Source organism: uncultured Roseobacter sp. (genome assembly GCF_947495275.1).
GTDB lineage: Bacteria > Pseudomonadota > Alphaproteobacteria > Rhodobacterales > Rhodobacteraceae > Roseobacter.
This window is the reverse complement of sequence record NZ_CANLYL010000009.1, coordinates 1-194,099: the sequence shown is the minus strand read 5'-3', so window position 1 is coordinate 194,099 and position 194,099 is coordinate 1. Positions and strand designations below refer to the sequence as shown.

General features: G+C 57.8%; 197 protein-coding genes, 3 tRNA genes, 1 other RNA gene and 1 pseudogene. 73 read left to right on the top strand and 129 right to left on the bottom strand.

The features are described from left to right. The first annotated feature begins 337 nt into the window (after positions 1-337). On the top strand, positions 338-889 hold the full coding sequence (locus Q0802_RS17130) for a hypothetical protein (RefSeq protein ID WP_298920539.1): 552 nt from the start codon (positions 338-340) through the stop codon (positions 887-889). Positions 890-1,383: 494 nt separating this feature from the next. Further along, positions 1,384-2,164: pseudogene (locus tag Q0802_RS17125) on the top strand (IS3 family transposase). Between the two features lie 246 nt (positions 2,165-2,410). Here Q0802_RS17125 and Q0802_RS17120 read toward each other — a convergent pair. After that, positions 2,411-2,485 (bottom strand) — tRNA-Thr (locus Q0802_RS17120). Between the two features lie 86 nt (positions 2,486-2,571). On the opposite strand from Q0802_RS17120, the gene Q0802_RS17115 reads away from it, so the two are divergent. The 6 genes from Q0802_RS17115 (at position 2,572) to Q0802_RS17090 (ending at position 6,883) form a co-directional block, all read left to right on the top strand. Further along, positions 2,572-2,751: a hypothetical protein gene (locus tag Q0802_RS17115; protein ID WP_298920537.1), complete on the top strand. Its 180-nt coding sequence runs from the start codon at positions 2,572-2,574 to the stop codon at positions 2,749-2,751. Positions 2,752-2,755: 4 nt separating this feature from the next. Next, the gene (gene murA, locus Q0802_RS17110) at positions 2,756-4,024 is read left to right on the top strand and encodes a UDP-N-acetylglucosamine 1-carboxyvinyltransferase (RefSeq protein WP_298920536.1); all 1,269 of its coding nucleotides are present in this window, start codon (positions 2,756-2,758) and stop codon (positions 4,022-4,024) included. After that, positions 4,021-4,488 (top strand): DUF2948 family protein, encoded by a 468-nt coding sequence (locus tag Q0802_RS17105; RefSeq protein ID WP_298920534.1) that lies wholly within the window; start codon positions 4,021-4,023, stop codon positions 4,486-4,488. The genes murA and Q0802_RS17105 overlap by 4 nt, the downstream gene beginning before the upstream one ends. A gap of 66 nt (positions 4,489-4,554) precedes the next feature. Beyond that, a complete protein-coding gene (gene hisD / locus Q0802_RS17100) occupies positions 4,555-5,862 on the top strand; it encodes a histidinol dehydrogenase (RefSeq protein WP_298920532.1) in 1,308 nt (435 codons plus the stop codon). A gap of 79 nt (positions 5,863-5,941) precedes the next feature. Then, on the top strand, positions 5,942-6,421 hold the full coding sequence (locus Q0802_RS17095) for a UPF0262 family protein (protein WP_298920530.1): 480 nt from the start codon (positions 5,942-5,944) through the stop codon (positions 6,419-6,421). Then, complete coding sequence (locus Q0802_RS17090; RefSeq protein WP_298920528.1) at positions 6,422-6,883, top strand: low molecular weight phosphatase family protein; 462 nt, start codon at positions 6,422-6,424, stop codon at positions 6,881-6,883. A gap of 75 nt (positions 6,884-6,958) precedes the next feature. Here Q0802_RS17090 and Q0802_RS17085 read toward each other — a convergent pair whose 3' ends face one another. The 5 genes from Q0802_RS17085 to Q0802_RS17065 all read right to left on the bottom strand — a co-directional run bounded on the left by Q0802_RS17085 (position 6,959) and on the right by Q0802_RS17065 (position 11,065). Next, positions 6,959-7,438: a hypothetical protein gene (locus Q0802_RS17085; RefSeq protein WP_298920526.1), complete on the bottom strand. Its 480-nt coding sequence runs from the start codon at positions 7,436-7,438 to the stop codon at positions 6,959-6,961. Then, entirely contained in the window at positions 7,435-7,602 is a 168-nt protein-coding gene (locus tag Q0802_RS17080) for a hemin uptake protein HemP (protein ID WP_298920524.1), read from the bottom strand. Before Q0802_RS17080 ends, Q0802_RS17085 begins: the two co-directional genes overlap by 4 nt. Next, positions 7,602-7,766, bottom strand: coding sequence for a hypothetical protein (locus Q0802_RS17075; RefSeq protein ID WP_298920522.1), 165 nt, complete (start codon positions 7,764-7,766; stop codon positions 7,602-7,604). Before Q0802_RS17075 ends, Q0802_RS17080 begins: the two co-directional genes overlap by 1 nt. A gap of 282 nt (positions 7,767-8,048) precedes the next feature. Beyond that, on the bottom strand, positions 8,049-9,293 hold the full coding sequence (locus Q0802_RS17070) for an FAD-binding oxidoreductase (protein WP_298920520.1): 1,245 nt from the start codon (positions 9,291-9,293) through the stop codon (positions 8,049-8,051). A gap of 80 nt (positions 9,294-9,373) precedes the next feature. Then, complete coding sequence (locus Q0802_RS17065; RefSeq protein WP_298920517.1) at positions 9,374-11,065, bottom strand: thiamine pyrophosphate-binding protein; 1,692 nt, start codon at positions 11,063-11,065, stop codon at positions 9,374-9,376. A 141-nt stretch (positions 11,066-11,206) separates the two neighbouring features. Between Q0802_RS17065 and Q0802_RS17060 the strand changes: the two genes are divergently transcribed. Next, positions 11,207-11,962, top strand: coding sequence for an aspartate/glutamate racemase family protein (locus Q0802_RS17060; protein WP_298920516.1), 756 nt, complete (start codon positions 11,207-11,209; stop codon positions 11,960-11,962). Here Q0802_RS17060 and Q0802_RS17055 read toward each other — a convergent pair. The 3 genes from Q0802_RS17055 to Q0802_RS17045 form a co-directional block, all read right to left on the bottom strand. Continuing rightward, positions 11,956-13,026, bottom strand: a complete 1,071-nt coding sequence (locus Q0802_RS17055; RefSeq protein WP_298920512.1) for a saccharopine dehydrogenase C-terminal domain-containing protein — start codon at positions 13,024-13,026, stop codon at positions 11,956-11,958. The genes Q0802_RS17060 and Q0802_RS17055 overlap by 7 nt on opposite strands. Positions 13,027-13,131: 105 nt before the next feature. Then, positions 13,132-13,800, bottom strand: a complete 669-nt coding sequence (locus tag Q0802_RS17050; RefSeq protein WP_298920510.1) for a GntR family transcriptional regulator — start codon at positions 13,798-13,800, stop codon at positions 13,132-13,134. A gap of 101 nt (positions 13,801-13,901) precedes the next feature. Continuing rightward, positions 13,902-14,789: a LysR family transcriptional regulator gene (locus Q0802_RS17045; protein WP_298920508.1), complete on the bottom strand. Its 888-nt coding sequence runs from the start codon at positions 14,787-14,789 to the stop codon at positions 13,902-13,904. A 108-nt stretch (positions 14,790-14,897) separates the two neighbouring features. On the opposite strand from Q0802_RS17045, the gene Q0802_RS17040 reads away from it, so the two are divergent. The 6 genes from Q0802_RS17040 (at position 14,898) to Q0802_RS17015 (ending at position 24,702) form a co-directional block, all read left to right on the top strand. After that, entirely contained in the window at positions 14,898-15,551 is a 654-nt protein-coding gene (locus Q0802_RS17040) for a class I SAM-dependent methyltransferase (RefSeq protein WP_298920506.1), read from the top strand. A gap of 110 nt (positions 15,552-15,661) precedes the next feature. After that, complete coding sequence (locus Q0802_RS17035) at positions 15,662-18,064, top strand: FAD-dependent oxidoreductase (protein WP_298920504.1); 2,403 nt, start codon at positions 15,662-15,664, stop codon at positions 18,062-18,064. After that, positions 18,061-19,605, top strand: coding sequence for a trimethylamine methyltransferase family protein (locus tag Q0802_RS17030; RefSeq protein WP_298920502.1), 1,545 nt, complete (start codon positions 18,061-18,063; stop codon positions 19,603-19,605). The genes Q0802_RS17035 and Q0802_RS17030 overlap by 4 nt, the downstream gene beginning before the upstream one ends. Before the next feature lie 3 nt (positions 19,606-19,608). Then, positions 19,609-20,295, top strand: coding sequence for a TetR/AcrR family transcriptional regulator (locus Q0802_RS17025; protein ID WP_298920500.1), 687 nt, complete (start codon positions 19,609-19,611; stop codon positions 20,293-20,295). A 116-nt stretch (positions 20,296-20,411) separates the two neighbouring features. Beyond that, positions 20,412-21,533: an efflux RND transporter periplasmic adaptor subunit gene (locus tag Q0802_RS17020; protein WP_298920498.1), complete on the top strand. Its 1,122-nt coding sequence runs from the start codon at positions 20,412-20,414 to the stop codon at positions 21,531-21,533. 10 nt (positions 21,534-21,543) lie between these two features. After that, positions 21,544-24,702, top strand: a complete 3,159-nt coding sequence (locus Q0802_RS17015; RefSeq protein WP_298920496.1) for an efflux RND transporter permease subunit — start codon at positions 21,544-21,546, stop codon at positions 24,700-24,702. Between the two features lie 3 nt (positions 24,703-24,705). Here Q0802_RS17015 and Q0802_RS17010 read toward each other — a convergent pair whose 3' ends face one another. From Q0802_RS17010 to def (Q0802_RS16995), 4 genes are read right to left on the bottom strand one after another with little or no spacing between them, the layout of a single operon-like run. Next, positions 24,706-24,942, bottom strand: coding sequence for a hypothetical protein (locus Q0802_RS17010; RefSeq protein ID WP_298920494.1), 237 nt, complete (start codon positions 24,940-24,942; stop codon positions 24,706-24,708). Positions 24,943-24,954: 12 nt separating this feature from the next. Continuing rightward, positions 24,955-25,860: a methionyl-tRNA formyltransferase gene (fmt, locus tag Q0802_RS17005; protein WP_298920492.1), complete on the bottom strand. Its 906-nt coding sequence runs from the start codon at positions 25,858-25,860 to the stop codon at positions 24,955-24,957. 24 nt (positions 25,861-25,884) lie between these two features. Next, a complete protein-coding gene (def, locus tag Q0802_RS17000; RefSeq protein ID WP_298920490.1) occupies positions 25,885-26,382 on the bottom strand; it encodes a peptide deformylase in 498 nt (165 codons plus the stop codon). Continuing rightward, positions 26,379-26,897 carry a peptide deformylase gene (gene def / locus Q0802_RS16995; protein WP_298920488.1) on the bottom strand — a complete coding sequence of 173 codons (519 nt, stop codon included), beginning with the start codon at positions 26,895-26,897 and terminating at the stop codon, positions 26,379-26,381. The genes def (Q0802_RS17000) and def (Q0802_RS16995) overlap by 4 nt, the downstream gene beginning before the upstream one ends. 99 nt (positions 26,898-26,996) lie before the next feature. Here def (Q0802_RS16995) and Q0802_RS16990 point away from each other — a divergent pair, with 99 nt between their 5' ends. Beyond that, the gene (locus Q0802_RS16990) at positions 26,997-28,193 is read left to right on the top strand and encodes a PatB family C-S lyase (RefSeq protein WP_298920486.1); all 1,197 of its coding nucleotides are present in this window, start codon (positions 26,997-26,999) and stop codon (positions 28,191-28,193) included. Between the two features lie 9 nt (positions 28,194-28,202). On the opposite strand, the gene Q0802_RS16985 is transcribed toward Q0802_RS16990, so the two are convergent. After that, positions 28,203-28,553, bottom strand: a complete 351-nt coding sequence (locus tag Q0802_RS16985) for a hypothetical protein (protein ID WP_298920485.1) — start codon at positions 28,551-28,553, stop codon at positions 28,203-28,205. A gap of 201 nt (positions 28,554-28,754) precedes the next feature. On the opposite strand from Q0802_RS16985, the gene Q0802_RS16980 reads away from it, so the two are divergent. Beyond that, entirely contained in the window at positions 28,755-29,729 is a 975-nt protein-coding gene (locus tag Q0802_RS16980; RefSeq protein WP_298920483.1) for a glutathione S-transferase family protein, read from the top strand. Here the strand turns inward: Q0802_RS16980 and Q0802_RS16975 are convergent, their stop codons facing one another. After that, the gene (locus Q0802_RS16975; RefSeq protein ID WP_298920480.1) at positions 29,730-30,110 is read right to left on the bottom strand and encodes a response regulator; all 381 of its coding nucleotides are present in this window, start codon (positions 30,108-30,110) and stop codon (positions 29,730-29,732) included. It abuts the gene before it with no gap. A gap of 196 nt (positions 30,111-30,306) precedes the next feature. Here Q0802_RS16975 and Q0802_RS16970 point away from each other — a divergent pair, with 196 nt between their 5' ends. The 3 genes from Q0802_RS16970 to Q0802_RS16960 are packed head-to-tail and all read left to right on the top strand — an operon-like array spanning position 30,307 to position 33,353. Continuing rightward, a complete protein-coding gene (locus Q0802_RS16970; protein WP_298920477.1) occupies positions 30,307-31,260 on the top strand; it encodes a threonine-phosphate decarboxylase in 954 nt (317 codons plus the stop codon). Then, positions 31,257-32,162, top strand: coding sequence for an adenosylcobinamide-phosphate synthase CbiB (gene cbiB, locus Q0802_RS16965; protein WP_298920475.1), 906 nt, complete (start codon positions 31,257-31,259; stop codon positions 32,160-32,162). Before Q0802_RS16970 ends, cbiB begins: the two co-directional genes overlap by 4 nt. Before the next feature lie 21 nt (positions 32,163-32,183). Beyond that, positions 32,184-33,353, top strand: coding sequence for a lytic murein transglycosylase (locus Q0802_RS16960; protein WP_298920473.1), 1,170 nt, complete (start codon positions 32,184-32,186; stop codon positions 33,351-33,353). A 236-nt stretch (positions 33,354-33,589) separates the two neighbouring features. Here Q0802_RS16960 and smc read toward each other — a convergent pair whose 3' ends face one another. Next, positions 33,590-37,045 (bottom strand): chromosome segregation protein SMC, encoded by a 3,456-nt coding sequence (smc, locus tag Q0802_RS16955; protein WP_298920471.1) that lies wholly within the window; start codon positions 37,043-37,045, stop codon positions 33,590-33,592. Positions 37,046-37,280: 235 nt separating this feature from the next. Here smc and Q0802_RS16950 point away from each other — a divergent pair, with 235 nt between their 5' ends. Beyond that, complete coding sequence (locus tag Q0802_RS16950) at positions 37,281-38,051, top strand: FCD domain-containing protein (protein WP_298920469.1); 771 nt, start codon at positions 37,281-37,283, stop codon at positions 38,049-38,051. Between the two features lie 224 nt (positions 38,052-38,275). Here Q0802_RS16950 and Q0802_RS16945 read toward each other — a convergent pair whose 3' ends face one another. The 6 genes from Q0802_RS16945 to Q0802_RS16920 form a co-directional block, all read right to left on the bottom strand. Continuing rightward, positions 38,276-38,845: a F0F1 ATP synthase subunit B gene (locus Q0802_RS16945; RefSeq protein WP_298920468.1), complete on the bottom strand. Its 570-nt coding sequence runs from the start codon at positions 38,843-38,845 to the stop codon at positions 38,276-38,278. 4 nt (positions 38,846-38,849) lie between these two features. After that, on the bottom strand, positions 38,850-39,377 hold the full coding sequence (locus tag Q0802_RS16940; protein ID WP_298920466.1) for a F0F1 ATP synthase subunit B': 528 nt from the start codon (positions 39,375-39,377) through the stop codon (positions 38,850-38,852). A gap of 86 nt (positions 39,378-39,463) precedes the next feature. Then, positions 39,464-39,688 (bottom strand): F0F1 ATP synthase subunit C, encoded by a 225-nt coding sequence (locus Q0802_RS16935; RefSeq protein ID WP_011567586.1) that lies wholly within the window; start codon positions 39,686-39,688, stop codon positions 39,464-39,466. 55 nt (positions 39,689-39,743) lie between these two features. Beyond that, the gene (locus tag Q0802_RS16930; protein ID WP_298920463.1) at positions 39,744-40,493 is read right to left on the bottom strand and encodes a F0F1 ATP synthase subunit A; all 750 of its coding nucleotides are present in this window, start codon (positions 40,491-40,493) and stop codon (positions 39,744-39,746) included. A gap of 1 nt (position 40,494) precedes the next feature. Beyond that, positions 40,495-40,827 carry an AtpZ/AtpI family protein gene (locus tag Q0802_RS16925; RefSeq protein ID WP_298920460.1) on the bottom strand — a complete coding sequence of 111 codons (333 nt, stop codon included), beginning with the start codon at positions 40,825-40,827 and terminating at the stop codon, positions 40,495-40,497. A 202-nt stretch (positions 40,828-41,029) separates the two neighbouring features. Further along, positions 41,030-41,926: a LysR substrate-binding domain-containing protein gene (locus Q0802_RS16920; RefSeq protein ID WP_298920457.1), complete on the bottom strand. Its 897-nt coding sequence runs from the start codon at positions 41,924-41,926 to the stop codon at positions 41,030-41,032. 388 nt (positions 41,927-42,314) lie between these two features. On the opposite strand from Q0802_RS16920, the gene Q0802_RS16915 reads away from it, so the two are divergent. After that, the gene (locus tag Q0802_RS16915) at positions 42,315-42,647 is read left to right on the top strand and encodes a metalloregulator ArsR/SmtB family transcription factor (protein ID WP_298920454.1); all 333 of its coding nucleotides are present in this window, start codon (positions 42,315-42,317) and stop codon (positions 42,645-42,647) included. Between the two features lie 114 nt (positions 42,648-42,761). Here Q0802_RS16915 and Q0802_RS16910 read toward each other — a convergent pair whose 3' ends face one another. Both Q0802_RS16910 and Q0802_RS16905 read right to left on the bottom strand, forming a co-directional pair. Continuing rightward, the gene (locus Q0802_RS16910) at positions 42,762-43,679 is read right to left on the bottom strand and encodes a DMT family transporter (RefSeq protein WP_298920452.1); all 918 of its coding nucleotides are present in this window, start codon (positions 43,677-43,679) and stop codon (positions 42,762-42,764) included. Then, complete coding sequence (locus tag Q0802_RS16905; RefSeq protein WP_298920451.1) at positions 43,676-44,554, bottom strand: LysR family transcriptional regulator; 879 nt, start codon at positions 44,552-44,554, stop codon at positions 43,676-43,678. Before Q0802_RS16905 ends, Q0802_RS16910 begins: the two co-directional genes overlap by 4 nt. A 147-nt stretch (positions 44,555-44,701) precedes the next feature. On the opposite strand from Q0802_RS16905, the gene Q0802_RS16900 reads away from it, so the two are divergent. Continuing rightward, on the top strand, positions 44,702-45,280 hold the full coding sequence (locus tag Q0802_RS16900; RefSeq protein WP_298920449.1) for an NAD(P)H-dependent oxidoreductase: 579 nt from the start codon (positions 44,702-44,704) through the stop codon (positions 45,278-45,280). Positions 45,281-45,517: 237 nt separating this feature from the next. Here the strand turns inward: Q0802_RS16900 and Q0802_RS16895 are convergent, their stop codons facing one another. From Q0802_RS16895 to Q0802_RS16860, 8 genes are all read right to left on the bottom strand, one after another. Beyond that, a complete protein-coding gene (locus Q0802_RS16895; RefSeq protein WP_298920448.1) occupies positions 45,518-46,750 on the bottom strand; it encodes a cytochrome P450 in 1,233 nt (410 codons plus the stop codon). 309 nt (positions 46,751-47,059) lie between these two features. Further along, positions 47,060-48,775 (bottom strand): calcium-binding protein, encoded by a 1,716-nt coding sequence (locus tag Q0802_RS16890; protein WP_298920447.1) that lies wholly within the window; start codon positions 48,773-48,775, stop codon positions 47,060-47,062. An 81-nt stretch (positions 48,776-48,856) separates the two neighbouring features. Continuing rightward, positions 48,857-49,477 carry a VPLPA-CTERM sorting domain-containing protein gene (locus Q0802_RS16885; RefSeq protein WP_298920446.1) on the bottom strand — a complete coding sequence of 207 codons (621 nt, stop codon included), beginning with the start codon at positions 49,475-49,477 and terminating at the stop codon, positions 48,857-48,859. A gap of 416 nt (positions 49,478-49,893) precedes the next feature. Next, positions 49,894-50,244: a hypothetical protein gene (locus Q0802_RS16880; protein WP_298920444.1), complete on the bottom strand. Its 351-nt coding sequence runs from the start codon at positions 50,242-50,244 to the stop codon at positions 49,894-49,896. A 47-nt stretch (positions 50,245-50,291) separates the two neighbouring features. Then, positions 50,292-50,705, bottom strand: coding sequence for a hypothetical protein (locus Q0802_RS16875; protein ID WP_298920442.1), 414 nt, complete (start codon positions 50,703-50,705; stop codon positions 50,292-50,294). A gap of 275 nt (positions 50,706-50,980) precedes the next feature. After that, positions 50,981-52,570: an alpha/beta hydrolase gene (locus Q0802_RS16870; protein WP_298920441.1), complete on the bottom strand. Its 1,590-nt coding sequence runs from the start codon at positions 52,568-52,570 to the stop codon at positions 50,981-50,983. A gap of 336 nt (positions 52,571-52,906) precedes the next feature. Then, a complete protein-coding gene (locus Q0802_RS16865; protein ID WP_298920438.1) occupies positions 52,907-53,221 on the bottom strand; it encodes a hypothetical protein in 315 nt (104 codons plus the stop codon). A gap of 20 nt (positions 53,222-53,241) precedes the next feature. After that, on the bottom strand, positions 53,242-53,745 hold the full coding sequence (locus tag Q0802_RS16860; protein WP_298920436.1) for a hypothetical protein: 504 nt from the start codon (positions 53,743-53,745) through the stop codon (positions 53,242-53,244). A gap of 84 nt (positions 53,746-53,829) precedes the next feature. Here Q0802_RS16860 and Q0802_RS16855 point away from each other — a divergent pair, with 84 nt between their 5' ends. The 14 genes from Q0802_RS16855 to Q0802_RS16790 all read left to right on the top strand — a co-directional run bounded on the left by Q0802_RS16855 (position 53,830) and on the right by Q0802_RS16790 (position 62,518). Beyond that, positions 53,830-54,267: a MarR family winged helix-turn-helix transcriptional regulator gene (locus Q0802_RS16855; protein ID WP_298920434.1), complete on the top strand. Its 438-nt coding sequence runs from the start codon at positions 53,830-53,832 to the stop codon at positions 54,265-54,267. 273 nt (positions 54,268-54,540) lie between these two features. Beyond that, complete coding sequence (locus tag Q0802_RS16850; protein ID WP_298920432.1) at positions 54,541-55,413, top strand: DMT family transporter; 873 nt, start codon at positions 54,541-54,543, stop codon at positions 55,411-55,413. A gap of 264 nt (positions 55,414-55,677) precedes the next feature. Beyond that, positions 55,678-57,183, top strand: coding sequence for a signal recognition particle protein (ffh, locus tag Q0802_RS16845; protein WP_298920431.1), 1,506 nt, complete (start codon positions 55,678-55,680; stop codon positions 57,181-57,183). Further along, positions 57,180-57,719 carry a GNAT family N-acetyltransferase gene (locus tag Q0802_RS16840; protein WP_298920429.1) on the top strand — a complete coding sequence of 180 codons (540 nt, stop codon included), beginning with the start codon at positions 57,180-57,182 and terminating at the stop codon, positions 57,717-57,719. Before ffh ends, Q0802_RS16840 begins: the two co-directional genes overlap by 4 nt. Continuing rightward, positions 57,716-58,051 (top strand): NIPSNAP family protein, encoded by a 336-nt coding sequence (locus tag Q0802_RS16835; protein ID WP_298920427.1) that lies wholly within the window; start codon positions 57,716-57,718, stop codon positions 58,049-58,051. Before Q0802_RS16840 ends, Q0802_RS16835 begins: the two co-directional genes overlap by 4 nt. Before the next feature lie 4 nt (positions 58,052-58,055). Beyond that, positions 58,056-58,637, top strand: coding sequence for a GNAT family N-acetyltransferase (locus tag Q0802_RS16830; protein WP_298920424.1), 582 nt, complete (start codon positions 58,056-58,058; stop codon positions 58,635-58,637). Further along, complete coding sequence (locus tag Q0802_RS16825) at positions 58,634-59,161, top strand: GNAT family N-acetyltransferase (protein ID WP_298920422.1); 528 nt, start codon at positions 58,634-58,636, stop codon at positions 59,159-59,161. Before Q0802_RS16830 ends, Q0802_RS16825 begins: the two co-directional genes overlap by 4 nt. Beyond that, positions 59,158-59,760 (top strand): GNAT family N-acetyltransferase, encoded by a 603-nt coding sequence (locus Q0802_RS16820; RefSeq protein WP_298920420.1) that lies wholly within the window; start codon positions 59,158-59,160, stop codon positions 59,758-59,760. The genes Q0802_RS16825 and Q0802_RS16820 overlap by 4 nt, the downstream gene beginning before the upstream one ends. A gap of 102 nt (positions 59,761-59,862) precedes the next feature. Beyond that, positions 59,863-60,159: a chorismate mutase gene (locus Q0802_RS16815; RefSeq protein ID WP_298920418.1), complete on the top strand. Its 297-nt coding sequence runs from the start codon at positions 59,863-59,865 to the stop codon at positions 60,157-60,159. Between the two features lie 47 nt (positions 60,160-60,206). Further along, the gene (gene rpsP / locus Q0802_RS16810) at positions 60,207-60,569 is read left to right on the top strand and encodes a 30S ribosomal protein S16 (RefSeq protein WP_298920416.1); all 363 of its coding nucleotides are present in this window, start codon (positions 60,207-60,209) and stop codon (positions 60,567-60,569) included. A gap of 89 nt (positions 60,570-60,658) precedes the next feature. After that, positions 60,659-60,799, top strand: a complete 141-nt coding sequence (locus tag Q0802_RS16805; RefSeq protein ID WP_298920414.1) for a hypothetical protein — start codon at positions 60,659-60,661, stop codon at positions 60,797-60,799. Further along, the gene (gene rimM / locus Q0802_RS16800; protein ID WP_298920413.1) at positions 60,796-61,302 is read left to right on the top strand and encodes a ribosome maturation factor RimM; all 507 of its coding nucleotides are present in this window, start codon (positions 60,796-60,798) and stop codon (positions 61,300-61,302) included. Before Q0802_RS16805 ends, rimM begins: the two co-directional genes overlap by 4 nt. Position 61,303: 1 nt before the next feature. Continuing rightward, positions 61,304-62,095 carry a tRNA (guanosine(37)-N1)-methyltransferase TrmD gene (gene trmD, locus Q0802_RS16795; RefSeq protein ID WP_298920411.1) on the top strand — a complete coding sequence of 264 codons (792 nt, stop codon included), beginning with the start codon at positions 61,304-61,306 and terminating at the stop codon, positions 62,093-62,095. A 120-nt stretch (positions 62,096-62,215) separates the two neighbouring features. After that, complete coding sequence (locus tag Q0802_RS16790; protein ID WP_298920410.1) at positions 62,216-62,518, top strand: hypothetical protein; 303 nt, start codon at positions 62,216-62,218, stop codon at positions 62,516-62,518. Positions 62,519-62,700: 182 nt separating this feature from the next. Here Q0802_RS16790 and Q0802_RS16785 read toward each other — a convergent pair whose 3' ends face one another. After that, positions 62,701-63,342: a VPLPA-CTERM sorting domain-containing protein gene (locus Q0802_RS16785; protein WP_298920409.1), complete on the bottom strand. Its 642-nt coding sequence runs from the start codon at positions 63,340-63,342 to the stop codon at positions 62,701-62,703. Between the two features lie 377 nt (positions 63,343-63,719). Between Q0802_RS16785 and rplS the strand changes: the two genes are divergently transcribed. Both rplS and rpmE read left to right on the top strand, forming a co-directional pair. After that, positions 63,720-64,103, top strand: a complete 384-nt coding sequence (gene rplS / locus Q0802_RS16780) for a 50S ribosomal protein L19 (protein ID WP_219504655.1) — start codon at positions 63,720-63,722, stop codon at positions 64,101-64,103. A gap of 11 nt (positions 64,104-64,114) precedes the next feature. Next, positions 64,115-64,336, top strand: coding sequence for a 50S ribosomal protein L31 (gene rpmE, locus Q0802_RS16775; RefSeq protein ID WP_219504657.1), 222 nt, complete (start codon positions 64,115-64,117; stop codon positions 64,334-64,336). Between the two features lie 98 nt (positions 64,337-64,434). On the opposite strand, the gene Q0802_RS16770 is transcribed toward rpmE, so the two are convergent. The 5 genes from Q0802_RS16770 to Q0802_RS16750 form a co-directional block, all read right to left on the bottom strand. Beyond that, the gene (locus Q0802_RS16770) at positions 64,435-65,427 is read right to left on the bottom strand and encodes a LacI family DNA-binding transcriptional regulator (RefSeq protein WP_298920403.1); all 993 of its coding nucleotides are present in this window, start codon (positions 65,425-65,427) and stop codon (positions 64,435-64,437) included. 51 nt (positions 65,428-65,478) lie between these two features. Next, complete coding sequence (gene rbsK / locus Q0802_RS16765) at positions 65,479-66,423, bottom strand: ribokinase (RefSeq protein ID WP_298920401.1); 945 nt, start codon at positions 66,421-66,423, stop codon at positions 65,479-65,481. A 112-nt stretch (positions 66,424-66,535) separates the two neighbouring features. Next, positions 66,536-67,534 (bottom strand): ABC transporter permease, encoded by a 999-nt coding sequence (locus Q0802_RS16760; protein WP_298920399.1) that lies wholly within the window; start codon positions 67,532-67,534, stop codon positions 66,536-66,538. After that, positions 67,531-69,072 carry a sugar ABC transporter ATP-binding protein gene (locus Q0802_RS16755; RefSeq protein WP_298920397.1) on the bottom strand — a complete coding sequence of 514 codons (1,542 nt, stop codon included), beginning with the start codon at positions 69,070-69,072 and terminating at the stop codon, positions 67,531-67,533. The genes Q0802_RS16760 and Q0802_RS16755 overlap by 4 nt, the downstream gene beginning before the upstream one ends. Positions 69,073-69,144: 72 nt before the next feature. Further along, complete coding sequence (locus Q0802_RS16750; RefSeq protein ID WP_298920395.1) at positions 69,145-70,065, bottom strand: sugar ABC transporter substrate-binding protein; 921 nt, start codon at positions 70,063-70,065, stop codon at positions 69,145-69,147. Between the two features lie 509 nt (positions 70,066-70,574). On the opposite strand from Q0802_RS16750, the gene Q0802_RS16745 reads away from it, so the two are divergent. Both Q0802_RS16745 and Q0802_RS16740 read left to right on the top strand, forming a co-directional pair. Continuing rightward, positions 70,575-71,384: a division plane positioning ATPase MipZ gene (locus Q0802_RS16745; protein ID WP_298920393.1), complete on the top strand. Its 810-nt coding sequence runs from the start codon at positions 70,575-70,577 to the stop codon at positions 71,382-71,384. 148 nt (positions 71,385-71,532) lie between these two features. Then, positions 71,533-72,402: a spondin domain-containing protein gene (locus Q0802_RS16740; RefSeq protein WP_298920392.1), complete on the top strand. Its 870-nt coding sequence runs from the start codon at positions 71,533-71,535 to the stop codon at positions 72,400-72,402. A gap of 24 nt (positions 72,403-72,426) precedes the next feature. On the opposite strand, the gene Q0802_RS16735 is transcribed toward Q0802_RS16740, so the two are convergent. Continuing rightward, positions 72,427-72,888 (bottom strand): MarR family transcriptional regulator, encoded by a 462-nt coding sequence (locus tag Q0802_RS16735; RefSeq protein ID WP_298920390.1) that lies wholly within the window; start codon positions 72,886-72,888, stop codon positions 72,427-72,429. Between the two features lie 306 nt (positions 72,889-73,194). Between Q0802_RS16735 and fahA the strand changes: the two genes are divergently transcribed. Then, complete coding sequence (gene fahA, locus Q0802_RS16730) at positions 73,195-74,448, top strand: fumarylacetoacetase (protein ID WP_298920388.1); 1,254 nt, start codon at positions 73,195-73,197, stop codon at positions 74,446-74,448. Positions 74,449-74,500: 52 nt separating this feature from the next. On the opposite strand, the gene Q0802_RS16725 is transcribed toward fahA, so the two are convergent. Further along, on the bottom strand, positions 74,501-74,917 hold the full coding sequence (locus tag Q0802_RS16725; protein WP_298920386.1) for a RidA family protein: 417 nt from the start codon (positions 74,915-74,917) through the stop codon (positions 74,501-74,503). A gap of 635 nt (positions 74,918-75,552) precedes the next feature. On the opposite strand from Q0802_RS16725, the gene Q0802_RS16720 reads away from it, so the two are divergent. Beyond that, positions 75,553-77,217: an ABC transporter substrate-binding protein gene (locus tag Q0802_RS16720; protein ID WP_298920384.1), complete on the top strand. Its 1,665-nt coding sequence runs from the start codon at positions 75,553-75,555 to the stop codon at positions 77,215-77,217. Between the two features lie 78 nt (positions 77,218-77,295). After that, entirely contained in the window at positions 77,296-77,784 is a 489-nt protein-coding gene (locus tag Q0802_RS16715; protein ID WP_298920382.1) for a DUF2165 family protein, read from the top strand. On the opposite strand, the gene Q0802_RS16710 is transcribed toward Q0802_RS16715, so the two are convergent. The 13 genes from Q0802_RS16710 to hemE all read right to left on the bottom strand — a co-directional run bounded on the left by Q0802_RS16710 (position 77,775) and on the right by hemE (position 91,697). Continuing rightward, positions 77,775-78,410, bottom strand: a complete 636-nt coding sequence (locus tag Q0802_RS16710) for a 3-hydroxyacyl-CoA dehydrogenase family protein (RefSeq protein ID WP_298920380.1) — start codon at positions 78,408-78,410, stop codon at positions 77,775-77,777. The two genes, Q0802_RS16715 and Q0802_RS16710, sit on opposite strands and share 10 nt — an antisense overlap. After that, positions 78,407-79,297: a helix-turn-helix transcriptional regulator gene (locus Q0802_RS16705; RefSeq protein WP_298920378.1), complete on the bottom strand. Its 891-nt coding sequence runs from the start codon at positions 79,295-79,297 to the stop codon at positions 78,407-78,409. Before Q0802_RS16705 ends, Q0802_RS16710 begins: the two co-directional genes overlap by 4 nt. 108 nt (positions 79,298-79,405) lie before the next feature. Then, positions 79,406-80,602, bottom strand: coding sequence for a benzoyl-CoA 2,3-epoxidase subunit BoxA (boxA, locus tag Q0802_RS16700; RefSeq protein WP_298920376.1), 1,197 nt, complete (start codon positions 80,600-80,602; stop codon positions 79,406-79,408). Positions 80,603-80,827: 225 nt separating this feature from the next. Then, positions 80,828-82,279: a benzoyl-CoA 2,3-epoxidase subunit BoxB gene (gene boxB / locus Q0802_RS16695; RefSeq protein WP_298920374.1), complete on the bottom strand. Its 1,452-nt coding sequence runs from the start codon at positions 82,277-82,279 to the stop codon at positions 80,828-80,830. A gap of 44 nt (positions 82,280-82,323) precedes the next feature. Beyond that, positions 82,324-83,982, bottom strand: a complete 1,659-nt coding sequence (gene boxC, locus Q0802_RS16690; RefSeq protein WP_298920372.1) for a 2,3-epoxybenzoyl-CoA dihydrolase — start codon at positions 83,980-83,982, stop codon at positions 82,324-82,326. A 120-nt stretch (positions 83,983-84,102) separates the two neighbouring features. Beyond that, the gene (locus Q0802_RS16685) at positions 84,103-84,564 is read right to left on the bottom strand and encodes a DUF309 domain-containing protein (protein ID WP_298920370.1); all 462 of its coding nucleotides are present in this window, start codon (positions 84,562-84,564) and stop codon (positions 84,103-84,105) included. Next, complete coding sequence (locus Q0802_RS16680; protein WP_298920367.1) at positions 84,548-85,372, bottom strand: alpha/beta hydrolase; 825 nt, start codon at positions 85,370-85,372, stop codon at positions 84,548-84,550. The genes Q0802_RS16685 and Q0802_RS16680 overlap by 17 nt, the downstream gene beginning before the upstream one ends. Continuing rightward, positions 85,369-86,910: a benzoate-CoA ligase family protein gene (locus Q0802_RS16675; RefSeq protein WP_298920366.1), complete on the bottom strand. Its 1,542-nt coding sequence runs from the start codon at positions 86,908-86,910 to the stop codon at positions 85,369-85,371. The genes Q0802_RS16680 and Q0802_RS16675 overlap by 4 nt, the downstream gene beginning before the upstream one ends. A gap of 132 nt (positions 86,911-87,042) precedes the next feature. After that, positions 87,043-88,362 (bottom strand): TRAP transporter large permease, encoded by a 1,320-nt coding sequence (locus tag Q0802_RS16670; protein ID WP_298920363.1) that lies wholly within the window; start codon positions 88,360-88,362, stop codon positions 87,043-87,045. Positions 88,363-88,372: 10 nt separating this feature from the next. Continuing rightward, entirely contained in the window at positions 88,373-88,942 is a 570-nt protein-coding gene (locus tag Q0802_RS16665) for a TRAP transporter small permease (protein ID WP_298920361.1), read from the bottom strand. A gap of 76 nt (positions 88,943-89,018) precedes the next feature. Continuing rightward, positions 89,019-90,059 carry a TRAP transporter substrate-binding protein gene (locus tag Q0802_RS16660; protein ID WP_298920360.1) on the bottom strand — a complete coding sequence of 347 codons (1,041 nt, stop codon included), beginning with the start codon at positions 90,057-90,059 and terminating at the stop codon, positions 89,019-89,021. A gap of 473 nt (positions 90,060-90,532) precedes the next feature. Beyond that, positions 90,533-90,609, bottom strand: a tRNA-Met gene (locus Q0802_RS16655). 53 nt (positions 90,610-90,662) lie between these two features. After that, the gene (hemE, locus tag Q0802_RS16650; RefSeq protein ID WP_298920358.1) at positions 90,663-91,697 is read right to left on the bottom strand and encodes a uroporphyrinogen decarboxylase; all 1,035 of its coding nucleotides are present in this window, start codon (positions 91,695-91,697) and stop codon (positions 90,663-90,665) included. Positions 91,698-91,799: 102 nt separating this feature from the next. On the opposite strand from hemE, the gene hemC reads away from it, so the two are divergent. After that, complete coding sequence (hemC, locus tag Q0802_RS16645) at positions 91,800-92,750, top strand: hydroxymethylbilane synthase (RefSeq protein ID WP_298920356.1); 951 nt, start codon at positions 91,800-91,802, stop codon at positions 92,748-92,750. Between the two features lie 7 nt (positions 92,751-92,757). Here hemC and hemF read toward each other — a convergent pair whose 3' ends face one another. The 4 genes from hemF to clpS form a co-directional block, all read right to left on the bottom strand. Continuing rightward, positions 92,758-93,651, bottom strand: coding sequence for an oxygen-dependent coproporphyrinogen oxidase (gene hemF / locus Q0802_RS16640; protein WP_298920354.1), 894 nt, complete (start codon positions 93,649-93,651; stop codon positions 92,758-92,760). Between the two features lie 71 nt (positions 93,652-93,722). Next, on the bottom strand, positions 93,723-94,523 hold the full coding sequence (locus Q0802_RS16635) for an SDR family oxidoreductase (RefSeq protein WP_298920352.1): 801 nt from the start codon (positions 94,521-94,523) through the stop codon (positions 93,723-93,725). Between the two features lie 37 nt (positions 94,524-94,560). Beyond that, entirely contained in the window at positions 94,561-95,553 is a 993-nt protein-coding gene (locus tag Q0802_RS16630; RefSeq protein ID WP_298920351.1) for a class I SAM-dependent methyltransferase, read from the bottom strand. Positions 95,554-95,557: 4 nt separating this feature from the next. Next, positions 95,558-95,899, bottom strand: coding sequence for an ATP-dependent Clp protease adapter ClpS (gene clpS / locus Q0802_RS16625; RefSeq protein ID WP_298920349.1), 342 nt, complete (start codon positions 95,897-95,899; stop codon positions 95,558-95,560). An 87-nt stretch (positions 95,900-95,986) separates the two neighbouring features. On the opposite strand from clpS, the gene Q0802_RS16620 reads away from it, so the two are divergent. Next, on the top strand, positions 95,987-96,694 hold the full coding sequence (locus tag Q0802_RS16620; protein WP_298920347.1) for an HAD family hydrolase: 708 nt from the start codon (positions 95,987-95,989) through the stop codon (positions 96,692-96,694). A 251-nt stretch (positions 96,695-96,945) separates the two neighbouring features. After that, positions 96,946-98,400: a D-alanyl-D-alanine carboxypeptidase family protein gene (locus Q0802_RS16615; RefSeq protein WP_298920345.1), complete on the top strand. Its 1,455-nt coding sequence runs from the start codon at positions 96,946-96,948 to the stop codon at positions 98,398-98,400. Between the two features lie 8 nt (positions 98,401-98,408). On the opposite strand, the gene ccoS is transcribed toward Q0802_RS16615, so the two are convergent. The 8 genes from ccoS to ccoN form a co-directional block, all read right to left on the bottom strand. After that, on the bottom strand, positions 98,409-98,567 hold the full coding sequence (ccoS, locus tag Q0802_RS16610) for a cbb3-type cytochrome oxidase assembly protein CcoS (RefSeq protein ID WP_298920343.1): 159 nt from the start codon (positions 98,565-98,567) through the stop codon (positions 98,409-98,411). After that, positions 98,564-100,702: a heavy metal translocating P-type ATPase gene (locus tag Q0802_RS16605; RefSeq protein WP_298920548.1), complete on the bottom strand. Its 2,139-nt coding sequence runs from the start codon at positions 100,700-100,702 to the stop codon at positions 98,564-98,566. The genes ccoS and Q0802_RS16605 overlap by 4 nt, the downstream gene beginning before the upstream one ends. Positions 100,703-100,749: 47 nt before the next feature. Next, a complete protein-coding gene (locus Q0802_RS16600; RefSeq protein ID WP_298920341.1) occupies positions 100,750-101,223 on the bottom strand; it encodes a FixH family protein in 474 nt (157 codons plus the stop codon). Continuing rightward, positions 101,220-102,653, bottom strand: a complete 1,434-nt coding sequence (gene ccoG, locus Q0802_RS16595; protein WP_298920338.1) for a cytochrome c oxidase accessory protein CcoG — start codon at positions 102,651-102,653, stop codon at positions 101,220-101,222. The genes Q0802_RS16600 and ccoG overlap by 4 nt, the downstream gene beginning before the upstream one ends. Before the next feature lie 71 nt (positions 102,654-102,724). Beyond that, positions 102,725-103,588, bottom strand: coding sequence for a cytochrome-c oxidase, cbb3-type subunit III (gene ccoP, locus Q0802_RS16590; protein ID WP_298920335.1), 864 nt, complete (start codon positions 103,586-103,588; stop codon positions 102,725-102,727). Beyond that, positions 103,585-103,770, bottom strand: a complete 186-nt coding sequence (locus Q0802_RS16585; protein WP_298920333.1) for a cbb3-type cytochrome c oxidase subunit 3 — start codon at positions 103,768-103,770, stop codon at positions 103,585-103,587. The genes ccoP and Q0802_RS16585 overlap by 4 nt, the downstream gene beginning before the upstream one ends. A 10-nt stretch (positions 103,771-103,780) precedes the next feature. Further along, entirely contained in the window at positions 103,781-104,506 is a 726-nt protein-coding gene (ccoO, locus tag Q0802_RS16580) for a cytochrome-c oxidase, cbb3-type subunit II (protein ID WP_298920331.1), read from the bottom strand. An 11-nt stretch (positions 104,507-104,517) separates the two neighbouring features. After that, entirely contained in the window at positions 104,518-106,131 is a 1,614-nt protein-coding gene (ccoN, locus tag Q0802_RS16575; RefSeq protein WP_298920329.1) for a cytochrome-c oxidase, cbb3-type subunit I, read from the bottom strand. Between the two features lie 197 nt (positions 106,132-106,328). Between ccoN and Q0802_RS16570 the strand changes: the two genes are divergently transcribed. After that, complete coding sequence (locus Q0802_RS16570) at positions 106,329-107,165, top strand: universal stress protein (protein ID WP_298920327.1); 837 nt, start codon at positions 106,329-106,331, stop codon at positions 107,163-107,165. A gap of 39 nt (positions 107,166-107,204) precedes the next feature. On the opposite strand, the gene fnrL is transcribed toward Q0802_RS16570, so the two are convergent. Further along, the gene (gene fnrL / locus Q0802_RS16565; RefSeq protein WP_298920547.1) at positions 107,205-107,939 is read right to left on the bottom strand and encodes a transcriptional regulator FnrL; all 735 of its coding nucleotides are present in this window, start codon (positions 107,937-107,939) and stop codon (positions 107,205-107,207) included. Positions 107,940-108,012: 73 nt separating this feature from the next. Here fnrL and hemN point away from each other — a divergent pair, with 73 nt between their 5' ends. Beyond that, the gene (gene hemN / locus Q0802_RS16560; RefSeq protein ID WP_298920325.1) at positions 108,013-109,368 is read left to right on the top strand and encodes an oxygen-independent coproporphyrinogen III oxidase; all 1,356 of its coding nucleotides are present in this window, start codon (positions 108,013-108,015) and stop codon (positions 109,366-109,368) included. A gap of 8 nt (positions 109,369-109,376) precedes the next feature. Here hemN and Q0802_RS16555 read toward each other — a convergent pair whose 3' ends face one another. From Q0802_RS16555 to Q0802_RS16535, 5 genes are all read right to left on the bottom strand, one after another. After that, the gene (locus Q0802_RS16555; protein WP_298920323.1) at positions 109,377-110,957 is read right to left on the bottom strand and encodes an ABC transporter ATP-binding protein; all 1,581 of its coding nucleotides are present in this window, start codon (positions 110,955-110,957) and stop codon (positions 109,377-109,379) included. Further along, a complete protein-coding gene (locus tag Q0802_RS16550; RefSeq protein WP_298920321.1) occupies positions 110,954-112,060 on the bottom strand; it encodes an ABC transporter permease in 1,107 nt (368 codons plus the stop codon). Before Q0802_RS16550 ends, Q0802_RS16555 begins: the two co-directional genes overlap by 4 nt. Then, positions 112,060-113,148 carry a microcin C ABC transporter permease YejB gene (locus Q0802_RS16545; RefSeq protein ID WP_298920320.1) on the bottom strand — a complete coding sequence of 363 codons (1,089 nt, stop codon included), beginning with the start codon at positions 113,146-113,148 and terminating at the stop codon, positions 112,060-112,062. The genes Q0802_RS16550 and Q0802_RS16545 overlap by 1 nt, the downstream gene beginning before the upstream one ends. 9 nt (positions 113,149-113,157) lie before the next feature. Next, positions 113,158-115,002 carry an extracellular solute-binding protein gene (locus Q0802_RS16540; RefSeq protein ID WP_298920546.1) on the bottom strand — a complete coding sequence of 615 codons (1,845 nt, stop codon included), beginning with the start codon at positions 115,000-115,002 and terminating at the stop codon, positions 113,158-113,160. A gap of 273 nt (positions 115,003-115,275) precedes the next feature. After that, on the bottom strand, positions 115,276-115,779 hold the full coding sequence (locus tag Q0802_RS16535; RefSeq protein WP_298920318.1) for a cytochrome c family protein: 504 nt from the start codon (positions 115,777-115,779) through the stop codon (positions 115,276-115,278). 118 nt (positions 115,780-115,897) lie between these two features. Between Q0802_RS16535 and Q0802_RS16530 the strand changes: the two genes are divergently transcribed. Beyond that, positions 115,898-116,743 carry a prephenate dehydratase gene (locus tag Q0802_RS16530; protein WP_298920316.1) on the top strand — a complete coding sequence of 282 codons (846 nt, stop codon included), beginning with the start codon at positions 115,898-115,900 and terminating at the stop codon, positions 116,741-116,743. Positions 116,744-116,755: 12 nt separating this feature from the next. Here the strand turns inward: Q0802_RS16530 and Q0802_RS16525 are convergent, their stop codons facing one another. The 3 genes from Q0802_RS16525 to nudC all read right to left on the bottom strand — a co-directional run bounded on the left by Q0802_RS16525 (position 116,756) and on the right by nudC (position 119,166). Next, positions 116,756-117,520, bottom strand: coding sequence for a hypothetical protein (locus tag Q0802_RS16525; RefSeq protein ID WP_298920314.1), 765 nt, complete (start codon positions 117,518-117,520; stop codon positions 116,756-116,758). 171 nt (positions 117,521-117,691) lie between these two features. Continuing rightward, positions 117,692-118,159, bottom strand: a complete 468-nt coding sequence (locus Q0802_RS16520) for an SRPBCC family protein (RefSeq protein ID WP_298920313.1) — start codon at positions 118,157-118,159, stop codon at positions 117,692-117,694. A 38-nt stretch (positions 118,160-118,197) separates the two neighbouring features. Then, complete coding sequence (nudC, locus tag Q0802_RS16515; protein WP_298920311.1) at positions 118,198-119,166, bottom strand: NAD(+) diphosphatase; 969 nt, start codon at positions 119,164-119,166, stop codon at positions 118,198-118,200. 215 nt (positions 119,167-119,381) lie between these two features. On the opposite strand from nudC, the gene Q0802_RS16510 reads away from it, so the two are divergent. Together Q0802_RS16510 and ffs are read left to right on the top strand one after the other, a co-directional pair. Next, entirely contained in the window at positions 119,382-121,196 is a 1,815-nt protein-coding gene (locus Q0802_RS16510) for a 5'-nucleotidase C-terminal domain-containing protein (protein ID WP_298920308.1), read from the top strand. Between the two features lie 43 nt (positions 121,197-121,239). Next, an RNA gene (gene ffs, locus Q0802_RS16505) (signal recognition particle sRNA small type) lies at positions 121,240-121,338 on the top strand. A 38-nt stretch (positions 121,339-121,376) separates the two neighbouring features. Here ffs and Q0802_RS16500 read toward each other — a convergent pair. Then, complete coding sequence (locus Q0802_RS16500) at positions 121,377-122,216, bottom strand: neutral zinc metallopeptidase (protein WP_298920305.1); 840 nt, start codon at positions 122,214-122,216, stop codon at positions 121,377-121,379. Between the two features lie 61 nt (positions 122,217-122,277). Between Q0802_RS16500 and Q0802_RS16495 the strand changes: the two genes are divergently transcribed. The 4 genes from Q0802_RS16495 (at position 122,278) to recR (ending at position 125,571) form a co-directional block, all read left to right on the top strand. Then, positions 122,278-122,640 (top strand): DUF202 domain-containing protein, encoded by a 363-nt coding sequence (locus tag Q0802_RS16495; protein ID WP_298920303.1) that lies wholly within the window; start codon positions 122,278-122,280, stop codon positions 122,638-122,640. A gap of 68 nt (positions 122,641-122,708) precedes the next feature. Next, positions 122,709-124,475: a DNA polymerase III subunit gamma/tau gene (locus tag Q0802_RS16490; RefSeq protein WP_298920301.1), complete on the top strand. Its 1,767-nt coding sequence runs from the start codon at positions 122,709-122,711 to the stop codon at positions 124,473-124,475. An 81-nt stretch (positions 124,476-124,556) separates the two neighbouring features. Continuing rightward, positions 124,557-124,901, top strand: a complete 345-nt coding sequence (locus tag Q0802_RS16485; RefSeq protein WP_298920299.1) for a YbaB/EbfC family nucleoid-associated protein — start codon at positions 124,557-124,559, stop codon at positions 124,899-124,901. A 76-nt stretch (positions 124,902-124,977) separates the two neighbouring features. After that, complete coding sequence (recR, locus tag Q0802_RS16480; protein ID WP_298920295.1) at positions 124,978-125,571, top strand: recombination mediator RecR; 594 nt, start codon at positions 124,978-124,980, stop codon at positions 125,569-125,571. 6 nt (positions 125,572-125,577) lie between these two features. On the opposite strand, the gene Q0802_RS16475 is transcribed toward recR, so the two are convergent. The 4 genes from Q0802_RS16475 to Q0802_RS16460 all read right to left on the bottom strand — a co-directional run bounded on the left by Q0802_RS16475 (position 125,578) and on the right by Q0802_RS16460 (position 129,494). Beyond that, positions 125,578-125,919, bottom strand: coding sequence for a RidA family protein (locus Q0802_RS16475; protein WP_298920293.1), 342 nt, complete (start codon positions 125,917-125,919; stop codon positions 125,578-125,580). A gap of 161 nt (positions 125,920-126,080) precedes the next feature. Further along, entirely contained in the window at positions 126,081-127,259 is a 1,179-nt protein-coding gene (locus Q0802_RS16470) for a type III PLP-dependent enzyme (protein WP_298920545.1), read from the bottom strand. Between the two features lie 236 nt (positions 127,260-127,495). Continuing rightward, positions 127,496-128,602, bottom strand: coding sequence for an endonuclease/exonuclease/phosphatase family protein (locus Q0802_RS16465; protein WP_298920290.1), 1,107 nt, complete (start codon positions 128,600-128,602; stop codon positions 127,496-127,498). Between the two features lie 121 nt (positions 128,603-128,723). Beyond that, entirely contained in the window at positions 128,724-129,494 is a 771-nt protein-coding gene (locus tag Q0802_RS16460) for a DUF1013 domain-containing protein (protein WP_298920287.1), read from the bottom strand. A gap of 138 nt (positions 129,495-129,632) precedes the next feature. Between Q0802_RS16460 and Q0802_RS16455 the strand changes: the two genes are divergently transcribed. Beyond that, positions 129,633-130,262 carry a ribonuclease T2 gene (locus Q0802_RS16455; RefSeq protein ID WP_298920285.1) on the top strand — a complete coding sequence of 210 codons (630 nt, stop codon included), beginning with the start codon at positions 129,633-129,635 and terminating at the stop codon, positions 130,260-130,262. 8 nt (positions 130,263-130,270) lie between these two features. Here Q0802_RS16455 and Q0802_RS16450 read toward each other — a convergent pair whose 3' ends face one another. From Q0802_RS16450 to Q0802_RS16440, 3 genes are all read right to left on the bottom strand, one after another. Continuing rightward, positions 130,271-131,245 (bottom strand): quinone oxidoreductase, encoded by a 975-nt coding sequence (locus Q0802_RS16450; RefSeq protein ID WP_298920283.1) that lies wholly within the window; start codon positions 131,243-131,245, stop codon positions 130,271-130,273. Between the two features lie 67 nt (positions 131,246-131,312). Next, on the bottom strand, positions 131,313-132,296 hold the full coding sequence (locus tag Q0802_RS16445; RefSeq protein WP_298920281.1) for an NAD(P)H-quinone oxidoreductase: 984 nt from the start codon (positions 132,294-132,296) through the stop codon (positions 131,313-131,315). A 74-nt stretch (positions 132,297-132,370) separates the two neighbouring features. After that, complete coding sequence (locus tag Q0802_RS16440; RefSeq protein WP_298920279.1) at positions 132,371-133,069, bottom strand: COQ9 family protein; 699 nt, start codon at positions 133,067-133,069, stop codon at positions 132,371-132,373. 115 nt (positions 133,070-133,184) lie between these two features. On the opposite strand from Q0802_RS16440, the gene rpsU reads away from it, so the two are divergent. Both rpsU and Q0802_RS16430 read left to right on the top strand, forming a co-directional pair. Continuing rightward, positions 133,185-133,391 carry a 30S ribosomal protein S21 gene (gene rpsU, locus Q0802_RS16435; RefSeq protein ID WP_008207378.1) on the top strand — a complete coding sequence of 69 codons (207 nt, stop codon included), beginning with the start codon at positions 133,185-133,187 and terminating at the stop codon, positions 133,389-133,391. A 199-nt stretch (positions 133,392-133,590) separates the two neighbouring features. Then, positions 133,591-135,567 (top strand): bifunctional diguanylate cyclase/phosphodiesterase, encoded by a 1,977-nt coding sequence (locus Q0802_RS16430; protein ID WP_298920277.1) that lies wholly within the window; start codon positions 133,591-133,593, stop codon positions 135,565-135,567. 133 nt (positions 135,568-135,700) lie between these two features. Here Q0802_RS16430 and Q0802_RS16425 read toward each other — a convergent pair whose 3' ends face one another. Further along, positions 135,701-136,159: an Lrp/AsnC family transcriptional regulator gene (locus Q0802_RS16425; protein WP_298920275.1), complete on the bottom strand. Its 459-nt coding sequence runs from the start codon at positions 136,157-136,159 to the stop codon at positions 135,701-135,703. Positions 136,160-136,297: 138 nt separating this feature from the next. Here Q0802_RS16425 and ald point away from each other — a divergent pair, with 138 nt between their 5' ends. Further along, positions 136,298-137,416, top strand: coding sequence for an alanine dehydrogenase (ald, locus tag Q0802_RS16420; protein WP_298920272.1), 1,119 nt, complete (start codon positions 136,298-136,300; stop codon positions 137,414-137,416). On the opposite strand, the gene Q0802_RS16415 is transcribed toward ald, so the two are convergent. Then, complete coding sequence (locus Q0802_RS16415) at positions 137,406-138,311, bottom strand: LysR family transcriptional regulator (RefSeq protein WP_298920270.1); 906 nt, start codon at positions 138,309-138,311, stop codon at positions 137,406-137,408. The genes ald and Q0802_RS16415 overlap by 11 nt on opposite strands. 93 nt (positions 138,312-138,404) lie before the next feature. On the opposite strand from Q0802_RS16415, the gene Q0802_RS16410 reads away from it, so the two are divergent. Next, positions 138,405-138,686 carry a DUF1330 domain-containing protein gene (locus Q0802_RS16410; RefSeq protein ID WP_298920269.1) on the top strand — a complete coding sequence of 94 codons (282 nt, stop codon included), beginning with the start codon at positions 138,405-138,407 and terminating at the stop codon, positions 138,684-138,686. Positions 138,687-138,744: 58 nt separating this feature from the next. Here the strand turns inward: Q0802_RS16410 and mscL are convergent, their stop codons facing one another. Further along, complete coding sequence (gene mscL, locus Q0802_RS16405) at positions 138,745-139,170, bottom strand: large conductance mechanosensitive channel protein MscL (protein WP_298920267.1); 426 nt, start codon at positions 139,168-139,170, stop codon at positions 138,745-138,747. A gap of 149 nt (positions 139,171-139,319) precedes the next feature. Between mscL and Q0802_RS16400 the strand changes: the two genes are divergently transcribed. Beyond that, the gene (locus tag Q0802_RS16400) at positions 139,320-140,024 is read left to right on the top strand and encodes a glutathione S-transferase N-terminal domain-containing protein (RefSeq protein WP_298920265.1); all 705 of its coding nucleotides are present in this window, start codon (positions 139,320-139,322) and stop codon (positions 140,022-140,024) included. Positions 140,025-140,080: 56 nt separating this feature from the next. Here Q0802_RS16400 and Q0802_RS16395 read toward each other — a convergent pair whose 3' ends face one another. From Q0802_RS16395 to Q0802_RS16350, 10 genes are all read right to left on the bottom strand, one after another. Further along, positions 140,081-140,530, bottom strand: a complete 450-nt coding sequence (locus Q0802_RS16395; protein ID WP_298920263.1) for a YtoQ family protein — start codon at positions 140,528-140,530, stop codon at positions 140,081-140,083. Positions 140,531-140,607: 77 nt separating this feature from the next. Next, on the bottom strand, positions 140,608-143,007 hold the full coding sequence (gene pheT / locus Q0802_RS16390; RefSeq protein ID WP_298920261.1) for a phenylalanine--tRNA ligase subunit beta: 2,400 nt from the start codon (positions 143,005-143,007) through the stop codon (positions 140,608-140,610). A 73-nt stretch (positions 143,008-143,080) separates the two neighbouring features. Continuing rightward, entirely contained in the window at positions 143,081-143,893 is an 813-nt protein-coding gene (locus tag Q0802_RS16385; RefSeq protein ID WP_298920259.1) for a polyhydroxybutyrate depolymerase, read from the bottom strand. A gap of 69 nt (positions 143,894-143,962) precedes the next feature. Further along, on the bottom strand, positions 143,963-145,036 hold the full coding sequence (gene pheS, locus Q0802_RS16380) for a phenylalanine--tRNA ligase subunit alpha (protein ID WP_298920257.1): 1,074 nt from the start codon (positions 145,034-145,036) through the stop codon (positions 143,963-143,965). A gap of 114 nt (positions 145,037-145,150) precedes the next feature. Next, a complete protein-coding gene (locus Q0802_RS16375; protein ID WP_298920254.1) occupies positions 145,151-145,555 on the bottom strand; it encodes a RidA family protein in 405 nt (134 codons plus the stop codon). An 89-nt stretch (positions 145,556-145,644) separates the two neighbouring features. After that, entirely contained in the window at positions 145,645-146,700 is a 1,056-nt protein-coding gene (locus Q0802_RS16370; protein ID WP_298920253.1) for a D-TA family PLP-dependent enzyme, read from the bottom strand. Beyond that, entirely contained in the window at positions 146,697-148,163 is a 1,467-nt protein-coding gene (locus Q0802_RS16365; RefSeq protein WP_298920251.1) for a M81 family metallopeptidase, read from the bottom strand. Before Q0802_RS16365 ends, Q0802_RS16370 begins: the two co-directional genes overlap by 4 nt. 77 nt (positions 148,164-148,240) lie before the next feature. Then, positions 148,241-149,281 (bottom strand): DctP family TRAP transporter solute-binding subunit, encoded by a 1,041-nt coding sequence (locus Q0802_RS16360; RefSeq protein WP_298920248.1) that lies wholly within the window; start codon positions 149,279-149,281, stop codon positions 148,241-148,243. Positions 149,282-149,314: 33 nt separating this feature from the next. Then, positions 149,315-150,598 carry a TRAP transporter large permease gene (locus tag Q0802_RS16355; protein WP_298920246.1) on the bottom strand — a complete coding sequence of 428 codons (1,284 nt, stop codon included), beginning with the start codon at positions 150,596-150,598 and terminating at the stop codon, positions 149,315-149,317. Then, on the bottom strand, positions 150,595-151,113 hold the full coding sequence (locus Q0802_RS16350) for a TRAP transporter small permease (protein ID WP_298920244.1): 519 nt from the start codon (positions 151,111-151,113) through the stop codon (positions 150,595-150,597). The genes Q0802_RS16355 and Q0802_RS16350 overlap by 4 nt, the downstream gene beginning before the upstream one ends. A 189-nt stretch (positions 151,114-151,302) precedes the next feature. Here Q0802_RS16350 and Q0802_RS16345 point away from each other — a divergent pair, with 189 nt between their 5' ends. Then, positions 151,303-152,238, top strand: a complete 936-nt coding sequence (locus Q0802_RS16345; protein WP_298920242.1) for a MurR/RpiR family transcriptional regulator — start codon at positions 151,303-151,305, stop codon at positions 152,236-152,238. A gap of 77 nt (positions 152,239-152,315) precedes the next feature. On the opposite strand, the gene Q0802_RS16340 is transcribed toward Q0802_RS16345, so the two are convergent. The 5 genes from Q0802_RS16340 to Q0802_RS16320 all read right to left on the bottom strand — a co-directional run bounded on the left by Q0802_RS16340 (position 152,316) and on the right by Q0802_RS16320 (position 159,033). Then, the gene (locus Q0802_RS16340; protein WP_298920239.1) at positions 152,316-154,148 is read right to left on the bottom strand and encodes a BCCT family transporter; all 1,833 of its coding nucleotides are present in this window, start codon (positions 154,146-154,148) and stop codon (positions 152,316-152,318) included. Positions 154,149-154,269: 121 nt separating this feature from the next. Next, complete coding sequence (locus tag Q0802_RS16335; RefSeq protein ID WP_298920237.1) at positions 154,270-154,902, bottom strand: DUF3726 domain-containing protein; 633 nt, start codon at positions 154,900-154,902, stop codon at positions 154,270-154,272. After that, the gene (locus tag Q0802_RS16330; RefSeq protein WP_298920236.1) at positions 154,899-156,584 is read right to left on the bottom strand and encodes a hypothetical protein; all 1,686 of its coding nucleotides are present in this window, start codon (positions 156,582-156,584) and stop codon (positions 154,899-154,901) included. The genes Q0802_RS16335 and Q0802_RS16330 overlap by 4 nt, the downstream gene beginning before the upstream one ends. Further along, entirely contained in the window at positions 156,581-157,558 is a 978-nt protein-coding gene (locus Q0802_RS16325; protein WP_298920233.1) for a membrane dipeptidase, read from the bottom strand. Before Q0802_RS16325 ends, Q0802_RS16330 begins: the two co-directional genes overlap by 4 nt. After that, the gene (locus Q0802_RS16320; RefSeq protein WP_298920544.1) at positions 157,558-159,033 is read right to left on the bottom strand and encodes an aldehyde dehydrogenase family protein; all 1,476 of its coding nucleotides are present in this window, start codon (positions 159,031-159,033) and stop codon (positions 157,558-157,560) included. The genes Q0802_RS16325 and Q0802_RS16320 overlap by 1 nt, the downstream gene beginning before the upstream one ends. A 74-nt stretch (positions 159,034-159,107) precedes the next feature. Here Q0802_RS16320 and Q0802_RS16315 point away from each other — a divergent pair, with 74 nt between their 5' ends. After that, on the top strand, positions 159,108-159,974 hold the full coding sequence (locus tag Q0802_RS16315) for a LysR family transcriptional regulator (RefSeq protein ID WP_298920231.1): 867 nt from the start codon (positions 159,108-159,110) through the stop codon (positions 159,972-159,974). Positions 159,975-159,979: 5 nt separating this feature from the next. Here the strand turns inward: Q0802_RS16315 and Q0802_RS16310 are convergent, their stop codons facing one another. The 8 genes from Q0802_RS16310 to pyk all read right to left on the bottom strand — a co-directional run bounded on the left by Q0802_RS16310 (position 159,980) and on the right by pyk (position 166,012). After that, positions 159,980-160,717, bottom strand: coding sequence for an amino acid ABC transporter ATP-binding protein (locus Q0802_RS16310; RefSeq protein WP_298920229.1), 738 nt, complete (start codon positions 160,715-160,717; stop codon positions 159,980-159,982). Beyond that, a complete protein-coding gene (locus Q0802_RS16305) occupies positions 160,704-161,513 on the bottom strand; it encodes an amino acid ABC transporter permease (protein WP_298920228.1) in 810 nt (269 codons plus the stop codon). The genes Q0802_RS16310 and Q0802_RS16305 overlap by 14 nt, the downstream gene beginning before the upstream one ends. A gap of 7 nt (positions 161,514-161,520) precedes the next feature. Next, a complete protein-coding gene (locus tag Q0802_RS16300) occupies positions 161,521-162,330 on the bottom strand; it encodes an ABC transporter substrate-binding protein (protein WP_298920225.1) in 810 nt (269 codons plus the stop codon). Between the two features lie 93 nt (positions 162,331-162,423). After that, positions 162,424-163,323, bottom strand: coding sequence for a lysophospholipid acyltransferase family protein (locus tag Q0802_RS16295; RefSeq protein WP_298920224.1), 900 nt, complete (start codon positions 163,321-163,323; stop codon positions 162,424-162,426). A 269-nt stretch (positions 163,324-163,592) separates the two neighbouring features. Then, on the bottom strand, positions 163,593-163,958 hold the full coding sequence (gene rplT, locus Q0802_RS16290) for a 50S ribosomal protein L20 (RefSeq protein ID WP_298920223.1): 366 nt from the start codon (positions 163,956-163,958) through the stop codon (positions 163,593-163,595). Positions 163,959-163,975: 17 nt separating this feature from the next. Then, complete coding sequence (rpmI, locus tag Q0802_RS16285) at positions 163,976-164,176, bottom strand: 50S ribosomal protein L35 (RefSeq protein ID WP_298920221.1); 201 nt, start codon at positions 164,174-164,176, stop codon at positions 163,976-163,978. Between the two features lie 130 nt (positions 164,177-164,306). Next, a complete protein-coding gene (locus Q0802_RS16280; RefSeq protein WP_298920218.1) occupies positions 164,307-164,531 on the bottom strand; it encodes a hypothetical protein in 225 nt (74 codons plus the stop codon). A 32-nt stretch (positions 164,532-164,563) separates the two neighbouring features. Then, positions 164,564-166,012, bottom strand: a complete 1,449-nt coding sequence (pyk, locus tag Q0802_RS16275; protein WP_298920217.1) for a pyruvate kinase — start codon at positions 166,010-166,012, stop codon at positions 164,564-164,566. Positions 166,013-166,219: 207 nt separating this feature from the next. Between pyk and Q0802_RS16270 the strand changes: the two genes are divergently transcribed. Continuing rightward, on the top strand, positions 166,220-166,531 hold the full coding sequence (locus tag Q0802_RS16270) for a DUF1244 domain-containing protein (protein ID WP_298920215.1): 312 nt from the start codon (positions 166,220-166,222) through the stop codon (positions 166,529-166,531). A gap of 8 nt (positions 166,532-166,539) precedes the next feature. On the opposite strand, the gene Q0802_RS16265 is transcribed toward Q0802_RS16270, so the two are convergent. After that, positions 166,540-166,761 (bottom strand): hexameric tyrosine-coordinated heme protein, encoded by a 222-nt coding sequence (locus Q0802_RS16265; RefSeq protein WP_298920214.1) that lies wholly within the window; start codon positions 166,759-166,761, stop codon positions 166,540-166,542. Between the two features lie 110 nt (positions 166,762-166,871). Here Q0802_RS16265 and Q0802_RS16260 point away from each other — a divergent pair, with 110 nt between their 5' ends. Beyond that, positions 166,872-167,309, top strand: coding sequence for a MarR family winged helix-turn-helix transcriptional regulator (locus Q0802_RS16260; protein WP_298920212.1), 438 nt, complete (start codon positions 166,872-166,874; stop codon positions 167,307-167,309). Positions 167,310-167,311: 2 nt separating this feature from the next. Here Q0802_RS16260 and Q0802_RS16255 read toward each other — a convergent pair whose 3' ends face one another. The 4 genes from Q0802_RS16255 to dgcN are packed head-to-tail and all read right to left on the bottom strand — an operon-like array spanning position 167,312 to position 170,658. After that, positions 167,312-167,764: a MaoC family dehydratase gene (locus Q0802_RS16255; RefSeq protein WP_298920210.1), complete on the bottom strand. Its 453-nt coding sequence runs from the start codon at positions 167,762-167,764 to the stop codon at positions 167,312-167,314. Between the two features lie 10 nt (positions 167,765-167,774). Continuing rightward, on the bottom strand, positions 167,775-168,635 hold the full coding sequence (locus tag Q0802_RS16250) for a D-amino-acid transaminase (RefSeq protein WP_298920208.1): 861 nt from the start codon (positions 168,633-168,635) through the stop codon (positions 167,775-167,777). Positions 168,636-168,639: 4 nt separating this feature from the next. After that, positions 168,640-169,605, bottom strand: a complete 966-nt coding sequence (gene dgcA, locus Q0802_RS16245; protein WP_298920206.1) for an N-acetyl-D-Glu racemase DgcA — start codon at positions 169,603-169,605, stop codon at positions 168,640-168,642. Positions 169,606-169,656: 51 nt separating this feature from the next. Beyond that, on the bottom strand, positions 169,657-170,658 hold the full coding sequence (gene dgcN / locus Q0802_RS16240; protein ID WP_298920204.1) for an N-acetyltransferase DgcN: 1,002 nt from the start codon (positions 170,656-170,658) through the stop codon (positions 169,657-169,659). Between the two features lie 250 nt (positions 170,659-170,908). Here dgcN and Q0802_RS16235 point away from each other — a divergent pair, with 250 nt between their 5' ends. Then, entirely contained in the window at positions 170,909-171,865 is a 957-nt protein-coding gene (locus Q0802_RS16235; RefSeq protein WP_298920202.1) for an L-malyl-CoA/beta-methylmalyl-CoA lyase, read from the top strand. A 67-nt stretch (positions 171,866-171,932) separates the two neighbouring features. Then, on the top strand, positions 171,933-172,403 hold the full coding sequence (locus tag Q0802_RS16230; RefSeq protein ID WP_298920200.1) for a DUF302 domain-containing protein: 471 nt from the start codon (positions 171,933-171,935) through the stop codon (positions 172,401-172,403). A gap of 6 nt (positions 172,404-172,409) precedes the next feature. Here Q0802_RS16230 and Q0802_RS16225 read toward each other — a convergent pair whose 3' ends face one another. Beyond that, positions 172,410-172,862, bottom strand: coding sequence for an Lrp/AsnC family transcriptional regulator (locus Q0802_RS16225; protein ID WP_298920198.1), 453 nt, complete (start codon positions 172,860-172,862; stop codon positions 172,410-172,412). Between the two features lie 72 nt (positions 172,863-172,934). Here Q0802_RS16225 and Q0802_RS16220 point away from each other — a divergent pair, with 72 nt between their 5' ends. Further along, positions 172,935-173,531, top strand: coding sequence for a LysE family translocator (locus tag Q0802_RS16220; protein ID WP_298920196.1), 597 nt, complete (start codon positions 172,935-172,937; stop codon positions 173,529-173,531). 63 nt (positions 173,532-173,594) lie between these two features. Beyond that, positions 173,595-174,557, top strand: a complete 963-nt coding sequence (locus Q0802_RS16215) for an acetyl-CoA carboxylase carboxyltransferase subunit alpha (protein ID WP_298920195.1) — start codon at positions 173,595-173,597, stop codon at positions 174,555-174,557. Here Q0802_RS16215 and Q0802_RS16210 read toward each other — a convergent pair. From Q0802_RS16210 to Q0802_RS16200, 3 genes are all read right to left on the bottom strand, one after another. Continuing rightward, positions 174,554-175,039: a GNAT family N-acetyltransferase gene (locus tag Q0802_RS16210; RefSeq protein WP_298920193.1), complete on the bottom strand. Its 486-nt coding sequence runs from the start codon at positions 175,037-175,039 to the stop codon at positions 174,554-174,556. The genes Q0802_RS16215 and Q0802_RS16210 overlap by 4 nt on opposite strands. Positions 175,040-175,186: 147 nt before the next feature. Continuing rightward, entirely contained in the window at positions 175,187-175,837 is a 651-nt protein-coding gene (locus tag Q0802_RS16205; protein WP_298920192.1) for a GntR family transcriptional regulator, read from the bottom strand. Positions 175,838-175,884: 47 nt separating this feature from the next. Continuing rightward, the gene (locus Q0802_RS16200) at positions 175,885-176,577 is read right to left on the bottom strand and encodes a SprT family zinc-dependent metalloprotease (protein ID WP_298920190.1); all 693 of its coding nucleotides are present in this window, start codon (positions 176,575-176,577) and stop codon (positions 175,885-175,887) included. A 112-nt stretch (positions 176,578-176,689) separates the two neighbouring features. Here Q0802_RS16200 and Q0802_RS16195 point away from each other — a divergent pair, with 112 nt between their 5' ends. Beyond that, positions 176,690-177,022: a TIGR02300 family protein gene (locus Q0802_RS16195; RefSeq protein WP_298920188.1), complete on the top strand. Its 333-nt coding sequence runs from the start codon at positions 176,690-176,692 to the stop codon at positions 177,020-177,022. A 114-nt stretch (positions 177,023-177,136) separates the two neighbouring features. Then, positions 177,137-177,212: transfer RNA gene (locus Q0802_RS16190), tRNA-Ala, on the top strand. 69 nt (positions 177,213-177,281) lie between these two features. On the opposite strand, the gene Q0802_RS16185 is transcribed toward Q0802_RS16190, so the two are convergent. The 9 genes from Q0802_RS16185 to ugpB all read right to left on the bottom strand — a co-directional run bounded on the left by Q0802_RS16185 (position 177,282) and on the right by ugpB (position 188,276). Next, the gene (locus Q0802_RS16185) at positions 177,282-177,743 is read right to left on the bottom strand and encodes a pseudoazurin (protein WP_298920185.1); all 462 of its coding nucleotides are present in this window, start codon (positions 177,741-177,743) and stop codon (positions 177,282-177,284) included. Continuing rightward, positions 177,727-178,497, bottom strand: a complete 771-nt coding sequence (locus Q0802_RS16180) for an ABC transporter ATP-binding protein (protein WP_298920183.1) — start codon at positions 178,495-178,497, stop codon at positions 177,727-177,729. The genes Q0802_RS16185 and Q0802_RS16180 overlap by 17 nt, the downstream gene beginning before the upstream one ends. Next, entirely contained in the window at positions 178,494-179,570 is a 1,077-nt protein-coding gene (locus tag Q0802_RS16175; RefSeq protein ID WP_298920181.1) for an iron ABC transporter permease, read from the bottom strand. Before Q0802_RS16175 ends, Q0802_RS16180 begins: the two co-directional genes overlap by 4 nt. A gap of 61 nt (positions 179,571-179,631) precedes the next feature. After that, positions 179,632-180,771, bottom strand: a complete 1,140-nt coding sequence (locus tag Q0802_RS16170) for an ABC transporter substrate-binding protein (RefSeq protein WP_298920178.1) — start codon at positions 180,769-180,771, stop codon at positions 179,632-179,634. Between the two features lie 289 nt (positions 180,772-181,060). Continuing rightward, positions 181,061-184,009 carry an EAL domain-containing protein gene (locus Q0802_RS16165; protein WP_298920176.1) on the bottom strand — a complete coding sequence of 983 codons (2,949 nt, stop codon included), beginning with the start codon at positions 184,007-184,009 and terminating at the stop codon, positions 181,061-181,063. 149 nt (positions 184,010-184,158) lie between these two features. Beyond that, positions 184,159-185,181, bottom strand: coding sequence for a sn-glycerol-3-phosphate ABC transporter ATP-binding protein UgpC (ugpC, locus tag Q0802_RS16160; protein ID WP_298920174.1), 1,023 nt, complete (start codon positions 185,179-185,181; stop codon positions 184,159-184,161). A 3-nt stretch (positions 185,182-185,184) separates the two neighbouring features. Continuing rightward, on the bottom strand, positions 185,185-186,021 hold the full coding sequence (gene ugpE / locus Q0802_RS16155) for a sn-glycerol-3-phosphate ABC transporter permease UgpE (RefSeq protein ID WP_298920541.1): 837 nt from the start codon (positions 186,019-186,021) through the stop codon (positions 185,185-185,187). A gap of 17 nt (positions 186,022-186,038) precedes the next feature. Continuing rightward, a complete protein-coding gene (gene ugpA / locus Q0802_RS16150; RefSeq protein ID WP_298920171.1) occupies positions 186,039-186,920 on the bottom strand; it encodes a sn-glycerol-3-phosphate ABC transporter permease UgpA in 882 nt (293 codons plus the stop codon). Positions 186,921-186,965: 45 nt separating this feature from the next. After that, positions 186,966-188,276: a sn-glycerol-3-phosphate ABC transporter substrate-binding protein UgpB gene (ugpB, locus tag Q0802_RS16145; RefSeq protein WP_298920169.1), complete on the bottom strand. Its 1,311-nt coding sequence runs from the start codon at positions 188,274-188,276 to the stop codon at positions 186,966-186,968. A 283-nt stretch (positions 188,277-188,559) separates the two neighbouring features. On the opposite strand from ugpB, the gene Q0802_RS16140 reads away from it, so the two are divergent. Further along, positions 188,560-190,662: a DEAD/DEAH box helicase gene (locus tag Q0802_RS16140; protein WP_298920167.1), complete on the top strand. Its 2,103-nt coding sequence runs from the start codon at positions 188,560-188,562 to the stop codon at positions 190,660-190,662. Here Q0802_RS16140 and Q0802_RS16135 read toward each other — a convergent pair. From Q0802_RS16135 to Q0802_RS16125, 3 genes are all read right to left on the bottom strand, one after another. Next, positions 190,659-191,297, bottom strand: coding sequence for a hypothetical protein (locus Q0802_RS16135; protein WP_298920165.1), 639 nt, complete (start codon positions 191,295-191,297; stop codon positions 190,659-190,661). The two genes, Q0802_RS16140 and Q0802_RS16135, sit on opposite strands and share 4 nt — an antisense overlap. A 189-nt stretch (positions 191,298-191,486) precedes the next feature. Continuing rightward, complete coding sequence (locus Q0802_RS16130; RefSeq protein ID WP_298920163.1) at positions 191,487-192,539, bottom strand: fatty acid desaturase; 1,053 nt, start codon at positions 192,537-192,539, stop codon at positions 191,487-191,489. 221 nt (positions 192,540-192,760) lie between these two features. Further along, on the bottom strand, positions 192,761-194,029 hold the full coding sequence (locus tag Q0802_RS16125) for an ABC transporter permease subunit (RefSeq protein ID WP_298920161.1): 1,269 nt from the start codon (positions 194,027-194,029) through the stop codon (positions 192,761-192,763). Positions 194,030-194,099: the final 70 nt, after the last annotated feature.

The window sequence follows — 194,099 nt, the reverse complement described above, 5'->3', positions numbered from 1 at the left end:
CAGTAGGCCGGATACATATGAGCGACTTCCGAGAACGTGCGAAGAAATCAATTGCGAACAGCAGCCGGTACATACATATGGGCCGACGTGGCGACAGAATAGGTCTCCAGATGGCACATGTTGCGGCGCGACAAATGACGGCTTTTAGGAAATTAGAATGAGGACAAGGGTACTACCGGACACATTGTGCAACAGCTCAATCCGCTGTGCGCAACATCTCATAGTGGATTCGCCAACTCACACATGACCTGGCGGTCGGCCAGCATTTGGTGGCGAAGCGCGCTCAAGATTCCTGTTTCGTAGCTTGATAATGCATCGTCTGTAGATGTAAAACCAAATGAGTGTTTTTGCGTTCCTGAAGTATAATTTTTCGCCTGAATGTAATGCAAAAACTCTCGTTGCTTCTTGCAATTCCACTTCGAATGGTCTCCGAGGAACCTCCGAAGGCGCATCAAATTACTCCAGGGTGAAAGCCAACTTGCCCGTTGTTCTCTATATCGCGTTAGTTGCAGCGCATTCCTATATGAATACCATTAATCCATACCCTTACACGCTGTTCTTCATTTTCGAAACAAACAATAACGCTGGAGATTTTTCAGCAGACTTTTTCCATTATGTCTTGTCGCCGGTATCAATGGCATTGATTGAATTGTATTCTGGTACGAGGTGCTTTTTGGACGATGCCTATAGTGGGTGTCTCAAGGGAAATGGATTTGTTTCTTGGTTTATCATTTTCGGTGTACTTTCATTGACCACAGCATCGGCAATGTTTCTTCTGACCATGATGATTTCGATTTGGGTGGCTTTTTTTGGGGTACATCTTTGGCGCGTTGGCGTTGTATGTACGTGGGTCGAGCGGTTTTTGGCAGCCCATGTATTCCGAAACTAGGTTGTTTCCACGCCGGTTGGTTTCCGGCAAGTCTTACACATAGACTGGGTGTCCAAAGACCCAATTGGGGCTAAACCATGGCTTGGCTCATAGTACCCCAACGCCATTGAAGACATCACATACTGGGTAAGTGAAGTGTTTGGGGATGAGCACTACTAAGGTGGACCAGGCGCTAGGCCGCTTCGTTCTCCCTCCTACACGCTTGTCCTATGCGTTGAGCTTAGTCCAGACTCGCGGAATACTCGACAAAACCGGCTCTGCAAGCGCTGCATTGGGGCAGATTGGTTAATCTAACTTACCCGATAATCGGGTGCTTGTCAGACCGTAGTATTTAAGCTTGCAATGCCTCGGTCGCGAGTGCCTATGAGGCGCGTATCGACAAGCTTGAACGCGAAAAGACCATGCTCCAGGAAAAAATCGACGCTGCGATTGACCTGCTCCCCTGAAAAGTCCTCGATTTGAGGTTAGGCTGTTCTCCAAGAAGGAGACAGACGATGAAGAGAAGCCGTTTCAGTGAAGAACAGATCATTGGGATATTGAAAGGGCATCAGGCTGGCCGTTGGCGCGAAGGAGTTGTGTCGCAAGCACGGCGTCAGTGATGCGACTTTTTACCAATGGCGATATATCTTGCTCAAGCGTGAAGGCTGGGCGGTGAACTGGAAGAAGCTCTACCGCATCTACCGCGAAGAAGGATTAACAGTCCGTAAACGTGGCGGACGCAAGCGTGCAGTGGGCACCAGAACGCCAATAGCAATCCCGCAGGGGCCAAACCAGCGATGGTCGCTGGACTTCGTCTCTGACAGCCTGTCGTGTGGCCGCCGCTTCCGTATCCTGAACGTGATTGATGACTTCAGTCGCGAATACCTCGCCGCCGTGGTTGATACGTCCCTCTCAGGCGAGAGGGTTGCCCGTGAACTGGATCGAATTGCAGAGATGCGCGGCTATCCCTGCATGGTGGTCAGCGATAATGGAACCGAATTAACTTCAAACGCCATCCTGAAATGGCAAGAAGATCGCAAGGTCGGCTGGCACTACATCGCGCCCGGCAAGCCAATGCAGAACGGGTTCGTGGAGAGCTTCAATGGCCGTATGCGGGACGAATGCTTGAATGAGCACCTGTTCGACAGCCTACGCCATGCCCGCAATCTCGTGGCAGCATGGCGAAACGACTTCAATCACCACCGCCCACATTCCAGCCTCGCTGGTATGACACCATCGGAATATGTTAACCGGTCAAAGGAAGACCAAAACCTGAGCAGAGCTAACCTAAATTAACGGATTCAATGGGGAGCAGGTCACGATGCCTGATAAAGGACGACCGAAGGATTGTGTGGGAATCGCATTGAGATTCCTACCAAGACCTTGGGATATATATAAAAATAGGAGCTGTGCAGCCCGACAAACGGCACTGAGACTGGCGTTTTCAGAGCTGCTGACCTACACGCCAGAAGGCGTGCATGGAACATCAAAGAGACCTTACCTTTCAAGGCATTAGCAGCTTTCTCCGAAAAAAGTGTGAGATGGTGCTGCTGGAGAGAATTGAACTCTCGACCTCTCCCTTACCAAGGGAGTGCTCTACCTCTGAGCTACAGCAGCGCCGACGTGGCGGGTGATTAGACCCTAAAGCGGATCGGCGCAAGCCTAATCTGGACCCTCCCCGCAGCCTGCGTTAGACAAGCGTCATGGCGCAGGAAGATCAACCCGGCAGACCCGCAAAATCGGGTAAGACACGCGAAGATAGGCTAAAAGCCGCGCTGAAGGCGAATCTTGCCCGACGCAAGGCCCAAAGTCGTGCACGGGCCAAAGATCAAGCGCGGGATACAGGCACGTCTGCTGGCGCAGGCAACAATAAGGACGCATAAGCGTATGGATTCCATTCTTGTCAGAGGCGGCGGCCCGCTGAGCGGGCAAATTCCGATTGCGGGGGCAAAAAATGCCTGCCTGACACTCATGCCGGCCACATTGCTGACCGATGAACCACTCACATTGATCAATGCCCCGCGCCTCAGCGACATCCGGACGATGACGCAGCTACTGCAATCGCTGGGCGCGGAGGTGACCTCCTTGCAGGAAGGCCGGGTCATCGCGCTTTCAAGCCATACGATCAGCAACCACACCGCCCATTACGACATCGTTCGCAAGATGCGCGCTTCCATACTGGTTCTGGGCCCGATGTTGGCGCGCGAAGGGCATGCGGTTGTCTCCTTGCCCGGCGGCTGCGCGATCGGCGCACGCCCTGTCGATCTGCATCTCAAGGCGCTGGAGGCCATGGGCGCGCAGCTTGAGCTAAAGGATGGCTACGTTCACGCCAAGGCACCAGGTGGTCTGAAAGGGGGCGAAGTTGATTTCGAGTTCGCCTCGGTCGGTGCCACCGAAAATGCCCTGATGGCCGCGACGCTGGCCAAGGGAACGACCGTTTTGAACAATGCCGCCCGCGAACCCGAGATCGTTGATCTCGCCCGGTGTCTGCGCACCATGGGCGCGCGCATCGCAGGCGAGGGTACGTCGATCATCACCGTTGAAGGGGTGGACCGTCTTGGCGGGGCGACCCACACCGTGGTCACGGATCGCATCGAGTTGGGCACCTACATGCTGGCCCCTGCCATCTGCGGCGGCGAGGTGGAGCTTTTGGGCGGGCGGATGGCGCTGGTCCAAGCGTTTTGCGAAAAGCTTGATGCGGCCGGCATCGACGTCGCCGAGACCGACAATGGGCTCAGCGTCAAACGCCGCAACGGCGACATTCGAGCGGTGGATGTCACCACCGAACCTTTCCCGGGGTTTCCCACCGATCTTCAGGCCCAGATGATGGCGCTGCTATGTACAGCCAACGGAACATCAGTGCTGGAGGAACGGATTTTCGAGAACCGCTTCATGCACGCGCCCGAATTGATGCGTATGGGCGCAGATATTGACGTACAAGGCGGCACAGCCACCGTAAAGGGCGTGAAGAAGCTCAAAGGCGCACCCGTCATGGCAACGGATTTGCGAGCGTCGGTGTCCCTGATTCTGGCCGGGTTGGCTGCCGAAGGTGAAACCCGCGTCGGTCGGGTCTACCATCTTGACCGTGGGTATGAACATGTGGTCGCCAAACTGTCCGGCGTGGGCGCAAACATCGAACGGATAACCGAAACATGACAGACGCACGCTTTGAAGACGCCCGTGAGGCGCCGCTCAATCTTGGGGCTCTGGATACCGACGACCTCTCCGTCCTCTCGGCTCTGGCGCAGGATGCGGTGTTTCCCGCAACTGAAATGCGCTGGGATCGCACGACCCGCCGCTTTGCCCTGCTGATCAACCGGTTTCGCTGGGAAGAAGGCCCCGCGCGGACGGCAGCGCCCGAGCGTGTGCAATCCTTGCTGGTTTTCGAGAACGTGAGCGCAGTCGCCAGCAATGGAATCGAACGCAACGACGCGGATACCGTCTTGTCGATCCTGTCCGTGGCCTTCGAAGAAATCGACGCGCCCGCAGGTCATGTCTTGCTGACGCTGGCAGGAGACGGGGCAATCCGGTTGTCCGTCGAGGCGCTCGAAGCCTCTCTGAAAGACGTGACCAAACCTTATGTGGCCCCTTCCAAAAAAGCCCCGCACCACCCGGAGTAACCCACCCTTCCTGCTCATTCCCGCCTCCTGCCACGAACCTTGGGGCGGCCCGTCAGAGGTCCGACAATGCCCGTCTTTCTGAACGCAAATGACGCTGATTTTGAGGCGGCTTTTCTGCAATTGCTCAGTGCAAAGCGGGAAGACAGCCCCGATGTCGACGACGTGGTTGCACAGATCATTACAGATGTGCGCGCGCGCGGCGACACGGCGGTGATAGAGTTGACCGAGCGTTTTGACCGCCTTTCGCTGACCTGTGAAACATTGCAGATTCAACAGGATGAAATCGACGCCGCCGCGGCCTCTGTACCGCGTGAACAACGCGACGCTCTGACGCTGGCGGCAGACCGCATTCGGGCCTATCATGAAAGGCAACGTCCCGAGGATGCGCAATGGAGCGATGCGGAAGGGGCGACATTGGGATGGCGCTGGACGCCGGTGGCGGCCGCCGGGCTCTACGTGCCTGGTGGGCTCGCCTCTTACCCTTCATCGGTGCTGATGAACGCGATCCCAGCCAAGGTCGCAGGGGTACCGCGGCTGGCCATGGTGGTTCCGACCCCGGACGGGGCGCTCAATCCGATGGTATTGGCGGCGGCACAATTGGCCGGCGTAGACGAAATTTACCGTATCGGCGGGGCGCAGGCGATTGCAGCGCTGGCCTACGGAACCCGGACCATTGCACCGGTCGACAAGATCACCGGACCCGGCAATGCTTTTGTTGCCGCCGCAAAACGGCGCGTTTTTGGCAAGGTGGGTATCGACATGATCGCCGGACCTTCCGAAATTCTGGTGATTGCCGATGCGGATAATGACCCCGACTGGATCGCACTTGATCTGCTGAGCCAGGCTGAACACGATGAGAGCGCGCAGTCGATCCTGATCACCACTGATCCCGACTTTGGCCAGGCCGTTGCAAATGCGATTGAGGCCCGCCTGCAAACGCTTGACCGACGCGCGATTGCATCGGCAAGCTGGCGCGATTTCGGTGCCGTCATCATCGTCCCCGATCTGGCAACTGCGGCGGCATTGTCGGACCGGATTGCCCCTGAACATCTCGAACTTTGCGTGGCCGATCCCGATGCTCTGAGCGCACAGATTACCCACGCAGGTGCGATATTTCTGGGTCAATGGACGCCTGAAGCCATCGGCGATTACATCGGCGGGCCCAACCATGTACTTCCCACCGCGCGATCTGCTCGTTTTTCCTCCGGCTTGTCCGTACTCGATTTCATGAAACGCACTACGCTTGCGCGGATGACGCCGGGCGCTCTGCGGGCCATTGGCCCGGCTGCTGAAACGCTGGCGCAAACCGAAAGCCTTGAAGCGCACGGTTTGTCGGTCACCGCAAGGTTGCGCAAACTGAACGATCCTTCGTGACCGCCGCCTTGGTCATTGCTCTTGGGCAAGGACCTGCGCTAAGCATTGCCAGTTCGCTTTTCGTGTAAAGAATCCCATCATGTCCCGTATTTCCAATATCATCCTCGACGATTCCGGCCTGCCTCCCCCCACACCCGAAATCGAACAAGAGCGCCGCGTCGCCATGTTTGACCTGCTGGAAGACAACACTTTTGTGCTGCCGGATCGTGAGGGTCGCAACATCCCGCCCGGTCCCTATCATGTGGGGCTCGCCATCAAGGAAAAGCGGCTCGTCTTTGACGTGAACACGGAAGATGCTGAAAAGGCTGCGGAATTTCACCTTTCGCTGGGGCCGTTCAGACAGGTGGTCAAGGACTATTTCCAGATTTGCGAAAGCTATTTTGAAGCTGTAAAGAAATTGCCCCCCAGTCAGATCGAGACCATTGATATGGCGCGGCGCGGCATTCACAACGAAGGTTCCCGCGTGCTGCAGGAACGCCTCGAAGGCAAAGCGGAGGTTGATGTCGACACCGCGCGGCGCCTGTTCACGCTGATCTGCGTCCTGCACTTCGGGGGCTGAATGAGCAACGAGCTTCCTCAGTCGGTATTGTTTTGCTGCGATCACAATGCAGTGCGCTCGCCGATGGCCGAAGGGATCATGAAGAAGCTCTATGGCACCGGCACCTATGTCCAATCCGCAGGCGTCACCAATGACATGGAGATTGATGGGTTTTCCATTGCGGTCTGTCAGGAGATGGATGTGGAATTGTCGCGCCATCGCAGCCGCAGCTTTGACGAAATGGAAAACTGGGGAGATGACCTTGGCTCTTTTGATCTGGTCATCGCGCTGAGCCCTGCATCGCAGCGCCGGGCGTTGGATCTAACCCGGTTTTATCATCTCGAGGTGGAGTATTGGCCCATCCTCGACCCGACTGGGCTTGGAGAAAGCCGCGAAGCAAAGCTTGTCAGCTATCGGCAGGCGCGCGACCAGATCAAGGAAAGATTGCTGGATCGTTTTGGACCGCCCACCGAGATGATCTGAAGGCTTTTCGGCGGCAATCGTGTCGATAACGCCGCAGCCGGGCGTGACCCAACGTCCCAAGTCATTTGCAACAGGTCAGTGAATTGTCGCTCCTGCGTAGCCATCGGGTGCCATGTCGCGCGGAGATTTCATGTCCATCCGTTTCAAAGCAAGGCCGAAATCCGATGCCAATGACGCAACAAGCGGGGCGACATCCGGACGGACAAGCAGCGTGGCGATGAGCAATGCGTCTTCACGATCGCCTTCCGCGGCAATCGCCACGAAATTGGCAAAACAAGCCTCATCTGCGCCAATGCAACGGCATTCCACTGCGTGCCGCATTAGCGGGCGACGTCCGTGCCGACCGCAAAGTTCCAACAGTTGCTCGAAAACCCGCATGGCTTTGAGCCCATGCGCGTCCCCCAAAAATCTTGCAAGATCGCTGCAGACTTCCGCCTGCCTTTGCGGCCCTTCGCTCCATAATCTGAGATAGATGATGGAAGCCGCCTCGATACTGGTTAGCTCTGTCAGGAAGCCAACCGCCGCGCCGCCGCGTCTCTCTGTGTTTTCGTTCATTTTGTCAGGATCAGCTTGCCGGCGCGCGTGATCCGCAACACGTAGATTTTGTCCTCATAGATGATTTGAGCCAATCCACCACCTTTGGTCAGATCGCTTGCATCATATGTCGGTGCCTGCTGGACAGGGGGATGCGGGCGTTCATTGACGGAATGAAAGGGCATCATTTGCGCCCCGCTGGCGGATCGAGCCGATCGATGACCCATTCCATATTGAAGCCCGCAAGCCGATCCGTCTGCCATAACAGCTCCGCCAAAATCGAAGTGCCGCCGAACTGTGGGCTTGGGCTTGTCTGGAAATCAGTCAATTCTCGAGTTTCTCTAGCCATCCTGGAAGTCCTTTCATCGCTACAATGTCGGGCTTCCCCTGATGATATTGGGGTGGCTGGAACTCCCCTTATACCTGATAGATTTAATCAGGTATGTCAACGCCTGAATTTCAGCGTGTTTTTTGAAGCGGCAATTTGCGCGTTATCGACCCCGAAAACCCAGCCCTCGCGGTCGAGGAGCAACCGACCAGACGTTACTCTCAACATTTTCAAAGAATTATGAGTTTGCAAAGCTACACCCAAAACTTTGCAAACTACTTTTGAAGATAGGGAAGCCGATGTCTAGCCCTTCGAAAACCTATTCGGGCTGTAAATGTCCAAGTCGATGTTTGCGCCACGTCCCGTCAGCATCCCTGCCACAAGACGGCCGGTTTTTGGGCCACCCGTCAGGCCAATGTGGTGATGGCCAAAGGCCGCGAGCACACCTGAATTGGCAACTTCTCCGATCAACGGCAGACTGTCCGCTGGCGCAGGACGATGCCCCAGCCACTCCTGCTGACCTGCATAGTTCAGATCAGGGAAGGCCTCGGCAACCTTCCGGCGCAACAACTCAAGCGGCGCTTTCGAAGGACCGGCTTCAAGCCCGCCGAACTCCACCACACCGGCACAGCGCAACCCCGCCGCCATGGGGGTGGCCACGAATTTGCCGCTGGTGACCATCATCGGGGCGCGGGGGCCGTTTTCCGCACCTTCAAACACGATGTGATACCCGCGTTCACTTTCCAGCGGGACAGAAATCCCAAGCTTTTTCATCAGCGGTTTTGACCACACACCGGTTGCCAGAATAACGCGGTCGCAGACCAGTCGGCCCGCCTTGGTGACCACCCCTTTAATCACGCCGTCGGCCATGTCGAAATCGACCACTTCCGCTGTGCTGATCACCCCACCTTCACTCTGGAAAACGCGGGCCAGCGCCGCCACATAGCCGCCGGGGTCGCGAATGTACCCATGATCTTTCATTGTGGCCAGACAGCCAATCGCTGGGGAAAGATTGGGTTCATGTTCCTGCACCTCTTTACCTGTGCGCAATACCGGCTCAAACCCTGCGTCACGGCGCAAAGACCACACATAGCTGTCCGCTTCAAAAGTGGCGGTATCCTTGTAGGCAAAGTGGTATTCGCTGTCAGTGACCCAGCTTTCAGCCTCCGTCCCGTGGGTCAGCGCCTTGTGCTGTTCCACAGCATCGCTGACGATCGGCGTGAGGCCCCGCGCGATGCGCCGCGTATCCGCGTCATTGGCATGGCTCAGATAGCGCATCAGCCAAGGCACAACTTTCGGCAGATATCGCCACTTGAGAAACAGCGGGAAATCCGGGTTCAGCAGCATACCAGGCCCTTTGTAGATCAAACCGGGTGCCGTCACCGGCACCATTGAGCAGGCGGCCAGAACACCGGCATTGCCATAAGAGGTGCCCTGCCCCGGCGCTGCGCGGTCGAGTAGCGTGACATCCAGCCCATATCTGCGCAACCAGATACCGGTGGAGACCCCCACGATGCCTGCGCCGATAATAACGATTTTTTGAGCCATGCCCCACCTATTGAACCGATCCCGAGATCACATTGACCACAGATTTCATAGCGTCAATCGATTCTCTGATAGGGGGCAGATCACCCCATCCAGCGGCGCACAGGTGCATTGCTTTCCTCCAGGGGTTGGGTCACCACATCGACCAGAGACGGGCCCTCATGAGCAATCGCCCTGCGCATCACCGCCTCGAGGTCCTGAGGGGCCTTCACCTTCCAGGAGGTGACACCATATGCCGCAGCCACCGCAGCCTGATCCACACGGGTGAAATCCACATTGTGGTAGCGCGCGCCCTTATCATCTTTCTGGCTGGCCTTGATCCACCCGAACGCGCTGTTGGAAAACACGACATAGGTGATATTGGCGCGCGCCCGGCAGATGGTTTCAAGCTCCCCGCAGGTGAACCCGAATGACCCATCCCCCATCAGCGCCACGACCTTGCTGCCCGGTCGCCCGAACCACGCCCCCAGAGCTGCCGACATGGCATAGCCCAAAGCGCCATGGGCACGGTTGGTGATGAAATGACGCCCTGCCTGAGGCAGTTGGTAGTAGGCCGAGAAATAGGGACAGCTGGTGCCCGGATCTGAAACGACCGTGGCGTCTGCGGGAAGCAGTTTCTGCAAGGTATTGATCACGCGTTCCGGGCGGATGGGTGTCTCGTCGCTTGCCGCCAGCTTGTGGAATGCCGCAAACTTGCGGCGTTTAATCTCCGCTGCTGCTGCCGCACCACCAAAGGTGGCGTGCCCCTGACCGCGCGCGTCCAGAAGACTATTGGCCTCTGCGAGCGCGAGGCGCAGATCGGCAACAACGCCCACCTCAGTGCGGTAATTTGCCCCGATCACCATTGGATCGCTGTCAAAATGTATGATCCGGCTCCCGGGCCTCGGGGCTTCCCAGCGTGCAGTGGTGGTGGACCCGGCGCGACATCCCAAGAAAACCACGAGGTCTGCTTCCGCCAAGGCCTCCCAGGTTTCATCCGTCCCACCATTGGAACCGACAACGCCAACGGCGCAAGCATGCGTCTCAGCCAGCGATCCCTGACCGGAAATGGAGGTGACCACGGGGATATCGAGCCGGGTCGCAAGCCTGTCGAGCTCCTCCATGGCACCTGCAATAACGACACCGCCCCCACAGACGATCACCGGGGAGTTGGCTGACAGGATCGCGTCAATCGCCGCCTCAACGGCCCCCGGCGCGGCAGCCGCAGGATAGGCCGGATAGCTCTGGTGCATCGGATCTGCCCAGATGTCATCAGGATCGACCGGATCATACTGGATGTCGTAGGGAAGCCCGAGATGGGCGGCCCCGGGGCGGCCCGTGGTCATCGCCCTGAACGCCATACGCACCATGCGTGGCACATGGGCCGCCTGTTTGATGACCGTATTCCATTTTGTGACCGGGCGCATGAGCGCCTCCTGATCCACTTCCGTAAGCGGGTATTTTCCGTAAGTGCCAACCGAGATATCCGTCGTCAGACCCAGGACCGCATATGAGCTTTCACTTGCTTCGATCAACCCGGGCAGGATGTAGGTGGCCCCGCCTCCGGAAGGGCCCTCGCACACGCCCGGTCGACCGGTAACACGGGAATACCCATCCGCCATATAGGCCGCAGAACGTTCATCCCGCGTCAGAACATGGGTGATCCCGTGGTTCATCCCACGCATGGCATCATAAAGCGGCAGGCTGGTGTCCCCGCAAAGCCCGAACACGTGACGCACTTTGTGGGCGTCGAGCATGCGGATCATCGCTTCCGCGCCATTGAGGGTGTTGGCCATGGTGATTCTCCCGGTGAGCCCTTTCGATTCAATTGTATGCATACCTGTATACAATTTTGTTTCAAGCAATCATTCGCCCTGTCCGAACCACATTGTTCATGTTATGCGGAAAGCCGGTTGATCAACTCGGAGATAGCCTGCATGACCCTTCAGCAGGGTGGTAAAACAGTTTACGGCGCCACTGTCGGCATCCTGATGCTGGAAACCAGATTCCCCCGTATTCCCGGCGACATTGGCAACGCGACCACATGGCCCTTCCCGGTGCATTACCGCATTGTGCAGGGGGCAACGCCTGATCTGATCGTGCGCCACGATGCGCGCGCCATGCGAGACGCGTTTATCCGCGAAGCACAGGCGCTTGTTCAAATGGGGTGCGACGGGATCGTGACCAATTGCGGGTTCCTTTCCATAATTCAGGACGACCTCAAGACCGCTCTGGGCGTCCCGGTTGCCAGTTCGTCGCTGATGCAGGTGCCGATGATCGCCCAAACGCTTCCCCCCGGTCAGCGGGTTGGCGTTTTGACGATCTCGAAAGACAGTTTGACACCCGACCATCTTGCCGGTGCGGGTGTGCCACTGGATACACCCATTATGGGAACGGATGCAGGCCGTTGCTTTTCCGAAGCGATCCTGTCAGATCACAACGAGATCGATTTTGACGCTTGCAGGCGCGACCTCATTGATGCCGCGCGATCACTGGTCGCATCACATGACGACATCGGCGCCATCGTTCTGGAATGTACCAATATGGTTCCCTACGCCCGCGACATCCGGCTGGCGACGGGTTTGCCGGTCTATTCGATCTACACCTTGGTCACCTGGTTTCAGGCAGCCCTGTCACCGCGACGTTTCCCCAGCGAACTGGATGATCCGCGCCAGGGCTTCCTGTCTCAGTAAGCGCCATGATCGGCATAGGCAGATCCGGTGCGCGTCTTCAGAAATGCAGCGAGGGGCACCTCCTCTTGTTTCAGGAAACCGGCGTTGGGCAGGGTCCCGTCGCGCACCATCTCTATGATCCCAACCACTGAGGAAGCGGTGGTCCAGGCAATTGCCGTACGCCGATGCCCGGCCAGCGTGATCGGTTTGTAGCCCCGCACAAATTCGCGGCGCGCAAGCTTGTCTTCGATCAACCCTTCGGCCGAAACATGCACATAAACGATATCGTCTTCGACAGGGGGCTTGGCGTTGACCAGAATTTCGCCGGCCTCCTTGCGCCTGTCGCGCATCAGCAGTTCGTGAAAGAAGAAATTCATCAAATCCACATGTCCCGGATACCGCATGGTCTTGTAGTCAATGTTGGGCACTCTGCCCAGGTAGGTGTCGCACATGGTGCCGAGACCACCCGAAGTAGTAAAAGCCTCCAGCTCGGTGCCATCAATATAGAGCTTCTCGATCCACTCCATCGGGGACACGGTCTTGATTTCGCCGTCCTCCAGCACTTCGCAATCGTTGAGATATTCATTTACGACACCTTCCGGCGACCAATTGAAGGAATAACCCATCAGCCCGGTCGGATTCTGCGGCAAGGCACCAACGCGCATCTTGCAGGCCCTGCATTCGGAAAACTGACCAATCAGATCGGCCCCGACAATCCCGACAAAACCCGGTGCAAGACCACATTGCGGAGCCATCAGCCCCTTGGAGGTTTCCGACAATTCCATGATCGCCTTGGTCGTAGGCACATCTTCGGTGAGGTCGAAGTAGTGAATACCAACAGCATGAGCAATCTCCGCCACCGGTGTGTTCAGATGATAGGGTAGGCAGGACAGGACCGCATCAGCGGCCTGAAGCTCCGGCGCAAATTTCGCGGGATCGGACAGGTCCAGAACCTTCGTCTCAAACGGCAAATCCCGCGATTTAGCACGCACATCAATGCCGGTGACGGCAAAGCCAGCGTCGTGCAGCAACTCGCCTGCCAATGTGCCGACCTTGCCCAATCCCAAAACCACGATGCGATCCATGGCGCCCCTCCCCGGTGTCTTCATTCAACGCATGTCAGATGCGCCATGCAAATCCGGTTCGAGCACCATTGGCAACCACCAAAAAGATGAAATCCGAGAATGATCCTATCCCGGAACGTAAAGCCGCAGCACGGCTTTGCGGGCCGCTTCAGTGGCCTGCTCCCTGCGCCGGGTGATGTGGTCGCGCATTGCAGCAACAGCAGCTTCGCCGTCGCGGGCCTGAAGCGCGGTGATGATCTGAAAATGATGCCGCGGGGTGATGCCGTGCAATTCTTCCATATCGATCCAGCGCACAAAGCGCAGCCGCGCGTTCAGATTGGCAAGCAGCCGCGCCATCTCGCGATTGCCCGACAGGTGAACCATCCGCATGTGGAATTCTTCGTCCAGATTGACCAGCGTCTCCACCGGTGAACCATCATGATATTGCTGCTCGGTCTGTTCGAGGAAAGCTATGATGGCGTGAATGTCGTCATCTGTGGCCCGGCCCGCCGCAAGCCAGACCGCCTCACATTCCACCGCTTGCCGCGCCTCATAGAGATCCAGAATATCACCGGGGTCCAGCGACCTGCAGGAAAACCCCTGTCCGGTCTGAAAGGTCAGGAAACCTTCGGCTGACAACCGGTTAAGCGCCTCCCGCAGCGGCGTTCGGCTGGTGCCCAGCGTTTTCGCCAGATTTAACTCGTTGATCCGCTCACCCGGTTTGAAAGCAAAGGCGACGGCCATGTCCCGCACTGCATGATAGACACGGTCGGCACTGCTCTGCCCCAAATTCATCTGCGTCCCCTCTTCTGTCTGCCTCAACGTGGTCGGGCCTCTTTTGCAATGCTCTTCCTTTTAGGCGGCCCAGGCAAGCCGACCAACCCCGATAAGGCAAATCACGCAACTGCGGAGAGCGCTTTATATTGCGCGACCAGCCAGTCAAAGACCAGTCGCACGCGGCGACTTGAGTTGACCTCCCGATGGGCAACAAGCCATACATCATATTCAAAGGCTGGCAACCAGGGCACGGCGCGTGCAACCTCTGGGTCCGCGTCCCCGATGCGCGCAGCCATAACCCCAATGCCCATTCCTTCGCGAACCATTTGCCATTGCACCAAATGCGCCGCCGTTCGAACTGGAAACTGCGCGTCGCTCAATCGCAACCCGAAGTTATTGAGCGCCTCGACGAAATCTTGGTTGTCTTCGAACCCCAAAAACTCCGCCGACGACAAGGCTTCCGCAGATTGAAACGGCCCGTGTTGATCGAGGTAGTCGCGACTGGCGTATAGATGGGCACCTTCGCGGGTAAGTTTGCGGGCGATGAGTTGGGGGTCGGTCGGACGCACCGTGCGGATGGCGATATCAGCCTCGCGGCGTCGCAAATCACGCATGTTGTTGGTCGCGACAAGCTCGATTTCGATGCCCGGGTGCTTCTTGCGCAATCCGGCGATCATTGGGGGAAGCAGATAGGCCGAAGCGACTTCCGTCGCGGTGACCCGCACCGTGCCTTCGATGGTGGTGGCCTGCCCTGAGGCCGTCATGGAGATGTGGCTGGCGGCTTCACCCATGGCGCGCACATGATCGACCAACGCCAGACCATTGGCCGTCAGCGTCAGCCCACGCCCGACACGGTCGAAAAGCAGCACGCCCAGTTCTTCTTCCAATGCTGCGACCTGTCGTCCCAGCGTTGGTTGCGTCACACCCAAAGCGCGCGCCGCTGCCGAAAGCGAGCCCTCTTCCGCGGTAACCAGAAACGCGCGGGCGCGGTTCCAGTCGAATTTCATTGATCTCCAATCCATGCAAAAATGCATATCAACAACGCGAAATTCGTCAATTTATTTTCTATCAACGCAGAGCTAAACCTCCGTACTGCAATTGCTTGAGGTAACCAAATGACGACCGCCCCTATCACATCGCAGAAAAAATTTGCCGGATCAGGTTTTTGGAACAGGATCGCAAATCGCTACGCCAAAAGCCCCGTTGCGGATCAAGAAACCTATGAGCGCAAACTGAAAATCACCCGTTCTCATCTGAAACCGCACATGGATGTCATGGAATTTGGTTGCGGCACTGGCTCAACGGCTCTGATCCATGCGCCATTTGTGAAACACATCCTTGCATTGGACTTCTCTGAACAGATGATTCGCATCGCGCAGGACAAAGCCCGGGATCAGGGCATCGAAAACGTGACATTCATGACCAACCGGATCGAGGACTTTGATCCCCCCGCGCATCGCTATGACGCGGTTCTGGGAATGAGTATCCTGCACCTTCTGCCGGATCAGCGCAGGGCCATCGCCAAGACCTATGACATGCTCAAACCGGGTGGGTATTTCTTTTCCAGCACGGCCTGCCTGAGCGGGGAAATGTCGTGGTTCCGGCCAATTATCGCGATTGGCTCAGCCCTGAGGCTCTTGCCGAAGGTTGCGTTTTTCACGGTGGAGGAGCTGCAGTCGATGTTGCAAGACGCTGGTTTCATCATCGAAACCTCCTGGAAACCCGGTCCCCGCAAGGGTGTATTCATCGTCGCCAAAAAGCCTCGGTAGCACGTATCTGAATCAATTTCTTGACGGACGATATCCTTTGACCTTAGCGTCTGCACAGAATTGTACACTACTGTACAGTGCTCGCAATCTGGGCATCGGGAGGGTCCTTCATGAAATCGCATTACCGTGTCGTTGTCATTGGGGGCGGCGTTGTCGGCGCTTCGGTGCTTTATCATCTGGCCAAACTGGGCTGGCGCGATGTCTGCCTGATCGAGCGCTCGGTGCTGACCGCGGGGTCAAGCTGGCACGCGGCGGGTGGCATTCATGCGTTGAACGCGGACCCCAACATCGCGCAACTGCAGGCCTATACCATTGATCTGCTAAGTGAAATCGAAGCGGAGAGTGGTCAGAACATCGGCTTGCACATGACTGGCGGGCTGACCATGGCCGGAACACCTGATCGCTGGGAATGGTTGCAGTCGGCCTACCGCACGTTCCAGTCCATCGGCATTCACGACTGCCGCCTTGTCTCTGTCGAGGAGGCCGTGGCGCTGAATCCGATCATGTCTGGCGAGGGGTTGCTGGGGGGCATGTGGGCTGACCGCGAGGGCTATATCGACACCACCGGCACCGTGCACGCCTATGCGGGGGCTGCCAAAAAGCGCGGCGCGGATGTGATCGAACACAACCGCGTGCTGGAACTGAACCAGACGCTGGAAGGCTGGGAGGTGGTCACGGAAAAAGGTACGGTGTCCTGCGAACATGTGGTCAATGCGGCGGGTCTCTGGGCCAAGCAGGTGGGCCGCATGGCCGGCGTGGAACTGCCGGTCTCGCCGCTCAATCACCACTATCTGATCTCCGACACGATCCCGCAGCTGGAAGACATCGACTTTGAAGTGCCGATGACCGTGGACCTCGAAGGCTTCACCTATCTGCGGCAGGACCAGAAAGGCGTGCTGCTGGGCATCTATGAAATCAACCACCAGCATTGGATGATGGATGGCGCGCCCTGGGAATATGGGTTTGAGCTGCAACAGGAAGACCCGGACCGCATTGAAAATGAACTGATCCTGGGGTTTGAGCGTTACCCCTGCCTGCAGGAGGTTGGCGTCAAGACATGGGTCAATGGCGCGTTCACCTTCTCCCCCGATGGCAACCCGCTGGTGGGGCCGGTGCCGGGCAAGCGCGGCTACTGGTCGGCCTGCGCGGTCATGGCCGGTTTCCTGCAAGGCGGCGGGGTCGGCAAAAGCCTTGCCGAATGGATGATCCACGGCGCGCCCGAAGCGGATGTCTACGGCATGGATGTCGCCCGCTACGGCACCTGGGCGGAGAACAGGCAATACATCAAGGAGACCACGGGACAATTCTACACCCGCCGCTTCGTGATGACCTATCCCAACGAGCAATTGCCTGCGGGCCGGCCGCTGAAAACCGCCGGGGCCTATGCGGATATGACCGCTGCGGGCTGCCAGTGGGGGCAAAGCTGGGATCTGGAGGTGCCGCTTTATTTTGCTGAACCGGGGTTTGAGGAAACGCCCTCGCTGCGGCGCTCCAACGCGCATGCCATCGTGGCGGCGGAATGCAAGGCGGTGCGCGAAAAGGTGGGTCTTCTCGACATCACCGGGTTTTCGCGTTTCGAGGTTTCCGGGCCAAATGCGGAGCGCTGGCTGGATCACATCATGGCCTCGAAACTGCCGAAACCGGGCCGCGCGCGCCTTGCGCCGATGCTGGCAGAAGACGGGCGTCTCAAAGGGGATCTGACCGTCTTTAACTGGGGTGACGGCACATGGTGGATCATGGGCAGCTACTACCTGCGCGCTTGGCACATGCGCTGGTTTAACGATCACATGGAGGATGGCGTCACCCTACGCGATCTGGGCGACGACACCGGCGGCTTCTCTCTGGCCGGTCCCGCCTCGCGCCGGGTGATCGAAAAACTGACCGATGGTCCGGTGGGCGATCTGCCCTTCATGGGCTGCGGCGCTTTCGACATTGGGCTGCTGCGCTGCAAGGTCGGCAGGCTGTCTGTCGCGGGCGAGCTGGGCTATGAAATCCATTGCCGGGCGGGTGATCACGCCACGTTAAGGCGCATTCTGCTGGAGGCCGGTGCGGATGAAGGCATCCGCGAATACGGCTTCAACGCGCTCCTGAGCCTGCGGCTGGAAAAGAGCTTCGGCATCTGGAATGCGGAATTTACCCAAGGCTACACGCCCGGCATGACGGGCATGGATCGCTGGATTGACTGGGATAAATCCTTTGTCGGCAAGGATGCTGCCTTAGCAGAGCGCGACGGCAATGGCCCCGCGCAGGTTCAGGTGACGCTGGAGATCGCGGCGGAGGGTGCCGATGCCAGCGGCTATGAGCCGATCTGGTCCAACGGCACTCAGGTCGGGTTCGTGACCTCGGGCGGTTTTGGTCACACAACCGGCAAATCGCTGGCCATGGCGCTGATCGATCGGGATCAGGCCGCCCCGGGAACGGAAGTTTCGGTGCATGTGGTGGGTGTTGAACGCGCCGCCCGCGTCATCCCCGCCTCCCCCTACGATCCGGACGGAAAGGTGATGCGGGAATGACGCTGCGCGAAAACGCGGGCCGCAGACGCACGCGGCGCGGTGGTGGGGCGCATGCCCATGCGGTGCGCAAGGTCGATTACCGCACCCTGCGCAACCCTTTCCCGCCCATGTCGGTGTTCAGTGATGACCGGATCGAGGCCATTCACGAGGCAGCGCTCAACGTGCTTGAAACCCTTGGTATCAAGGTCCTGCTGCCTGAGGCGCGGCGATTCCTGCGCGCGGGTGGTGCGACCGTCGATGACACGAGCGAAATGGTTTTTATCGGGCGCGACATCGTTGCGGCGGCTCTCGCCAGCGCCCCAACCTCGATCCCCGTCAAGGCGGGTGCACCCCATCGCGACATCACGCTGGAACTTGGCAATCTGGTCTTTCAGCCCGGCGCCGGTGCACCACACGCCACCGATATTCTGCGCGGACGCAGGCCCGGCACCGAACGCGACTTCCGCGAGCTTATCCAACTGACCCAGCATTTCGACGTGCTGCACATGGTGCCGCCGCTGATCGAGCCGCAGGACGTGCCGACCCATCTGCGCCACTATGCGACCATGCAGGCACAATTGTCCCTGTCCGACAAACTGCCCTTCGTCTTTTCGCGCGGCACGCCACAGGTGCAGCAGAGCTTTGAGATGCTGCGCGATTTCCGCGGGCTTTCCGACGCTGAATTTGCCGCGCAGTCGCATTGCTACACGATCATCAACACCAATTCCCCGCGCACAATCGACATCCCCATGGCACAGGGCCTGATTGATTTCGCCAAAGCCGGGCAAGTCAGCATCGTCACGCCTTTCACCCTGATGGGGGCGATGGCACCGATCACTGTCGCCGGGGCGATGACGCTGAGCCATGCCGAAGCGCTGGCCGCGATCACACTGACCCAACTGGTGCGCCCCGGTGCACCGGTCTGTTACGGCACGTTCACCTCGAATGTGGACATGAAATCAGGCGCGCCCGCCTTTGGCACGCCCGAGCATTTCAAGGCCAGCCTCGCCGCCGGACAGCTTGCGCGCAAACTGGGGCTGCCTTGGCGCTGCGCCAGCGGGTCGGCGGCCAACCTCAATGACGTTCAGGCGGCAAATGAAACGCAGTTCGGCACCTGGGGATGCCTTCTGTCCGGGGCCACGGTGGTGATACACGCCGCCGGCTGGCTGGAGGGCGGGCTGACGGTATCTTATGAAAAACTGATCACCGATCTGGAGGTCTTGCAGATGGTGGCAGAGCTTTGCGCCCAGACGCCCGCACAGGACGCCGACATCGGGCTGGATGCCTTGGCAGAAGTCCAGCCGGGCGGACATTTTTTCGGTGCGGCCCATACCATGGCGCGCTATCAGACGGCGTTTTACGAGCCCCTCATTGGCGATCTGTCCAATTTCGGCACCTGGGAAGAGCGCGGCGCCAAGGACACGACCACCCGCGCCAGCGAGATGTGGCAGCGCATTCTGAACGAGGCGGAAGGCCCCGCCGTGGACGCGGATGCGCTGGCACATATGCAGGACTATATTCACGCCCAAACCGACGCGGGCGGCGCGCCGCCGGAAAGCTGACCCTTGAGCCCTCCTGAGACCTCCCCCCCCGCGCCTGATGACGCGCCTGAGCTTGTCGGCAACATCAAGGTGACGCGACAGGATTGGCTGGATGCCGCCCGCGAAGCGCTGATCGAACATGGCGTCGAGGGGGTGAAAGTTCAGCTTCTAGGCGCGCGGCTCAATGTGTCACGCTCCAGTTTTTACTGGTATTTCAAATCCCGGCAGGACCTTCTCGACGCGCTTCTCGATCACTGGCAGCAAACAAACACGGCTGCGCTAATTGCCAAGGTGGAAACCCCCGCCGAAACGATCACCGCGGCCGTCAGCAATATCTTTCGATGTTTTGTAAATCCGGATCTTTTCAACACGCGGCTTGATTTTGCCATTCGCGACTGGGCGCGCCGCTCTGATGAGGTTCGCGCCGTGCTACGCGCCTCCGAAACCGAACGGCTCGAAGCGCTGCGGTCGCTTTTTGTGCGTTTCGGCTACCCGGAACTTGAGGCCATCGCCCGTGCGCGCATCCTCTACTACATGCAGATCGGCTACGATGACGCGCAATTGAATGAACCCATGCAGGAGCGCAGCCGGTTAAATGCCAGCTATATTCTGGGATTCACCGGGCAGGAGCCGACCCCCGATGAGGTTGACGCAATGGTAGCCTATACGCAGGAGATCGAAGCGCGTAAGCTGGCGAAATCTCGCGACTAATTTACCCCGGCATGATCTTTTAAGCGGGATTCCGTTTCGTTAAGTGCTAGGTGACCGGCACGGGTGTTTGCAAACTGCATGCAACGCTTAAACGTGATGACTTCAAAAGGCTTCGCATGACCAGATTTTTCGTTTCATTGCCGTTTATCAGCCTCGTCGCGGCAAGTGCCTTGGCCCTGGCAACAAGCGGCGCGCTGGCACAGGGGCGCGCGGCTTCGGTCGGTGTTGAAACAGTTGAAATGCAGAGCATTGCGGAAACCGTTCCCCTTTTTGCCGAAGTGGTGACCGCCAGAGAAGGCACGATAGCCAGCCGCATCGCCGGCACGGTCGAGGTCGTCCACGTGCTGGAAGGTGACGCGGTTACAGAAGGCGACGTGCTGGCGGAACTCGATACCGAATTGCTGGAAATTCTGGCCAGGCAGGCCGAAGCGCGCCTTGCCGAAGCAAGCGCCGGGATCGCCACCGCCGCATCCCGTGTGGACAGATCCACCAAGGCGCTTGGGCGGATCGAGGGGTTGCGGGGGACAACGTCCTTCTCGACCAGCAGGTTTGACGAAGCACAAAGCGATTTCTTTGAAGCGCGCGGCCAGCTGGCCGAAGCCGAAGCCCGGGTGCAGACAGCCAAGGCCAATGCCGCCGAAACCCGCTACCAGCTGGAACGCGCCAAAATCAGAGCGCCTTTCTCGGGCATCGTGCTCGACGTGGATACCAATCCCGGTGAGTACATCAGCTCCGGTGCCTCGGTTGTGTCCCTTCTGGATACGCAGGCCTTCGAGATCGAAGCCAGCGTCCCGGCCAAATACATCCGCGTGCTGGAACCGGGCCTGCAGGTCACCGGCGTCACGGAAGCCGGCGAAGAGCTGGCGCTGACGGTGCGTGTTCTGTTGCCGGTTGAAAACACCGCCACTCGGACCCGGCCGGTACGGTTTGCCTCTCCCGCTCTGATGGAGATGCGCACGGTGGCCATTGGCCAGTCGATCACGGTGTCCATCCCGATCAGCGCCCCGCGCGAAGTCCTCTCGGTTCCCAAGGATGCGCTGGTACAGGCCCGCGGCGGGTGGATGGTTTTTGTCTCCGAAGAAGGCCAGGCACAGCCTCGCAACATTCAGATCGGCGTGGCCCTGGGCAATCGTTTCGAGGTTCTGGACGGTTTAAACGCAGGCGATGTGGTGGTCACGCGCGGCAACGAGCGCCTGCGACCAGGCCAGCCCATTGCCCCGATGAACGCAGGGAACTAAGGGGGCGGTCGTGGATATCATCCGTTTTGCCATCGACCGTCCGGTCGCCGTTATCGCCGCGGTCGTCATGGCCGTGCTCTTCGGCATCCTCGCGGTCACGCGCATCCCAATTCAACTGGCACCCGATGTGCGCAAACCGATTGTTGTCATCACGACAGATTGGCCCGGGGCCGCACCCTCGGAAATAGAGCGCGAGATCATCAATCCGCAGGAAGAGGCGTTGCGCGGTCTTGAGGGTCTCGACATCATGACCTCGCGCGCCCGTTCGGGTGAGGCGGAGGTGACGCTGGAATTTGGCATCGGGTCGGACATGAGCCAATCCCTGCTTCTGGTTTCCAACAGGCTCGACCGGGTCGGCGACTATCCTGATGAGGCCGGAGAGCCGTCGCTCGACACCTCAGGTGCGGATGACAGCCCGATTGCCTGGGTGCTGCTGAGCGCCAAGGAAGGCAACACACGCGAGATGCCCACTTATGGGGACTTTGTTGAAGACATCATCAAGGACCGGCTTGAGCGGGTCGAGGGTGTCTCTGCGGTGAATGTATTCGGCGGGGTGACCCGCGAGTTGCAGGTCGTGGTTGACCCGCGTCAACTGGCGCGGTTCGGGATGACTGTACCCGATGTCGTCCGGACCCTGCGCAATGAGAACATCTCCCTCTCGGCGGGGGATGTGGAAGAAGGCAAACGCCGCTACGTGGTGCGCGCCGAAGGAAACCTCAACACCGCAGCCGCCATCGAGGAAGTTGTCTTGCGCTCAGAGCGCGGCGGCAGCGGGTCGGGCCGGGTGCGCGTGGGCGATGTGGCCGATGTGGGGTTCTCCTATCGCGACCCGACCGCAAGGTTGCGATTCCGGGGTGAGCCCGGGCTTGCCTTCAACATCGTGCGCGAACCCGGGGCGAATGTCATTGCCACCATGGAAGCCGTGCGCCGCGTTCTGACCGAGCTGAATGACGGCCCGGTGTCTGATGCCGGGCTCAATATGCGGCAGGCCTATGACGAAACCGTCTACATCAACGGGGCCATTGATCTGGTCACCCAGAACATCTGGATCGGCGCCATGCTCGCGGCTGCAATCCTGCTGGCCTTCCTGCGAAGTCCGCGCGCCACGGCGGTCGTATCTCTGGCAATCCCGGTCAGCATCGTGGCAACTTTTGTGGCCATGGCCGCGACCGGGCGGACGCTGAATGTGATCTCGCTGGCGGGCATCGCCTTTGCCGTGGGCATGATCGTCGATGCCGCCATCGTGGTGTTGGAAAACATCTACCGGCTGCGGGAACAGGGTAAATCGCGTCGCGAAGCGGCCTACCTCGGCGCCAAACAGGTCTGGGGTGCCATTCTTGTGTCGGCCCTGACAACCGTGCTGGTCTTTATCCCGATCCTGATCATGCAACTCGAAGCCGGGCAGCTTTTTCGCGATATCGCGGTGGCCATTTCGGTCTCTGTGTTGTTGTCGCTTGTCGTCGCGGTCACCGTGATCCCGGCGTTGGCCAGCCGGTTGCTGCAGCAAGGCACCCACAGCACGATGAAGGTCTGGGGCCTCGATCATCTGGCACGGGGGTTTCATCATCTTGTCATGTCCTACGTGCGGATGACCGTGCGGTATCGTGCCATCGGGCTGATGATGGTGGCCGCGATTGCCGGCAGCGCAGCCGCCGCAACCTTCCTGTTCCTGCCGCGCCTGGAATACCTGCCCGAAGGCAATCGCAACCTTGTTTTTGGGTTGATCATCCCTCCGCCCGGGTATAACCTCGAAACCACCCAGACCATCGCGCAGCGGATAGAGGCAACGGCGCGCCCGCTCTGGGAAGCCGCGCCAGAAATCGCAATGCCCGACGGCACGCCGACAATTGAAAATTTCTTCTTTGTGGCCACCCCCGGCAACAGTTTCGTAGGGGCCGCCGCCGTTGACGGGACACGTGCGGGGGACCTCATACCGGTTCTGTCCGGGCCGATCTTTGCCGAACCGGGCACCTTCGGTTTCATGACCCAGCCGTCCCTCTTCGGGCGGGGTGTCGGCGGGGGACGCACCATTGAGCTCAATATCTCCGGCCAGGACCTGGACGATATCCTGTCCGTAGCCGGTCAGGCCGCTGGCACCATCGCGGGTCTGCTGCCGCGCGCCGAAGGCCATCAGTTCCGCCCGATCCCCGGTCTTGAACTGGGGGCGCCAGAGGTGCGTCTTGTGCCCGACAGACTGCGGCTGGCAGATGCGGGCCTCACGGCCTCGGATCTTGCCCTGACGGTGGATGCTTTCAACGACGGGCTGCGCGTGGCAGAGATCACAGTGGGCGCAGAACGGCTGAACCTGATGCTCAAGGGCGATACCGGGCTGCAACTTGCCCAGCGCACGCAGGACATCGGCAATTACCCGGTGGTGACACCTTCGGGACAGATCGTGCCGGTCAGCGCCCTTGCGGATGTGGTCGTGACGGCCGGCCCTACCGAAATCAGGCATCGGGACCGGTTGCGGACCGTCACGTTGGAAGTGCGCCCCTCGGATGCCTTGCCTCTCGAAGCCGCCGTAGAATTGTTGCAGAATGAAGTTGTATCGGTTCTTCAGGAGCGCGGCCTGCCAAACGGCATCCGCATGAGTGTGTCCGGCACCGCCGACCAACTCAGCCAGACGTGGGACGCCATTCAGATCAACCTTGCCGTTGCGCTTGTCATCGTGTTCCTGGTGATGGCCATTCTTTTCGAGAGCTTTGTTCTGCCACTGGTCATTCTGATCTCGGTGCCGGTTGCCGCAGCGGGGGGTGTTGGTGGGCTGGCCTTGCTGAACCTGTTCCAGACCCAGCCGCTCGACATGCTCACCCTGCTGGGGTTCATCATTCTGGTGGGGATCGTTGTGAACAACGCGATCCTCATTGTGCATCAGACCCTGTTTCACCTGCGCGACGAAGGCATGGCGCCCATCGACGCCATTGAGGAAGCCACGCGCAACCGCATCCGTCCGATTTTCATGTCAACGCTGACCAGCGTGTTTGGCATGTTGCCCCTGGTGATCTTCCCCGGTGAGGGATCGGAGCTTTACAGCGGATTGGGGGCCGTGGTTGTGGGCGGGCTGTCAATGTCGGCGTTTCTGACACTTCTGACGGTACCGCCCTTGTTGCGGCTCTGCGTGCGCACCCCGAAACCGCAAGAGGACATGCCCGCCACACCGGCGCAGTGAAATCTACCTGCGCCAGTGAAAGGGCACGATGATCAGCGCCCCAATGGAGGACACGATCGCATTCATGCCGGGGCTCGAAAAGCCAAAACCAAACATCAGCCGGATGAAATAGAACAGGAAAGCCCCGCCAATGCAGATGATGATGCTCTGCAGTATACCGTTATGGGTAAAACCCGATTTCTCGCAAAGATAACCAACGATCCCCGCGATCACCACGGTGCCGATGAGGGTCGGAAACATGCGCGTTCTCCTTCAAAGAATACTGCCAGCGGTCAACGGCCAACCGCGCAGAAACTCCGTCGCATCCTGCGCAGCTTTGCCCGCGCGCTGCAAGCGTATGAGTTCCACCGCACCATCGCCGCAAACCACGCGCAGCGGGTCCTGCAGCACCTCTCCGGGCGTCCCTGCCCCATCTGACAGGCGCGAGGCCAATAGCTTGATCCTTGTGTCCGCGTTCATCGTCCATGCCCCCGGAAAAGGCGAAAGTCCCCGGATCAGCCGGTCCACTTCCGCCGCGGGGCGTGACCAGTCGACCCGCGCTTCGGACTTGTCGATCTTTGCCGCATAGGTGACACCGTTGTCAGGTTGCGCGACCGGTGCAAGCTGGTCCAGCTGCGACAGGGCCGTGACGATCAAAGCAGCGCCCATGCCCGCCAGACGGTTGTGCAGCGATTGTGTGGTCTCATCAGGCGCTACCCGTGTCTCTTGACGCAGCAGAACCGGGCCTGTGTCCAACCCCGCGTCCATCTGCATGATACAGACACCGGTTGACCGATCCCCGGCCATAATGGCCCTGTGGATGGGCGCAGCCCCCCGCCAGCGCGGCAACAGGCTGGCGTGGATGTTCAGACAACCCTTGTCTGGCGCGTCCAGAATGGCCTGCGGCAGAATGAGCCCGTAAGCCACAACAACCGCGACATCTGCCGACAGGGCCGCGAATTCCTGCTGCGATTGCACCGATTTAAGCGATGTGGGCGTCCTCACCGGCAGGCCCAGGGCCTCAGCGCGCTGGTGGACCGGACCGAGGCGATCCTTCTTGCCACGGCCCGCCGGACGTGGTGGCTGGCTGTAAACGCAGACCACCTCGTGCCCGGCCTCGACCAGGGCGTCTAGCACAGGCACAGAAAAATCCGGCGTTCCCATGAAAATGATGCGCATCTTTGTTCCCCTGACTGCCTGACGTCAGCGTTTGGCTTTGCGGGCGCGGCGCAGCAGCATATCGCGTTTGACCTTGCTCAGACGGTCAAAATACATCTTCCCCTGAAGATGGTCGATTTGATGCTGAACGCTGGTCGCTTCCAACCCGACGAAATCACGGCGGACATAGAGCCCGTTCTCATCCATGAACCGGACGGCAACCCCTCTTGGGCGCGAAATTTTTGCAAAAACACCCGGCAGGTTGGGGCTTGCCTCTTCGTGCTCGTTCATGATGGCAGAGGCGTCAATAACAGTCGGGTTCGCCATCCGGATGCGGCGATCACGCTTGTCTGAGGCGTCAACCACTGCCAGTTGCAGCATCACGCCAATCTGCGGACCGGCAAGCCCCACGCCCGGCATAGCGTCCATCGTGTCGATCATGTCAGTCCAGATCGCCCGGATGTCGTCGGAGATCTCCGCCACCTCGGCAGCAGGCGTGCGCAGGCGCTTGTCAGGCCAAGGCAGACAAGGCCGTACGGTCATGCGCGCGCCAGCTCGCGTTTGAACTTGACCATCTTGCGGGTGATCATCTGGCGTTTGAGCGGTTTGAGGTAGTCAATGAACAGCTTGCCATCCAGGTGATCAATCTCGTGCTGTGCACAGGTCGCCCAGAGACCGGTGAAAACTTCCGTTTGTTCCTTGCCGTCGCGGTCGGTCCAACGCACCTCCACTTCCGCCGGGCGGGTGACATCGGCGAACTGTTCCGGGATCGACAGGCAGCCCTCTTCGTAAACGCTGGTCTCCTCAGAGGACGAGACGATCTCGGGGTTGAACATGATCAGGGGCCGGGCGGGTTCGTTTTCGCCCTTTACACAATCCAGCACCACCAAACGCTGCAGAATACCGACTTGCGGTGCGGCCAGCCCGACGCCCGGTGCATGATACATCGTCTCCAGCATATCATCCGCCAGAGCGCGTAATTCATCGGTCAGATCGGTCACCGGCGCACAGAGCTTTTTGAGCCGGGGATCGGGGTGCAACAGAATGTTTCGTTTCATGGACCTCATGTATGACAGGAACGGAGCGCCTGCAACATCCGGGACTTGCAGCCCGCCAGAATCTCGCTAGCTATATGGCCAGCGAAAAGGAGCCCCCTCATGAGTCTGGATGACAACGACGACGCCCGTTTTGATACCGTAATCGACCGTCGTGGCACCCAGTCGAGCAAATGGGACTACATGGAGAAATACTACGGCGTTTCGCCAACCGATGGCCTTGCGATGTGGACCGCAGACAGTGACTACCCGGCACCCGCCTGTGTCACGCAAGCGCTGTATGCTGCCGCTGATCACGGCATTTTCGGTTATACGCCGGTAAACGACGAATATCACGCAGCGATCCAATGGTGGATGCAGACTCGGCACAACTGGACGATTGATCCTGAATGGATTCTCACGGTGCAGGGGCTGGGCAATGCGATCGCGCTGGCGCTCGATGTCTGGAGTGATGCGGGCGATCACGCTGTCATCTTCAGCCCCGTCTATCACGAATTCCGCGTGAAAATCGAAAAATCCGGCCGCAAAGTGACCGAATGCCCGCTGGTTCGCGACGGGGACACCTATCAGCTTGATCTGGCAGATGCGCAGAGCCGCCTGACGGGGCGGGAAAAGCTGCTGATCTGGTGTTCACCGCAAAACCCCTCAGGGCGGGTCTGGAGCGTCACCGAGTTGCGCGATCTTGCCGAATTCGCCGCCCGCAACGATCTTCTGCTTGTGACCGACGAGGTGCATCACGATCTTGTCTATTCCGGCAGCACCTTTATGCCGCTGCATGTCGCCGCACCCGAGCATCAGGACCGAATGGTTGTCCTGACCTCCGCCTCCAAAACCTTCAATATCGCCGGGCAACGCACTGGCAATATGATCATCTCCAACGCCGCGTTGCGCCGTCAGATGCAACACCGCCTGAATACCCTGGATTACAAACCCGCCGGGTTGAGCCTGCTGATGATCACCGCTGCCTATTCACCCGCAGGGGCGGAATGGGTCGATGCGCAGGTCGCCTACCTCGAAGGCAACCGCCGGCTTTTTGATGCGGCGATGGATGCGATCCCCGGCGTGCATTCGCTGCCGCTGAAATCCACCTATCTGGCCTGGGTCGATTTTTCCGGGACCGGCATGAGCTATGAGGAAATTTCCCGACGTGTGCTGAAGGAGGCGCGCATTGCGCCCAGTTCAGGCCCGGAATTCGGCGCAGGCGGTGAAACCTTCCTGCGGTTCAATCTGGCCACGCCACGCGCACGCATCCAGGAAGCCTGCGACAGGCTTCAGGCCGCATTCGGCGATTTACAGTAGGCTCAGGGCCTAGCGCGCGTCTTCGATCAGCCCCACAGGCGCATCATCCGCGATCTCAAAATCCACGGCGGGTCCTTCTGAGACGGCTGTGGCGCGCTTGAACTCGTAACAGCGCTCACCATCCTCCTCGTCGCTCGTGACGATGAGGCACTGAAACAGGTGCAGGCTGCCGTCATAGACGTCCACAAACCCCCGCAACGCTGGCGTCTCCGGCTCCATCACGAACCCGGTTTTCCACATGCGCAAAATCGGATGAATTTGCCCGCCCACATCGACGCGCAACCGCGACGCCAGTTTGAGGCTTTCCAAGCGTGCCTGATCCAGACCAGCTTGAATTTCCTTGGAAAAAATCGCTTCCATATTCGTTACTTTCCTACATTCCCCTATGCCAGATGATGACGCGGTCCCCTAAAAATCAAGTTAAGTTTTTATGTCATACCGCATAGCGTGTGCGCCTGCGCAGAGACCTTGCGCGCGCACAAACCTGTTATTCCGACAGGTGACAAATTACCTTGCGCTCAGCGCCACATAGAGACTGGCCAACGTACAAAGGAGAATGACATGGGTTTACTGGTAGACGGCGTGTGGCAGGACACCTGGTATGATACCAAGTCCACCGGCGGAAAATTCAAACGCTCTGAAGCGGGTTTCAGAAACTGGATTACTACCGATGGTAGTGAGGGCCCCACGGGCGAAGCTGGGTTTGCAGCCGAATCGGGTCGATATCACCTCTACGTCAGCTATGCCTGCCCCTGGGCACATCGCACTTTGATCTTTCGCCAGTTGAAGGAGCTTGAAGATCACATCTCCGTCTCAGCCGTCCATCCGGATATGTTGCAGGACGGCTGGACGTTTGAGACCGACGACAAGGGGGCCACCGGCGATACGCTCTACGGACTGCCCTATGCGCGCGACATCTATACAAAAGCGGACCCAAAATATTCCGGCAGGGTCACGGTGCCGATCTTGTGGGACAAGACCCGCGAGACCATTGTCTCCAACGAAAGCTCAGAGATCATTCGCATGCTCAACACGGCCTTCGACGCGGTGACAGGAAACAGTGACAACTACTGGCCAGAAGAGCTTCACGAGGTCATCGCGCCGATCAATGAGCGTATCTACGACAGCTTCAACAACGGCGTCTACAAATGCGGCTTTGCCACGACACAGGAAGCTTATGACGCAGCCGTGGGCCCGCTCTTTGACACCCTGGATTGGCTCGAACAAAAGCTGTCTGACAACCGCTACCTGATGGGCGATACACTGACCGAAGCGGATTGGCGTCTGTTCACAACTCTTGTGCGATTTGATCCCGTCTACCACCTGCATTTCAAATGCAACCGCAAGCGGTTAGTCGATTTTCCCAACCTCTGGGCCTACACCCGTGAACTCTATCAAATGCCCGGCGTGGCGCAGACCGTGAATTTCGACCACATCATCCGGCACTACCATTTCAGCCATGACAGCATCAATCCGCATCGCATTATCCCGATCGGGCCGGAACTGAATTTTGACACCCCGCACGGACGCGGGTGATCAGGCCGCCCCACTCTGCTCTGAATGCGCGCCATAGTGTTCCACCATGGCAGCGAGATCTTCGGGGGGCGTTGCGCTTTGCACAAACGCGCAGGCATTGGTTGCGTGGGAAAAAATTGATCCGTCTGAAAAGAAAGATGTATTCGTAACAAAAATAACCTGCGCCTCGGGCTGCCGGTAACTCGCGTAATCCGCCACCGCCAGTGCAGAGCCTTCCCCCAGCACAAGATCCATAATGATGATATCTGTGTGATGCGTGCTGAGATGACGAATGGCATCCGCCTGACCAGCGCAGCGCGCGACGGTCATACCCATCCGTTCGAGGTGTCTTTTCCAAATACTAGCCAGATCGTTCTGGCTCTCGACAATTAGAACCTTCATCTGCCCTCCATTCCGGAAGCTCCGGAATTATTTCACTATGTAATACTGTCGTCTGCTTCAAAGGTTAACAAACGATTAAACTTTCGATGACAAATTTATCATTTGCAATCAGACTTGATTAACCGGCTACTTTCCGCTTTTAGCGACAAGTAAAGGCGCGGATTTGCGCCACGATCAAGGCAAAAAGAGCAGATTGTTGACTAAAAAAAAACGTGATCATGGTGGTGGGCTCGATGCCGCCATTCTCGAACATGGGGGAGGTCGAATCGATTGGTGCGACCTTTCGACAGGCATCAATCCGCATGCATATCCGGTCGGGAAGCTGCCGGATGATGCCTGGACGGCACTGCCGGACCGGGCCGCGCAAACCCGTCTGATTGCGGCAGCACGCAGCTTTTGGAACGTGCCGGAACGCGCCGGAATCATCGCCGCATCGGGGGCTTCCGCTCTGATTGCCCAGATCCCCGGGCTGCTGCCTGCAAGCACGGTCAGCATTCCAGGACCCACCTACAATGAACACGCTGCAGCTTTCAGCGCGGCTGGCTGGGAAGTTCACGAAGAAGGCCCCGCGACGGCCCAGGTGGTTGTGCACCCAAACAACCCCGATGGCCGGATCTGGAGCGCGCAGGCGTTACCGGTTCGTCAACCGGAGCTCACGGTAATTGACGAAAGTTTCTGCGATGTCGTCCCTGAAGAATCCCTGATTGCGCAAGCCGGCGAACCGGGGGTGCTGATCCTTAAAAGCTTTGGAAAATTCTGGGGTCTTGCGGGGCTCAGACTGGGGTTTGTCATTGGCGATCCAGCTCTGCTGGACCAACTTGTTGAGGCGGTCGGCCCCTGGGCGGTTTCCGGACCAGCCCAGCACATCGGTGCTACGGCACTGGGTGACGACGCCTGGGCCGATCAAACCCGCATCCGCCTCTGCAAAGACAGTGCGCGGCTGGATGCCCTGATGCAAAAAGCCGGAGCCAAACCGATCGGCGGTACGACCCTGTTCCGCCTTTACGACGTCGGTGACGCAATGCACTGGCAGCGCAGGTTGGCACAGCATAGGATCTGGAGCAGGTGTTTTCCCTATAATACAAGCTGGTTGCGCCTTGGACTGCCCCATGCCCGCCACTGGCCCCGTGTCGAGGCCGCGCTCGCATGAGTTTCGCCGCGATCCTGATCTTTGCCCTGCTGCTGGACGCGCTGATCGGGGAGCCGCGCTGGCTCTGGGATCGTGTCGCGCATCCTGCCGTCCTCATGGGAAAATTGATACGCTGGTGTGACAACCACCTCAACAGCGGCGACAACAGACGAGCCAAGGGGACGATCACGGCGCTCCTCCTGATTGCAGTTGGGTGGGCTGCGGGAACCTTCCTTGGCGCGTTTGGCGGAGTGGTGGAGATTCTCGCGACAGCGATCCTCCTCGCACAGCGCTCACTGGTGCAACACGTCCGGGCCGTTGGCGACGGGTTGCGCATGTCCGTACAGGAAGGACGTCGCATGGTGTCCCGGATTGTAAGCCGCGACACCGCCAAGATGGGGGAAACGCAGATTGCCCGTTCCGCCATCGAAAGTGCGGCGGAAAACCTTTCCGACGGGGTCATCGCACCCGCTTTCTGGTTCCTGATCGCGGGACTGCCCGGAATCTGCGTCTATAAACTGATCAACACCGGTGACAGCATGATCGGATATCGCAACGACAGGTACGAAGAATTTGGATGGGCGACGGCCCGACTGGACGACCTTCTGAACCTGATCCCTGCTCGGCTGACCGCCCTGTTGATCGCCCTGCCCGCCCGCTGTTTCGACTGGCAGGGCATTGCCGCCGATGCAGGGTTGCACCGCTCGCCCAACGCCGGATGGCCCGAAGCCGCCATGTCTCGCGCGCTTGGGATCGCATTGGCAGGTCCCCGTGCCTACGACGGGCAAATGCGAGAGTTTCCCTTTGTCAATGCGCAGGGCCGCGCCGACCTGACCCCGGTGGACATCGACGCCAGTATCGCGATGCTATGGCGGGCATGGGCCGGGTTTCTGGTCCTCTGCGCCCTGATTGTCATTTTATAGCCCTGCCCCCTGGAGGTTTTAATGCGCCCAACCACCCCCCTGATGGCCCTATGCATCGCCGTTCTGCCCAGCCTGTCACTGGCTTGTGGCGGGTCCTTCTCCGGCTTTGTCGACGGCCTGAAAGGCGAAGCCATCGCCAAAGGTCACAACGCCAGCAATGTGCAAAAATTCTTTGCAAACATTCGGCAAGACCCCAAAGTTCTGAAAGCTGATCGAGCACAGGGCGTTTTCCAACGCCCGTTTCTGGATTTTTCCAAACGGTTGATCTCGGCTGACAGGGTCAAACGCGGTCAGAGCAATGCACAAAAATATGACGCTGTCTTTGATCGTATCGAAAAGACCTACGGCGTTGACCGTGGGGTCCTTCTTGCTTTCTGGGCGTTCGAGACGGATTACGGCGGGTTCCAGGGTGATTTCAACACGGCGAATGCGCTGGTGACACTGGCTCACGACTGCCGCAGGCCTGAGCTCTTTCGCCCGCAAGTCTTTGCAGCGCTGGAACTTTTTGAGCAGGGTGATTTTGATCCCAACACCACGACAGGTGCCTGGGCGGGTGAGATCGGCATGGTACAGATGCTGCCGCGTGACATCCTTGAAAACGGCGTCGATGGGGACGGCGATGGTAAGGTTTCGTTAAAGACATCCGCCGCAGATGCTTTGACATCAGGGGGATCCATGCTGAAAAGCCTCGGCTGGCGGGCAGGCGAGCCATGGATACAGGAAGTGCGACTCCCGCAACAGTTCGATTGGTCTCAAAGCGGATTGAAAGTGGTGAAACCCACGTCGGAATGGGCGTCTTTGGGGATCAAGCCACGCAATGGGTCGCTGCAGAGCAGACTTCCGGCAGCGCTGATACTGCCGCAGGGACACAAAGGACCCGCTTTCCTCGCCTATCCCAATTTCAACGTATATTTCGAATGGAATCAAAGCTTTACCTATGTCATGACCGCCGCGTATTTTGCCACAAGGCTGCAAGGCGCGCCGGTCTATGACGCTGGCAACCCCGACATCGGGCTTACCGGCGCACAAACCAAAGAGCTTCAACGCAAATTGCAGGCGCGTGGATACGACGTTGGAAAGGTTGATGGAATCCTAGGCGCAAAAACCCGCGCCGCGGTTCAGAGCGAACAAAAAAGACTGGGGTTGCCTGCGGATGCCTGGCCCACGCCGACGCTTTTGTCAAAGCTCTGACGCCCTCGGCGTTAACCTATTTTTACCCGCAGGAATGTAGTTTTCCGGCTGAAACATACATTCAGGTTTGTTTTCTACCTTTTTTGACCCTGCGGGCCGAGGCTGCGCAGGGTCTTTTTTTACCCAGCCGCAATGCCCGCAATCAGCCTCTACCGCTAGAGGTGTTCAATGACCTTTCCGTCACCCCTGCGCACGGCCATCGTTTCTACAACCGAAAACCGCGCCCAAGGCTAGCTTCAGGCCACCAGCGTTTCGGCTTTTTTAAGGTCAACCGATACCAGTTGGCTCACGCCTTGCTCGGCCATGGTGACGCCAAACAGCCGGTCCATGCGCGCCATCGTCACCGCGTGGTGGGTGATGATCAAAAACCGCGTTTCGGTCTGGCGGCACATCTCGTCGAGCAGATCGCAGAACCGGGTGACATTCGCATCATCCAGCGGCGCGTCGACCTCATCGAGCACACAAATCGGCGCGGGATTGGCGAGGAAAACCGCAAAGATCAGGGCCATCGCGGTCAAGGTCTGCTCGCCGCCGCTAAGCAGGCTGAGTGTCGAGAGTTTCTTGCCCGGTGGCTGGCACATGATCTCCAGACCAGCCTCCAGCGGGTCATCGCTTTCGACCATCACCAGGTTGGCCTCGCCACCACCGAAAAGATGGGTGAACAGCAGCGAGAAGTTTGAATTGACCTGTTCGAAAGCGGTTAAAAGCCGTTCGCGCCCTTCGCGGTTGAGGCTGGCAATACCGCCGCGCAAAGTCTTTATGGCTTCCTCAAGGTCCGCTTTTTCGCCGGTCAGAGTATCGTGTTCGGTCTGGACCTCACGCGCATCTTCTTCGGCGCGCAGGTTGACGGCGCCAAGGGCGTCGCGCTGCCGTTTCAAGCGATTTACATCCGCCTCCAGCGCCTCCGCACAGGGCATCTCATCAGGTGTTGCGTCCAATTGGGTCAGCAACTGGGCCGGGGTCAGTTGGCTTTCGTCAGCGATCCGCTCGGCAGCCGCAGCAACAGCTTCGCGGGCAGCATCGGCGCGGGCCTCTGCGCGGGCGCGCGCCTCCCGCGCCTCGGACGCCTGCCGTTCTGCCTCTCGCTCGGCAAGGCTCGCCTCCCGCAGGGTACCTTCAGCGGAGGAAAGCGCATCTGCACTTTGCGCCTTGCGCGCTTCTGCCACGGAAATGGCATCGCTCATCTCCGCCCGTTTGGCCGCGATCTCGGCGGGGGCGGCGCTGGCTGTTTCCAGTTCGTTTTCGGCCGCCGTCTTGCGTTCCACCAGCTCTGCTGTGCGTTTCTCTGCCGTCTCCAGCCGATGCCGCCAGCCACTGACCTCCTTGGTAACTTCCTGACGCCGCTTGGTGCGTGCCTCTCCTTCACGGCGCAACTCATCATGGCCAGATCGCCGCGACATCATCGTGATCCGCGCTGCCTCCACTGCCATGCGCACGGCTTCGACCCGCTCGCGCGCCTCGGTCAGATCGCCTAAATCTTCCAAAGCGTGTGTCGCTTCCTTGAGACGGGTCCGGGCGATCATCGCCTCTTCATCGTGTCGCGTAACGGCCAGACCAAGGGATTCCAGCCTACCCTCCGCAAGGTTGCGATCCGCCTCCGCCCGGCTCAGGCGGCGCCCCGCGTCAGCCACCAGCCTGTCAGCGGCGCGACGGGCTTCTCGCGCCATTGCATCGGCCTTGGTAAGCTCCGCCAGTTGGGTGCCCAGAAGATCGTGAGCGGCCTTTGCGCCCTCAGCCCGCTGCGTTGCCGCCTCCAGGTTTTGCTTGAGTTCTTCCAGACGGTTCAGCTGCTGCAGACGCAACGCGGCTGCCGAGGGCGCGTCTTCGGCCCAGGCGCGGAAACCGTCCCACCGCCACAGATCGCCTTCAGGCGACACCAGACGTTGCCCGGGGCGCAGATCGGCCTGCAACCGCGGGCCGTCATCAGGGTCAACCAACCCGATCTGGCCCATCCGCCGGGACAGCACGTCCGGTACATCTACAAAGAGCGACAACGGCTTGACCCCTTCGGGCAACGGTTGGTGCTGGGCGTAGGCCGGTAGCACCGCCCAGCCGGACGGCCCGTCCGCCGCAACCTCCGGCGCTCGGAGGTCATCGGCCAATGCGGCGCCAAGCGCCTTTTCATAGCCGGTTTTGACGTGCAACTGATCCAGGATCTGTCCGCCTTCCGCGGTATCGCGCGCCACCAGCTTGGATAATGCCCCCGCTTCGGCCCGCAAGGCATTCATCTCACCTTCGGCCTCTGATCGCTGGGCCCGGGCTTCGGCTTCGCGGGCCTGTGTCTCGGCGCGGGCTTCATCCGCGTCAACAAGGGCCGTCTCCGCACTGGTCGCGGTTGCGACCGCTTCGGCTTCGGCTGCGTGCGCCTGAGCAAAATCCTGACCTGCCTTGGCGAGTGCGGCCTGGCTGACCGCAACGGCCTCCCGCGCCCGGGCCGCTTCAGCTTCGGCTTTTGATTGCGTCTTCCGGCTGTCTTCCAGCAACCGCTGGGCAGAACCGTGACGCGCTGACAACCGCGCCATATCTTCGGTCTGCTGGGACATCTCGCCTTCGCGGGTCTGCAAGACCGCAGCCGCCTCCCGCGCCATCTCTGCAGCTTCCGCCAGCGCCGCTTCATGACCTTCGGCGGCCTTGTCCAGCTCTTGTGCTTCCCACTCCAGCCGCTCGATGGTCTCCCCCGCATCGCGGTTCAACCCACCTTCGCGGTCGATATCATGGCCCAGTTGCGCGATCCGCCCGGTCAGCGTTTCGATCAACGCCTGAGCCCGGGTTTCCTGATCGGTCAGCGTGTCGCGTTCAACGGTCAGGCGCTGCAAGACTGCCGCGGCAATCGCCTCTTCCTCGCGCAGCGGTGGCAGGGCGGCTTCGGCTGTCTCTCTGGACTTTGCGGCCTGCCGGACCGTGGCTTCGGCCTGCGCTGCAAGCGTGACCTGACTGCGCAGGTGATCCTCTGCGGTGCTCCTTGCATCATCCGCTTCACGCCAGCGCCGGTAGAGCAACATGCCTTCGCGGCGGCGCAGATCGTTGCCAATCTCGCGATAACGTGCGGCCTGACGGGCCTGACGGGCCAGTTGACCCAGCTGGTTGGCCAATTGTTCGATCACATCATCGACGCGGGTCAGATTGGCTTCCGCGCCTTTCAGCTTGAGCTCCGCCTCATGACGGCGCTGATAGAGCCCGCTGATCCCCGCGGCCTCCTCCAAAATACGCCGCCGGTTCTTGGGTTTGGCGTTGATCAACTCGGCAATCTGCCCCTGACGCACCAGTGCCGGGCTATGTGCGCCGGTGGAGGCATCAGCAAAAAGCATCTGAACATCCCGCGCTCGCACATCCTTGGTGCCGACCTTATAGGCACTGCCCACATCGCGGGTGATCCGGCGCACGATATCGAGGTGATCGTCCTCATTAAAGCCAGCCGGTGCCAGCCTTTCGGAATTGTCGATATGCAGGGACACTTCGGCAAAATTGCGGGCCGGGCGCGTTGCAGCTCCGGCAAAAATCACATCTTCCATACCTCCGCCACGCATGGCCGTAGGGCGGTTTTCCCCCATCACCCAGCGCAACGCTTCCAACAGGTTCGACTTGCCGCAGCCGTTGGGCCCCACAACGCCGGTCAAACCATCCGCGATGATCAGATCGGTGGGATCCACGAAGCTTTTGAAGCCGGTCAGTCTGAGTTTCGAGAAGCGCAAAATGAAGCCCGTGATGATTCCTTTGGTTCAGTAGCGTGACGGGCGCTCGGGGTTAAAGTCAACCTCAACACCCCACAAGCTGCGCTCTCAGGTGAGTTATCCACAAGATATTGACGTCTCAACAGGGCAAACTTGAGACGATAGCCCCGTCGGCGGAGCCCTGCCGCGCCTTGCGTAATAAAGAGTTTACCTGCCTTGCGCAGTGGTCATATAATTTGACCAATGAGGTGAAATGATGCCCTTTCGTCCGGTACAATCCGAGAAACTATCCTCTGCCGTCGTGCGCCAGATCGAACAGCTGATCCTGCGCGGCATCCTGCGCCCCGGCGAACGGCTGCCCGCAGAACGTGAGCTGGCGGAACGGCTGAACGTCTCCCGCCCCAGCCTGCGCGATGCCATCGGATCCTTACAGGATCAGGGGTTGCTGAGCACGCGCGCCGGGGCCGGAGTGTTTGTGGCCGATGTGCTCGGCTCGGCGTTTTCGCCCGCGCTGGTGCAGCTCTTTGCCCGCCATGAGGAAGCTGTCTTCGACTATTTGTCGTTCCGCCGGGACATGGAGGGGTTGGCCGCCGAACGTGCCGCCCGGCTCGCTTCAGAGACCGATCTGCGCGTGGTCCAGACCGTCTTTGACAAGATGGAAGCCGCCCATACCAAGCACAACCCGCAGGATGAGGCCCGGCTCGATGCGCAGTTCCACATGGCGATCATCGAGGCGAGCCATAACGTGGTGATGCTGCATATGATGCGGTCGATGTATGAGCTGCTGCGCGAAGGCGTTTTTTACAACCGGCAGATCATGTTCAAGCAACGCGCGACGCGGGGGTTGTTGCTCGATCAGCATCGCGCGATCAACGACAGTCTGCAACAGCGCAACCCGAAAGCCGCGCGTGAGGCCGTCGAAGAGCATCTTAGCTATGTGGAGACCTGTCTGAACGATCAGATCACAGCTGAACGTAACGAGGAGGTCGCCCGGCAGCGGCTGGATCACGAGGTCGCCAAAGGCTAGCGCCTGATATTCATCGCCCACCTGCCCGCAGCGTATCTGGGCAATAAGGCTCAGGCCCAAACCCGCAGCGCAATATCTGCCTGGCCAGATCGCCCCGGATCTGACCTGCTCCCGGTCTCGGCAGTATTTCTATTGTGGCGACGCAAAGGATTCTCAAGAGGCCCAGACAGCAGAAAACCCCGGCGATCAACCGGGGTTTCATCCGCTTCCAAACAGATCGCCCGTCAGTGGAGCTTTGTCTCAACTTCCGAAATCGCGGTATCGATCAGCTTGTTGCCTGCCGCTGCTGTCATCTGCTTGGCAATGACTTCGCGCGCAACGGCCACAGCCACAGTCACGGATTGATCACGCACTTCCTTGACAGCGGCGCTTTGAGCATTGGCGATTTGCTCTTCGGCTGCGGCCATCCGACGCTCCAGCGACATTGCGAGATCTGCCCGGGCCTGCTCTGCTGCCGTGCGGGCCTCTTCTTTTGCCGCCTCCACAATGCGGTCGGCCTGTTCCTGAACTTCACGTTGCTTGCGCTCGTAGCTTGCCAACAGCGACTGGGCCTCTTCACGCAGGGCGCGCGCTTCTTCAAGCTCGGATTTGATGCCTTCGGCGCGCTTGTCCAGCATCCCGCCCAGAAGGCCCGGGACCTTGAAATAAAACAGAACGGCGATGAACAGAAGAAACGCCAGCAGCACCACGAAATCAGTGTTGCCGAGCGAGAAGAAAGGTCCCTTCGCGGCCCATGCTGGGCTCGCAGCACCTGCCGCGAATGTAACGGTCAAAAGGGGTCTGAGATGTCTCATGGCTTTATCCTTTCAACCGGGTGTCAACGGCAGAGGTGATCGCCTTGGCATCCGCCTTGCCACCCATCGCCGCCACGATCTCCTTGGCGGTATCTGCAGCCACGACTTTCACAGCGTCCAGCGCACCGGCACGAATCTCCGCGATGGCTTTCTCCGATTCAGCCGCTTTGGCTGCGATTTCGGCATCGGCTTTTGCGATGGCCGCATCCAGATCGGATTGAATTTCTGCTTTTGCTTCACCGACGATACGGTGCGCTTCGGCGCGGGCATCCACCAGCGCCTTGTCATATGCGTCTTCGGCTTCCTGAGCTTTGACCTTGAGGTCTTCGGCAGCCGCCAGATCGCTTGTAATGGTGCCCTGACGCTCAGCCAGAACGGCTGCGATGCGCGGCAAAGCCATGCGCGACAACACGAAGTAGATCGCGATCAACGCGATGACCAACCAGAAAATCTGATTGCCCCATGTCGAAAAATCGAGCTGCGGCATGCCCGGTGCGGCGGCTGCTTCAGCGCTATGTGTTTCGGTTGCCATGTCGGTCTCCTGCGCGGCGGGCCGTTACATCGGGCAGCGCTGTCATCAGCGCCGCCCGACCGTAAGGATTGTCGTCGTATTAAGTCTTAGACGGCGAACATCAGCAGCAGGGCGACGAGGAAGGCGAAAATGCCCAGAGCCTCGGCGAACGCGATGCCGATGAAGAGTGTTGCCGTTTGGCTTGCCGCCGCAGATGGGTTGCGCAGCGCGCCTGCCAGATAGTTGCCGGCCACGTTGCCAACCCCGATGGCTGCTGCCCCGGAACCGATTGCTGCCAGACCTGCGCCGATGTGTGCGAGTTCGCCTTCCATATGAATTCTCCTTACGATTGGAAGTTGCGTATTTGAACGGGCGTTTCCGTCCGAATTAGTGATGCGGGTGAAGCGCGTCCTTGAGATAAACGCACGTTAGAATGGTGAAGACATAGGCCTGAATGAAGGACACCAGGACCTCCAGACCATACATCGCGGTAATCGCCACAACCGAAACCGGGCTGACCAGCGTTATGACCGCGAAACCTGCAAAAACCTTGATCACCGCGTGACCGGCCATGACGTTGCCTGCCAGACGAATGCTGTGGCTTACGGGTCGCACGAAATACGAAATCAATTCGATGATCGCGAGGATCGGACGCAAGGCCAGTGGCGCCGACGCGACCCAGAAAAGGCTCAGGAAACCCGCGCCGTTTTTCACAAATCCAAGGATGGTCACGGTCAGGAAAACTGCCATCGCCAGCACAACCGTTACGGCAAAATGCGAGGTTGGGGTGAAGGCCGTGGGGATCAGACCGAGGAAATTAGCGCAGACGATGAACATGAACAGCGTCATGATATAGGGGAAATACTTGACCCCTTCCTTGCCGCAGATGTCTTCGACCATCTTGTAGATGAAGCCGTAAGCCAGCTCAGCAACGGACTGGCCGCGCGAGGGCACGATCGCGCGTTTGGAGCTGCCCAGAACCATCAGCACGATAACAGCGATGACCGCAAAACCCATCCACAGGGCCGCGTTCGTGGGTGTGTACCAGGTAATGGCACCCTCCCCGAAAAGCGGCTTGATGATGAATTGGTCCATCGGGTGGAATACCAGACCGCCGGTCTCCGCTTTATCCGCCATTTCAGGCCCCCTCGTCTCGTTTCTCGGCTTCTTCAGCCAACTTCTTTTCCTGGATTTCCTGTGCGGAGCGGAGCATCGTTTTAACCCCGGCCGCCAGACCCAGCATGACAAACAGCACCATGAAGATCGGCAAGGTTCCAAACAGAACGTCAAGGCCGTATCCGATGCCAAAACCGATCCCGAGACCGGCCACAAGTTCAATCACCATCCGCCAGGCAAGCTGCGCCTGAGAGTAGTGTTCATCCACCCGGGGCTTTGGCGCCTGCGCCTGTTTTGCGGCGTCGATCTTGGCCTGAAGCTGCGCCATTCGCTGCTTTTGGTCGGGATCCGTCACACGCAAACACCCCTTTGGATGGTTGCGCTTTTGCTATTGTGCGCGGGGCGGCGAGTCAAGCACCGGCGGGGCATTCGCCAAACTAAGTTAACTTATTGATTAATAATAATTTTATATGCTATCGGATAAGCCGGTCGCAGAATGTCGCAGGGCGCGGGGCTGCCGCTGAAGGCGTTTGCGTTATTCAACCAATTGGTTGATCTTAGGCCAGCACCCCAGCCTCACGAAAAGGTTCTGTCTGCTCCAGCAGCCAGCGGCGGAACTGACGCAGCGCTTTGCGACGCACCCCCCGGCTGCCATAGACCAGATGATAACTGCCCGACCGGATGCTCACATCGGAACAGCGGACCAGGCGCCCCAAGCGACATTCCATCTCAACACATTCAGCTGATCCCAGATACACGCCGTGGCCGTGGATCACTGCCTCGATCGCAAGGGTGGAGCGCATGCGCCAACGCGGCTCGGCAATCCTGTCCGCGCCCAGACCTGCGGCCTCGCACCATTGCTGCCAGACATTGCGACCGCGATCCTTAAGCAGCCGAAACTGCAGAAGGTCATCGGGGCTCACCACGCCCTCGGGGATCAGGCTGGGGGCGGCATAGGGGTAAAGCGGCGCGTTGCTGAGCAGGTCAGAGGGGGCATCAACTTCGCCGGAGATCAGAAAGCGCACGGCGATATCGGCCTCATAGCGTTCGATGTCCGCAAGGTTTTGCGACGCATCCAGCCGAACCTCGATTTCCGGGTAGGTCCGGTAGAAATCCGGCAGCCGGGGGATCAGGAACCGCTGGGCAAAGAGCGTTTCGCTACTGACCGTGATCTGACCCGCCGGGGCTTCCTCCAGCTCCTCGGTTGCCTCGCTGATCACATCAAGGGCCGGGATGATCCGCGCCAGATAGGCTTTGCCATCTGGTGTCAGCTGCAACCCGCGTGGCAAATCGCGAAAAAGCTGCGCGCCCAACCTGTGCTCCAATCCGCGCACATGACGGCTGATCGCGGAGTGGCTGACGCCCAGCTCTTCCGCTGCGCGGGTGAAACTCTCGTGACGCCCGGCCGCCTCAAACGCACGCAGTGCATTCAATGGAGGGAGTTTGCGTGACATCATTAATACGTGCGTTTTTTGCACAGGTGATGTCAAGCAATTGTCTTTGTGAAATGGCGTTAGCGGTACTAAATCTGGATTGTAACTCAGAAAACAGGTGATTTCCATGCAATCTCAGACCCTGAACGCAGCTTGCTGCGTACAAGATAAATGTGTCTTAAACGCACCCGTTTTGCCGCGCAAGAGCCTATGGCATCAGATTTTGGAGGGCCTCAAACCGCGGCCCTACATCCCCCATATACGCGCTTTGAACGATCATATGGCGCGCGACATCGGCCTCACCCCGGCGGAAATGGAACGCCACCGGCTGGAGTTACCATCGCAGTCAATGCATCACCCGCGCGGGTGATGCGCTTTCCCTCCCACGGTACGGGCGCTATGACGGGGTATGACACGCGATCTCGATCAGGCCTTTGCCGCCCTTGCCGATCCCACTCGGCGCGCCATTCTGACCATGTTGCTGGAAGACGATATGGCGGTAACGGATGTGGCCGAACCGTTCGAGATGTCGCTTGCGGCGATCTCCAAACATCTGGGCGTGCTGACAGCAGCGGGGTTAATTTCTCAGGAAAAGCGCGGTCGCGTAAAGTGGTGCAAACTGGAGCCGGACGCGCTTCGGGCGGCTTCGGTCTGGATGCAGGGGTTCGGGCAGTTCGAGCCGGTAAACCTCGACGCATTTGAAAGGTTTCTGGCGACCGAACTACCCGAAAACGGGGGCTGAACCCCTTGTATGAGGTCAGGTGGCCAGATTAATCACGGCCATCACGACGACAACAAGCCCGACAAGATAGATAATACTACGCATTGGAATGTCTCCTTTGTGGTGTTCGGAGGCTCAACCCGTACCCCGTAGCTTTTGTTCCGTTTGCATTTCAGCACCATCCCGCAAAAGCATCAGCAAGGCGAGAATGGTGATGGCCACACCACCGAAAATCAGAGCACCCGGTACCGGATTGCCCAGCGCTATTTCCCACAGTATGACCCAGCTGGGTGTGAGGTAGGTATAGGCCATGACCTTGGCACTTGGCAGGCGCAGGGTGGCAAATTGCACCAGCACAAAGGTGGCCGCCGAGGCAAAGATCGCCACGTAGATCAGGGTGACCCAGACGATGGGCGGCAGGGCGGACCAATCTGTCGCGATGATGTCAGGTGCTGCATAGACCGTCAGCAACAGCGCCCCGGCCACGAGGGTTCCGAAGGTGAAGACAACGGCCGGCTCACCGCGGTTCAGCTTGCGCACCAGCGGCGTGTAGGCCGCATGGGCGATACAGCCGACGAAATAGACGGCCTCACCCCGCCCCACTTCGAATGCCCGCAAAGCCGCAAGATCGGCACGAAAGATAACCCAAAGCGCGCCAATCGCACCAATCGCAAGGGCCAACGCCATGCGCCGTGTTGTGATCTGGCGCAGGAGCAGCCATCCAAAACCGGCCGCCAGCACCGGGGTCAGGGTGAATACGGCCGCTGCGCTCACCGGCGGGGCGGTTTTCAGTCCCTCGAACATCAGAACGAAGTAGATCGCGAAGACGCCACCCAGGATGATGTAGCGCCAGGGTGCCTGTGCCGCACTTCTGGGCAGGCCTGTGGTGGCAAGCGCCGCCACGCCGATCACCAGTGCGGCCAAAACAAAGCGTACTGCATTCAGTACCGCCGGGTCGATCTCATTGGCGGCAAGCGCCCCAAGCGAGAAAGACCCCGCCACCAGCGCGGAGAAAGCAAGCATCGCTGCATGCCCCTGTCTGCCTGGTGTCATATTTCCCAGTCTTTCGATTGCTCTTTGAGAAAGCTCAGGAAAGCCTGCACCTTGGTCGTGCGATGCAAATCCACATGGGTGACCAGCCACAAAGGGCCGGACCATTCCTCCTGCCGCTCGAAGACCTCCACCAGATCGGGGGTCGCGCGCGCCTCCATCACCGGCAGAAACCCGATGCCCGCGCCGGTTTTCACCGCAACCTCCAAGGCGCGCGAATCGTTGGAGCGGAACGTCAGGGTGGCCGTCGGGATCTTTGCGCGCAGCCACCGGTTGAAAGGCGCACGGCTCACATCACTGTCCTGTCCGACAAAGCGGTGATGCGCAAAATCCTCGATCGTTTTCGGCGTTCCATGCGCTTGCAGATACCCGCGCGTCGCGAAAAGCCCCATATGCTGGCGATGAAACGCCTGTACCACATTGTCCGGCTGCTCGGGCGCGCTGCCCGCACGGATGGCCACATGGGCCTCCCCGTATTCCAGCCGAAAAAGGCGCTCGCCGGTCAGGTAACGCACCACCACGTCCGGATATTGCGTTTGGAAATCCGCCAGCAGCGGCACCATGCGCGGGGCGAGGCTGATCAGCGAAGTGATCACCAGATCGCCGGAAACCTCGTTGCCCAGACCCTTGATGCGCCCTGCCAACTGGCTGAACTGATCGTCGGTGGCCTGGGCGACCCGCAGCAGATCCTGCCCCGCTTCGGTGGCAGTGTAGCCGCGCGCATGGCGCTGGAAAAGCTTGACGCCCAAACGTCCTTCGAGCGCATCAATGTGGCGGATCACCGTGGCATGGTGCACGCCGAGCACTTCGGCCGCCCCGCTGACCGTTCCAAGGCGGGCCACCTGATAGGCGGTTTTGATCTCGTCCCAGTTGTCCATTTGCGCGTCCGTGTTGGGATGGTTCATTCAGGAATGTGCGAAAACGCACAAACTTTGTTCAATATCAACAATTGAGTTCATAAATGCAATAGCCCATCTGTGACCAACCGACGTAAAGTTCTTTCCCTTCTTCAAGGAAACTCTGACATGACACAGACCATCCTGCACATTGATGCATCAGCTCGCCATACCGGTTCCACAACACGCGATCTTTCAGCGAAGATTGTCGAGCGGTTGGGCGGAGATGTTCTCTACCGTGACCTTACAACGGCGTTGCCGCAAATCAACGAAACCTGGGTTACGGCCAATTTCACGCCCGCAGATCAACGCGACGCGCAACAGCAAAAGGCTCTGGCGCTCTCCGACACACTGGTTGAAGAGATCAAGGCGGCGGATGTTCTGGTCATCGGCGCGCCGGTCTATAACTTTGGCGTACCGGCGGCACTCAAGGCATGGATTGACCTGATTGCCCGGGCGGGCGTGACCTTCGCCTATACGGAAAACGGCCCCAAAGGCCTGCTGGAAGGCAAACGCGCGGTGATCGCATTGGCGACGGGCGGCACGGAGATTGGCTCGGAGGTCGATTTCGCCTCCGGGTATCTGCGTCACATCATGGGGTTCATTGGCATCACCGACGTCCAGATTGTCGCCGCAGATCGGGTGATGAGCGATGCGGATGCCGCGCATGCCAAAGCCACCGCGCAAATCGACGCCCTCGCCGCCTGAAACACGGGGTTAAAGCGGCAGGACCGAATGGGCGTCGGCGTCGCATAGATGCCGCACCAGACGCGCGGGAAGAGCCTTCCAATACAGATATCAAGGGCTCTTCCGGCTCTGCTGAGACATCTTTCAGATGCGTATCTCATCAAAGACGGTGAAATCCTCTCTCAATTATCCCGCACTCCGGCACCCTCGCCAGAGCCGATCGGGCCATAGCAAACGATGCGGGTTCACGGCATGGCGTCAGATGGTTTCCGGGCAAGGAATCCTGACCGTCATCGGCGTGATCTGACGCAGGCCGCCAAAGCCCAGCATGTCCGGGGCTGATAGCAATTCCATCTCGGGGGTGGCAGCGAGCAGCGCGGCGAGGCTTTCCTCCATTTCGATCCGCGCGAGCATTTCGCCGAGACATCGATGGGGTCCAAGGCCAAAGACCAGATGAAGACGCGGATGGTCGGTGCGGCGGATGTCGAAGTCATCCGGGTTGGTGTAGAGCCCCGCATCGCGCATCGCCGACATCGTGCTGAGGCGCAGAAATGCACCGGCGGGTATTTCGATGCCGCCCAAGGTCATCGCGACCGTTGTGACGCGCGGAATGGTGGCAACGGAGGGTTCAAAGCGCAGGCCCTCGGACACGGCACCCGGGATCAGGCTGTGATCGTCGCAGAGCGCGCGCCAGTCGGCGGGGCGCTGCAGCAGCATCGCGCAGAGCATCGCAAAGGCCCCGCGGGTCGTATCGCTACCCGCAATGATCATGCCGACAACCTGGAAGATAAGGCTGTCGAAGGACAGATCACCCTTGGCGTCCCAATCTGCGACGAGACCGGACAGCAGATCATCACGGGGAGCGGTCCTGCGGGCCTTCATCTGTCCTTCGACGTAGTCAAAAAGCTCTGTGGTGGCGCTTTCGATCATGTCGTGCCGGTCGTGCGGATAGATCGGCACGAAGGCGAGGGAAACCTTGTAGACCAGCTGTGCAAAGTGGCGCGTATCTTCCTTGGGAAGCCCCAGGATCGCGGCAATGATGTCGGCAGGGACGCGGGCGGCCAACCGGTCAACAAAATCGAAGCTCTCCCCACGTGGCAGGCCCGCGATGAGCGCATCGGCGGCGGCCCGAATTTCTGTGCGAAGGTCCTTCATCGCCCGGTGGGCAAAGCTGCGCGCGAAGAGCCCGCGTTTCTGCCGATGTGCCTCGCCATTTGCGAGCAGGAAGATATCGGCGATGAAGCGCGCGGTCATCCCGTCGGGTACCTGGTTCAGCGCCACAAGCTCCCGCCCTTCGATCTGCCGGGTGCCCGGGTCGGTCAGAAGAGAGGTCACATGCGCCGCCTGTAGCACGAGATACTGATTGGGACCGAGTTGTACCACGGGTGTTTCCTGACGCAATTCTGCCAGCCGCTTGTGCGGCGCATCGGTCAGGCTTGCGGGGTTGATAAGGCGGGCTTGGGTCGGGAAGGTCTGGTTTTGATGGTTCATGGGATCACTCCGGTTTTTTTGCGTCAAGCGTCACACACGCCCAAAATATGAGGGGGTAACGCCTGAATTTTGTGGCGGACCTAGGGCCCAAGCGTTGTCGCGATCGTTGTCACAACCGTGGTAATGGCGCCGCGCTATCGTTGTTTTTCGCGGCGACGCCGTGGCCCGCAAAAATGCGAAGCTACCCCCATGGATGACTCGGCGCGAGATCCAGCACACCGCTTTCCTCAAATCCAAAGTTGAAGGACATGAAGGTCACTGGCAGGCCGCTGCTGTTCATATCGTTGATGTCGATACCAAAGGCCCCCTTCAGAAGATGAAGTTGCTGGCTGTCAGATCGGCGATGTCGATCCCTTTGAGGATGATCCGCAAGCCCGCGCCATCGTCGATAACCACATCTCCCAGTTCTTCAGCCTGCGTTGTGACGACTTCGCCACCCGGGCCGACACTCACCAATGCATTGGTCTGGTTCAGGTAAAGGGCTCGCAGGTCCGCAAAGCTGTTGATCCGGCTGACCGCGCGCAGGTCGATCCTGTCCCCGGTCGGGGATGCATCGAAGTCGCGGATTTCATTGACGCCATCATCATCCACAAAGATGAACCGGTCAGCACCTTGCCCACCATCCAGCACATCGTTGCCGGTACCTCCCTCAAGGAAGTCATTCCCCGAAAAGCCGAAGAGCGTATCAGCGCCCGGACCACCCCGGACCGTGTCATTTCCGGCTCCGCCGGTCACCGTGTCATCGCCCGCGCCACCATCGAGCCTGTCATTACCATCTCTGCCGCTGAGCGTATCATCACCGCCCAGACCCAGGATCACATCGTTGTCGTCCGTGCCAAGCAACGTATCAGCGGCATCGGTCCCGCGGATCACCTCCGGCATGCCATTGAGGATCGCGACCTTGACGATCTCCGACCCGGACACCCGATATGCAACGGCCACCCGGCCATCCTCCAGCAGCGCCGCGTCAGGCTGTGCGCTGCGTTCAGCGGCCACCCGGAAATCACCCCCCATCGGGCTACCGGCAGCGTTGTAACGTCGCCCCCGAAACTCGGACAGCCCTCTGTCCTTGTCGTAGAAGAGAATGAAGCCACCATCAGGCAGCGGCACAATCGCGGGTTCGTTATTGTTGTTGTCGCCTGTACCATTGGTGTCGATGCCTGCACCAAGATTGGTCGTCAAAGGGTCGCCGTTTTGCTTGTAGACGCGGTACAGGATGTTGATATCACCGCCGTCATTCTCCGCAAAAGCGATGACGAAACCGCCGCCTGTCAGGGCTACGACTTTTGCGTGAAACGTCCTGCCATCCTCACTGCCGCCGATGATTTCCCTGATCGTCGTGCCATCTTGCTGCAGCAGGTACAAGTGAAGCTGCCCGCGACGGCGACCGTCTCCGTCCGGGTCGACCAGAACGATCAGATTGCCGTTCGTCAGGACGTCGGCGTCGATGGTGGTGTTGGCATGGGAGGTATATTGGGTAGTCCGTTTTTCACGCAACAGGGTGCCACCGTTGAAACCGCCAATCCTGAGGGTGCCTCTAATCCTTCCCAAGAAGGCGTAGATGAACCGATACCTGTTCTCACCAAAGCCAATGACCTCAGGATTGCTGGGACCCGTGCCCTGATTGCTGAAAAGCTTGAACTGATCGCCCATGGACTGAATAGTCCCAGCCTCGTCAATCCGGAACGTCCGGGTCGAAATCTCAGCCGTAAAGTGCCGCATCTCTGTGCCGATGACTACCTTGCCATTGCCCATCGTCGACATCGAAAATCGTTCCTCGTCTATTTCTTTTTTTTCACCCCCCGAGATGAAGTCAAAGGGAAAGAGGAGCTGCGACCCGATCCGATTGCCATCATAGTCAAACACCTGACCATGGATGCGGTATCTGCCACTGGAACTGCCGGTTTCGGTGGAAAAGGCGACAAGAAACCGGTTGTCGCTGAGAGCAACGACTTTTGGGCGTAACGCTCGGGGTGTGGCGTTCGCCTGGACGGGTGCGACGAACACTTCGGGTGTGATAGCCATGTCAGATATCCTTTTGAAAAATTGCCAAAGAGCGGCCTCGCCCGACAGGACGTGCCGGGCGGGCGTGTCTTCGCTGGTGCGTCAGCGGGTGACTTTTTTACGCCGACGCAGCGCGGCAATCCCGGCCACACCAGAGAGGAGCAGCGCGCCGCCTGCGGGCAGCGGCACGGCGGAAATCTCATCCGCCGCGATGTTCAGTTCCAGGTCGAGCTGTACGCCCTCGACGCCAAATGTCGAGCTCGCGAACGTCGAAGGTAAACCGCCTTCGCTCAGCACGTTAATGTCGATCCCAAAAACTGTGAGAGTGCCTTGCCAGGTGATTTCAGAGCCGGCGCTGAATGCAAAATTTTCATCACCGTTCACACCGATGGCAAAAAGATCACCACGTACAGAATTTGCATCGTTGACAACAACCTCGTCGATCCAGCGCGTCTCGTTATCAATTCGTACTCTGGCCTTGCCTTGGATATCGGTCAGGATGGATGCCCGTAGCGCGGTAAAATCGCCCAGTCCTGACCATATCGTTGCAAGGCTGAAACTGTCCGCGTTAAAGCTTCCCGCACCATCTGGAACGGCCGTTCCGCTGAAGGTCCAGGTGGTTTGTCCGCTGCCGGGGGTGCCCGAGATATCGGCGACAAGGGCGGCTTGCGCTGGGGAGGTGGCAAAGAGCGCGGCAGCGATGAGGGAGAGAATTCTTGTCATCTGTGATTTTCCTGAAAAAAGGAGTGATAGGGCCCCGGCCCTCGCGGAAGCAAGGGTCGGAGCGAGGCCAATTGGCGGGGAGGGAAAAAGGGGGCCCGGTGCCTTTCTAGGAATCCGGCACCGGGCTTTATGGTCAAAAATAACTTTGCGTACTTGTTAATAACTACTTTTGCGGGCGATAAACGGCCGCCCTAAATTCTGCTCGGCCCGGCACCACTGTTGAAGGACAGGGCACCGGCGGGGCGAATCTATCCCCGGGTCGTTATAGGCGAAGCGCCTTGGCCAAAGCGTTGTCATCACCGTTGTATTGGCGTTGTATTTGCGCCCCGCAGCGTTGTAATGCGCGTTGACGACGGGGTGGCGGGGTCAGGTGAGCACCCTGTTGGCCGCTCACCAGCGGTCTGAGCCAGAGCCGATCAGGTCGCCTTAAGGTCAGGGACATCCTCATCGCCCGCGCCTGTGAGCACGTCATCGCCTTGCAGGGCCTGAATGGTGCCGGCATAGTTTCTGAACCCGCCATTCCCAAGGAAAACGCTTCTGATGGTACTGCCACCGAGGGACACGATCCGCGCCTCGAACCGGCCTTCCGTATTGCTGTCGCCGTCGCGGTCATCAAGCAGCACGATGTTGCCATTGGCCAGCGCCGTGGATTGCAGATCGTCATCACTGCCCCCGCGTGCACCAAGCCCCTGTACCACCTCCGTATCTTTTGCGTCCGAGGCCTGACGCAGCGTATCGCGGGTGATAAAGATTGCTGCGCCGGCCAAGCGAATGGGCAATCCAGCCACTGCTACCGCGCTTCGTGAGCGCGAAGTCAAAATGCTCGACGGCCCTGACACCGACATTTTCGCTCCGACCTTTTACAAAACTTGCCCGGCCGCCAGCGCTGATATTGAACACCCCGATAAACGGCACATCGCCGTTGCCCCCAAATCCTGATCAGCGAAGATCGCAACGAGGTTCCTTTCCAGCCCGATGATGTCAAAATTCTCCCTGTCCGTCTCTTCAGGAAACTTAAAAAAAGAGCCTCTTCGCCGATGCGATTTCCATCGAAATCGAACTGCTGACCACGCACAAAGAAGGCGTCAGTGGTCTGTTGTCCGATCCGCTCGGAGATATAGGCAACAACAAGGTTGCCGTTGCCCATCACAACGGCCTGCGGTTCGGCCGCCGAGCCGGTTGTGTTGACCCGGAAGGGTCCGGTCAGAATTTCGGGCGTGGTACTCATACGTGTTTTCCTTTCAACATGAACACACGGCGGGGGGGGGTGCCGGGAAGCACTTCGCGCCGCGTGTTGATCATCTGGGACCGAGCGTTGTGACGAGCGCTGTCAGGACCGTTGTATTGTCCCGCTATTGGCCTTGTATTTTTCGCATGAGCGTCGGCATCGGTGCAGGATGATGATCAAACGGTGCTAACAGACTTCGATTTGGTCGCCCGATGATCAGGAATGTGTCACGTTGCCAGAAGGCGGATCCAGGGTGCGGTCAGAGCCACAGCGCGTCAAAGATCATGCGCCTTCATGAAATCCCGGATTGCATCCATACCGGTGCGCCACGCGGGTTCGTAGTCGACCAGCACGTGATTGCGGCTCTCCAGCGGCACAAAGCGGGCATCCGCGATGCCCGATGCCACCGCACGTCCTTGTGCCAGAGGAATGCGCTGGTCACCCTTGGAATGCAGCACGATCGTGGGGGCCTTGACCTGATCCAGCCTGTGACGCACGTCAATGTCGCCGAACGCATCCTGAAAGCGCGCAGCATTCTGTGGCGAGGTGGTCCGCCGCTGGAATTCATCGAACCACGCGAGGTCGTCAGCGCCCGCATCGGGCATGAACGTCTTGGAAAAAATGTGCCGGTAGGCAGGGTTTTCCGTGCCCCAGCCAACCACTGTCAGGTTGCGCACCGCCTCGCGTCGCGCCTGCTCTTCGGGGCTGGCAAGGTGTCGCCAACCTGCGGCATAGCTGCCAAAGAGGATCAGCCCCGACACCCGTTTGGGATGGCGCACGGCGTATTCGATGGCAACCGCCGCGCCCTGCGAGATGCCGAGCAGCGGAAAGCGCTTTAGCTGCAACTTGTCGGCGACGGCTTCGAGGTCTTCGACAAATGCATCGAAGCTCAGGTTTTCGACGTCCCAATCCGACAGGCCACACCCCCGTTCATCATAGCGGATCAGGGTCCGATCCCGCGCGACCTCCGAGAAACACTCGCCCCATATCGGCGTTGCCCAGTCGAATTCGAGATGCGTGAGCCAGTTGGCGGCTTTCAGAATGGGAGCCCCCGATCCGACCAACGCATAGGCAATCTTGGTGCCATCCGCCGCATCGCAAAAGCCAATGCGTTGCGCGCGAAGGGCTTCGGCGTTTGCTTGTCGAGGCAACCGATGGTCTTGGACCAGCAACCGGCCAGGTTTTTGCGCATCAGGTCCTTGGAGCGCATCCTGTTTCTCGCCAAAGCCGGGAGCGTGCTGCGTTCGCGCGAAGGCCCCTGCGTCCTCTGGCGCCGCCTCGCGCCACAGACGCATCCATTTGGACGTACCATCAGAGCGCAGGGCCAGCAGCCGAAGAACCTCTTTACGCGCCGCACCTGCATCGTCACGCACCGCTGCGAGCCACGACCGGAACGCATCGCTTCCGGCTTCGTCAAGCCCGTCCAGAACTACCGCATCAAGGCGCAGGGCCAGGTCTTCCAACTCGGCAACCGACAAGCCCTCTGCGCCGCTGCGCAACCGTGCCTGAACATCCAGAATGTCAATCGACAGCCCTTCACCATCAAAAGCCACGCGTTCTCGGTCCGCAACGATGCGAACACGCTCAGGCGTATCGACCACCTTACGCAGCTTACTTAGCGACCAGCGCAACGCCGCTTTGGGATCATCCGGCAGATCCCAGAAAAGCTCGCACAGGCGTTCCCGTCGATGGGGGCGACCGGTTTCAACCAGAAAGGCCAAAAGAGCCCGGGCTTTGCGTGATGCCGGAAGCGGGACCTCCGTCCCGTCGCGAACCACCCGTAAATCGCCGAAGAAGGAGATTTCCAGACCGGTCTGCGCGGTCGCTTGTGGGGCGGTATTTGGCTTTTTTGATTTCGATGACAAATGGATGACCTGTGAAACTGATTAAACTTGAACGGGGATCGACAGTAGATGGTCGCCGATCGAACCTCACGCAACGTCAGTATAGGCTAAATCTCGAATTCCATCAGCGCGTTGTGAGTTCAGGCGGGTTTTCGCCGCCGCGCAACGACCGCAACTAAGAAGCTGCGGCTCTTGTGATGGATGCGGTTTTGGGTGGTCCGCGCCCGTCCCGAACACGCAGGCAACCTGCGCGGCATGGCGTCGTTCCATGTTGTAATCGACAGCAGGTTGCAGGGTCGCGGCTTTATGTTTTCGAAGCGGGTTTCAACAGCGCGGCGTGGACCGCGCGTATCACGTTCAGTATCCTTCAGAGTTACCGGGAACGATTTTCGTGATCGTCCCGGCTGCTTTACCGTCTGGGCCGATATAGGTGAACGCACCGGCCTCATGGGCAATCTGCCAGTCACCGGCGGGGCCACCCTGCCAGGCGACATGATACCCGTCGGCGTAAACCGTCATGTCTCCGACCAGCGGCTCCTTGCCCGGCAATGTCATATGGGCCGTCTTTTCGGTTTCATAGAAAATAATTGCGTCCGAACCCGCGCCTACGTCAACGTAATGCGTGTTACCGATCATGATGATTGCGAGAATTGCGTCGGTCAGAGTTTCCATTCTTCTATCCTCTTTCTGAATTACAGGGTGATGTCGTAGTGCTTCCGCCATGCCGAGTGATGGTCGAAACCGGTATCTTGCGACCAGGCCAGAAGCAGATGCGTCGCCATTTTTGGCGCAAGAGACAGCCTTGGCTGGCCAGGGAAGGTCAGCGGATAGGCAAACCGCAGCTGTGATCCACCCGGGGTATGCACAACCTCGGCCTTCGTCACAGCGCAGGACAAGCCAAGCTTTTCCACGGGGTCATGTCCCGGAACGATCGCAATGTGCTCTTCGACAAGCAGGGTATCATCCGCACGTGCCGCAATGACAAAACGGGTACCCTTCAGGGTTCTTTCGGCGTTAAAGCCGACCGCGAGCCAACCGCGCGTGGGCGCGTGAAACGTGCAGATCAAACGATCTCTGGTGTGGCGCCAGTCAAAGGATAGGTCACGCTCGGTGATCTGCCCCGCCGCCCCTGACATCTCAGGCCATGACCAGAGGGGCAGTGCACAAACCGACTTTAACAACGTTCGTTTCAGCATTAGGTTACCTGTGATTCGTCAAGTATATTGACGGTATTTGGAGGAGATAATATTGTCAAGAAACTTGACTAAATTGAGATCACAGTGGCCAAAATAGACAAACCCGAATTATTGGATCACGTCGGATGGCGACTGTTCCAGGCGTACAAACATTGGAAAATGCTCTTCACTGAAAAGATGGTTCAGCGTGGCTGTCCCTGGGTTGCGGAGGCCCGCGGCGCACTGATGCAGCACATAGGCCCCGGCGGGGTCTCTCAAAACGCGATTGTAGAAAAGAGCGGCCTGACCAAACAAGCGGTGCAGCAACATCTGGACGGTCTTGTCAAAGACGGGATTATCGAACGTCTTCCCGATCCCAAGGATGCGCGCAAGAAACGGGTGAGACTGACGCAGAAAGGTGTCGAAAGCCAGCACATTGCCAATGAGGTCAAAAAAGAAATCGAGCGGAATTTCCTGACGCGGCTGGGGGAGCAGAAGTTCCTGACCATGAAAGAAGCGCTCACCGAGATTGGGGAAAACTGATATTTATGTCGCGTCGGTGTCTGGCAGTTTTACTCCGCGTCTTGCCGGTCCGCTCCCCTGTACCGAAGGGAACGTGCACCGCTGGCACCTGATGAGGCGGGTCAATGCCGCAACTGCGGCTACCTTCTGCGCGACGGTCTGCGGAGGGTGGCGCCATGCCCGCCCGGCAATCGGTCAACACCCCAAAGGAATGCGCGTCAAAAGACTGCTGACACGCTTTGGCAGCAGCCCTCCGCTATTGGATGAAGAGAGCCAGCCAAAGGAAACAAAACGATGAGCCGCACGGTGACCAACCACGGACGCGGGACCCTGCTGGTGGTGCTGTCGGCGGTTGTCTTCAGCCTTTCGGGCGTGTTGACAAAACTGATCGAAGCCGATGGCTGGACCATCGTGTGCTGGCGCGGGCTGATCGGCGGCATGGCCGTTGTTCTCTATGTCGAGCTTGGGCGCGGCAGCCTGCCCAGACCCCAGGCCTTTCGACTGGGGCCGAGAGGCTGGTTGCTGGCCACCATCGGCAGTCTTGCCAGCGTTGCTTTCATCTACGCTTTCAAGCTGACCTATGTGGGCAATGTCGCGGTGATCTATGCGACTGCCCCATTCTTTGCCGCAGCTCTCGGCTGGTGCGTCCTGCATGAACGGGCCAAGGGACGCACGCTCGTGGCTGGCGCGCTCTCGCTCGCAGGTGTCATGATCATCGTGTCCGACGGGCTTGGCGCAGGCAAGATGGCGGGCGATTTGCTGGCCATCGCCATGACCATCGGGAACGCGATCTATATCGTGTTGATACGTAAATTCAGCGATGTGCCGGTCGTCTGGGCAGGCGGGGCGTCAGCATTGCAGCTTTTTGGCGTTGGAGCATTCATGGGACATCCTCTGGACGTCTCATTTCAGGACGCGGCACTGCTGTCGCTCTTCGGAATTGCATTTGCGGCTGCGGTGATCCTTTGGACCGAAGGCACCAAGCTCATTCCCTCGGCCCAGTCTGCCCTTCTTGGAACGGCGGAAATCCCCTGCGCCATATTCCTGGCCTGGCTCATCGTCAGCGAGCTTCCACCGGTAACGGCGCTGATGGGCGGTGCTGTCATCATGGCCACGGTCCTGTGGCACGCGCTGATTGACCGTCTCGAAGGCACCCAAAAGGGATAGGGCACCGGGTCGAGACAGCCCCCTGAGCACCGCAGGCGCGGGCCCCTGTGCCGTCTTGACAGGCCGCGCGCGCAGGCGTAAACGGCCCCCATATCCGGAAGCTTTGATCTTCCGGTCCCGGCTCTGTCGGGATCGCCCTCCGTCAGCGCGTCGCGCCCACGGGGGCGCTTTTCGTTTCGGTTCCGGCCGGGGCGTTTGTGCATTCACCGCGGGTTGCCTACATCAGGCCTATCCCGCAACCGACATCGAAGGGGGCTCTGGCCCATGTTTGAAAATCTCTCTGAACGCCTCTCCGGCGTCTTTGACCGGCTCACCAAACAGGGTGCGCTCTCCGAAGAGGACGTGAAGACAGCCCTGCGCGAAGTCCGTGTGGCGCTGCTTGAGGCGGATGTCTCCCTGCCCGTGGCCCGCGATTTCGTCAAGGCCGTTCAGGAAAAAGCCACCGGGCAGGCGGTCACCAAATCCATCACCCCCGGCCAGCAAGTCGTCAAGATCGTGCATGACGCGCTCATCGACGTGCTGACCGGTGAAGGCGAACCCGGTGCGCTGAAGATCGACAACCCGCCCGCGCCCATTCTGATGGTCGGCTTGCAGGGCTCGGGTAAAACCACCACCACCGCGAAACTCGCCAAACGTCTGAAAGACCGTGACGGCAAGCGCGTGCTGATGGCGTCTCTGGACGTGAACCGGCCCGCCGCGATGGAACAGCTTGCCATTCTCGGCACCCAGATCGGCGTGGACACCCTGCCGATCGTCAAGGGCGAAGACCCCGTCGCCATTGCCAAACGCGCCAAAACGCAAGCTGGACTGGGCGGCTATGACGTCTACATGCTGGACACCGCGGGCCGGTTGCACATCGACGCGGAACTGATCGCGCAGGCCGCCGCCGTGCGCGACGTCGCCAACCCGCGCGAAACCCTGCTGGTGGTCGATGGTCTGACCGGTCAGGACGCGGTCAATGTGGCCACCGAATTTGACGACAAGATCGGTGTGTCGGGTGTTGTGCTGACCCGGATGGATGGCGATGGACGCGGCGGGGCGGCGCTCAGCATGCGCGCGGTCACCGGCAAGCCGATCAAATACGTCGGTCTTGGCGAGAAGATGGACGCCATCGAGACCTTTGAGCCCGAGCGTATCGCAGGCCGCATCCTCGGCATGGGTGACATCGTGGCCCTCGTGGAAAAGGCGCAGGAAACGCTCGAAATCGAGCAATCCGAGCGCATGATGAAACGCATGGCCAAAGGTCAGTTCAACATGAACGACCTCAAGATGCAGCTGGAACAGATGATCAAGATGGGCGGCATGCAGGGCATGATGGGCATGATGCCGGGCATGGGCAAGATGGCCAAACAGGTCGAAAACGCCGGCTTTGACGACAAGGTTCTGAAACACCAGATCGCCCTGATCCAGTCGATGACCAAAAAGGAACGCGCCAACCCGCAGATCCTGCAAGCCAGCCGCAAGAAACGCATCGCCAAGGGCGCGGGGATGGAAGTCTCCGAATTGAACAAGCTTCTGAAAATGCAGCGCCAGATGGGCGACATGATGAAGAAGATGGGCAAAATGGGCAAAGGCGGCATGCTCAAACAAGCCATGAAGGGCATGATGGGCAAGGGTGGAATGCCCGGCATGGACCCAAGCCAGATGGACCCCAAACAGCTTGAAGCCGCCGCCAAGGCCATGGGCGGCAAACTGCCCGGCGGTCTGGGTGGCATGGGCGGTGGCATGCCCCTGCCCCCGGGCCTCTCAGGGTTTGGCAAGAAGAAATGAGCCCTGCGGAGAATCATACTCTCATCCGCATTCCAACCCTGCGGACGGAACGGTTTGTGATGCGCGCGCCGCGCATGTCCGATCTGGATGCCTATGCAGCCTTTCGCGGCTCTGAACGCAGCAAAGGTGTCGGCGGGCCCTATAACCGCGAGCAATCCCATGACAACCTCTGCGGCATCATCGGACACTGGCATCTGGAAGGTTATGGCCGCTGGATGGTCACAGACACCGACGACACACCCTTGGGCGTTGTCGGCATGATGAACACGCCGTTCTGGCCGGAACCGGAAATCGCCTGGTCGGTCTTTGGCAATGCCGAAGGCAAAGGCGTGGCTTACGAGGCCGCGCAGGCTGCCCGCACCTACGCCTATCACGTGTTGGGATGGACAACCGCGATCAGCTGCGTTCTGGCCGACAACACCCGTAGCCACGCGCTGGCGACACGCATGGGTGCCACCCGTGACGGCAGCTTCACCCACGAAGAGCTGGGCGAGCTTTTCATCTACCGTCATCCATCACCGGAGGCCGCAGCATGATCACATGTTTTCTGAAATACGAAATTGATCCCGCAAAAGTGGCGGATTTCGAGATTTACGCCAAAGCGTGGATACACAACATCAACCGGATGGGCGGCACCCATCACGGCTATTGGCTGCCTTCTGAGGGTCCGTCCGACCTGGCATGGTGCGCGTTCAGCTTCCCGTCGCTTGCCGCCTATGAGGCATATCGCACCGAGATGGCGACCGACCCGGCCTGCATCGCGACCTATGCGCATGCGGAACGCACCAAATGCATCCGCCGCTATGACCGCCATTTCACCCGCCCCGTTCTGGACGGGACCAGCCCGGCTGACCTGGGGCTGATGTAGCATCATGACCGTGCTTGCCTGCGAGACCCCTTCTGTCGGCCCTGCCGCCGCTCTGGCGGCACAGTTCCAGTCGCTGGTGCCAGTGCTGGAAACCGACCGGCTGCGCCTGCGCGCACCGCATATCGGTGAATTTGAACATTACGCCGCAATCACTGTCGGGACCCGGGGCCAGTACATTCTCGAAGAGCAGACCCGCGAGGCGGCATGGTATGATTTCACCCAGATGATCGCCGGGTGGACCCTGCGTGGCCATGGGCTCTGGACGATCGAACGAAAATCAGACGGCACGGCGCTGGGGTTTGTGTTGCTGGGGTTTGAACCCGGCGACCCCGAACCGGAGCTTGGCTTCATGATGCGCGCTAGTGCAGAGGGACATGGCTACGCCCATGAGGCCGCCGTGGCTGCGCGTGACTACGGGTTTTCGGTGCTGGAATTGCCAACGCTGATCAGCACCATTGACCCCGCCAACGCGCGTTCGCAGCGCCTGGCCGAATGTCTGGGAGCGGTCCGTGACGGCCATGTCGAAGCAACCCTGCCCGAGGATATTCTCGTCTATCGCCACCCGGCGCCTGAGGGGTGGGTATGACGCTGGATTTCCCGACCCTGCAGACCGACCGTCTGATCCTGCGCGGCCCGAAACCTTCGGACGTTGATCCCTTTATGGATTTTTACGCCTCCGGGCGGTCGCAATATACCGGCGGGCCAATGACGCCCCGTCAGGCGTGGAACTTCTTTGGCACCGAGATCGGCCATTGGGTGATGCGCGGTTTTGGCATGTTCGTGGTGACTGCCCGGGGGTCTGACGATCCCTTGGGGATCGTTGGTCACTGGTATCCCCATGGCTGGCCGGAAAAGGAAGTGGGCTGGGTGCTGTTTGACGCCGCCTCCGAAGGACAGGGCATTGCGCGTGAAGCGGCAGAGGCCTGTATTGATCATGCCTGGAACGTGCTCGGTTGGGAGACCATCGTCAGCTACATCGACAAGGGAAATGACGCCTCCGTGCGTCTGGCCGAACGGCTCGGCTGCATATTGGACGCAGAAGCTGATATACCGAACCCGGAAAAAGAGGTCTTTGTCTACCGCCACCCGCACCCGGGGGTGGCCGCATGACCGCCCTGATCCCGACACTCGAAACCACGCGCCTGAGCCTGCGCGGCCCCGAGCCCGAGGATTACCCGGATTTCAAGGCGACCTTCACCAGTTACCGCGCCCGTTTCATGGGGGGTCCGCTGAACGCCTATGAAGCCTGGATGCTCTATGCCGCTGAAATCGGCCATTGGCAAATCCGCGGCTATGGCATGTGGATGATCCATGACAGGCAGACGGATGAGACCTACGGCATGGCCGGTGGCTGGAAACCTGCCAAATGGCCTGAGGCGGAGATCGCCTGGGTGATCTGGCCGGACAAGAACGGCAAAGGCTATGCGCTGGAAGCGACCCATGCGGTCCGCAAGCATCTCTACACCGAAAAGGGTTGGGAAACGGCTGTCAGCTACATCGACCCCAAGAACCTCGACAGCATCCGGCTGGCCGAGCGGCTGGGCGCCAAAAAGGACCCGCAGGCGGCGACGATCGACGGCAATGACGCGGTCTACCGTCACCCCTCAGCCGCAGCGCTGGAGGGCACCCAACTGGCGCATGGGATCGACATGGAGATCAGCCACTACGCCGATCCGCTCTTCAAACCGAAAGGATGGGCCCTTGACTGACCTGACCCCCTCGCGGCCGTTGCAGCACATGTGCGGTGCACGCCCTGTGCACGGGCTGTGCACAGATGTCATACACCCGATTTGCGGGCATGGAGGGCGCTCATGACCGATGCCGTGACCCGTGCCGCCGCGCTGCTCAAGGAACACCGCGCGTCCATTGACCGCCTTGACGCGATCCTCGTCTACACGCTGGGCGAGCGGTTCAAACACACTCAGGCCGTGGGGAAACTCAAGGCTGAACACGACCTTCCCCCGTCCGATCCCGCGCGCGAAGCAGCACAGATCGAACGGCTCGAAGATTTGGCGGACCGGGCCGATCTCGACCCCGAATTCGCCAAGAAGTTTCTCAACTTCATCATCGCTGAAGTCATTCAGCATCATCACCAACACCAGAAATAACGGTGGCCTGAAACCCACCTTACGAACGCAAAAAAAGGAAATACACCATGGCTATGAAAATTCGTCTCGCCCGCGGCGGCTCCAAGAAACGCCCTTTCTATCGCATCGTTGCAGCCGACAGCCGCATGCCACGCGATGGCCGTTTCATCGAGAAACTGGGCACCTATAACCCGCTGCTGCCAAAAGACAGCGAAGAGCGCGTGAAAATGGATGTGGAGCGCATTCAGCACTGGCTGGGTCAGGGCGCACAGCCGACCGACCGTGTGGCACGCATGCTGGAAGCCGCTGGTTTGAAAGACAAAACCGAGCGCAGCAACCCCAACAAGGGCACACCCGGCAAGAAAGCACAGGAACGCGCCGAAGAGAAAGCCGCCAAGGCCGCTGCCCCTGCTGAAGAAAGCGCGGAATAATCCGTCTTTGCGATTTGCTGCCATAGCGGCAGCAAAGATGGCGCTGCCTCTGCGATGAGGCAGCGCTTTTTCATGACAAGGCAGGACATATGTTCCGACCCATCCGCACGTTGAGCCTGATCTTCATTGCCTTTCTGGCCGGATTGCTTTTTGAACGCAGCCGGGTATCAGATGATTGTGTTGCTGCCGGTGGCACCATGCTGGCGGGGCTCTGCAGGGGAGCACAATGAGCGAAAACAAGATTTGTGTAGGGGCGATCGGTGGCGCATATGGCGTGCGCGGCGAAGTGCGCCTCAAAAGCTTCTGTGCCGTGGCCGAAGATATCGAAACCTATAATCCCCTGACCGATGAAGCCGGAACACAGCATTTTCACCTGGCCATTCTGCACGGCATCAAGAACGGCTTTGCCGCCCGCATCGCGGAGGTCTCCAGCAAGGAAGAGGCAGATGCTCTCAAAGGCACTCAGCTTTTCGCCTCACGCGACCAGCTGCCTTCCCTGCCCGATGACGAATATTACCACGCCGACCTCATGGGCCTGGACGTGTTCGACACAGGCGGTGCATTGCTTGGAACCGTGAAGCTGGTGCAGGATCACGGCGCCGGTGACCTTCTGGAAGTGCAGCGCCCCGGCTCCTCCGAAACGGTGCTGCTGCCATTTACCCTGGCCGCTGTGCCAACGGTTGATCTTGCGTCGGGCCGCATCATCGCTGATCCGCCCGAAGGATTGTTCTAAGGTGGCGGAAAAGCCCAAAAGTCACGGTCGCAAGAGCATCCAGCCTCGGCTGACGCCGCAGTCATTGATGGGCACGGAGGAAACTCTGGCAGGCGTCTGGCAAGCGCGGATCATCACTCTTTTTCCCGACGCCTTCCCCGGCGTGCTCGGTTTTTCGTTGACCGGCAAGGCCCTGAAGGAAGGGGCGTGGCAGCTGCATACTCATGACTTGCGCGGGTTTGGCATCGGCAAGCACAGAAATGTCGACGATACGCCCGCAGGCGGTGGCGCTGGCATGGTCATGCGGGCAGATGTCGTCGGCCCCGCGATTGAAGCTGCCCAGCAACACGCGAAAGGCCGCTGGCCAATCCTCTACATGTCCCCAAGAGGACGCCCTTTCGATCAGGCAATGGCCCGCGATCTGGCGCGCTGTGATGGGGTGACCGTCCTGTGCGGTCGCTTTGAGGGTGTCGATGAACGCGTTTTACAGCACTATAACGTCACGGAGGTTTCACTGGGGGACTTCGTGATGACCGGTGGTGAGTTGGCCGCCCAAGCCATGATCGATGCCACCGTGCGTCTCTTGCCGGGCGTGCTGGGCAATGCCGACAGCACGGTTGAGGAGAGCCACTCAAATGGCCTGCTGGAGCATCCTCAATATACCCGGCCCGCGACATGGGAGGGCCGCGATATTCCTGATGTTCTGATGTCTGGCAATCACGGTGAAATCGCCAAGTGGCGACGTCAGCAATCCGAAACTCTGACCAAAACCCGGCGTCCCGACCTGTGGAAGAAAACCCACGAAGACATGTGACAGCTTGCGCCCGCTTGGGAGGCGCAGCCTTACAATTGCCCCAAACTCCGATCAATTTGACTAAGTTTCGTCAAAATTTGCACCGACACTCCAGAGAATGGAAATCTGGGGAGATATCAAATGCTGCGCCTGTTCAACACGATAAACGCGTCAAAATACGAACAACAACTCTCGATGCCGACCAAGAAATTCTCACGGTTCGAGCCGCGTCATGTGCGCGATCCGATTGCCGAAGAATGTGTAGCACCGCCGCAGCCGCAACAACGTGCATCAATACCGGTTGCCGCCTATCGCCCGGTATCGCTGGCCAACAAAAAGCCGAGACCGGTTTTTGATGAAGCCGCCCATTTACATTCCGACGCGCGCGTCTCCATTGCCGTTTTACGTCGCGCGCTTCCCCAACGATTTGCGGGCATGACCTGAAGACTGCCGCAATTTACGGGATCACTTATTCAGATTCGCAGGTTCGTTCGGGAAGGTTGCAGGGGCGCAGCACATCGGACAGGCGCGCATCCCCTTCCCGGGCCATATCCAGCCCAAATACCAATCGAACAAAAAAAGGGCGGTCCAAAAGACCGCCCCTTCGCTTTGAGTTCTCTCAATTTTCAGCTCTTGTTTTTACGACGCCGCATCACGCCGAAACCTGCAAACGCCGCTGCCAGCAGAGGCAAGGATGCCGGGACTGGAACCGGAGAGATGAGATCGCCGGTAACGACCAGATTATCAATCAAGAACCCTTCACTGCCGGTACCCACGTCCGACCAGAACATCAGGTTGAACATGCTGTTATCAGCACCCGGGCTGATGGACACCGATTCAGAGAATGTATTGGTGCCGCCGCTCCCGCCCTGAAATACTTCCGTCCAGGCGCCTTCATTTGTCAGTGCGGGTCTGGGATCAAGCGCCCAAACCAGAAAGAGGTCATCACTGCTCTCATTCGGGTCAAGAGAACGCCAGTCAAACGACACTGTGATATTGGTGTATCCGGTAGCGTCAATCACCGCACTGGCAGCTGCGGCATCAGGATTTCCTGGTAGAAAATCGCGCAGCCTTAGCTGATTGCTTATTATCCGTACATCGTTGTTGTCATCTTCCAACTCGGTCCAACCATTGCCAACGCTAGTGTTGTTGGCCCGGTTGAAATCATCCTCGAATATGACCGAGGCCGCGCTCGCAGCACCAGCCAACAGCCCATTAGCGACGGCAAAAGCCGCCAAAGACTTCACTAATTTGTTCATGTAAATCATACCCCTGACTTGTTATGTTTCGTACCCTTCGAAGCAATCCGTTCTCGAATTCTATTTTTAATGGTCGATTTCGAATTGCCGAATGCGTGCAGATTATCAGATAATAGCTGATGTCGGCAACGTGAATCGGCAAAATGAGGCGAATAACTGGCCCTTTGGCGTGTCAGAAGGCTTGAACTGCATGGAATTTGCCCCTAAACCCCGACTGTTCGGAATCGCTGTCGCGGCTCCGGGTCGTTTTGCTTTGCAAGGCGCTGAAACAAGGAATGATGTTTGTACTCTCCCGGCGGGCGCTACGGCCGACCCGATAGAACCCGGAGCTCTGAAACGCGCAATACTTCGTGGAAAAAACCACGGGCATCATAGGAGACGATCAGATGGATCTGATTGCAGAAATCGAAGCGGAACAAATCGCCGCTCTGGGGAAAGACATTCCCGACTTCCGCGCAGGCGACACCGTCCGCGTAGGCTTTAAAGTGACCGAAGGCACACGCACCCGTGTGCAGAACTACGAAGGTGTGTGCATTGCGCGCAACAACGGCAAGGGTATCGCCGGCTCCTTCACCGTTCGCAAGATTTCCTTTGGCGAAGGTGTGGAGCGTGTGTTCCCGCTGCATTCGACAAACATCGACAGCATCACAGTTGTCCGTCGTGGCCGTGTGCGCCGCGCGAAACTCTACTATCTGCGCAGCCGTCGCGGTAAATCCGCACGGATCGCCGAGAACACTCATTACAAGCCCAAATCGGGCGCGAGCGCATAAGGACCTGATCGATGAAAGCCGATACACATCCCGAATATCACATCATCGACGTCAAGATGACCGATGGAACCATCGTGCAGATGAAATCCACATGGGGTAAGGAAGGCGACCAGCTGTCGCTCGACATCGACCCTTCTGTGCACCCTGCATGGACTGGCGGTTCGTCCCGTCTGATGGACACAGGCGGTCGCGTCTCGAAGTTCAAAAACAAATATGCAGGGCTGGGCTTCTAAAGCACTCTCTCTGCAAAAACGGAATGGGCCGCACCTTTGGGAGCGGCCCTTTTTGCTTGCGATTTCGCCAGCCGAAAATCAGCCTTGAGTGATGTGTATCACCGCGGTGCAGCAGCCGTTGATCCACGAATGATCAACTCACCTTCGACCAACGCATCCGTCAGCGCAACGTCCGCATCCTGCAAAATTTGCGTCACAGCCTCCGCTGCAAGTGCCATGGTGGGTTGGGCCAATGTCGTCAGGCGCGGCACCACCAAGGATGCCAACGTGATATCGTCATAACCAGTGACGGAAAGCTCCTCCGGCACGGAAATCTCCATGTCACGGGCCGCACGCAGAACACCAATTGCCATCTGGTCGCTTGCCGCCGCGATTGCGGTCGGGCGGGTATGCTTCGGTCCTGCCAGAAGGTCACGCGCATGCTGCTCACCACTTTCGTAGTCAAACTGCCCCTCCCTGGTTACCAGTGACAAAGATGCATCCTGTTTCTGATGCCGCTCAAATTGCGTCTTGAAGCCCTGCAACCGCTGGCGGCCTACTTCCGTGTTTTGCGGACCTGAGAGGTAGGCAAGCCGACGGTGACCCAAATTAACCAGGTGCGAGGCAACCTTTGACGCGCCGATCACATGGTTTGTGCTGATCAATGGGCAGGCGTGAAAACGTCGGTCCACAGAGAGAACCCGAACCTTTGCATCATCCAGAGCCGCACTGGAATCATTCGAAGCCACAACAATCAGCCCGCGCGGAGACTGCTCCAACAGTGCCGCGATCTGTCGCTGCTCGGTGTGCGGGTCTTCATGCGAATTTGTCAGCATGACCAGATGCCCGCGTTTTGCCGCTTCGGTTTCAATCCCAAGCGCCAACTGGGCAAAGAACGGGTTGGTGATGTCCGGAACCACTAGCCCGATCGTATTGATCTTGTTTGTCCGCAGCGCACGCGCAGCCATGTTCGGCCGGTAGTTCAGTTCCGTGACCGCCTGCATTACCCGAGCGCGTAGGACGGGTTTCACCGTTTGGTCGTTGGACAAAACCTTTGAGACGGTACCGACGGATACCCCCGCTTCACGCGCGACATCTTTGACGGTCGACATCTGTTCTACCTTAGCATTTACGTTCCCCTGCTGCGCAGTTTGAAACCATAATCAGCCGATTTCCAAGGCCTTGGCATGATGCGCTGTGTTGAATTCCCGTAATTCATCCCCGGATGGCATCGCATCGGCCGCGCCGCGACGGGTCGTGGCGAGTGCGGCTGCATCCACAGCAAGGGAAATGGCCTCTTCCACGCAAGCGCCCCGTGACAGGAAAGTTGCAAAGGCTCCGTTGAAACAATCGCCTGCCGCAACCGTATCAATTGCAGGCACGTTAGGGGCGACGACATGACCGCTGCAAGACCCTATGCTCCACCCGACACCGCTGGCCCCCATTGTAACGATTGCGCCGCGCGGTCCCATGGTTCTGAGGCGCGCTGCCGCCTGCTCCGCCGCCTGCAATGTCTTGGGCAGTGCGCCCAGAATAAGATGGGCCTCATGGGCGTTCGGCGTGATAATGTCGAACTCGGACAACACTTCCGCGTTCCAGAAAGGCACCGGGGCCGGTGCCGGATCCATGATGACGGTCAGACCATTCGCCCGAGCCACACGGGCTGCCGCCAAAGACGCCTCAAGCGGCACTTCGTTTTGAACAAGCAGAACCTTCGCGTCCGTCACATCTGCTGCGCAATCAAGGACGTTGGCCGCGGTCAGACACTTGTTTGCGCCCTCCGATAGTCGAATGATGTTGCCACCATCGGGCCCCACGTCGATGAAGGCCATGCCGCTGGTCTTGTCGCTTTTCTCACGCAGCGAGAGTTGGACATCTGCCGCGCGCAGGCGGTTTGCAACGTCGCGGCCCAGTTCGTCTGATCCGATGGCACCGATCATCCTGACCGAAGCCCCTAAACGCGCCGCAGCGATCGCCTGATTGGCGCCCTTGCCCCCCAGGGAAATCTTTGTCTCCTGGGCGGCAACTGTCTCTCCAACGACAGGCCAGCGATCCAGATAGCTGACCATATCCACGTTAATGCTTCCAACGACAACAACGTCTGTCATGAAGATACCTCGGTGATTGGTTTCAACTTGAGGCCCGAGCCGGACCGCATGTGATGCTCCGCAAGACCCGTGATCCCGCCGCAAGGGGTTGCGAGGATCAGCGAAGGCGGCCTCATGACGCGGAATACTTCGCTCGGTAATGGTCGAGGATAACGGCGACTACGATCACAACACCAGTAATCATCTGCCGCATGAAATCGCTCAGTCCAATCAGAATAAGCCCGTTTGCAAGAACACCAATTATGAAAGCGCCCAGAAGCGTTCCGATCACGGAGCCACGCCCGCCGCTCAGGCTGGTCCCTCCGATAATCACCGCGGCAATGGCGTTCAGCTCAAAACCGATACCGGCAATCGGGGAGGCAATGTTCAGTCGCGCCATATAGATGATGGCGGCGATTCCAGCTGTGAAACCGCAGATCGAAAACGCCGCGACCTTGTACCAGAAAACGGGGTGCCCAGCGAGACGCACGGCCTCCTCGTTGTTTCCAATCCCGTAGATAAGGCGACCAAAAACGGTGCGATTGAGGACGAACCAGGCAATCACAACCAGCGCCAATGCCACAATGAAAACAACCGGAACACCGTAGACCAGCAAAGATCCGAATTCTTCGAAGGCAAAGGGAAAGGAGTAGATGGTTTGCGCCCCGGAAATCTGTAGCGCGGCCCCACGGGCGATGTTGAGCATGCCTAACGTGATGATAAAGGACGGCAACGACCAATATGCGCTGACGACCCCATTCAGAACACCACATATCGTGCCTGCCACCACCCCGGCCAGAACCGCGAGGATAATCAGCTCAGTGGGACCCAGGCCGGGCAGTGTGATGGCTTTGCCAGCAACAACGGCGGCGAAAGCCATAACCGACCCGACGGACAGGTCAATGCCACCGATAAGGATCACGAATGTCATCCCCACCGCCAGGATCAGGTTGATCGTAATCTGGGTCAGAATGTTGGTGATGTTGTTGGCAGACAGAAAATGCTCACTGGCGACCGAAAAGAATGCGATCATCACAAGCAAGGCCAATCCGATGCCTGCGTTGTTGACAATGGAACGGATCGACACGGGTTTTCTCCTCGGTGTGAATGAAACTTCCTCAGCGATGCTCATGCCGTTTTCCTTTCTGAATTGGTCTCCTGCCCATATGCGAGCTGAAGAATCCGTTCTTGTGAGTATTCGGACCGGTCGAGCACGCCTTGAATTTGATGCCCGGCCATCACCAGAATGCGATCGGTCAAGGCAGTGAGTTCCGGCAGTTCTGACGAGACGACAATCATGGATATCCCCTGCGCTGCCAGTCCGCGCAGGATGCTGTAGATTTCAGCCTTTGCGCCGACATCGACGCCGCGCGTCGGCTCGTCCAGCAGCAGAATACTTGGATTTCCCGCAAGCCATTTGGCCAGAACCACTTTTTGTTGATTGCCGCCGGACAGGCTGGATACCGGGTCAGACAGTTTTCCGTATTTGAGCTTCAAACGCGCCCCACCTTGCGTGGCCATGGCGCGTTCTGCGGCGAAATTCACCAAACCCCAGCGCGAAACCGTTCCGATATCGACCAAAGAACTGTTTGCCGCAATCGGCATTTCGAGGATCAGGCCCTCGTCCTTGCGATCCTCGGTAACGAAACCGATGCCGGCAGCAATTGCGTCCCTTGGTTGACGAATGGTCAAAGGCGCGCCGTCTTTCAGAACCCGGCCAGACAACATCGGGTCGGCGCCAAATATGGCTCTCAGGACCTCGGTGCGACCAGCGCCAACCAGCCCGGCTATGCCCAGAATTTCTCCTTTTCGCAGCTCAAAACTGATCCCGTCGGAAGAGGGGTTGGCCGTCGTTTGCAAACCTTCAACTGCAAGCGCAACCTCGCGGGAGTGTGCTGGGGCAGCGGCGTCAGATGCCGTCTCTTCAAGCGCGTGCCCGACCATGAAACGTACCACGTCGGGAGGTGTGACATCTGCAATATTTTCGGTCGTTATGGTTTTGCCATTTCGGAAAACTGTCACGCGATCACAAATACCGAAAACCTCCTCAAGGTGATGCGACACAAAGACGACGGTGACCCCTTTCGCCTTGATACCGCTGACGATCTCGAAAAGACGCGCTGTCTCGCGCTCGGTAAGCGTGGCCGTAGGTTCATCCAGGATCAGAATGCAGCTGTCGCTTTGCAAGGCGCGGGCAATTTCGATCAATTGACGATGCGCGATGCCCAGCGACCTGACCGGCGCGGTGACATCCACGTCGTTGAGGCCGATCGCATCCAGGGCCGCTCGGGCCCGGCGGTTCATTTCCTTGCGGTCGAGCAGGCCGAACTTCGTTTTCGGCAGAGCTTCGATGGAGATGTTCTCCGCCACGCTCAAGTCACCCAAAAGGTTGAATTCCTGATGCACGACCTGAATTCCGGCGACTTTTGCAGCATGGGGGGAGGTGGGCCGGTAACCGTCACCATCCATTCTGATCTCGCCGGCCTCAAACATGTGAACACCGGACAGGACCTTGATCAATGTCGATTTTCCTGCACCATTTTCTCCGACCAAGGCATGCACCTCTCCTGACGTCAGGGCAAAACTCACGCCATCGAGCGCATGGATGCCTCCAAATGATTTACGCAAATCGGTTACCGACAGCAGTGGGGAACTCGCCAGGTTTGGCATGATCTCGCCTCTATCTCTTTGGGTTGAAAAACAGACGCCCGGCTGAAGACACCGGGCGTCGGCTGCTGCAAATTATTCGCCCGCAACCAATTCGATCGGGGTCCTGACCCAGCCTTCAAGAGCCGGACCGCCCGCCAGAACCTCCAGAGCAAGATCAATGGAGTTGGCAGCCATTTCCTTGCCAAACTGATCAACCGAGGCCAACAGACGCCCGTCTTCGATCATTGGCAGGACTGCTGGGATCGCATCAAAACCCACGACCTCGATATCTGTCCGCCCGGCGGCTTCCAATGCCTTCACGACACCGATCGCCATGGAGTCATTGGCTGCCATGACACCCTGAATGTCGGGATTGGCGGTCAACATTGCCGAAAACACCTGATTGGCTTCCTCTGTTTCCCAATGCGCAGTCCGGCTATCGAGCAATTCCAGCTTGTGTTCCGTCACTGAATCCTCAAAACCCAAGCGCCGCTGGTTCGCATTATCGGCACCCGGATTGCCCTCGATAATGACAACCTTGCCACCGGCACCCAGTTTCTGCGCCAGAGCATCGCCAGCAAGTTTAGCGCCGCCGCGATTGTCCGGACCCACAAATGCCAGATCGATGCCCTGCTGTTTCTTGGCGTCCTCATCCAGAGCGACATCAAAATTGACAACAACAATGCCTGCCTCCATCGCCCGCTTCAACGGGCGCACCATGGCCTTGGAATCTGCCGGTGCAACAACGATTGCATCAACGCCCTGAGTGATGAAGTTTTCAACAGCGTTTATCTGGGATTCAAAATCAGTCTCGTTTTGCATCCCGACTGCGCGCAATTCATAGTCGCCACGCTCTGCCGCGTGGGCTTCTGCGCCTTCGAGCATATTCTGAAAGAACTCGTTGGCGAGCGACTTCATGATCAGACCAACAACGGGTTTGTCCTCGGCCGCCGCGATACCAGCAGACAACAGGATTCCGGTCGTTGCCGCAGCAGCGAATTTAATGAGCTTCATAAGAGCCTCCCTAAGCGTTTGAGGGTCACACCGACGCCGCGTGGCGCAGGCTTTTGACCTGCCATCAAGAAGCCAGCAATCTTGATTCGAGTCAATATGAAACGTTTCATTTTTTATCCTTATGGTTGTATCTCCCATGAGAAAATGATCGAAATGGCGATTAAAATACTGATATATATACTATTTTTTACACACTGATCAGTTAAGAAGCGGCCAAGCCGCACATCGCAAGGTCTCTGAAATGAACTCCGGTCCGCCACCGGCGGTCACACCAATCTTCAAGCGACCTCTGCGATTTCCACCCAGCGCAACCTTTGCCAAAAAAACCTGCGTCCATCATGCCCGATCGCTCAAAACGGCACCTAAATTTGCAGCGGCTACGGACGCAACAGGCCTGCCAGATTTAGCAGCGCCATACGCCCTTCACCGCTTCCCAAATCAATGAACCCCACATATAGTGCCGCGCAATAGAAAGCCGCACCAAGTGGCTGGAACAAAGGATCGGGCACATGGCGCATATCATCGTCGTCGGAAACGAAAAGGGCGGCGCGGGGAAATCGACTGTGTCGATGCATGTCGCCACAGCACTGGCGCGCATGGGTCACAAAGTCAGCGCACTCGATCTGGATTTACGTCAACGCACATTTGGACGTTATACCGAAAACAGAAAATCGTTTCTTGCAAAGGCCGGGCTGAAACTGGCCAGCCCCAACACCCATGAATTGCCCGACATTTCGGCGGACGCCCTGAAACCCGGTGAAAATATCTACGATCATCGCCTTTCTGCGGCTGTCGCTTCGCTGGAACCTGACAATGATTTTATCCTGATCGACTGCCCGGGATCTCACACACGGCTGAGCCAGGTTGCGCATTCTCTGGCTGATACGCTCATCACGCCGCTAAATGACAGCTTCGTGGATTTTGACCTGCTTGCGCGCACTGATTCTTCGGGCGACGAAATCCTGGGGCCATCCGTCTATTCTGAAATGGTCTGGAATGCGCGACAGCTACGCGCGCAAGCCGGCCTGACCCCGATTGACTGGATTGTTGTGCGCAACCGAATGGGCGCTCAACGCATGGTCAACAAGGAAAAGATGGAGCGTGCCGTAAGAAACCTGAGCAAGCGCATCGGGTTCCGCATTGCGCCCGGCTTTTCGGAACGCGTTGTCTTTCGCGAATTGTTCCCGCGGGGCCTTACGTTACTTGATCTGAAAGACATTGGCGTCAAGCAACTCAACATATCAAACGTGGCGGCACGTCAGGAACTTCGCGATCTGATGAAGGCGTTGGAACTGCCCGGCGTTACCGTCGATTTCTGATCCGCCTCCCTCACGGAAATTTCAGTTTTCTTCACAACGCAGAGAGACGCGCGGATGTCACGCAGGTGTGAGTGTTTGTTGATCTGGAACTGCCCCTAAGGTGCGCCAGCCTTTCCGCTTGGATTGGCTTTTCTGACAGGAGTGAAAAATGAAATTTGTAACCAGAAACCTTTTGGCTCTGGCCGTATCCGCCGTTGGTGCGTCATTCGCATTCTCGGCGCAAGCGACCACGATCCAGATCACCGTGACCAACAATCAGGCCAGCGGCGGACTAGCGATCACCCCCCTTTACACGGCTTTTCATGACGGGAGCTTTGACGCCTTTGATCTCGGCGGCACTGCATCGGCAGGGCTGGAACTTATTGCCGAAACCGGTATGCCCCGCGGCGTCTTACCCGATAACACACCCTTTGGCATCGCGGTCGAGCGCGAGGCGCAATTGCCAAATTCGCAAGGCACGGTGATTGCTGCGGGTGCCCCGATGACTTCCAACCCACCCCCAATCCAGCCTGGCGAGACCGGAAGCACAACGCTGCATGTGGATGCAAACTCGGCAGTGTATTTTACTTTCTTGTCGATGTTGTTGCCGTCCAATGATCATTTCATCGGCAATGATAATCCGCTTGCGTATCAGCTATTTGACGATGCTGGAAACTTCACCGGCAATCGCACGATCAACGTGACCGGCGCGCAAATCTATGATGCCGGAACAGAAGCCAACGGATTGACCGGCGCAGCCTTCATTCAAGGCGCAGACATCACCGCCAGCCCAGCGGGCGAAGGCACAATTCAGCAAGGAATTCCTTTGTCGAGTGAGCTTTTTGGACCCGATGTTTTACTTGCAACCGGTGATACGCTGAACCCCTCATTGATCGACTTCACATCCAATCCGGGGGCGTTCAACCTCTTGACCATCGAGATTTCAGAGCTCGCTCCAGTACCGCTGCCCGCCAGCGCGCCGCTCTTGCTAGGTGCTTTGGGATTGATCGGCTGGCGTAGTCGTCGCAAAGCCGCCTAATTTCATCATCTGTGAAGGGCCAGATCATTGGCCTTTCACATTTTCTGCCTTTGGCATCTGCGCAAGCACCCTCAACGCCCGGCGCAGAATTTCCAGTTCCTCTTCATCAAATTGGCTGCTGAGCGCGTCATCATAGGCGCGTGCAATGCCGCGCAAATCCTCATAAACCGCCACCCCTCTTGGCGTCAGTTTCAAAAGCTCTACGCGGCGATCGTCTTCACGACGCGTACGGGTCAGGAACCGTCTCTCTGCCAATCGATGCACGGCACGGCTTATTTTGGTCTTGTGAATCTTGGCCGCGTCAACGATCTCGCCTGCTGTCATGCAACCGAAAAGGCCCAGGTGAAAAAGAACCCGCCATTCAGTGCGCAGCATCCCGTATCTGTCTTTGTAGATCTGATGAAATTCCAGACTGCTCTGTTCGGCCGCCTGGTTCAGCAGATAGGGCAAAAACGCCTGCAAATTAAAGTCCTCGGAATGCGACATCGGAAGAAACCGGCCTTGTTAGTTACAAAAACAACTAATACAAAAGCCCCATTCTTTGGCAAGGAGGCAGATTGGTGCATTTGCGTGCAAATGATCTCGACATATGATGAATTTGTACGAGGCAATTTGTTAAAGTTCAGACATACCCCTCCGCATCTCTCAGACCAATCAGGAAAGTAGTTTTTGCCGATGAATACCGCTCTCATTGACCTTCTGTTCTGGATCGGGGCCTTCGTGGCCCTGTTCTTTCTTTTTCGCTGGCTACAGGCCCGAAAAAAGCGCAACCAAAACCCCAAGGACGACTAAATGCCCCTGACGAAAAGCTGGATTGCCAGTGCCAACGATCCGAAATGTGACTTTCCGCTGAACAATCTGCCATACGGCGTATTTTCGACCGATGATCGGGACGCGCGTTGCGGTGTGGCGATCGGCGATCAGGTTCTCGATCTGGCATCGCTTGAAGCGGCAGAACTGATGACACTCAGCGACGAGCCCGTGTTTGACCTTCCATTCTGGAACGATGTGATGGAATTGGGCCCCGACGCATGGCAGGCTTTGCGCGAACGCCTCACCGCCTTGCTGGTGGAAGGTGCCAGCGAACAGGCATTGGTATCCCCGCACCTTGTTCCGCTGGTGGATGTTCAGCTGCACATGCCGCTGGTTGTTTCGGAATACACTGACTTCTACGCGGGTCGGCACCATGCGACCAACGTAGGCACGATGTTCCGGGGGGCGGAGAACGCGCTACCTCCCAACTGGCTTCATATTCCAATTGGTTACAATGGCCGCGCAAGCACGGTTGTGGTCAGCGGCACCGACATCCGCCGCCCAATGGGGCAAACAAAGGCACCGGACGCCGATATGCCGGTGTTTGGTCCCTGCAAACGGCTGGATATCGAGTTGGAGATGGGCGCAATCGTCGGCGCTTCAACGGAAATGGGTCAGCGCGTCACGGTCGCAGAAGCCGACAAGATGATTTTTGGTTATGTATTGCTGAACGATTGGTCAGCCCGTGACATTCAGGCATGGGAATATCAGCCGCTTGGGCCATTTCAGGCAAAAGCTTTCGCGACATCCATCAGCCCGTGGATCGTCACCGCAGCCGCGCTCGCCCCCTTCCGCACATCAACGCCGACACGCGAAAAAGAGCTTCTTCCCTATCTGCAAGAGCCCTCTCCCATGCTCTTCGACATTGATCTTTCAGTTCTTATAGAACCCGAGAACGGCACTGAAGAAGTCATCGCGCGCACCAATTATAACGAGATGTATTACTCCGCAGCCCAGCAGCTTGCTCATCACGCCTCGTCGGGTTGTGCGATGAATGCTGGCGATCTGCTTGGATCGGGTACGATTTCCGGCCCTGAAAAAGGTCAGCGCGGCTCCATGCTGGAATTGTCTTGGGGCGGTAAGGAACCTCTGACGTTACAGGACGGGCAATCGCGCAGCTTTATCGAGGATGGCGACACTCTAACGCTTTCCGGTCATGCGCAGGGTGATGGATACCGTGTGGGTTTTGGCCGTTGCATCGGGAAAATTCTGCCCGCGACTGAAACCCCCTAGGCCCTTTGTAAGGATCGTGATCTGGTGAGGATAGGCGGGCTCGCGGGGTGGATCACCTTGCGGCGGCCCAGACCTCCACTTCCACTAAATATTCTGGCCGGGTAAACCCCGATACGATCAGCAAAGTGGAAGACGGCAAGACCCTGGCACCCTGAACAAAGGCGTCACGCGCTTTCATGTAGCCGGCAAAATGAATGCGATCGGTCACGTAAGCGCTGACATGGCAAACATCCTTTGCCGACATCTGAGCCTCAGCCAATATCGCCTGAATATTGGCAAAGCAGATGTTTGCCTGAGCCTCAGCGGTATCAGGCACACTGCCATCTTGCGCCATTCCCAACTGCCCGGCGGTCCGCACGATACGCATACCAATGGGAATTTCCACGCCATGGGAATACCGCGCAAAGGGGGGTGCTATCTGACTTGGTTGCAGCGATTTCACAAGATCCTCCAAGTCCGTCGCGGACATAAATCAAGCGCCGCCAGCCGAATTCAGCACAACCACAGACACAAGCGCAAGCGGAGGTCGAAGTTTAAGTATTTCATCAGGCCGAATGTTGAGGCGTAAGGTCTCAATTTCGAGAGATTCGTTCACAATCCACTGACGATAAACCGCCGTTTTCCACGCGTGGCACGCGAACCAAACCAAAATTTTTCTGATGCATGAAAAAAATTTTAAAGCGCTTTGGCCGCTTATGAGTAGAGTGCTTCAGCATGAAGGCGCGGAAACCAATGGCGTGTCGCTTTCACGGTTTCCGCCTCTCGATCAAGGTGCAGGAGCGACACAGACTATTCAAATCGCGCCGCTTATTGGAAAAATCGTCGCAAGGCCACGCCAGACCCGCGAAGATAGTCCACCAGAATTTGGTCCGATTTCCCACTGGGGCACCTCGACAGGCTTCGAAATCGGATCACTGTATCCCGCTGCTTCTCCAGAACGGAGGCAACGGTGATGTGCGTGGGGTTGACGACCCGACATAAAATTTTGACACTCCCGCCGTCCCCGAGAGGGCGTCAAGAAAGCAGATCAACTGCATCACCGATGCCGGCACAGATTACCGGCGTAGCGCGCCAGCACACAGCGCGCCAACAGAGAGGAAGAAGATGACATTTTTCACACGTACCGGCAGACCCCTGCCGCAGTCCGTCGTGGACTCAGCCGGGAAGGTCGGATCTGATCCGGTCAATCGTCGCGAGTTCCTGGCGATGGCCAGCGCCTTTGGCGCGACTGCAGCGACCGCATATTCCATGATCGGTATGGCTGCGCCCGCGCATGCTGATGGCCACAAGGAAGGCGGCGTTGTCCGCATGCAGCAGGAAGTTCGCGCGCTGAAAGATCCGCGCACCTACGATTGGTCCCAGATTGCCAACTTCAGCCGCGGCTGGCTCGAGTATCTGGTGATCTATGAGAACGACGGGACTTTCTCTCCTGCGCTTCTGGAAAGCTGGGAAATCAACGACGATGCCACTGAATATACATTGAACGTCCGTAAAGGCGTCAAATGGAACAATGGCGACGACTTCACCGCAGACGACGTTGCACGCAACATCGCCGGATGGTGCGACAAAGGTCTGGAAGGCAATTCGATGGCTGGCCGTTTTGGTGTACTCATCGACGAGGGCTCAGGTCAGGCAATTGATGGCGCGATCACAATTGTGGACCGCCACACAGTGAAACTGGCCCTGCCACGTCCGGATATCTCGCTGATCCCTGGCATGGCTGACTATCCGGCTGCGATCACACCGGCAGGGTTTAACGCAGAAACCATGTTGGAAAATCCCGTTGGCACCGGCCCCTATTTACCGGAATCGCTGGAAGTCGGCGTCAAAGGTGTTCTGGTCAAGAACCCCGATCACGCCTGGTGGGGTACTGATGTCTTTGGCGGTCCCTACATTGATCGTCTCGAATATATCGACTACGGCACCGACCCGTCAGCGTTTGTGGCGGCAGCTGAGGCCGAAGAAATTGATGCGCTCTATTCAATCGAGGGCGACTTCATTGATATCTTCGCGACACTTGATGGCTGGGTCGAGAACTCGATTGCAACAGCCGCCACCATCGTGATCCGCCCCAATCAGTTGGCAGAGATCGACGGCGTAAAGCCCTATGAAGACAAGCGGGTGCGCCAGGCCCTGTCGATGGCAGTCGACAACGCCGTTCTGTTGGAATTGGGATATGGCGGACGCGGCATTGTTGCCGAAAACCACCACGTGGGCCCGATGCATCCAGATTACGCTGAGCTTCCTCCCCGGAAGGTCGACCCCGCAGCGGCAAAAGCGCTGATGGACGAGGCCGGAATGGGCGACTATGAGCATGAGCTGTTTTCAATCGACGATGCGTGGCGCAAAGACACCACCGACGCGGTTGCAGCACAGCTGCGCGATGCGGGCATCAAGGTCAAACGCACCATTCTGCCGGGCTCCACTTTCTGGAACGACTGGGTCAAATACCCTTTCTCGTCAACGAATTGGAACCACCGTCCTTTGGGTGTGCAAATTTGGGCATTGGCGTATCGCTCAGGCGAGGCGTGGAATGAATTCGGCTGGTCCAATGCCGAATTTGACAAGATGCTCGACGTCGCGTTGGCGACAGCCGATGTCGATAAACGCCGCGCTTTGATGAAAGACATGGAAGCCTTGATCCAGGACGAGGGTGTGACAATCCAGCCCTACTGGCGCTCGCTCTACAATTTCACCAAAGAAGGCCTCATCGGTGCTGGGCACCACATTTCGTTCGAATATCATCCGGCGCGCATGGCCTGGACCTGATAGAGATCACGTTACAAAGGGCCGTGTTCGCACGGCCCTTTTTTATTGCAAGCACTGCGAATTCCGGAAAATTTCAAGATGGAAGCCACGCTCCTACTGGCACAGGCGGTCGCTACAGGGTTAATCGCATTGTGGCTGACCTTAGGCCTCAAAGACAATTTTCTGCATCCATCAGTAAATGAAAAATACACCGCCGAAGTGCTCGCCATGACACGTATGCGCGCGCAATATCCCGAAGAGTTCAAAGCCGTCGCCCATAGGGCCATCACAAATCGGCAAACGCAGCAGTTTGCGTTCCGTTGTGTTCTGGTCGCGGAATTCGTGACCTGTATTCTATTGTGGCTTGGTGTTTTGGGGCTGTTGATCGGTATCCGTAATCCCGATGCGTTCGAAGCAGGACGCATTATCGCAATGCTCGGTGCCCTGAGTTTCACCACCATCTGGGCAGGATTTTTGATTGTCGGAAATCATTTTTGTTATTGGTTCTGCCACGAGGGCGCTCAAAATACGCATTTCCAGATGACGCTATGGGGTTTGGCAACCCTGATCCTGATCGGTCAAAGCTGACCTCGCAACAGTTCAAGGTGGTTGCTGATCTTCATTGCCTTCGACGGCCCGTAGTGCGGCTCTGTCAGTCGCGCAAGGATTGCATCGATCCCCACTCCAGCAGCGTAGCTGAGGACGCCGCCGGTTGCCGCCGGAAACCCAAGGTACTTGATGCTCGCATCGTTAACCTGCCCGACATTCGAAAGACTTGTGTTGGCCATAATATCCGCAGAGGCGTTGAGCAAGGCCAGCGTAAGATGCGCGACAATCTCATTATTCGACATATCGCGCCGCGTGATCCCTGCAAACCGCGCCTCCTCGCGCAGCAAATCCTCGACAAGCGGGTCGATCACCAATCCGCCGCCTCCCGGATAACGATACCAGCCAACCCCAACCTTACGGCCCAAGCGGCCTTCTGCGACCATTCTGGGAAGGATCGGGGAGATCTGATGGCAGCCCAATTGACTGTTATGCGCAAGTGCTACATCCAAACCCTCGATGTCTTGCGCCTCACAAGCGCCTCTTGAAAATCCGAACTCCGTCATGGCCTCATCCAGTTCCCAGGGATTGGTGGCCTCGAACAACAATACTTCTGACATTGATCGCAGGGCGGCTTGCAGGGCCAGACCAATCGCGCTTTCGTTCATGCGCCGGGAAATTCCAGGAACCGATTTGACGCAATGACCTTGATCAGATCATTCAAGGAGGTCGAAACGGTCCTGTTCGAGGTATCGATCCGGGCCTCTGCGCGTTCGTAAAGCGGCGTACGCGACTGCAGCAATGCCTTGAGTTGCTGCATTGCCGCCGGGTTGTTCCGCATGGGTCGCAAGTCACCCTGCGCCCGCACTCGTTGCATGTGTTCAGCCGGCGAGGTTCGTAACCAAACGGTGTGAAAGCGCTCCAATACCTGCGCATAGGTTCTTTCTTCGGCCACTAGCCCTCCCGCGACCGCCAGGATCACCTTGTCGTGGCGTTCAACAATCCGCGACACGGCTTCGGCTTCAAGACCGCGGTAACCGTCCTGTCCATAAAACGCCATCACTTCGGACAATGGCATGCCGGTGTGGGTTTCGATTTCCTTGTTCAATTCGACAAACGGCAGCCGAAGCGCCTCTCCCGCCAATTTGCCCAAAGTGCTCTTGCCTGCGCCACGCAGGCCGATCAGGCAGATGCGACCTGCCCTGAGCGTGGCAGGGTTTTGCGGTGCGAGAATAGCGCGAACCTGTTGTTGGACGCTTTCCGGCGCATGCCGGTAGAGCATCGCCACACGCTGCACCTCCAGATCCCAGGGCGCATTTTCTGAAAGCAAATGTTCGATCTTGATATCAAGGGCATCCGAAATGCGCTGCAACAACGCAATCGATATATTCCCCTCGCCAGCCTCAAGCTGCGCCAGATAGCGCGGCGAGACGCCGGAACGTTCTGACAATGCACGCCGTGGCAATCCCTGCGCCTTGCGCGCCTCGCGCACGCGCGTCGCCAAACGCGATATGACCTTTGACGTGGTTTTGGGTTGGGTGATTACCTCAGACATGGACATCCCGTACTCGAAAAATAATGCATAAGACTCATAGGGAACTAGTCCAGATGCATCGAATTTCAGGTCATTATGGCAAAATGTCGCATATTTTTTTCTTGGCCATCAGTAAGTTTCGACGTGATACCGCCCCGCATCACGCATTTGGTCTCGTAGCTCTGACCAATGCAAACCCACCCCTCTTGCGATATCACTCATGGCTTCTTCGACACCCTGCTCCATCGCTTTTAGTCCACAAATGTAGATGTGAGTATGGGTATCACCAAGCAGTTCGGCAATCGTTTGCGACTGTTCACGCAGCTTGTCCTGCACATATTGCTTAGGCGCATCCTTTTGGCGACTAAAAGCAAATTCCTTGCGCATGAAGGTGTCTGGCACCTTCTTGAGAGGCCCGAAATAAGGCAGATCACGCGGGCTGCGCGCGCCAAAGACCAGCGTCAGACTATCCTTTACGGACGGTAATTCGCGTTGCCTGCGCATGGTAAAGCCGCGGAAGGGCGCGGACCCGGTGCCGGTACAGATCATCAGCAAATGCGCATTCGGATCGGAGGGCATCAGGAACGTAGACCCAAAAGGCCCTGTGATTTGAACCTCGTCGCCTTTTCCGAGATCGCACACGTAGTTCGAACAGACACCTTTGTCTTCACGTTTCACCGTAAGAGAAACATTGTTGAAACCTGGCCTTTCGCCGTCCCGTGGACTTGAGATGGAATACAGGCGCGGTAAGTGAGGCTGCCCCTTGTCATCCAGACCAGGTGCAATGATCCCGATGCTTTGACCCTCCAGGACAGGAAAAGGCAAATTCGACAGATCAAGAATGATGTGCCGGACATCGCTATCACTATCTGCTTCTGTGAGACGGTAGTTGCCTTGGACTTTCGCCGTCGCCGGATTGCCCAGATTGTATAGGTTGATCGTAGGTTTTGACGCAGACGTCGGTGCCTTGGCCTTCCCCCCCGCCCCCTTGTGGGCTTCGGCGAGCAGAGCCGCGACCACATCGTCGTGCGCTTCAATCCCGTCATCCTGCGCGTCAGGTTCTGACGCGATGTCTTGCTGCTCTGGCAATTCTTCGAAGTCGAATTGCTGATCAAGGCTGTAGGGCGTTTCCACCACGCGCCATTCGTCAATCGACCCGGTGGGGCACACCGGGATACAATCCATACAGAAATTACAGGTATCAGGGTCAACGACGACATTGTTGTTGTCATGTTGAATGGCGCCAATGGGGCAGGTCATCTCGCAGGTATAGCAGCGGATGCAGATTTCAGGATCAATTAGGTGTTGTTTTACCGGCTTGTTCATGGACTGGCAGCGGACCGCTGCAACACCAGATTCGGCAAAAACGCAAGTTCATAGAGCTCCCGGCATATGCCTTTACAATCGGGGCATCCGAGGCAGTTTTGTTGCAACATCACGGGCGTTTTCATGGTCTTAGCTTGCATGGTCCGGTCTCCTTTGAAACGAAAGGTCACTGGCGGTGACGCAGACCAGTTTGATCAGCCTGCGTTACGATTGCGTTGACTTGGATCAAGCCATGTGCAGTTTTACATACTCGAAATCTCCGGGCTTGTTATCAATGCCGACCTTCGGTGGCGCGATCCAGGACGCGTACTGCCCCGGCTCGTAGCACGGCACCATCAAAGACTGAATGAAATCGCCATCCGCCTTTGTCGGCAACCAGTCGTCTTTCTGTGCCTCCCATGCCGCGGTCGAAATGATGTTGCCTGACGGGTCCACAGCAACCGACGAAAAGACACCGATCTGACGGTGGAAACCTTCATGCGGTAACTTCAGTTCAAACGCGACACCCGCTTTGGCGATTGCCTTGTTCCAGCGGCCAACTCCACCCGCCGCGTCACGCACATAATCGTCCCGCAAGCGCATGTTTATGGCGGTCAACGCAGGCGCGTCTTCTGTGACGATCTGACCGTCCTGTATTGATGTGACGGCATAGGTGTCATCTTGCAGCTTGTGATCATCGTCAATGCGCTGCTCCATGTAACGCCCCTTGATACCGGCGTTGAACGCATTGGCGGCGTTGGTGGAGACCTCCTGCCCAAAAAGATCAAGGCTGAGCGTATAGTGCAGGTTCAGCTTCTTCTGGATCGTCGGCAGATCAATGACCCCGAGGTCGCGGATCTTGTTGATGTCAAAGGGATCGCTGATCCCGTGCTTGTTCATAGCCTCCAGAGTGGCCTGAATGGTGCGCCCGACACCGGTTTCGCCCACAAACATGTGGTGTGCTTCTTCGGTCAACATGAAACGGCAAGTGCGCGACAGCGGGTCGAAACCCGATTGCGCCAGGCTTTCCAGCTGCATCTTGCCGTCGCGATCCGTGAAATAGGTGAACATGAAAAACGACAGCCAATCAGGCGTTTCTTCGTTGAACGCCCCCAGCATCCGCGGCGCTTCTTCGCTGCCCGATGACCGCACGAGCAAATCATTTGCCTCTTCACGACCGTCGCGGCCGAAGTACTTCTGTAGCAAATACACCATCGCCCAAAGATGCCGACCCTCTTCCACATTGACCTGAAAGAGATTGCGCATGTCGTAAAGCGAAGGTGCCGTAAGCCCCAGGAACCTTTGCTGCTCAACCGAGCCGGGTTCGGTATCACCCTGGATGACGATCAGGCGCTTGAGCATGTTGCGATACTCACCCGGAACCTCTTGCCAGGCCAGTTCGCCGTGGTGCTCTCCCATGGGGATCTTTCGGTCCTCGACCGCCGGTGCCAAAAGGACACCCCAACGGTATTCGGGCATTTTCACATAGTCGAACTTTGCCCATCCCTTGGGGTCAACGGACACAGCCGTCCGCAGATAGACCATGCTGTCCTGAAAGTTCTGAGGGATCAGATCGTTCCACCAGTTGATATATCCCGGGTGCCATTTTTCGAGCGCCTTCAGCACTTTTTTATCCGAGCTCAGACCGACATTGTTTGGGATTTGACTGTCGTAACTGACGTTGATGAGATCGAGCATTCTTTCCTCCTGTCAGACGGCAGCCCGACGATTACGTTTGTTTCTCAGACGCGCTGCATATTGTAGTCGGCCCGCAAGCCGGACCCGTATCGCTGCAACGCACCTTCAGGACCCACGGCATTCGGGCGCTGGAAAATCCAGTTTTGCCAAGCTGTGAGTCGACCAAAAATACGCGTTTCCATCGTTTCCGGCCCGGCAAACCGCAGATTTGCTTCAAGCCCCGTCATCGCATCGGGCGAAAAACTCGCACGCTCCTCGCGGAAAAGACGCACTTCGTCGTCCCAGTCGATGTCGTCATAGGCGTAAGTAACGAGACCCAGCGTCTCTGCGTCCTCTGCCTCCAAAAGCTCTCCGGTACGGGTCTTCAGAGTTTCCACCTGTTCCGGGTCACCATAGAAACGGGTCGCGAGGCGACTGAGATCATTGCCCATCGGGTATTGACCGAAATTGGCTTCACTCAGCATGACCGAAGCCATCGGACGATCGTCATCCTCAAAATCGTCCAGCATCATGTAGCTGCGGTCCACCGCCCAGAGAATTTCCGCCAGAACCCCAGCGAAACACGAACCGTGTTCGATCATCGCCACGAGGCTGCGCGAGGTCATATCAATGCGCTTGAGCACGCGCTTCCATAGACACAGAACCTCATTTGCTAGCCAGTGCTCCTTGTCGGTCAGTAAAACCGCCTCATGAGCGCACACCAGATCAGGATCACCTTGTGTCCGGAATTCGATCAGACCCAATTCATCTTCGTTGGTTCGAAGGTGCAGGATCGCGTCATCTAATTCGCGCGCACAGCGCAGCAACCATGCGTCCGACCCCTCGGCTGTGAAGGCGTTCATGTCAGCAGGTGCGGCCTCCTTTGGCCCCTGGATCGTGATGATCGCACGTCGCCCGCCCCGGTCGATCTCAATGCCCACGGTTGAATATTGCACGTCACTTTCGCCTATCCTGCGAGACAGGGGCTTAAGCTCAATGCCCTGCGGGACATCAGATTTGGCTGAATTAGCGGCGAGCTCCTGAGCGCGTGCGGCAACGGTTTCATCAAATTTGGAGTTCGGTATCACCTCATCCACCAGCTTCCAATCCAGCGCCCGCTTGCCTTTGACCCCCTCTTCAACCGAACAAAAGACATCCGCCAGATCCCGCCGCACCTTGCGCTTGTCGGTCACACGCGTCAGCCCGCCCGTTCCCGGCAGAACGGCGAGCAATGGCACCTCCGGCAGCGCCACAGACGAGGTGCTGTCGTCCGTCAGCATGATGTGATTGCACGCCAGCGCCAGCTCATAGCCGCCACCTGCACAAGCACCCCTCACAGCGCAGATATAGTTCTGGCCACTGTCCTGGAGCGCTGCTTCGAAAGTATTGCGCGTTTCATTGGTGAATTTGCAGAAGTTCACCTTATGCGCATGGGCAGCCCCTCCCAGCATACGGATGTTGGCGCCTGCGCAAAAAACCTTGTCCTTCGCAGAGCGCAAGACAACAACCTTAACCTCAGGGTGTTCGAACCGCATGCGCTGAACGACATCCGCAAGCTCAATATCAACCCCCAGATCATAAGAGTTCAATTTGAGCTCATATCCCTCAAAAAGTCCGCCTTGCTCGTCGACATCCATGTAAAGGTTGGCCACTGCGCCGTCATAACTGACGCGCCAGTGCTTCATTGAATTCGGGTCGACCTGAAAATCGATGTGTTTGGTCACTTTGGCACCTTCTAGCGCCAGAGGACGCCATTCTGCTTCATAATGAATTATAGTTCCGTATGTTTGGCCGTAAAGCACATATAAGTGCAAAAATCGGACAATATCCCAACTTTTAATGCACTATAATTCATCATCCGCGCGTTTCTGAACATCTTCCATCTGCGCACGGATAGCAGCCGGCCAAAGCCCCAGCGTTACAGCACTCTGGGGGCAGCGCTCCAAATGCGCGCCAACCGTTTCGCATAACCGCAGGGTTGCGCGCGGGCGCTCCATCAACAGTTTCAGCTGCGCGTTGGCCAGTTGGATCAGGGCCTGCACCATGTCACGCTCCGCGCTTGGAACAACTGTCTGAAGCCAAACAGCCTCCAACACTTCATGGCACTCCCAGAAGTAACCAGCCTCCAGATACGCCAAACCGGTCTGGAATGCCGCGGTCTGATGCAGTGCCTGCGGGGTCTTCGCTGTCAACGCGCTTGCCTTGATCCCGTCGAACCAGTCTTCCGGGTGTCGGTCCGTCTTGCCCGGCACGTAGACATGCGGGGGGCGCGGGACACCTTCGGGAAGATCAGGAGAGCAAGACATCTTCCTGCTCCAGTCGCACAAGTCGGGCGCAGAATGCGACAATCGCCCGTTTTGTTTCTTCCGGGCGCTCCAGATGCGGTGCATGCCCGCAATCGCGCAGGATCACGCGTTCAAGCGGAGAATAGACACGGGTCTCGATCTCGTCGATCTGCGCCAGACTGCCATAGGGATCATCCGTCCCCTGAAGAGCAAGAACCGGAATGCGCCAATGATCAATCGCATCCGCCACGTTCCAGGTTTCAAATTCCGGATGAACCCAAACGTCGTGCCATCCCCGGAAGAGAGCGTCGGCATCATCGTGGTATCGGGACAGCTTCGCACGCAGGTCACTGGCGTCGAAATCCTTTCCCGCAGCACGTATCGCGGAAAGCCCGATCGGTTCAGTGAAAAAATGCGGCGCGATAAGGATCAGACCTCTGACCCGCATATCGCTGACTGAACCGGCATAAATGCCAGCGATCGTCGCCCCATCAGAATGGCCCAGAAGAATGGTTGCCGTAATGCCCGCAGCATCCAGCACCTTTCCGAGCGTATTCTCCGCTTCGCGCGTCATGTAATCCAGGGGACGCGGCAGGCTTGCTTGCGAAGACCGCCCATGCCCTTGTCGCGAATATGCGAGCACACCAAGTCCGGTGGCTTCGGCAATTTTTCGGGGGACATCACGCCAAAGATCAACCGATCCCAATCCTTCATGCAGCAACACGAGCGTCGGCGTCGATCCAGGAGGTGGACCGTAGCACCTGTATTCCAGAGCCGCGTCACCTGCTGCGAGCGTTTGTCCTTCGTCCGCCGCCCAACGAAAACTCACGCCAGCCCCTCGCGCAACTTGAATCGCTGGATTTTCCCGGTTGTTGTTTTTGGCAGATCATCGACGATTTCGATCCATCGGGGATACTTCCACTTGCCGATCCGTGTTTTCACGTGGTCCGTCAGCACCTCTTTCAGGCCATCCGGAGCCTCAGTAGCCAGCACGATGAAGGCTTTGGGCTTGTCCAAACCCGCGTCATCCTTGGCCGCGACAACGGCAGCTTCAAGGACAGTTGGATGGCTGGCAAGCGCTTGCTCCACTTCGAAAGGTGACACCCAGATACCAGAGACTTTGAACATATCGTCTGTCCGACCGCAGTAGATATAACGCCCATCAGGGCGACGCTCGTATTTGTCCCCCGTCCTTGTCCAGATACCTTCGAAGGTTGCGCGTGATTTGCTGCGTTGATTCCAGTAGCCAGAGGCGGCGGAGGCTCCGCTGACGAGCAATTCGCCGATCTCATTGTCCCCAACCTCGGCCCCATTTTCACTCACAAGCCGGACATCATAGCCCGGCACCGGGGTCCCGGAGGTCCCGTAGACCACGTCTTCCTCCCGGTTGCTCAGGAAAATATGCAGCATCTCGGTTGATCCGACACCGTCAAGAATGGCAACGCCTGTATGCGCCTGCCACCGGTTTCCGACGTCCTCGGGCAGCGCCTCGCCCGCAGAAATGCAGCGACGCAATGGGGCTGTCGGGGCGTCTGATTTGTCCATTTCGGCGACCATCGCCGCAAAAAGTGTTGGCACGCCACAAAACACCGTTGCCTGTTCCGCATTGAGTGTCGCGATCATATCTCCGGGGGTGGGCCTGCCTTCAAAGAGTACCGTCGTGGCTCCAACCGCGAGCGGGAATGTCATCGCGTTGCCGAGGCCATAGGCAAAAAAGAGTTTTGCCGCAGAAAGCACGATGTCATCTTCGGTCAAGTTCAGAACGTTTGCCCCGTAGCTGTCAGCGGTGGCCTTCAAGCTGGAATGTACATGCTGAACGCCTTTCGGTGATCCTGTGGACCCAGAAGAATAGAGCCAGAACGCGATTTCATCGCCTGAGGCAGGCTGGGTCTCCAGAGCCTCTGCTCCCGAAACAAAATCCGCGTAGCTTAGGCAGTCGCCGACAGAGGCTTCGCCAATAACGATCACCGCACGCAAGAAAGGATTGTTCGCCAATATAGGCGCAACCACGTCGAGCAAAGGTGCTGAAACAAAAAGCACAGAGGCTCGGCTGTCGCGCAGGATGCTGTCATAGACCGGCGTCGCCAAAAGCGTGTTAATCGGGACAGGCACAACCCCGGATTTCAAAGCCCCAAAGAAAATCTGGGGGAACTCCAGAGTATCGAGCACCAACATCGCAGCCCGCTCTTCCGCGCGAAATCCGGCACGTCGGAATGCACCGGCAACGCAATTCGCCCCTTCCGCCAGTTGCTGGTAAGTCAGGTTCCGGCCCGTTCCCGCTTCCCGGTAGGCCGTCTTGTCGCCTCGCCCTTCTTGTAGATGGCGGTCAACAAAATAACTGGCTGCGTTTTCCGTCGCGCTGGTCACTGGCGCCTCCCCCCAAGTCAAAAGCCGGAATTGGCTTTATACTGCACGCACAAACCTTGCCCGCAAGACGGGTGCAGAAATTAGTGCACTATATCGCAAACTCTTGAAGACCAGTTGGCACCTTGCCTGTCCTCAGGCGGGGATCAGGAACAAGGTAATTGCTGGGAACATCACAAGAATAACGACACGCAGAATATCTGACCCCACAAAAAACATCACGGCCTTATAGGTTTCCGTCATCGGGGTCTCACGGTCCATCGCATTGATGATGAAGAGGTTCATGCCCACTGGTGGCGTGATCAACCCGACCTCGACGACGATCAACACCAAAATGCCAAACCAGATCGCCACGTGTTCCGGCGACATTCCGAAATCCATCGCAGAGATAACAGGGAAAAAGATCGGGACGGTGAGCAAAATCATTGACAGGCTGTCCATCAGGCACCCGAACACGAGATAGAAGATGAGAACGATCGACAGTACGAACCACGGGCTGAAGCCCTGGCTGAGGACCCAGTCCGCCATGTATTGCGGCACGCCGGAAAGGGCGAGGAAGCTGTTGTAGAAGCTGGCGCCTAGTACAATGAAGAAGATCATGGCAGTCGTTTTGGCGGTACCCAGAAGGCTGTCGCGGAAAACGGCCCAGTTTAGGCTGCCCGAGACCAGCGCCACGAGCCCTGTGCCCGCCGCACCGATGGCTGATCCTTCGGTGGGCGTGAACCAACCAAGATAGATGCCACCGACCACAAGGCCGAAAATCACCAGCACCGGCCAGGTTTCGGCCAGCGCGGCCCAGCGTTCGGACATGGGTTGCGGGGGCCTTGTCCCGGCAGATTTCGGGTTCAGTCTTACGTAAAGGGAGATGGTCAACATGTAACCGATCGCCGCGAGGATGCCCGGAACAAATGCGGCCAGGAACAGCTTTGCAATATTCTGTTCGGTCAGAATGGCGTAGATGACGAGGATCACGGAGGGCGGGATAAGGATGCCCAGCGTGCCGCCAGCCGCCAGTGTGGCCGTCGAAAAACCGCCTGAATACCCGTAGCGGCGCAACTCCGGCAGGGCGACTTTGGACATGGTTGCGGCTGTCGCCAGAGACGATCCGCAAATCGCCCCGAAGCCTGCACAGGCCCCCACTGCGGCCATAGCCACCCCGCCACGTCTGTGCCCCAGAAAGCTCTCCGCCGCTTTGAACAGCGAACTGGACATGCCCGAGAGGGTCGCAAACTGGCCCATCAGCAGGAACATCGGGATGATGGAAAGCGAATAGCTCGAAAACTGTGTGTAGGTTTCTGATTTGAGCTTGTTCAGCAACACATTGGGGTTGCCACCCATGGCAAAATACCACCCCGCAAAGCCGCAAAGCAACATGGCAAGCCCGATTGGTGCGCGCAAAAACACCATGAGCAGCAGGATTGGGAATGACATGAAGCCCAGCTCGAGATTACTCACAGTCAGATCCTCATGAGGTTGGCAAGAGTACGCGCCCCGAGAGGCTCTCGCCAATCCGCATCACGGCACAATACAGCGCGACGATACAGGTCACAGTCGACGCCGCGAAGCTTGCCGCATAGGCCCACCAGACCGGAAATTGCAAAAACAGGGTGGTTTCGCCATTGCCAATGTAGCGCTGCATCCCTTCGTAGAGCCGCCAGCTGATCAGGATCAGCGTCGCCGTCAGAACGACCTCCCAAAACGCGACGATGGCCCTGTTGACCCTCGACGGCAGTTTTGACGTGAATATATCGACGGTCGCATGCCCGCCGTAAAGCTGGCAAACGGGAAAGAAGGAGAAAATCGCAAAGGCGACCCCAGCTTCCAGCAATTCATAGCTGCCATTGACCTCACCAATACCAAGATCCAGCAAGGTTTGGGTGAAACCACCAAGCAGGCCCTCTGCACGGTCGGAGTGGAGCATCTTGTTCAGCGAACGTCCGATGATCGACAGGGTGGTGAGGACAATCAGCCCGACCAGCACGAGGCCACCAACAACCGCCGTGCCCCGCGCGAGCAGCTTTATCAACTGATGCATCTGTCATCCCCGTCCAAGATCAAAAAAGACCCGCCGCAAGTGCTGCTTGCCGCGGGTCTTTTTCAGATTTCAAAGCTTACTCGGTGTATTTGTCGATGAGCATACGTGCTTCATCAATCAACGCCTGACCATCAATGCCTTTTTCATTCATGTCAGCGACCCATTCCGCATAAATCGGTTCAGCCACAGCCTTCCACTCAGCGGTTTCAGCCTCGTTGAGTGTAACGATGTTGTTGCCCCGATCGGCCGCAGCCTTGCGCGCCGGACCGTCACTGTCGGCTTGAGTGCCACCTGCAAACACCGAGAATTCCAATCCCGAGTTATCGTCGATCACTTTTTGCAGATCTTCGGGCAGACCATCATAGCGGTCTTTGTTCATCGCCAAAACAAAGGTCAGAACATAGAGCGCATTGCCGGTGAATTCCGTATGGTTGCTGACCAACTCCGGGATCTTGAGCGCAGCCGTGACCTCCCACGGGATCGTTGTGCCGTCGATCACGCCCTTGGACAGACCCTCGGGCACAGCAGGTACCGGCATGCCAACCGGCGTCGCGCCAACCTTCTCCAGCAGAGCATTGGCCAAGCGTGATCCACCGCGGATTTTCAGACCTTCCATGTCAGAGGGCTTGCGAACTTCTTTATTGGCGTGGATCAAACCGGGACCATGCACCCAGGTCCCCAGGATGTGTACATCCTTGAATTCGGTATCCTTCATATGCTTTTCGAACATTTCCCAATACGCGCGGGAGGCGGCACGGGCGTTTGTCATCATGAAGGGCAACTCGAACACTTCCGTCGATGGGTACCGGCCCGGTGTATAGCCGACAACGGTCCAGACGATATCGGCGACGCCGTCAATGGCCTGATCCATCAGCTCTGGCGGCTTGCCACCCAGTTGCATGGACGGATAACGCTCGACTTTGATGCGCCCGCCACTGTCTTTCTCGACATTATCTGCCCAGACATCCAGAACCAGCTTGGGCACATTGGCTTGCGGCGGCAGGAATTGGTGCAGGCGCAGGGTAACTTCCTGAGCCAACGCGGGCGCGGCCCCAAAGCCGAAGGCCAACGCCGCAGCCGCCGCCACATTCAGAAATGATTTCCGTGAGATCGTCATGGTATTCCTCCCAATTATTTGGTCAGGCCTTCTTGGCGCGGCCTGTGACTTTTCTTCCCAGACAAATTGCTATTGCAGATCAGACAGGTTGTCACCCGTGTTTGTAACTATCTGATCGCGATCAGTCGCAGGCGACGCAATGCCCCCGGTCTCATCGGAAATCTTACCATCAAGGCCGTTTGACCCGTAAAGTCAGGCAATCTGGTCGAGCCATTCCTCCGGGCTTCGGGCCGACATCACGGAACAGCTGGGTCCGAACCCGCGCCATAATTCGTCTGCACCAAGCAGGACTCGTCCGCAGAGCGGCGTACCGGTTTGCAGCGCCGCCGAGCCTTCGGACTATGCCCATTGAAGGCTGCATTGATGGTTGCGTAGTCGAGGACGGTCATCGCAGACCCGCAACAATGCGCCTTTCCGCCACAAACCCTTGCGCTGAGCAGCGCGAAGGTCAATTGGTTGGGGCGAGGGTAGGATGGTGGCGTTAGGTGGACTTGAACCACCGACCTAACGATTATGAGTCGTTCGCTCTAACCAACTGAGCTATAACGCCATCGGGGCGTGGACTATGCCAGCCATGCTGCGCCGTCAAGCCAGAAATACCGATTATCCCGCGCGAACCGCATCAATCATGCGCTGCACATTGTCGGGGTCTGCATCCGGCGTGATCCCATGCCCGAGATTGAAGATATGCGGCCCCTTGGAAAACGCCTTCACAATGGCGCGCGTATCTTCGATCAGCGCCTGGCCACCCGTTACCATATGGCTGCTGGCAAGGTTTCCCTGCACGCAACCATCCACCTGAACATGTTGAGCGGCCCAATCCGCGCTGATGGAATTGTCCAAAGCAACGCAATCCACGCCCGTCGCCTTGGCAAACCCGATGTAGTTGTCGCCCGCCTCACGCGGGAACCCAATGACAGGAATTTGTGGATAGCGGGTTTTGAGTGCAGCGGTGATCTCTTTTGCGGGTTTCAGGGCATATTTCTGGAAGGCATCGCCTTTCAGCGAACCCGCCCAACTGTCGAATATCTTGACCACTTCTGCGCCGGCCTCGATCTGAGCGGCCAGATAGTCAATTGTGCCCGCCGTGATCCGATCAAGCAGCGCTTCAAAAAGTGGTGTGTTCTCCTGCATCAACGCATGTGCTGGCCCCTGATCTGGCGTCCCGCGCCCGGCGATCATATAGGTCGCAACAGTCCAGGGCGCCCCGGCAAACCCGATCAGCGTTGTGTCTTGGGGCAGTTCGCGGCGCAGGATACGCACGGTTTCATAGATTGGGCCCAACGTTTCATGGATGTCCGCCACCGGTCCCAACCTGTCGAAATCCGCCTGCGTCTGAATTGTCGACAACCTTGGCCCCTCGCCCGTCACAAACCACAGATCGGCCCCCAGAGCCTGCGGCAACAACAAGATATCCGCAAAGAGGATCGCCGCATCAAATCCATAGCGTCGAATGGGCTGTAACGTGACCTCTGCGGCAAGCTCGGAATTGTAGCACAAGGACAGAAAGTCACCTGCCTGCGCCCTTGTCGCACGGTATTCCGGCAAATACCGTCCAGCCTGCCGCATCATCCAGATCGGTGGGGTCGCAAGCGTCTCGCCAGCAAGAGCGCGCAGGATCGTTTTGGTCGGGGCCATGATGTCCTCATTTTCAATTTCTCCGTTGGTCAGCGCCAGCGGCCCTGATGTCAAGAGACTGACGGGTTGTCAGGGTAATTTGACGCGCCTATTGATTGTCGCATGACATTAACGCTTCCCACTCCCGACACGCCTCTGAAAATTGGTACACGCGGATCTCCTCTGGCACTGGCCCAGGCGTATGAGACACGCGAACGCTTATCCGCAGCCTTCGGCTTGTCTGAAAACTGCTTTGACATTGTGGTGATCAAGGTCACAGGCGACGCCATACAGGATCGCCCGCTTAAGGAAATCGGTGGCAAGGGTCTTTTCACGCGCGAGATCGAAGAAGATCTGTTGTCGGGCAAAATTGACATCGCGGTCCATTCAATGAAGGACATGCCGACGGTTCAGCCGGACGGGCTGATCCTTGACACATACCTGCCGCGCGAAGATGTGCGCGATGCCTTTGTGTCCCCCGCACTCACGGCCGTTGCCGATCTTGCACCCGGGGCTGTCGTGGGCACATCCAGCCTGCGCCGCAAGGCGCAACTGCTGAACCGGCGGCCTGATCTGAATGTGGTCGAGTTTCGTGGCAACGTGCAGACACGGTTGAAAAAGCTCCATGATGGGGTCGCGGAATGTACTTTTCTTGCCACCGCCGGGCTGAACAGGCTGGCCATGGAGGATGTTCCGGCCACACCCATCAGCCCCGATGACATGTTGCCCGCCGTGGCCCAGGGTGCCATTGGCATTGAGCGCCGGACCAATGATGAAAACACCGCTGAAATCCTGGCCGCGATCCATCACATGGAAACCGGTCAGCGGTTGGCGGCCGAACGCAGGTTCCTGCTGACGCTTGACGGGTCCTGCGAAACGCCCATAGCCGGACTTGCCGAACTTGAGGGCGGTCAGTTGCGGTTGCGCGGGGAGGTGCTGCGCCCTGACGGGTCGCAGGCCGTCACGGGAGAGCGTATGGGCGCAATTGCTGAGGGCTCAACGATGGGACAGGAGCTTGCCGAAGAGCTTTTGTCGCGCGCAGGGCCCGGTTTTTTCGACTGGCACGGCAGCTAGGGCACGATCACACCCATTTTGCCAGCGGTGGCAGGCTCATCAGAACCGCATTGGCATCATGCCCGGTTTCCAGCCCGAATTTGGTGCCGCGGTCATAGACAAGGTTGTATTCAGCATAAAGCCCCCGGTGGACCAACTGCGCGTCCTTGTCAGCCTCTGACCAGTCTTGCACGCGGCGTTTTTGGACAAGCGGCACAAAGGCAGGCAGGAACGCGCGCCCAATGTCCTGTGTCAGTGCAAAATCCGCCTCCCAGTCGCCGGTGCAGTGATCGTCCATGAAAATACCGCCGACGCCGCGCGCGCGATTGCGGTGTGGGATGTAGAAATACTCATCCGCCCAGTCTTTGAGCTTGGGATAAATCGCAGGCCCATGCGGGTCGAGGTGCTGCTTTTGCGTGGCATGGAAATGCGCGGTATCGTCCGCATATTCGATACATGGGTTGAGATCGGAACCGCCGCCGAACCACCAGGCATGCGGCGTCCAGAACATTCGCGTATTCATGTGAACCGCTGGCGCATGCGGGTTCTGCATATGGGCCACAAGACTGATGCCGGACGCCCAGAAACGCGGGTCGTCTTTCATGCCGGGTATGCCCTTGCGCGCAGCCATGGCCATCTGCGCCCGTTCACCCAATGTGCCGTAGACGGTGGAGATATTGACCCCCACCTTTTCAAACACGCGCCCGCCCCGCATGACACTCATCAACCCGCCGCCGGCGTCTGATCCGTCATCGCTGCTGCGTTGGGTTTCGGTCACCTCGAAAACGCCCGGTACTGTAGCCGACAACGGGCCTTGATCGTGATCTTGCTCCAGCGTTTCAAACGACGCCACAATCTGGTCACGCAATTCTCTGAACCACGCGGATGCGCGGTCCTTTTCACTCTCAAAATTATCGGTCATGGGTCGTCCAGTTTGTCACGATCTGCTCGCGCTTATGTAAACCTGATCTGCGCGAAACGGAAAGTATCAATCTAGTGCGCTGGTGCTGCAACGGCATCCAGAAGACTGCGCCCGCCATCTACGGTGATGATCTCGCCCGTCATGAAGCCCGACCCTTCCGCGGCCAGAAACTGGACCGCGTCAGCCAGTTCAGAAGGGCCCGCAATTCGGCCCAGCGGCGTGTGGCTGCGAATGTCATCTCGCCACTCACTGTTCTCAACAACCGAGGACTTGAGCGAAGCACTCATGACCGATCCGAAAGCAACTGCATTCACGCGAATGCGTTCGGGTGCCAGTGCAAGAGCCATCGAACGGGTCATCTGTTCCAGTGCTGCCGATGCAATGGAATACCCCATGAGTTCTGGCCGTGTGTTGCGGGCAGCAATCGAGCTGAGGTTAATGATCGACCCCACCTGCCCCTCCGGTTGGTCAGCCCCCTGCTTGATCATACGTCGGGCCACCTGCTGCGTGAGGTGAAGCGACGTCATGAGGTTCTGCTCCAACAGAACCGCGACCGAATTGTCTTCCACATCCAGGGCATCTGTCGCCATGACTTGACGCGAGGCATTGACCAAGATGTCCACCCGCTCGAATGCATCAATTGTCGCAGAGACGAGATTGGCAATCGTCAGCCGCTGCCGCAGATCACCGGCAAAGTAGCGCAGATTGCCATCATCGGACTGTTCGCCCCATTCCGAGGCGAGCTTCTTTTCATCCATGTCGGCACACATGACATTGGCCCCACGATCCGCAAACTGACGCGATATGGCCAGACCGATCCCGTTTGCTGCACCGGTGACAATCGCCGTCTTGCCGTTGATCGAAAATGACATGGAATCCCTTTCTCACGGTAACCCAGTCTAAACCGGTTCACGTTCTCTTGCGAAGTGGTCTGCTTGCATGAAACAGTTTGAAGCGTGTATCCGCTCCGGATTCTGTGACCTGTGCAAAACACTTTTGCAAGGTGGTCTCATAGGGCAGATGGCGGTTTGCCACCATCCAAAGATGCCCCCGAGGGTGGAGAAGTCTGGCAGCGGACTGGACGAAGGCTTGACCGAGAGCCGGGTCTGCGGCCCGACCCGTATGAAAGGGCGGGTTCATGACCACCGTATCCATCTTGGTTTCCGGCGCCCAATGGGTCGCATCCTCCCAATGAAAAGACGCGCGCGCGTCAGTTACATTGTGCCGCGCGCACTCCAAGGCAATATGACCTGCCTCGACCAGGTGCACGTGCTCGACCGTTGGTCGGGTCAGGATATGCGCCGATAAATACCCCCAGCCAGCCCCCAGATCGGCAACGCGTTTGCCCATGTCTTCTGGCAAAGCAGACGCCAGCAACGCGGATGCAGGGTCCACGGCATCGGCGGAAAAGACCCCAGGCGCCGTCCAGAAACCACCCGTCGTCAACGCAGGCCCAGCCTCCCAATCCCGAAACGCTTCAGGCTCCGGGTTGGCCGTCCAGAACAGTTTGCCATGTGCCTTGGAGATGGGATTGCTTACGCCCGCCCGCTTGCGTAGGTCCTTGAGAATACTATCGACACCATCCGTCTTTTGACCATCGACGACAATCGGACCATCGGTGCGCGACATGGCACTGGCTATCAAAGCACGCGCTTCGGATTTCGCGCGCGGCAAGCAAACCAGAGCAGCCGAATAACGCCCCTCCAATTGAACTGAACAGCGATATCCCCGCGCAGTCCATGCATCATAAGTGGGTCTGAAGCCCTCGATTATCTCGATACGATCTATTGGCACACCAGAGAGAATCGCATCCGCTCGGGGCTGAACGACGGCGATACGGCCCTCATTCGGCCACGCCAAGCCGCCCCCTTTGAGGGCCAATTGCAGTCGGGCATCGATCACGATGCTATTCTTCTTTTTCCATTGTGCATTGCAAAGGGTGCTGATGCCGACGCGCAAAATCCATGACCTGCGCGACCTTCGTCTCTGCAATTTCATGGCTAAAGACACCCACCACGGCAACGCCTTTTTTATGCACCGTCAGCATGATTTCAAAAGCCTGTGCGTGGTTGAGACCAAAAAACCGCTCAAGAACATGCACGACGAACTCCATCGGCGTGAAGTCGTCGTTAAGCAACAAGACTTTGTAAAGCGGCGGGCGCTTGGTCTTGGGCTTGGTCGCGGTCAGAACAGAGGTGTCACCATCATCTTCTGAACGGCCTGCCATGATGAATGCGTCGCGGTGCATTTCTGCTCCTGATCTGCTTTTGGCCATGGTGAGTCGTTGAACGCTCTATATAAACTGTCTGAGCATTTAGGAAAGGGGTCGGGCGACATGGTTAAGACACTCACCACAGTAGCCTTCGATGCAGACGATACGCTCTGGCACAATGAACGCATCTTTCAAATGACGCAGGCCCATTTTGCGGACCTATTGGCGGAGTTCACCGATCATCAGACGCTCATGTCACGACTACTTGCCGCGGAAAAACGGAACCTTGGGCATTATGGGTTCGGGGTCAAAGGGTTTACCCTGTCCATGATTGAAACCGCAATCGACGTGACGGACGGCAGGGTGGCCACAAAGGTCATTGCCGAGATCATGGAGGCCGGGCGGGAGATGCTGCGCCATCCTGTTGATCTTCTGCCACATGCGCGGGAAGCCGTTGAAACGGTTTGCCAGACCCACAGGATACTTCTGATCACAAAGGGGGATTTGCTGGATCAGGAGCGCAAACTGGCGCAATCGGGGCTTGGGGATTACTTTGATGCCGTTGAGATCGTCTCGGACAAAAACCCCCAAATCTATCATGACATATTCAAACAACATGGGGACGGAACCAACCGGGGTCTCATGGTTGGAAACTCCATGAAGTCTGATGTCCTTCCCATGATAGACGCTGGTGGCTGGGGCGTTTTCGTGCCCCATGGACATGAATGGGAACTGGAAAAAGCAGCACCACCGCAAGACGATGAACGGTATCGGTCGCTGCCCGACCTCGGGCACTTCGCCCAACTCATCGAAAACATCGAAAACTCCTGAGAATCTCTCTCTGAAACAGGCCACCCAAGATGAAGTTCACCGCCGGGGCAACTGCCACATTTCTGACAAAATCGATTTTATGGGCCTATTGCGGGGCGCATCCGCAAGATGTGGGTCAGGCTTCATCGAAAGTTAACGCAAATACTTTAAAACAAAGACTTTATTGAAACCTAATGCTGTGGTAGTCTCCCACACATAAAACAGCCAGTCGGACAAATCGGCGGCATGAGGCAGAAAAAAGGCAGGTTATCATGAAGGTTCGGCGCGCAGTGCCGGCCCGTTACGGGCTATTTCTCCTTGCAGCTTTCTGGATGCTGGTGGTTCTGCCACTGAGTGCCGCCGCTGCTCCTTATGCAGCGCTTGTCATGGACGCCCGAACGGGCAAGGTTCTGCATTCGCGAAATGCCGATACGCGCCTGCATCCAGCTTCATTGACGAAGATGATGACGCTTTACGTCGCTTTCGAAGCTGTGGAACGCGGCGAAATTTCCTTGGATACCAAGGTGAAAATCTCACGCCACGCCGCCTCGGAGCCCCCATCGAAACTCGGGCTGAAATCAGGTCAGCGTATTGCCTTTCGCTATCTGATCCGCGCCGCTGCTGTGAAATCGGCCAATGACGCCGCAACGGCCATTGGCGAGGCGTTGGAAGGCTCGGAAGCTGCTTTTGCACGCCGTATGAACCGCACAGCGAAAGCGCTGGGTATGAGCCGTACAACATTCCGAAATGCCCATGGTTTGACGGAAAAGGGCCACCTGTCCACCGCGCGAGACATGTCCATTCTGGGCCGTCATGTGCTTTACGACTACCCAGAGTATTACAACCTCTTTTCTCGTCGCTCGACAAATGCCGGGGTTCGTGAAGTGGCCAATACGAACCGCCGCCTTTTGGCGGCATATCGTGGCGCTGATGGAATCAAGACAGGATACACGCGCGCCGCCGGTTTCAATCTGGTCGCCTCCGCGGAGCGCGGCAGCGAAAGGGTTATCGCGACTGTGTTTGGCGGCACCTCCACAAGCGCGCGGAACGCCCGTGTGGCAGAGTTGTTGGACATGGGTTTCAAACGCTCGCCCACACGCGCCACTTTGAAAAAACCCTCCCGGCCCGTCTATACCGGTGGTGGCGCTGGCAAAACAGTGCGCGTCAGCGGCCTTACAAAAATCAGCAAACGACCAAGGCTCCGCCCGGTTGATGCGACCACAATACCGGAAAACGCACTTGCTGCTGTCGAAACGCCCGCGGCTTCTCAGGCAAGCACAAGCGGTGTTCTTTCCGCCGACATTACTTCGGCCCTGATTGAAGCACAAAAAACACCGATTGAGGCAACCCCTGCACCAACGCAGGTGCCCAACAACAGCCTGGCTGCGGTAACGCCCCGCCCGGTCATGCGACCAGCCAGCCTGCTGGGAGTTGTTCAGCCGGCACCGATCGAGGAGAACGAAGTCGTTACACGGATGTCTACATCTGGAGGGCATCAGTGGGGCGTGAACGTTGGGCGATACCCAAGTCGCTACAAGGCCGAACGTGCATTGGTCACCACGGCGCTCGCTGAAATGGCCACGCTGGATGGTACGCTGCGCAAGGTCGTTAAAAAACCGACAGGCTTCGATGCCAATTTCCTGGGTATGACGCGCGACAGTGCAGATCTCGCCTGCCGTCGCCTGGCTGCACGGAATATCAGTTGTCTGATGGTCGGGCCATCCTGAAACAGCCCTTACTGCTTGGGACGATCATCCCAAGTGTCGCTCAGAATCCGCCGACTGTCACCGTCAGGATCGTCATATTGGCGGCTTCTCAAGGTGTAGATGAACGCTAGCAATCCGATCCCGCCGAGAAAAAGCGAGATCGGGATCAAATACGCCAGCACATTCATCTGCGCCCCCTGACACGCAATGCGTTCAGTGAAACCGAAATGGAGGACGCGGACATGGCCAGTGCCGCAATCAGCGGTGTCGCCATTCCCGCGACTGCAAGGGGTATCGCAATGACATTGTACAGCGTCGCGATCCGGAAGTTCTCCTTTATGCGCTGGGTTGCATTTTGCGCAACCGACACGGCTTCTGCAATGGGTGCGAGGTCATTGCCCAGCAAAACAATATCGGATGCAGCCCGCGCTGCATCCAGAGCCTGGGCCGGGCTGATCGAGACGTGAGCCGCCGCTAATGCCGCCGTATCATTCAAGCCATCTCCGACCATCAGGACTTTTCGGCCATTTTCACCCATGGCGCGCACCAAACCTTCCTTGTCGACCGGTAACAGCTCGGCTTGCCAATCGGAAATATTCATATTCCGGGCGAAGCTTTTGACGACGGGAGTTCGATCACCAGACAACAGGATAACATTAATCCCCATGTCACTGAGACCTTTGATCGAGGGTCTCGCAGCGGGCCGTTCGCTATCTTCGAATTTCAACACAAAAGGGCGTCCGTCACCGCAGTCAAATGCCGCGCAAAGCCCGTCAAAATCTGAAACGGCTCCAACCCATTCCAGGCGACCAAGTTTCGACAACCTGCCATTCATCGTCGCCGAGGTGCCAAAGCCCGGCAGCTCGCGGAGGTCACCTACCGGCGCTGGCTCAAGTTTCGCCCTCTCAGCCGCGTCAACAATCGCCCGCGACAGAGGATGCTCTGATCCGCGCGCCAAAGCATAGACCAGCCTTTGCTGGCAAACGGTCAGGTCACCCCAGTTCATCAGCGCCGGGTGACCGGTTGTCAAAGTACCGGTTTTGTCAAAAACGACTGTGTCGACTTCTGCCAGCCGTTCCAGAGCGGTGGCATTCTTGATAAGAAGGCCCTTGCCAAAAAGCCGCCCGGAAGCCGCTGTTGTGACAGCCGGCACAGCAAGCCCGAGGGCACAGGGGCATGTAATAATCAGAACCGCAGCGGCGATGTTCAGCGAAACGCGAAGATCTCCCGACCAGATCAACCAGCCGAGGAAGGCCAGAGCTGACAGAATGTGCACCCCCGGCGCGTAGAGTTTCGCAGCGCGGTCCGCAAGAGAGGTGTATCGAGACCGCCCCCCTTCGGCGATGGCCACCAATGCCGCCATCCGTTGCAACGAGGTGTCTTGACCGACCGCCGTGGCGCGCAGGACCAAAAGGCCTGTCAGGTTGACTTCCCCTGCGCCCATCTCGTCACCGGGTCGTCTGGGCACTGGCACTGTTTCACCGGTCAACATGGATCTGTCTACTTCAGAGTGCCCTTCGAGGACTATGCCGTCTGCCGGCGCGCGCGCGCCGGGATGCACCAACACGTGATCGCCCACGCACAAGGTTGCAACGGGCACTTCAACGGGTTTGCCACCTTCGATTTTCCATGCACGCGGCACTTCAAGCGCCGTAAGCTCTTCGGCAGCTGAGCGGGCAGCGGAACGCGCCCGCGCATCCAACCAACGCCCTGCTAGCAGGAAGAAAGTAAGCGTGAGAGCCGCATCAAAATAGGCGTGATGTCCCGAAAGCCACGTCTCCCAAAGAGAGGTCGCCAAAGCCAGAAGGATGGCAAGACTGATCGGGACATCCATGTTCAATCGACCCGCGCGCAGAGCGCTCCATGCATTGCGAAAAAATGGCTGTGCGGAAAAGGCAATTGCAGGCAGTGCGATGGCGGCAGAGACCCAGTGAAACAGATCGCGTGTGGCATCGGCCGCTCCGGACCACACCGCGACGGACAAAAGCATGACGTTCATGGAAGCAAAGCCCGCGACGGCCAAGCGCATCAACAAATCACGGCCCGCCGTATTCGTGGCGGTTTCATTCAGCGCGTTGGGATCAAGCTCGTAGGCTTCAAATCCGGAGGCGTCCAAAAGCGCAATCAACTCCGGCGCCGTGACATCAGGTTCGGCATCAATCAGCGCGCGTTTGAGCGTCAGATTTACCCGCGCGGACCGAACCTTTGCATGCGCGCTCAGCGCTCTTTCAACCGAAGCGATACAGTTCTGACAATGGATTGTCGGCAATGACAGAACCAGCTTTGCATCCTGGGCAGGCAGTTCCATCTCTCGCGGAGGCATCGCCACACACCCCGGACAAGCGACCGGCGTATTCGTCTGAACGCTCGTCACTTGTCCGCCTTGGGCACATGCAGAGGCACACGTTGCCGAAAGGCTGTGCCATCGTCAGCAATCGCCACCATCCGAAGGTTCCAATTGCCCTCCGCCAGCGTTACCGAAGCTACATAATTCCGCCCGTCAAAAACAAAGGCCGGTTTTTGATCATCACGCACATGTGTCGCTCGACCCAGTGTTGTTTCCAGGGACTTGACCTTGATCGGATCACCCTTTTCATCGGTGATCGACAGTATGACATCGGTTTCCTCAGCTTTTAGGGCAACCGACCACCCAAGTTTTGTCTGCGCATCGCGATCGCGATCAAATTGCTGGCTGGCCACGTATGAATTCTTGACTTCCAACCCGGGAAAGGTGGCAATCGCGCTATAGGCCAACAGCAAATTGACACCGATAATGATTGCAAATCCGGACACAAAAATGATGGCGACGTGGCGGCCCGTCAGCCGTTTTGTTGCGGGTGTCATTGCACGTCTCCTTTTCCGGTAAAGCTGCTGTCTCTGTAAGCCCGGTCACCATTGGACAAATCTTCCACCCAGAACCGCAGATCCGTACGCGCGCCATTGGCCGGATCTGAACCGGGAGGCGCAATCACGTAAACCCGTTGGAGATGTGACGTATCTGCCGCGACGGGCACCGAAGCATAGGGCGTCCCTTCAAGCTGGATGCGCAGCGCGGGGTCGCCCAGCGCAAAGATGCGGAACAGGCGTTCGTCGTTGTTCTTGTTGCGCAAACGGATGTCATAGGTGTTGCGGATCGAGCCGTCAGAGAGCGTCACGAAGGTTGGATTCCGCACAGGCGCCACGGTCATTTCAATATCAGCCCGAATAAAGAGCGCGATGATCAGAGCCACACCAACCCCACCCCAAAGGGCGGTATAAAGCATGGTGCGAGGCCGGAAAATATGCCGCCAGGTCGGGCGCGGCGCATTGCCTTCGCGCTCAAGCGTTTCGTCCGACAACGCAATGTAGTCAATCAATCCCCGAGGCTTGCCAATGCGTTCCATCACGTCATCACAGGCGTCAATGCAGAGCGCGCAGGTAATGCACTCCATCTGCTGCCCGTCGCGGATGTCGATCCCCATGGGGCACACGTTGACACAGGCCATGCAGTCAATACAGTCGCCCATCGGCTCGGTTTTTGCTTCCTGACTGTGCTTGCGCGGCTCGCCCCGCCAGTCACGGTAAGCCACGGTCAAGGTGTCTTCGTCCATCATGGCGGCCTGAATGCGCGGCCAGGGACAGGCATAGATGCAGATTTGTTCACGCATGAAACCGCCGAAGACAAAGGTTGTTGCGGTCAGAAACGCCGCGGTGCCATAGGCCACCGAATGCGCCTGACCGGTGAAAAGATCGACCATCAGCGTGGGTGCATCGGCAAAATAAAAGACCCAGGCCCCGCCGGTGGCCACCGCGATCAGCAGCCACAGCAGCCATTTCGTCAGTCGCAGCCGCAACTTGCGCGCGTCCATTTTCTTTTGCCGGTGCAATCTCAGGCGCGCATTGCGATCCCCTTCGACCCAGCGTTCCACCAGGATGAAGAGATCGGTCCAAACAGTTTGCGGGCAGGCATAACCGCACCAGACCCGCCCCAGTGCCGAGGTGAACAAAAACAATCCCAACCCGGCCATGATCAGCAGGCCGGCGACAAAATAGAATTCGTGGCTCCAGATCTCGATCCAGAAGAAGTAGAATCGTCGGTTGGCCAGATCGAGCAGTACGGCCTGATCCGGCAAGCTCGGGCCCCTATCCCATCTGATCCACGGAACAAGGTAATAGATGCCCAGTGTGACCGCGAGGATCACCCATTTGAGATTTCGGAACGCGCCCGACACACGGCGCGGGAAAATCGGTTCACGCGCGGCATAGAGGCTGGGAGGCGGTGCTTGATCGGTCACGGCGGTCCTTGCAAGTTGGGTCCGGCGCTGTTGGACAACAGCACCTTACCACAAAAGTGTAGCCAGCGGAGTTATTCGCCCCCGCCCAACTGGTGCACGTAGAGCGACACCGCCCTGATCTGTGCCTCGGTCAACCGTTGGGTCCAAGGTGGCATGACGCCATAGCGGCTATAGGTCACAGTTTCAGTCAGCGTTTCAGCATCACCTCCGTAAAGCCAAATCGCGTCGGAAAGATTCGGGGCACCCTGTTCGCGGTCACCCATACCATTTTCACCATGGCAAGCTGAACAATTGTCAGCAAAAACCTCCGCGCCCGGGCCAGCCAGAGCTGGATCAGCCTCGGCACCTGACAGCTCAAGCACATAGTTGACGACCTGCGCGATTTCCTCTTCCTCCAGTATTTCTCCGAAAGCGGGCATCTCTGAATAGCGCGCATCGTCATCCTCTTCATTGCGGATACCGTGCGAAATTGTTGTGTGGATCGCTTCGATATCCCCCCCCCAGAGCCAATCGTCATCCAGCAGGTTTGGGTATCCTTTGAACCCCGCTGCGCCGGAACCGTGGCATTGCGCGCACCAGGTCCGGAAAACTGCGGCACCTGCTGAAACCGCGTAGCCGTTCAGCGTGGCATCGCTCGCGATTTCGGTCAACTCAGTGGAGGCAAGTTGCACATTGATGCCCGCGTTGGCTTCTTCTACCGCGGCGATTTCTGCCGCGACCTCAGCGCGCGTGGAATAGCCCAGCAACCCCGCCGTCGCCGAGGACACAAGCGGCCACGCGGGATAGGCAATGGTGTAAATCACACCCCAGAGAATGGTTGCGTAAAATGTCCACAGCCACCAGCGCGGCATCGGATTGTCGAATTCCTCGATCCCGTCCCAACTATGGCCGGTGGTATTGGGATCGCCCTCTTGCTTCGGGGGTATCTTGCTCATTTCGGTGCCTCCTGATCTGGGGCCGGTCTGTCTTCATGTCGGAAAGGGATGTTGGCGGTGTCTTGATGAACTTTGCGGCTGCCCGGGCGGAAGACCCAGAACACCATGCCGACAAAGACGCCAAACAGTAAAAGCAGCATCCAGCTATCCGCGAATTCGCGCAGGAAAGAATAGGTTTCCACGTCTCTCTCCCTACCGGTTTGCGTCTGGGGTGAACGTCGAGAAATCGACCAATGTGCCCAGCATCTGCAGATAGGCGATCAGCGCATCCGCCTCTGAAATACCCGGCTGGCCATCGAAGTTGCGCACCTGCGCACCGGGATAGCGTTCGAGCATATCATCGTAGTCGCTGTCTGGATCAGCCTGCGCCCGGAAATCTGCCGCCGCCGCTTCGATCATCTCATCGGTATAAGGCACCCCGACAATCGCGTGCGTTTTCAGCAGGTCCTCGATGTGCTCGCTTTCCAGCAGCGTGCGCTCCAGGAACCCGTATTTCGGCATGATCGATTCCGGCACAACCGATTGCGGGTCACGCAGGTGATCAAGGTGCCAGTCATCCGAATACCGCCCGCCGACACGCGCCAGATCCGGCCCGGTACGTTTCGAGCCCCACTGGTGCGGGTGGTCATACATGGATTCGGCGGCCAGCGAGTAGTGACCGTAACGCTCCACCTCGTCGCGCATCGGGCGGATCATCTGGCTATGACAGACGTAGCAGCCTTCGCGGACGTATATGTCCCGACCGGTGAGTTCGAGAGGGGAATAGGGACGCATGCCCTCCACCTTTTCGATGGTATTTTCCAGATAGAAGAGCGGTACGATCTGCACCAGCCCCCCGATCGTGACCACCAGAAAGCTGAGGATCAGCAGAAGGGAGGCGTTGGTTTCGATGAACTTATGTTTTGACAGGATCGACATCTCGCCCCTCCTTATTCAGCGGGGACGGCTGTGCCGAGAGCGGCCTTGGCAGGCGCAGCTCGAACAGTCATCCATAGGTTATAGCACATGATCACCGCACCGGAGAGAAACAGGACGCCCCCCAGCCCGCGCACCACATACATCGGGAACTTGGCGCTGACGGTGTCGGCAAAGCTGTTCACAAGGAAGCCGTTTGCATCGACTTCGCGCCACATCAGACCTTCCATGATGCCGGTCACCCACATGGATGCGGCGTAAAGCACGATGCCGATTGTGGCGAGCCAGAAGTGCCAGCTGACCAGCGACAGGGAATAGAGACGCTCGCGCTTCCAAAGCACCGGCACAAGATAGTAGAGCGCACCGAATGTGATCAGACCGTTCCAGCCCAGGGCACCGGAATGCACATGGCCAATGGTCCAGTCGGTGTAATGCGACAGCGAATTGACCGAACGGATCGACATCATCGGCCCCTCAAATGTAGACATGCCGTAGAAGGCCAGGCTGGTCACCATCATCCGCAGCACCGGGTCAGTGCGCAGCTTGTCCCAGGCGCCTTGCAGCGTCATCAGACCGTTGATCATACCGCCCCAGCTTGGCATCCAAAGGATGATCGAGAAAACCATGCCCAGAGTTGATGCCCAATCGGGCAGCGCTGTGTAGTGCAGATGGTGCGGACCCGCCCAGATGTAGAGGAAGATCAGCGCCCAGAAGTGGATGATCGACAGCTTGTAGGAGAACACGGGGCGTTCGGCCTGTTTGGGCACGAAGTAATACATCATGCCCAGAAAACCTGCGGTCAGGAAAAAGCCGACAGCGTTGTGGCCGTACCACCATTGCACCATCGCATCCTGCACGCCTGAGAAGACCTGCACCGATTTGCTGCCCCAGATGGAGACCGGGATGGAAATATTGTTGACGATATGCAGCATCGCAACAGTCACGATGAAGCCCAGAAAGAACCAGTTCGCCACGTAGATATGTGGCTCTTTACGCTTGACGATAGTGCCGAGGAAACAGGCCAGATAGGCGACCCAGACGATGGTCAGCCAGATATCCACGTACCATTCGGGTTCAGCGTATTCTTTTGATTGCGTACCGCCGAGCAGATAGCCCGTTGCAGCCAGAACAATGAAAAGCTGATACCCCCAAAAGACGAACCATCCCAGATTGCCGCCCCAGAGCCGCGCGGCGGATGTGCGTTGCACGACGAAAAAGGATGTGGCGATCAAAGCATTACCGCCAAAGGCAAAAATCACCGCCGATGTGTGCAGCGGTCGCAACCTGCCAAAGTTGGCATAGCCCTCCGCCCACTCGAAATTCAGGCTTGGGAACGCCAGTTGGAAAGCAATCACCACACCGACCAGAAACCCGACAACACCCCAGAACGCAGTGGCAATGACGCCCGCGCGCACCACGCTGTCAAAATATTCATTGGTCGGTATTGGCTTTATCGGTTCATCCGTTGCGCGCAGGGTCGTCAGAAACAGGCCTGCGCCCACGATCATGAAAATCACCATATGGACCTGATAGGCCAGATCACGCGCGTAACTTGCGGCAATCATCGCAAACAGCGTGGCAAGTGCCAGGACCACCAGCTTCACATAGTTCTGTGTTCCGGTATTCATTGCTCCGGGTTCCCTTCCGGTTGTCCACGCGCAAAGACACGCGGATGTTCGTGGTATGGCCGGGTTTTGCCCGGCAACGCACTGCGCCGCTTTGATCTGCATCAAGCGCAGCAGGCAATTTGGCTGACACTGATCAATGTCCGCACACGTAACGCGAGTATGATACCGAACATACCCGTTTGGAAAGGACTAGGATCATGTCTTACAAAACGATCTTCACCGCCATAACTTCGTTTGAGTCGAACAAGGCGGCTCTGGAGCAGGCAGCGGCCCTTGCGGAGTCTCATGACGCTCATCTTGAGGTTATGTGCCTTGGGGTCGATCGCTCACGCGCTAACTATTACGAGGCCGGTGCCAACGCCATCATCATGCAGGCAGCGATCGAAGAAGCGCACAACAAGGCTGAAGCCGTCCGTGTTCAGACGGCAGCGTGGTTGGAAAAAGCGACGCTGCGATGGAATGCCTCAAACGCAGTTGCCACTTTGGCAGATGCCGGGCGGCCCCTGACACGCACTGCCCGGTTCGCCGATCTCTGCGTGGTGCCACTTCCCTACCGCGACGACAGCCATGACGGGGACACGCTGATTCTTGAAACAATGCTCTTTGATGCCGCCTGCCCGACAATCGTGGTGCCCGATACCCAAGGACAAGCCATTCCGGAAAATGTGGTCATTGGGTGGAACGAAAGTTCAGAGGCATTGCGCGCGGTGCGATCCGCGATGCCAATATTGTCCGCCGCAAAGAGTGTGCACATCGCGATCATTGATCCGCCCGAGCACGCTGCCGACCGGTCCGATCCGGGCGGCGCGCTTGCGGTCATGCTGTCCCGTCACGGCGTGAATTGCGACATTCAGGTGATGTCTCGCGGTGGCGCGAAAGTCAGTGAAAGACTTCAGCGACACGTTACTGAAACCAACTCGCAGATGCTGGTGATGGGAGGATATGGTCATTCCCGGTTTCGCGAGGCGGTCCTGGGGGGCGCCACCCGGGAAATGCTGGAACATGCAAAAGCTCCGGTATTCATGGCCCACTAACGGGCTTCGGCGCGCGGTGGCGGCTCCGGGAAGTTCCTGTCAGATCAGGAAGCCGCCATCGCTATCATCACCGGCTTCCAAAAGCAGTTTATCCATGTCAGGGACGGTAATCCGGCGCTTTCCCGAAAGCGTGATTATCTGATCGCGTTTCAGAGCCGACATTTGTCTGCTGACGGTCTCAAGCGTCAATCCAAGGTAATCGGCCATGGCTTCCCGTGTCAGTGGTAGTTCGAACGTCAAGGCCTTGCCCGGGTTCGCAGTACCCAGCGCAGCGTCCCGGCGCGCAATGATCGACAACAGGCTGGCGATTTTTTCCCGCGCGGTTTTACGCCCAAGAACAAGCATCCACTCTCGCGCCGCATCCAACTCGTCCAGGGTCATTTCCAGCAGGCGGTGCGCCACATGCGGTGTGCTGTCGATCATCTGCTCGAATGGTTTGCGCCTAAAACAACACATCAACAGATCTGATGTTGCCGTAACAGTATAGGTCGCAATATTGCGACCCGGTCGCCCGACAAAGTCAGACGGCAACAGCAATCCGACCATCTGCGTGCGCCCGTCTTCCATGGTCTGCGTCAAGGAAGCCACACCCGAGACCACTGAGGCCACGAAATCCATCTGGTCTCCGGCCCACATCACATGCTGGCCGGCGCTGAAACTCCGGTAGTACTTGATGTCTTCCAACAACGCCAATTCATCGCTGTCGCATTTTGCGCAAACAGCGCGATGCCGAATAGGGCACTCCTCGCAGTTTTTGAAAGCAGGCGACACCATCTGTTGCAATTGCGCGATCCTTTTTTTGATCTGTATCAAGGTCAGTCGACACTTGGCACTTTAAGCCATCACCATGCCTATGACATCCAAATTAGCAAAGCTGGGGCTTTTTGACGCGATGGTCCCCCGCTACACAAGCTACCCGACAGCGCCTCAGTTCAAACCTGCGATAGGATCTGACCAGATGCAAGAATGGATCAGGTCCATCGCCCCGGACAGCCAGATATCGCTCTACCTGCACATACCCTTCTGCCGCAGGCTGTGCTGGTTCTGCGCCTGTAGAACCCAAGGCACGAAAACCCTGTCCCCCGTTGCAGGCTACCTGAATACCTTGAAGAAGGAAATTGCCTTGCTCGGGCGTTGCCTGCCCAGCGGTGTTCGGCTGAGCCGGATGCATTGGGGCGGGGGTACGCCAACGCTTCTGTCCGCGGAAATGATCCGCGATCTCGCTCAGGCGGTAGAGCACGTGGTGCCACTCGCGCCCGATGCGGAGTTTTCGGTCGAAATCGACCCCAACGAAATCGATGCGGAACGGGTCAGGGCGCTGGCCGATGTCGGCATGACGCGCGCCTCTATCGGCGTGCAGGATTTCGACCCCGAGGTGCAAACCACCATTGGCCGCATTCAGGGGTTTGGAATCACCCGGACGGCTGTGGAAATGCTGCGAGAATCAGGCATCACCTCGCTGAATGCTGACATCCTTTTCGGATTGCCCCACCAGGACGAAGCACGGATCGCCACATCGGTGCAGAAATTACTGACCCTCAACCCCGATCGCGTGGCACTTTTTGGGTACGCGCATGTGCCCTGGATGGCGCGGCGCCAGTCATTGATCCCCAGCGACGCATTGCCAGCACCGGAACACCGACTGCGCCTCTTTGAGACCGCGCGCAAACTTTTCGAGTGGGATGGATATCATCAGATCGGTATCGACCATTTCGCAACGCCCGAGGATCGATTGGCCATCGCTGCGAAAGCGGGCCAACTCAAACGAAATTTCCAAGGATATACCGATGACCCTGCAGACACGCTGGTTGGGCTTGGCGCGTCGGCGATTTCAAAATTCCCGCAGGGTTATGCCCAAAATGCCGCCGCAACCTCTGCTCATGTCAAAGCTATTGAGAGTGGCAGGTTTTCAACGGCCCGAGGGCATGTCTTTTCCGGTCAGGATACGCTTCGTGCCCGTATCATCGAAGCAATCATGTGCGATTTCGAAGTACAAACCTCCGATATCACGACCCGTTTCCCAAACAGCGAAGGACAGGTTACGCGCCTGATCAAAGATGCAGCGGAGCAGTTCGGCGATATCGTACAGGTCACAAAACGCGGTCTACGCATTCTGCCCGAGGGACAACCGCTGACGCGGATCATCGCGCGGCATTTCGACGCCTATGACATGTCTGGGGCCGGGCACGCCTCCGCGATCTGAAGGGAATTTCAGGTCGCAGCTTGCAGCAGGGTTTGAGTGTATTCCTCGGACGGTGCATCGAATATCTTGTCGACATCGCCAACTTCGATCACGTCCCCGCGTTTCATGACGATGACCTGATGAGACATCGCGCGCACCACATTCAGGTCGTGGCTGATGAAGATATAGGCCAACCCGTATTTTTGCTGCAAGTTCCGCAACAGATCGACGATCTGCACCTGAACGGTCATGTCCAGCGCCGAGGTTGGCTCATCCAGCACCAGCAGGCGCGGTCGCAGCACCATGGCACGGGCAATCGCAATCCTTTGACGCTGCCCTCCCGAAAACTCGTGAGGATAGCGGTCCATGGTTTCGGGATCGAGACCCACCTCGACCATCACCTCTCGTACAAGTTCGCGCGGGTCTCGGTCGGCGTCCACCTGGTGAATGCCCAGACCTTCGGAGATGATCTGCGCACAGGTCATCCGCGGGCTGAGACTGCCAAAAGGGTCTTGAAAGACAATTTGCATGTCCTTGCGCAATCCTCGCAGCTGCCGCGTGGACCATTGACGCACGTCCTGCCCCATGAAAACGATCTGCCCCTCTGACGAGATCAGCCGCATGAGAGCGAGTGCGAGCGTCGTCTTGCCCGATCCGCTTTCGCCCACGATACCGATGGTTTCGCCAGCTCGTACTGTGAAACTTGCGTCGTTCACCGCCTTGACATGCCCCACCGTGCGGCGCAGCAAACCCGCCTGAATCGGAAACCAGATTTTCAGATTTTCCGCCTTGGCCACAACTTCCGCATTTTCGGGCACCGGCGCGGGCGCGCCTGAAGGCTCGGCACTCAGCAGCTTGATCGTGTAGGGGTGTTTGGGGCTCTCGAAAATCTCGCGCGTCGGTCCGGTTTCGACGATCTCGCCCTTTTGCATGACGCAGACGCGATCCGCGATGCGGCGCACGATCCCCAGATCATGGGTGATGAACAAAAGCCCCATACCCATGCGGTCTTTGAGCTCTTTCAGCAGATCCAGAATTTGTGCCTGAATGGTGACATCCAGCGCGGTCGTCGGCTCGTCCGCGATCAGAACGTCCGGCTTGTTGGCCAGCGCCATCGCGATCATGACACGCTGGCGTTGTCCGCCAGACAATTGATGCGGGTAGCTTGTTATCCGGCTTTCCGCATCCTGAATGCCCACCTGTTCCAGCAGGTCCAGAATTCTGGCACGTGCCTCTGATCCGGCAAGCCCCTGGTGCAGCGCAAGGCTTTCACCCAATTGCTTTTCTATCGTGTGCAGCGGGTTGAGCGATGTCATCGGCTCCTGAAAGATGAAACTGATGTCATTGCCGCGCACCTTACGCAACAAATCCTCACCGGCGCCGATCATCTGCTGTCCGTCATAGGTGACCGAGCCCGACACTTCCGCGCTCTCGCCCAGCAAGGAAACCGTCGACAACGCTGAGACCGATTTGCCGGAACCGGATTCGCCCACCAGGGCAACGGTCTCGCCGCGCTCGACAGCGAAGCTCACGCCCTTGACCGCTTCGGTCAGTGCCCCGTCCTGCCGGAAGCTCACCCGCAGGTCTTTGACATCCAACAGCGCGGTCATGAAAAGGTCTTTCGCGGATCGAAGGCATCGCGGATGCCCTCGAAAATGAACACCAGCAGCGACAGCATGATCGCGAAGGTGAAAAAAGCGGTGAAGGCGAGCCAGGGTGCCTGCAGGTTTTGCTTGGCCTGAAGGGTCAACTCCCCCAGCGAGGGGGCGGAGGACGGCAGACCAAACCCGAGAAAGTCGAGAATGGCCAGCGTTGAAATGGTTCCGGTAATGATGAAAGGCAGCATGGTCAGCATCGCGACCATGGCGTTCGGCAGCATGTGACGGAACATGATCGTGACGTTGCTGACCCCCAATGCGCGTGCCGCGCGGACATATTCAAGATTGCGGGCGCGCAGGAATTCGGCACGCACGACCCCGACCAGAGATGTCCAACTGAAAAGCACAAGCAGGATCACCAGCAGCCAGAAACTTCGACCCAGAATGGCGAACATGATGATGATCACATAAAGCGACGGGGTGGAGGCCCATATTTCAATCACCCGCTGGAAAATCAGGTCGGTCTTGCCGCCGAAAAAGCCCTGTACGGCACCCGCGATGATCCCAATCAAACTGGAAGCGCCCGTCACCAGCAGCGTAAAGAAGATCGACAACCGGAACCCGTGAATGACCCGCGCCAGAACGTCCCGTTTGGTGCCGTCGGTTCCCAGCAGGTTCTGACCGTTCGGGGGCAAAGGGGCCGCCCCGGGGCGATCCACCGCCGTATCAAAGGAATAGGGAATGAGCGGCCAGATCGCCCAGCCCTTCTCGATCTCCTCCCCGTCGACGATACCGTCCTGGGCGTCCTCGTAATAAAGCTCCGGATCGTCGAAACACTCCAGCAGGCCACCGGTTTCGATCAGGCATTTGACCTCAGGATCGCGGTAGACCGCTTCCGTCTGGAAATCGCCGCCAAATTCAGTTTCCGGGTAAAAATTCCAGATCGGCGTGTAGTAGCTGCCCCGGTATTGCACGAGGATTGGCTTGTCATAAGCGATAAACTCGGCGATCAGCGAAAGCCCGAAAAGCACCGCGAATATCCAGAGCGACCAGAAGGCACGCTTGTTGCGTTTGAAATTGCGCCAGCGTCGCTGATTGAGTGGGGAAAGCGCCATCAGCCCTCTCTCCGTTCAAAATCGATGCGCGGATCAACCAACACATACATCAGGTCGGAGATGATCCCGACCAGCAATCCGATCAGCCCGAAAATGAATAGGGTGCCAAAGACGATCGGGTAGTCTCGCGCCACGGCGGCCTCAAAGCCCAAACGGCCCAGGCCGTCCAGACTGAAAATGGTTTCGATGATCAGCGATCCCCCGAAGAAAACCCCGATGAAGACGGCCGGAAACCCCGCGATCACGATCAGCATCGCATTGCGGAACACATGACCATAAAGCACTTTGCGCTCAGACAAGCCCTTGGCCCGCGCCGTGATGACATATTGTTTTTTGATCTCGTCGAGAAAACTGTTTTTGGTCAGCAACGTCAGGGTCGCAAAGGCCGATATGGTCGAGGCCAGCACCGGTAGCGCGATGTGCCAGAAGTAATCCGCCACCTTGCCCAGTGGGCTGAGCTGATCGAAATTATCCGATGTCAGACCGCGCAAGGGAAAGATTTGCCAGTAGGACCCGCCTGCGAAAAGCACAAGCAGCAGGATCGCAAAGAGAAATCCGGGGATAGCATAGGCGGCGATAATCGCGCCTGACGTCCAGGTATCGAAGCTGGAACCGTCTTTCACCGCCTTGCGAATGCCCAGCGGGATCGAGACCAGATAGGCAATCAGTGTCGACCACAGGCCGAGAGTGATCGAGACCGGCAATTTTTCCTTGATCAGGTCGATGACCGAGATGGAACGGAAATAGCTCTCGCCAAAATCGAACCGCGAGTAGTTCCAGATCATGTTCAGGAAACGTTCGACGGGTGGTTTGTCGAAACCGAATTCCTTCTCCAGCTCTTCGATGAATTCCGGCGGCAGGCCGCGCGCGCCGACGTATTGGCTGTCATTGCTGGGAAGCTCCGAATTACCCGCATCGTTGCCCGCGCCAGCGAACCCTTCGAAAACGTCACCGCCTCCCTGAATCCGCGCAATGGCCTGTTCCACCGGGCCGCCGGGGACGAATTGAACAAGGGCAAAGTTAATCAGCATGATCCCCAACAACGTGGGGATGATCAGTAGTAACCTTCTGACAATATAGGCGCCCATGGTCGGCCGTTACCTCAGTGCACCGGCTGCGCGCAAGGCATCCGCCTTGTCCTGATTGTACCACCAGAAATCCAGCTGACCCAAAGCGAAGGCGGGTATTTCCTCGGGGTGCTCATACTGATCGTAGTAAGCCACCCAGAAGCTGTCATTGTACCATGTGGGGATCATAATAAATTCATACCGCAACGCGCGGTCGAGTGCTGTCAGGGTGATGCGTTCTTCCTCGGAGCTTTGCGCCTGCAAGGACGCCTCGATGATCGTATCGACCAAAGGACTGGCAAGACCCGCGGGATTGAACAGGCTGAATTGTGCAGCCTCTGATCCGTAGCGTTGCATGAGGCCTGTTCCTGTCCCAAGGAACGCAGCATAGCTGTCGAAGACCAGATCATAATCCCGGTCGCGTTCTCGCGCGGTGTACTGCGAGGCATCAACTGCCTCCACAATCGCATCGATCCCCATGGCTTGCAGGTTAGACGCGAAATTTTCGACCACAGCGCGAAGCGTCGAGGAGCCAGCGGAATTCAACAGGAAAGTCAGCGTCATCGGCTGGCCACCCGCATTCACGCGTTTGCCATTTGCGTCGACACCCCAGCCGGCTTCCTCCAGCAGTTTCATCGCCCGCCTCAAGTTACGCCGATCGAGAAGCCTGTCAGCTTTTGATACATGCGGAACCCGCGCTTCCTGCGTCAGAATATCTGCCGGAACGACATCGCCCAGAGATTGCAGAAACGCCAGCTCTTCCCCCTCGGGAACACCTGTCGCCATCAGTTCAGTGTCTTGCGTAAAGGAGGCTCGGGGTTTGAAAAGACCAAATTGCAGAGATTCATTGGTCCATTCGAAATTGAAGCCAAGCGAAACCGCTTCGCGCACGCGCTTGTCCTGGAAAACCTCGCGACCAAGATTGAAAACGATACCGGACGGTGTCGGGGGTGATCCATCGGGCAGTTCTTTCTTGATGATCTGCCCGTTTTTCACTTTCGGAAAGTCATATGCTGAAGCCCATTGGCGTGAGTTCCCTTCTGTTCTGAAGGTATATTCACCCGCCTTGAAGGCCTCAAATGCTGCATTTTCGTCGCCAAAGTATTCGATGCGAATGCGATCGAAATTATGCCGCCCGACGTTGAACGGCAAATCCTTTCCCCAATAGTCAGGGTTACGCTTGTAGACGATGCGGCGGTTCACATCGACCGTATCAATCATGTAAGGGCCGGAACCAGGCGAGGTCACGAGGCGCGCCTCGTCCAACCTGGCATCGTTTTCTTCGTACCACTTTTTCGACCATGCCGGAACGCCGCCCACCTGATCAATCAGGCTACGGCGAGATATGCCGGGCGTGAAATAGAATTTGATCGTATGATCGTCGATGACCTCGACCTTAGGAATGCGCTTGCGCACCGCGTCTGCATAGGACTTCAAACCATCGTCGAGCAGCAGATTATGCGAAAACGCTATGTCATGCGCGGTCACCGGATCGCCATTGGAGAACCTGGCCTCTTTGCGCATGTGGAAGATGACCCAATCCTTGCCTTCGGGATATTCCAAACGTTCTGCCAATAACCCATAGCTTTCGCCGTACACATCAGAAGGCACCGAGATGCCACCGTTGCCATCTCCCAGCAAGCTCTCGAACATGATGGTGCTCAATGCGCCACCGCGACCTTTCCGGGTGTAGGGGTTCATCGAATCGAACGTGCCGAGGGCAGATAATGCGATCTCACCGCCCTTGGGTGCATCTGGGTTTACATAACTGAAATGCTCATAATCGGGCGGATAGGTAAGATCGCCATAGAAGGAATACCCATGACTGACGATCATCTTGTCCTCGGCGGCTGCGGCAGAGGCCCAGTAGATCATTGTCAGCAGAACCAGAAACGACACCCATAATTCCAACGCTCGATTTGCATGGTATCGCGTCATCCCGCGCGCCTGTGGGCCTGTCATCTGGCATATCCTCCGGTCTAGCGCCGTCGCTTTTGGCGTCTTGTTCGTTAACCATGTAAGCTAACGGGACGCAGCGCCAAGTTACAAGTTGCGAAAATGTGATCCGGGGTGCGAAATTCGCCCCAAGGCACAAAAAAGCCGCTCGCACTGTAGCAAGCGGCTTTTTTGGTTAATGTCGGGTTAAGATTAGTTATCGAGGCTGTCGAGATAGGCAATCACGTCAGCACGGTCCTGCACTTTTTTCAGGCCTGCAAAGCTCATGGAAGTGCCCGCGGCATAAGAAGAGGGCTTTTCGAGGAAGCCGCTCAGATTCTCCGGAGTCCAATCACCTTCCATCGATGCCAAAGCGTCAGAATAGTTAAATCCAGATACTGCGCCTTTATCGCGACCAACCACACCATAAAGATAGGGGCCTGTGCCATTCTCGCCCTCGACGATCTTGTGGCAGGCGGAGCATTTCTTGAACACTTTCGCGCCCTTCTCGATATCCGCAGACGCGAGGATCGTGGCAAAATCGACTTCTTCCACTTCGGCTACTTCTTCGCCACCTTCCACTTCGATTACGTAGGCCGCTTCTCCATGGCTTTCCATGTGGTACAGCTCTTCAGCCGCCCATTTGCCCAGAAGAAAAACGAGCAGTGCACCGCAGATACCGCCGGCTGCTTTCGTAAAGGTCATTGTGTCGAACATGCTTGTCAGTCCATTGCTATGGGTTTGGGGCTATCTATTGCTTCACCTTGGCTGTGGCAAGGTGTACTTACCGCGACCAATCGACCCCGACCAGTAGAAAAAACCCAAGGACTGCCTAATGACCCCCTCAGATTCCGCCAGTATCGCATTTCAGGGCGAATTGGGCGCCTACAGCCATGAAGCCTGCCGCATTGCACGGCCCGATATGGCACCCGTGCCATGCGCCACGTTTGAGGATGCGATCGAAGCCGTTCGATCTGGTCGTGCTGAACTTGCGATGTTGCCGGTAGAGAATTCGACCTATGGCCGGGTTGCGGATATTCACTCACTTTTGCCGAAATCCGGCCTGCATATTATCGAAGAGGCATTTGTTCGCGTGCATATCAATCTTCTGGCCTTGCCGGGCACAGAGATCGGCGAAATCAAATCCGCAATGAGCCACACGGTTCTGCTGGGACAATGCAAGAGCTTTCTGGCTGAACACGGTATTTCGCGGGTCACTGGCGCGGACACCGCTGGCTCCGCCAAAGATATCGCGGCGGGCGGGGACCCAACTATGGCAGCACTCGCCAGTGAGCTGGCCGGGGAGATTTACGGCCTGGATCTCTTGGCACGACACATCGAGGACGAAGGCAACAACACAACGCGATTCTTGCTGATGTCGCCTGAGGCTGACCAGTCGCGCCGGGGCGATCACGGGATGATCACCAGCTTCGTATTCGAAGTGCGCAACATCCCGGCCGCCCTCTATAAGGCAATGGGTGGGTTCGCGACCAATGGAATCAACATGACGAAGCTTGAGAGCTACATGGTTGGCGGCTCTTTCACAGCCACGCAGTTTTACGCCGATATCGAAGGTCACCCGGACGACCCGGGCGTCAAACGCGCGTTGGAGGAGTTGGATTACTTCACCAACATGATCGAAATACTGGGTGTCTACCCGGCCGATCCCGGCCGTTTCTGATCAATTGGCAAATTAGCCCAAGGCCTGGACATCTCGTCGCAGTTTTCCGAGCAGGGTGAAATCCCGTCCACCGTCGAGAACCGCCACGGCGGACGCACCTACCTGTGCGCCAAGATTGTCAATCCACATCAACACCGCCTGACCTACCGCCAGTTTTTCGTTGATTTCCAAAATCTCGACGCACGTCCCCCCATCTGGTGTCTCAGCCAGTGAAATGACGCAGGTCCCGCGATTGAATTTTTCGTTTCGTTGGTTTGTCACCGCTTGAAAACGATAGGCAAAACGCTTGTTTGGAGTGCATTCGGTGATATCCATCTGCACCTCCAATACGGCCCCCTGACCTAACCCGATTTTCTGGATGTATCGATTTTCGATACCTGCGACAGGGTCAAACCCCCTCAGGGTCTGCGTATAATAGGCCTCCAGATTATGCTCATCCGGCACGAGACGCGACCATGTCTTTGACGGTGATAGCCGTGTCGAAAACCGCGAATGCAATCGCACTGAAACACCCAATCCAACCTTCTGCCACCATGTGCCGTAGATTCCCTGATGTAACAGAGCGAAAGAAACGAGGTACCCGACGGTGATCATCCAATCAGGCAGCGCTGGCATCGTGGTCACCAACCAAATATTCTGCATGATCGCGGAAAAAAGGAACACCACCCCGCCAAGTTCCATCACAACACGAAAGCTGGGAAACACCGCAATGCCAACAAAGCCGAGCACCGCTACGATCACCGCGAAAACAAGTGAAATGATAACGTTCTGCAGCATTGATGCCTCAGGTGTTGTTGCTTGAAACATCAAGAAACCGGCGAGCCCATAGAGCAGTGTGCCCATCAAAACGCGGCGGTAGTGGAGCTGGATCAGTATTTTCATGGGCCGGTTGAACCACCAAAAGATGGTGAACTCGGGACCGGTATCTGGCAAAAGGGTGGTGAGGTATCAGGCGCTGGCCTGATATCGATCTTCCATTTCTTTCACATACTTCCTGATGCGCGCCTTGTACTGCTTTGTGAGCGTTGTTTTTGTGAGCTTGAGAGATTGAAGAAACAATCGCGCGGGCAATGTCAGCGGGCGCAATTCAAGACTGATCATTATTCGGGTACGACTGCGGGACAGGGCCATCAGCTCAAACCGTGTTTCGCCCCGCAATCCTTGTGACAGGAGTTCCAGAACCATTTCGTTTGGCGGGTCATAGGTAACCATTTTCAGATCAACATCACGGGTTCGCCCGCGCAGGTAGAACCGCGCGGCCCAGGCCATGCCAACGCCCGGTTTTCCGGGGTCAACAGTGCGTTGCACGTCCGCTCCGCGGCGCATGGCAGCGCGTTCATAATATGCGAATGACGATATCATTTCGAAGACCGATGAGATTGGCGCGTCAACATCTTCATTGGTCGAGAATTTCATTTAGCCGCTCGCGTTCGCTTGAATTACCAATTGTCCGATCAATCCAACCTGTCCGCAAGCCAGTTTTCCAGCAGAAAATGTGCGATAGCGCCCTTACGCGCCGGCAAAATGGTCGGGTGATGGCCCGAGAAAGCCTGCATCATATCCTCCCGACTGACCCACCGGGCGTCCTCGATCTCAACCGGGTCAATGGTTATGTCCTTTGATATGGCCTCTCCCGCGCAGCCAACCATCAGCGATGCCGGAAACGGCCACGGTTGACTGGCAAGATAGCGGACAGCTCCCACCCGGATGCCGGATTCTTCGAGAACTTCCCGCCTGACCGCCGCCTCAAGGGTCTCACCCGGTTCGACAAAACCTGCCAGCAGGGAATACATGCCCTCCGGCCAACCAGGGGACCGCCCCATCAGAACCTTGTTTCCATGGGTAATCAGCATGATGACAACCGGGTCGGTTCGGGGAAAATGAGCCGCATCGCAATCGGGGCATTTTCTTTGCCACCCCGCTTGATAGGCTTCGGATTTTTGACCGCATCTGGAGCAAAATGGATGGGTCTCATGCCAACCGAGAATGGCTTTGCCGGTTGCCGCCAATTCGGCATCGCGCGGCGAAAGCCATGTCATAATGCGACGCAACTCCGCAAAAACCATATTGTCCGCAAGCAGTGGATGCTGCTGCTCGGAAGGATCGAGAAACCCGCCCAGTGTATCTTCATCCAGATCTTCCGGCTGCCAGCCGGAGATATCAAACGCGAATCGAAACGCACCTTCCTCGCGCCCCAGCATCACGGTTTCTGCATCAGGGTCGGCGAGAGCCGGGTGATTCAATGGCAGCCGGACCAATGTCGCCGGCGTTTCCCGGGTGATCAACGGCTTGCCACGCCAGAATACGATTGCACGACTGTCAGCATGTGTCCGGGCATCGGCAAGAGCATCGGGATTGTCGCGTATTTCCCCCGCCCGGTCGAGGCCGGACCCCCCGAAAGTAACCGTTTCCGCATGCCTCATGACCAGCCTCTTTGCAATATAGTGCGAGGACTTGCACGCTCAAATGCCGCTTGCAAGACCAAAGGTGATGAACCTGCGCCAGAGGTCTTGCCAACTCTCGCGTGATCTGGTCGATACTGGTTCTTGTATAAGTTGAAGCGATCAATTTTCAGGAGACCTTTAAGATAACGCCCTCCCACGCATCTGACACGTCGGACAAAGACATACATCTGCGATTGTTGGCCACCAGTGACCTGCATATGCAATTGATTGCCTATGACTATGTGAACGACCGCAAATCAGATGGGGGCAGTCTTGCCAAAATGGCGTCGCTCATTCGTCAGGCGCGGGAAGAGGCGGTTGAAACAGGCGCTTTATGTATTCTGCTCGACAACGGCGATACCTTTCAGGGCACCCCGGTCAGCGATTTCCTGGCCAAACACCCCGACACGCACCCTCACCCGATGGTCGATGCCTTGAACGCCTTGCGCTATGATGCGGTGGGTCTTGGCAATCATGACCTCGACTATGGGCTCGACTATCTGGGCCGTTGCCTTGCGCAATTTCAAGCGCCGGTTCTTTGCGCAAATCTGAAAACCAGCGCGTTGCCAATGATCATGCCGCATACGATTTTTCGGCGAGAAGTTCAGACAGCAAGTGGAGAGACCATTTCTCTGCGCATTGGAGTTGTCTCTGCAATGCCCCAGCTGACCGCCTCATGGAACCGTCACCAATTGGCAGGCAACGGTGATGTAGAACCCGCGATGCCGTCCTTGGTGCGGGCTGTTCAAGAGATCCGAAATCAGGGCGCTGATGTTGTCGTCGCCTTGGCCCACATGGGAATCGCAACAATCGACGAAGGCGAAGACGCGCAGAATGAGATCGTTGCGATTGCTGGCATCCCAGGAATTGACGCCGTTGTCGGAGGACACACCCATCTGCGTTTTCCAGGGCCTGACCACAATGGCGTGCAGGGTGTTGATAGCGAGACCGGTCTCATCGGACGGGTCCCGACCGTCATGCCCGGCAATAGCGGATCAGACCTTGGCGTAATTGATCTGCGCCTGCATCGTTCTGAAAATGCTCTGCATCCGCAGGTGGTCTCGTGCACTGTGCAACTGCGCAGCGTCGACGGCGAAACGCCGGAAGATACAGAAATCGCCGCAGTCAGCGAGATGGCGCATGATAAAACCCGCGCTTACCTGGCCCGCCCGGTTGCCCGGTTGTCAAATCCCATGCACAGCTATTTCGCCTTGGCCCGTCCGAGCCACGTGCCAGCGCTGCTTGCTGCGGCCAAACGCAAAGCAATATCGGAGGCAATCGCCGGAACGGAGCTGGAAAGGCTACCGCTCCTGGCGGCGGTTGCGACCCCGGCGACCGGCGGATTTGATGGTCCTGAAAACTTCGTATCGCTTCCCGCGGGGGAACTGAAACGTCGCCATGTGGCCGGTTTGCTGCCCTATGCAAATCAGGTCTGGGCCGTGAAGGCGACGGGTGCGCGCTTGTCGGGATGGTTGGAGCGCTCTGCGCTTTTGTTCAATGTGCTCCGCCCTGGCGATGGTGATCAGATGTTGGTCGATCCTCAGGTTCCGGGTTTTCGATATGATGCCATCTACGGGTTGACCTACGAGATCGATCCGACACGCGCCCCGCGCTTTGACGCGGCTGGCAAGGCAATATCCAACGAAGTGGGCCGGGTCTCGGATATCCGCTGGCAGGGAAAGCTGGTTGACCCTGATCAGGAGTTTCTGGTCGCTGTCACCAATCACCGCGCCGGTGGCGGCGGAGTTTTCAGACCCTTTGACGATGCTGAAATCGTTGTAAAAAAAGCCGCACCCTTGGATCAGGCATTGATCGACTATCTCAAGCACCCTGACTGCCACGACATACGTACCGCCGCCCCGTGGCGGTTCACGCCCACACTGGGTGTCAGCGCGATACTGCATACCGCCCCCGAAGCGCTGGAACATCTGGGCGACATCTCATCGCTTCATCCGGAACCATGCGGCACCACACCTGAGGGGTTCGCCCGGCTCCGACTACACCTCTAGCAACGGGCTTGCGTCCGGCGTCGGCCTTGCCTATATCATGCTGTGAGAGGTTGGCGCGGGCGAGCGCCTCGCCAACCCGGTCAGATCCGGAAGGAAGCAGCCGTAACGAGCCCCGCTTGGGTCGTTGTCCAGCCTCTCACTTCTTCACCCTGCTACTTTTGGCTCAACCGACGGGCATCATCACAACTGCTGCGCGCCGAAGGTATCGCAGGATCCGATCTGCCCGCTGTCAAAGCCCCGCTCAAACCAACGCGCGCGCTGTTCGGACGTGCCATGGGTAAATGTATGCGGTTGTGGTACACGCCCCGTTTGACGCTGCAGGTGATCGTCGCCAATCATGCGCGCCGCGTTCAGCGCCTCCTCGAGGTCGCCGCGTTCCATGAGCCCCTGAACTGATCGCGCCCAGACGCCGGACAGGCAGTCGGCCTGTAATTCAAGCCGCACAGTCAGCGCATTTGCATCAGCCTGGTTCGCGCGCCGCCGCGCATCGTCAACTTTCGGCAGGATACCCAATTGATTCTGCACATGATGTGCAACTTCATGCGCAATAACGTAAGCGGCGGCGAAATCACCTCTCGCACCCAACTGCTGGTCAAGTTGAACAAAGAATTGAGTATCCAGATAGGCGCTTTGGTCCGCGGGGCAGTAGAAGGGCCCGGTGGCCCCCGAAGCCCCGCCACATGCGCTTTGCGTGACTGCGGAGAAAATGATGAGTTGCGGCGGCGCATATTCGCGACCAAGCTGTTCGGCAAAGATCCGGGACCAAACCTCCTCCGTCGTGGTCAAAACCTGCGCGGAAAATTGGATTGCCGCGTCTTCTTCCGCCGTTGCGGGCCGTGATTGTTCGGTCGGGGCGCTTGTGCCCTGCAACAACGGGGACACATCAATCCCCGTGAAGTAGCCAATGGCCAGAACCGCGACCAAACCAGCAAGGCTCAATCCGCCGGTGCGCGCGCCTCTGCGACCGCTGCCGCGCCGGACCGATACGTTGCGGCTGGATCTGATCCCTCTGAGACGCATCTTAACCCTCCTTCACTCTGACAAAGCTTGCAAACCAACGCAGCCACGTCACAATTAGTTCATGTCGAACAGTAATGAAATGGCCGAAGATCGCACCGACTGGGCCGAGGATCGTACAATTCTGGCAAATGAACGCACGTTCGCGGGCTGGATGCGTACCGGGATGGCCTGTGTCGCCCTGGCCATTGGGCTCAAGGCCGTCTTTGCTCCCTTCGAGCCAACATGGATTCCAAAAGCCGTCGCTTCCGCATTCATTCTGACGGCCGTTTTCATTTTCTGGGCCGCGCGCGGGCAAGCCTGTGCCACTTTGGCGCGGCTGAACGAGAACGCGGCGCAGGCACAGCCCGTTCGATACATCACCATGCTGAGTGTCATTCTCAGCATCGCATCGCTCATGACCGGTGCCATTCTTTGGTGGCTCTAGTTTACGTCCCTCGCCAGTGCGCCTACCCTACAGGCTGACGTGCGAATCTCATTCCTGCAAGGCGCATCATGACCGCAACTGCCAAATCCGAATACCAGGTGCTTGCCCGAAAGTATCGACCAGAGACCTTTGCCGATCTTGTGGGGCAGGATGCGATGGTCCGCACCCTGAAAAACGCCTTTGACGCGGACCGGATCGCCCAGGCGTTTATCATGACCGGCATTCGTGGCACGGGAAAAACGACCACCGCCCGGATCATCGCCAAAGGCATGAATTGCATCGGCGCCGATGGTGCTGGTGGGCCGACGACGGAACCCTGTGGCACCTGCGAGCATTGCACGGCCATTATGGAGGGACGACACGTCGACGTGATGGAAATGGATGCCGCGTCCAACACCGGTGTGGCCAATATTCGCGAAATCATTGATTCCGTGCACTACCGCGCTGCATCTGCCCGATACAAAGTCTACATCATCGATGAAGTTCACATGCTCAGCACAGGTGCGTTCAATGCACTGTTGAAAACGCTGGAAGAACCGCCAGCGCATGTGAAGTTCATTTTTGCCACCACCGAAATACGCAAGGTCCCCGTGACCGTTCTGTCGCGCTGTCAGCGCTTTGATCTGCGCCGGATTGAGCCCGAAGTGATGATCGCACTGATGCGCAGGATTGCAGCGGCGGAAAGTGCCGAGATCGCAGAGGATGCGCTGGCCTTGATCGCGCGCGCGGCGGAAGGATCCGCGCGGGATGCAACCTCACTTCTGGATCAGGCGATCAGCCATGGCGCGGGTGAGACAACAGCACTTCAGGTGCGCGCCATGTTGGGGCTGGCGGACCGGGGCCGGGTGCTCGATCTTTTTGACATGGTACTCAAAGGGGATGCGGCAGGCGCTCTGACGGAGCTTTCCGCACAATATGCCGAAGGCGCAGATCCGATGGCAGTTCTGCGTGACCTGGCCGAGATCACCCATTGGGTGTCTGTCGTCAAAATCACACCAGAAGCGGCAGAAGATCCGACGGTGTCGCCGGATGAGCGCAGCCGAAGCAAAGCCATGGCGGATGCGCTGCCCATGCGCGTTCTGACGCGCCTTTGGCAAATGCTGCTGAAAGCGCTGGATGAGGTTGCCAGCGCCCCCAATGCGATGATGGCGGCAGAGATGGCCATCATAAGGCTGACCCATGTGGCGGATTTACCAAGCCCCGAAGAGCTTGTGCGCAAACTGAACGGCGCAACACCGCCTGCCGGTGCAACATCGGGTGGCGGAGGTGGGAGACCTGCGCAAGGCGCAGGCGCGCGTGCCGCGGGCGGGGGGGCCTCGGCTATCGCCTCGGCCCGAACAAGTGGACACTCCGGTGCGGGACCCGCAACGGCTGAGGCCCTTGACGCGGACGCAGCACTCGCCAGATTTCCGACGTTTGATCATGTGGTCGCGTTGATCCGCGCCAATCGTGACGGAAAGCTGCTGGCGGATGTCGAAACCGATTTGCGCCTTGCCTCCTATCAACCCGGACGGATCGAATTTGAACCCACGGACCGGGCACCACGCGATCTGGCGCAGCGTTTGGGACAAAGGTTACAGTTGTGGACCGGGAACCGCTGGGCGGTCACGGTCGTCAGCGATGGCGGCGGCAAGACCATCGACGAGGTCCGCAATGCCAAGAAATACGCACTGGAAGCAGAAGCCAGTGCACATCCGCTAATGCAAGCGGTGTTGGCACAATTTCCCAAAGCCAGGATAAAGGACATCCGTACCCCCGATCAGATCGCTGCCGAAGCCGTTCAGGACGCCTTGCCCGAAGTTGAGGACGAGTGGGATCCTTTTGAAGACGACTGACGGCAAACGCTTTGACCCCCTTGCTCCAGGCAGATGCAACCCGCATATACCCCACAACAGACCCATAAAAAGGACGGCACAATGTTCAAAGGACTAGGCGGCCTCGGCGATATGGCCGGGATGATGAAAAAAGCGCAGGAAATGCAGGGCAAGATGGCTCAGCTGCAAGACGATATGCAAAACATCATTGTCGAAGGATCTTCCGGGGCGGGCCTCGTTACCGCGACCTGTACGGCCAAAGGTGAGCTGAAAACGCTCGATATCGACCCGTCGATCTTTAATGGGGATGACAAGGAAGTGGTTGAGGATCTGATCCTCGCGGCCATCAAGGACGCTCAAACCAAGGCGACCGAACGTGCTCAGGAAGAAATGGCGAAACTGACCGAAGGATTGGGTTTGCCCGCAGACATGAAGCTGCCGTTCTGAGACACGTCCAGAGCGATACGGGAAGGCGGCGCAATCCGCGTGATCTCTCGACCTTCCGGTTGCCACGTCAAATCCGATGAGCAGTACCAAAGACATAGATGCGCTGATTGAGCTGATGGCCAAATTGCCGGGCCTTGGACCACGGTCGGCGCGCCGGGCGGTTCTGCATCTTATTCGCAAACGCAGCCTGCTGCTGACCCCCTTGGCAGACGTCATGCAGACAGTTGCAGCGACAGCGCGCGAGTGCCTGAACTGCGGCAATGTCGGCACGTTGGACATCTGCGATATCTGTACGTCGGAAAAACGGGGCAATGGTGAGCTTTGCGTGGTCGAAGATGTGGCCGACCTGTGGGCCATGGAACGGTCTGGTGTGTTCAAGGGGAGGTATCATGTGCTGGGTGGCACGTTGTCTGCGCTTGATGCCGTGGGGCCGGAAGAACTGCGCATTCCCCGGCTGATCGACCGGATACCTTCGGAAGGCATCTCGGAAGTCATACTGGCCCTCAACGCCACAATCGACGGGCAGACCACAGCGCATTACATCGTGGACCAGCTTGAAGGGCAGGTAACGCTTACCTCTTTGGCGCAGGGCGTGCCGATTGGCGGCGAGTTGGATTACCTCGATGACGGCACCATCACCGCCGCCATGCGTGCCCGCAAGACGCTCTAGCGCAAGTCAGTCGTAGGCAGCATCCACGATAATCTCGACCTTCAGTTCCGGTCGGGCCAGTTTCGCCTCACCGCAGGCGCGTGCAGGCGCGTGGCCCTCGGGCACCCAGGCGTTCCACACTTCGTTGAGACCAGCGAAATCGCTCATATCAGCCAACCAGATGGTCGCCCGCAGCATCTGTGTGCGTGACGACCCCGCCTGCTCCAGCAATGCCTCAAGCCGTCGCAAGCATTCTTCGGTTTGTGCTTGAATGGTCTCCCCCTCACCCACTTGTCCGGTGATATAGGCAACTCCGTTGTGCTTGACGATTTTTGACGATCTGACACCTGTTCCGATGCGTTCGATCATGATGAGCCCTTTTTTGTTGGATTTGCAATTCGCGCAATCCATGACGCCCTGCGCGCAAAACCACAAGGCAGAACCCCGCAAACTCACACTCGTTTTCAAATGAAAAGGCCGTCCACCCCTCCCAGGTGGACGGCGCGTTTCCGTCGCGATGCATGTGATCGTTAGAGAACAACAACATCCAGCGGCGGAAATCCGTTGAAACCAACCGAAGAATAACTGGACGTGTAGGCACCGCAATTTCGGATCACGATGCGGTCGCCGTCGCGCAAGGCCAGGGGCAATTGCACCGGGCGTTTTTCATAAAGAATATCTGCGCTGTCGCAGGACGGCCCCGCCAGAACACAAGGACCGGTTTCCCCGCCATCATGGCGTGTGGTGAACTGATAGCGGATCGCCTCGCCTTCAGTTTCGGCCAGACCGGAGAAACGGCCAATATCCAGATAGACCCAGCGGTGCAGGTCATCGGCGGATTTTCTGGATACCAGCATCACTTCGGCGACGATGTGTCCCGCTTCTGCCACCATCCCGCGACCGGGTTCTGCCATAACCTGTGCCGCATCCCCAAAGCGCGCCTTGACAGAAGCCATGACGGCCGCTGCATAGGCGCGAGGGGCCTGCACGGTTTGCCCGTAAAAAGCTGGAAAGCCGCCGCCGATGTTCAGCAATTGCAGATCATGTCCCGCCGCACGTGCCGCGTGCCACAGAGGCGCTACCTGATCGAGAACGGGTGTCCAATGGGCCGCTTCGCGGGTCTGTGATCCGACATGGAACGACAATCCGTAGGGTTGCAGGCCCACAGCAACAGCGTGGTCCAGCAGCGACGGCAGCATGGAAGCGGCGCACCCGAATTTCCGGCTGAGCGGCCAGTCAGCCCGTGAGTTTTCCACGATCAGTCGCAGATAGACCCGCGCGCCGGGCGCATGACGGGCAATCTTGTCCAGTTCCGCTTCGGAATCCGCGGCAAAGAGCTTCACGCCCGCGCTATAGGCAAAGGCAATATCAGAAGCACGTTTGATGGTGTTGCCAAAGGAGATGTTTTCGGGACGCGCGCCCTGGCTGAGGCAAAGCTCGATTTCCTGACGCGAGGCTGCGTCAAAACCGGAACCCTTCTTGACCAGCATCCGGATCAGTTCAGGCGCAGGATTTGCCTTTACCGCGTAATGGATATGCGCATCGCCCAACCCGGATTTCAGCGCGTCATATTGCCCGGCCACACGCTCCCGGCTGATGACCAGCGTGGGTTTGTCGAACGTGTTTGCCGCAATAAAGGCGGCTGCAGCATCGGCATAGACGGGAGTGGCGGCGCGCAATGCGCCGGGGACTGTAGCGTTCATGGTCATCTCCAAAGAGCAGGTGGGGGGATTCCCCAAGAGTCGTTTCAAGAGACGTTACCGTCGCTACATAAACGCGGGTCAGTCAGGATCGGCTGACCGGCCAGAGGCGCGTGCGTTGGCGTCTGTAAAGCGCCATTTACGCCTATCTGGGATTCGTTCAAGATCAAAAATGGATTCTTACCAAAAAGATACTCACCAATTGTCTGTATCTGGCGATCGGGCCAGGCAAAGGTCGCCCAAGCCTATTGATCTTTTTCCCAATCCTCACCGATCGCCGCTCTTTCGCGGTCGCGCTCAGAGCGGATCATTTCCTTGACTTCGGTTGTTTCCTGATCTGTCGCGCGTTCCAGTTTTTCGCGCCCCGCGGATGTGGAGGCGAGAGCCAGCTCATGGAAAATCGGAAAGTGATCCGACCCGATATTTGGCAATCGCTTCATGGAGATCAGACGGAAACGCGTGTCGTGAAACAGATGGTCCAAAGGCCAGCGAAATACTGCGAAATCTGCTTGAAACGTGTTGTAGAGACCCCGTCCCACGCGGGGATCCAATAGCCCTGACAACCGCTGAAACCGCCGTGTTGTCGTCGACCAGGCGACATCGTTCAAATCACCAGCCACGATCACCGGTTTATCGGAGTTTTGGACCTCCAGACCAATCAGCGCGATCTCGCTGTCCCGTCCCTTGGTATCGTGGCCGATGACTGGCGGCTCAGGGTGCAGGAGATTGAGCTCGATTACATCCTCTGATGGCAGGGTAATTTCGGTTCGGATTGACGGCACGTTTCTGGTGACAAGAGTGCGAATTTCCGACCGGGCAAGCGGCAGTCGCGACAACAGGCACAGCCCATAACCGTTGTCCTTGGGCACTTTGATCCAATGCGGATAGCGATCTCCCAACGCAGTTTCCAGCGCCACCACCCAGGGTTCATCGACCTCGATCGCCATAAGCACGTCCGGATCACAGGCATCGACCTGCGCTAACAGCCGGCCATAGGCGCGGTTAGACATTTTGACATTCGCTGTGAGCAGCGAGATTCTGGTGCCCGGGTTTGCTTGCGTTACCGAAACGGAAAGGGACTGCTTGGGCCAGATGGGCGTGAATTTGATGATATAGGCCGCCTGAAAAACCGCACAGATCAGCAATATCCACCCCGCCAAATAGGTGCTTGCCCTCGGCGAAAGGATGAGAACTCCTACCCCCAATACCAGCGTCACGCAGGCAAATTGCAGTCTCGGAAAGGCCAGGCCACGAATGGCCCCGAACGGCAGCTTGGTCAGTGGTAGCAGTGTCGCCAACACAAGTGCGAGGGTCAGCCCCCAAACCACGATACCACCGAAACCTTGCTGCATCTTTCTGTCCTTTCAGAACCCAACGGGCAGTCCGCCTGATGGTTCCAATCCCGCTCAGACAATAAAGAAAGCCCCCGATGCACACGGCACCGAGGGCTCTATTCAAAACATCATCCATGGGTCAGGTGCGTGGATCGCTGTCTTCACTATCCTCGTCAACCGGCCCATCCGGAAGGTTGAAGAAGCTATCGGCATCAGAGAAATCACCCTTCTCTTCGTCGTCTTCCTCTTCCACCTCACCGGATAGGGTAAAGGTCTCAAGCCCCTCGATGGCCGTTGGAATCTTGGGCTCTGCCTCCATGCCCAGACTTTGCTCAGTGCTGACCAGTTTGCGACGCTCATCATCGCTCATGATCGGTGCATCAGCCGCTTTCTTGGCGGCCGCCTTCTGAACGACCGCATCAAGCTCAGACTGTTTGCACAGCCCCAAAGCCACCGGATCAATCGGCTGAATGTTCGAAATGTTCCAATGCGTCCGCTCACGGATCGCCTGAATGGTCGGTTTGGTGGTGCCAACCAGTTTGCTGATCTGCCCATCACTCAATTCAGGATGGAATTTCACCAACCAGAGGATCGACGCTGGCCGATCCTGACGTTTTGACAAGGGCGTGTAGCGCGGCCCCCGACGTTTTTCTTCGCCTTGTGCCGCCGCGTTGAATTTGAGCTTCAGCTTGTGGAGCGGATTCTCCTGAGCTGCATCAATTTCATCTTGTGTCAGCTGATTGTTCGCAATCGGGTCAAAGCCCTTGACGCCCTGCGCGACATCCCCATCCGCAATACCCTGGACTTCCAGTTCATGCATGCTGACAAAATCAGCAATCTGTTTGAAACTGATCGTCGTATTATCAACCAGCCATACTGCGGTGGCTTTTGCCATGATTGGTTTTGCCATTGTCGTACTCCTGTCTACATCTCGGAACCCGCAATTCGACCGTCGCCTGAAAGGGCTGTCCCGGAGGGTCGGAACGGTTTCCATTGTGGGGGAACTTGTGGCTTATATAGGCGGGCGAAGCGAATAAGGAAAGACCCAATGCGCTGGATGCTCGTCTGGATGTTTCTGGCCCTGCCCGCTCAGGCGGAACAAAATGTGGCCGGAGAATTCGACTATTATGTAATGGCGCTGAGCTGGTCGCCCAACTGGTGTGCCCGTGAAGGCGATGCGCGCGGATCGGATCAATGCGATGCCCGCCACGACTACGGCTGGATATTGCATGGTCTGTGGCCTCAGTACCATCGCGGCTATCCGGAATTCTGCCAGACCATTGCCCGACCACCAACCCGGCGCATGGCATCAGAAATGACAGATATCATGGGGTCGGCGGGGCTGGCCTGGCACCAGTGGCGCAAACATGGCAGCTGTTCAGGATTAGATGCACCCGCCTACTTCGATTTGTCGCGCAAGGCCTATGAGACCATCGTTCGGCCAGAAGTTTTCCGCCGGTTGGAAAAAACCGTAAAGCTGCCCGCAAAAGTCGTGGAAGAAGCGTTTCTGAAAGAAAACCCGCTGTTGGAGCCCGACATGATCACCATCACCTGCCGCGACAGTCACATCCAGGAAACCCGGATTTGCCTGTCAAAAAATCTCAAACCCGTGCCCTGTGGCCAGGATGTTGTCCGCGATTGCACGCAGCAGGATGCCCTCTTTGCGCCGATACGCTAAGCCGCCCATCATACCGTCAGAATGGTGCTTCCTGTCGTTTGCCTTGCCTCAAGCGCCTCATGGGCTGCGCGTACGTCACTGAGCGGAAATCTCTGATCAATCCGAATATTGACCTCGCCCGATTGCACTTTGTCAAAGAGGTGACGCGCCATTTCCTGGCAAGTTGCGTGGTCATTGGAATGCGCAAACAACGTGGGGCGTGTGATTTTCAGAGACCCTTTCTGAGCGAGCACCGAAAGGCTGAACGGCGGCACCGGGCCTGACGCATTCCCAAAGGAGATCATCATGCCCAAAGGTTTCAAACTGTCGAGCGACCCCTCAAACGTATCCGCGCCAACCGAATCCATAACGACATCAACGCCGCGACCCTCCGTCAGCTCCTGAATACGTGCGACCCAGTCCTCGGTACGATAGTTGATGCAATGGGCCGCGCCGTGTTCCAAAGCGAGCTGGCATTTTTCATCCGTGCCAGCGGTACCGATCAAGGTGATACCTTCGGAGCGCGCCCACTGGCAGGCGATCAGACCGACACCCCCCGCAGCGGCATGAAAGAGAACCGTATCTCCGCGGGTCAGAGGCGTTGTGCGGTGGAACAGATACTCGACAGTTGTGCCTTTCAACATCATTGCAGCGGCAATCTCAAAGGAAATATCCTCAGGTAACGGACACACCTGGGCGGCGGGCATGACCCGCGCCTGCGCATAAGCGCCGGGTGGGATCGCCGCATAGGCAGCACGGTCACCGATTTTCAGATGCGCAACACCCTCACCAACGGCCTCAATGACCCCCGCCGCCTCCATCCCCAGGGCATGCGGCAAGTCCAGCGGGTAAAGTCCCGTGCGCTGATACACATCAATGAAGTTCAGACCGCAGGCTTTGTGCGCAATGCGTATTTCGCCGGGGCCAGGATCGCCGACATCCCGGTCCACAAGGGCCATCGCTTCCGGCCCACCGGTTTGTTCTATGATGACGGTTTGTGCCATGTCGCGGTCTCCTCAAGATTTATCTCCTCGCCCCAATGTGAACGGGCCGGCATTGGAGCGTGGCGAATTAGCTGACTTTCAGAACGATTTTGCCAATATGCCCCGAGCTTTCCATGCGCGCGTGGGCCTTGCTGGCATCTTCCAGATCAAAGGCCTGATCCATGACCGGTGCCACCTGGCCAGTATCCAGCAGAGGCCAAACTGACTCACGCAACTCCTGCGCGATGCGCGCCTTTGCCAGATCACTCTGCGGGCGCAGCGTGCTCCCTGTCATTGTCAGCCGCCGGGTCATCAACGTGGCAAAGTTCACTTCGACCTTCGCCCCTCCCAGAAAGGCAATCTGGATGAGCCGTCCGTCATCAGCAAGGGCTTTGAGATTGCGGGGGATGTAGTCCCCTCCAACCATGTCGAGGATCAAATCCGCGCCACCTTCATCGCGCAGAATCTTCACAAAATCCTGTTCCCGGTAATTGATGGCAATTTCTGCGCCCAAAGCGGCGCAGGCATCGCACTTCTCTGCTGAACCGGCAGTGGTGAACACCCTTGCGCCAAACGCGCGCGCTAACTGGATCGCCGTTGTCCCGATGCCGGAGGATCCGCCATGCACCAAAAACCGCTCACCCGCCTGCAGACCGCCGCGACCGAATACATTGGACCACACCGTGAAAAACGTCTCCGGCAGGCAGGCCGCCTCTCGCAGGCTCATATTCTTAGGCACCGGCAGGCAATGCGCGGCAGGGGTGGCCACATATTCGGCGTACCCTCCTCCGGGCAAAAGCGCACAGACCTGATCGCCGATCTCAAGACCGGACACGCCGTCTCCCACCGCCACAACCTCACCCGAAGCTTCCAATCCCGGCAAGTCACTCGCTGTGGGTGGCGGCGCGTAGAGCCCTGCCCGTTGCAAGGCATCAGGTCGATTGACCCCCGCCCATGCAACTTGAATGATCACCTGCCCATGCGCTGGCTCAGGGACAGGGCGTTCTGTCAGTTTCAGAACCTCCGGGCCTCCGGCTTCGGTGATCTCAACAGCGCGCATCATCTCGGTCATGAACAGGTCCTCTTTGCTTGCCCCTGCCTAGCAGGACCATGCGGAATGGCCAACCAAAGACAGGTTGCGTCAGATCACTTGCGCGGTGTCGTCCAACTGCCCGGAAGGTCCATATTGGGCATGCGGGCGGGCGCTTTGATGTGGCTCAAAATCCAATTGGGCCCTGTCATCAATCGTGTGAGCGCCGGGCTTTGACGCACGCGCGCTTTCAGTTTTTCGATCTGCATCACGTCCTCGATGCGCCGGTCAAGGAATTCCCAGGTCGCCGTAGCCTCCGGGCTGTCATCGCCCAACCAATAAAGCACAGTTGCAGAGTAGACACCGCCAAGCGTTGCACGCTTCGTATACCAGTTCACATCGTCTGAAGTGTCGCCCAGGGCGTCCCAGATCTTGTCCGCCGTACCCCAAATCAGCTTAGCCCCATCAGCTGCATAGATGGGCAGCGCAAAAAGTGTTGTCCCGCGCCGAACAGCTTCCTTGTCGGAGACCGCTTCAAGGCGGAACCGCACCGCCGCGGCGATCTTCTCGCGGAACTTCATATCGCTCATGTCTTCGGAATTGAGACGTTCCAGCATCGCCTCATCTCCGCGGTGATGAAAAGCAATCGCAAGATCAACCGCGCCGCGCGGACAGACAGCGCGTGCCACCGCCGGGGCGATAGCAGTTTCACGAATCGCAGCCTTGAAGGTCGCCTCCGACCATCCATCGAAAGGCACATGCAGGAGAGCTGCCTCCAGCAGTTGTGACTTTGCGGTCTCATAAGATACTGTCATTTGGTGTCTCCGTTGCGATGATGCGGCTCGTGACTGGACAAGATAGGGCGTCCTTGCTATATGCCCATTTCCTGCAAATCCTTGCAACTCAACTTAGAAAGGTGGTGAAAACCACATGCAGGTTAGTGTTCGCGACAACAATGTCGATCAGGCGCTTCGTGCCCTGAAGAAAAAGCTACAGCGTGAAGGTGTCTTCCGTGAGATGAAGCTCAAGCAACATTTCGAGAAGCCGTCCGAGAAAAAAGCGCGCGAGAAAGCTGAAGCGATCCGCCGTGCCCGTAAACTGGCACGCAAAAAAGCCCAACGCGAAGGAATGCTCTAAGCTTTTCCCGTCGCAAGGCAACTGAATTGACCCCTCGTATGTAACAACTTGCGGGGGGTCTTTCGTTCCCGCTTAAACTTCTGAAATTCCATTTCGTTAAACTGCTGATAAAAATCGCGATTTATTGCGTGCGGCGAGCCACGCCATGTTAACGACACTACTTCACAAAAGAGTGAACAGTCGTTGTCGGAGCCAAAACATGGACGCCAGCACCTTGTTCACAAATGGTGAAACAAGTTCTTCTTTGCGCAAATGCGCTGTTCCGTTGCTCGTTCTGGTCGCCTTTACAGGCGCGATCACGCTTGGAGTTCATCTTCTCATCGACTGGGCCGTCGGAGAGACCATCAATAAGCAGGCAGAAATGGACGCGATGAGTTGGGCTGAGGAGTTCAATACACGCTCAACCGGTTCGGGCAGCATTCTCAGTGATGGTGCGCTGACAGCCGGCCAGCAATCGGTCATCGATTCAGCGATCAATTTTGGCAATGTCTATGCCTTTATCGTCTATGATGCGGAAGGGCGTGCGGTCTACTCGAATGATTACGGCCTCTTTGACATGAGCGGCAATCAACCTGTGAACGATACTGCGCTGAATGTCGTCACCTCCGGTCAATCGAGTATCGATGTGGTTCAAAAGGAAAGCCCCAACGGTACGGTAAACGTGTTTGTCGACGCGCTGGTTCTCATCAAAGACCCCAGCGGCGCACCGATCGGAGCGGTTCAACTATACCTGGACAAATCGGAAGCAGCCGCCTTCTACACCAAGTTTCTCGACTGGATTGGCCTGCTCCTGCCAATTCTGTCCGCCATCATCTATTTGGTGCCCTCCATCGCCTTTATCATGAAGCGGGAACAGGCTTATACGCGAACAAAACGGGTCAACCACCTGTCCCGCTTTGACGCTCTCACCGGTGCCTTGAACCGGCACACCATGAGCAGCGAATGCAAAGCACGGTTCGCTGACCGCGAAAAAAGCAAGGTGATAGGTGTCTTTTTCATGGACGTCGACAAATTCAAAAACATCAATGATTCCAATGGGCATGAATTTGGTGACGCTTATCTCAAGCACATCGCGTCCATTCTGATCAACAATGTACGCAGCACCGATCTTGTGGGCCGCATGGGAGGGGACGAATTTGTCATTGCCTTCCCGGATGCTATCGCTGAGCTTCTGACGTCGATCGGTGAGCGCATCTTGGCGGAAGCCTCCAAACCATTCGAATACAAGGGAACGACAATACAAGGCAGCATCAGCATAGGGTCTCACCTTGCAGGTGTAACAGAATCCGGACCCGAGGCGCTCCACGCGGCGGACCTTGCCCTATATCACGCGAAAACAAACGGCCGAAACAATATGCAGTTCTATTTCCGCGAGCTTGACACCGCCATGGTACGGCGCTGCGCAGTCGAGGCGAGGATGCGTGAGGCGTTGCAAAACGATGAATTCGAAATCCATTTCCAACCGCTCTCCAATCCCGCGGATGCCTCTATTGTCGGATTTGAAGCCCTGCTCAGGCTGAATGACGCCCAAGGCACCCCAATATCGCCAACAGAATTTATTCCGATCGCAGAGGAAACCGGCATGATTCAGGCCATCGGAATACAAACATTGGAACGCGCAATTGTCGCGGCCAAATCATGGCCCGATCACATCTTTCTGTCGGTCAATCTGTCACCAGCCCAGTTCCAACGCGGGGATCTGGTATCGGAAATAGAAGACGTGTTGACGCGGCAGGACTTCCCAGCCTCACGTCTGGAACTGGAAGTGACAGAAAGCCTGCTGATGGCAGATGAAGAACGTGTCTCGGCTCAATTGGTGGGACTGAAACGCATGGGAATCTCCATAGCGATGGATGATTTTGGCACAGGATATTCCAGCCTCGGGTACCTGTGGAAGTACGACTTCGACAAATTGAAAATTGATCGGGTTTTCCTGGAAGGTTTCGAATTCGACAGCACCAAGTATCGCGAAATCATCGAAACCATCGTTACCCTCGGCCACAAGATGGGCATGCAGGTGACAATCGAAGGTGTCGAAAACCACGATCACACGGAAATGTTGAGGGAACTGGATTGCGATCAATATCAAGGTTTTCTTTTTGGCAAACCGATGCCCGCGGAAAAGGCACTTGAGGCCGTCACGGTCGGGCAACTCGGCAAAACGTCTGCGGCCTGATCTGGCCGTCGCAGCTGATCCAGCTAGCTTCAGTCATTGACCACAATTTTCAACAACAGGCGTGAGGATGGTCAGAAAATGGCGGCCGCGCATCTCATCACTGTGGTTCTCCGTGAAGCCTGCGCAGCAAACGTCAGACAGGCAGAGCCGTGGTTTTAAATACTGTCCGCAAGGCGAAACTCGATTGCATCTGCGCGACCCCCGGTAAACGCGCCAGATGTTGTCGATGAATGCGGGCGAAATCCTCCGTATTTTCAGCGACAACTTTTAGCAGATAATCAGCAGTGCCCGCCATCAGATGACACTCCAATACGTCCGGGATACGGCTGACCGCCTTTTCAAATGCATCCAGAACCTCATCCGCCTGACCCTGCAACGTAATCTCCACAAAGACAGTGGTAGCAACCCCCATCTTGCGCGCATCCAACAACGCCACGTAGTCCCGGATATAACCGTCTTTTTCAAGCCGCTGCACGCGACGATGGCACGCCGAGGGAGACAGATTGACCATTTCGCTCAGCTCGGCATTTGGCATACGCCCCTTGCGCTGAAGCGCTTTCATGATACGTCGATCTGTTGCATCCAAGCTCATTTTCGCAAGATTCTCCGAATAATCCCTCTATTTGCGCCAGTATATTCACAGAACTAGCGCTAACGCGAGCAACGTTTGGTGCTACATTGCATTTTGCATACCGTACCATACTGGCAATTATATGCAGAGGAGACCCCGATGATCATCGGTTGCCCAAAAGAGATCAAACCTCAGGAATTCCGCGTCGGCATGACGCCAAATGCAGCCCAAGAGGCGGTGAACCACGGACACGACGTTCTCATCCAAAGTGGCGCGGGCGCGGGTGCCGGGTTTGAAGATGAGGCCTATGTGACTGCTGGCGCTCGGGTCATCGAAACGGCCGAAGAGATCTTTGCCACGGCAGATATGATCGTCAAGGTCAAGGAACCCCAGGCTGGCGAACGTAAAATGCTGCGCGACGGGCAGTTGCTTTTCACTTATCTACATCTGGCACCAGACCCCGATCAAACACATGATCTCATCGCGTCCGGCGCCACGTGCATCGCCTATGAAACCGTCACGGATGATCGTGGCGGCCTGCCCCTTCTCGCGCCGATGTCCGAAGTCGCCGGTCGCCTGGCTCCGCAGGTTGGTGCCTGGACGTTGCAAAAAGCCAATGGAGGCCGCGGTGTCCTGATGGGCGGCGTGCCTGGTGTGGGACCAGCGCGTGTTGTTGTCATCGGGGGCGGTGTTGTCGGCACTCACGCCGCCAAGATCGCAGCCGGCATGGGCGCGGATGTGACCGTGCTGGATCGGTCTTTGCCCCGACTGAGATACCTTGACGATGTCTTTGGAGGCACATTCAAAACCAGCTATGCCTCTGCGGGGAACACGATCGAACTGGCCCGCGAAGCAGATATGATCATCGGTGCGGTTCTGATACCAGGTGCAGCGGCGCCCAAGCTGATCAGTCGCGCCCAGCTCGCCGAATTAAAGCCAGGTGCCGCTCTTGTTGACGTTGCAATTGATCAGGGCGGATGCTTTGAAACCTCGAAGGCGACCACCCATCAAGACCCTGTCTATAACGTGGACGGTATCATGCACTACTGCGTCGCCAATATGCCCGGCGCCGTTGCACGCACGTCTACGATTGCGCTTGGCAACGCGACGATGCCTTTCATGCTGGCGTTGGCCGACAAGGGGTGGCGCCAAGCCTGCACCGACGATCCGCACCTCATGAACGGCCTGAACGTTCACGGTGGCCAACTCACCTATTATGCCGTTGGAAAAGCGCTGGGGATCGACGTCATCTCGCCCAGCGTGGCAATCAAAAACTAGAGCCCTCTGCCGGTGTGCGCCCCTCGAAAAGGGGACGCATCGCATTAATGCGCAATGCCGCAAATTCGGTAAATGTCGTGACTTTACGGGTGCCGCGCAGGTCAGCATGGGTCAATACCCAGATGGGCCGATAGGGGAGCAATGGCACCCGCGCGAGCCTTTGTATGCGGGGTTCCACGTCGCCAATGAAGCACGGCATCCGCGTGGCCCCAATATTTGCGCGCACGCCCGCCAGCGCCGCGTACATATCGTCGACGGTCAGTGTTATACGCCGTTCCGGCCAAGCTTCTTTGAGAGCCGCAGGCGGCCCCGGCCAATGCGCGAAGCGGATCCAGTCCAGCGGTAACTGCGGGTCACAACGAAGCCGTTCTGCCTGCTCTTTACCCACGTAAACGGCTGCAGATTGCTCGGTAACGCGACGGCCAACCAGCGTATCACCGGGCGTGTCCGAGATGCGAAAAGCCACATCGGCTTCATGCGCTGCAAGATTGAGCTGGCGGTTGGCTGCAATGATCCTTAGCTCAATCGCCGGATATTGCGCCTTAAAATCCCGCAGAATGGGTGCCAGAAGACGTTCCACCAGCAATTGCGGTGCTGTGATCGTCAAAGCCCCGCTCAATTGCTGATCCCGGGCACTCAGACTGCGGCTCAAATCATGGCTGGCCGTTTCCATACGTTCGGCCATTCGCGCGGCTTCCAGACCCGCTTCGGTAGGCCGGTATCCACCTGGTGCCCGGTCAAACATTCTCGCACCCATCGCGCGTTCTGCTGACGCAATCCGTCGTGAAACCGTCGCGTGGTTCACCTTTAACGCCCGGGCGGCGCCACTCAGTCCACCATGGCGCACGGTCTCCAGCACGTATTTCAAATCATCCCAATCCAACATGATGATCATTATCGCACATAGGACATGCAGAGTTGAGGTATTTTCGCACATCTGGCCGACACTTATTTGTGAGGCCTGACAATCAACAGAGTAGGACACCTGATGACCGCACATGCTGTAGCAACGTTGAAGATGAAAGACCCCGCTGCCCTTGCTGCCTATCGCGAAAAAGCAAGCGCAGCGCTGGCGCGCCATGGAGGTGCAATTTTGCAAGCCTCTACAGAATTGGTCAGGCTGGAAGGTGACCAGGCCCTGCCAGATGGCGTCGCGATCCTGACATTCCCTGACCGAGGTGCCGCACAAGCATGGATTGATGATCCAGACCTGATCGAGACCCATGCGCTGCGCACCAAAGGTGCAGAAACGCTGATCGCATTGCTCTAAAAGGAAAAAGCCCGCCTCCATCGGAAGCGGGCATTACATCGTGATCTCAGGCTTAGGATCAGCCTTTTTTCAACGCATCACGAATTTCCAGAAGGACGTCCAATTCGGACGGTCCCTTTGGCTCTTCGGGGGCCGCTTCTTTCTCTTCTTCCGCAGCTTCCTTGATCCGGTTGACCATCTTGACCAACAAAAACACCACAAAAGCGACAATCAGGAAATTCATGATCGCCATGACAAACTTGCCGACGGCAAACACCGGCACCCCTACTTCGGTGGCCGCCTCAATGGAGGGGAAGCTTTCTTCTCCCATCACGTAGAACCACCCCGAGAAATCAATCCCACCGGTGAAAAGCGCGATGATGGGGTTGATCAGATCGCCCACAAGCGAGGTCACAATCGCCGTAAATGCCGCACCGATGATGATACCCACAGCCATGTCCATGACATTGCCCTTGGCGATGAAATCCTTGAATTCGTTGATCATAATTGTCCCTCACACTGTCTGATCCGGGGCTCTTTCTGATTGCTTTGGCCCTCTGTGCGTTAGTTAACACATTGTTGCGCGCAGGCGAGCCTGTTTTTACGGGGAAATCCGCTTATGTCTTACCCTCAACGCAAAAAAGGAGATGCCGTATGGCCGACCTGTCAAACTTCAGTATCAACGACAAATGGCCTGCAAAGGACCCAAATGTCCTGCAACTTTATTCTTTCCCAACGCCGAATGGTGTGAAGGCATCAATCGCCCTGGAAGAAATGGGTATCCCTTACGAGGCCCACACGGTCACATTGTCAGATGCAGATGTGAAAAGTCCCGAGTTCCTGTCGCTCAATCCGAACAACAAAATTCCGGCGATCATCGACCCGAACGGGCCAGATGGCACACCGCTTACCCTTTTTGAAAGCGGTGCCATCCTGATCTATCTCGCGGAGAAATCTGGTAAACTCATCGGATCTAACGCCACAGAAAAAGCCCATATCATTCAATGGGTCATGTTTCAGATGGGCGGATTGGGTCCGATGTTCGGACAGCTCGGGTTTTTCTCCAAATTCGCCGGGTCGCAGTGGGAAGACAAGCGTCCGCAGCAGCGCTATATTGATGAAGCGAAACGCCTGCTTGGCGTTCTGGATGGCGCATTGGAAGGTAAAACATGGATCGCGGGCGATTATTCGATCGCCGACATCGCGATTGCACCCTGGCTTCGCGCCCTGGACTTCTACGAGACAAAAGACGTAGTTGGATTTTATGATCACAAGAATGTGGCGGCCTATCTGGATCGCTTCCTTGAACGACCCGCCGTCGAGAAGGGCTTGCAGATCCCTCCGCGGGAACCGGCGTAACACGTGCCCCAGGGCGGAGATCAACTCCGCCCTGCTCGGCGCAATACCCGCGGCGATCAGCCCGGCAAAGTGCCGGTCAACACGTATCGCAGGATTTCGACAACCTGCGACGGTTCTTGCGCCACAGCCAAGGCCGCCGCGTCCACCTCCTTGAGCGCGTGGGCATGACCCGTGCCATGTAATATGATCAGCGACTTGCCCAAAGCGGATGCATAACCGGCATCAAAAGCGGCATTCCACTGTTTGTACTGGTCTCCAAATCGCACCACTACGACGTCGGCATCGGCGATCCCCTTACGCGTCCGGATCGCATTGACCATCGCGCCCTTGTGGTCGTGCCAGTATTTGTTGTCTTCCGCACCAAGGATTGCGACGCCGCAATCATCACTTGCTGCGTGATCTGTCACCGGGCTGTCAAAAGCCACATCAAGCGCCTCGGCACCGGACATGATCTGATCTCGCCAGTCAGTGTGAATTTCGCCGGACAGATAAACTTTCAACGTCACTTTATTCTCCTTTTGCTGCGGTTCAGATGTGGCGCCCTGTTAAATGGCTTTGACCCCGTGAAACTTTGCGCGGCAGATTATCCGCGCAGGGTTCCACCGGTTGCCTTGGTGACTTTCTCGACAACTTTAGCGCTGACCGCTTCGATGTCCTTGTCCTTCAGCGTCTCGGCAACTGGCTGCATTCGGACGGTCAGAGCGAGAGATTTCTTGCCTTCACCAAGACTGCCACCAATGAACTCGTCGAAGATCCGCACATCTTCGATCAGCGCTTTGTCCGCCCCCATGGCGGCGTTGACCAACGTCAGAGCGTCAACACTCGCATCCACAACGAAAGCGAAATCACGCTCCACCGCCTGCAAATCGCTTATGTTCAACGCCCCGCGTGAAGCACCGGATTTGCGTGGCATCGGCACTTCGGCGGGCCAGAGTGTAAAGGCCATTGCCGGGCCTTTCACATCCATGGCCGCCAGCACACGCGGATGAACCTCACCAAAGATGCCGAGCACTTTCTTTGGTCCCAGGCAGATTTTTCCATGACGTCCCGGGTGCCACCACTCCGCCGCACCGCGTAGAATCTGGGTTTTTGCCGGTGCGCCGATGGCCGCCAAAATCGCTTCGGCGTCGGCCTTGACGTCGTAGACATCAACGCCACGCGATGCACCATGCACATCTTTTGGCCCTGTACGCCCGACCAGCAAACCGCTGACGAGCAGGTGTTGCTCGCCGGGCTCGCCGCCATGGAATGCCGGGCCTACCTCAAACAGCGCCAGATCGTTGAAACCGCGGGCCTGATTGCGTGCCGCAGCCCGCAACAGTCCGGGCAAAAGCGCGGGTCGCATGTGGCTCATATCGCTGCTGATCGGGTTTTCCAGACGCGTTGCATCCTGCCCGCCGCCAAAGAGCTTGGCGGAGGTTTCATCGATGAAACTGTAGGTCACGCATTCGTTGTAACCGAGTGCTGCGCAGGTACGCCGCGCAATCGCTTCGCGGCGCTGCAACGGCAGGAGGATCGGTTTGGGCACGCCGTCGCTCAGTCGGGGCAGTGGTTTGCCCTTCAGCTTTGTCAGCGAGGCGATCCGGGCGACTTCTTCCACCAGATCCGCTTCGCCTTGAACGTCTGGCCGCCAGCTTGGGACATGCGCCATATTACCTTCGAGGATGAAGCCCAGCGACGTCAGCGTCTGACGCTGTTCGCTTTCCGGAATATCCATACCTACCAGCGATTGCACCCGGGCTGCATCCAGCTTGAAGGCGCGGTCCCAATCCGGAATTTTGCCCGCGACGATCACTTCCGATGGCTCACCCCCCGCGCGGTCCAGGATCATCCGCGTCGCATGCTCAATGCCATATGGCGTCCAGGCCGGGTCGATGCCCCGTTCGAACCGATACCGCGCGTCCGAATTGATCTTGAGCGCGCGTCCGGTATAGGCGGTGCGCACGGGGTCGAAATACGCCGCCTCGATGAAGACGTTGGTCGTCTCTTCGGTGCATCCGGAAGCCAACCCGCCCATCACGCCGCCAATGCTTTCCACACCCTCTGCGTCAGAAATCAAGGTCATGCCTTCGGTGAAGGTATATTCCTTTTCATCAAGACCCATCAGGGTTTCGCCGCCCTTGGCGCGATGCAAGCGCAGGGCATTCCCGGCGATCTTGTCGGCATCGAAGACGTGCAAGGGGCGGTTCCGGTCGTAGGTGAAGAAATTGGTCACATCCACGAGGAAAGAGATCGGACGCAGCCCGATTGCGCGCAACGCGTCCTGCAACCACGCGGGCGATGGGCCGTTCTTCACACCACGGATCAACCGACCGTAAAACACCGGGCATTGCGCCAACGTGTCACCTTCGATGGTCACGGTGACAGGGCACGGGAATGTCCCTTCGATCGCGTCGACATCGCGTTTTTTCAGTTTTCCGAGCCCACGGGCCGCAAGGTCACGCGCGATGCCGCGCACCCCCAATGCATCCGGGCGGTTCGGTGTAATTGCAATTTCGATGACCGGATCGACCTTGGCCGGATCGTTCTCTGCCAGCCAATCTACAAAGGACTGGCCCACTTCGCCGGAGGGCAGTTCAATGATCCCGTCGTGTTCCTCGCTAAGCTCCATCTCCCGTTCGGAAGCCATCATGCCGAAGCTCTCGATCCCGCGAATTTTGCCCACACCGATGGTCGTGTCGATGCCCGGCACATAGACTCCCGGCTTGGCCACAACCACGGTGATCCCTTCGCGCGCATTGGGCGCGCCACAGATGATCTGCTTGACGCCTTCGTCAGTCTCTACCTGGCATACCCGCAGGCGGTCAGCATCGGGATGCTTTTCCGCGGATTGCACGTAGCCAATTGTAAAGTCACGCAGGCGCGCGCCGCGATCTTCGACGCCCTCAACCTCCAGTCCGAGGTCTGTCAGCGCATAGACGATTTCGTCCAGGCTTGCGTTTGTGTCCAGGTGGTCTTTCAACCAGGAGAGTGTGAATTTCATCAGGTCACCGGCGTCAGGTTTGCGTCGCGCCCTGATAGCCCAAAGAGATCAGAGGGGAAAGCCACCTAATCGTTCAGGGATAGGAGTTTGGCAAACCCAGAATTTCGTCCAATTGCCGGGCGATCCAGCCATGCGGAATGAAATGCCCGCCGGGGTGAATATCCAGACTGACCCGCCCGGTTTCACAATTCTCCCAGACGATACGCTGAAAGGTCAGGAAATCGCGCGCGTTCCACGGCCCGTTGGCGACCCCTTCCGCACAATCGAATTTTTCGCGCCACAGATAGACCGGGTAATCTTCTTCACCTTCGGGCCCATAAGGATAATCAAGCACCTGATCGTTCAGACCATAGACCTGCCGCACTTCGCGCGGCGCAGTGGCGCAATCTTCGGTCTGACGCAGGGTGCCCGAAATGGCCAGCAATGCGGCCACGTCCGCGCCGTCTTCGCAGACAAAGCGCCACGCCATGTTGCTGCCCCAGGAATATCCCGAGACAAAAATCTGGTCTTCGATGATCGGATAGTTTTTCCTGACGTCATCCAGCACCGAACGCGCAAAACCCACGTCATCGGTGCCTGCATGCCAGAAATCCCAACTGCGCCCCAATCCGTTGGGGGCAACCAGCAGCACGCCACGTCGCCGTGTGGCACCGGAAATTCGCTGGTGCTGCACGATCAACGTGCCCTGGCGTTGCCAGCCATGAAAATGCAACATCACCGGCAGCGGCGACACACCATCCCAATCGTCGGGTGGCAAAACGTGGTAACTGCGGTCCCCCAAAACGCACGGGGTCTGACCGGTACAGTCCTTGTTCCAGGGACCCATCGCCACCACGGCATGGGCGCAGAAAAGCAAACAAGCGGTGAAAATGAAACGATAGATCATGCGCGCACTTTACCCACGCCGAACCGGGTGTCACATCACATCCGTGTAAGCACCCGTGATGGCGGAAATTTAGCGGCTTAGCCCGCCATGAAGGTTTGGCTGGTCGAGCGCGGAAAACCCGTAGTGACGCAGCCAGCGCAGATCGGAATCGAAAAAGGCACGCAAATCGGGAACGCCGTATTTCAGCATGGCAATCCGGTCGATCCCCATGCCAAAGGCAAAGCCCTGCCAGGCCTCAGGATCAATGCCACCGGCCTTCAACACATTCGGATGCACCATGCCCGAGCCCAGAATTTCCAGCCAGTCGTCGCCCTCGCCAACCTTCAGCGTGCCGCCTTCCCACGAACAGCGGATGTCGACCTCTGCCGAGGGTTCGGTGAACGGGAAATGGGACGCCCGGAACCGCAGATCGACGCCATCTACCTCGAAATAGGCTTTGACGAATTCCTCCAGCACCCATTTCAGGTGTGCCATGGAGATGTCTTTGTCGATGGCCAGTCCTTCGACCTGGTGGAACATCGGCGTGTGCGTCTGGTCATAATCCGCGCGATAAACACCCCCCGGGCAGATGATCCGCAAAGGCGCACCCATTTTCTCCATTGATCGGATTTGCACCGGGGACGTATGTGTGCGTAAAACATGCGGCGGCCGATTATCGCCCTCCGCGCGGTGCATGTAGAAGGTATCCATTTCAGCGCGCGCCGGATGGTGGCCGGGAATATTCAACGCATCGAAGTTATACCAATCGGTGTCAATGCGCGGGCCCTCGGCAACGGAAAAGCCCATCTCGGCAAAAATCGCGGTGACCTCTTCGCTCACTTGAGAGATCGGATGGATTGTCCCCTGACGTCGCTCTCGCGCCGGCAAGGTGACATCCAGCCATTCCTCCCGCAGACGCGCATCCAAAGCTACATCGGCCAAACCTGCTTTTTTCGCCGCCAGCGCGGAATTGATCTCGTCCTTCAGGGCATTCAGCGCAGGCCCCGCGACCTGCCGTTCTTCCGGGGTCATCTTGCCGAGCTCTCGCATTTTCAGAGCCACTTCGCCCTTCTTGCCAACAGCCGCCAAACGGATCGCTTCCAGCGCATTCTCGTCCGCTGCATCGGCTATCTGGCCCAAATATTTTTGCTTGAGATCGTTCATCTCTGCCTCGCCTATTCGTCTTGCGCCGGTGCTAGCAGAATGGCCGGTGAATGCAAGGCAGACAGTATTTTGCGTATCAGCAGCCAAACCCGCGGGAAAACACGCCGTCAGAGCTTACCCGCCATCGAGAGGTTTATAAACCACTGCATCGATCTCGACTTTAGCATCGACCATGATCTGCGAGCGAACGGTGGATCGCGCGGGCCCGCCATTGGGAAAGTAGCTGGCATAGACCCGGTTGAAGGTCCAGAAATCACGCGGGTCATCCAGCCAGACACCGACCTTGGCGATATCATCCAACGTACAATCGGCCAATGCCAATGCCGCGATCAGGTTCTCCATGGTCTTTCGGGTTTGCCTTTCGATGCCCCCCGCCTCGATCTCGCCGTCCTCGTTCATCGCCACTTGGCCGGAAATGAAGACGAAATCGCCCGCCCGCACGGCTGGTGCAAAGGGCAGAGCCTGCCCCCCTGCCCCGGTTCTGTCATCTCCAAGGCGTTCGATTTTTCGGCTGCTCATGAAATTGCTTCCCTTCTGTTCGTTATTGAATTTCGATGTTGTGTAGTGATGGACCCGAGTATCCTGCTTCTCTGGTCGGAACAGGAGGATCACCAGACCTGACCACGGGCACGCACACGATGGGGACCAAGCACTGCGCCGCCCCGTATCAGCTGAACTTCATCCAGCATGTTGCTCACAACACAACAGTGGTTCGGAATAATCCTGACTTGTTCTCCCACAGTCAGGTCAATGCTCTGAGCGGTCAGGACACCATGTTCCTCCGACAACCCCACAACACTGACGTCCGGGCGACCCAGAACATATCCATGCCCTTCGAGCCCAAGCAAATCGGACGTCAGCACCTTGGACCCCGCGTCAATCACGGCGCGGTCGCGGGCGGGAACCGAAACAACGGTTGCGAGCACACTCAGAGCACAATCATCCCAGGTGCAAACACCACGATCCTGCAATGATCTGTCATTATAAACATAGGTGCCGATGCGATACTCCGTCGCGACGGAAACCTTCTGCGCATCCCACATACCCGGCGACCCGCCATTCGAAATCACATCCACCTGCAGCCCCGAGGCTTCGATGAGCGCCTTTGCGGCGACCAGCCAGTCTTGAACTGCGGCCTCGTTTCCAATTGGCGGATATGTCATCAAACCCGCGAAACGCAGCCCGCGTTGGGCACCGACCTGCACCGCCAGTTCACAAGCCGCTTCAGGCGTCATCACGCCGCATCGGCCGGCCCCTGTATCGCATTCAACCAACACGGCCAGTGGTACACGCGCCTGTGCAAATGCCTCCGCAAGCCCCGCCACGGTTTCACCGTTATCCGCAACGACGCTCACCCGTACCTTTTCTGCCAAGGCTTTCAACCGGGCCAGCTTTTCGGAGCCGAGAATATTGAAGGTGATCAGGACGTCCTCGATCCCGCCTTCGGCAATCATTGCTTCGGCTTCACTGACCTTCTGACAGGTGATCCCGATGGCCCCGGCCTTGATCTGGCGTTTGGCGAGCATCGGTAACTTATGGGTCTTGATGTGCGGCCGAAGGCCCAAGCCATAAGCGTCACAATGCGCCTGAAAGCGGTCGATATTCGCCTCTGCAACGTCCAGATCAACAAGAACTGCTGGCGTGTCGATTTCAGGAAAAATCATATTGGTTTCCTCTGATGCGGATCGTCGCAAATTGGCCAGATCGCACGGGATAACCGCTGATAAGGCGTTGTTGATGGATCACTTGGATAGGGGCCATCGACGGCGGCATAGATGATTTGTGATGCAATTTCAGCGAAAGCGCCGTGAAAATGGTTGGTGGATTTGACCACCAGAACCTTCTTTTCAGCAATGTCGATGCCAAGGTTCGTGAACAGATCCGGAGAAAATGCCTGGCTTCGATTGGAATTTAATACCACGTCAATCCCCCCCAGCCGGATGACCGAGCAATCGCCGAGAGGCACAACCGAGCTGCCAAAACTCTGAACCGCGCCGCGTTGATTGCGGATGACTTTGACCCGCGCATCTATGGGGTCACCCGCCTTGGCAGATGTTTTCCCGCCAAATCGCAGATCTAGCGCAGCACCCTCTCCGGCTGCATGACACAGGCGCACCGCCATCGGGTCCCAAATCGTCCCAAATGCCGCCGAGGTCAGATTCTGCGCCATGGCCTCTTGCAACACCAAGGTGGAATCTCCGGCAACACCGCCGCCGGGATTGTCCCAGACATCCGCGACAACCACCGGGCCCGCGGGTGCCTCACCTGCCTTTCGAAGGGCGGCTTCTGCCGACATGAACTCCGGTTTGGTTTGCCCCCTGAATGAGAACAGCTCCCTCCCCAACGCTTCGGCAATCCGGTCTCCGTCCGCGTGTTGATTATCGGTCACTACAATAATTTTGGCCCCCAAATCAGGGGAGTCGCCCGCCATAAACCCGTGAATTGCAGAGACCGACAACACCTCGCCAGCTTTTTCGAGCGCCGTCATCTTGTCGACGAAACCGCGCATCGGGTGGCGACTTGTCGGGAGGATTTCGATCATCCGGACATCAAAGACCGAAAGGACAGGGGTGATTTCCTTGCGAATGGCGCGCAAGGTAAGATCAACACAAGCCTCCCCCGCAGCAACAAAATCCGTGTGGGGGAATTCCTTGAACACGGTGATCACATCGGCGTTCTGGACACGTTTGTCGCTCAGGTGGCTGTGGGGATCAAAACTGACACCAATGATCGTCTTACTGCCCACGATATCACGTACCTCCTCGATCAATGTGCCTTCGCAATCAACACACCCCTCTGCGATCATGGCACCGTGAAGCCCCAAAACGACGCCATCCAATGGCATGGCAGCGCGAACCTGAGCCAGAATCTCATCCCGTAGTCGTCGCCAGGTACCGGCGTTGATCAGACCACCAGGTTCGGCCCAGGTTGCAGTCCCTTCGACCAAGTCAAAACCATCCGTCGCGGCACGAGTGCGCAGCGCCGGAAAAATCGCACTGCAAAGCGTGGGTGTTTGAGGATGCTCACCGGGTGCCGCGTAGAAACTCTGCTCGAAATCGGAAAAATCTGTGCGCAGGGGCGAGAAGGTATTGGTCTCGGTCGCCAGCGACGCACAGAATATCCGCATGTTCATTTCCTGCATCCGTTCGGTAAGGTCAAAAACCAGCGTTCAGGCGGGCAAGACCCGCCTGATGCCCACACGTTCTAGTCGAGATAAGTCGATGCGTTTGCTTCGGCCACGGCCTGTTCGAATTGCCCCAGCAGTGCGCCGGCGGTTGCATCCAGATTTTCCGCCACGTGAGATTTGAAGGCAGGTTGGGTTACTGAGGCCATTTTTTCGCGCTGCTCATCTGTCAGCGCTGTGACCTCAATATTGTCCATCAAACCTGCAAGACCCCGATCAGAGGCCTCGATGATCCGCGACAAACCCCGGCTGGCGGTGACACAGTTTTCTGCCGCTGTCCGAATTGTTGCCTGCTCGCTTTCGGAAAGACCTTCGAAAAAGGCTCGGTTGATCATGAAGGTATAGGGCGAAAACAGATGGTTGGTGAGGGTCAGGTACTGCTGAACTTCCGCAAAATTCGCGAAGGAAATAATCGGAACCGGGTTCATCTGCCCATCGATCACGCCGGTCTGAAGGCCGGAATAGACCTCGCCCCATGAAAGCGGATAAGCCTCGGCACCAAGTGCCTGTACGATTTTCTGATGAGACGGCAACGTCATGGTCCGGATGCGGATACCGTCAAAATCTTCGAGCTTGGCAATTGGACGTTGCGAGTTGGTGACGGCAAAGAACCCACCGGTGTCCGGGAACCCCAAGACCACAACATCCCCGAGTTCCGCCTCGATATCGGCCGCCAGCGCCTTGCCGAAGGCACCATCAAAAACCGGATATGTGGCGGCATTTCCGGTGAACGCAAAGGGCAGGTTCAGCACATCAATGCGCGGGTAGTAACTCGCCAGGGCACCTGTTGATGTCAGCGTTGCCTGGATCAACCCATCGCGCACCTGTTGGACATGTTCCGCTGCAGACCCCAATTGGTTCGACCCGAACACTTCAACTGTAACGCTGCCATTTGTCCCCGAAGTCACCAGATTTGAGAACACGGCCGTGCAAGCATGGGCGGGGTTTTCAAAAGGGTCTGTTTTGTTGTCATGGCCAAACTTGATGACGCCGCCCTCGGCCAGCGCACTTCCGGCAACGAGCGAGGCAGCTAGAAAAGTCCCGGTCAGTATATGTTTCATCTTTTTCTCTCCTGTTGAGTTTCTGATATGAGGTTATTGGGCAAATCCAAGCAATCTGGGCAGCCAGAGGGCCGCGTCATCCCAGAAGGCAAAAGCAAAGAGGATCGTTATTTCCGCCACGAGGAAGGGCATCAGTTTTAGCGAGATCCGCTCGAGCGTCTCGCCGGTCACCGATGACAGCACGAACAGACAGGCCCCCACCGGGGGTGTCATCAGCGAGATGTTGAGCGCCAGCACAAAAATGATCCCCGCATGAATGGGCTCAAGCCCCACCTGCTCGGTCAGGGGCACCAACACTGGCGCAAGGATGATCAAAATCGCAGTGATGTCCATGACCATGCCGACAACGAGCAGCAGCCCCACGATGATGGCGATCACGACGTAGCGATTGTCGGACAATCCCAGGACGGTTTCCGCGATCAGCTGCGGGATGCGTTCGAAACTCATCCACCAGCCCAGGATGCTTGCAAACGCGATGATGACAAAGATCACACCTGTGATGCGCGCCGTGCGAACCAGCATGCCGTAGAAACTCTTGAAAGTGAGCGTGCGGTATATGAAAGCCCCGATGAACAGCGCGTATGCCACCGCGATGGATGCCGCTTCGGTTGGGGTAACAATGCCTCCCAGAATGCCACCGAGGATGATGACCGGCATGGCGAGGGCCGTGAGCGAAGACAGGAATGTCTGCCAGATCTCGCCGAGTGTCGCCCCGCGCAAGGCTTTGGGCAGGTTCTCGCGTTTACCCCCAATTGCAATGACGGCCATGCAAACCAGGCAAATCACCAACCCGGGCAGAACACCCGCCGCAAACAAGCCCGCAATCGACACACCCATGAGCGAGCCGTAAACCACCATCAGACCTGACGGCGGAATGGTTGGGCCAATGATCGAGCCCGCCGCCGTGACCGCGCAGGCATAGTCGCGACTGTACCCTTCCTTGACCATCGCAGGGACCAACGTCCGCCCGAAAGCCGCAGCATCGGCTGTCGCTGATCCCGTCAGACCCGCAAAGAAAACCGATGCCAGCATGTTGGTATGCGCCAGACCGCCGCGAAATCGCCCGACCAGAACCTGCGCCAGTTTGACCAACCGGCTGGTAATGCCGATATCGTTCATGATCTCGCCGGCAAGAATGAAAAACGGCATTGCCAGAAACGGGAAAATATTGAGCCCATTGAAGATCTTGCTTGGTCCAATGGCCAGAAATTGGGTGCCACCCATGTCGATCAGGCCGACCACGCCAGCAAACCCGATTGCAAAACCGATCGGCATCCCCAGCACGATGAGCAGCACAAAAGTAAGGGCAACAATCATGTTGCTTCCTCCTGCGGCACTTCGAAAGGCGGATCATCGATATGCGTGCCGAGGTCCCGCAAAAGCACCAGTACAAGCTGGATCGAGGACAAAGCGGCAGCGACGGGAATAGCGGCATAAAAGGGGGCGAGGCTGGCGCCGAAAATCATCGCATGACGCGTGGCACCGCCAAAAGCGAAACCGACCCCGAACCATGCCACGTATAAAAACAGTGCAAGTGTCAGGACGTCCATACAGATCAGAGCGGCACGTCTGATACGATATGGCAAAACCATGATAAAAGACGTCAGGCCAATGTGATTTCGGCGCGCCACGCCTGAAGATACCGCAAGCATCGCCGCCCAGATCATCAGATACCTTGCCAAAGCCTCTGGCCAGGGTAATTGCCAGTGAAAATAGTAGCGGTCGACAACGCCAAGCCAGACATCGAGCACAAGCGCCAGCATCAAGCCAGCGGCGATAGCCTCGACCACTGTGTTGAGCTTTGCACTGGCTGTGACCGCCCAGCTGCGCATTTTCCGCCCCCCTTTTTGCAGAATCTGTAACTAAGTTACATAGTGAGGTCAAAATTCCACAAAATCAACCAATATACGTTACCTAGTTACATGAAAGGGTGAGCAGTGGGTTAAAATGGCCCATTCCATTGTGTATGACCCGCCCAATATGTAACTCAATTACACAGATCACATCCATGAGGCCAAAAATTGTCCGACGACACGCCCGAACTCCAACCCGCTGATCTGCCGCCCAAAAAAGGGCGCAAGGGTGTTGTGGATGTCATCTCGGCGCTGCACCTGCATGACGGCAGCCTCGCTGCTCAGGAACAAAAGGTCGCTGATTATGTGAAGCAGAACCTTGAAGACATCAGCGCCATCACAATTGGTGACTTGGCCGAACGCTGTGGTGTCAGCAAGCCGACCGTTGTCCGATTCTGCCGCTCGCTTGGGTGCGACGGCTTCCGGGAGTTCAAGCTCCGGCTGGTCCAGAACCTAGCTGTCAGCATGCAGTACTTGTCCGCCGAGGCAGAACAGTCAGCCCTGGGCAGTAGCGCCGCCTTAAATCAAGTTCTGGGTGCGCTGTTAGCGACGACAAATGCCATGCGCCAGCAGATCGACACCCAGGCGCTCAACGCTGCGAAAAATGCGCTGCTGACCACAAGGCACCTGTTGTTCGCCGGGATTGGCGGCGGCTCTTCGATGGTTGCCCATGATGCGGCAAATCGGTTTTTTCGCCTTGGCTTTCCGTCCTTTGCCACCAGTGACAGCTATCTTTTGCAAATGAGAGCAGCGACCCTTACCCGCGATGATGTTCTGTTTCTCATATCCGCGAGCGGGGAGGCAGATGCAATCGTAGGTGCCGCCGAAATCGCCCGGGGGTATGGTGCCACAACAATCTGTATCACCAAACCAGATACGCGGTTGGCGGCAGTGACCAACATCCAGATCGCCGTCGATATTCCCGAAGACAGCGACATCTACAAACCAACCGCCTCGCGCTATGCGCATCTTACGCTGATTGATGCGCTTGCGATGTCGGTCGCTCAGGAGATGTCGGCGGAAACACTTGAAAACCTGCGGAGGATCAGGGCGTCCCTGACCGCCTATCATGGGCGAACTGGCCCGCAGCCTTTGGGCGACTGACCAAGCCAAGACAATTGCTGGCGGTCAGGCCAATTAGTGGGAAGCGCCGGGCAGGCAATCCAGCCCGGCGCAATCTTTCATTCTGCTGGCTCTGTGGCCAAGTCACCTGACTTTGACCTCAGACCATCGCGATACATAGCCTTTGCAAGCGCAATACACATCAGCCCCATCACCATGGTGAAGGGCAGTGCCCCGATGATCATGGCATTGCGCAGCGCCTCCATCGGGTCCGCGCCACCAGATTTGCCGGCCACCAGCAAGGTCCCGATCACCGCCGTCAGGATAACGCCCCAGACGATCTTGTGCTTGTTGCCGACTTCCTGGTCGCCCCCTGACATGATGGTGTTCATCACCAGAATCCCCGAGTCTGCCGAGGTCACAAGAAAGGTCATGATCAGAACGACGCACATGATCGTGATGGCGGACAGAAACCCGCCTGAGATCATTTCGCCCAGCGTGACAAAGAGCTTTGCGGTGTTGGAGGCGCCGATGATTGCGCCCTCTGCACCACCTGTCAGTTCAAGATCAATCGCTGTACCGCCCAGAATCGTCATCCAGGCAAAGCAGACCAGTGCCGGTGCCACGACACATCCAATGATGAACTCGCGCACCGTGCGACCCCGCGAAATGCGCGCGAGGAAAAGGCCAACGAATGGCGAAAACGCAATCCACCAGGCCCAATAGAAAGTTGTCCAACCTGCTTGCCAGCCGAACTGGCGACCTGGCTCACCCGCCGCATAGGCCGCTTTGAGCGCATCTTCTGAGAGATTGGCGGCTTCCCCTTCCAGGCCGGACCGGAACCCGTCAAACGACCCCCAGGCATTTGTGGCCCCCGCGCGCAGCGCATCCGCATAGGGCGCTGCCTCGGCAGAAAGTGCTGCGGTAAACTGATCGGGCGATTGGGGTCCATAGGCACCGAAACTAAGCGATACAAAATTCAGGATATAGTCGACCAACGCCGTGGCATAGGTTGTCATCGCGAAGAGGAAAGAACCAAAAAGGACAAAGGTGAAGAGCAGTATCAGGGACAGCACCAGGTTCAGGTTCGACAGATATTTGACCCCGCGCCCCACACCTGAAACCGCCGAGATGATTGAAAGGCTCATGATCACGATCAGCCCCGCAATCAAACCAACAGTCCCCGGGGTCGGCGCGTCACCCGTTATATTCATCATCCATTCCATGCCCGTAATGGCATACATGCCGTCGATGAATTGTGAGATTCCAAATCCGATTGTAACCGATACGCCAAGGATCGTCGCGACCACGCCCAGCACATCCACGATATGACCCAAAATCCCGTTCATCAGGCCACCAAAGAGCGGCGTCAGCGCGGTTCGGATCGTCAATGGCATGTCGCGGGTATAGGCGTAATAAGCCAAGGAGAGGCCCGTCACCACATAGATCGCCCAAGCATGGAAACCGTAATGGGCAAACGTGTAGCGATAGGCTGATTGCAGCGCTTCCTGGCTGTTGGGCGCGACATCCCCGGCCACAACGATGGGATTGGAGCCCCACAAACCCAGCGGTTCGGCTGTCGCAAACACCATCAGCCCGACACCCAGACCGGCGCCGAACATCATCGAGAACCATGAGAAATTCGAGAATTCCTTGCCAGCACCCGGGCGTCCCATCACCCGTTTTCCGGTCTGCGGTAAGGCGGCGACCACAAAAAGGAAGAACGCAAAAAACCCTACGATGATGATATAGAAACTGTTGAAGCCTTCGAGGATTTGCCAATTCAGGCTACCGAGAACGCCATTGGCATTGGCGGGTGACACCAACGCCCAAATGACCAGGCCGATCATGATCGCCTTGCTGAGCAAAGCGATTTCGAGGCTGTGCCCCTCGTAAAAGCCCTGCGTTGATCTGTTGATCTCCAGATCCGTGAATGGTGGTTTGACGGACATTTGCTTCCTCCCTAAAATTTGAAGCACGCGCAGCTTGGCTTTGTCTCAACCATTCATGCGCAATTTTTATGTAAGGCCCGGTGGGCCTTGTACTTACCTCATGGTTTCTGGCTCGGCCCGCTCATTCGGAACCGCCCATCTCTGCGCCCGCGCCTTTTAGACGGCTCTCTTCGGTCGCCGGTGCATAGGTTCGGTGAGCGAATGCCAAAAGTGCGTCCCACGCGGAACTTCCCGGATCAGCTCTGGTGCAGCGCGCCCGAGGCGACCTCAAAGTTCCGCCAAAGCGGATGGCGACCTGATCCGCAAAATCGCTGGTCGCGCCGGTCAGCCCCATCTGGCCTGCGTCAAAAATAGCGCCGCCCCCCCGCCACTCGATCTCGACGACGCGTTCCACTTTCCGGGCAAGATAAGAAACAAACGGAAACAACAGGCACGGCTCGGCAATCGGACCCGTTCTGAAAGCCCCATGGTCGAACTGGCTCACTCGGTCCGAGAGGGCGGCCCCTGTCACCAGCGGACACAGGTGTGGTCCCGGAGCCTGCCATATCAGCTCATCAACTTTCGGCGACAAGTCAGAGATCGTTGCCCCATCAACGCGGGCCAGCAGACGGGCGAGAACAGCACATCCCTCAAGACCTTGCGCGCAGAGCCAGCGCGTCGCCTTGCCCGTTTCTTCCGCGAGGCCCCAAGGATAGCCCGCACCTCGCGCAGCCTTTCGCGCAGTCGCCTCAACCTCGTTAAGCGAGAGGTTCACGATACAAGCTCCGGATAAACCCAGAGGTCGCAGTTTTCAGTGGTCAGCGTTTCGGGATAAGGCGCACCGGCATACATGCAAATGCGGACCCACCGATCTGATCGGGGATCAAAATGCGTCGCCCCGAAAAACGAAAGCTTGGCGCGCAGCATGTCAATCGGCAGAACCTTGTCGCTGATCGTATTGTCACGGATTTCACCATAAGGTGCGACAAGGCTCATCTGGGCCCGACGCACCGTATGCCGGTGTTCTGGATGGCGCAGCAGAAAATCGGCGATGGGACTCTCAGACGCCCAGCCCTCCAGTGCAGCCGAAGCCGCAGCGGCGTCACGCGCGGGTGCCAGAGGCTGTTCATATTCCTCAATTGGTTCGTCAAACCGCTCGCCCAGTCTTGGCTCCAGTTTTTCTTCGGAAACGTACCAGGCGCGCGCGCAGTTTTCTGGCGCGGTCCAGTCTTTTTCCAGCGCCCAGTCAAACGCATTCGCGATGAGCTTCATCACCTCCGCGACCGGCATCGACCCATCAATCCGAAACGCGTCGGCGTTACTGTCCGACATACAATGGGCCAGACCGTCCACCAGATCGGGATAAGGCTCCAGGATCAGCGAGGCGACCAGTTCTTGCCCCTCTTCACTCAGATTTTCCGCCGCCCAGGCGCATAGCCGCGCCCAGGGCGCAAGGTGGCGCAAATCATCTCCGGCAAGATATTCTTTGAGCGCTGCGATATCCTGTCGAAGCGCTGCGAGTTTCCTGATCTGCGCGGGATGATCCGAATGCCACACCGCGATTGAGCCTTCGCTGCGTTGAAGGATTATCCGGAATGTGGTGGCCTCCTCCGCGCTCGCCGTATCTAACGCACAGACCCGTGCAATTGCCTCTTCGCGGGCCATGATCCAGTTGTTGAAAAGAACCGGGTGATTGACGATATAGGGTGCCATCCCCAACCCGGTGGAATTCCCGATCCCCAGACGCTGGGCAATCTCCGGGTGCAACACCACCGCCTCAGAGCCGCCCCTCACTCGGGCCATATGTTGCACCAGATCACGCACGAAAACGCGGGTCAGATAAACCGACAGCATTTCTGCCTGGAAGGGCACCGAAAGCTCTGGGCGGTCGGCGATTTTTTCACGATCAGCAGCGCCAAATTTCCCCGACCCGTAGACCGCGGTCGTCCGCATCAGATATCCGACCGCATCGATCTTGCTGACGTCTGGCTGACGCCCCGACGCCAAGGCTGCCACAACATGCTCCCACAGCCGGACAGACCGGTTTGCCCGCGACAGCGACAACTCGGTTTCCTGTATCCGCCCCGCTTCCTGAAGAGGGACGTTTTGCGCAAGGCGGTCAATATCCTCTGCGGTGGGGATGCCGTCAAAGAGGGTGAACGTTGCGTCCCAGGCTTCGGCGATAACCCTGTCGGATCTTTGATCTGCCGGAAGGTCATGCGCAAAAGCAATGAGCGAATAGGAGCGTTCCGGGCCAGTCGCAGTGTAAACTGCCCGGCCCACGCCATTGTCGTCGATGTCAAACAGGCGGCGGGTGAATTGCCAGCTTTCGCGGGCCATACAACGCATAAGAACCCGCATGAAGCTGAGTCTGCATTGATGCAACGACCCAAGCCGTTTGAGGCGCATGACGGTGTTCGGGGAACGCCGCCGGGTATCAGCCGCGTTCGTCTTCATCCAGTGACCTTTCCGAAGTTGTCCGAAAAGAAGCGATACCAGTTACCCCCCATGATACCGCCAACCTCATCGTCATTCATACCAACCTCCCGCAACCCGGCTTCGATGTTACCAAAATCGCGGTTGTCGCGAAACCAATCGGGCATTTCGGGAAACCCCGGGGCAGCGGCGGACCCTTCGCCATAGTCGATCTCTTTGGTCCAGCGGCCCGTGCGCATCCATTCAACGATACTATCAGGTTGATCCTGGCAAAGGTCCGAGCCAATCCCCAGGTGTTGGACGCCATATCGCTCGGCTGCGCGGGCGATCATTTCGCAAAAGCTTTGCAATGAGCAGTCGGATTTGTCTTTCAGGTGGTGCGGATAAAGAGAAAATCCCAACATCCCGCCGCCTTCGGTGACCGTGCGGATCACATCGTCTTTCTTGTTGCGCAGGGCGGGCGACCAATCATAGGGGTTGGCATGGGTGATTGCGATGGGACGCTCAGATACCTCAGCAGCTTCAATGGTCGAGCGATCTGCAGAATGGCTCATGTCCACCACCAGGCCTACGCGGTTCATCTCGCGGATCACCTGACGGCCCATGCGGGTGATCCCGGTGTCCTCGGCCTCATAACATCCCGTGGCCAGCAGGGACTGGTTGTTATAGGTCAGCTGCATGAACCGCGCGCCGAGGCTGTGCACGATCTCAACCAATCCGATATCGTCTTCGATCGGGCTTGGGTTCTGGAAACCAAAAAAAATAGCCGTGCGCCCGGTTTCGCGGGCCAGATCAATATCGGCCGCGGTGGTCCCTTTGAGGATCAGGTCGGAATGCACCTCGAACCAGCGGTTCCAGCGTTCAAAATTGAGCACCGTTTCGCGAAATGTCTCATGGTAAGCGATGGTCACATGAACCGCGTCGACATCCCCATCGCGCATCTGCCGAAAAATCTTCTCCGACCAATTGGCGTATTGCAGGCCATCGATACGCATTATTCCGGCGCCCCCGCGCTGATATAGGCGGTCTTGACGGTTGTATAAAATTCGGCGGCTGCCCTACCCTGTTCGCGCGGTCCATAGGAGCTTTCGCCGCGCCCGCCAAAGGGCACATGATAATCGGTCCCGGCCGTTGGCAGGTTGACAGTCACAACCCCGGTGCGCGCATTTCGGCGGAAATGGGTTGCGCGCGCGAGGCTCCGGGTCACGATCCCGGAGGTCAGCCCGAAGCTGGTATCATTCACGACGGATAATGCTTCATCATAGCTGCCCACCCGAATAACCGAGGTCAGCGGCGCAAACATCTCTTCGCGGTTGATCCGCATATCGTTTGTCGTGTTCAAAAATACACCGGGTGACATGTAATACCCGTCATGAGAAAGCGACAAGCGCGCACCGCCAAAGGCAAGCTCTGCCCCTTCAGATTTGCCCAGATCAACATAGCCAAGATTTTCAAGCAATTGCGCTTCACTGACAACAGGACCGATCTGGGTTCCGGCTTCCAGCGCATGGCCCACTGTCATCGCCTGCGCACCCACGACAAGCTTTTCGACGAACGCATCGTGGATGGCCTCATGGACCACCAGCCGCGAAGAGGCCGTGCATTTTTGCCCGGTTCCGCCGAACGCGCCGCCAAGCGCAACCGTCACGGCAAGGTCGATATCAGCATCATCCATCACCGCCAGCGCGTTCTTGGACCCCATTTCCAGCTGTACCTTGGTAAAGTTTCCGACCGCTGCCGTGGCGATACCCCGCCCCACGGGTACGGACCCGGTGAAAGAGATCGCATTAACACCGGAGCTTTCGACCAACCGCTGTCCAACCGAACGCCCGGACCCCATGACCAGAGAGAACAGACCTTCCGGAATATCCTGCCGGGCAATGATCTCGGTCAGCGCTACGGCGGAGGCGGGCGTTATATTCGCCGGTTTCCAGACCACCGCATTGCCGTAGCAGAGCGCTGGCGCGATTTTCCAGGAGGCTGTTGCAGTCGGGAAATTCCATGGCGAAATGATCGCTACCACGCCTACAGGTTCGCGCCGCACGTCGATTTCGATGCCGTCCCGGACGCTGTCCGCATTTTCACCAAGCTGACGCAGACATTCGGCGGCATAATAGGTGAAAAACTGACCGGCGCGGTAAATCTCGCCCTTACCTTCAGCCAGCGGCTTGCCCTCTTCACGGCTGAGCAGCTTGCCAAGTTCCTCTGATCGGGAAATCAGCTCCGTACCGATGGCCTGCAAGACCGCCTGACGTCGTTCGAGACCGTAACCCGCCCAGATACGCTGCGCGTCGCGGGCCTTTTCCAGAGCCGCATCCAGTTGTCCAGCGCTTGCCTGAGCAAAATTGCCAATAACATCGGACACATCGGAAGGGTTCCGGTTTTCGATTTCACCTTCGCCAGCGATCCATTGTCCCGCGATGAAATTCAATTTGCTTTCGGCCACGACGCGTTTCTCCCAAGTCGACATTTGGAGAAGAGTGGACACAACGAGCAATATCAGTCAAACTCAAATTCCTTAATCTAATTTCAGGAATTTTGAAATTGCCGATCAAAATCGAAATGTTGCGTTGTTTCAGTCACGTCGCCCAGGCGGGCAATCTGGCAGAGGCGGCAAGCCGCATGGGGCGCACTCAATCTGCGGTATCAATGACGCTGAAACAGCTTGAGGATCACCTTGGTCAGAGCCTGTTCGAAGGCGAGCGCAAGAATCAACTGAGCCCGCTCGGGCAACAGGTTTTCGCCCTAGCGCAGCAGCAAGTCACCAATTTTGATGCAACAGTGCGGGAGATCGAGACCTCCGCCAGTTCCCCCAAGGGATTGCTCCGGATCGCATCTATCCCCTCTGCCGCCGGTCGCCTGGTGCCTCTGGCCGTCGACGCGCTCATCACGCGGCACAGCGGGCTCAAAATCGACATGCGCGATACAGACACGGCCATGGTGATTGACGCGCTGGTTCGCGGACAGGCAGATATCGGCATTGCATCCGGGACACCCGCCCTCAACGGCATTCAAGGCCGGGTATTGTTCGAGGATCGTTTTGGACTGACCTGCGCCCCCGATCATGCACTGGCCAATTGCGCGGGGTCGATCAGGCTGGAGGATGTGATTACGGCAGATTTCATCGGCAACAATTTGTGTCACAACATCGAGCACGAGACCGTGCGGCAGGCTCTGTCAGAAACCCGAATTCAGGCCCACAACACATTTTCGCTGATCGGCATGATCAAGACCTGCAAATGGGTCACGATCCTCCCACGGTCGGTTGTGCAGGACCTTCATGGCGATCTCGTTTTTCGACCAATCGTGGATTTGGCGGCCAAACGTTCCGTCTCTGCTCTGGTCGCCGAACGATCAAGCCAGCGTCGCCTGGCGATCGAATTCGCAGAACTGTTACAGGAGCTTAGCTGAGAAGATCACCGCAAAACGGACCTCAGGAATTCCTGGGTCCGAACCACCTGCGGCGCTGAGAATATCTGTTCCGGCGTGCCTTCTTCGACGATCACACCACCATCCATGAAACACACCCGGTCCGCCAACTCACGTGCGAAACCCATCTCGTGGGTAGCTAAAAGCATGGTCATCCCTTCGGTCCGTAGCTGACGTAACACGTTCAGGACTTCGCCAACCAATTCCGGATCGAGTGCGGCGGTAATTTCATCAAAAAGCATGATTTCGGGGCGCATCGCCAGCGCCCGGATGACCGCCACGCGCTGCTGTTGCCCCCCCGATAGTTGATCGGGGTATTTGTGCATATGCAGATCCAGACCAAACCTCTGGAAAAGCGCCTCGGCACGCGCCGTCAATGCGCGACCTTCTTCTTGCAAGACCCGGCGCGGGGCCAACAGCACGTTTTCAAGCGCCGACATATGCGGAAAGAGATTGTAGGACTGGAATACGATCCCGATACGTCGCCGTACCGGGCCTAACTCCAATCCGGGCTCCGATATATCCTGACCCTCAAGCCATACTGAACCGTCATCAATAGGCTCCAGTTGGTTTATGCAACGCAGCAAGGTTGATTTGCCGGAACCAGACGCACCGATCAGGCAGATCATCTCTCCTTCGCAGACCTCCAGATCAATGCCCCGCAGAACCGCATTTTCACCAAAGGATTTGACGACACCACGCAGGGACAGTTTAGCTTCGGGCATTTCGATCCCTGTTCAGCAGGTGGTCGGCGTAGCGGGTGGCCGGAACGGTAACGATCAGAAAAATCACAGCAGCGACGACGTAGGGTGTAAAATTTGCCAACAGGCTTTTGTAGATGCCCGCCTGCCGCAGGATTTCCACCGGGCCGATAAAAGAGAGGAGTGCGACGTCCTTCTGTAGGGCCACCAGCATGTTCATGTTTGCCGGCACAACCCGGCGGATCGCCTGCGGCAGGATCACGTAGCGCATGGCATCCCGCTCAGAAAGCCCCAGACAAATCGCAGCGTTGCGCTGGCTGGCATGGATGCTTTCGATCCCGGAACGCAGAACTTCGGCTATATAGGCCGAATAGGTCAGCACCAGCGCGACCGTCCCCCAGATGTAGGGTGAATTCCAGGGGCGCGGCAGTCCAAGGCCAGGCACCCCGAAACCAATCAGGTAGATCGTCAGCACAACAGGCACGCCGCGAAAGACATCGACATAGATTGCGCCAAAAATGCGCAGGGGAAAAAGCGCAGGCGCCATCGCGCCACGCGCCAGCGCAACTGCCAGCCCCAACATCAGGATTAGGGGCACTGACCACGCAAAGATCATCACGTCGATCAGAAAGGCCTTGAGCAAAGTTGGAAATGTCTGAGCAAAGACACCGCCATCAAAGAAGCTGGCCTTCACCTGAGGCCATCCCGGCGCCAGTGGCACCAACAGGATGATCGCTGCCAGAACGATCACTGTGCTGACCCCAGCCACGGTCAATGACCGCCGCCGCTGGGCTGCTTCATATGCCTGTCTTCGGTTCACCTGGGGCTTACTTGATCAGCGGCACACCGGTGGCTTCCTGCAACCATTCCGCCTCAATCGCGGCCAGAGTGCCATTTTCGGTCAGATCGGCAAGGGCCGCGTCCACGCATGCCTTGAGTGGATTGCCTTCGGTCATCAGCATACCGAAATGATCAGGGTCAGACGTTGCGTCCGGTGCGAATTGCCCCAAGACCTGCCCGCCGTCCAGAACCACCGCGGAGAGATAGAGCGCTGTGGGCAAATCGAACAAAGCGGCATCCACCTGTCCGGCCTTCATCGCCTCCACGACATTTGCATTGTCATCATAAACCAGCGGGCTGGACGAAGGGGCGATAGTTTCCATCACCACAGGCAATGCCGTTGTGGACGCAACCACACCCCATTTCATCTCTTTCATGGCGGCGAGATCAGAATTCAGATCATCCCCGCCACGCACCAGCACAGCCATGGGCGCGGTGTAATAGGGTTGCGAAAAATCGACGACCTTATCGCGCTCCGGTGTGATCGAGAACTGCTGCATGTTAACATCGAAGTCCTTTGCACCGGGCTGAATTGCCTGGTCGAACGACGTGCGTGTCCACACCACATCCTCCTTGGCAAACCCCATCGCATCCGCCAGCGCATAGGCAACTGCGGCTTCAAATCCCTGCCCGCTTTCCGGCGCGTCGTCGATGACCCAGGGGTAATAGGCCGGGTTCCCCGTCGCGATCGTCAGCTTTCCCTCGGTCAGTGTTTTACCATCGGAACAGCTTTGCGCATAAACCGATCCTGCTGCTATTGCCGTGCCCATGGCGACGAGCGTCATTAGTTTCCTCATGATGATCTCTCCCCGAAATCTCTGTTTGCTGTCTCTGGTTATCCCCTCAGTCACGCCCATGCGCAAGCCTCCCGGGGGCAGGAGCGCGAGAAGCTACTGGGTTTTCCAACGCCGGTGCACCCAGAGCCATTGGCTCAAATTCGCGCGCACCTGGGCTTCGAGACTGTCGTTCAGGGCCTGGGTCATCTCTTCGGGTGTTGTGTGAGGGATCGGCTTTTCAACGATCATCTCAAAGCTCAACCCATCAGGTTGCCGGATCCCGTAACATGGCACCAACAGAGCATCATATCGCAAGGCAAGTTCAGCCGCCGAGAGCGCGGTATAGGCAGTGCGGCCAAAAAACTTGAGCGGTGCCCCTGCTGACATATGTTGATCAATCAACAAGGCGATGGCATTGCCGGCTTTGAGAAACTTGACCATCTCGCCCATGCCACGGCGTCCGCGCAGGAAAAGCGGTGTCCCCACCTGACTGATGCGCGAGACGTAGAAGTCGTTGAAACCCTTGTAGTTCATGCTTCTGTAAAGCCCGCCGACTTTATGGCCACGCTGAATAAGCTTGGAACGCGCAACATCGTAATTACCAATATGACCGGATACGATAATGATCGGACGCCCGGCATCGCGTGCGGCATCAACGGCGTCGATGCCATCTCCGCGAATGGGCGTATTCCTTGCGGTTTCCACCAGATTTTTTGGCGAAAACAGCTCACACAGGGTGCGGCCGATCTGATTGGGTACGGCGCGCGTCATCTCATCTATTTGTTTTTCCGGCATATCCGGAAAGATCATCTGCATGTTGTCGCGAATACGTCCGCGGTAGCCGATGACAGGAGCCACCAGACGTGAGATTACCCAACCACCAGCGGGCACTCGGAGCCTATAAGGCAGGAGTGTCAGGCATCGGATGACGCCGATGATCACAGCACTGACGATCCGATCCCTCAGATCGACCTCCTCCTCGCCGTTTTGGATTTTCCTGCCTGCTTCAGCCATTCGGATTTCGCATTGTTGAGTATCGAGGTTGTAGCACTAAACGACGCATGCTCAAGAGCGCTCTCATGTGCAGGTGGCCAAATCGCGCATCTCGGGAAAAGCCTGATACTGACCGACGATTGACCCGATCACATCATGCTGCACGACACCATCAGGCCCCAGGGACGAGATTGCATTCTTGTCGCAGGGCTCAGGATGCTGACCCTCCGCAAACGAAAAAGCCGCCCCATTTTACGGGAGCGGCTTTGGTTTTTAAAACTATCTGTGCCTTACGCGGCCAGCGCATCCTGGGCCTGCTTCACGATCGCGCCGAAAGCATCGGGTTCGTGAACGGCCAGATCGGCCAGCACTTTGCGGTCCACTTCAATGCCTGCGAGGTTCAGACCGTTGATGAAACGGCTGTATGTCAGCGCTTCGTCATGGCTGCGCACAGCGGCGTTGATCCGTTGAATCCACAGCGCGCGGAAATTGCGCTTGCGGTTCTTGCGGTCACGCGTGGCGTATTGGTTGGCTTTGTCGACCGCCTGGCGCGCGACCTTGAAGGTGCTCTTGCGGCGACCGTAGTAGCCTTTTGCGGCCTTGATGACCTTCTTGTGACGGGCGTGGGCGACTGTACCACCTTTAACTCGGCTCATATCAGTTCTCCTTCCCTTTAGCGGTCGTAGGGCATAAAGCCCTTGACGATTTTGGCGTCTGGCGCAGACAGCTCTGTTGTTCCACGGGCGTTACGGATGAACTTGCGTGTGCGCTTGATCATGCCGTGGCGCTTGCCGGCCTGACCGCCGATGACCTTTCCGGTCGCGGTCACCTTGAAGCGCTTCTTTGCGCTCGATTTGGTCTTCATCTTGGGCATTTCCGTCTCCTGTCTTTCAGATCGGTTTCAGGCGCGACTCGGCATGCCACATTGGCCGGTCGCGCGGTAAGAAGCTGCGCTATAAGCGGTTGCGCATTATATGGCAAGGGCAGAATCCGTGGCCGATGCGTTATGGCAGATACTTCACAAATACCTGCACAAACACTTTGGGCAGTGAGGCAGCCGTATAGGCCACCGGGGTCGTCATCGCCGCATAGACAATCAGCCCCGTTGCCAACAGGACCGTCAATGCAGAAGCACGGGGCGCGCGACGATCCACCAGCGCCGAAAAGATCGAAATGATCGAAAAAGCGCCGATGATAATCCCCAGCACCAAAGCTGTATCCGCGTCCATGGAATTTTCCCCAAAGAACTGTCGGAGGGAGACTATTCCGGATCAGTGTTGAAAATCAAACGCTCGTCGCAAGGGGCAACGCGCAGGATGTTCGTGCTGCCAGGCACATTGAACGGCACACCGGCTGTCACGACAATCTGATCATTCTCTTCTGCGTATCCCTGACGCAATGCGGCCCGGGCAGAAGCCACAACCGCCAGTTTGAACCGATCCAGCTTGTCCGTGATCACGCAGTTTGTCCCCCAGCTAAGCGTCAGGCGCCGCGCCGTGCGTACAAGTGGCGTCATCGCCAGGATCGGCACGCGGGGGCGTTCGCGTGCCACCAGCAATGCCGTGGTGCCGCTTTGACTGAAACAACAGATCGCCTTGATGTCGGTGGTTTCCGCAATCTCGCGCGCTGCGGAAACGATGCCATCGGCGATTGTCGCCCCCTTGCTTTCACGCGAGGCTTCGATGATCTGAGTATAGGTCGGATCAAGCTCCACCTCAGTGGCCACATTGTTCATGGTGGTGACCGCCTCAATCGGATATGCGCCTGCCGCAGATTCAGCAGAAAGCATCACGGCATCCGCACCCTCGTAGATCGCGGTTGCCACATCCGACACCTCGGCCCGGGTCGGCATTGGACTTTCGATCATGCTTTCCATCATCTGCGTGGCCACGATCACCGGCTTTGCCGCGCGCCGGCATTGGCGCACCAGCCGTTTCTGGATCGGCGGCACATTTTGCACAGGCAATTCGACACCCAGATCGCCGCGCGCCACCATGATGCCATCGCTGACTTTCAGAATGTCGCTAAAATTCTGTACCGCCGCGGGCTTTTCGATCTTGGAGAGAATTGCCGCCCGACCATTTGCCAGATCCGAAGCTTCCAGCACATCTTCGGCGCGCTGCACAAAGCTGAGTGCGAGCCAGTCAACGCCCAACTCGCAGACAAACTCCAGATCACTGCGGTCTTTGTCGGACAGAGCAGCCAATGGCAACACAACATCCGGTACGTTCACGCCTTTGCGGTTGGAGATCACACCACCGGCAATCACCGTGCAATTGGCGTGAGACGGGCTGCAATCATCGACCTTGAGACGAATCTTGCCGTCATTCACCAAGAGTGTGGCGCCAGGTTCCAAAGCAGCGAAAATCTCTGGGTGCGGCAGGTTTACCCGTTTGGCATCCCCCGGCGCATCGTCGAGATCCATGCGAAATGAAACGCCTTCTTCAAGCATCTCGCCATCATCACTGGCAAAGACACCCACACGCAATTTGGGCCCCTGCAAGTCCGCCAGAATGCAAATACTGCCGCCGGTGTCTTCTTCGATCTGGCGAATAATACGGTGCTTTTCTCGAATCTCTTCATGGCTGCCGTGGCTCATGTTGAGGCGAAACACATCCGCCCCGGCCATATGCAGGGCATGGATCATCTCATATGTCTCAGAGGCGGGCCCCAGCGTGGCCACGATTTTGACGTTGCGCGTGCGTCTCATCTCTGCTGTCGTCCTTCCAGGCTTGTTATCGCTAACGGCTTGCGCGCCTTATGTCGCATGATGACGCGCAGAGCAACTGCTCAAGCTTTGCACTGCTCATTAAATTATAGATGACATGACGCCACCGCCCCCTGCAAGCACTCAGGCAGCGCTTGACAGCGACACCAGCCGCCCCAATCTGGGTGTCAGAGAACAAAGGATGCCTTGATGCCGACACAGACCGAAATTGAATTGCAGGCCGCCACTTTTCGACGTTTGCAAAAGCACTTGATGGAAGACCGGACGGATGTGCAGAACATCGAGATGATGAACCTTGCAGGTTTTTGCCGGAATTGTCTCAGCCGCTGGTACGCCGAAGCGGCCGCAGAAAAAGGGATCGAGATCGGCAAAGACGACGCACGGGAACTTTTTTACGGGATGACGATGGCCGAGTGGAAAGCCAACTATCAAACTGACGCCACCAGCGATCAGCGGGAAGCTTTCAAAACCGCCTTTGAAGAGAACGTCGGAAAAGAGTGAAATCGGCGCTATCGCCAGTAGTTGTTGGCCTGAGCAACGGTCTGAAAGTTGGTTGCGACCACATGTGATGCCATGGTGAGGCTGTCGGCGCTATTTGCATAATCCGGGCGCATGCGATTGCGGGCCGCATCGTCAGGCTGGGTTTTCTTGACGGCCATTCTGGACAGTTTAATCGCCAGCTCGAACCCTTCTTCGGGTGTTTCTGTGGCAAGACTGGGGAGCCAGGACATCACAATTCCTTTTTATGTCGCATCACATTTATATGGTGCACGATATAATTTTTCTTGGAACTATATGTCAAGCGTTTATATCGTGTGCAACTTAATTGCGAGACTGCGAGATGACCGAAATTTCTGCACCTGAGAACCCTGACGACATGTTCTGTCACGCAGTCTATACGGCGTGGCATGTGATCAACCGCGCTTATCAAAAGCACCTTGGGCGCCTGGGTCTGACCTACCCGCAATACATCACGCTGATTTATCTTTGGGATCAGGATGCGCGAAGCGTTGGCGAAATTGCCGGTTTTCTGGATATGGACACCAGTACGCTGACCCCTTTGCTGAAAAGGTTGGAGAGGCTTGGCCATGTCTCGCGCACCCGCGATCCCAAGGACGAGCGCAGGGTGATTGTCTCTCTGACCGCCAGTGGCAACAAACTCAGAACGCAATCGCCCGCCGTGACGGCCTGCATGATCAAAGATACGGGCCTGAGCGAAGATCAACTAACCGATTTGGTCAGGACACTTGGCAAATTGCGCATCGGGCTGAAGCCCTAGCGTTAGAACGTGTAGATGATACGCCAGAGCGCTGAGAGCGCGGGTTTGGGCCGATCCTTTATCTCGACGGTCACGGCCAGGCACAGCATCAGCGCATGCGCGTCGCGGGCCTCTACAGCGTCCAGAAGAAAACGCGCCCGCACGGCATCACCCGCAAGCACAGGGGTGATAAATCGCAGTTTATCGAAGCCGTAGTTGATTGAGGTTTTTTGGCCCTCAATCTGGGGCAAAGCGTCATAGGCCATGGCCGACATCATCGAAAGTATCAGGAACCCGTGGGCGACGGGGCCGTCAAACCCCGCCTGTTTCCCGGCTTTTTCGTCGAGATGAATGGCCTGCCAGTCTTCGGTCACATTCGCAAAGTGGTTGATCCGCTCCTGACCGATATCGATCCACCGAGAGCAACCAATTTCGGTCCCGACGGCTGCCGCCAGCCTGTCTGCTTCAAGCGGCATCCCGCACCCCTCAGATCGCGGCTTTGCGGCTTTCGTCCAGATAAATTTCGCGCAAACGAGGCGCCACGCGGCCCGGCACGCCCTGTCCCAAAACCGCGTCGTCAATCTGCACCACCGGCATCACGAAGGTGCTGGCCGAAGTGATAAAGGCTTCGTCGGCTTCTTTCGCCTCTTCGATGGTGAAATTGCGCTCTTCGACTTCCATCTGCGCTTCGCGGGCAAACCGCAGAACCGCCGCTCGCGTAATCCCGTGCAAGATGTCGTTGCTCAGCGCGCGGGTGATGATCTTGTTGCCCTTCACGATATAGGCGTTGTTGGAGGTGCCCTCGGTGACGAACCCATCCTCGATCATCCAGGCATCATCGGCACCGGCCTTCTTGGCCATCATCTTGCCCATGGATGGATAGAGCAACTGGACGGTCTTGATATCACGCCGGCCCCAGCGGATGTCATTAATGCTGATGACTTTCATGCCTTTTTGCGCTGCGGGGTTATCGGCAAGACCGGGCTTGTTCTGTGTGAACAAAACGATGGTCGGCTTTGTGGTGTCCGGGTCGGGGAAGACGAAATCGCGGTCGTTCGGCGCACCACGGGTGATCTGCAAATAGATCATACCTTCTTCAATTTCATTCAAGCGCACCAGCTCGCGGTGCACTTCCAGCAGGTCTTCCTTGCTGATCGGGTTCTGCATATCCAGCGCGCCAAGCGAACGTTGCAGCCGCACCGCATGGCCATCGAAATCAATCAGCTTGCCATCCAAAACGGATGTGACTTCGTAGACGCCGTCCGCCATCAGGAAACCGCGATCAAAGATAGAAACAGAGGCTTCGTTTTCAGGCAAATAGTCGCCATTCAGATACACGGTGCGCATGTTGCTATCCCCACAATCCAGCTTGAGGCGGGTGAACGCCCTTTTCATCAAATATCAGAGCGCTATCGCGATCTTCGGCCAGCAACAACGGGCCATCCAGATCAGTGATCAGCGCGCCCTGGGCCAGAAGTGTTGCCGGTGCCATGGCGAGGCTGGAGCCCACCATACATCCGACCATCACCTCATACCCCAAGGCAAGGCCCTCGCTACGCAAGGCAAGCGCCTCGGTCAAGCCACCAGCCTTGTCGAGCTTGATATTGATCACATCGTATTTGCCCTTGAGCCTAGGCAGGCTGGCAAGATCATGGCAACTTTCGTCGGCACATACCGGGACGGGGCGGTCAAGCCCGATCAGCGCGTCATCCTCGCCGGCGGGTAACGGTTGCTCCACCAGTTGCACGCCCAAACGCACAAGATGAGGCGCGAGGTCCGAATAGACCGCAGCACTCCAGCCCTCATTGGCATCCACGATGATGCGGGCATCCGGCGCACCGGCACGCACCGCCTCAAGACGTGGCATGTCATCGGGCGTGCCCAGCTTGATTTTCAAGAGCGGACGATGCGCATGCTCAGCCGCCTGCTGCCGCATCTTCTCCGGCGTGTCGAGTGACAGCGTGTAGGCGGTGATTTCCGGAAGTGGCAGGGGCAATCCGGCCAGCTCCCACACGCGTTTTCCGGCACGTTTGGCCTCCAGATCCCACAGCGCACAGTCAACCGCATTGCGCGCGGCCCCGGCAGGCAAAAGATCATAGAGGGCTGCGCGCGTGATATCTCCCGGCAGCGCCTCTATCTGCGCCGTGACGCTGTCCAGCGTTTCGTCATAGCGCGCGTAGGGCACGCATTCGCCCCAACCACGATGTGCCCCATCCGTCAACGTCACCGTCAGCACATTCGCTTCGGTGCGCGACCCACGACTAATGGTGAAAACCTGAGCGAGCCGAAACACATCCCGGCTGACCTCAATACGCATGCCCGCTCCTTCTTCGACCTATAACATTCAAGATCACAATCCAGCTCGCTATCAGATTGTCAGCAGCGAATCCACCAGCTTGCCCGCCCCGAATCGGAACGGATCCGTCGCGGGCAGGTTCATCCGGTCCTCGATCTCTTGCAAACAAGCCTTCGCCGCGTCTTCATCCAGCGCCTTGGTGTTCACCGACACACCTGCGATCTGGCAGCTGGCATTGGCAACACGGGCGATCGGAAGGGCCGTGTCCCGCAACGTCTCCAATGACGGCAACGTATAGTGCGGCAGGCCCCGCATATGCGTCCGGGTCGGCTCATGGCAGAGGATCAGCGCATCAGGCTGCCCGCCGTGGATCAACGCCATGGTCACGCCGGAGTAGGACACGTGAAAGAGGCTGCCCTGCCCTTCAATGTGATCCCAGTGATCTTCATCGTTGTCGGGCGTCAGATACTCTACCGCACCAGCCATGAAATCGGCGATCACCGCGTCCAGCGGCACACCCTTGCCGGTAATGAGGATGCCGGTCTGACCGGTCGCCCGGAAATCGGACTTCAACCCGCGTTTGATCATTTCGGCATCCATCGACATCGCCGTATACATCTTGCCACAGGAACAATCGGTGCCAATCGCCAACGCGCGCTTGCCGGTCCGTTTCTGACCATTTGCAATCGGATAGGCGACGCTGGGCACCCGCACATCGTGTAGTGTGCCACCATTGACCTTCGCAGCCGCCTGCAGCGCGTCCTCGTTGCGCAGCAGATTATGCAGCCCTGCCGCGATGTCATAGCCCATCTGCAGCGCCTTGACCAAAACCACCTGCCATTCTTCAGAAATAATCCCGCCCCGGTTGGCCACGCCAATCACCAGCGTCTTGGCACCCGCATTCAGCCCCTCTTCGAGCGTCATATCAGTCAGGCCCATGTCCGCGCCGCAACCCGGCAGACGGAACTGGCCTACCGCATTTTCCGGGCGCCAGTCTTTGATACCCTGGGCCACCTTGGCGGCAAGTTGGTCCGGCGCGTCGCCGAGAAACAAAAGGTAAGGTGTCTGGATCATGGTTAGGCCTCCGTCAGATTTGGTGCAATTTCCCCTCTTTGCCCCGCAAAGGCATCTCAAAAAAGCCTTGGTCAATATATTTTGCGCAACCTTCTTCGATTATCTATCGATAATGGCGAAGAATTAAGCGTCACATCTGAACTGCTTGGCCGATTCTCATGCTGCATGTGCAAAATGCGCTTGCAGCATACGACGCAATTTAATACCACCCAGGACGACACAATCGAAATATTATTTCTCCGAGGCCCGCATGAGTTTCCGCATTCAGCCCCCCGCTCCCGCACGCCCAAATCGCTGCCAGCTGTTTGGACCGGGTTCCCGTCCCGCCATCTTCGAAAAGATGGCGGCCTCCGCGGCAGATGTAATCAACCTGGATCTGGAAGACAGCGTGGCGCCTTCCGACAAGGACAGCGCGCGCGCTAACATCATCGCGGCCATCAGCGATGTGGATTGGGGCACCAAGACGCTCTCGGTTCGGATCAACGGGCTCGACACGCCCTATTGGTACCGCGACGTTGTGGACCTGCTCGAACAGGCAGGCGACCGTCTGGATCAGATCATGATCCCCAAAGTGGGATGTGCCGGGGATATCTATGCGGTTGACGCCCTGGTCACGGCCATTGAAGCGGCCAAGGGACGCAGCAAGAAGATCAGCTTCGAAGTGATCATCGAATCTGCGGCTGGCATCGCCCATGTGGAGGAGATCGCGGCCAGTTCTCCCCGCCTGCAAGCGATGAGTCTCGGGGCTGCGGATTTTGCCGCCTCCATGGGCATGCAGACCACCGGCATCGGCGGCACGCAGGAGAACTACTACATGATCCGCGAAGGGCAAAAGCATTGGTCCGACCCGTGGCATTGGGCGCAAGCCGCCATCGTCGCCGCCTGCCGAACCCATGGCGTGCTGCCTGTGGATGGTCCTTTTGGCGATTTCTCTGACGACGAAGGGTTCCGCGCGCAGGCCCGTCGGTCCGCGACGCTTGGCATGGTCGGCAAATGGGCGATCCACCCCAAACAGGTAGCCATCGCCAATGAGGTTTTCACGCCCTCCGAAGAAGCGGTGACCGAGGCGCGCGAAATTCTCGCCGCGATGGCGGACGCCAAGGCCAAAGGCGAAGGGGCGACTGTCTACAAGGGCCGGTTGGTCGATATCGCGTCGATCAAGCAGGCTGAGGTCATTGTCCGCCAATCCGAAATGATCAACGGCTAACGCATCTTTGATTTGGCATTCGGGCCGATCCGTGCCTGAGTGCCAAAACCCAGCTCGGAGCCTTAATATGCAACGCCTTGTCACCGCCCTACTGGTCATCTTCTGGGCCGTCACGGCACAGGCCCAGTCCCTCGCCCCCCGTGAAGGATGGGTGATCCTGCAAACCGGCAAGACACATGCCGCGTTGCTGGCCGATCTGAAAAAAGCCGTCAAAGCCAACAAAATGGGCGTCGTCACTCAGGCCGGACCCACGGGTGCTGCGCGCAACCGTGGTATCACCATTCCTGAAAACAGAGTGATCGGCGTGTTCAACAATGATTTCGCGGTCAAAGTTCTGGCAACCTCCACCGCCGCGATGATCGAAGCGCCCATCCGTTTCTATGTGACCGAGGAAGCTGACGGCACCGCGACCCTATCCTACAAAACGCCCGGCAGCGTTTTTGCGCCTTATCTCGATGAAGGGGGCGACGCGCTTAAGGATCTGTCGGACCAGCTGGACAATAAATTCAGCGCCATCGCAGCCGCCGCCACCCAATAGCCGCGCTCAGGCGCGTTCGTCTTTCGGCGAGCCCATGACCACATAAGACGTGATGGCATTAACCTGTGGCAAAGCCCCCAGTTTGTCGGTGTGAAAGCTCTTGTAGCTGGGTAAATCGGCACATTCCACGCGCAACAGATATTCGGTCGCGCCGGTGACATTATGACATTCCACCACCTCCGGTGCGCGGGATATCGCACGCTCGAACGCCTCCTGTGACGCCTTGGAGTGATCCCCCAGGCCGACCGTAATATAGGCCACGAAACCGATGCCCAAAGAGGCCGGGTCCAACACCACGCGATAGCCCTTGATCACACCGCTGCGCTCCAGTTCCTGAACGCGGCGCAGACACGCGGAGGGAGACAGACCCACACGTTCAGCCAGCGCCAGATTGCTGATGCGTCCGTCGCGCTTGAGTTCACGCAATATATGGTCGGATACCTGATCAAACTTCGACATATATTGCGCACTATCCCTTAATTCTCAAGAAAACGCAATTTCACTCCCCGGAACCTCTGAATAATTGTGAAGATGACCTTTGACATCCTCTCCTCCCTGATCGTTTTCGCCTTTGTCAGTTCGGCCACCCCCGGACCCAATAACCTCATGCTCATGGCATCCGGCGCAAATTATGGGTTTACCCGCTCCATCCCACATATGCTGGGCATTTCGGTCGGGTTCGCGCTGATGATCGTTCTGGTGGGCGCGGGTCTGGCTCAGATATTCGAGCGCCTGCCAATCAGCTATACCATTCTGAAGGTCGTCTCTGTGCTCTACCTCGCCTATCTGGCCTGGAGAATCGCGACAGCCGCACCGCTTGAGAGGTCATCGGACAAGGCCAGACCCTTGACCTTCGCGCAGGCGGCAGCCTTCCAATGGGTCAACCCCAAAGCATGGGCAATGGCGCTGACGGCGCTCTCCGTCTATGCGCCCGGCCAGACACTCACCGCATTTGCACTTGTGGCGGCGGTCTTTGGCTGTGTGAACCTGCCGTCAATCACTTTCTGGACGGTTTTGGGGCAGCAAATGGCACGGGTTCTGACCAACCGGACACGGCTGCAAATTTTCAACCGGGTCATGGCCGCCCTGCTGATTTTATCACTCTACCCGGTCCTGAAGCCGTTCTGAGAGACGTTGCATTGCCGTTGATTGCCCGCCATATAAGGCAAGGCAATTACACAAAGGTCCGTCATGACCCAATACATGGATTTCGAGAAACCGCTGGCTGAAATCGAGGGCAAAGCGGAAGAGTTGCGCGCGCTGGCCCGTGCCAATGAAGAGATGGACGTGACCGAAGAAGCCGCTGCTTTGGACGTAAAAGCGGGCGCGATGCTCGAAGAGCTTTATAAATCGCTGACACCCTGGCGGAAATGCCAGGTGGCGCGTCACCCGGAACGCCCGCACTGTCAGCACTACATCGACGCTCTGTTCTCTGATTACACGCCGCTGGCAGGGGACCGCAATTTTGCCGATGATCACGCGGTCATGGGGGGGCTTGCGCGGTTTAATGACAAGCCGGTCATGGTCATTGGACATGAAAAAGGTACGGACACCAAATCGCGTATCGAGCGCAACTTTGGCATGGCCCGGCCCGAAGGGTATCGCAAGGCCATCCGCTTGATGGACATCGCGCACCGCTTTGGTCTGCCGGTCATCACGCTGGTGGACACACCCGGCGCCTACCCCGGCAAGGGTGCTGAAGAGCGTGGACAGTCCGAGGCGATTGCGCGCGCGACCGAAAAATGTCTGCAAATCGGCGTTCCGCTGGTCGCGGTCGTGATTGGCGAAGGCGGCTCTGGCGGCGCGGTGGCATTTGCGACGGCCAACCGGGTCGCGATGCTGGAGCATTCTGTTTATTCCGTGATCAGCCCGGAGGGGTGCGCCTCGATTCTATGGAAAGATGCGGAAAAAATGCGCGAAGCGGCCGAAGCCCTGCGCCTCACAGCACAGGATCTCAAGCAATTGGGTGTGATCGACCGGATTATTTCCGAACCCATGGGCGGCGCGCACCGCAACGCCCCTCAGGCCATTGAAGCGGTGGGCAGGACGATCCAGGATATGCTGGCCGATCTGGACGGCAAGGACCCCTCTGAACTGATCCAGGACCGGCGCTCCAAGTTCCTTGATATCGGGTCGAAGGGCCTTGCAGCCTAGGCGGCTGTCTCGCTCAGATTGATGCGAAATCTTGGGCCGGGGGGATCGAGCGGGTCGAACCCCATCGCAGGGTAAATGCCATGCACCATGACATTGTCCGGATGCGTCCCGACAGACAGGTATTTGCACCCTTCAGCGCGCGCGCGCGCCTGGCTGGCCTTGATCAATGCCCGGCCAGCACCCAGCCTGCGCGCATGCTCCTCGACAAACAGGTGCTGCAGGTCCATCCCGCGTGCGCCAAATTGCATCTGAGCCAAGGGGCAGAGTGCGGCATAGCCAACGACATCCCCAGAAAGCTCAGCAACCAGAATTCGAACCCAGGGAGACGCACCCAGAACATCGCGCGCCAGTTCTTCAAGGGTTACGGTCGCAACATCGCCATGATGTTCAGCCAATTTCCCGACCATTTGTTGGATACGCGGGAGGTCTTCGACCCGCAAACATCGGACAACACCCGAAAATTTCTCATTACTTTGTTTCATTTCAATTTCTTACAAGTATATACGAAACCCCGCAGCCCAGTATTCGCACCCCTATTCGAACGAAAAACTATGGCTCCAGCAGGGCCGAATTTTGTTAAAATTCTACATATGGTAGAATTTTTCAAGCCCGCACGTTGCGTAAATTGATCAGCTCGCCAACATTCTGAGGCCTTGCGTCACGTCCGAACGAACCGCGAGCCGCAGTCCTGGCTCATCTCCCGCACGCAGCGCCGCGATAATCAGACGGTGGAATTGAGGCGGTTCGGTTTGACGCAAACGCCCGTAAAGTGCGCGCATTGTAGGCCCCATTTGCAACCAGACCGTTTCCGCCATCGCGAGCATCGCAGGGGCCTGAGCACGCAAATAAAGCGTCCGGTGAAATTCAAGATTGGTCCTGATGTAGCTGACCGCATCCCGATGCGCGACCGCCTCAGAGACGGCAACATTGATGGTCTGGAGCCTCTCGATCAGCGCCATATGCGCGCGCGGCAGTGCCCGGCTGGCCAATTCCACCTCGATCAAAGCCCGCAACGCTGCCAGTTCCTCGATCCGCTCATTGCTCAACTCAGGCGTCGCAACACGTCCCGAGGAGGACATGGTCAAGGCGCCTTCGGCAACAAGACGACGCACCGCTTCGCGCGCGGGCGTCATGGATACCTCGTAGTCGCGACCGATGCCACGCAAGGTCATTGCTTCGCCGGGCGGCAGGTCCCCTTGCATGATGCGGCTGCGTAGCGCGCGATAGACGCGATCATGGGCAACTGGGGTTGCGTCGGCGGGGCGTGGGTTCAGGATCATGTAGTTTTGTGATCACAAATAGACCTGTGGTCAAGAGCAGAGCAGCCTCAGCCATCAAAACGATACCTGTGCAGATCACCGCCCTGCTTTCGTAACCAGCGTCTCTGCTCCTTATAGTCGCCATAAATCCGGGTGACCTGATCCCAAAACGCAGGTGAGTGATTCATCTCCGCCAAATGGGCAACTTCATGGGCGACCACATAATCCAGTACCGGCGGCGGCGCCAGAATCAGACGCCAGGAATACATCAGATTACCCTCGGACGTGCAGGAGCCCCAACGCGATCGCGTATCACGTAGCTTCATCGCGCTGTAGGGCCTTCCCAGCCTCGCGGCATAATGATCAGACGCCTCAGCAAGACGCGCCCGTGCCAATGTCTTGAGATGTCCCACCAGGCGTCGCCCTGCCCGTTCCGGGGCGCCAGGAACCGCGACCCGTCCGTCTTCGAATCCAATTTGCCGCCCCTGCCCGCGTACGACTTCATGCATCATGCCCCCAATCGGCAAAACAGACCCGATCCCAACGGTGACATCTTCACCCCGCGCGGCCAGATGTTTGCGAATCCACCCTTCTTTTTCGCCCGCAAACGCCAGCGCCTCGCGCTCCGGCACCCGTTTCGGCAAGGTGAGGGTTACGCGCCCGTCCAGCTGCGAAATGCGCAATGAAATTCGGCGCGCCCGCGCGGAACGGCGCAGGATCAGCGGGATCGGCGGCTCACCGGGCAAAAACTTGTCAGACATATCGGGCTCTCAATGATCACCTTGCGCGCGGCAGGCCTTTACAGCCCCCGTCTCATATGGCACTTGGCCGGAATCATCTACACCTGAACCGAAATTGCAAAGGGGGTTTTTCATGCCCAAGGAAGAATGGGGAACGAAGCGCCTCTGCCCCACGACCGGCAAACGTTTCTACGACCTGAACAAAGACCCGATCGTCAGCCCGTACACCGGTGAAGTGGTCGAGATCGACCTCAGCAAATCCCGCATGATCGCGGCGGATGCCGAGGATGCGGCATCTGCAAAAGCCAAGGCCAAAACCGAAGAAGAAGATGTTGTGCTGGACGACGACGATTCAGATGTCGATGTCGATCTGGGTGATGACATCCTTGATGACGACGAAGACGACAGCGATAACGTTCCACTGGAAGAAATCGCGGATGTCGCCACAAACGACGACGACAGCTGATTTTATCAATTCGCGTGGCGGGTCTGCTTTTTTCTCTTGATCCCGCCCCGCGTTGCGCCTATTCAGCGGCGCACTGGATTTAACGATCCTTCCCTTCGGAAACACTCCGAAATCGGGGCCTTAGCTCAGCTGGGAGAGCGCCTGCATGGCATGCAGGAGGTCAGCGGTTCGATCCCGCTAGGCTCCACCAATCCTTTCCTGCCGTAATATGACAGCCCGTTGCCGACCTGGCAGAGGGCGCAGCGCCTTGAGCGCGCGCTCAATTGGCCAGTTGGTCAAACAGGTCCCGAAAGGCCGCTCTTGCGGCACCTGGGTGGCGTATCTTTTTGGCACTCTCCAGATTCGGCGCGGCGTCATCCACAATGATCAACCCGACCATACCCATTTCATAGTGCGGCAGGCAAAGGTATCCGTAGACACCCGGAACGGTGAGGGTCACGCTGTATCTGGTATCCATTGGGCTGTTCCAGGGCTCGGCCCCTTCCGGGATCATACCGCGCTTTGACGCAGTGTTATGGCCGGTATCGGTGGGGACGAAGGTCACCATATCCCCGGAGCTGATCCGCAGGATGGCGGGCGCAAAAACATTCGTATGCTGCGCATTGCCCGGGGCCGCATTCAGCATCTGAATCTCGAATTCTGCCGCAGTGGCGCAAAAGGGCATGGCCCCGACCATCAGAGCAAGGGCGGCATTGCAAAGCATCCTAGTCAGCATAGGCATGAACATTCAGTTCCTCCCGGGGTCCAAGCCCGGTTTGAATTGTGACATCGTAGCTCAGGGCAATCAGCGGATCAGACAGCACCTTGTCGGGCGTGCCCTGGGCCAATACCTCCCCTGACCCGATCAGCAGAATATGATCCGCAAATCGCGCCGCCAGATTGAGGTCATGCAGCGCAACGACGCCGATTGCATTTCGCGCCACCATTGCCTGTTTGATACGGGCCATGACATCCAGCTGATGCCGCAAGTCGAGCGCACTTGTCGGCTCGTCAAAGAGGTACACATCAGAGCGGCGGATCAGGGCCTGACAAACCGATACCATTTGCGACTGTCCACCGGACAATTCGCCGATGTTGGCATTTGCCAGATGACCAATCCCGGCATCGTTCAGAGCCCGGGCGACAGCCGTCATATCGTTTTGAGAAACGCGCCAGCCCGCGAGTTGCTTTTGCGCCATGAGGACCACATCAAAGACCGAGAGCGCGGCATTGGCGGTGAAAAACTGGGGCATGAAACAGATGTGTTTCAGACGCTTCTGAAGAGAGAGCTCAGACAGGTCGCGCCCATCCAGATGAACGCCACCGGCATCCGTTCTGACCAGACCTGCAATGGCGCGGAAGAGCGTTGATTTCCCGGCTGCGTTGGGGCCAATCAGGGCCGTCAGCTGGCCGGCCCGGAGCATGTCGAAACCGGTATCACACAACACCGTTCTCGCACCGAAGGAAACGCGAAGCCCATGTGCGGTCAGACTCATTGCCAATGCCTTTGACGTTGGGACAGGATCAGGCTGATGAAAAACGGGATGCCGATCAGCGAAGTGATCATGCCAATGGGGTAGATCACGCCCGGTGTGATCGCCTTTGACGCAATGGATGTGGCTGACATGATCAACGCACCCGCCAGTGCGGAGAACGGCAGGAACCCGCGTTGATCTTCGCCCAAGATGATCCGGGCGATATGCGGACCGACAAGACCCACGAAGGCCACGGCACCAACGAAGGAGACTGCAACGGCGGCCAGCAACGACACACCCGCCAGAACGGACAGACGCAGGAAGGACACATTGACCCCGAGGCTGGCGGCTTTCTCCTCCCCCATCCGCAGGGCCGTCAAAGCCCAGGACCGTGACATGAAATAGGGCAGTACAACCCCGAGCACGATCACACATGTGAGCACCTTGCCCCAACTCGCACGCGCCAGCGACCCGAGCTGCCAGAAGATGATCTGCGCCAGCTGCAATTCGGAAGCACCGTATTGCAGCAAGGCCAGCAAAGCGTTGAAGGTGAACAGCATGGCGATGCCGACGAGGATCATCGCTTCGGGTGTCACGCCGCGCAATCGCGTGAAACCGTAAAGCGCCAGTGACGTGAATAACGCCATGACAAAGGCATTTCCGGTGACGAAGAACACACCGAGGCCCGGGATCAATGACCACTGCAGCACGATCGCCAGAGCCGCCCCGAAGCTTGCCGCGGACGACAGGCCCAGCGTGAACGGATCCGCCAAAGGGTTGTTCAGGATCGTCTGCATTTCGGCCCCTGCCGCGCCGAGCATGGCGCCAACACAGACCGCCATCAGCGCGATTGGAAGGCGCAGGTCCCAGACGATAACCTTGTGCTGGGCCGTGGCCCCTGCGGGATCGAGAATGACGGAAACCACCTGCAAAAAGGACAGGCGCGCGGGCCCGGTCATTATGTCCACGAGCACCATCACCCCAAGCAGGGCAAGGGCCCCCAGTAACAAAAGCAAGCGCCGGAAGCTGCGGTGACGATAGGTGTCGACGAGGCCCGCCACGACCTCGTCTCGCGCCGCTGTTGGCATGGTCATAAAGGGCATCCTTCACGCGTTGAGCATTGGCCGGGCGTGAAAACCCGACCGTTTGAACAGGTTATTCCGGCAGGCTGACCCAGAACTGGCCATCCATCGCGAAGGGCATGAAGCGGCTGTGCAACGTGGCCAGGGTCGCGGTTGGATCAAGATCGGGAAAGTCATCAGGATGCAGCCATTTTGCAATCTGCTGGATGGCAATGAAATGGTAAGGGCTGTTGTAGAACTGGTGATAGATCGAATGCATGCGCCCGTCCTGAACAGCCCGCAAATCCTTGAACCCCACACGATCTGCGAGGGCCTGAAGGCGGTTGGCATTATCTGCCGGGTCCGCATCATAGCCCAGAAGCGTTGCTGACACTTCGGGCCGGGCTTCTGCCCAATTGGCGCCAGTACCCAGCAAAACGTCCGGATTGGCCGCAATCAGACCTTCCAGGCTGACCTCCGAACTGTAGCCGGAGAACTTCTCGGACCCATAGTTGCGGCCGCCGGCCAATTCGATAAACCGGCCATAGTTGTAGCTGCCAAAGGTCGAACAGCAGAACTGCGGATTCCAGCCCGCAGCGTTTTCCATAAAGACCAGCGGCTTTTCATCGACCGGCAGGGTCTGCACAACATTCGTCACTTTGCGCATTTCCGACACGTAGAAATCAATGAATTCAGCGGCACGGGCCTCTTCTTCGAGAAGGCGGCCCAGCAGCAACATCGAAGGGATCGCATTCGCCGTTGGGTCCCGCCGGAAGTCGATGAAGACCACCGGCACACCTGCTTCGTCCAGCTTCTCGATCAGGCCGGTTTCCTCCGCTTTGAAAAGATTTCCCAAATCCAGGATCAGCAAATCAGCCTTGTTTTCGATGACCGCTTCGATGCTGAAATCACCCGCATAGGGGTTGCCGAAGTTGACCATGCGCGCTGTATCTTCGGGGAACGCTGCCTCAAATTTCCGAAAGGCGTCAGGGTCATAGAGGATCAGATCGTCCTTCCATCCGACAACATGTTCGAAGGGATCATCGGTAGCCAGCGGCGCAATGGCATACATCATCCGGCCTTCGCCTAGAATGATCCTTTCGGGGGCGGCCGGCAGGGTGATTTCGCGGCCTGCGATATCTGTAACCGTCATGGGATCGGCAAGGGCAGCGGGAGCCGTTGCCGCAACAACAGCAAGGGCGAAGAGCGTGGCGCGGATGGATGAATGTCGCATATCCTGATCACTTTCCTGAGGCGTTTCAATTGAATGAGTGCGCTGGGGTGATCCTGGCTGCTGACCTGTGACTCTGTTATCTGACTGAAAGAGTCAAGAAATAATTTGCTTGCTGATGAAGGTTAAAAATAGCGCGAGGGCACGTCGCCAGACAGTTAGCTGGCGAACCAATGTGCTGACTTATGCTTCTCCAAGACAGACCCGGTTTGATGGCTTCGTTTCAGAAAAAGGGCGTGTTCTTTCAGTACCTCGGATCGTCCCAACCGATGTTACGTCGCACGGCCCATCCTCAGACCACCCGCAACACCGCCCGATTCCGGGCAAGATAGGACAACAGGTCGTCAAGGCACAAAGGTTTGGAGAAATAATAGCCCTGCAAGCGTTCCGCGCCCAGGTTTGCAAGAATACGCGCCTGATCCTCCGTCTCGACGCCCTCGGCCGTGACCCCGATGTCCAACGCATGCCCGATTTCGATGATGGATTGCACCAGTCGCGCTGCATTGTTCCCCTCTTCAATGGGGGACACCAGGCGCTGGTCGATCTTCAGCTGATCAGGGGCGATACGTTGCAGCGCCACCACCGACGCCCGCCCGCTGCCAAAATCGTCCACCTCAAGCGAAATCCCCATTTCGCGCAATTGGTCCAACTGCAACAGGAAGGCATCGCTTTCCTCTTCCAGAAAGATCGTCTCCAGCAGTTCAAAGGCCACATGCCCGGAGTAGGCACTGGCAATCTTACCGATCTGCTTGATCTCTTCGAACTGGATTCGGTTTGCACTGACATTGAACGACAGGCTTGGCTTCTGGTCAAAATCCTCGAACGACCGTTCACATTCATTGATGGCCTTCTCAAAAATCATCCGGTCAATATCCGCAACGACATTCAAATCCGTGGCGACGGACAGGAACTTGTCCGGGGTCATAATCCCGTTTTCGGGATGCCGCCAACGCGCGAGCGCCTCAATACCCACCACCATGCCGGTTTTTGCATCGACCTGAGGCTGATAGAACGGCAGGAATTCTCTCTCCTCCAGAGCCCGCATGATATCGTCTGCCAGTTTCTTGGTATGGCGCATCTCCTCGATATCCGTACGGTCGAAAATACCGATCTGGCCGCGGCCAGCGCGTTTGGCTTTATAAAGTGCAACATCGGAATTGGTCAGCAAATCCGCTTCATCTGCGAGCGGCGTCTGGGCAATCCCAATGGAGGCACCAAATCGGCATTCACGGCCTTCGAACATCGAGGGTCTGCTAAGGTCGATCAACAAGGATTGTGCCAGTTGTTCTGACCGCGCCGAGCCGCTGGGCAGCCAGAGCAAAATGACGAACTCATCGCCGCCGATGCGGGCAATCACATCGTTGGTACGCACATTCGATCGAATCCGATTTGCGACATCAACCAGAACATGATCGCCGGCGGCATGTCCAATCGTGTCGTTGATCTGTTTGAACCGGTCCAGGTCGATGTGCAGCGCGGCAAGCTCGCCCCCGTCAGACATCCTTCGGCGCGATAGTTCTTCAAATTTTTCAGACAGGTAGCGCCGATTTCCCAAACCGGTCAACTGATCATGAAAGGCTTTATGGGTAATCTCGTGATTGGCAGCTTCCAGCTTGTTGGCATATTGCTCAAGGGTCCGGCGCTGGCGGACCGATTCTGTCATGTTCAGCCGCAGAACCAGCAATTCGCCTCTTTCGGATCGGGACACAATGATCCGGAAATGCTCGTCATCGCCAAATTCAACTTCTTCGATACCAATCTTCATATGCTTGGAAGATACGTATTCTTCCAGCATTTCTGTCTCCTCGCCCTCGGCCACGGTAATTTTGCCGTTTTGGACACCCAGCTGCATGGCTTCCTTGGCAGTCATACCAACGAAAATTTCAGCGGGGTTGTCGGTGAGCGAGGCTGTAAAGGCAGGATTCCATGTCAACAATCGTAACGTATGATCATAGATTGCAAACGGGTCCGGAAAGGCGTTGATTGCGGAGATCAGGCGTTCCTGTGTTTGCTGAAGCGCCCGGCGCTGGCGCACCAGTTCAGTGGTATCCAGCCGCAGGATGACCAGATCCCCGTTTTTCGACCGTGACCGCATCACCCGGTGGTGAATATCTCCGGCCAGCTCAATATCTTCTACGGGATTGGCATTCTCATTGGATGCCAGCATCTCTTCGAGCCAAGGTTCTTCACGCCCAAGCGCCGCGACGTACCGCTTGTTCTTCATGCCGACCTGCAAGGCCGCCCTAAGGGTCATGCCTCGGTAAATCTCCTTGGCATCATCGGTCAGAAAGGAGGCATAGCTTTCATTCCAGGCCACAAGCTGGGAATTGCTGTCAAAAATGCAGAAGGGTGCGGGATAGGCACCTATCGCGGCAAGCAGGCGCTCTTGCAATTCCTCAGCACTTCGGCGCTGACGAACAAGCTCGGTGATATCCATCCGGATCAGCACCCAATCGCCATTCTCCGCCCTGCTGCGTAGTATTCGATGGTGCGTGTCACCGGCCATCTCGACGTCTTCGGTGTCGCGGGCAATGCGCGCTGTGCTGAGCAAATCTTCCAGAAAGGCGTCGCGCCCGCCTTCTGGAACAGGCATCAACCCACAGTCCATCGCTTCGATCAGCACATCGCGAATATGCATGCCGGGCTTGATCGCATTCGGGTTCGTGGACATGGATTTTTGATAGGCGGTATTGTTGATCACCAGCCGCATGTCGTTGTCGTAGATCACAAAGGGGTCAGGATAGGCATTCAGCGCCGAGAACATGCGCGTCTGGGTTGCCAGAAGTTCCTGATACATCCGCTCTTGCTCAGCCAACAGGCGGTCACGATCCTCAAGCGCTTTGGCGGCCGCTGCCTCGCGCGCTTTCAGATCAGAAATGTCACGAAAAGTCGCGCAGGTGTAAAACCCGTCATTACCGGTATCTTCAATCAGAAAGACAACGATACTTGCCCAGAACGTCGACCCATCTGCCCGGACGCATCCCAATTCCGAGCTGATCTGTGTCTCTCCGGCGCGGAATTTTGACACCACGCGCTCATTGTACGCCTGCCAGGTTTCTGGATCATGGGCGATACGCGCGGGGCCACCGACGACCTCGTCCGCTTCATACCCAAAAAGACGCGTGTAAGACGCATTAATGAACACCAGCTTGGCCTCAGGCGCATCTGCCTCGCGATAGGCAATCGCAATGGCATCCTGTGTCCGCGACACATAATCCTTCAAGAAATCCGCAATTTGCATGCACGCGCCTTCGACTCAACGACGCGACCATAGAGGGGATAGGTTACCCGAAGCGTAATCTTCGACTTTTAACGATCTTGCGCGCATCGCTCTTAGCAGACCTCGACAGGATCAGCCGAAACGGTATGGGGCGCTGACGATTTCGTCCCCTACGCGGCATCACTGGCACAGCGGCGGCCCTGCGCGTCAAACAGCATCTGGTCGCGCGCATCCCAAAGCAGGCCGACGGTTTTTCCTTCGTCGGGCAGCGGATCGGTCGCGTTCTGGCGCACTGTGACCAGCGTTTCATCTACAAGCTTCAGATGGACCAGTGTTTCCGCCCCCAGCGCTTCGGAATAGAGCACGGTGCCGGACATGGGCGCAGGGTCCGTCGTCAGACGCAGATGCTCCGGACGGACACCAAGCGTCGATGCCCCCGGCGTTGCGACAGAGGCCAGATCGGTTTTGAGGAAATTCGTGGGCGGCGATCCGATGAAACCTGCGACAAACTCCGTTGCCGGGTTCGCATAGACCTCCAAAGGCGCGCCGATCTGATCGGCAACCCCGCCGTTCATGACGATCATCCGGTCCGCCAGCGTCATCGCCTCCACCTGATCATGGGTGACATAGAGCGATGTGACGCCCAGACGTTTCTGCAACTGCTTGATCTCCAGCCGCATCTGCACCCGCAGCTTGGCATCAAGGTTGGAAAGCGGCTCGTCAAAAAGAAAGACCGACGGTTTGCGCACAATCGCCCGCCCCATCGCAACCCGTTGCCGCTGACCGCCCGAAAGCTCCCGCGGGCGACGTTTGAGGTAGGGCTCCAACTGCAACAGCTTGGCCGCCACATCCACCCGTTCGACAATCTCCGATTTGGGCGTACCGGCGATTTTCAGACCATAGGCCATGTTGTCGAAAACCGACATATGCGGATAAAGCGCGTAATTCTGGAACACCATGGCGATGTCGCGGTCCATCGGCTCAAGGTCATTGACCCGGTTGCCGTCAATGCGCACCTCGCCGGATGTCACCGTCTCCAGCCCGGCCACCATGCGCAGCAAGGTGGATTTCCCGCACCCCGAAGGCCCGACAATCACGATGAATTCGCCATCTTTGATGTCGATGTCCACACCGTGGATCACATCCGTGGAGCCGAAGGATTTCTTTATCGCCTCAAGGCTGACTGTCGCCATGTGTTATTTCTCGCTGTCTACAAGTCCGCGGATGAACAGGCGCTGCATGCCCACAACCACAATCACCGGCGGGATCATCGCCAGGATCGACGTGGCCATGATCACCGGCCAATCCGCAATATCGTCACCCGACGGGAACATCTGCTTGATGCCCATGACGATGGTGTTCATCGAAGGGTCCGTGGTGATCAGCAGCGGCCAGAGGTATTGGTTCCAACCATAAATAAAGAGGATCACGAAGAGCGCCGCGATATTGGTGCGGCTCATGGGCAGCAGGATATCGCGGAAAAACCGCATTGGTCCCGCACCATCCACCCGCGCGGCTTCGGCCAACTCATCCGGCACGGTCATGAAGAACTGCCGGAACAGGAATGTCGCCGTGGCCGAGGCGATCAGCGGGAAGATCAGGCCCGAATAGCTGTTGAGCATGCCGAAGCTGGCCACCACCTCATAGGTCGGCACGATCCGCACTTCGACGGGCAGCATCAGGGTCAGAAAGATCAGCCAGAAGAAGGTCTTTCGCCCGGGAAAGCGGAAGTAAACAATGGCGAAGGCCGAGAGCAGCGAGATGATGATCTTGCCGATGGCAATGCCCATCGCCATGAAGAGCGAATTCAGCATCATCCAGGCCACGGGCGCATTGACACCTGCCAGCAAGGCCTTGCGGTAGTTTTCGAAAAACTGATCTCCCGGCAGCAGCGGCATCGGCGGCTGCGTGATCTCGGGTTGCGAGACGGTGGAGGCGACAAAGGCCAGCCAGATCGGGAAGAAGATAAAGAGCAGCCCGATGCACAGGCCCAGATGGGTCAGCCAGAGCCCCGCGCCGCGTTTTTCGACCATGCCCGTGCGTTCCGCCATCAGTAATGCACCCGTCGTTCGATGTATTTGAACTGCACGATGGTCAGCAGCCCGACGATCACCAGCAGGATGACCGATTGCGCGGCGGAAGAGCCAAGATCCTGCCCCACGAAACCATCCGAGAACACCTTGTAGACAAGGATGGTGGTGGATTGCTGCGGACCACCCGACGTGATCGTGTGAATGACCCCGAAGGTTTCAAAGAAAGCATAGACGATGTTGACCACCAGCAGGAAAAAGGTCGTGGGCGACAGCAGCGGAAAGACGATCGTGCGGAACCGCGTCCAGAAACGCGCGCCATCAATGGCCGCCGCCTCGATCACCGATTTCGGGATGGATTGCAGCCCCGCCAGAAAGAAGAGGAAATTGTAGCTGATACGTCCCCAGGCGGAGGCAACGACCACCAGACCCATGGCTTCTTCGCCATTGAGCACGTGGTTCCAGTCGTACCCCAGCACGCCCAGATACCAGGTCACCACGCCCACGCGGGTGTTGAACATGAAAAGCCACAAGACCCCGGCCACGGCAGGGGCCACCGCATAGGGCCAGATCAGCAGCGTGCGGTAGACGCCCGATCCCTTGATCAGCCTGTCCGCCAGCACCGCCAGATAAAGTGCGATGCCCATGGACACCACGGTCACCAGGATCGAAAACACCGCCGTCGTCACGAAAGACGCGCGGTAGTAGGAATTGCCCAGCAGGTATTCGAAATTCCCCAGCCCCACATATTGCATCGACAGACCAAAGGGGTCCGGAATGAACAGCGACTGCCAGATCGCCTGCCCGGCGGGGTAGAAGAAGAAAACGGCCGTGATCACGATCTGCGGCAGAACCAGCAGAAGCGGCAACCAGAGCCCTTTGAAGGTAACGCGCTTTTCCATGTGTCAGGTCGCGCGCGCCGAGGTTTTCCGGCGCGCGCGGGTCTTTTAGCGGTTGGCTTGCTCGAAGCGGCGCAGCAACTCGTCGCCACGGGCCGCCGCACTGTCCAGCGCGGATTGCGCGTCCTTGTCACCGGACCAGACGGCTTCCAGCTCTTCGTCGATGATGCCGCGGATCTGGTCGAACGACCCCAGACGCAGACCTTTGGAATTCGATGTTGGCGCTTTGGCCGTCATCTGCATCACCGCCACATCCGTCCCGGGGTTGGCCTCGTAGAACCCTTGTTCCTTGGTCAGTTCAGCCGCCGCTGTGGTAATCGGCAGATAGCCGGTGTCCTGATGCCATTTGGCCTGAATTTCAGGCGAGCTGAGGAAGTTCAGGAACGCCGCAACGCCCTTGTATTCCTCATCCGTCTGGCCTTCCATCACCCAGAGGGACGCGCCCCCTATGATGGTGTTCTGCGGCTCGTCGGACAGGGCTTTCCAATAGGGCAGCGGGCGCACTTCGAAATCGAACTGCGCTTCGGCCTTGATGCCCGCATACCCGGCGGAGCTTTCGGTAAAGAGCGCACATTCACCGGCGCGGAAATTGGCGCCGCCTTCATTGCGACGCCCGGCATAGATGAACTTGCCGTCCTGTGCCCATTGCCCCATGGCCGAAACATGCGCCACCTGTGCAGGGCTGTTCAGCGCCAGCTTGGTGTCCACACCCTCAAACCCATTGGCTTTGGTCGCAAAAGGCGTGTCGTGATAGGCGGAGAAGTTTTCCAGATGGATCCAGCTTTGCCAGGCCGTTGTCATCGGGCATGAACTGCCCGCCGCCTTAAGCTGGTCCAGTACCTCGCCCACCTGCTCCCATGTGGACATATCCACATTCGGATCAATGCCTGCTTCGGTCAATGCGTCGCGGTTCACCCAGAGCACCGGCGTCGAGGAGTTGAAAGGCAACGACAGCATCTCGCCATCATTCGACGTATAATACCCTTTGACCGATCCGATATAGGCGTCGGAATTGAAATCGGCTCCGGCTTCCGCCATGACCTCATAGACCGGCTTGATCGCGCCTGCGGCGGACATCATCGTGGCCGTACCCACTTCAAACACCATCAGGATGTCGGGCTGTTCGCCTGCACGGAAGGCCGCAATCCCGGCATTCAGCGTCTCGGAATAGTTGCCCTTATGCGTCGCGGTGACAAGGTAATCGGATTGCGAGGCGTTAAACGTCGTAACCTGTTCTGCAACCAGTTCGCCCAGCCGACCGGTAAACGCGTGCCAGAATTCGATTTCCGTTTGCGCCATTGCGGGGGCGGCCATGACCACCGACATCGCCGATGCCGACAACATATGTTTCATTTTCATTTTTATGATCTCCCAATTCAGACTCTGACGCCAACTGTGCATATGAATCCATCAATTGGCAATCGTCACGATTGCATGCGGGTCTTCTATTCACGCGGATCGTGTAGGTTCTGTGACAACATCCTCAATTCAAAGAGGTTTTTTGCAGCATTGCATCTGGTACCGGGCAGCGTTGCACATATTGCCATCGACTCTTCGGCCACAAAGGCATAACGACCGCGCAACCGGGCCGCAGATGTGGCCCTGCAGCAGGACGCTGCCTCAGAAAAACAGGACCCATCCCGTGATCCAGACCCTTTCCGATGCCTTGGCCCAACAGGGCTATGACACGCTCACCCCCGTGCAGGAGGCCGTCACCGACCCGGCACTGACGGAGGCCGATTTGCTGGTATCCGCGCAGACCGGCTCCGGCAAAACCGTAGGCTTCGGCCTTGCCATCGCACCAACCTTGCTGGGCGAGGGCACCCATTTCGGCCCGGCCAGCGCACCTTTGGGGCTGATCATCGCGCCCACGCGCGAATTGGCGATGCAGGTCAGCCGTGAACTGTCGTGGCTTTACGGGCTGGCGGGCGCGGTTGTGACCTCCTGCGTCGGCGGCATGGACAGCCGCACGGAACGGCGCGCGCTGGAACGGGGCGCACATGTGGTTGTGGCCACACCCGGGCGGCTCTGCGACCACATCAAACGCGGCAACATCGACCTTTCCGCGATCCGCGCCGTGGTGCTGGACGAAGCCGACGAGATGCTCGACCTGGGCTTTCGCGAGGAGTTGGAATTCATCCTCTCCGAGGCCCCCGAGGCGCGCCGCACGCTGCTCTTCTCCGCAACCGTTCCGGCGGCCATCGCCAAGCTGGCGCAAAGCTACCAAAGGGATGCGCAGCGGATTTCCACCGCTGGTGAAGCGCGCCAGCATGCTGATATTGAGTATCGCGCCCTGAACACCCATCCGCGCGACATCGACAACGCGATCATCAACGTGCTGCGTTTCTATGAGGCGAAAAACGCCATTGTTTTCTGCAACACACGCGCCGCTGTCGCACGTATGACCTCGCGCCTGACGAACCGCAATTTCTCCGTAGTCGCCCTGTCGGGCGAATTGACCCAATCGGAACGCACCAATGCGTTGCAGGCGCTGCGGGACGGGCGCGCGCGGGTCTGTGTGGCCACGGATGTGGCGGCGCGCGGGATTGATCTGCCCAATCTGGAACTGGTGATCCACGCGGATCTGCCGTCGAATTCGGACACATTGCTGCACCGCTCGGGGCGGACGGGTCGGGCGGGGCGCAAAGGCGTCTCCGCCCTGATCGTGCCGCCGAAGCTGCGATCAAAGGCCAATCGTCTGATCGGCTGGGCCAAGCTGAAGGTGGAATGGGCCGAACCGCCCTCTGCCGCTGACGTCATGGCCGAAGATGAGGCGCGTCTCTTTGCCGACCCTTCCTGGACCGACCCGATCCCCGAGAACGCGCAGGAGCTTGTCGCGCGTCTGGTATCGCAGTTTTCCCCCGATCAGCTGGCCGCCGCCTTTGTCAATATCGCGCGCGCCCGCAAATCTGCCCCCGAAGAGCTTTCTGATCCTGCCGCCAAGGACGACCGCCCGCGCAAAAGCTTTGGCCCGTCGGTCTGGTTTTCGGTCTCACTGGGCCGCAAGGACGGCGCGGAGCCGCGCGTCCTGCTGCCGATGGTCTGCAAGCGTGGCAACCTGACCAAGGACGATGTCGGCGCGATCCGCGTGCAGCAAAGCCATAGCTTTGTCGAGGTTCTGGCCAGCCGCGCGGATGCCTTCGTGGCAGCCGTTGGGGCCGACATGGTGTTGGAGGATGGGGCAAAACTGACCCGTCTGGAGGCCGCACCGGATCTGGAACGCGGCCCCAAACCCGACCGCAAACCGCATCGGGACAAGGCTGATTTCAAAAAACCCCGGCGCGACAAGCCATCCTATGATCCGCTGGATGCGGATGCAAAACCCCGTTCACCGGCTCCGCGCGAAAAACCGCGTGCCGAGGCGGCTCCCAAGCCGCATAAGCCCGCCGCCGCGCCCAAGGGCAAGAAGCCGCCAAAGTCACATAAGACCGACCGCTCGCCGATGAAGCCGGGTGCCAAACCCAAGGCAAAATCCGGCGCGCCTTCAGAGGCCCCCCGCGCGGCACGTGCCAAACCGGTCTGGACCAAGGAAAACCGGCAGGTCGCCAAAGCGGAACGCAGCGCGCGCGATGCCGAGAACGCAGGGCACGGCAGTGATCGCGATGGTGGTAAGGCGGATAAGAAACGCGACAACAGCGCGTCGAAAAAGCGGGCTGCCGACACCTCCAAACGGTTTGTGCCGCCGCACAAGCGTGGCAAGCAAGCAGGCAAGGGCCCCAACGCCCGGCCCCGCCGCAAACCCTAAGGCTGGTAGCCCATCATGAAAACCGTGAGCGGGATTGGGGCGACCGCGATCAAAAGGGTCAGGATGAACCACAGCGGGCTGAAAAGGCGGCTCATGCCCGCCAGCAAGGCCAGCCCGCCGCCGCCGCCCACAACCGTGTTGCCGGGGACATTCAAGGCAACGGCCAGCGCAATGTAGCGGTAGCCGAGCAACGCCAGCAACACCCGGTTTTTGACCTGTGCCCGCAGTTGGGCCTCAAACACGCCCGGTGCCGCGGTTCCCATTTGCTCGACAAGCGCGGCCGCCTTGCGAAACCTCAGCGAGTTGAAGGCGCGCGACAACCATGCTGCTGGCACCAGCCGGCCTAACAGATATGACAGGCTCAACGCGCAGATCATGCAGACATAGACCAGCAAAGCCACACGCGCGCCGAAAACCGCAATCAGCGCCAACCCGATTTCAGCGCCCGGCACGAAGGGGATGGCGGAGGCAAACATGTAGATCATGCAGACCGTCATCATCATCCACATCATGTTACCGCCCTGACCTGCGGCTGCCTTCATGTCGATGGCTTGAGAGACAAATCCACTGATCAGCCACCCCAGCCCCATCAGGCCCAGGTAAAAAAGTACCAGCAGAATCCATCTTTGCTTCATCAGCGGGCTCTGCGGCGGAGGGCAGGCCATAGCAGCGCGGCGGCGGCGCTCCAGTTCAGGCAAACGGATGGCTTCATGGATAAAACCCGTGACTATTGGGTCTTAGGCCCAAGGATATCAACTCGTAGCCCCGATAGGGATTCGAATCCACTCTCTGCCGATTACGATAGGGTTACACCCTCGTGAAGATCAGATCGCGCCGTAGGCTGCGCGCATCTGACGGAATGACAGCAGACGGCGCTGTTTTTCGTCCCAAAGGTGCAGCCGCGCGCAGGCAAGGCTCTCGCCGATGCTGAGCCGCTGCGCCTGCGCCAGCTCCGCATGATCACGGAGCACTTCGGTAAGCCGGTAGAACGGGATGCGGCTGTAAAGATGATGCACGTGGTGAATGCCGATATTGGCGGTGAACCATTGCAGCACGCGAGGCATGACGTAATGCGAAGACCCGTGCAGGGCGGCCTCGTGCAGGGCCCAATCTTCGGGTTGGTCCCAATGAGTCTCTTCAAACTGATGCTGCACGTAAAACAGCCAGACCCCCAATGAGGCCGCAATCAGCGTTGTCGGGACGAACACCAGCAGCAGCGGCATCAGACCACCAAAGTAGAGGATCAGCCCAACACTGACGGCCACGCCGACATTTGTGCCGATAGAGCTGGCCCAGATACGCCAGCCATCCCCCATCAGGCCGAACGGCAATCGGTTTTCGAGATAAAAAAGATATGCTGGCCCCAGCACAAACAGCACCAGCGGATTCCTGTAGGCACGGTAGCGCAGACGTCCAAACCAGTTGCGCTCCCGATATTCCGCCACAGTCAGGGTCACGACATCGCCCATGCCGCGTTTTTCCAGATTGCCTGAACTAGCGTGGTGAATGGAATGGGATCGCCGCCAGACGTCATAAGGCGTCAGCGTCAGAATCCCGAGCCCGCGCCCGACCCAGTCGCTTGCGGTGCGGTTTGCAAAAAATGATCCGTGGCCACAGTCATGCTGGATGCAGAAGATGCGCACCAGGAACAATCCGTTGACGCAGGCCAATGCAAAAGCTGCAAAATAGCTGACCGACAGCAACCACCAGGCCACTGCCCAGATGGCCAGAAACGGGATCAGGCTAACGGCAATTTCAAAAAGCGACCGCGCCGGGTTTGGTTCGCGGTATTGCGCCAGGACTTTCACCCAGCTTGCAGCAGGCCTTGGCGCAGGATCCACCGGGATCGCGCCCTCAAACGGGGTCTCGGATGTCATGAAAGGCTGCCTTTTTGTTCGCTCGTTTCTTCAGGGATAAACGAGGTACAGGATTACACAAGCATATTGACCAAAGCTGAACATAATTTGATGTATCTGTCGGTTGAAGGTTGCTAATTGGCCTCAGCCGCCCCTGAAACGCCCTCAAATTGCGAAAAAGGCTCCCGTGGAGCCTTTTTCATTTGTTTGATTTTAGATGCCAGATCGGCCCTTTTTGCCGCTCAGCCTTTTCCTTTCCACGGGACCAGGAACCGTTCCGCGGCTCGCATCAGCATGTCGATGCCAAAGCCGATGACGCCGATGAGGATGATGCCCATGATCACGATGTCGGTGTTCTGGAACTTCGACGCCGTCATGATCATCATGCCTGCGCCCTGCTCGGCGGCCACCAGTTCGGCGGCCACAACCGTGCCCCAGCAAACGCCCATCGCCACCCGCGCGCCGGTGAATATTTCCGGCAGGGAGTTGGGGACGATCACATGCCGCATGATCTGCCACTTGCTGGCACCCAGGCTGTAAGCCGCGTGTACCTTGGAGATTTTCACACCAGACACGCCCGAGCGCGCCGCAATCGCCATGATCCACAAGGCGGCGAGGAACAGCAGGATAATCTTGCCTGCCTCCCCAATGCCCGCCCAGATGATCACCAGCGGAATGAGCGCCAGCGGCGGCACCGGCCGCATGAACTCCACAATCGGATCGAACCAGCCGCGGAACCAGTCGCTCAACCCCATCGCGTACCCCAGTGGGATGCCCACAACGGCGCCCAGCAAAAAGCCCAGCACAACGCGGAACAGCGAGTAGCCCAGGTGCTCAAGCAGGGTAAAATTGCGGAAGCCTTCTGACGCAATCTGCAAAGAGCGTTTCCAAACAACTTCGGGGGCCGGCAGATACAGCGGCTCCATCTGCCAGCCACGGGTGGGCTCGAAGTTGGGCGTGCCCTTGTCCGACAGGGTCACCGCACCCCCATCGACCTTCACCGTTTCACCCGGCGCGATCTTCTCGCCATTGATGGCGATGACCTTGGCACCGTCTTTCTTGGTGATGTCATCGTTGCGGTCCACGTTGATCAGACCGGTACGCCACTGCGCAATCGCGGCGGAATCGTTCTTGGCAAAGCCGTCGCCCGGCTCAACTTCCGGTGCCTCTGTCGCGACCTCACGCGGGTGCACAACGACGGTGACGGTTGCGTCATCGGGCGATTGGCCCTCGGCCTGCGACGTATAGGTAAAACTCGTGGTCCCCTCATAGGGGCCCGGCGCGTGCAGGAACCCCGGCAACAGGCTGGAGCCGGTAAAGATGCCCCACATCAAAAAGATCGTCAGGATCGAGATGATGCCCGCCGCCCGGTTGGGCCGCACCGCACTTTCATCGCCAAATGTCACGGTTTTCAGCGAGGTGTAATCATGCAGACCCGCGCCTTGCACAACCTTGGTCACAATAAAGAACGCGGCCACGAAGATGATGATATAGATCAGCAGAGGGATCATGCCGCGTCCTCCTTACCGCCCATAATTTCTTCTTCCATGTCCCAGATCATGTTCAGGATCTCTTCGCGCT

Bases quoted from the DNA above. Each gene is read 5' to 3' on its own strand.
- Q0802_RS16540 (WP_298920546.1), bottom strand. From the start codon at position 115,002: ATGATCTACTGGGCCTCTGCCGCAGCCGCCGAGGACAAGATGATCGTC.
- Q0802_RS16165 (WP_298920176.1), bottom strand. From the start codon at position 184,009: ATGCAAATTGCGGATTTCTTGAAGGATTATGTGTCGCGGACACAGGAT.
- cbiB (WP_298920475.1), top strand. From the start codon at position 31,257: ATGAGTTTCGCCGCGATCCTGATCTTTGCCCTGCTGCTGGACGCGCTG.
- Q0802_RS16175 (WP_298920181.1), bottom strand. From the start codon at position 179,570: ATGACCATGCCAACAGCGGCGCGAGACGAGGTCGTGGCGGGCCTCGTC.
- murA (WP_298920536.1), top strand. From the start codon at position 2,756: ATGGATTCCATTCTTGTCAGAGGCGGCGGCCCGCTGAGCGGGCAAATT.
- Q0802_RS17090 (WP_298920528.1), top strand. From the start codon at position 6,422: ATGAGCAACGAGCTTCCTCAGTCGGTATTGTTTTGCTGCGATCACAAT.
- Q0802_RS17085 (WP_298920526.1), bottom strand. From the start codon at position 7,438: ATGAACGAAAACACAGAGAGACGCGGCGGCGCGGCGGTTGGCTTCCTG.
- Q0802_RS16410 (WP_298920269.1), top strand. From the start codon at position 138,405: ATGACCGCACATGCTGTAGCAACGTTGAAGATGAAAGACCCCGCTGCC.
- Q0802_RS16875 (WP_298920442.1), bottom strand. From the start codon at position 50,705: ATGAGTACCACGCCCGAAATTCTGACCGGACCCTTCCGGGTCAACACA.
- rpmE (WP_219504657.1), top strand. From the start codon at position 64,115: ATGAAAGCCGATACACATCCCGAATATCACATCATCGACGTCAAGATG.
- Q0802_RS16555 (WP_298920323.1), bottom strand. From the start codon at position 110,957: ATGACCGCGCTGTTGGATGTCAAAGACCTGCGGGTGAGCTTCCGGCAG.
- Q0802_RS16205 (WP_298920192.1), bottom strand. From the start codon at position 175,837: ATGATCCTGAACCCACGCCCCGCCGACGCAACCCCAGTTGCCCATGAT.
- Q0802_RS16360 (WP_298920248.1), bottom strand. From the start codon at position 149,281: ATGAAACATATACTGACCGGGACTTTTCTAGCTGCCTCGCTCGTTGCC.
- Q0802_RS16545 (WP_298920320.1), bottom strand. From the start codon at position 113,148: ATGGGCGCCTATATTGTCAGAAGGTTACTACTGATCATCCCCACGTTG.
- Q0802_RS16445 (WP_298920281.1), bottom strand. From the start codon at position 132,296: ATGACCGAGATGATGCGCGCTGTTGAGATCACCGAAGCCGGAGGCCCG.
- Q0802_RS16850 (WP_298920432.1), top strand. From the start codon at position 54,541: ATGAGCCGCACGGTGACCAACCACGGACGCGGGACCCTGCTGGTGGTG.
- Q0802_RS17060 (WP_298920516.1), top strand. From the start codon at position 11,207: ATGACCCTTCAGCAGGGTGGTAAAACAGTTTACGGCGCCACTGTCGGC.
- def (WP_298920490.1), bottom strand. From the start codon at position 26,382: ATGACCGTACGGCCTTGTCTGCCTTGGCCTGACAAGCGCCTGCGCACG.
- Q0802_RS16520 (WP_298920313.1), bottom strand. From the start codon at position 118,159: ATGAAATTCTCGACCAATGAAGATGTTGACGCGCCAATCTCATCGGTC.
- Q0802_RS16710 (WP_298920380.1), bottom strand. From the start codon at position 78,410: ATGAACGAAAGCGCGATTGGTCTGGCCCTGCAAGCCGCCCTGCGATCA.
- Q0802_RS16475 (WP_298920293.1), bottom strand. From the start codon at position 125,919: ATGATCGAACGCATCGGAACAGGTGTCAGATCGTCAAAAATCGTCAAG.
- Q0802_RS16460 (WP_298920287.1), bottom strand. From the start codon at position 129,494: ATGGCAAAACCAATCATGGCAAAAGCCACCGCAGTATGGCTGGTTGAT.
- Q0802_RS16310 (WP_298920229.1), bottom strand. From the start codon at position 160,717: ATGCCCGAAGCTAAACTGTCCCTGCGTGGTGTCGTCAAATCCTTTGGT.
- ccoP (WP_298920335.1), bottom strand. From the start codon at position 103,588: ATGAGCAAGATACCCCCGAAGCAAGAGGGCGATCCCAATACCACCGGC.
- Q0802_RS16825 (WP_298920422.1), top strand. From the start codon at position 58,634: ATGACGCTGGATTTCCCGACCCTGCAGACCGACCGTCTGATCCTGCGC.
- Q0802_RS16170 (WP_298920178.1), bottom strand. From the start codon at position 180,771: ATGCGACATTCATCCATCCGCGCCACGCTCTTCGCCCTTGCTGTTGTT.
- Q0802_RS16905 (WP_298920451.1), bottom strand. From the start codon at position 44,554: ATGGACAACTGGGACGAGATCAAAACCGCCTATCAGGTGGCCCGCCTT.
- Q0802_RS16255 (WP_298920210.1), bottom strand. From the start codon at position 167,764: ATGCCGCTTGAAGCAGACAGGCTGGCGGCAGCCGTCGGGACCGAAATT.
- fnrL (WP_298920547.1), bottom strand. From the start codon at position 107,939: ATGGTGTCGCCTGCTTTCAAAAACTGCGAGGAGTGCCCTATTCGGCAT.
- Q0802_RS16550 (WP_298920321.1), bottom strand. From the start codon at position 112,060: ATGGCGCTTTCCCCACTCAATCAGCGACGCTGGCGCAATTTCAAACGC.
- Q0802_RS16840 (WP_298920429.1), top strand. From the start codon at position 57,180: ATGAGCCCTGCGGAGAATCATACTCTCATCCGCATTCCAACCCTGCGG.
- Q0802_RS16760 (WP_298920399.1), bottom strand. From the start codon at position 67,534: ATGAGCATCGCTGAGGAAGTTTCATTCACACCGAGGAGAAAACCCGTG.
- Q0802_RS16960 (WP_298920473.1), top strand. From the start codon at position 32,184: ATGCGCCCAACCACCCCCCTGATGGCCCTATGCATCGCCGTTCTGCCC.
- hisD (WP_298920532.1), top strand. From the start codon at position 4,555: ATGCCCGTCTTTCTGAACGCAAATGACGCTGATTTTGAGGCGGCTTTT.
- Q0802_RS16820 (WP_298920420.1), top strand. From the start codon at position 59,158: ATGACCGCCCTGATCCCGACACTCGAAACCACGCGCCTGAGCCTGCGC.
- Q0802_RS16755 (WP_298920397.1), bottom strand. From the start codon at position 69,072: ATGCCAAACCTGGCGAGTTCCCCACTGCTGTCGGTAACCGATTTGCGT.
- Q0802_RS16950 (WP_298920469.1), top strand. From the start codon at position 37,281: ATGCCCTTTCGTCCGGTACAATCCGAGAAACTATCCTCTGCCGTCGTG.
- ffh (WP_298920431.1), top strand. From the start codon at position 55,678: ATGTTTGAAAATCTCTCTGAACGCCTCTCCGGCGTCTTTGACCGGCTC.
- Q0802_RS16470 (WP_298920545.1), bottom strand. From the start codon at position 127,259: ATGACCATGAACGCTACAGTCCCCGGCGCATTGCGCGCCGCCACTCCC.
- Q0802_RS16195 (WP_298920188.1), top strand. From the start codon at position 176,690: ATGCCCAAGGAAGAATGGGGAACGAAGCGCCTCTGCCCCACGACCGGC.
- pheS (WP_298920257.1), bottom strand. From the start codon at position 145,036: ATGAACGATCTCAAGCAAAAATATTTGGGCCAGATAGCCGATGCAGCG.
- Q0802_RS16210 (WP_298920193.1), bottom strand. From the start codon at position 175,039: ATGAAACAAAGTAATGAGAAATTTTCGGGTGTTGTCCGATGTTTGCGG.
- Q0802_RS16125 (WP_298920161.1), bottom strand. From the start codon at position 194,029: ATGATCCCTCTGCTGATCTATATCATCATCTTCGTGGCCGCGTTCTTT.
- Q0802_RS16980 (WP_298920483.1), top strand. From the start codon at position 28,755: ATGGGTTTACTGGTAGACGGCGTGTGGCAGGACACCTGGTATGATACC.
- Q0802_RS16455 (WP_298920285.1), top strand. From the start codon at position 129,633: ATGCGCTGGATGCTCGTCTGGATGTTTCTGGCCCTGCCCGCTCAGGCG.
- Q0802_RS16200 (WP_298920190.1), bottom strand. From the start codon at position 176,577: ATGTCTGACAAGTTTTTGCCCGGTGAGCCGCCGATCCCGCTGATCCTG.
- Q0802_RS16885 (WP_298920446.1), bottom strand. From the start codon at position 49,477: ATGACAAGAATTCTCTCCCTCATCGCTGCCGCGCTCTTTGCCACCTCC.
- rbsK (WP_298920401.1), bottom strand. From the start codon at position 66,423: ATGACAGACGTTGTTGTCGTTGGAAGCATTAACGTGGATATGGTCAGC.
- Q0802_RS16635 (WP_298920352.1), bottom strand. From the start codon at position 94,523: ATGTCATTTTCGATCAACGGCAAGACGGCGATTGTCACCGGTGCAGCA.
- pyk (WP_298920217.1), bottom strand. From the start codon at position 166,012: ATGAGACGCACGCGCAACGTCAAAATCGTGGCCACGCTGGGGCCCGCC.
- Q0802_RS16300 (WP_298920225.1), bottom strand. From the start codon at position 162,330: ATGAGGAAACTAATGACGCTCGTCGCCATGGGCACGGCAATAGCAGCA.
- Q0802_RS16365 (WP_298920251.1), bottom strand. From the start codon at position 148,163: ATGCGGATATTCTGTGCGTCGCTGGCGACCGAGACCAATACCTTCTCG.
- def (WP_298920488.1), bottom strand. From the start codon at position 26,897: ATGAAACGAAACATTCTGTTGCACCCCGATCCCCGGCTCAAAAAGCTC.
- ugpC (WP_298920174.1), bottom strand. From the start codon at position 185,181: ATGGCGACAGTCAGCCTTGAGGCGATAAAGAAATCCTTCGGCTCCACG.
- ccoO (WP_298920331.1), bottom strand. From the start codon at position 104,506: ATGTCGATCCTGTCAAAACATAAGTTCATCGAAACCAACGCCTCCCTT.
- Q0802_RS16490 (WP_298920301.1), top strand. From the start codon at position 122,709: ATGACCGCAACTGCCAAATCCGAATACCAGGTGCTTGCCCGAAAGTAT.
- pheT (WP_298920261.1), bottom strand. From the start codon at position 143,007: ATGAAATTCACACTCTCCTGGTTGAAAGACCACCTGGACACAAACGCA.
- Q0802_RS16465 (WP_298920290.1), bottom strand. From the start codon at position 128,602: ATGCAGCAAGGTTTCGGTGGTATCGTGGTTTGGGGGCTGACCCTCGCA.
- Q0802_RS16320 (WP_298920544.1), bottom strand. From the start codon at position 159,033: ATGTCGACTTGGGAGAAACGCGTCGTGGCCGAAAGCAAATTGAATTTC.
- rpsU (WP_008207378.1), top strand. From the start codon at position 133,185: ATGCAGGTTAGTGTTCGCGACAACAATGTCGATCAGGCGCTTCGTGCC.
- Q0802_RS16910 (WP_298920452.1), bottom strand. From the start codon at position 43,679: ATGACACCAGGCAGACAGGGGCATGCAGCGATGCTTGCTTTCTCCGCG.
- Q0802_RS17065 (WP_298920517.1), bottom strand. From the start codon at position 11,065: ATGGCCAACACCCTCAATGGCGCGGAAGCGATGATCCGCATGCTCGAC.
- Q0802_RS16450 (WP_298920283.1), bottom strand. From the start codon at position 131,245: ATGGCACAAACCGTCATCATAGAACAAACCGGTGGGCCGGAAGCGATG.
- hemN (WP_298920325.1), top strand. From the start codon at position 108,013: ATGCCTATGACATCCAAATTAGCAAAGCTGGGGCTTTTTGACGCGATG.
- ugpB (WP_298920169.1), bottom strand. From the start codon at position 188,276: ATGAAAATGAAACATATGTTGTCGGCATCGGCGATGTCGGTGGTCATG.
- Q0802_RS16745 (WP_298920393.1), top strand. From the start codon at position 70,575: ATGGCGCATATCATCGTCGTCGGAAACGAAAAGGGCGGCGCGGGGAAA.
- Q0802_RS16785 (WP_298920409.1), bottom strand. From the start codon at position 63,342: ATGATTTACATGAACAAATTAGTGAAGTCTTTGGCGGCTTTTGCCGTC.
- Q0802_RS17080 (WP_298920524.1), bottom strand. From the start codon at position 7,602: ATGCCCTTTCATTCCGTCAATGAACGCCCGCATCCCCCTGTCCAGCAG.
- Q0802_RS16725 (WP_298920386.1), bottom strand. From the start codon at position 74,917: ATGTCCGCGACGGACTTGGAGGATCTTGTGAAATCGCTGCAACCAAGT.
- Q0802_RS16815 (WP_298920418.1), top strand. From the start codon at position 59,863: ATGACCGATGCCGTGACCCGTGCCGCCGCGCTGCTCAAGGAACACCGC.
- Q0802_RS16530 (WP_298920316.1), top strand. From the start codon at position 115,898: ATGACCCCCTCAGATTCCGCCAGTATCGCATTTCAGGGCGAATTGGGC.
- Q0802_RS16355 (WP_298920246.1), bottom strand. From the start codon at position 150,598: ATGATTGTTGCCCTTACTTTTGTGCTGCTCATCGTGCTGGGGATGCCG.
- Q0802_RS16265 (WP_298920214.1), bottom strand. From the start codon at position 166,761: ATGTCCTGGCTCCCCAGTCTTGCCACAGAAACACCCGAAGAAGGGTTC.
- boxA (WP_298920376.1), bottom strand. From the start codon at position 80,602: ATGAACAAGCCGGTAAAACAACACCTAATTGATCCTGAAATCTGCATC.
- Q0802_RS17030 (WP_298920502.1), top strand. From the start codon at position 18,061: ATGACGCTGCGCGAAAACGCGGGCCGCAGACGCACGCGGCGCGGTGGT.
- nudC (WP_298920311.1), bottom strand. From the start codon at position 119,166: ATGAGGCATGCGGAAACGGTTACTTTCGGGGGGTCCGGCCTCGACCGG.
- Q0802_RS16440 (WP_298920279.1), bottom strand. From the start codon at position 133,069: ATGACAGTATCTTATGAGACCGCAAAGTCACAACTGCTGGAGGCAGCT.
- Q0802_RS16790 (WP_298920410.1), top strand. From the start codon at position 62,216: ATGCTGCGCCTGTTCAACACGATAAACGCGTCAAAATACGAACAACAA.
- Q0802_RS16225 (WP_298920198.1), bottom strand. From the start codon at position 172,862: ATGTCGAAGTTTGATCAGGTATCCGACCATATATTGCGTGAACTCAAG.
- Q0802_RS16620 (WP_298920347.1), top strand. From the start codon at position 95,987: ATGGTTAAGACACTCACCACAGTAGCCTTCGATGCAGACGATACGCTC.
- Q0802_RS16295 (WP_298920224.1), bottom strand. From the start codon at position 163,323: ATGGCTGAAGCAGGCAGGAAAATCCAAAACGGCGAGGAGGAGGTCGAT.
- Q0802_RS16430 (WP_298920277.1), top strand. From the start codon at position 133,591: ATGGACGCCAGCACCTTGTTCACAAATGGTGAAACAAGTTCTTCTTTG.
- Q0802_RS17050 (WP_298920510.1), bottom strand. From the start codon at position 13,800: ATGAATTTGGGGCAGAGCAGTGCCGACCGTGTCTATCATGCAGTGCGG.
- Q0802_RS16805 (WP_298920414.1), top strand. From the start codon at position 60,659: ATGTTCCGACCCATCCGCACGTTGAGCCTGATCTTCATTGCCTTTCTG.
- Q0802_RS16400 (WP_298920265.1), top strand. From the start codon at position 139,320: ATGGCCGACCTGTCAAACTTCAGTATCAACGACAAATGGCCTGCAAAG.
- mscL (WP_298920267.1), bottom strand. From the start codon at position 139,170: ATGATCAACGAATTCAAGGATTTCATCGCCAAGGGCAATGTCATGGAC.
- Q0802_RS16705 (WP_298920378.1), bottom strand. From the start codon at position 79,297: ATGTCTGAGGTAATCACCCAACCCAAAACCACGTCAAAGGTCATATCG.
- Q0802_RS16865 (WP_298920438.1), bottom strand. From the start codon at position 53,221: ATGGAAACTCTGACCGACGCAATTCTCGCAATCATCATGATCGGTAAC.
- Q0802_RS16270 (WP_298920215.1), top strand. From the start codon at position 166,220: ATGCCGACACAGACCGAAATTGAATTGCAGGCCGCCACTTTTCGACGT.
- Q0802_RS16740 (WP_298920392.1), top strand. From the start codon at position 71,533: ATGAAATTTGTAACCAGAAACCTTTTGGCTCTGGCCGTATCCGCCGTT.
- Q0802_RS16485 (WP_298920299.1), top strand. From the start codon at position 124,557: ATGTTCAAAGGACTAGGCGGCCTCGGCGATATGGCCGGGATGATGAAA.
- Q0802_RS17105 (WP_298920534.1), top strand. From the start codon at position 4,021: ATGACAGACGCACGCTTTGAAGACGCCCGTGAGGCGCCGCTCAATCTT.
- Q0802_RS16425 (WP_298920275.1), bottom strand. From the start codon at position 136,159: ATGAGCTTGGATGCAACAGATCGACGTATCATGAAAGCGCTTCAGCGC.
- Q0802_RS16375 (WP_298920254.1), bottom strand. From the start codon at position 145,555: ATGAGCAGCCGAAAAATCGAACGCCTTGGAGATGACAGAACCGGGGCA.
- Q0802_RS16570 (WP_298920327.1), top strand. From the start codon at position 106,329: ATGTCTTACAAAACGATCTTCACCGCCATAACTTCGTTTGAGTCGAAC.
- clpS (WP_298920349.1), bottom strand. From the start codon at position 95,899: ATGCACCGCGACGCATTCATCATGGCAGGCCGTTCAGAAGATGATGGT.
- Q0802_RS16260 (WP_298920212.1), top strand. From the start codon at position 166,872: ATGACCGAAATTTCTGCACCTGAGAACCCTGACGACATGTTCTGTCAC.
- hemC (WP_298920356.1), top strand. From the start codon at position 91,800: ATGACATTAACGCTTCCCACTCCCGACACGCCTCTGAAAATTGGTACA.
- Q0802_RS16900 (WP_298920449.1), top strand. From the start codon at position 44,702: ATGACACAGACCATCCTGCACATTGATGCATCAGCTCGCCATACCGGT.
- fahA (WP_298920388.1), top strand. From the start codon at position 73,195: ATGCCCCTGACGAAAAGCTGGATTGCCAGTGCCAACGATCCGAAATGT.
- Q0802_RS16720 (WP_298920384.1), top strand. From the start codon at position 75,553: ATGACATTTTTCACACGTACCGGCAGACCCCTGCCGCAGTCCGTCGTG.
- Q0802_RS16920 (WP_298920457.1), bottom strand. From the start codon at position 41,926: ATGTCACGCAAACTCCCTCCATTGAATGCACTGCGTGCGTTTGAGGCG.
- Q0802_RS16385 (WP_298920259.1), bottom strand. From the start codon at position 143,893: ATGATCTATCGTTTCATTTTCACCGCTTGTTTGCTTTTCTGCGCCCAT.
- Q0802_RS16325 (WP_298920233.1), bottom strand. From the start codon at position 157,558: ATGCGTATCGATGGCCTGCAATACGCCAATTGGTCGGAGAAGATTTTT.
- Q0802_RS17035 (WP_298920504.1), top strand. From the start codon at position 15,662: ATGAAATCGCATTACCGTGTCGTTGTCATTGGGGGCGGCGTTGTCGGC.
- Q0802_RS16945 (WP_298920468.1), bottom strand. From the start codon at position 38,845: ATGAGACATCTCAGACCCCTTTTGACCGTTACATTCGCGGCAGGTGCT.
- Q0802_RS16340 (WP_298920239.1), bottom strand. From the start codon at position 154,148: ATGTCCGTCAAACCACCATTCACGGATCTGGAGATCAACAGATCAACG.
- Q0802_RS16665 (WP_298920361.1), bottom strand. From the start codon at position 88,942: ATGCATCAGTTGATAAAGCTGCTCGCGCGGGGCACGGCGGTTGTTGGT.
- Q0802_RS16895 (WP_298920448.1), bottom strand. From the start codon at position 46,750: ATGAACCATCAAAACCAGACCTTCCCGACCCAAGCCCGCCTTATCAAC.
- Q0802_RS16935 (WP_011567586.1), bottom strand. From the start codon at position 39,688: ATGGAAGGCGAACTCGCACACATCGGCGCAGGTCTGGCAGCAATCGGT.
- hemE (WP_298920358.1), bottom strand. From the start codon at position 91,697: ATGGCCCCGACCAAAACGATCCTGCGCGCTCTTGCTGGCGAGACGCTT.
- Q0802_RS16750 (WP_298920395.1), bottom strand. From the start codon at position 70,065: ATGAAGCTCATTAAATTCGCTGCTGCGGCAACGACCGGAATCCTGTTG.
- ald (WP_298920272.1), top strand. From the start codon at position 136,298: ATGATCATCGGTTGCCCAAAAGAGATCAAACCTCAGGAATTCCGCGTC.
- Q0802_RS17055 (WP_298920512.1), bottom strand. From the start codon at position 13,026: ATGGATCGCATCGTGGTTTTGGGATTGGGCAAGGTCGGCACATTGGCA.
- Q0802_RS16130 (WP_298920163.1), bottom strand. From the start codon at position 192,539: ATGACATCCGAGACCCCGTTTGAGGGCGCGATCCCGGTGGATCCTGCG.
- Q0802_RS16235 (WP_298920202.1), top strand. From the start codon at position 170,909: ATGAGTTTCCGCATTCAGCCCCCCGCTCCCGCACGCCCAAATCGCTGC.
- rpmI (WP_298920221.1), bottom strand. From the start codon at position 164,176: ATGCCCAAGATGAAGACCAAATCGAGCGCAAAGAAGCGCTTCAAGGTG.
- Q0802_RS16250 (WP_298920208.1), bottom strand. From the start codon at position 168,635: ATGCGCACCGTGTATCTGAATGGCGACTATTTGCCTGAAAACGAAGCC.
- Q0802_RS16930 (WP_298920463.1), bottom strand. From the start codon at position 40,493: ATGGCGGATAAAGCGGAGACCGGCGGTCTGGTATTCCACCCGATGGAC.
- Q0802_RS16660 (WP_298920360.1), bottom strand. From the start codon at position 90,059: ATGACGATCTCACGGAAATCATTTCTGAATGTGGCGGCGGCTGCGGCG.
- Q0802_RS16735 (WP_298920390.1), bottom strand. From the start codon at position 72,888: ATGTCGCATTCCGAGGACTTTAATTTGCAGGCGTTTTTGCCCTATCTG.
- Q0802_RS16985 (WP_298920485.1), bottom strand. From the start codon at position 28,553: ATGGAAGCGATTTTTTCCAAGGAAATTCAAGCTGGTCTGGATCAGGCA.
- Q0802_RS17020 (WP_298920498.1), top strand. From the start codon at position 20,412: ATGACCAGATTTTTCGTTTCATTGCCGTTTATCAGCCTCGTCGCGGCA.
- ccoS (WP_298920343.1), bottom strand. From the start codon at position 98,567: ATGAATGTGCTGGCGTATTTGATCCCGATCTCGCTTTTTCTCGGCGGG.
- ugpA (WP_298920171.1), bottom strand. From the start codon at position 186,920: ATGGAAAAGCGCGTTACCTTCAAAGGGCTCTGGTTGCCGCTTCTGCTG.
- Q0802_RS16180 (WP_298920183.1), bottom strand. From the start codon at position 178,497: ATGAGTCTGACCGCACATGGGCTTCGCGTTTCCTTCGGTGCGAGAACG.
- Q0802_RS16830 (WP_298920424.1), top strand. From the start codon at position 58,056: ATGACCGTGCTTGCCTGCGAGACCCCTTCTGTCGGCCCTGCCGCCGCT.
- Q0802_RS16495 (WP_298920303.1), top strand. From the start codon at position 122,278: ATGTCGAACAGTAATGAAATGGCCGAAGATCGCACCGACTGGGCCGAG.
- ugpE (WP_298920541.1), bottom strand. From the start codon at position 186,021: ATGGTCGAAAAACGCGGCGCGGGGCTCTGGCTGACCCATCTGGGCCTG.
- Q0802_RS16280 (WP_298920218.1), bottom strand. From the start codon at position 164,531: ATGGACGCGGATACAGCTTTGGTGCTGGGGATTATCATCGGCGCTTTT.
- Q0802_RS16860 (WP_298920436.1), bottom strand. From the start codon at position 53,745: ATGCTGAAACGAACGTTGTTAAAGTCGGTTTGTGCACTGCCCCTCTGG.
- Q0802_RS16990 (WP_298920486.1), top strand. From the start codon at position 26,997: ATGAGTCTGGATGACAACGACGACGCCCGTTTTGATACCGTAATCGAC.
- Q0802_RS16975 (WP_298920480.1), bottom strand. From the start codon at position 30,110: ATGAAGGTTCTAATTGTCGAGAGCCAGAACGATCTGGCTAGTATTTGG.
- Q0802_RS16370 (WP_298920253.1), bottom strand. From the start codon at position 146,700: ATGATTTTTCCTGAAATCGACACGCCAGCAGTTCTTGTTGATCTGGAC.
- Q0802_RS16185 (WP_298920185.1), bottom strand. From the start codon at position 177,743: ATGCCTATGCTGACTAGGATGCTTTGCAATGCCGCCCTTGCTCTGATG.
- Q0802_RS16890 (WP_298920447.1), bottom strand. From the start codon at position 48,775: ATGGCTATCACACCCGAAGTGTTCGTCGCACCCGTCCAGGCGAACGCC.
- Q0802_RS17075 (WP_298920522.1), bottom strand. From the start codon at position 7,766: ATGGCTAGAGAAACTCGAGAATTGACTGATTTCCAGACAAGCCCAAGC.
- rpsP (WP_298920416.1), top strand. From the start codon at position 60,207: ATGGCTATGAAAATTCGTCTCGCCCGCGGCGGCTCCAAGAAACGCCCT.
- hemF (WP_298920354.1), bottom strand. From the start codon at position 93,651: ATGACCGATAATTTTGAGAGTGAAAAGGACCGCGCATCCGCGTGGTTC.
- Q0802_RS17095 (WP_298920530.1), top strand. From the start codon at position 5,942: ATGTCCCGTATTTCCAATATCATCCTCGACGATTCCGGCCTGCCTCCC.
- Q0802_RS17045 (WP_298920508.1), bottom strand. From the start codon at position 14,789: ATGAAATTCGACTGGAACCGCGCCCGCGCGTTTCTGGTTACCGCGGAA.
- Q0802_RS16615 (WP_298920345.1), top strand. From the start codon at position 96,946: ATGAAGGTTCGGCGCGCAGTGCCGGCCCGTTACGGGCTATTTCTCCTT.
- Q0802_RS17130 (WP_298920539.1), top strand. From the start codon at position 338: ATGAGTGTTTTTGCGTTCCTGAAGTATAATTTTTCGCCTGAATGTAAT.
- ccoN (WP_298920329.1), bottom strand. From the start codon at position 106,131: ATGAATACCGGAACACAGAACTATGTGAAGCTGGTGGTCCTGGCACTT.
- Q0802_RS17070 (WP_298920520.1), bottom strand. From the start codon at position 9,293: ATGGCTCAAAAAATCGTTATTATCGGCGCAGGCATCGTGGGGGTCTCC.
- Q0802_RS16135 (WP_298920165.1), bottom strand. From the start codon at position 191,297: ATGAAGCAAAGATGGATTCTGCTGGTACTTTTTTACCTGGGCCTGATG.
- Q0802_RS16535 (WP_298920318.1), bottom strand. From the start codon at position 115,779: ATGTTCGACACAATGACCTTTACGAAAGCAGCCGGCGGTATCTGCGGT.
- recR (WP_298920295.1), top strand. From the start codon at position 124,978: ATGAGCAGTACCAAAGACATAGATGCGCTGATTGAGCTGATGGCCAAA.
- Q0802_RS16350 (WP_298920244.1), bottom strand. From the start codon at position 151,113: ATGCGCAGCTGGGCGGTCACAGCCAGTGCAAAGCTCAACACAGTGGTC.
- dgcN (WP_298920204.1), bottom strand. From the start codon at position 170,658: ATGATCCAGACACCTTACCTTTTGTTTCTCGGCGACGCGCCGGACCAA.
- Q0802_RS16605 (WP_298920548.1), bottom strand. From the start codon at position 100,702: ATGCCTCCGCGAGAGATGGAACTGCCTGCCCAGGATGCAAAGCTGGTT.
- Q0802_RS17010 (WP_298920494.1), bottom strand. From the start codon at position 24,942: ATGTTTCCGACCCTCATCGGCACCGTGGTGATCGCGGGGATCGTTGGT.
- Q0802_RS16220 (WP_298920196.1), top strand. From the start codon at position 172,935: ATGACCTTTGACATCCTCTCCTCCCTGATCGTTTTCGCCTTTGTCAGT.
- Q0802_RS17115 (WP_298920537.1), top strand. From the start codon at position 2,572: ATGGCGCAGGAAGATCAACCCGGCAGACCCGCAAAATCGGGTAAGACA.
- Q0802_RS16915 (WP_298920454.1), top strand. From the start codon at position 42,315: ATGACACGCGATCTCGATCAGGCCTTTGCCGCCCTTGCCGATCCCACT.
- fmt (WP_298920492.1), bottom strand. From the start codon at position 25,860: ATGCGCATCATTTTCATGGGAACGCCGGATTTTTCTGTGCCTGTGCTA.
- Q0802_RS16685 (WP_298920370.1), bottom strand. From the start codon at position 84,564: ATGTCTTGCTCTCCTGATCTTCCCGAAGGTGTCCCGCGCCCCCCGCAT.
- rplS (WP_219504655.1), top strand. From the start codon at position 63,720: ATGGATCTGATTGCAGAAATCGAAGCGGAACAAATCGCCGCTCTGGGG.
- Q0802_RS16715 (WP_298920382.1), top strand. From the start codon at position 77,296: ATGGAAGCCACGCTCCTACTGGCACAGGCGGTCGCTACAGGGTTAATC.
- Q0802_RS16415 (WP_298920270.1), bottom strand. From the start codon at position 138,311: ATGATCATCATGTTGGATTGGGATGATTTGAAATACGTGCTGGAGACC.
- rimM (WP_298920413.1), top strand. From the start codon at position 60,796: ATGAGCGAAAACAAGATTTGTGTAGGGGCGATCGGTGGCGCATATGGC.
- Q0802_RS16330 (WP_298920236.1), bottom strand. From the start codon at position 156,584: ATGAAGACGAACGCGGCTGATACCCGGCGGCGTTCCCCGAACACCGTC.
- Q0802_RS17040 (WP_298920506.1), top strand. From the start codon at position 14,898: ATGACGACCGCCCCTATCACATCGCAGAAAAAATTTGCCGGATCAGGT.
- Q0802_RS16770 (WP_298920403.1), bottom strand. From the start codon at position 65,427: ATGTCGACCGTCAAAGATGTCGCGCGTGAAGCGGGGGTATCCGTCGGT.
- boxB (WP_298920374.1), bottom strand. From the start codon at position 82,279: ATGCTCGATCTCATCAACGTCAGTTACGACAGTCAAATCCCAAACAAT.
- Q0802_RS16500 (WP_298920305.1), bottom strand. From the start codon at position 122,216: ATGCGTCTCAGAGGGATCAGATCCAGCCGCAACGTATCGGTCCGGCGC.
- Q0802_RS16525 (WP_298920314.1), bottom strand. From the start codon at position 117,520: ATGCTGCAGAACGTTATCATTTCACTTGTTTTCGCGGTGATCGTAGCG.
- Q0802_RS16835 (WP_298920427.1), top strand. From the start codon at position 57,716: ATGATCACATGTTTTCTGAAATACGAAATTGATCCCGCAAAAGTGGCG.
- Q0802_RS16940 (WP_298920466.1), bottom strand. From the start codon at position 39,377: ATGGCAACCGAAACACATAGCGCTGAAGCAGCCGCCGCACCGGGCATG.
- rplT (WP_298920223.1), bottom strand. From the start codon at position 163,958: ATGAGCCGAGTTAAAGGTGGTACAGTCGCCCACGCCCGTCACAAGAAG.
- Q0802_RS16215 (WP_298920195.1), top strand. From the start codon at position 173,595: ATGACCCAATACATGGATTTCGAGAAACCGCTGGCTGAAATCGAGGGC.
- Q0802_RS16230 (WP_298920200.1), top strand. From the start codon at position 171,933: ATGCAACGCCTTGTCACCGCCCTACTGGTCATCTTCTGGGCCGTCACG.
- Q0802_RS16600 (WP_298920341.1), bottom strand. From the start codon at position 101,223: ATGACACCCGCAACAAAACGGCTGACGGGCCGCCACGTCGCCATCATT.
- dgcA (WP_298920206.1), bottom strand. From the start codon at position 169,605: ATGCGTATTGAGGTCAGCCGGGATGTGTTTCGGCTCGCTCAGGTTTTC.